Here is a 227,198-nt window from a genome sequence, read left to right as displayed (position 1 = left end):
TTTCAGCACGATCTCGTCAAGCGGCAGTTCCAGTCCCGTCATGATGGGCTTGGCCGCCTTCACTTTGTAGATGTCCCCTTCAATCACCCGCACCTTGTTTTCCGCTTCCACCATCCAGCCATGCTTGACTTTGCCGTTTCGTTCATAGCGGATGATCATGGCCTTCCCCTCCCTGTTTTGATTCCGTCTCTTCCATCTGTCTCTGCCGCTCAGAACAAGTCGGTTTCCGCTTCGCGCGGCTCCGCCGTAATCTCCTCGATCACGGTGCGGTTCACGGCGTCCTCCACCAAGGCCTCCACGTCCAGTTTTTCCTCGAAACGTTCAGCCACATGCGGCTTGGGCCGGGTCACCGGATTTTTCGGCGTAAAAATGGTGCAGCAGTCTTCGTACGGCAAAATGGACAGCTCGTACGTATCGATTCGCCGGGCAATGTCAGTGATCTCCGTCTTGTCCATGCCGATCAGCGGACGCAAAATCGGAATCGAGACGACCTTGTTGATCGTGTTCATGCTCTCCAGCGTCTGGGAAGCCACCTGGCCCAGGCTTTCGCCGGTCGCCAGTGCCAAGGCGCCGGTCCTGGCGGCGACCCGCTCGGCAATCCGCATCATGAACCGGCGCATGATGGTGATCAGGTAGTCTTCCGGACACTTTTCGCGAATGGCCGTCTGAATCTCCGTAAAGGGAACGACGTGCAGCCGCACGGTCCCGCCCCAGTGGGCCAGCTTGTGGGCCAGATCGCGGACCTTTTGCAGGGCCCGTTCGCTGGTAAACGGATAGCTGTGGAAGTGAATCGCCTCCAGGGTGACGCCCCGCTTCATCATCATCCAGCCGGCAACCGGGCTGTCAATCCCGCCGGAGAGCAAGAGCAGCACTTTGCCGCCGGAGCCGACCGGAAGACCGCCGGGACCGGGAATGGTTTCGCAGCTGATGTACGTGCCCTCGGCGCGGATCTCGATGTTCACGACCGCTTCCGGCTGGTGAACATCCACCTTGATTTCCGGGATGCTGCGCAGAATGTGCGTTCCCACCATGCGGCTTACTTCCATCGACTGTTTCGGGAAACGCTTGTCCGCGCGGCGGGTCTCCACCCGGAAGGTTTTCGGCTGCGGCTGCAGGTGGCGGATCAGTTCCAACGCCTTCGCCTTGATCGTCTGTTCATCCGGCTCCACCTGAACAGTGGGGCTGATGGAGGAGATGCCGAAAACGCGGCGCAGCCGTTCCACCACCGCATGGGCGTCCTCTCCGTGCAGTTCCACGTACATGCGGCCGTAGTTGCGGCGCACCTTGATGTTGGCAAACGGGCGCAGCACGCTTTTGACGCTCTGCACCAGGGCTTCTTCGAACAAATCGCGATTCCGGCCTTTCAACGCCAGTTCGCCGTAACGAATCAAAATGACATCGTACTTCATGGTTTGCTCCTTTACATGGTTACGCTTTCGCTTTCATATGGGGACGGATGCTGGCGACGCACTCCGCCGCGGCGGCAACAAACGCTCGGGCCTCATCAATGGTGTTCTCCCGGCCCACGCTGATGCGAATGGCCGACAGCGCCCGCTCCCGGTCCTGAAGAGCGGCCATCAATACCCGGCTGGGTTCGTTCGCCTTGGAGGAGCAGGCCGATTTGGTGGAGACGAGGTAGCCCCGTTCCTCCAGCGCATGCAGCAGCACTTCCGCCTTCATCCCGGGAAACGAGACGTTGACGATGTGGGGGGCCGCTCCCTCGCTCGGCGTGTTGACGACGCATCCGGGAATCTCGGCCAACCCCTGCCGCAGCACCTGGGTGATGGACGCCAGCCGGGCGGGTTCTTCCGGCCCCATCTCTTCCAGCAATCGGATCGCTTTGGCCATGCCGGCGATGGCCGGCAGATTCTCCGTTCCGGAGCGGAAACCGCCCTCCTGCCCCCCGCCCATCAACAGCGGCTGGAGAATCAATCCCTCCCGTTTGTACAAGATGCCGATACCCCGCGGTCCGTAAAATTTATGGGCCGATACGCTGAGCAGGTCGATGCCCCACTCCTTCAGGCGAATCGGCAGCTTGCCGACGCTTTGCACGGCATCGACGTGGAACAGGATTTTCGGGTACTGCTTCAGCAGGGCGCCGATCTCGGCGATGGGCTGCACCGTCCCCAACTCGTTGTTTACGTGCATGACGGAAACGAGAATGGTGTCGGGCCGGATCGCCCGTTTCAGGTCCTCCACCAAGACACGACCCGCGCTGTCGACCGGCAAATAGGTAACGGAAAAGCCGAACTCTTCCATCTGCTTGCATACATCATAGACGGCGGGATGCTCCACGCTCGTCGTAATGATATGTCTTCCCCGGCTCTGATACTGCATCGCCACACCTTTGATCGCCGCGTTGTTGCTCTCGGTGCCGCCGGACGTAAAGACGATTTCCGACGGTTTGCACCCGAGGAAACGGGCGGCGACCGCACGTGCCTGCTTCAGGATGTTCTCCGCCTCGAGCCCTTTTTGATGCAGCGAGGACGGATTCCCGTAGTAGGTCTCCATCGCCCGTTTGACCACCTCAACCACCTGCGGATGAGGACGGGTCGTGGCGCTGTTGTCCAAATAAATCACCAGTCCACACCTTCCTGAGGGCTGATCGCCCAAAGTCTACTTTTCATCATAACACGACAGTTCCGATCAACATATAGCCGGGAGCATACTTCCCCTTATTTTCTCCCACTTTTCGGCGGGGAACAACGCCGGGGAGAAAAAAGGTGGCACAACCTTCACAAATTGTTCACAAACACAAACGCTTACATTGGCAGGCAGGCTCTTTACATAACGCGGCCCATTCGTTAGAATAGTCAATAAATTTAGAGAACGAGGAGAGAAGCACCATGACGACACGGACGATGGAGATGGAAGAGAAAATCCGCAAAATGGAGGCGGAGCTGAAACGGCTGCAGGCCGAATTGGCGAAGCTGAGCAGCACGCAGTTTGATCAAACGGAAACCGCCTACTTAAACGAGGTGTACAACGGGTGAATCTTTGCCTTTGCCTTTGCCTTTCCTGTCAGCGTGGAAGAAGCACGGCTCCTTGTGCGGACTTCCACGCTTTTTTGCGCCTCTGCCCCGGTCCATGATCCCCCCTTATCGTCTCACACTCCGCCAGTACGCGTACCCGACCAGAATCAGCAATCCGACGATCGTCGCTGTCACATACGCAAACTTTGCCGCCATCAGCGCACCTCGCTTCACGTTCTTTTCCATAGTGTGCGCATGTGAGGCCGTTCCTTTGCAAAAAAAGACCGTCCCCTTTGCGCAAAGGGACGGCCAAGGCCAACGATCCACGATCAGCGGTCAGTCTGCATACGGAATCGGACCGTGATATACGCCAGAATATACCTCTGTTGCCGGCCCGGTCATGTACACGCGGTTGTCGCTCTCCCGCCATTCGACCACCAGATCCCCGCCCGCCAGATGAACGGTTACGGTCCGGTCGGTCATGCCGCTGAGGCACGCGGCAACCGCCGCGGCGCACGCTCCCGTGCCGCAGGCGAGCGTCACACCCGAACCGCGTTCCCAGACGCGGAACAGCACTTCCCGCCGGTTCAGCACCTGGATGAATTCCACGTTGGTGCGCTCGGGGAACCACTCGTGCCGTTCGATTACCGGCCCGTACTTCACCACGTCCGCTTCGTTCACTTCATCGACAAACAGAACAGCGTGAGGATTGCCCATCGAGACGGCGGTCATGGTAAACGTGCGGCCGTCGACGGTGAGCGGCTGTCCGATCACTCGCTCGCCGGGCTCTCCGGTCATGGGGATGGCCGCCCGGACAAACTGCGGTTCCCCCATGTCAATGGTCACCTGCTCCACCTTGCCGTCCGCTCCCACCGTGACGGACGGGGTGACAATGCCGCCCAGCGTTTCCACGGAAAACGACGTCTTGTCCGTTAGTCCGTGGTCGTACACATACTTGCTCACGCAGCGCAGGCCGTTGCCGCAGTTTTTCGCTTCGCTGCCGTCGTTGTTGAAGACCCGCATGCGAAAGTCGGCCCGCTCCGAGGGCATGATCAGGATCAAGCCGTCACCGCCGATGCCGAAGTGGCGGTCGCTGACCCGACGTGCCAGTTCCGGCAGATCCACGCCCGTCAGCGGTTCGGAAAAACAGTCCACGTATACGTAGTCGTTGCCCAGTCCGTGCATTTTGGTAAATTTCATGGTTCGCCCCTCATTTTTACTCCGATGTTTTTCTCGCTTTATCTTACCACAGAAGTCCGGGGCGTGGGAAAGTGGTATACTACCCCTAGCCAATCTGGAGCAGGAGGTGTGCGGCATGGATATGTCCGCGCTGCGCTTTGCGCTGGGCACGACCAATCAGGCGAAAAAGACGGCAGTGGTGCTGGCGACGGGAACGGAACCGGTCTGTCTGGCGGTGCCGTCCGGCGTCTCCGCCCAGCCGCTTTCGGAAGAAGAGACGATCGCCGGGGCGGTCAACCGGGCCAAAGCGGTGCTTGACCGGGTCCCGAACGCCGACATCGGCTTGGGGCTGGAAGGGGGGTTGACGTTTGACGACCGGTACACGAACCAATGGTATCTGCTCTCCGTCTGCGCCGCCTGGAACGGCAGGCAGCTCTGCCTGGGCAAGGGACTGTTCTTTCCCATCCCAAACACGGCGGTGGAACGGATCCAGCGGGAAGGCATCGAGCTGCGGATGATCATCGACGAGTGGAGCGGCACCACGGGGAGCAATCAGCGGGGCGGCGCTTACGGATTATTGACGGGGGGACGGATCCGGCGGGCCGAGGTGTTTCGCGACGCCGTCATCGCCGCCGTCACCCCGTTCGTCTCCGCTTTGTACCGATAATCCCCCAGGCCTCCCGGGCAGAACAGACAGGAAAAAACCTCTCCGTCACCGGAGAGGTTTTTTCGGCGAGGCGCCGTCGTCATCGGGCGATGTAATACGGGTAGATGATCAGCGCACCGAGAATGGCGATCGCCCCTACGATCATCGCCCAGACCCCGAGCGTACGAGCATTTCGCCGGTACGCCAGGTATCCCAGCACCATGCCAATGGGAGCCACGATATACGGGAGTAGGAACAGCGACAGAATGGACAAGCCCAATCCTGTCCAGCCAATCCCGCTGGCTCCGTTTTCCGCCTGCGCGTCGACGTCGTCAGTGGTGCGCGTCTCCCGGATAGGTTCGGCAATTTCGGCCGCCGTTTCCACGTCGTCCCCGGTCAGGGGAGAGGCATCCGGGCGATTGTCGCCCCGTTTGTCCCCTTCCCGGTTCACCTGCTGTGTCAGGTCGGCTCCTGCCGCGTCCACGCTTTGTTCCCCCAGATAACGTTCGGTCTGGGTGTGGGGATCATACTGGATGTTCCCATGGGAACGGACGGGATTCTCATCCAACACAGCCCCCATCCAGGAGTCGGCAAACTCGGTGTCCCGCTGATCGACCATCTCCGCAGGGCCGTTGTCCCCTTCCTTCCGCTCGGCATTCACACGTTCGTCTCGATCGTACGCCATGCCATGCTCAGCTCCTTTTTCCAAAGGATTGTGATGAAGGAAGTAGCCTTATTCTCTGCCGAGGGTGTACAATTTAAACTGGAGGCGAGAGGATGAAACCAGAGAAATCCCTAACGATTGGCATTGACATTGACGGCACTGTCACGGAGCCGAGCAGCATAGTCCCTCTGATGAATGAAAGCTTTGGCAAACAGTTGCGATACGAAGACTGTATCGATTACAATCTGGCCACGGTCTATGGGATCAGCGACGAGGTCTTTGCGGACTGGCTGGACAAGCACGGCGAGCGCCTGTACGACAACGCCCCCGTCCACGGCGCGGCCGACCGGGTACTGCGCCAGTGGTACAAGCGGCACAAGCTGGTGTACATCAGCGCCCGCGAGGCCCGTCATCTGGACGTCACCGCAAACTGGTTCTCCCGCTATCAGATTCCGTACCACCATATGGATTTGATCGGCTCGCACGACAAGCTGGCCGCCGCCCGAAAGTGGCAGGTGGACCTGTTTCTGGAAGACCGGCTGGAAAACGCGCTGCAGCTGGCTGACGCCCTCTGCATCCCGGTCTTTTTGTTCGACACCCCGTACAACCAGGGAACGCTGCCCCGGCTGGTGCACCGGGTCACCTCCTGGGAGCAGGTGGACGCCCTGGTGGAGCGGCTGGCGCTGGAAAAGGCCAACGCGTAAAGCGCCCAACCGCTCAACGGAGAGAGGCCTCCCCCGCCGAGGAGCCGGCGAAGGGGCACACGCCGGTCCGGAACGGTGTTCATAGCGCTCGGAACGGTGTGCGCAGTACTCGGAACGGTGTCCGCAGTGCTCGGAACGGTCCGCAGCGCTTGGAACGGTCCGCAGCGCTTGGAACGGTCCGCAGCGCATGGAAAAAGACGCATCCCCGGCACGGGATACGTCTTTTTTTCCTTACTTTTTCTCGGTTTTCCTCGGTTTGAACGTGTGACAACAGGTCTGGGAGGAGTCATTCGCCTGATCCTTGTGCTGGCTGTCGTGTCCGTACTCGCCGGCAAACTCTTCTTTAAAGTCTGTGTGAGCGTGACTGTCCACTTCCACCATGATCATGTCGGCGGTGCAGTTGTTGCCTTCGCTCCAGTATTCACAGTTGGCGACACTGCATTTGACGATGGGCATGTGTTTCACCTCCTAGGGGCTATCCTTCACCACAAGCAAACAGCTTATACCCCCGCAAACAGAGGCTTTACATGGCATCGCGCCCTTACAAAATCATGCCAACTGCCGGTTCCCCCGGCATGTTTTCGCGAAAGGAGACCTGTTTCATGACCAACCCGCGCATCGTCGTCATTACCGGCGCAGCAGGCGGCCTCGGGCAGGAACTGACGAGACTTCACCTGACAAAAGGGGATACGGTGATCGCGACCGGCCGGTCCATGGCCGGTCTGGAAGCGATGCGCGAACGGCTGGGCGCTCCGGACCGCCTGTTCCTCCACCGGCTCGACGTCACCGACAACGAAGCCGTGCGGCAATTTGCCGCCTGGGTACAGATTCGCTTCGGCCGCTGCGATCTTCTCTACAACAACGCGGGCACTGCCGTTTTCGTTCCGCTGGCCCAGATGCGCCTGGACGAGCTGGAAACCATCCTGGCCACCAACATCGCAGGTCCGCTGTACGTCGTCCGCGCTTTTTTGCCGATGATGCTGGCGGCCCGCTCCGGCCACATCGTAAACATCGCCTCGCTGGCCGGCCAGGTGGCGACGGCAAAAGCGGCCGTGTACGCCGCCAGCAAAGCGGCCGTGATCCGGCTGAGCGAAGGCCTGCGCCATGAGCTGGCGGACAGCGGCATCCACGTCACCTGCGCCATGCCCGGCCCGATCGACACGCCGTTTTTGCAGCGGGCGGACCAGACAGGCGGGTATAGGGAAAAAGTCCGCCGCTATCTCCTGACGCCGGAGCAGACGGCGGTGCGGATCATCCGGGCCGTGGAAGCAAAGCAGCCGGAAGTGGCCATGCCCCTCCGGCTGCATCTCCTGTCACTGCTCTATGCGATGCTGCCCCACGGCGTGAAGCGCCTCCTCGCCCCCCTGCTGAACCGGAAGTAGCTCCGGCTCATCCAGCCGCCGCAGTGCCATAAACGCGAGCAGACCGGTCGCGGCGCAGACGACGGAGGCGGCGCCGAACAATCCCTGCACTCCGCATACGGGGATGAGCCAGCCGGCAGCGGCCGCCCCGGCGGGCATTCCCGTCCCCGTAATCGTGCGGACGCTCGTCAGCACCCGCCCCAGCAGTTCTTCGGGCACGTGTTTTTGCAGATGGCTGCGGTACAGGATGTTGTAGGGCGAAAAACTGAGTCCGGCCAGCCCCATCCCAGCATCGCCACATCGGTGCGGGTAAAGAGGGCAAGCGGCAGCGTCGTGATCCCCCACAGGCCGATGATGGCCGCCGGCGTCACGCCGGTCGGGATTTTCCAGGTAACGGCGGAAAACAGGATCGACCCGAGCAGCGCCCCCGCCGCCATGGCGGACCAGAGCAGGCCCAGCGAGACCGCCCCGCCGTCCAGGTCGTTCTTGGCGTACAGCGGCAGCCCCACCTCCACCGGGCCGTACGCCATGTTGAAGAAAAAGGTGAACAGCACGAGCCACAACAGGCGGCGATGCCCCAGCAGGTAGCGGTAGCCGGTGCGGATATCGGCGGCCAGCAAGCGCAGAAACGGACCGATCGCGACTACGCCTGTTCCGCCGCCGCTTTCCGCAGCCTTCCCTTGGACCTTCTCCGCCTCTTTTTCGTCCATCCGCCCGACGGCGAAGCTGCCCGATCCCGCCGCCGGCTTCAGGCGGGCGAAACAGAAGGCACAGAGGAAAAAGCTGATGGCGTCCACCACCAGCACGTTGGCCGCCCCGATCCAGGCGATCAACACCCCGGCCACGGCGGGCCCGAACAGATACGTGATCTGCCACTGGCTTTCCATCAGACCGTTCGCCTTGACCAGAAGGGATTTGTCCATCACCAGCCGGGGCAGCAGGGTCTGGGCACCCGCGCTGCTGAGCGGCGAGAGCATCCCGGCGATGACGATCAGCACGTACACCAGCCACAGCGGCGTCCCCTCCATCTGCAGCAGCACCACCAGCGCGAAAAAGATCAAGCCGCGCAGCACGTTGTCCAGCATGATCAGTTTTCGCCGGTCAAAGCGATCCAACAGAACGCCGGCGACCAGTCCGACCAAGACCGCGGGAATGTTGTACGCCAGGACGACACCGCCCATGGCGGCGGATGAACCGGTTTTGTTCATCACAAACCAGGTCAAGGCCATCCATCCGAACTGATTGCCCAGGCCGGACAGAAACAACCCCAACCAGTACCAGCGAAACGACGATTGCCTCCACAGTTCTTTCACACGCATCTTCCTTTTCTTTCCGGTTTGGCATCATTGTAGCCAATTTATTAAACTTTTTCAATTATTATATTTATAAATATACCAAAAAAATCCCCCCTGCCTGTCTTCAGGCAAAGGGGATAGGTCCTCGCCGTCGGTGTGATCCGTTTACATCCCGGCTCCCGTTTCCTTTTCAAGCTGCCTGCCCGTCCTGCTGTCCGTTTGGCCGCGGCTGCCCAACAGCCAGATCAGGCCGGCCGCTGCCCCGAACACGGCCAACCCGCTGGAGACGGCGGCGCTTCCCGCCTGTTGGGCGCCGTACCCGACGATTAGGCAGCCAACCGAGTAGCTGCCCATCGTCACCATTTCCCTGATGGAAAAGACGCGGGCCAGGTAATCGGGATCGGCCAACTGCTGCAGGCGCGTCACCGCCAGGATCGACGAGCCAAACGAGGCAAAGGCGCAGAACAGCGACGCTGCCGCCAGAGCGGCGATCGGCCCGGAGTGGAAGATCGCGTAGATTGAGACCCCCATCGCCGCCAGTGCCCAGCCGAGCGCCATGTTGATCCCTTTTGTCCCCATGCGGTCGGCCAGCCTGCCCGCCACCAGACCGGCACAAACGCCGCCCAGGCCGAGCGGGATGTCCAGCAGCCCGAAGACGAACAACCCCTCGCCTCTCTCCTGCAGCACGAAGTACATCAGCATGACGTAATACGCTCCCAGGAACCGCTCCGCCATCTGGTACAGCAGAACCCCGGCGATCTCCCGCTGCCTGCCGATGTATCGGAAGCCTTCGCGCAGGCGCTGCACAAAACCGCTGCCGGTCCGCTCCGACTCGTCCGCAAAGGCGGGCAGCCGCAGCAGGATCAACAGCGAGACAGCGTAGCAGGCGGCGTCCAGAAGAAAGTTAAACCGGTAGGAAAACAAGTAGACCAACATGGCCGCGATCCCCTGGCAGACGATGATCAAAAACGACGTCGTGCCCTGCAGGAGCGAATTGGCCGCCAGCCTGTCTTCGGCTTTCACCGTGCGGACGATGGCCACCTGCATGGCCGGCTGAAAAAAGGCGCTGCAGATGTTGACCATAATCAGGAGCACATAGGCCGCCCAGAGATAGGCGGGCGACGTGATCCAGAAGAAGAGGCTGACGAGGATGCCCCGCAGCAGATTGACGACGATCATGACGCGCCGTTTGTCCCAATGCTCCAGCAAGGCGCCGGAAAAAACGCTGGTGATCACATAAGGCATCAGGCGAAACACCGTGCCGGCCGCAAACGACAGCCCGGACCCGCTCAGGTCGTGCAGCAGGCCGACGACGGCGATAAACGTGAACTCGTTTCCGATGATATGGATGACATGAGCCGTGTACAGACGGCGAAAGACAGGATGACGCAGAAGCGCCGTCATGGTCAAACCCCTTTCACCGTTTTCTCCGTATTGTACCACGTTGCGTCAGGAAAGGCTTCTATTGATCCCCCGTCCGAGAAGCCGGTTCATCTTCAGCGGATGATTGCACCGAAGCCGATGCCGGATGCTGACGCGGTGGTGCTTCGTCCCCCAGAATCAGGAGGTGGCCTCAAGGAACATGCGATGCGGATTCCATCACAAATCGAAAAACATGATTGAAAACCTGCACGTTCATCTGATACAATTCGTTCAAACAAATTTGAACGTTTCAATAATAACGTTATGTTCAAATATTTAAAAGAGGGTGATTGTTTCTTGAAACGTTATCTGGTCATCGAAAGTCTGGAACAACTGCGCGCCATTAGTGACGCGCTGCGCCTGGAAATGATCACGCTGCTGACCAAAGACGCGTACACGGGAAAACAGTTGGCCGGGATGCTTTCCCTCTCCCCTTCCAAGGTTCACTACCATCTGAAGGAGCTGGAGCACCACGGCTTTGTCCACGTGGTCCGCACCGAGGAGAAAAACGGGATTGTGCAGAAGTTCTACCGCTCCGTCGCTTTCGATTTCAAGGTGAGCGAAGACCTGCTGCCGTCCCTGCGCGAGGACACCCTTTTGCAGCAGGAAGCGATACTCAACCACCTGCGTTCCAGCATCACCCGGCTGTACAACGCGCCGGACGAATCGTTTCTGCTCTTTGCCGAAGAGGAGAAACGGCCGCCGCTCTACGCCTTCAACGGGGAAGTAAAGGCGCCGCGGGACGAGATCAAGGCATGGATCAAAAAGTATCGCGCCCTGCTGGAGGAATTGAACGACATGGAGGAACGCCACCTGCAGCGGATCAAGGCCGGGGAGGCGGAAGATACGGGAGAAGTGTTTTACTTCGTCGGCGTCGGCTTCATGACCAACGAGCAGATCTACGTGGCCGACGATGAATCGCTGCCCGAGGGATTCGTGCATGCAGACGATGTGACGGCAGGGAAAATCTGCAGGAGGAAAACGGAACATGACCCGTCAGGAAAATAAACGCGCGCTGTGGAAAAACAGCCAGTTTGTCCGGCTCTGGTTCGGCAACCTGATTTCGGCGCTGGCCGACGGTGCGTTCTTCGTTGCCCTCTCCTGGTTTATCGTGGACGTGACCGGATCGGAGACGGTGCTCGGCACCACCCTGATCTGCATGTCCATTCCCCGCCTGCTGTTTATGCTGGCGGGCGGAGTGGCCGCCGACAGGTTCAGCCGCAAGCGGATCATGGTCGGCTCCATTCTGGCCCGGGGGATAGTGCTCTCCGGCTTCGGCCTGCTGCTCTTGTACGACTCCGGCCAACTGCTTCCCTACTCCGCCTACACGATGGCCGCCCTGTTCGGCACGGTGGACGCCTTTTTCTGGCCGGCGCGCAGTTCCATTCTGCCGTTTGTCGTCGGCCGCGACCAGTTGGCCGCGGCCAACAGCCTGATGGAAATCTCGCAGCAGCTCAGCATGGTCGGCGGTCCGCTGGTCGCCGCCCTGCTGCTGCACGCCGTCCCGTACCCGCCGATGTTTTTGATCATGGCTGCCGCCTTTTTCGCCGGTACTCTGATTCTCTTCACGCTCCGGCTCCAGCCCGTCCAAACGGAGCCGGCAGCGGAACCGGATCGCCCGCATGCGTCGCGGCCTTCCTACTTCCGCGACGTCTGGGAAGGCATCCGCTTCACCTTTTCCATCCCGATCCTGACGATCATCTTCGGGACGTCCCTGGTGCTCAACATGATGTTTTCCGGTCCGGTCAACATGGGCCTGCCCCTTTTGGTCAAGCAGCTCGGCTGGGACGGCAGCGCCTACAGCTCGCTCAGTTCGGCGCTCGGCGTGGGCACCATCGCCGGCGGTGTCATCACCGCCCTGTGCGGCGGATTCCGCGGGCGCTACACGTTCCTGCCCCTGATGGTCGGGCTGATGGGGGCAGGCATCGCCGCCGTCTCGCTCATGCATCAACTGGCGTTTGGGCTGGCGATGCTGTTCGCCGTCGGCATGGCGATGAGCATGACCAACATCCCGCTGATCACCTACATACAGGCGATCGTTCCCGCCGCCAAGCTGGGCAGGGTGATGTCGCTGCTCACGCTGATGTCGGTCGGTCTGGGCCCGGTCAGCTACGCGCTTTGCTCTGTTCTCCTGGAGCGCAGGTGGGCCGCTCCGGACACGCTGCTCCTGGTCGGCGGCCTGTCACTCGGGACGATCGGCCTCAGCCTGCTTTTGTTCCGGGAGTTTCGCCGAATGGAGGAGCATCCGCTCTGGTCCGGCCGGACAGCGGCGGAAACGACCGACTCGCCGCAGCCGCACCAACCTGGCGACGGCAGCCGCAACGAAAACACACCCGCAGCGCTGTAACGCCTGCGGGTGTGTTTTCTCTCTTCGAAAGCAAATCGCGGGCATGCATGCGCCCTTTCCCTGCGGAAACGGGCGCGTTTTGCCGCCGCGTGCTACGACGTCTTCCATTTCGCCAGTTCGGCCGGAAACTTGTCGTTCAGCACTTTAATGTAGGTGCCTTTCATGCCGAGCGAGCGGGACTCCAGCACGCCGGCGCTGGCCAGTTTTCTGAGCGCGTTGACGATGACGGAGCGGGTCAGGCCGGCCTGGTCGGCCAGTTGGCTGGCGACGAGCAGCCCTTCTTTGGCATCGAGCTGTTCCATGATTTTCTCGATTGCGATCTGCTCGCTGTACGACAGCGACGAGAGCGCAATCTTGGCAAAGGTTTTGTCGCGCACCTCGCTTTCGATCTGCTCCGTGCGCTGACGGACGATTTTCATGCCGATCACGGTGGCGCCGATTTCCGCCAGGATCAGATCTTCCGTCTCAAACAGGCCGTACGCCCGCATCAGGACGAGCGTGCCGAGGCGGCTGCCTCCGGCGTTGATCGGCACGATGGTGGTCATCATCTGCGGGAAGAGTGACACCAGGTCGGGCGTCACCATGCTGTAAGGGCTTTGCACCGGTTCGTTGGCCAGTGATTGGCTTACCTCCAGCAGCCGCTGATGATAGCCGGACGGGAGCAGGTCATGCGTCCGCTCCCCGACGGCAAAGTCCTGCCGCAGGCCGCTGCCGATGATGGAGCCGTCGGCGGTGATGATGTAGACGTTGGCGTCGATGACGTCGGACAAAAGACGGGCCAGGTCATGGTAGCCGACACCGCTGCCTCCCATCGTTTTTTGCAGCATCACATTAATCTTTCTCGTTTTCTCCAGCAAATTCATTCCATTTCTTCCTCCTTGCGGTTATGTATGGTCTCAGTATTGTCTGAAAAATCCCGGCTCATACATGCAAATCAAAAAATAGGCAATAAAGGAACAGGCACCTTCAGGTCGTTGACCCATCGGCGCCTGTCCTGCACCTGCGCGGGTATTTGCCATTACCATGATAGAGAACCACATCCGGGAAGGGGCGAAGAGAATGAACCTGTTTAAAGGTGGAGGCTTCACCGGCATCGCTTTGATTCTCGTCCTGTTTGTCCTGCTGTCGATCGTCGGGGTAGATAACTGACCGCTGGTATCCGTGAGCGAAAAAAAAACTGCCTGAGCGGCACTCGCCAGGCAGTCTTTTTGCCGTGCTTAGTGAATTTGACGGCGGATCAGTTCGTCGATCTGGTCGGCAATCACATCGGTCGGACGGTTCAGATCGGCCGCAGTCAGGCGGAAGCGGGCATACCGTTCATCCAGGTTGAACGCTTCTTCAAAGACGCCCAGGAAACCGCGCGCCCGTTTGTCCAGTTCCAGCAGCACTTCCAGCTCTCCGTCACGAAGGTGGAAGACCGCTTCCAGCTCTTCCAGACGGCTGCGGTACGGGCCGGTCGGACGGAATTCGAATTCCTGCACGAACGGATAGCGGCGGCCCAGGTAGCGATTGTACTCGCAGTCCACCTTGAACAGTTGGAACCCGATCAGGTGGATGGCGTCCAGCACTTTTTCCATCAGGGGATGGGGCCGTACCTCGATGAAGTCGGAATCGCCCGGATCGATGGCGTTCTTGATGTCCAGTCCGGTGCGCAGATAGACCGGCTGCCGCCCCATCGTCAGGGGCGTCTCGTACGGCAGTTGGAAGGCAAACGGCAGCACTCTTCGTTCTTTCGGCTGCAGCGTGAAGCGCTCGGACAGGCGGTGCTTGACCAGTATGCACTCCTCTTTTACCTTGTTGTCGTTCACTTCCCGTTCGTAGTGGGTGACGACGTACATGTAGATGTCGTCGATCTCCTGGGCTACGTCCCCGCCCACCATGTGGACTTCCCCTCTCACCATGTCGCCGGGGATGAGGGAATCCTGCTCCAGTCGGGTGTCAACCTGCGCGGAGCCGATCCCGACGCTGGCCAGCAGCTTTTTGAACATCGACATCGCTTCATTCTCTCCTTCGCTACGGATCGCAGTCCGCCGGAGTTTCTGTATGGATATACGGGAGGAGGAGCAGAAAGTTTCATCGCGGCGGCGATTTTTCCGGCGATACCACCTGTTCGCCGTCAGGTTCCCTCCCGCTTCATTTCCACTGTGACGAACAGAAACAGATCGCGGCTGATCGCCACCGTTTTCACCCGCACCTCGGCCATCGTGCCCTCGTCGTCCACGACGTACTCCCTGCGCCTGAGCATTTCATGCAGCACCTCGTGCACGCCGGCCACCTGCTCCACTTTTTTGCCCTTCAGGGAGGCGAGGTCTTTTTCCAAACGGCGCACCACCTGCACCTCGATCGTCGGGTGCGGCTTCGGATCCAGCACGACCACGCGGATTTCCTCGATCACGACGTCCTGCTGTTTGCGGGAAACCCGCTGGGACTGCCTCAGCGCCTCGTTCTCTTCCCGCAATTTCTCCGTCAACAGCTTCAAACTCTGGTTCAGGACCAGCATTTGCTCCATTTCCCGCCCGTATACCAGCAGCACCCCGGTTCCGCCCAGCACGGCGCCTACCACCAGCAGGGCGACGTACCGCTTCCACAGACTCACGCTCATGAACGCACCTGCCACAGCCATTGGACGGTGATCGTGCCCATGTGGGCGCCGAGAAACGCCACCACGATCATCACCAACTGTTTTACCACGGGGTGGAAGTGGCCCACGAGGATCTTTTCGATCTGCAAAAAGGAGTCGAACGTGCCGCCCAGAGCGCCCACCAGCCCCCAGATCTTCAACTGGTCCGCCAGTTCCTTCATCGACCAGAGCGGCGGTTTTTCTGCCGCCAGAAAATAGCCCAATCCGCCGGAAAGGGACCCTCCGACGACAATGCCGTACGCGATAAAAAAGGTAAGAATCACCTGAGACATGTCTTCATTCCTCCCGACTTGGCAGCGTATGCTTATCCCTACGCCGCTTGTCAGGCAAATATGAAGAGGAAAACAACGGTGCCATATCAGGGGGCATGGCAATCCCGCCGGGTCGCCGGCGAGTTCCCGGGACACCGCGCAAACGCAACCTGTCCCGGACGCGAAAAAACGGCATGCCTGCCGCTGACATGCCGCTCGTTCTCATCCTTTTTTTCGTCTCATCCGGCCCAGCTTGCGTTGGATGCGCGGCGCGTGCATGACCATCAAATTCATGAACAGATTGACCATGTTCGGATTGCGCAGAAGCTGCTGGAACACTTCCGGATTTTCCTTGAACCACTGTTCATTGGCCTGTACCCAGGCCCTGAAGCCCTTGTTGTTTTTGTAGTAGCGGTTCAATCGGCTGATCGGGCGGTATGCGCTCATCCTACTCTATCCCTTCGTCAAAGAAAATGGAGAGAAGAAAGACAATCACCAGGATCCAGATGATGACTTCAAACCCTTCGTGTTTGAAAAAACGATTCATATCTGTCCCTCCTTGTTCCTCCAGCCTGTACCCGTGCGCCGTACGTTCGGCCCATGGCCGTATACAGTAATAGGTATATGTCGCGGGGAGTCGGATGGATTGGACGGCCGCCTGTTCGCCGCGATTTTCCGCTTTCGCCCAACGGCCGCGCGGGTGCATAGTTTTTGCCAGCGTTCATCCATACTATCGGAGAGACTGTGTCACAAGGAGGCGGCGCCATGATTTGGGGAACGGAATCGCTCCGGCGAAACAAAACCTACACGCTGCTCTTGGCGCTGGTTTTTTTCATGCATCTGGCCGCCTATCTGATCGTCCCCGTGTTTCCCGTCTTCCTGCAAAACGTGCGAGCCTTTTCCATCGCGGAAGTCGGACTGGTTCTCGGGGTGGGGAGCATTGCCTATCAGGCGGCCAGTCTCCTCGGGGGACCTCTGTCCGACCGCTTCGGCAGACGCTCCGTCATGATAGCGGGCGCGCTGCTGCAGGGGCTGGCGATGCTCGGCTATCACTGGGGCCAGACGTTTTGGCTGTTTCTCGTGTTTTCAGGCGTAAACGGGCTGGGCGTCGGGCTTCTCGCCCCGACGATCAAGGCCACGATTGCCGACGCCGTGGCGGAGGAGGAGCGGACGGCCGCTTTTTCCTGGCGGGGCATTTTTGCCCATCTGGGGATTATTGTCGCCGGGCTGACCATCACCTGGCTGACTGCCCTTGGCCGAACGCCCTTTCTGCTTGCCTCCCTGGTGTTTGCCACGCTGGCCGTCATCACGTGGCTGACGCTGCCCAACGACCGCTGCGTGGGGCCGGACTGCCGCCGGACGCCGCTGCCGGAGTATCTGCACATCCTGCGTCACCGCAGTTTCCTGCTGTTCTCCGGCATCTCGCTGCTCATCTGGGCGTTCTATGCCCAGTTTGCCCTGGTGCTCCCCCTGCGCGGCGAACACGTACTGCACACTTCGACCCTGATCGGCCTGATCTGGACCATCAACTCCGTCAGCGTTGTGCTGCTGCAGGGGGTTATCTCCCGCTTCGTGCTCGCGCGGATCAATCCGTATCTGGCGCTTGTGGCGGGAATTGCGCTGTTGGGTGCCGGGCTGTTCGGGATCGGCTTTGCCAGGCAGTTCGCCACGCTCAGCGCATCGGCCGTGCTGTTCATTATTGGAGAAATGCTGTTTCTGCCCGTACTGGACAGCCTTGTCGGCTATTTTGCCAAGGAGAACTGGCTGAACGCCTACTTCGGTGTGGCCAACTTCGTCTCCGGGATCGGCACGGCGCTCGGCACCAGCATCGGTGGCGCCCTGGTGGAACGGCTGGGCGGAGTAGCCAGTCCTTACCCGTGGATCGCCTACGCGCTGGCAACGGTGCTGCTGGCTGCCATTCTCGGCCTGTTTGCCTTGTACGCCATGCCGCGTCACAAGCGGGGCCGGGTGCCGGACGCACAGGGAGAGCCGCGGACAGCCGGCAGAAAGGAGGGAGCCCGATGAATGGGGAACCGGGAGCCGACGAGCGGGAGATGCCCGCAGCCGAAGCGAAAATCCTGCTGCGCCTGCCGCTTTCGTCCCTGTTGATCCATCTCGAAGACAGCCTGCAGCACAAGCATCTGAGCCGCGGGGAAACGGCCAGCCGCAAACCATGGCTGTGAAAGGAGGGAAACACACGTGAAGCTACCGGAAAAACGCGTCTCCAACAATCAGGACGTGCGTTCCGAGCGCAACGTCCAGCCTGCATCCACGCAAAACGACAGTCCGGGGTACGGGGACAAGAAGCTGGAAGGGCCAAATCGTCCCTCGACATAGCAGAAGGAGTGGTTCGACCACTCCTTCACTATTTTTCGACAATATTCGGGGAATTTATTGAAGGTTATGTCGATTTGCCCTATTATGAGGAAGAAGAATACCAAAATGCGGAAAGGACGTAGCGCCTTGCCTCTAAAACCTGCAACCCAATCGCGCCTTTACCCCTTGTTCCTCGTGCTGCTGCCCATTCTGTTTACCTGCGTCGTGTTCTTCGGGTACTCACAGGCACAACTGCTGTACTACAAAAACGGAGTGCAAGCGATGGACAGGCAGTTGGACACTGTCTTCCAAATCCTTTCCCTGTTTCACGAACGGGTCGACGAGGACTCCCTCACCTTCACCGAAGCCCAACAGCGGGTGAAGGATCTGATTGCCGGCCCCAAACGGCCTGACGGCACGCGCGACAGCAGCGCCGTCCGGTTGACGATGGGCGAGGGAGAAAACCTGTTTGCGTTCAATTCTCAGGGAACCCTGACGGTTCATGCCGAATGGGAAGGGCAGAACCTGAACAACACCCCCACTCCAGAAGGGCGCTATCTCATCCGGGAAGTGCTGAACGAGGGAAAACACCACCTCTCGTATCAGTGGCAGCCCCCGGACGGCGCTTCTCCCGAAAGCAGAATTTCCGTCGTCCGCTACTTTCCGCAGTGGGACTGGTACGTCGGCATTGTCACGTCGGAAGAGCGTTTTTACCAGCAGTTTTCCAGCTTCAAGACGCTGCTGGTCCTGCTGGTGGCCGGCAGCTACCTGATCACGGCCGTCCTGATCTACCTGACCCAGCGGCAGGAAAAGCTGCTGCTGAGCTCCAAGCGGCGCGGCGAACAACTGGCCGAAGCCAACCAAAGCATCCTGAAATCGCTGGCGGTCGCCCTGGAGGAGCGGGATTCCTACACCTCGGGCCACTCCCAGCGGGTCGCCTACTACATGCGGGTCATCGGGAAGCAGATGGGCATGGACGAGGCGATGCTGGATACGGTGTACACCGGCGGACTGCTGCACGACATCGGCAAAATCGGCATTGAGGACAGCATTCTGCTGAAGCCGGGGCGGCTTACGGACGAAGAATACGAGATCATCAAAGCCCATCCGGTACGCGGGGAAGCGCTGCTGCGCAAACTGTTTGCCCAGGCCGGAACGCAGGATTCGCAGCAGATCGAGACGATTCTCGTCATCACCCGTCACCATCACGAACGCTTTGACGGAAAAGGGTACCCCGATGGGTTGAAGGGAGAGGACATTCCGCTCGTCGCCCGGATCTCCGCCGTAGCCGACGCGTTTGACGCGATGACCTCGTCCCGCGCCTACCGCAAAGGACTCTCCTTTTCCAAAGCGTGCGACGAAATCATCCGCAACACGGGCACGCAGTTTTGTCCCCAAGTGGTGGACGCCTTTTTTCAAAGCGTGACGGAAGAGACGTTCTTTCACGCCCATCACATCTCCCGGGCCAATCAGCTCCTGCTCGACCGCTTCGACGAGGCCCGCGAAATTGCCCTGGCCCAGCCGCCGTTCAACCGGGAACCGGGCATTCCGCAATAAAACAGCCATGCTGCTCACCCGTTTGGAGCAACATGGCTGTTTGTTTTTCAATCCTCCCCGTCGATGGGCACCCATCTGTACGGCAGTCCGTACGCTTCCAGACGGGCGGCAAAGCGTTCCGCTTCCCGCTGTGGCGCGATCAACTGCAGGTAACGGGTGAAGTAAAAGACGATCCGGTCCTTCTCCTGTTCCTGCAGCCGGTAGTGGGACAACTGGGAAACGTCCGGGAGGGTATGAAAGTAGTCGTAGCGCTCGGGCGTCAGCGGGGCGCGAAACACGCGGCTGACCACCACGTCCCCGCTGTAGGTTTCCCTCATGTTCGCTTTGGACGCCCCCAGAAACCGGAGCAGATCGCCCGCCCGGCGGGCCCCCAGTTTGTCGGCCAGCATGCCGTCGTTGTACTCCACTTCCAGGTGGGTCAAGCGGGGGCGGACGCTCTCCAGCATCGCCATAAGAACTTTGCGGACGGCCAGATTGCTCGGGGAGAAGCCGTTGTCGTAGAAGTTGTACTCAAACGACGTCTCTTCGCCCTGACACCGGGTGTAAAACGTTACAGCATTCACGCCTCGTCCCTCCTAGCGCGGCAGGATCGCGTCCAGCGCCGATCGGTCCAGCCTGCGCACGGCGGCAAACAGCAGGCGCTTGGCCGCTTCGTAGTCGTCCCGGTCGATGATGGCCGCATGGCTGTGAATGTAACGGGCCGGGATGCCGATGACAGCGGAAGGAACGCCCTTTCCGTGGTACTGAACCGGACCGGCGTCCGTTCCCCCTTTGGCGACGTAGAACTGGTAGGGGATGTTCTCTTCTTCGCAGATCGCGATCAAAAAGTCGCGCAGTCCCGGCTGCAGAATAAAGAGCGGATCGTACAGCCGCATCAGCACGCCGCCGCCCAGTTTGCCGCCCTCCTCCCTGACGCCGGGGATGTCGCCGGCCGGACTCGCATCCAGCGCCAGGAACAGATCCGGTTCAATGACGGCCGCCGCCGTCTTGGCCCCGCGGGCGCCCGGCAATTCTTCCTGCACCGTGGCTCCCACGTAGACCACGTTGGGGTGGTCGGGGCGTTCGTGCAGTTCCTTGGCCAGCTCTACCGCCAGGCTGCAGCCGTAGCGGTTGTCCCACGCTTTTGCCATCAGCCGCTTCGGATTTGCCATCACGGTAAACGGACAGACCGGCACCACCGGCTGCCCCGGCCGCACGCCCAGCCGCTCCGCCTCCTGGCGCGAATCCACGCCGATGTCGATGTACATGTTGCGGATGTCCATCGGCCGGTGGCGCTGATCGTCGTTCAGCACGTGCGGCGGGATGGAACTGATCACTCCGTCGATCGCGCCGGCAGGCGTCAAGACCTGCACCCGCTGGGCCAGCAGGACCTGTCCCCACCAGCCGCCGACAGTTTGAAACGAGAGGAACCCCTTGTCCGAGATCCGCGTCACCATGAAGCCCACTTCGTCCAAGTGGCCCGCCACCATGATGCGGGGGCCGTTTTCATCCCCGCGCATGACGCCGAACAAGCTTCCCAGATTATCGCAGACGATTTCCTGCGTGTACGTCGATATGTACTCCCGCATAACGGTTCGCACGGGCCCTTCAAAACCGGGAATCCCCGGCGCTTCGGTCAATCGCTTCCACAGCTCAAGCTGAAACTGATGTTCCATTCCGGCAAACCTCCTCCTGTACGCGGCGAACCGCGTCCCTTCTATTATTAGCCAAGGGGTAGCGGGATGCAACCGCCCATCCGGCAGGAATACGGGTTCCCGCCCCGAATGGATTTACAGACACACACGGATGGAGGAAGCAGTCATGACCATAACCTTTCGCAAATTGACGGACAAGGCGGAGCTGCAGGAACTGGAAGCATTGGAAGGAACTATATGGAGCGGCTCGTCCGTGATTCCGCTGCACATGACGCTGACGGTCGCCAAGTTTGGCGGCCTCTTTCTCGGCGCCTACGACGGCGACCGGATGATCGGCTTTCTGTACAGCTTTCCCGGCTACACGGACGGGGAACTGCACCTCTGCTCGCACATGCTGGGATTTCTGCCCGAGTACCGCAAACAGGGGTTGGGCGTCCGGATGAAATGGATGCAGCGGGAGGAAGCCCTGCTCGCCGGGTATCCCAAGATCACCTGGACGTACGACCCGCTGGAGACGGTGAACGGCTATCTGAACATCGCCAAGCTGGGCGGCGTCGTCTGCCGTTATCTCCCCGACTGTTACGGCGAGCTGAACGACGACCTGAACCGGGGGCTGCCGACCGACCGCTTCCTGGTCGAGTGGTTCATCGCCAGCGACCGGGTGGAGCGGCACCGCGCCGGTCAGCCCAGACGCCCGGACACGGCCGGTGTGCCGGAGGTGCTGTCCTGCGACCTGAGCGGCGAGCTGCCCCGCCCGCGGGACATCCGGCCGGACTGCTCCGGCGAACGGCTGCTGCTGCCCGTCCCCGCTCATTTTCAGGCGGTGAAACAGGCGGACATGGGAGCGGCCGCAGCCTGGCGGGAAGCGACCCGCACGCTGTTTACCCGTTACTTGGAGCAGGGCTATGTGGTGACCGATCTTCTGCGGGATCAGCCGGTCGTCCGCTACGTCCTGGAGAAGCGTCCGGTGGAGGACATTCTGCGGGGCTGAACGGGCGAAAACGCTCGTCCTTTTGCTGTGGTACAATGGGAGATGCCATTTATCACAACGACAAAGGACGAGAAGACATGAAGGCAAGCGAATACGACGTGATCGTCATCGGCGGCGGACCGGCCGGGCTGATGGCTGCGATCGCCGCCTCCGGGGAAGGAGCGCGGGTCTGCCTGGTGGAAAAAGGGGCCAAGCAGGGGACGCAAGCTGATCATCTCCGGCGGCGGGCGCTGCAACGTGACCAACGCCAAGGACATGGACGAGCTGATCAAGCAGATGCCGGGCAATGGCCGGTTCATGTACAGCGCGTTTACCCAGTTCGGCAACCGGGAGATCATCCGCTTCTTCGAAGAGATGGGCGTCGCCCTGAAGGAAGAAGACCGCGGCCGGATGTTTCCCGTCACCGACAAGGCGATTACCGTGGCTAATGCGCTAATCGAGCGGATGAAGCGGCAGGGGGTGCAGATTCGCCTGAACAGTCCGGTGGAGCGTGTCCTGTACGCGGACGGCCGCACCTGCGGGGTACAGCTCCGTAGCGGCGAGCGGCTCCACGCCCCCTGTGTGGTGATCGCCGTCGGGGGATGCTCCGTTCCGCAAACCGGTTCCACCGGAGACGGCTACGCCTGGGCGCGGGAAGCGGGACACACCATCACCGAATTGTATCCGACGGAAGTGCCGCTGGTGGCGAGTGACCCGTTCATCCGGGACAAGTCGCTGCAGGGGCTGTCTCTGCGCGATGTGGCATTGACGCTTTACGACGCCAAGGGCAAAAGGGTAACCACCCAGGAAGGCGACATGATTTTCACCCACTTTGGCATCTCCGGGCCGGCCGCCCTGCGCATGGGCCATTACGTCTCGGTGACGAAACGGAAGCAGGGCGACGCGCCGCTGCAGCTCACCATCGACCTGATGCCGGCGAAGCACCTTGACGAAGTGGCCGAGGAAAGCTGGCGCCTCCTGGAGGACCAGCCGAAAAAAGCGGCGAAAAACGTGCTGAAAGGCTATCTGCCGGAACGGATGATTCCGCTGCTGCTGGCGATGGCCGCCATCCCGGAGGACCAAACCGGAAACCACATGGGCAAACAGCAGTGGATGGCCCTGGTCCGGCTGATCAAGGCGTTTCCCCTGACCGTGACCGGCACCCTGTCGCTCGAAGAGGCGTTCATCACGGGGGGCGGCGTCAGCGTCAAGGAGATCGATCCCCGGACCATGCAGTCAAAGCGGATGACCGGGCTGTTTTTTGCCGGCGAAGTGATGGATGTGCACGCCCACACCGGCGGATACAACATCACCATCGCCTTCTCCTCCGGCTTCGTGGCCGGCACCCACAGCGCACGGATGGCGTTGGGGACGGCGTAACGGAAAAAACCTCTTCGTTTTGAGACGAAGAGGTTTGAATTGGGAGAAAACGGGAAAACTATGGAGCAGGTACTCTTTTCTTCGGAAAAAGAGTGAGCAGAACCCCTACTCCCCCTAGTTGCGGGGTTCTCACACCTCTACTCCCTTTATCTTCCTACATGGGGCGTCGATGAAACAGTCGGCGCTCCCCTTTTTTTGCCTTCCGACTTTACATCCCGGCGTCCGTTATTGTCTGCGGGCGGCTGTCCCTACACGGTCAGCCGGTACAGGTAGGCCAGCGCCGACAGGATGAAGGCGAAGCCCAGGAGAAAAAAGGTATGGGCCCGCTGCCTGACGCGCCGCTCGTCGCCGTTGAAGTGGGCGAGCAGGCGGGCGCGCCAACGCTTGGTGCGGGGCTGCCACATCAGAAGCAGGCCGACGGCGAAGAGAAACAGGGGGAGCATCATCCGCGCCTCACCCCTTTTTCTTGCGCCGCAAGAGCCATCCTTTTTCCGGCTCTTCGGATGCCCCTTCCACGATCAGGCGGGCTGCCTCCGCAAGCTGGTACGCCTCGTCGAACGCCAGTTGGCGAAACGCCTGCTCCGCTTTGGTCAGCATGTCATCCACCTGCCGGTTTTGGCGGCGGTAGCGGTTGGTATACTGGATCGCTCCCTCCGCCTTTTGGCAGGTGGAGATCGTCATTTCCGCCAGACGCTCCGTCTCCAGCAGCAGTTCATTGGCTTCATTGATCAGGATGGCCACCTCGTCCAGATCGTAGCGGTACTGCTCCATCATCGCCTTGATCCGCGCGAGGATCTGCACCACGTCTTCAAACAGGTATTTCAACCGGGCCGGAATCCCCGGCAGGTAGCTCCGCTTGATCTCCTGGCGAAGCCGCACCAGCGTGCCGGAGATTCGCTCCAGCTCGTCGAGGGCGTCATCCTCCGTCTCGATGACCAGCCGCTCTGGTACCGGCTGCTCCTCCGCTTCCGCCTCTTCCCGCGTATCGTGGCCCTTGGGAATTACCAGTTCAAATTCTGCGTCCTCCTGGTCCGCCGGTTCTTCCATATGGCTGGCAGCCATGCGTTCCTCGGCTTGAAGCGCCGGGTTCTCACCGGGACGGGCAGCCGGGTGTTCCCGGACAGCAATGCCCCCCGCATGCCGGTCGTCCGCCTTTTCCCTGACACCAGCCGATTTCGTTCCGCCCAGGGCAGCCGGCGTGTCAAACAGCCATTCCCGCTCCGCCTGGGTCAGCGCCTCGTCCGCCGCTGCGGAGAGGGAGACACCGCCTTCCTCCCGCCGGCCTTCAACGCGCCCCGGTGCCGCAGGTGTCCGTTCCTCTCCTTCTCCTGTCCGGACATGTCCTGCTGCGCCCAATGCGGCGGCTCCCAATGCGGCGGCTCCCAATGCGGCGGCTCCCAATGCGGCGGCTCCCGATGCGGTTTCAGCCGCCGCCGCGGAAATGGCCGCCGCTGCCGTATCGGCGAGAGCAGCCGCAGGTGCCGCCGATCGGTCAACCACCGCCGCCGCCTCGCTCGGCATCTCGTCAGAAGAGACGTGTCCGATGCTCCCATCCGGCTCACCGCCAGCCTGCTCCCATTCCTCCGGTTCCGCCGCGGAAACGGTCGCTGCCGCCTGCCGTTGGCTCAGGACCATGTTCTCGATATTCTGGTACGTATTGTCAATCAGCACGTCAAACGCTTTGACATGGGTCTCCACCATGTCCAGGCTTCCCTCTTCCAAAGCCGACTTCGCCGCGTTGATGAGCTGCTTGGCCTGCAGCAGGGAGCCTTCCAGCGGGTCCTGGTTCAGATCGTACCCGTCGCCCGTCGCCTGGATGATGCCCTCCTCCAACTGCTTGAACTCTTCCGGCATCTCCTTCAACACGCGTCCGACCAGCGCCGGAATCCGCTCCAGGTCGCTCGCCAGCGTGCCCAGAAGCTTCTGCGCCTTCAGCGTGATGTCGTAGGCCAGCACGTCGTCGCCGTCCGCGCGCGCTTCCTTGATCATGGCGCGCATGGTTTCCACCTCATCCAGCGCCGTCTTCAGTTCGTGGAACGACAGCCCGTACTCCAGACGCAGGTCGGACAGGCGCCGTTCCACCTGCTCCACCTGCTTGCCGATTTCCGGAATGGCCAGCTTGCTTTCCTTTTTCGTGGCGACCACCTGGGTGGTATCCGTCTTCAGTTCGTCCAGTTCCTGCTCGATGGCGCCGAGCATGTCCCGCGCTTCCGCCAGCAGGCCGAGCGCCAGTTGGAAGCGGAAGCGGTCGCACGCCTCCTCCGCGTCCAGAATCATCATCTCCACGTCGGGGATGCGGATGCGCAGCAGGTTTTCCTTCCGGTCGGCCAGATGCATGTACCGCTCCTCGGTCTTGCCGCGGGAACGGCGCAGCGGCTTGTCCACCTCGATGACGTTGATTTTTTCCACCAGTTCGTCCTTCCACTCCTCCACCGCATCCACCTGGGCAAAAATGGAGCGGCGGCGGATCATCGCGTACACCAGCGCAGCGGAGAGAGCGGCAAAGACCGCGCCGATCCCGTACAGCCACCAGGGCAGTCCCGCGTCCGATTGTTCCTCCGGCTTCGCCGCCGGAGCGGACGGCTGGGCAGCGTCAGGGGAACCTGCCGCTGCGCCCGTCTTGTTTTTCATCCCTTCCAATTCTCCCTTGACTTCCGCCAGAAACGCCTGGATCCCCTGCAGGTACTGTTTTTCCACGCGGAACGGTTCATAGTAGGCCGCCACCTTTTCGCGCAGCATGTCCGGGGTGGCGCCTTTTGCCTCCAGCGCGGGTCCGGCGTGCACCCCAAGCTGTTGGGTGTTGATGTCGAGCACGATCATCAGGGTGTCCTCGGGCAGGTTGTAGTTGTCGTACAGCTTTTTCGCGTATTCGTCGGGCGTTTGGGCCTCCGGCTGGGTGCTTTCGACAACCACCACCTTGTAGTTGCCGCCGAGCTGCCTGATCGCTTCGGCAGCGCTCTGCCGCTCGTTCTGTTTCAGATAGCCGTCGGCGTCTTGAATCACTTCGTCCGTTTTGTCCGGAAACGGCGTAGCCATCGCCGGATTGGCATATAACAGCATGCCTGCCAGACAGAGCAGGACCCATTTTCTTTTCACGGTCATGACAACCCCTTAGCGTAAAATTCTCGAGTGGTGCGGGCCGGCTTACCCGCGAGCCGGGAGCAGCCACGCCTCCAGATAGCGCATGACGGAGACGAGCAGCCATTCCGCAAACTCCTCCGAGGCCGGCTCCAGATAGTAGACTTCCCGTACCGATTGCGGCTGCAAAAACGGATAAATGAGCTGGCTGGCCGTGGCCAGGGCGATGCGATCCACCGGCACGGCGCGAAACTCTCCCGCAGCGATTCCTTCTTCGATCACGTTGGCGATGCCGTGCTTCCAGCGGCTCAGGTACAGCGTCATCACTTCCCGCGCCAGCATGGACTCCACGCTCAATTCGCGCTGAATCAGCCGGGTGATGGGCGCGTGCTCCCGCTGAAACGACAGGTAGAGGCGAATCACCCGCTCCAGCCGTTCCATGGAAGGCAGTCCGCTGTCTTCTTTTTCCCGATTTTCCAGCAGACGAAACAGCGTCTCGAAGTATGAGGCGATCAGTGTCTCCAGCACGCCCTGTTTTCCCCGGAAGTGGTAGGAAATGAGCGCGACGTTCACCCGCGCTTCTTCCGCGATCTGACGCACGGACGTGCCGTGGTAGCCGTGTATGTCAAACAGCTTGGCCGCTGCCGACAGAATGCGCAGTTTGGTCTGATCCATTCGCCATTCCCCTCTCCTGTTCCGGCCATCGCAAATCCGAACCGGGCAGCAAGGCCGCTCAGGCAAATTCCCTTGTACAGACCATTCGCCAACAAACAGATAGTCCTGTAGATAGTTCGACAAAGTTTTCCAGAGTTCCTCCTGCCAATTTTAGCAAGTACGCGAAAGCGGCACGACCGCACATGGTGCGGCTGCCGCGACGCCCCGCCCCGCGCAAAAAGGCGTTCACACACCGCACCTGCGGCACGTGAACGCCTGCTTCCATTCCCTCACTTTGCCGTTTTCTCCGCGCTCGTCGGCTCCGGCAGCGGCGGCACTTGTCCGTAGTTTTGCAGAAACGTCTCCACCTGGGCGTGCTCCAGCACCCGCTGGTTGTTGGCGTCGTACTCGGAGCGGATAGACATCACCAGACTGGTGGGCAGCATGGTGGTCTTGTTGTAATACACGGTGTACTCCGCCTCCAGCTCCATCTGGTCGATTATCTCGTCAACGTTCGGCTCCGCCGCCTGGATGGCCGCTCCCTGCCGGGGCGCTCTCCACGCGCCGTCGGAGAGCATCATCGCCAGCTTGAGCCGCGGCTGATGGGCGGACTGGACATGCGGACCCGCCTGCTCCTTCATTTGTTCCGCCAGCCAATTCTTCAGCCTCGTCGAGTCCAGCAGCACCCGCACCGCTTCGATGTCGTCTGCCGTATTGCGGTCGGTCAGCGGCAGTACGCTCTTTTTCAACTCGTCCATCTGTCGGAAGGCAAAGACCGGGTCCCAGTTGTTCAACTCCTGGCGAAATGACCCGTCGCGGCCCACGCTCTTCCACTCCTGGTCGCTGCCCTGCTTGACGTACAGCCGCTGCTGCCTGGACAAAAGCGACAGGGTGTTCACCCGTTTCCGTTCAGGCTGCGACAGATTCACATTCATCAGGATTCCGTCCCCATGCTTCCGCCCGGAGAAACTGACGACGTTTCCGTTGGCGGTATCCCCTGTCAGCAGCTTGGTCTGGCCGTAAAACGCAAACGCCTCCTGCTCCGCAAAACGGTCGCGGACCTGGTCAAAGGCGGCTGCCGCGTTTGGCCTGGTCCCCATCGTGTTGCAGCCCGCCAGCGCCGCGCACAGCAGGGGCAAGAATATGAAGTTCCACGCTTTGCGCATGTTCGTCCCTCCTCCTCGTCGCCATTAGGGTTTCCGAGGAAGAAAAGGCTTATTCTGCTGGCAGGTCAAAGGGAATAGTAGAGCACGCCGTCCTTCTTCCTGATCTCCACCTGGTGCAGAATCGCCAACAGGTCGATGTGGCCCAGCGTCTCCGAGAGCGTGAGCGGCAGTTCCTTTTCGTACAGCGACGGAAACAAAAGCGCGTTCAACTCGTAGGCCGTCTTTTCGCCGTCAGCCAGGAACCGGCGGAGCATGCCCGTCCGCTCCCAGTTTTTCTGCAATCGCGCCAGGATCAGTTCGCGGTGATTGGTCACCGGCTCGCCGTGCCCGGACAGCACCAGGTCGATCTCCATGTCGGCGCACATCTGAAGCGCCGTCCGGTACTGCACCAGGGTCAGCGGTCGGGCCCGCGACTGGTCACGGGGCGGCTCGACAAAGGCGTTGGAAGAGATGTGCTTGATGATGTGATCCCCGGCGATCATGACGCGATCGGCCGCCCGGTACAGGGAAAGATGGCTCTGCGAGTGGCCCGGGGTGTAGAGAACCTGCCACTCGGGCAGATGGGGCGCCGCCTGCTCGTGCTTCAACAAACCGTCGATGCGGCTGCGCTGCGAAAACGTCATCATCAACTGGTGGAACTTCCGGATGAGGAAGAGCTTCTCCTCCGGCACGCCGCTCTCCCGGTAGAGCTCGTGGAAAAACCGGTCGTGAAAGGCGAGAAACGGTTCGTGCCACTCCACGTACGGGACGGCGAGCGGATGGGCGTAGGCGCGCGCTCCCGACGCCTGCCGGACCCGTTCCAACAGCCCGCAGTGGTCGACGTGATGGTGGGTCAAAATGACCTGTTCAATCGCTTCCACCCGGTATCCGAGCTCGTCCAGTCCGTCCGTCAGCGCCTGCCAGGCCTCCTCGGTCAGCGGTCCGGCATCCACCAGCGTCAAACGCTCCCCTTCCACCAGATAGACGTTGACCGCTCCGACGGAAAAGGGAGTGGGAATCTCCAGCCGGTACACCCCATTCGCCACTTGCTCCGCAATTCGCTTGTGCTTGTCACTTCCCATTCGCCATTCCCCCGTCCTGTCTGTGTATTGGTCGTTACGAAAGACGTGTACCGCGTCCCTGTCGGCGCAGCCGATTCATCGTTGGCAGATGCTTTTCTTGCTGTATCAGGAAGCGGACTCATGGACGTTCACACTCTCTGATCCAGGAAGAAAAAGCAAAGAGCCTCGTCCGGCTCCTACGCGAGAATCACTTGGTTTCTGCCTTTGTTTTTCGCCTCGTACAAGGCGACGTCGGCCTGGTGGAACAGCTCCTCCACGCTGAACTGCGGCTGCAGGTCCCGGCTCCATGCTGCCAGGCCGCAGGAGATGGTGACCCGCGGAGTGGTTTCCGCCTCCACCAGGGAGCGGATGCGCTCGGCGATGCCATGGGCGGTCGCCTTGTCCACGCGCGGCAGGTAGATCGCCAGTTCTTCGCCGCCCCAGCGGGCCGCGATATCCGATTCACGAATGTTGCGTCGAATTAGGTCGGACACCTGCAGCAGCACTTCGTCGCCCACCTGATGTCCGTACGTGTCGTTCACCGTTTTGAAATAGTCGATGTCGATCAAGAGGAGCGAACCATAGCAGTCTTTCTCCAGCGACGACCGCACGCAGTCGTTCAGGTGGCGCCGGGTGTAGAGACCGGTCAGGTTGTCGGTGATCACCATCCGCTCCACTTCGTTGTGCAGCATGGCGTTGGTCATGGCCAGGCTGACGTGCTGCCCGAAGATCTCCAGCAGTTTATAATCGTCAAAACCAAAGAAATGATGGCGGGAATCGGCAGCGAGCAGCACGCCTCCCAGTTCTCCTTCCACCACCAGCGGCACTCCCATCAGCGACGCGCAGGGCTTCAGGGAAAAGGGCAGCGGTTTGGCGCCGGGCTGTGCGAGCATGAGCACCTGTTTGCCGGCCACGGCATCCGCCAACGGTTTTTCGGAGGCGGACACCAGCCGTCCGTGACACGCGGGCAGCGATGAAGAGATGACTTCGAAGCGGTCTTCATCCGGCCGTTTGCGCAGGATGGCGACAAATTCGGCCGAGAAGGTCTCCAGGAGCATCTTCGTCACAAAGTCGAGGATTTCCTTCAGATTCAGGCTGCGGTTCAACTGCCGTGCCATTTCGTTGATCAGGCGCAGCTCCCGGATCAGGTTGCGCGACTGCTGGTAGAGCTGGGCATTTTCAAAAGCTTTCCCCGCCGTCTCCGCCAGGATCGAGATGTACTCCGTCTCCTGCGGCCCCGGTGCTGCCTGCCGTTCGGCCGTTAGCTGCAGCACCCCGTAAATGCCCTGTTTGCCCAACAGCGGCGCGGCGATCACGGCCATTGGGATGCCGTCGCGCTCTTCGTAATCGACGACCAGTCTTCCCTCCAGGTACGCCCGCGTGCTGGTGGACGCGTCATCGTCCTGAAAGGAGAGGGGTTTGACGGGTGTGGTGGCGTTGGTTTCCACGGTCAGAAACAGTTCGACAAAAGCCGTCGGATAGAGCTTCCGGATGCTGGTCACGATCTCGCTCAGCACGTCTTCCACGTCGATGGACGCCTGAATCCTGGTCATCAACTGATACAGCAGATCCTTTTGGGTGGCCTCGCGGCGCAGCGCATCGGCGACCATGGTCCGCCACAAGGCGTAGCTCGCCTTTTCCCCCACTTCCTGCAGGAAGGCGACATCCCGTTCGTCGTACACACAGTCCGGCTCGTCAGGCGGGAGGTGCAGAAACAGCGCGTACAGCGGCCTGTTTTCGCAGGAGATGGGAAAAACGACGGTGCGGTGCTCGTCCCACACGGACGGCGTGATCATCCGCTCGCCCAGGCGGGCCGCCACCTGCTTGATGTGGCAGTCCTCCTCGCCTGCCGGCTCGGTGGTCACCAGTTCCCGGCTGTTCAGCGTTCCGGCTTCCGTCAGCCTGACGGCGGAGCAGTACCCTTTTTCCACGATGTCCGCGATCTGCCCCACCAAACTGGTCAGCAGATCCTTCGTGTTGTCGTGTCTGGTGAGGTTCATCACGATTTCGCTGGTGGCGTGCTGAATGTAGGCATCGTACCCCATCCGGATCAACGGTTCCAATCCGCGCATGAAGGAACAGAAGTCGAAGTCTACCTCCGTCTGGGGGGCCAGCATGCCGATAACGGCGCGGGCACGCCCGTCGCGTTCGCACAGCGGAAACGCGCCCCAGACCAGGGGACCGCTGTCCGCCACACATACCGTGATCTCTCCCGTACGCAGGGCGCGGGATACGGGCGAGCGGGCATCGCCGCAAAGCGAGCTGCCCTTTTGCAGGTCAAGTCCGTTGGGATTCCAGGTTTGGCCGACTTGCATCCTGATGACGTTGAGCAAACGGCCGACGGAATCTGTCAAGAAAAGAATGCCTGGGCGCTTTTCCGGCCAGGATTGCAGAATAAAGTGGGCCATGTAGGAAAAGACAGTCTCCAACTTCCCCAACATTTTGCTTGACACGAGAATTCCCTCTCTCAGCGTTTTCTCATTTTTCCAAATGGTCAGTATCATTGACCTGCAGCACTTCCCAACGCTGCCCGGTGTAACGGAACACGTTGACTGCCGTGTTGTCGATCCGCGTTACGCCCGTTCCCTGCTCACCGTTGGTCACGTAGTGCAAAAAGCAATTAATAAAGCCTCCGTGGGATACGACGACAATCTCTTCGCCCGGATGGCCGGCCGCCAGCCCGGTCAACGTCGTCACAGCTCGCTGTTGCATTCCCTCGAAGGTCTCGATTCCGCATGCCACTTCATCTTGATGTGCAAACCGTTCCCTGATTTCCTCGTACGTCAACCCTTCCCACTGACCGTAGCACCGCTCCCTGAGCGCGCTCAAGGCGGAAACGGAGACGCCGGCGTTCTCCGCAATCTGGCGGGCTGTTTGCAGCGCCCGGCTGAGATCGCTGGAGTAGACGGCACGGATGGTCTTGCCGCGAAAACGGGCAGCCACCTGCCGCGCCTGGCGCAGGCCCGCTTCGTTCAGCGCCACGTCGCTGTGGCCCTGAATGCGGCGCGCGAGGTTCCAATCCGTTTCACCGTGGCGAATCAAGTAGACGATCGTATCCAAGTTGCTTACTCCTCCCCGGCCGTGATTCTGGTGCTGGTCCTTTTTCATTATATAAGATGAATGTTTGCAATTCCATATAGATTGCGACACACCTGGGACAAAATTCCCATTTTTCCTCGCCTCTCCATTTCCCCCGTCCGCGTGAAACGAGCGTGCGGTTCCACGCGTCAGAGAAGGTGTACGCTTGATTTTGACACCGTGGAGGGATTGTACATGAAACCGTGGATCATCCGATCGGGCTCCGTTGTGCTGAGCGCCGCCCTGCTGGCGCCTGCCGCCCAGGCTTACGCGGAGCAACCGCTGCCGTCCGCCGCCCCCGTCCAGTCCGGACCGGTCAGCGCCCCGGCGGGCAAGCCGCTGGCCGATGCCGCCGGCAAAGCCAAACTGTCCAAGGAGGCGGCGCTGAACATCGCCAGACAACTGGTTCCGGAGGGACTGGAGCTGGAAAACGTGTCGTTCCGTTCGGCTGACATCTGGCGCACGTTTCCGGAATGGACGTTTATCTGGGTGAAAAAAGACCGGAACCAAAACGAGATCACGTTCTCCTATACCGTCAGCATCCACGCCGACAGCGGGGAGCTGACCGGCTATTCCCGCTACGAACAACATCCGTCCAAACCCGCCTACACCAGCCGCGTGTCGTATGCCGAGGCACAGAAGGTGGCGGAGCAGTTCCTCGCCCGGCATAACCCGGCCAAAGCGGCGGCGACCCGCCTGTATGTGCGCGATCTGCCGCAGCCCAAAACGCCGCTTGATGCCGGCACCTCCTACACGTTCCGGTTTGTCCGCCTGGTGGACGGCGTGCCGTTCCCCGACAACGGCGCGGACATTACCGTCAGCGCCGCCGGTACGGTCACCGGCTACACGCTGAGCTGGAGCGACGGCGTCCGCTTTGAAAAGCCGCAGCGGATGCTTTCGCCCGAGGAAGCCGCCGCGCTGTTCAAGCAGCACGCGAAAGCGAAGCTCTCCTACGTGCTTCCCTGGGATGCGCGGGGAGAGGAGCGGAACAACCCGATTCTGGCCTATCAGAACCCTTTCTCCTTTTACCTGGACGCAGGAGACGGCACGCCCTTGACGGAGACGCTCGCGCCGCTCAAACCCGAGGCGGAGAAACCGCCCGCAAGCGGCAAGCGCCTGCCCCCGCGCCACACGGGCAGCCCGCTCGGACAGGATGCCGCCGTCCAGTTGGCGGAACGGACGTTTGACCTCTCCGGATACCAACTGCGTGCCGCCACCTACAACGAAAAGGACTACAACGGCAGCCGGCCGGTCTGGAACCTGGAATACGAAGCGAAGAACGCCACCGGCCAAAGCTATGTCTTCATCGCCATGGACGCGCTCAACGGGGACGTGTACCACTTCAGCAAAAACAACCGGCTGCCGGAGCCGCGAAAGGCGGCGGCCAAAAACGCAGACGCGGACAGCTTGAAGAAAAAAGCGGCGGAAGCGATCCGCTCCTGGACGCCGACCTGGGCCGACCGGCTCTATCTGACGGAATCGGCGGAGCCCCAGCAGCCGGACGCCGAGCGGTACGAGGTGCGGTTCCAGCGGCTGGTCAACGGCATTCCGGCCGCCACCGGCTCCGCCAGCGTCTCGTTTGATGCCGCCACCGGCGAACTGCTCTCCTACAACGTGAATGTGGGACCGGAAACCTACCCGGCGCAGGTGCCGAAACACCGCCCCGCCGAAGAAGCGCTGGCGGCCTGGCAGAATGAAACGGAGGTGGAAGCGGTCTACGTGCTCGAGCCCTTCCCGGATGGCGCGGCCGCTTCCCGCGTCGGCAAAGCCGCCACTTTGCCCGCGCGCAAGGCGAAACTGGTGTATCGCGCCGCATTGACGCCGCTGGATCAGCCGTACGTCCTTGACGCCGTCAGCGGCGGCTGGCGCAGCCTGTCGACGGGCAAGCCGATCCAGCTTCATCGTCCCGCCCCCGCCGACCTGAATGGGCACCCTGCCGAAAAAGAGCTCATGCTGATGTACGAGTACGAGGCGCTCTCCCTGATCGACGGGAACATCCTGCCGGAGCGGAGCATCACCCGCGGCGAAATGATCCAGATGCTGATGCTCAGCCTCAACGAGGGACGGGTTTTGCCCTTGGCCGCCGAGCGGAAAGCGAGCTTTCGCGACGTCGCCAGCGATTCCCGCTACTTCGCCGCCGTCGAAGCCGCCGTCGACCGCGGCCTGCTGGACAAGGACTCCCCGTCGCTGAAGCCGGATGAGACGATCACCCGGGAGGAGTTGGCGGACATGATCGTGCGCGCCCTGGGATACCGCAAACTGGCGGAGCACGCCGAGATGTTCGCGACGAAGCTGACCGACATCGACCAGTCCACACACCGGGGCGCCATCGTCATCGTGACGACGCTGGGCATCATGCCGCCCGGCAAAGGGGAGTTCCGGCCGAAGGGCAGCGTCTCCCGGGCGGACGCCGCCATCGCGTTTGCCCGTTTCCTGGAAAAACGGAGCGAGCTGGAAGAGAGCCGCACGTTTTAACCGGCAGCTGCACCCGCGGCCGGGAACGCAGCCGGGGCGTGCCCAAGCAGGCCGCCCCGTACATTTTCCTTGACTTTGCGCGGCCCAAGACTATAATATTGGATGTATGTGTACAGGGTAGCATTGATTGCAGGTAAAAACGGGAGGTACCACCCTCTTAGTTTCATCCCTTTACAGGCTGCGGCTGAACTACCTGTGAGGAGCACGATGCGGAAACGCTACCGTCCGAAGTTCGTGTAGGTAAAGATGGAACTAGCCTTCCGGAAGTAAACACCTGTGAATCCCATTTCAAAGGAGAATGAAAACATGGCACGTTACACTGGTCCACGTCACAAACTGGCCCGTCGTCTGGGCATCTCCCTGGATGGCACCGGCAAAGACATCAAGCGCAACTTCCCGCCTGGCCAACACGGCCACAGCCGTCGCAAACTGAGCGAATACGGCATCCAGCTGCAAGAAAAACAAAAACTGCGCCACATGTTCGGCGTAAGCGAGAAACAATTCCGCCGCACGTTCGAGCAAGCTACCAAAATGCACGGCGTTGTTGGCGAAAACTTCATGAAACTGCTGGAATCCCGTCTGGACAACGTGGTATACCGCATGGGCTTCGCGCCGACTCGTCCGGCTGCGCGCCAACTGGTTAACCACGGCCACTTCCTGGTAAACGGCAAAAAAGTGAACATCCCGTCCTACCGCGTACAACCGGGCGACGTGATCAGCGTTCGCGAGAAGTCCCGCAACCTGCAAATCATCAAGGATTCGCTGGAAGCGCGCAGCTTCCTGCCGAACTACATCTCGTTCAACGACAACGCGATGGAAGGTACGTTCACCCGCCTGCCGGACCGCGAAGAAATGCCGGCGGAAATCAACGAAAAACTGATCGTCGAGTTCTACAGCCGTTAATCTGTGGAGCGAGTCGAAAAAAGAGCAGTGCCGATTGCCGGCCTGCTCTTTTTTGATGGGCGCAACGTTTTTTCATCCGCTGCATGCCGTCGCTAACATCAAGAAGAAAACCCGCGCCAAAACGGCACGGGCTTTGCAGCGTTATCCCAGCTTTACCTTCGCAAACTTTCGCTTGCCCACCTGGACGACCATGCCGTCCGCAAGCGGCACGCTCTGATTGATGTCGGCCACTTTCTCCTCGTTTACCTTGACCGCTCCCTGCTGCACCATGCGGCGGGCTTCCCCCTTGGAGTCGACCAGCTTCAGGTCAAACACGAGATTGACAATGTTGGCCTCGCCGTTTTCGTACGCGGACGCATCCAGCGCCACTTCCGGCAGATCGGTCGGCAGGGCGCGCTGCTGGAAGACGGTTTTGAAGTAGGTCTCCGCCTCTTCTGCCGCCTCCTCCCCGTGGAACATGCGCACAAAGGTTTTCGCCAGCCGCATCTTGGCGTCGCGCGGGTGCACGCTGCCGTCGGCGAGGCCGCTCTTCAGCGCTTCCAGTTCCTCGCTGGAGATGTCGGTCGCCAGTTCGTAGTAGCGGAGCATCAGCTCGTCCGGCACGGACATCGCTTTGCCGTAAATTTCGTTCGGCGGCTCGTTGACCCCGATGTAGTTGCCCAGGCTCTTGGACATCTTCTGCACGCCGTCCAGCCCTTCCAACAGCGGCATGGTGAGGATCACCTGCTGCTCCTGGCCGAACTCTTTCTGCAGGTGGCGGCCCATCAGCAGGTTGAACTTCTGGTCGGTGCCGCCCAGCTCCACGTCGCTTTCCAGCGCCACCGAATCGTAGCCCTGCATCAGCGGGTAGAAGAATTCATGCAGCGAGATGGCCTGGCCGCTGTTGAAGCGCTTCTCGAAATCGTCCCGCTCCATCATCCGGGCCACCGTGGTCTTGGCCGCCAACTGCACGACGTCGGCGAACGTCAGCGGCGCCAGCCAACTGGAGTTGTAGTGCACTTCCACGCGGCTGGCATCCAGCACCTTGCCGAACTGCTCCACGTAGCTTTTCGCGTTTTCCTTCACCTGTTCCTCGGTCAACTGCTTGCGCGTCTCCGACTTGCCCGTCGGGTCGCCGATGCGGCCGGTGAAGTCGCCGATGACCAGTTGGATGGTGTGGCCCAGCTCCTGGAACTGGCGCAGCTTTTGCAGCACGACCGTATGGCCGACGTGAATGTCGGGAGCGGACGGATCCAGCCCCAGCTTCACTTTCAGCGGCCGGCCGGTCGCGACAAAGCGCTCCAGCTTGCGCCGCAGCTCCTCCTCGGGAATGATTTCCACCGCCCCTCGGCGAATCACCGCCAACTGGCGTTCCACTTCCTGCTTCTGCGCTTCCGTCAGCGCGTACGTCTCGTTTGTCTGTTCGACACTCATCCCTGTACAGCTCCTTTTCCTTGATCCCTGACATCCATAAAAATAAGAAAAACCCGCCCCTGGTTAGGGACGAGTCTGCACCCGCGGTACCACCCTAATTGAAAAGATGCGCACGGCACCCTTTCCGCTCATTGCGCAGGGTAACGGCCTGCTCCGTCCGGATTGTCCGGAAGGCTCCCGGCGTGTACTTCGCGATGTGGAAGGGGCTGGTTTGCACCGACCACCAGCTCTCTGAAAACTCCGCTTGTCACTCGCTACTGTCACCGTTCGACGCCACGGTCTGCTGTAAAAACGTACACCGTTATTGTTGCACAGCGGCTATCCCCTGTCAACGGCGCACTTCTATCCTCCCGATCCCTCCTATGGTATAATCAGGATAACGCTAGGGGGTCGTAGATCTATGTCGAACAAGCACTCTTCTTCCTCTGAACCGGCCAAGCGCAAGCGCCGCCGCGGCCGCAGGCGGACAGTCCTGCTGATGGTCCAGGGCCTGCTGCTGATGGGGCTGTTGGGCGTCATTCTGGCCGGAGGCATCGTGACAGGCTACGTCGCCGCGCTCGTCAAGGACGAGCCTGTGCGCAGCCGGGAAGAACTGCAGAAAAAAATCTTCACCAACTACCTCACCGGCTTCGCCTATTACAACGACGGTTCGCTGATCGGACAGCTCCGCGCGTCCGAAGGGGACAGGCGGCTGGTGAGGAAATCCGAAGTCTCTCCTTATCTGATCAACGCCATCATCGCCACCGAAGACAAAAACTTCTTTCACCACAAGGGAGTCGTGCTCCAGTCGACGCTGCGCGGCGCCTATCAGGACTTGACCAACCAGCCTGTCGTCACCGGCGGCAGCACGCTGACCCAGCAGTTGGTCAAAAACACCATCCTCTCCCATGAAGTGAGCCACATGCGCAAAGCACGGGAGATATTCAACGCGCTGCGCATCGAGCGGATGTTTTCCAAGGACCAGATTCTCGAAGCCTACATGAACGAGATCTACCTCGGGAAAAACGCCAACGGCTCCAATGTGTACGGTGTCCAGGCCGCAGCCAAGGGCATTTTCAACAAGGACGTGAAGGACCTGGACCTGGCGGAAGCCTCCTATCTGGCGGGGATGATTCAAAATCCCGGGGCGTATTCGCCGTTTAACTCCGAAGGGTACCGGCGCGGAAAGGATCGCCAGAAGATGGTGCTGGACCGGATGATGGAAAACGGGTACATCACCCAGACCCAGTACGATGAAGCGCTGGCGTCCGATCTGAAGGCGCGGCTGGCCAAACCGACGCAGCAGGCGTACCGGGAAGTGCCGTTCCTGATGATGGAAATCGAAGAGCGGGCCGCCCGCGCGCTGGTCGACACCGAATTAAAGGAAAAAGGGCGGGACAAGTCCAGCGTCGGACGCAACGAGTACCGCCAGTTGATCGAAGAAAAGCGGCGCGACATCCTGCGCAACGGCTACAAGGTGTACACCACGATCGACAAGGACGTCAACGCGATCATGCAGGACGTGGCCCAGGACCCGAAAAACTTCGGAAAAAACGCGACATACACGATTCGCCGCTCCAACGGCAAGACGGAAAAGATCGAAAACGCCCTGGAAGAAGTGGGCGCCATGCTGATTCACAACAAAACCGGCGCCATCCTCGGCATGATCGGCGGACGGGATTTCAACGTGGAACAGACCAACCATGCCACCGTTCCCCGTCAGCCGGGTTCGGCCATGAAGCCGCTGGCCGCCTACGCGCCCGCGTTTGAACTGGGACTGCTGCAGCCCGCCTCGCCGATCGACGATTCCCCCGTGCTGCTGGCGGACGGGCAAACCGGCTCCCACCTGCCGATGAACTGGGACAACAAGTTTCACGGCATCATGAGCGCCCGCGAAGCGCTGCGGATGTCCTGGAACGTCCCGGCGATCAAGACGTACCTGAAGGTGGGCATCCCGACGGCGCTGGAATACGTGAAGAAAATGGGCGTCACCACGCTGGTCGACAGCGACAATTACGCCGCCACGGGGGTGATCGGCGGGCTGACGTACGGATTGACGGTGGAGGAAATCACCAACGCCTACGCCACCTTTGCCAACCACGGGTCGTTCGTGGACGCCTACCTGATCGAGCGGATCGAGGACAGCCAGGGCAGGGTCATCTACCGGCACGAAGGGGAGCCGGTACAGGTGTACAGCGAACAGACCGCCTATCTGATCACGGACGTGCTCCGCTCGGTGGTCAACGCCGGCACCGGCACCCACATCCGCCAGTACGTTCCGCGCAAGGTGGACGTCGCCGGCAAGACGGGGACGACCAACAACAGCAACGACCTGTGGTTCGTCGGGTACACCCCCGACCTTTCCATGGGCGTCTGGATCGGGTACGACGAGCCCTATCCCATACCGGACCGGGACAAATACGTGCCGATGGCCGTGTGGGGCAAGATCATGAAACAGATTCTCGACAAACACCCGGACTTGTCGCCGCCCGACAAGACCTTCGACAAACCGGCCGGCATCGTTACCGCCACCGTGGACAGCAAGTCCGGCCTCCTGCCGAGCGAACTGTCCAAAGAGGCGGGGCATCTGATCACCGATCTGTTCAACCGGCAGTTCCTGCCGACCAAAACGGACGACTCCCACCAGAAAGCCCGCGTCGTCCTCTACAACGGCGAGCGCTACCTGGCCAAGGAAGGGACGCCGGACGACTTCGTGTCGGAGGGCATCTTCTTCCGCTCGCCGGACCCGCTGCCCGACAAGGAGCAGATTCTCGCCAAAAACAAAAAGGCCAGCGCCAAGCCGCTCGATTGGGAGCAGCGCCTGCCCGACAAGGAGGACCCCAGGACCGAGGTGGCCGGCGCTCCCGCCGCTCCTGCCAACGTCACCGCCGTCCGTTCCGGCGAGCACGTGACGCTTTCGTGGAAGTCAGGCGGCGAAGCGGACCTGATCGGCTACCGCGTCTACCGCGCCAACGCGCAGAACGGATTCGTCCGCATCGCCACGGTGAAGGACCCGGCCGTGCTCAGCTATACGGATGCGTCGGCAAACGGCGGGCGGTACGGCTACTACGTCACCGCCGTGGACATCACCGGCCAGGAGTCGGCGCCGTCAGCGGTGGCCTCGGCCGGCGATTCCGCAGGCACCTGGGGGAACCCGACCGTCCCCGGCCAAACGGAAACGCCGCTCCCTGGACCAAACGGTTCGACCGGCGTCGGATCCGGCGGAGAGCCGGCCGGAAACGGCGGAGAGCCCGCTGCCGCGCCGCCCAGTGCGCCCAAGTCTTTGACGCTGAAAAAGGCCCAGGGCGGCTGGAAGCTGCAGTGGAAGGCCAACAGCGCAAATGAACAGGTCATCGCGTACAACGTCTACTTCAGCCCGGACCCGGCAACCGGATACCTGCTCCTGGAATCGGTGACCGGCACCAGCTACGTGCACATGACCGAAGACGCCGGCGGCACGTATTACGTCACCGCCGTCAACAGTTTCGGAGAATCGCCGCAATCGAACAGCGTCTCCGCCCACTAAACGACGTATGATAGGGATAGAGAGGTGAACAAGAGATGGTTTGGCTGCCATCTCTTGTTTTCTAGACCAGGAGGTGCATCGATGAAGCACGTCAAGCGCTATCATTCACAGCAGCTCGTCGCCGGCGGAAAGCGGCTGCTGGTGGAAGGGCCCATCGAACCGGAACGTCTGGCCTCCCTCCGCTTCGACGAAGGGCTCAAGGCATTCCGCGTTCCCGAAGAGCAGCACAAGGCCCTCGTGGAAATTGCCGCCCTGCCGGAGGGGCGGATTATCGTGGCCCGGGAAGAGGACCTGGTGCTGGGCTACGTCACGTTTCTCTATCCCGACCCGCTGGAGCGCTGGTCGCAGGCCCAACTCCCCGACCTGCTCGAGCTGGGGGCAATCGAAGTCAGCCAGGCCGTGCGGGGCGGCGGCGTCGCCAAGACGATGCTGCAGGTGGCCTTTGCGGACGACGCGATGGAAGACTATATCGTCATCACGACGGAATATTACTGGCACTGGGACCTGAAAGGAACGGGGCTGGATGTGTGGCAGTACCGGAAAGTGATGGAAAAGGTGATGGGCAGCGTCGGCATGGTCTGGATGGCCACGGACGATCCGGAAATCTGCTCTCATCCGGCCAACTGCCTGATGGCCCGAATCGGCAGGCGGGTCCCGCCGGAGAGCATCGCCGCTTTTGACGCCATGCGCTTTCAAAACCGCTATTTCTATTAGGAGCGCCAGGGAAAGGGGGAGGTTTTGCCCATGCGAATCGAGAAGATCATGCGCCGGCGGGTCGTCACCGTCCACCCCGCCACCAGCATCGGCGACGCGCTGAAACTGCTGCGCGGCAACCGCATCCGGCATCTGCCCGTCGTGGAACAGGAGCGCCTCGTGGGAATCATCTCCGACCGCGACCTGCGCGATGCCCTGCCGTCCACGCTGCTCGTGCACGACGACGATCACACCGTCCTGCAAAAGCCGGTGGCGGACATCATGCAGCGTCAGGTGATCACCGCCCATCCGCTCGATTTCATCGAAGACGCGGCGGTGCAAATCTACGAACACAAGGTGGGTTCGCTCCCGGTCGTGGAAGGAAACCGGCTGGTCGGCATCATCACGGAATCGGACCTGTTCAACAGCCTGATCGAACTGTTTGGCGTGAACAAACCCAGTTCCCACATCGAGGTGGAGGTGGACGACCGCGTGGGCATGCTGGCGGAAGTCAGCCAGGTGATGCGTGAAGCCCAGGTGAACGTCTGCAGCGTGGTCGTCTTCCCCGGGGGCCGGCCGGGCAGGAAGAATCTGGTCTTCCGCGTCCAGACGATCGACCCGCGCCCCGTCGTTCAACTGCTGCGCGACAAGGGCTTTGCGGTCGTCGCTCCCGGGGAAGGGGGGGACCGGCGTTGAGCCGCAACGCTCGTCTGATCTACTCCGCCGACTACACCCGGTATTACTTTCACGACGAACATCCGTTCAACCAGCGCCGTCTGCTCCTGACCTACGATCTGATGAGCGCCTACGGATTGCTGAACGACGCCGACATCCTGCCGCCGCGGATGGCGACCGACGAGGAGCTGGCCCTGATCCACGATCCGCGCTACATCCAGTTTGTGCGGCAGCAGGGGGAAAGCGACGCCGAGCTGCCGCTGGCGGCGGGGTACGGGATTGGCACCGAAGACGTCCCCTGCTTCCGGCAGATGCACGAGGCCGCCGCCCTGATCGTCGGCGGCACCCTGCAGGCGGTGGACGCGGTGATGAACGGACAGGCGGAGCACGCCTTCAACCCCGCCGGCGGGCTGCACCACGCCTTTCGCGGGCGGGCATCCGGCTTTTGCATCTACAACGACTGCTCCGTCGCCATCGCCTATCTGCGCAAGCACTGGGACGCCAGGATCCTGTACATCGACACCGACGCCCATCACGGAGACGGCGTGCAGTGGGCCTTTTACGACGATCCCAACGTCCTGACCGTCTCCCTGCACGAGACCGGCAAATACCTCTTTCCCGGCACCGGCAGCCTGACGGAGCGGGGGGAAGGCAGCGGCTACGGCTATACGGTTAACATTCCTCTGGAAGCGTTTACAGAAGATCAGTCGTTTTTGGACATTTACCACGAGTTGGTTCCCAAATTGGCGCGCGGCTTCAAGCCGGACGTGATCGTGACGCAAAACGGCTGCGACGCCCACGCCTACGACCCGCTTACGCACCTCTCCTGTTCGATGCGCATCTACCAGGAGATTCCCCGGCTGGCTCATCGCCTGGCGCACGAGTGGTGCCAGGGCCGCTGGATCGCCGTGGGCGGCGGCGGCTACGACATCTGGCGGGTGGTGCCCCGCGCCTGGACGCTGCTCTGGAGCGAGATGACCGATCAGCCGCTCGCGGACGGCCCGCTGCCGGAGGCGTGGCGCTCCCGCTGGCAGCCGCTGAGCAGTCTGGAACTGCCGGCCCGGCTGTTTGACGACCCGTTTCCCCCGATCCCCCGCCGCGCGGAGATCACCGAGAAAAACCGCATCACGCTGGAGAGGGCGCTGATGTACGCGCCGATCGGAGCGGACAACTGAACGGGCAGCCAGCGGGCCGGCTCGCCGGCCAAAAACGAAAAACCGGTCTCTCCCGCGAGAAACCGGTTTTTTCATGCGCGTTTCGTTACGAACGGCTCAGCAGCTTCTCCAGCTCGTCCGGCTGGAAGCCTTTGACCGCTTTGCCGCCGACCACCGTCACGGGCACGCCCATGAAGCCGAAGCGCTCCACTTCTTCCTGGTAGGCGCGGCTGGTCATCACGTCCCGCACCTCAAACGCGACGCCCTTTGCGGTCAGCCACTGTTTCACCATGTCGCAGTCGATGCAGTTTTTGGTGGAGTATACGATCACGCCGGGCGTCATCGCGCGCAGCATCCGGCTGACGATCGCGTAAGAACGGCGGGACGCCAACTGGGTAAACTCCGCGAAGTTGACGTGCGCGGAGCCGTCCGCCTTGTCCGACATGGAGCGAACGATCACAAACGGCACGCCGTTCATGGCGCACACCTGCGCGACGGCTGCGCCCTCCATCTCCGTGCAGTGGGCGTCAAACTGCTCGCGGAGCCACTTGACCTTTTCCCGGCTGGCGACGAACTGGTCGCCGGAGAGAATCCGCCCGCTCGCGACCTGCACGCCGTCTTCCAGGTCCTTGCCCGCTGCGATCGCCAGCTCCCGCAGCTCCGGGTCAGCCTGCCACACCCACTGCTCGGTGTACGGAATCTGGCCGGGGGCGAATCCCAGTGCTGTCACGTCAATGTCGTGCTGTACGCAGTCCGTGGAGACGACGATATCGCCGATGTTCAGATCGGGGTGAACCGCTCCCGCCACCCCGGTGAAAATGACGCGGTCCACCTTGAACTGATCGATCAGCATTTGCGTGGTGACGGCGGCGTTTACCTTGCCCACCCCCGATTTACAGAGAACGACGGATGTTCCCTCCATCTCTCCCTCGTGGTAGACGATGCCCGCCTTCTCCGTGCTGACCGTGCCGGTCATCGCTTCCAGATACAGCGCAATTTCCTCGTCCATCGCGCCGATAATCCCAATGCGCATCTCTTTTTCCCTCCTGCTTCTCCTGCTGTCAAACGCTTCGTCCCTCGCGGCGCTTCAGGTTTCCCGCGGCCGGGTGCTTTCGCGGTATTCGATGCGGTGGGGCAGCAGCACGACGTGCTCCTCCACGTGCTCGTTGTTCATGTACTTGGTCAACAGGCGCATCGCCACCGCTCCGATGTCGTACATCGGCTGGACGACCGAGGTGAGCCGCGGCCGCACCATTTCCACCAGCCGGATGTTGTCGTGCCCGATCACTTCGATGTCGGCCGGCACGTTCAAGCCGGCATCCTGCACGGCGTGAATCGCCCCGATCGCCATTTCGTCGCTGGCGGCAAAAATGGCGGTCGGCGGGTCGGACAGCTTGAGAAACTCTCCGGCGGTGCGCAGCCCCGATTCGTAGAAGTAGTTGCCGTGGGCCACCAGCTTCTCGTCAAGCGGAATCCCGGCGTCGGCCAGCGCCTTTTTGTAGCCCTCGTAGCGCATAAGACCGCCCAGCGGGTCGTTGATCGGTCCGGTGATCATCGCGATCCGCCTGTGTCCGTGATCGATCAGCGCCTTGGTGGCGTCGTAGGCCGCCTGGAAATGGTCGATGGTGACGGACGGCAGCGTGTTGTCCGCATCCCGCGTCGCCGCCAGAACGGTCGGCACCGATGCGCTGGTGAGCGCCTGCAAATGGTCTTCCTTGATTTCCGCTCCCATGAACAAAAGGCCGTCCACCTGCTTTTCCAAAAGCGTGTTGATCAACTGCAGTTCCTTTTCCATGCGCTGGTCCGAATTGCACAGGATGATGTTGTACTTGTACATGGTGGCGATATCTTCGATGCCGCGGGCCAATTCGGAAAAAAACAGACTGGAGATGTCCGGGATGATGACACCGACCGTCGTTGTTTTCTTGCTGGCCAATCCGCGCGCGACTGCGTTGGGCCGATACCCGAGTCGTTCGATCGCAGCCAACACTTTTTTGCGCGTCAATGGTTTGACATTCGGGTTCCCGTTGACAACCCGGGAAACCGTCGCCATCGAAACTCCCGCTTCTCGTGCCACATCATAGATAGTAACCGGCATCACATACCCTCACTTTCCCCATTTTATGGTTTTCATGATCATTTTCATAAATGTATGCACTTATGATACGACAAGCCGTGCCCGGTTGCAATCGTTTTCCGGGCGAGCGGCCCCTCATCTCATCAGCTTGTTCATCGTCTTCAAGAGTTCGTCAATCACTTCGCTGTCTCCCTGTTGAATGCGGTCGATGACACAGCTTTTCATGTGTCCTTCCAGCAGCATCCTGCCCACCGCGTTCAGCGCCGACTGGGCCGCCGCGATCTGATTCAGGATGTCGTCGCAGTACACGTCCTTTTCCACCATGCCGCGGATGCCGCGAATTTGTCCTTCCACCCGGTTCAGCCGGGAGATGAGATTGCTCTTGATCTTGTCCGGACGCGGGGTGGACCGCTCCGACGTACAGCAGTGCTCCTGTTCACTCATCCGCCATCGCTCCCTTCAGCCATGTCCTCTTGTGCTTAGCTTACTGGCTGGGACGCGTTTCGTCAAATGAGGAGGGCCCTCCCGCCGATCGGAAGAGCCCTGGACATTGCTTATTCAGACGGACGGATCAGCGCCGCACCGTTGCCGTTTCTTCCTTATAAAGACCGGATGCGAGCAGTTCGTCGAGGATATGGTTGAACTGCGGGATGTTGACCTGCTGCTTGGCGTCGGACAGGGCGACGTCCGGATCCGGGTGCACTTCGATCATGACGCCGTCCGCGCCGACAGCGAGACCGGCCTTGGCCGTAGGCAGGAGCAGATCGCGGCGGCCGGTGGAGTGGGTCACGTCGACGAATACCGGCAGGTGGGTCTCCTGTTTCAACAGCGGCACGGCGGAGATGTCCAGCGTGTTGCGGGTCGCTTTCTCGTAGGTGCGGATGCCGCGCTCGCAGAGCATCACCTGCTTGTTGCCCTCGGACAGGATGTACTCCGCAGCGTAGATGAACTCTTCGATCGTCGCCGACAGCCCGCGCTTCAGCAGGATCGGATGGTTGATGCGTCCGGCCGCTTTCAGCAGTTCAAAGTTCTGCATGTTGCGGGCCCCGATCTGAATCACGTCGATGTAGCGGGTGGCCAGTTCCAGGTCAGCGGGATTGACGATTTCGCTGATCGTCACCAGGTTGAATTCGTCCCCGATCCGCTTGAGAATCTCCAGGCCTTCCACGCCCAGACCCTGGAAGTCGTACGGCGAGGTGCGCGGCTTGTACGCTCCCCCGCGCAGGACGCGAAGACCGCGCTTGACGTGATTCTCCGCCACGGCGCGCACCTGCTCGTAGCTCTCCACGGAGCACGGGCCGGCAATCAGGATCGGACGGCCTCCGCCGAACTCCACGCCCTTGACCGTGATCACGGTGTCTTCCGGCTGTTTCTTGCGGCTGACCAAGAGAACCTTTTTGTTGTCGTCGTTCATCAGGTCGAGCGACGCCTGGAAAATTTGCTTGAACAGGTGGCGGATCGTGTTGTCGCTGAACGGACCGTTGTTGTTTTCCACCAGTTGGGTGAGCATTTGGCGCTCCCGTTCCGGGTCGAAGGGGTTGACGCCCTGCTTCACCTTTTCCTTGCCCAGTTCCTGGACGAGTTCGGCCCGCCTGTTGATCAACGAGAGAATCTGCAGGTTGATCTCGTCGATCTGTTTGCGCATGGTTTCGATTTGGTCGTGTGCCATCTTCGTCTCCACTCTCCTCGTTTTCCTTTGTACTCACACGATAAATTAGGGTTATTATAATCAATCAAACTGCCCTTGTCAGCAGTTTAGCGCCAAAAAGCGCGAAAGTAAATTGTAAATTTGTTTTAAAACGTTTGCAAAATTCCTCCTGTCGAGAAGATTGCCTGTTTCGACAGGATTCTCCGCGCTTCGAGTCGAAATCATTTCCGAAGTGATTTCCCGGATTTTCCTCCGGAACGAGGAGTGACCTGGTTTTGTCGGACATTGTGCAAACAGCCTCGGATGAGCTGATCTTTGCTTTGGATATTGGAACCCGCAGCGTGGTCGGGCTGATCGTGGAGCCGGTGGGCGATCGGTTCCGCATCGTTGACTGCGCCATCCGCGAGCATGACGAACGCTCCATGCTGGACGGACAGATTCACGACGTCGTCGCCGTCTCCAAAGTCATTCGGCAGGTCAAGGAGCAGTTGGAAGAAACGCACGGCCCGCTGAAACGGGTGGCCGTGGCGGCGGCCGGCCGTTCGCTGCGGACGCGGCGGGTGCGGATGGAGATGCCGATCGCCCGGCACGCCGCCATCTCCCGCGACGACGTGCTGGCCCTGGAGTTTTCCGCCGTGCAGGAAGCCCAGGCCCAACTGGCCCAGGAGCTGAACGAACGGGACGTCACCCGCTACTACTGCGTCGGGTACAGCGTCGTCAACTACTACCTGGACGGCGAACTGATCGGCAGCCTGATCGACCAGCGCGGGGAGACGGCCAGCGTCGACGTGATCGCCACATTCTTGCCCCGCGTGGTCGTGGACTCGCTGCTGGCGGCGCTGAAGCGCTGCGACCTGGAAATGCAGGCGCTGACCCTGGAACCGATCGCGGCGATCAACGTGCTGATCCCCGTCACCATGCGCAGGCTGAACATCGCGTTGGTGGACATCGGCGCCGGCACCTCCGACGTGGCCCTGACCGAGGAAGGGGCAATCACCGCCTACGGCATGGTGCCGGTGGCCGGCGACGAAATCACCGACGCCCTGATGAACGCCTTTTTGCTCGACTTCCCGATGGCGGAGGAAGTGAAGCGGGCGCTCACTTCCCGCGAAACGGTGACATTCACCGACATTCTCGGGATGGAGCACAGCCTGTCTTCCGCCGAGGTGGCGGCCGCCATCGACAGCGACATCCGCCACCTGGCCGCCAACATCGCGAACAAAATCCTGGAACTGAACGGCAAGCCGCCGCAGGCCGTGATGCTGATCGGCGGAGGCAGCCTGACGCCAAGACTGACGGAACGCGTCGCGGAAGCGCTGAAGCTGCCGCCGGCCCGCGTCGCCGTCCGGGGAGCGGACGCCATCCGGCAGTTTGTGGACGAACATCCGCAAATCACCGGACCGGAATTCGTGACGCCTGTCGGCATCGCCGTCGCGGCGCGCCGCCATCCGGTCAAATACGTGACCGTCACCGTCAACGACGCGCCGGTCCGCATCTTCGACCTGCGCAAAATGACGCTCGGTGACGCCCTGATCGCGGCCGGCATGGACATCCGCCGCCTCTACGGCCGCCCCGGCATGGCGATTTCGCTGACCGTGAACGGCCGGATCAAAATCATTCCGGGCGGCCACGGCACCCCGCCCGTCATCGAGAAAAACGGGGAAGCGTCGGGCCTGGACGCCCCCGTGGCCGACGGCGATGTGATCGTCGTCGTGCCCGGTCAGGACGGCCGGGAAGCGGAGGCGCGGGTGCTCGATCTGCTGGACCACCTGGACACGCTGGAACTCACCTGCAACGGCCAACCGCTTTCGCTCGGCCCCATCGCCCTGGTCAACGGCGTGCGGCAGCCGCTGGACGCCCCGCTCGCCGACCGCAGCGAAGTGGAGATCCGCCTGCCCCGCACGGTGGAAGAGGTGCTGCGGGAAGCGGGGCTGCTCCCGAACGGGGACGAAGAAGCGACGCCTCCCCTCCGGTTCAGCGTCAACGGCCGGTTGTACACCCTGCCAGCTCGCATCCTCCGGGTGGAGGTAAACGGCAAACCGGCCGCACTGGACGATCGCGTGCGGCCGGGCGACGATCTGGTATTCCGGGCGGAAGAGCCGCCGATCCCCGCCATCCGCGACGTCATTCCTCCCGAGGAGTGGGGGCAGGAGACGATCACCGTCCACTTCAACGGTCAGCCTGTCGTGCTGCCCGTGGGCGGCGTATCCATCACGATGGACGGCCTCCCCGCCCAGGCGGACGATCCCGTCCGGGACGGCGCGGTGATTACGGTGAAGGCCGCCGCTCCTGCCGCGCCCCTGTTCAGCGACGTCTTCCGCTATGTCGACGTCTCGCTGGAAAAGCCGACGGGCGAAGGTATCTCCCGCCTGGTGACGCTGGTCAACGGGGAGCCGGCCTCGTTCCAGACGGAGTTGAAGAGCGGCGACAAGCTGGAGCTGTATTGGGAGTAACCGTCTGCTCTGCACAGAAAAAAACGGGTGCGGCCCTTACAATGCCCACCCGTTTTTTTGCGTTTTCGATTCGCGGCACGCCGCGATGGGGCCAAGCCGCCCGCCGTTTCATGCGAAGGGCGGACGCTTGCCGCTCCCCGCACCCTCCCCCGTCGTTCGCCGCATCCGCTCTAGCCCTGCACCGCCTCACGGATGGCGTCCTTGGTAATTTTCCAGTGGGAGGTGTGCCATTTTACCTGGCCGTCCTCCACCAGAAAGATCTGCGGCGACTCGTGCTTGATGCCAAAGCGCTCCTCCACCGCGTTGGAGACGGGACGGTCCTCGCGCACGAGAATCACCGCCGCGGGGAGTTCCTGTTCGCGAAGAAACGCCTGAAACTCTTCATAAGCGGCCGAGCTGATCGGGCAGATGGTGCTGTGCTTGAACAGCAGCCGCTTGCCCGCGCCCGCCACGAATTGATCCAGTTCTTCCAGCGTGTGCAGTTGTACTTCCGTCACGATGAATCGCTCCTCTCACATCTGGTGCATGTGGTTACCAGTATACGGAATCGCATCGGCGAAGTCTACGTTTCAAGTGTGGATGCGGTCCGCTGATCCGCGGGGCACTGCCTCATCACCGCATCCGTGATATCGCGGCACAGCGAAAAAAGAGCCGTCCCTGCCGTGAGGACAACCCGGTTCGCCTAGACCATGATCTTCGTCAAACGCTGCCGCAGTTCGTGCATCCAATTCTGATCCCCCAGCGATCGGGCCAGCAAAAACAGGTCCAGGAGTTCGTTCACCCGCTCCTGCAGCGCCTCTCGCACAGTCGCATCCTCTTTCTCTTTGGCGATGAGCACCATCAAATGGGAAAGCTCCGACACTTCTTCAAATTCAATCGATTGGCGCTGCGGATGTTGCCCCCATTCCTCCATGAGTTTCTTCAGATCATCTTTGATGACGTCCACCACCTGGGAATGACCGCAGGCATCGTTTCCGCAGACGTGTACCGGCACGTTCATGATTTTCACGCGGCTGCGGTACACGACGTTGCGCAGCACGAGCTCCATGTCACTTCCGCAGCGGCTGCATTTCTTGTACATGGGTTCACCTCTATCCGCATCTGTATACTCCTCCTACTATTCGAGCCTTCTCCCTGCAATCCTGCCCCAAACGAGGTGGTACTTGGTGGATGGATTGTCAGTCCCAAGCAGCGAAAAAACGCCCGGCGGCTGACCTCCGTCCTGCCATGAAAACAGGCTCAAACAGAGGATCAACCGCCGGGCGAAACGCCCAAACGGCAATGCTCGGCAACACTGCCGGCGATCAGGCGTAAATGGCGTTCACTTTCTCGCAATGGGGGCAGACGGCCACTTTTCCGGAACGGCCCAGCTCGTCCTCGACGCGGTATCCGGTGATTCGCTCGGAAAAACAAAACAGGCATTCCGTATTAAAATCCATATCGTACTGTGCCTTCCATACAATCGATTTAAAATCCTCGCCGACGCTGATCAGGATCGCCGGGATTTCGTGAGGCGTGCTGGACAAAGCTCTGCGCATGACAACTGCCATCCTTTCGTTTCGCATAGTCTTTTCGTATCCTCTAGCTTTTCCATGTTTTCAGAATAATATACTTCCCAAAAATGGGCATTTGCCCGTTACAGCTCTGTGCGAAAACCCATATGTTATGGATGTAAGCACAAGAGGCTTAACAAACAAAAGGAGGATGTTTGATGAGCAGCATCTTTAACGGCGACCTGGACGATTTCACTCTGGTGTTGATCCTGTTCATCCTGCTGGTAATTGTTGGTTGTTCGTGCGACAATTAAACGGCAGTGCGCACATCCGCGCAAATGATTGCATATACATTAGCACCGAATCCTGCACAGCGCGTTTCATACGCACGCTACCCTGACCACGGGTAGCTTTTTTCTCGTCGATTTGTGTACAATACATACTGAATGCAATGGAAAGCGAGGTACATCCTTCCGATGAAAGATCCCCGTATCGACAAACTGGCCGATGTCCTGGTGAACTACTCGACGCGCGTCCAGCGCGGTGAAAACGTTCTCATCTACGCGATCGGCGCGGTAAGCGAACTGGTTCGCGCCGTCATCCGCAAGGTGTACGAGGCGGGCGGCAACCCGTACGTGCAGTTGATCGACCAAACGATCCAGCGGGAACTCCTGCTCGGCGCAAACGAAACGCAGTTGGGCGTGATGCGCGACGCGGAGGTTTCCTTCATGAAGCAAATGGACTGCTACATCGGCATCCGCGGCGGCGACAACATCAGCGAGCTGTCCGACGTACCGGGGGACAAGATGCAGCTCTACTCCAAGCTCCTGCTTCGTCCCGTGCTGGACGTGCGCGTGCCGGAGACGAAGTGGGTCGTGCTGCGCTACCCCAACGCGTCCATGGCCCAGTTGGCCAACATGAGCACCGATGCCTTCGAAGACTTCTACTTCAAGGTCTGCACCCTGGATTACGGCAAGATGGACAAGGCGATGGACAGCCTCGTCGAGCTGATGGAAAAGACGGACAAGGTGCGCATCACCGGCCCGGGCACCGATCTCACCTTTTCCATCAAAGGCATTCCGGCGATCAAGTGCGCCGGGCAAGCCAACATCCCGGACGGCGAAGTGTTCACCGCTCCCGTCCGCGACTCCGTCAACGGCGTCATCAGCTACAACACCCCGTCGCCGTACCAGGGCTACACGTTTGACAACATCAAGCTGACCTTCAAGGACGGCAAAATCGTCGACGCGACCGCCAACGACACGAAGCGGATCAACGAAGTGTTCGACACGGACGAAGGCGCGCGCTACATCGGCGAATTTGCCATCGGGGTCAACCCGTACATCCAGAACCCGATGAAAGACATCCTGTTCGACGAAAAAATCGACGGCAGCTTCCACTTCACGCCCGGTCAGGCCTACGACGAAGCGTTCAACGGCAACAAGTCGTCCATCCACTGGGACCTGGTCTGCATCCAGCGTCCGGAGTGGGGCGGCGGCGAGATCTGGTTCGACGATCGCCTGATCCGCAAAGACGGCCGCTTTGTCGTTCCGGAGCTGGAATGCCTCAACCCGGAAAACCTGAAATAACGCAACAGGTGCCGCACAAAAAAGCGAAGGGACGCAGCATCCCTTCGCTTTTTTATGTCCGCTCTCCCCGCTCGCTGCGGATCGGACGGTCCCGTCCGTTCCTACAGGGTACAGGCGGGCTCCTGTTTCAGCAGGGCCGGCATTTTTTGTTCCAAAAACGCAATCGTGGTCTCCAGGTGGTGGATCGTGTACTCCCAGCAAAATCGCTGGTATTCGTCAAAATGCTGCTGCAGTTTCTGGTACGAACGGCGGCTCTGCTGCAGCATGTGCCGCTGCATCTCCAGACAGCTCTGCAGCAGTTCTCTTTGCTCCTCCGGCGTGCGGCTCTTGCCAAAGAAAATTTTTACCAGCATGTCGGAACGCAGCACCGGCGGCAGAATCGGGGTCTGAATCTCCTTGCGGAACGCCTCCCGACCGGCCTCCGTGATGCTGTACAGGATCTTGTTCGGCTTGCCCGACTGGATGACCTCCTGCTTGGTCACGTATCCTTCTTCCTCCAGCTTGCGGAGCGCCGGGTAAATGGCGCCGAAGCTGGCGTCATAGAAAAAGCCGATGCTGTTGGAAAACGCCTGTTTGATATCGTACCCGCTCATCTCTCCGTAGCTCAAAAATCCGAGAATAATTGTTTTGACATCCATCTCTCTACATCCCTCCAACACGCTGTCTGCTCTCTCTCGCGAATGCGCTTTATGTTCAAAATATTCTCTATATGTATTATAAGCACTTTCTTATGATTATACCAATCCTATTTCTTTATTATATCAATCAAAAATATTGATATATCCCTCCCGTGGATTTTTGGGCGTCCCTTCTCCCCCGCCGTGCCATAAGATGATACATACCTATCTGCTGTGGGGGGAGATACCGTGAAAAGTAAAAAATGGTCCCATTACACCAAAGTCAAGTACCCTGTGAGCAGCAGTTTGCATCCTCTCAATTTTTTCGTGCCGATTGTGGAGCGCGTCAAGGAAGGCGTCGTCTCCATTGTGACCGAGGATGCGCCCCACGGGCACAACGTGGAATCGCTGATCCGCAGTCTGATCACCGACGAGTCGCCGCTTCCCTCCGAGCGGAGTTACGGCTCCGGTTTTATATTTCATCCCAAAGGATACATTCTAACCAGCGAGCACGTGGTCGGAAAATCGCGGACCATCCTCGTCAAGCTGTACAACGGGCAGGTGTATGAAGCGAAACGCGTGCTGGCCGACCGCGTCCGCGACTACGCCGTCATCAAAATCGACGCGGATTGCAAACTGACCCCGCTGCGGCTGGGCAGCTCATCCGACACGAAGGTGGGCGAATGGGTCATCAGCATTGGTTCCCCGCCTGCCGCCATAGAGGCAAACCGAAGACAGGATTTTCCCATGCGCCTGCTTGGGGGTGGCGGTCCCTGCCCCCGGAACGCCGACGCGGGAAACTGGCGTCCGCCCGTCCCGACCGCCTGTCCCGGCCGCCTGTGTGCATAGCCGGACCGTTCGCGGGAGACAACATGACGAGAGCCGATTGGCGGTGAATGCAACTTACCTTTCTCAAGTAAGTGTGTTACAATTAAGGGCAATACAAAAAGCTGTTTCACAGAGGTGACACCGACGTGGGTCAAGAATTTGCTGGCGAGCAAATGTGCCCGAAGTACGAAGGGGCCATGAACATTCTCGGCAAGAGATGGACCGGATTGATCATCCATGTGCTGCTGCTCGGGGCTGTCCGCTTCAAGGACATCCGCGAAATGGTGCCGCACATGAGCGATAAAATGCTGTCGGAACGATTGAAAGAACTGGAGGAACTGGGCATCCTGGAACGCAAGGTGTTTCCGGAAATTCCTGTCCGCATCGAATACCATCTCACGGAAAAAGGAAAAGACCTGCGCCCCGTAATCGAATCGATTCACGCCTGGGGCCAGAAGTGGATGTAGCCGGCCGCACCGGCTGATCCGCGCCCCGCTGCGTTCCGCCGGGAACGACGGCGGGGCTTTTTTGGCTGTCCAGGCATACGCGCCGCCTCCCTGCTGTAGACTCTACCATCCGCGATGAGGGAAGGTGGTTCGATGAGAACGGCTGTCTACGTTCGCGTCAGTACGGAGGAACAGGCAAAGGAAGGATTTTCCGTGGCCGCCCAGCGAGAACGGCTGCTCGCCTACATCCGCTCCCAGGGCTGGACGCTGGCGGACATCTACGCCGACGAAGGCGAGAGCGCCAAGGATACGCGCCGGCCTGCGCTGCAGCGGATGCTGGCAGACGTGCGGCAGGGGCGGGTAGACGTCGTGCTGGTGTACCGGCTGGACCGCCTGACCCGCTCCGTCCTGGACCTGTACCGGCTGCTGAGCCAGTTTGAACGGCACGGCGTCCGCTTCAAAAGCTGCACGGAAGTCTACGACACGACGACGGCGATCGGCCGGCTGTTCATCACGCTGGTGGCGGCTCTGGCCCAATGGGAACGGGAAAACCTGGCGGAGCGGGTGAAGCTGGGGATGGAGCAGATGGTGCGGGAGCGAAAACGGCCGGGCGGCCCCCCGCCCTACGGATACGAATGGCAGGACGGCCGGCTGGCGGTGCATCCGACAGAGGGGGATGCGGTGCGCGGCATGTTCCGGCACTTTCTGGCCGGATGGTCTCCCCGGCAGATCGCGGAATGGGCCAACCACGAGGGCTTTCGCGGAAAACACGGCGCCCGCTGGAGCGCCGGCGCGGTGACCCGCCTGTTGAAAAATCCGGTGTACTACGGGGCCCTGCGGTGGAACTACGCGGAAGGCGGCCAGCGGCTCAACCGGCCGGAGGAGTGGGTGATCGTCGAGCGGGCACACCCGGCCATCGTCGACGCCTCCACGTTTGCGGCGGCTCAACGGCGGCTTTCGGAGCGGCGGTCTCATCATCCACGGGTCCTCTCTTCACCGTTCATCTTTTCCGGTCTCCTGTACTGCTCCCGCTGCGGCTCGCCGATGCGCGGCAAGACGGCCCATACCAACAAGCCCAACGGCAAACGGTACACGCACCACTATTACCTGTGCAAAAACAGGCAGAAGGGCGGGTGCCAGGCCCCCGCGATCCGCGAAGACCGCCTGGCCCGGGAAGTGATCAGCCACCTCCTCCGCTATCGGGAGGAACTCCGTGCGGCCTGCCGCGAAGCCGTCTCGTCCGGGGCGCCACCAACGGAATGGGAGGCGGCCCAGGCGCTGCTGCAAAAATGCAGGCAAAAGCGGAAGCGCTGGGAAGACGCCTACGCCGAAGGGGTCATCACGCTGGCGGAATATCGCGCCAAACTCGGAGAGCTGAAGCGGGCGGAACGGGAGGCGCAGGCCACGGGGCGGCAGCTCCCTCCTGTGGGCGGGCCGGACGAGTGGCAGGAAGCGCTGGCCGACTGGTCCTCCATCTGGGAGTGGGCTACGCGGGAAGAGTGCCGGCAGTTGGCGGACATCCTGCTCCGCCGCCTGGAAGCGGAGGCGTGTCCGTCAGCGTCCGGCCCCGGGCTGGCCGTGCGCCTCACGCTGCTCGCGTTTCGCTGACGCGGTTTGCCCCTACGGGAGCAGACGGTTCCCCGCTGGGTCTGGAAAACTCCGTCACGGCCGGCATCATCAGCGCCAAAAACCGGCGCCTGCAGGTGGCCAAGCGGATGTACGAGGATATTTTTCAGACGGACGCGGCCATCAACCCCGGCAACAGCGGCGGCCCGCTGATCAATCTGAACGGCGAAGTGGTCGGACTCAACGCGTTCATCATTCAATCCAGCCAATGTCTCGGGTTTGCCATCGGCATCGACGCGCTGAAAGAGCGGTTGGGACAGTTCGTGTTCACCTAAGCCCCTCTTCGTCCCGTCCGGCCGATGATGCCGCCGCCCCGCCGCATTGGCTATTGCCCCCAACAAAAAACCCCGTCTACCGTGGTGACGGGGCTTGTTTTTCAAAGGCAATCAGGTACACGCCGCTGCCCTGCTGGTTGAGCTGTTGTTCCGCCTGCTTCAGCTGCTGAAGCTGGGCCTCCGTCAAGCGGGCAATCGGCAGTTCGTCGAGCCGGTTCTGTTTCACGTGCCATTCCTCCGTTTGATGTCAGACTCGCTGTCTAGTCTGCCCACTCCGGAGGCTATGTATTTACGCCACGTGCAGGAGCGCCTTGGCAATGGCGGCACAAGAACGCTTGCAGAACACAATCGGCAGTTCCCGGTCTTTTGCCTGATTTTTTACCGTCTTGGCCAGATTGTGGTTGACGAAGTCGGTCAACACCAAAATCATGTGGACGCCGGTCGGGATTTTCACGCCGGTTTGGGAGCTTTTCCGGCCGGTCACGTGATGAATCTCGGTAAATCCTTGATCTTGCAGAAAATCAACGATATTGCCCAGGCGGTCACCGCCGATGACGAGAATGGACGACATTTCAAATTCCCTCCTACATGAATGGTTCTCTGACTCGTTGTATGTGGTACCTCGCTTGTTTTCTAATTGATAATGAATCTCACTCTTATTGATAAATATTATCATTCCCAATTAGCTTTGACAATACTCTCCGTGGTAACATTTTTGTGTCAGCCGGAATACTAAGAACGACTCTGCATTGTTCTTTCCCGGTGCTTTTTTCCAGCCGTATGATATAATGAAGACACACATCACCAGTGAGGAGGTAGCGTTGGGTGCAAGAGATGTCGCAACTGCACGCCATATTTACCCGCACCAGCGGCTTTATCGAGCGCTTCATGGGCATCATCCAGCCGATTATCGACGCGGCGCAGGATGAGCATACCCGCCTGTACTATCACCATATTTTGGAAGAAGAAGAGCAGCGCCTCGGCCGCCTGAACGAACTGATTCCCTACCTCGGCTCCCTCATCGACGGGAACAAGGCGGAACAGCTCAGCGACCGGGAACTTTCCCGCCTGCTTTCTGACATAAACCTGGAGCGATTCGGCCTGCACAACTTCCGCGAGCACCTGGAACTCTCCCTGTACGAGTTTCAGGACGAGGAGACGCGCAGTGCCCTGAACAGCATGCGCGAAGCGACACAGGAAGATTACCTCCGCGTCAAAGAGATCATCGCCGCGCTGAGCGAACGCTTTTCCGACGGCGACCGCCGTCCTGATCTGACCGACCACGACGAAGGGCACGACATTCACCAGGTGGATCACCTGAAGGCTTCCGCGGCACAGACAGGAGCCGCCCATGCAGGGAAAGCGCCGGGAGCCGCACAGACCGTTTCCGCCCCGGCCGCCAAAAAAGGATTGACCGTCGGCAGTTTGAAAGGATTGTAAGAGGCCGTTTCGGCTCTGCCGCCAACACCGCTTCATCACCATTTCGAACGATTTGGAGGTAGCAACGATGGACAAGCTCCGCAAGTTTCCCGACTCTCCCTTGACGAATGACGAGTGGCGCCAACTGGACCAGACCGTCGTCGAGATGGCCCGCCGCCAACTGGTCGGACGCCGCTTTATCGATATCTACGGACCGCTTGGCGAAGGCATCCAGACGATCACCAACGACATTTACGAGGAATCCCGCTTCGGGGGGTTAAGCCTGCGCGGCGAATCCCTGGAGCTGACCCAGCCGAGCCGTCGGGTCAGCCTGACCATCCCGATCCTGTACAAAGACTTCGTGCTGTACTGGCGCGACGTCGCCCAGGCCCGCACCCTGGGGATGCCGCTGGACATGAGCGCCGCAGCCAATGCGGCCGCAGGATGCGCCCTGATGGAAGACGACCTGATTTTCAACGGCTCCGCGGAGTTTGATCTGCCCGGCCTGATGAACGTCAAGGGTCGCCTCACCCACCTGAAGAGCGACTGGATGGAATCCGGCAACGCGTTTGCCGACATCGTCGAGGCCCGCAACAAGCTGTTGAAAATGGGACACAGCGGCCCGTACGCGCTGGTCGTCTCTCCGGAGCTGTACTCGCTTCTGCACCGTGTCCACAAGGGGACCAACGTCCTGGAAATCGAGCACATTCGCAATCTGGTGACCGACGGGGTGTACCAATCCCCCACCATCAAGGGACGCACCGGCGTGCTGGTCGCCACCGGCCGGCACAACCTGGACCTGGCGATCGCCGAAGACTTCGACACGGCGTTCCTCGGCGACGAGCAGATGAACAGCTTCTTCCGCGTTTACGAGTGCGTCGTGCTCCGCATCAAGCGGCCGAGCGCCATCTGCACGCTGGAAGAAACGGAGGAATAAGTCCCGGACCCCGGACGCGGGGCTTTCTCTTCCTGCGAATCAACCAAAAAGTGAGCGGCTGTCTCCCATTCGGGGAGCAGCCGCTCTTCTTTTTCCTGCCCAGGCTGTGATCATCTTCCCTTACTCCGCGACAATGCGATGCAGGACGCCACGATCAGGACTCCGCCAAATACCGTGAGCAGATCGGGCACTTCCGCCCAGAACAAGAAGAGTCCTCCATGACAGAGGACTCTTTCGTGTGAGGATCACGCTGTTCCAGCAGCCGCTTTCGTACGGTCGGCTGCTTACTGCGCCGCAACGGCGGTGTATGCGGCAAATGCGCTGTACAGGCGGCTGATGGCCAGCTTGGTATCTTCCCTGTTCAACAGGGTGTAGTTTAGCCGCATCGTGTTCACCTGCGGTTCGGCCGCGTAAAACGGGATGCCCGGAACGAACGCGACGCCTTCGCGCACGGCCTGGGCGAGCAGTTTTTCCGAATGGACGTGCTCCGGCAGCTTCACCCAGAGGAACATGCCTCCCCGCGGCTTGTTCCAGGTAACGCCGCTCCAATTCTGGCTGGCCAGGAGCTGGTGCATCCATTCCATCCGCTCCTGGTAGGCGGCGCGGATTTTGCCGATGTGGGCGTCCAGATCGAAGTGGGACAGCAGTTGATGCAGCGCGATCTGGTCAATGGAGCTGGAGTGCAGGTCGACCGCCTGTTTCGCTTTGACCATCGTCTGGATCACCTGAGCGTCTCCGATCGCCCAGCCGATCCGCAGCGCCGGCGCCACCGTTTTCGAAAAGGTGCTGGTGTAGACGACCGCCGAACCGTCGGGATGCTGATCCAGCGAGAAGATGGTCGGATACGGCCCCTCCCCGTCAAACTGAATCTCGCCGTACGGGTCGTCTTCCAGGATCAGGATGTTGTTGTCGCGGCACTGGCGCAAGAGGCCGAGACGCCGTTCCAGACTCCATACCTTGCCGGTCGGGTTGGCAAACGTGGGAATCACATACGCCATTTTGGGACGGTACTGGGCGATCTTGCGGGCCAGATCCTCCATGTCCATGCCCTCGTCGTCCCCCTCCACCGGAACAGCGCGAATGCCGCGGAACTGAAAAAGCTGCACGGCAGCCAGATACGTGGGGTTTTCTACCAGCACGACGTCGCCTTCGTCCAGATAGACGCGACAGAGCAAGTCGACGGCCTGCTGGGAGCCGGTGGTCAGCAGCATGTTCTCCACGCCGACGTTCATGTTCTTTTGTTTCATCCTGGACGCCACCCACTCGCGCAGCGGCAGGTATCCGTCCGTCAGACCGTATTGCAGCGATTTCGGCCCTTGACTGAGCGCGCGGTCAAAAGCGCCTTTCATTTCTTCCAGCGGAAAAAACTCCTCCGCCGGCAGTCCGCCGGCCAGCGACAGCACCTGGGTGCCCTGCGTCAATTTCAGGATTTCCCGCACGGCCGAGGAGCTCAGTGCGTCAACCGAGTGTGAAAAAGAGTACTCCATGTTCCGTTCCCCCTTGATTGAGCTTATCCTTGTTGTATCACTCACGCCGGGAGAAGTCCAATCTATCCTTGCTATAAGTGGAATAGGTTTTGGCTATTGTTCTCTGATCTTCAAGTCTGCCCGTTCTACTATTTTGATAAACCATTCGATAGGTGATTCCAGATCGATGCCGGTGTAAAACCTTAGCGGATTCAGCGGGCACCACCGGTTTCGTTACGCCAACAAGCTCATGATCACAGCGAGGATGACCTTTTTCAACCTGGACTTCGCCAGCCGGCAGGTTCACACCCTCACCTGTGACAACTGCGGACTGATTCATTGGCTTGCCAAGAACATTGATCGCCTGCGGGATTCGGGCAAGCAAAAAGGGAAGCGTGAACCGCTTCCCGTCTACTTTCTCTGGAACGTTTTCGTCTCTTTGGCACGCCAGATTTCCCTACGCGATGCGAACAACCTGTGCCTTTTCCGTCTGCGGCAGGAACGGCAGATCGACGTGTTCCCGCGCCACGTCGAAGCCAATGTCTTCGGCAAGCAGCAGCGCTTCTTCACGGAACGTCGGCGTACAGCTTCCTTCGTTCAACTGGCACAGCCGCTTCAGGCGCTTCAGCCGCTCCGCCATCTTCTCCGCGCGCATCACCTCGTTGCGCAGCTCGCATACGTTTACGTGCACCGCGTCGGCAATCATGCTGATGTCATTGACATGGACAATGAGCCGCTTGCCCTCCTCCGTGACAAAACCGAGCGAGCAATACTGCGCGCCGGACATCTCCAGCCGCGTGAGAACGGCGTTGGCAAACTCCTCGCCGGACCGCAGGCGAATCAGGCCCGCTTCAACGGCGCCGCCTACCTTGCGCTCATTGGTGATGACCGTGTACATGTCGGTGTATCCGTTGATCTGATAGCGCATGACACCCTCCTGCCGAGCAAACGTGATCATTGAGATCAATTATCATTACCATACCTATCGTATAATGAAAATCATTATCTGTCAATGCTGAGAATGATTTTTACTGAGAATGGATTTTTTCGCATTGGCGCGGCATGGGTGATCGCCCCCGCCCTTTTCCATGCTATTCGCCCACCCGGTTTCGGGCTCTACGACACTCGCCTATTTGGGCCGGAAGTCACTTCAAAAAAATCAAACCGCCAAGGCCGTTCTGCGAACACCCTGGCGGTCAACTCTCATTCTCTAGGACATGAACTATTTTTTGCACGGGGAGAAAATACCCAAACGCTCAATCCGCTCCACCGCTTCCGCCAGCCGCTCTTCGCTGGCCAGCAGCGCGGCGCGGACGTATCCTTCGCCGGTGGGACCGAAGCCGACGCCTGGCGCGACGGCGACATGGGCCTTCTCCAGCAGCAGGTCGGCAAAATCGGCGGACGTAAACCCTTTCGGCACCGGCAGCCAGGTGAAGAACGATCCCTGCGACGGTGCCGCCTCCCAGCCGATTCGGTGCAGGTTGGAAAACAGTGCGTTGCGCCGGCTTTCGTAGACGGCGACCAGCTCGCGGACACACTGCTGGGAATCGGTCAGCGCCCGGGCCGCCGCCATCTGGATGGCGCCGAACAGGCTGCAGAAGTAGTGGTCCTGGATCAGGTTGATCAGCCGGACCAGTTCCCGGTTGCCGACCATCGCGCCGACGCGCCAGCCGGCCATGTTGTAGGTCTTGGACAGCGTGTAGAACTCCACGCCCACTTCTTTGGCCCCCGGCACCTGCAGGAAGCTGACCGGCTTCTTGCCGTCGAAGCTGATCGCTCCGTAGGCGAAGTCGTGGCAGACGACGATTTCGTGCTTGCGGGCGAAGCGGACCGTCTCTTCGAAAAATTCGAACGGCGCATTGACCGCTGTCGGATTGTTGGGATAGTTCAGGAACATCAGCTTGGCCTTGTCCAGATCCTCCCGGGCCAATTCGCCGTAATCCGGCAGGAAGCCGTTCGCGGCGCGCAGCGGCATCATCACCATCCGCCCGTCGGCGATCGCCACGCCCGACCAGTAATCGGGATAGCCGGGATCCGGCACCAGGGCCACATCGCCCGGATTGAGCAGCACCTGGCAGATTTCCACCAGTCCGGTCTTGCTGCCGAACAGGATGGCCACTTCCTCTTCCGGGTCCAAATCGACGTCAAACTCCTGCTTGTACCAGTGGGCGACGGCCCGTTTCAGCTCCGGACGGCCGCTGAACGGCGGGTATTTATGGTGGACCGGCCGGGCCGCATGGGCCTGCAGTTCCTCAACAATGTGCGGCGGCGTGGGCAGATCGGGGTTACCCTGCCCCAGGTTGATCACGTCATGGCCGGCGGCAATGGCTTTGTTCACTTTTGCCACCAGCGAGGCAAAAAACTGCGTCGGCAGTCGGTCAATCATGGCGGACGGTTGGATGCGCATCGGTCTCTCGTTCCTTTCCCTCGGGTAAATCGTGCAGACATCGGCACGTAGGCAAAAGCCCCTTTTTCCTGTACAGAAAAAGGGGCAGATCGACATCTCCACGTTCTTATCTGTCAGGAATGCTCCTGCTGGAATTGGCACAGCATCTGCCGCCGTACGGGCAGATCCGCTGCCGGGCTTCATCGGGCCAGTCCCTCCGCCTCTCTGGATAAGGTCATTGCATGCTATTCGGTTTCGATTGCGTCACAGCTTCATGCCAGCACACATCCGGCGGGACGGCGATCATGCCGGTCCCTCGTCACGACGTCCGTTCACGGTCACCGCAGCGTCCGGACTGCGCTGGTTGGTAATCTCTTTCATACTACTTGAGCAAAACGGCAGTGTCAAGATGTCGGCTGGATGTGCACTTTGGCGCCGTCCTTCAGCAGCGTCTGGCCGCGCACGACGATTTTCTCGCCTTCCTTCAGGCCCGCCTTTACCTCCACCAGATCGCTGGATTCGGTGCCGGTCTGGACTTCCACTTTTTTCGCCGTGTCGCCTTCCAGCTTGTAGACGAACCGCTTGCCGTTCTCGTCAAAGACGGCCTTGAGCGGCACCACCAGCATGTTGGCGGCCTGCTGTTTCGCAAACTGGATGCTGACGACCATGTCCGCCTTCAGCGAGGCGTCCTGCTTGGCCAGGGAAATCTCCACCGGATACGCGCGCAGCGTCTGGTCCATCACGGGACTGATCGCGCTCACCGTGCCGTCCAGCTCCTTGGAGAGGGCGGAGATCTGGATCTTCACCTTGTCCCCTTTTTTCACCGACGTTACTTCCTCTTCGGAGAGGTTGGCCTTGACGATCAGCGGGTCGGTATCCACGATGGTGACCACCGGCGATTGCGGCGAAGCCATCTCCCCTACCTGTCCGTTGACGGCGGAGACGAAGCCGGAGATCGGGGCGGTCACCGTCGCGTTGGCCAACTGTTCACGGGCGTTTTCCAGCGAGACGCGGGCCTGTTCCACGGATGCCTGGGTGACGGCCACTCCCGTCCGCTTTTCTGCCGCCTCCAGCGCCTGCTTGGCGTTGGCATACGCCGTCTGCGCGTTTGTGAGGGTCGCCTGTGCCTGTTCCAATTGCTGAGGAGACACCGCCCCCTGATTGTACAGTTCGGACATGCGCTGGTAGTTGCGTTCCGCGTCCCGCAGCGCCTGCTCGGCCTGCACCAGACCGTTTTTCGCCTGCTGCAGCCCTTGGCTGGTGGTGGCATCACTCTGCTTCAGGTTGGCTACGGCGAGGTCGTACGCCGCCTGCGCCTGCTGCACCGCATTCACCAGGTCCGTTTTTTCCAGGGAGAAGAGCACCTGTCCCTTTTGGACATACTGCCCCAGTTTCACGTTCAACTGCACGATCTTGCCGCTCACTTTGGGCGCCAAGGTGACTTCCTTGTTGGGGGCCAGTTTCCCGGTTACCCCCGCGCGCGTGGACACGCTTCCTTTTTTCACTGTATCGACTTGTACCGGCACCGGCTTGTTTTCCGTTTGCGTCTGCTGCGTGGCCGCATCCGGAGCCGTACAACCTGCCAGGGCGACTGCCAGGGCCAGCAGCAGCCCAAGACTTCCCTTGTTCATCTTCATACCGTGTAGCCTCCTATCCCAACGTCGGCATTTCCTGGCCGGCCGATTTTTTCTGCTTGCGTTTCTCTTTGCGATTGCGCCATTTTTGACCCAGATCGTCAAACCAGGAGTAGACGACCGGAATCAGCACAAGCGTGATCAGCGTGGAGAAGCTGAGACCGAAGATGACGACAACAGCCATCGGCGCCTGCGATTCGTTCCCGTCCCCGCCGCCAAAGGCAAGCGGCGTGATCGCCAGAATCGTCGCCAGCGTCGTCATCAGAATCGGACGCAGCCGGATCGGACCTGCCTGGAGGATGGCCTCGTTCCGCTCCACGCCCCGTTTGCGCAGTTGGTTGACGTAGTCGATCAGGACGATCGCGTTGTTGACGACAATCCCGATGAGCAGGATGTACCCGATCAGCGCCGGAACGCTCAGCGGATAGCCGGTCGTAAGCAGCCCCACGACCACGCCGATGAACGTCGGCGGGATGGAGAACATGATGATAAACGGCGTAAACAGGGATTCAAACTGGCTGGCCATCACCATGTAGACCAGCGCGATCGACAGAATGATCGCCAGTCCCAGGCTTCCGAACGACTCGGCCATCTCCTTGCTCTGTCCGCCGACTTCGATCGTGTAGCCGTCCGGCAGCGACAGCGCGTTCAGCTTGGCCGTCACGTCACGGGTAACGGAGTTCAGGTCGCGTCCGACAAACTCGCTGCTGATCGTCACTTCCCGCGTCTGGTTGGTCCGTTTGATCAGCTGCGGCACGTCCTTTTTGACGATCTCGGCGACGGAAGAGAGGGCGACCTGCGCGCCGCTCGCCGTCGGGATGCGCAGCTGCTGCAAGTAGCTGATGTCGTCCTGATACGACTTGGGCAGCATGATTTTCACGTCAATCTGGTCGTCTCCCGTCTGGTAGGTGGTGACCGTCATACCGTCAAACGCCGTGCGCACGTTGGACAGCACCTGACTGGTGGTCAGCCCGTACAGGCTCGCCTTTTGCGGATCGACCAGCACCTGCACTTCCTGGCGCGTTTCTTCCAGCGAGGTGGTGACGTTGCGCGTGCCCGGCACCTGCCTGATCTCACCGGCGATGATCGAGCTGATGTCTTCCAGCACGTCGAGGTTATCCCCGCGCACGCTCACTTCCAGCGGTGCCCCCATCGGGCCGCCCGACTGGTCCATTTCTTTTACCTCAATCTCCGCTCCCGAGATGTCGGCCAGCTTTTCGCGCAGCTGTTCCGTCACCTGCTCGGTGCTGACGGAGCGCCGATCCTTGGGCACCAGCTTCACCTGCAGCTGCGCCTGGTTGGACGTGGCGGTTGCGATCAGCGCGGGACCGCCGCTGGATCCGATCGAGGTGTACAGCTGCTCCATTTCCGGCAAACCTTTTACGCGTTTTTCCACTTCCGCGACGACTTTTTCCGTCTCCGCCAGCATGGTGCCGTTCGGCATCTTGATGGAGATGGAAATTTGCCCTTGGTCCATCTTTGGTATAAATTCTGCGCCGACTTTGCCGGAGAGGACGACGGCGCCGACAAACAGGGCAATCGTCACGACAAACACAGTCTTGCGGTGGCCGAGGGCCCATTTCAGCAGGCGGCCGTAGCCGCGCGCGATTTTGTTAAATCCTTTGTTGAACCACATCACCGGATTGAAGCCCCGGTAGTTGGACACTTTCTCCCCTTCGGTGTGCGGCACTTTTTTCAGCCAGCGGGAACTGAGCATCGGCACCAGCGTCAGCGAAGCCAAGAGCGCCGCGATGTGCGAGTAGACGACGGTCAGCGCCAGCGGGCCAAACAGCTCGGAGGCCAGCCCTTCGACGAAGACGATCGGAGCAAATACGGCGATTTGCGCCAGCGCGGAGGCCATCACCGCCGTGCCCACTTCCTTGGAACCGAGCCGGGCCGCTTCCAGCATGCCCTTGCCCTGCTCCCGGTAGCGGAAGATGTTTTCCAGAATGACGACCGCGAAGTCTACCAGCGACCCCAGCCCCAGAGTCAAACCGGCGAGCGAGATCATGTTGATCGTCTGGCCGGTAAAGTACATCAGACAGAAGGTCGCTATCACGGAGATCGGAATCACGATGGAGACGATCAGCATGGAGCGGAAGCTGTTCAAAAACAGGAACAGGATGATGATCGAGAACAGCCCGCCCACGAGCGCGTGCTCGCCGACCGTATAGATGGAATCCTTGATAAACTTGGACGCATCGAGAATCGTGGTCACCTTGACGTTGGGCGGCAGCACCTTTTTCAGTGCCTCCAGTTCCCGGTTTACCTCGTCCGCCACTTCGATCGTGTTGCCGCCCGAGGCTTTGGTAATGGTCAGGCCGACGCTGGGCATTCCGTTCATAAACGCCTTCTGCGTCACTTCCTTGTACGTCTCGTTGACCGTCGCCAGGTTTTTCAGCGGGATGCTGCCGTTCTGCACGCGAATCGGCGTCTCGCCGATGTCGGCAACCGAGGCGTACTCGCCGTCAACCCGGATGCTCAACTTGGTGTCGCCCTGACGGATGACGCCGGACGAACCGGACACGTTGGTAGCCATCAAGGCCTGCTGAATCTGATCGATGCCGATCCCGTACGCGGCCAGCCGGTCCGGGTCGAGCACGACCTCGACGATCTTCTCCTTGCCGCCGGAGATGCCGACGGAGGCAACGCCTTCAATCCGCTCCAGGCGCGGCTTGATCGTTTCTTCCGCGATCGACTTCAGCTTGACGACGTCTTCTTCCCCGGTCAGGGAAAAGGTCATGATGGGTTGACTGTTGGGGTCCAGTTTCAGAATGCGGGGAGCCTTGGCGTTGTCCGGCAATCTGCCGCGGACGAGATCCACCTTGTCCCGCATGTCCAAGGTTGCCTGGTCCATGTCGGTCCCCCAGTTGAACTGCAGGATGACCTGGGAGGCCCCTTCGGCGGAGTTGGACATGATTTTGTCTACGTTGGGCACCGTTCCCAATGCTTCCTCGATGGGACGGGTCACCAGCTTTTCCACTTCGGCAGGCGTGCTGCCCTCTACGGTGGTGACGACCACCGCCACCGGCAGATTCAGCTCCGGATACAGCTCAATCGCCAGCTTGGGCAGGGAGACGAAGCCGAAGAGGAGCAGAGCCACCGTCATCATCAGGATGGTAACGGGGCGTTGAATGGAGAATCGGGAAAGATTCATCGTGTACAGCTACCTCCCTTTTTCGGAAACGATTGTTGCCGTTTTTCCAAATAGTGTGTCAAGATCGTCAGCGATCGGCAGACAGCTTCCACGTCTTGGTCGGACATGCCGTCGAACAGCTCGTCAAAGTAGCTGTCCTGCATGAAGGGAATCCGTTGTTTGATCGCTTGCGGGGTGTCGGCGAGCTCCACCCAAACCATGCGCCTGTCCTTTTCGTCCCGCACCCGCTTGACAAAGCCGTCCCGTTCGAGCCGGTCGACGATGCCGGATACGGTGCTGTAGGAGAGGTCGATCAGCCGACTGAGTTCCCCGATGGTCCTAGGCGCCTCCATCACGGGACCCAGGACGAACATCTGCGGAACGGTCAATCCGCATTTGGTCAATTCCTGGGCGATGACGTCCAGGTAGACCTTGTTCATCAGGATCAACTGCATCGACATGCGCCTCATAGGATTCATAGGCCACACCTCTATTATTTCGCGTCACGAAACATTATGACACAGGACATATTTCGCCTCAAGAAATTTTCGTGTTGAAAACGTATTATCTTTTCGACAGACCATCCTCCCGCTGTCACGGCGCATCCCCTACCATACCACGCGTTTATGAACCCAATATGAACGGACGGTGACGCATGTCTCCCACAAAAAAAACGCCCCTCGCACGGGAGGGACGCTGCCGTAAGGACGTATCCGCTTCGGTCTTTTCGCCTATTCCGTTTGACTCAAATCCGGGGCCGCGGAGAGAGGCCTCTCCCCCGGCTCATTTCTCCGGCACGCTCAGCACAGGCTGGGTCTCAGGCCGCTTGACAAACGAACTGTACGCGGCAAAACAGCCGACCGCCACCAGCGCCAAGACCGCCATCAGGTAGAGCATCCCTTGCGGAGCGAGCGCCTCGAAGGCCATCGCTCCCACAAGCGGTCCCGCCATCCGGCCGGCGGACGCGATTCCCCCGACAATGCCCTGGACCATCCCTTCCCGCCCGGCCGGGGCCAGATCGGCGGCGATGGTGGGCACCGCCGGCCACACCAGCATTTCGCCGATCGTCATCACGAACATGGCCGCCACGAATCCGGCGTAGGCCGTCGTCTGGGAGAGGATGAGCATCGACAGCGCAAACACGTACGTGCCGAGCAGCAGCTGCGCTTTCAACGTCCGGGCGAATCGGTTGATCATCCAGGAGAGCAGCGGCTGGCCGAACAGGATGAGCGCTCCGTTCAGCGTCCAGAGCAGACTGTACTGCCGAAGCGAAATGCCCAGCGACTGCATGTAGGCGGAGAGCACCGTCGTCCACTGCGCGTAGACGATCCAGCAGACCAACAGGCCGCTGCAAAGCAGGCCGATCGCCCCCCAGGCGACCGGACGTCGTTCCGTTCCCGCCGCAGCCTGCTTCGCCTCCGTCCCGGCCGCTTCCGCCGCGTGGGCTCGTTCGTTCGGTTGTTCCGCGAGATGCTGCGGCAGGCACCGGAGAAACATAACCAGCGTCGCCACCTGCGCGATGGCGTTGCCGAAAAACGTCCAGGCGAACGACATGCTGGCCAGGACGCCGCACAAAGCCGAACCGACGGCCACCCCGATGTTGAGGGCGACGTAGATCACGTTAAGCCCCTTGCGCCCGCCTTCCGGCCAGAGGCGGGCGACCAGTGCGTTCAGTACGGGAAAGATGATGCCAAAGAAAAATCCGTTCAACAAAAGCAGCACGGTGTAGGCGGTGAAGTCGGTCGTCAGGCCAAGCGCGACGGAGACAGCGATCGCGCCGACGGAACCGACCGCAATCGTCCGCCTGTGTCCCCAGCGGTCAAAGAGAATGCCGCCCGCCACACTCCCCACGAGGTTCGCTCCCTGGTTCAACAGCAGCAGCAGCCCGGCTACAGTGAGCGGTTTGCCCAGGTAATCGTGGATGTAGATGGTGACCAGCGGCCAAATGCACGCCATGCCCGTGGAAGTCATGGCAGCAACGGCGGCGAGAACCCGTATGCTGCGCGGATACATGCTCCCCATTCCGCTCATGACTGATTACTCCTCAATCCGATGAAAATCTCCGCTTTTTCCGCCCGTCTTGCTCATCAGGCAGGTGGGGCCGATGACCATCCCCTTGTCCATCGCCTTGCACATGTCGTAGACAGTGAGGGCGGCGGCGCTGACGGCGGTCAGCGCTTCCATCTCCACGCCCGTCTTGCCGGTCGTCTTGACCGTCGCCTCCACCTCCAGCGTGTCGGGGCTGACAAAGGCAAAGCGGATGTCGATGCCGGTCAGCGGCAGCGGATGGCACATCGGGATCAGCTCCCACGTCTTTTTCGCGGCCATTACGCCGGCCACCTGGGCCACCGCGAGCACGTCTCCCTTGGACACGCGCCCTTCCCGGATGCGCTCCAGCGTCTCCGGCTTCATCGTAATCCTGCTCTTCGCCACCGCTTCCCGCCTGGTCTCCTCCTTGTCGGAGACGTCCACCATGCGGGCGCGATGCTGCTCATTAAAGTGGGTCAATTTATCGTTCATATTGCGTTCCTCCCATATTCGATCCCCTCAATGGCGGGGAATGGCGTATCACCGTCCAAACCGGCCGGTCCATACCGTCTCCGCCAGTTGGACATGCCTTAGCCCGTCGTTTCTCTCATTATCTCTAACCTTACCGTTGGAGCGGCACAAAATCAATGAGGAAACTGCGCGAAGCGGCACCGTTCATTAGACAGTTTCCGCTTGGGTGTGTTATCGTTTCCGGTAGAAAGCGTTTCAACCTGCCGCCGCTACGCTATACAAGATACCCGGCGTCAGGTTGTTCAAAACCGGGAAATGAGGAGTGCATCGATGCAAATACGCGTGCTGTTGTTTGCCGGCCTCGCCGAGAGGGCCGGTGAACGGGAGATTCGAGTGAGCGTGGCCGAAGGGGCTCTCGTGCGCGACCTGCTGCAAGCGGTCGGGGAGCAGTATCCTGCGCTGGCGCCGCTGTTGGGCGGCTGTTTTGTCTCCGTCAACCAGGAATACGCCGTACCGGACAAGGCGCTGGCGCCGGGCGACGAAGTGGCGATCCTCCCCCCGGTGAGCGGCGGCGAAGAGCCGCGTTTTGCCGTGACGACGGAGCCGCTCAGCGCGGACAAGCTGGTTCGGCTCGTCTCCAATCCGCGGGCCGGGGCCGTGCTCACCTTTGTCGGAACTGTTCGCGAATTTACCCACGGACAGCGGACCGTCTCCCTCACCTACGAGGCGTACGCCCCGATGGCCGTGGAAAAGATGAAGCAAATTGCCGCGGAGGTGGCCGAGCGCTGGCCGGGGGCGGAGCTTGCCATGCATCACCGCATCGGCGACCTGCAAATCGAGGAGATTGCCGTCGTCGCCGCCGTCGCCACGCCGCACCGGAACGAAGCGTTTGAAGCGGGACGGTACGCGATCGAACGGCTGAAGCAGATCGTTCCCATCTGGAAAAAGGAAGTCTGGGAAGACGGCAGCGAGTGGAAAGGGCACCAGCAGGGACCGTGGAACCCGCTGGCGCTTCCCGACGACGCGGAAAGGAGATAGAGACGTGAAGACGCGATACTCCCGGCAGATCCTGTTCCCCCCCATTGGCCGGACCGGCCAGGAACAGCTTCTCCAAAGCCGCGTGGCCATTGTCGGCATGGGCGCGCTGGGAACGGTGCTGGCCAACCACATGGTCCGGGCCGGCGTCGGTTTTGTCCGCCTGATCGACCGCGACTTTGTGGAGCCGAGCAACCTGCAGCGGCAGATGCTGTACGACGAAGACGACGCCCGCCAGCACCTGCCCAAGGCGATCGCCGCCCACGCCAAGCTGGCGCGGATCAATTCGGAAGTGACAGTCGAGCCGGTGGTGGCCGACCTGACGGCTCACAATGCGGAAAAGCTGCTCGCCGACGTCCAGCTCGTCCTGGACGCCACGGACAACTTTCAGGTTCGCTATCTGATCAACGACGTCTGCGTCAAGCACGGCATTCCCTGGGTGTACGGTGGGGCGGTCAGCGCGACCGGCACGTTTACGGCGATCCGGCCGGGGATTACCCCCTGCCTGCGCTGCCTCTTTCCGGAAGCGCCCAATCCGGGGGAGATGCCGACCTGCGACACGGCCGGCGTAATCGGCCCGATCATTCACATCGTCGCCTCCTACCAGGCGACGGAAGCGTTGAAACTGCTCGTGGGCGACCAGGAAGCGCTCAACCCCCATCTGGAGCACTTCGACATCTGGAACAACCGCCACCAGCAGATCCGCGTGCAAAACGGCCGGCGGGCCGACTGCCCGACCTGCGGACAGCGCCAGTTTTCCTATCTGATGCCGGACACCCAGGAGGGGCAGGCCGTCTCCCTGTGCGGCCGCGACACGGTGCAGATTTCGCCGGCGGCCGGCGCGCAGCTCGACCTGGACCAACTGGCGGAACGGCTGGCTCCGTTGGGGCAGGTCGAGCGAAACAAGTTTCTCCTCCGCTTTCACGTCGACCCGCACACGCTGGTCGTCTTCCCCGACGGCCGCGTGCTGGTGCAGGGAACGGACGACATCAGTCTGGCCCGCACACTGCATGCGCGGTACATCGGTGCGTAAATCGGCGAAAACCGGCCGTCCGTTCGCTCCGACCGGCCACCGCCGCCTTGTGACCGCGCGGGCAGGGACGCTGCTTTCGTGGATGGCTGGCAGAAGGCGCGCGGCGAACGGCTGCCCGCAGCCATATATAGTAGTAAGGAAGCGACTGGCAACGCCCCCCTTGCCGCTGTCAAACGGACGGCGGCCTTTTTTTCAGGCTGGCGGAGGTGGAGACTTCCAGGAAAGGGAGTTCATGTCGCATACATTTGCCTGTTGGGGTTATAGTAAGTCTGGACATTTCTTCGCAAGTACGCGGAACGCTGCACAATGATTTTTTGACTGATTTTGTGAAGCCATCATGAATTTTGGGGTAGAAGCCGAGCAGCAAATCGAGTATAATAGGGGCGTATCGAAGAAACGAAACTGCGTTTCATCAGATGAAACTCCAAGAGGATAAGGGAGGTTGTGAACTTTGGCTAAACACGATGCTTACAACGTGAAGTCTTCCCTGCAAGTGGGCGGCAAAACGTACGCGTACTACCGCCTGCAAGGCTTGGAAGAACAAGGAATCGGCGAAGTTTCCAAGCTGCCGTTCTCCATTAAAGTGCTGCTGGAAGCGGCTGTGCGTCAGTTTGACGGCCGCGCCATCACCAAAGAACACGTGCAACAACTGGCCAACTGGACAAAAGGCCGCGACGAAAACAAGGAAGTGCCGCTCATGCCGGCCCGTATCGTTCTGCAAGACTTTACGGGTGTGCCGGCCGTCGTCGACCTGGCTGCCATGCGCATCGCGATGAAGCGCGCCGGCGGCGATCCGAAACGGATCAATCCGCTCGTACCGGTTGACCTGGTCATCGACCACTCCGTCATGGTTGACGATTTCGGCAACGACAAGGCGCTGGAAAACAACATGAAGCTGGAATTCGAACGCAACCAGGAGCGCTACCGCTTCCTGCGCTGGGCGCAAACCGCGTTTGACAACTTCCGCGCCGTTCCGCCGGCAACCGGTATCGTGCACCAGGTAAACCTGGAGTACCTGGCAACTGTTGTGGCAACCCGCGAAGTAAACGGCGAACTGGTGGCCTTCCCGGACTCTCTCGTCGGCACCGACTCCCACACCACGATGATCAACGGTCTGGGCGTGCTGGGCTGGGGCGTCGGCGGCATTGAGGCGGAAGCCGGCATGCTCGGCCAACCGCTCTACTTCGTCACCCCGGAAGTCGTCGGCTTCAAGCTGACCGGCACCCTGAAAGAAGGGGCAACCGCAACCGACCTGGCGCTGACCGTTACGCAAATGCTGCGCAAAAAAGGCGTGGTCGGCAAATTCGTCGAGTTCTACGGCCCGGGCCTGTCCAACATCTCGCTGGCAGACCGCGCGACCGTCGCCAACATGGCGCCTGAATACGGCGCAACCATGGGCTTCTTCCCTGTCGACGCCGAAACGCTCAACTACCTGCGTCAAACCGGCCGCAGTGAAGAGCAAATCGCCCTGGTGGAAGCGTACACCAAAGCGCAAGGCCTGTTCCGCACCGACGACACGCCGGATCCGGTCTTCACCGAAACGCTGGAACTGGATCTGTCCACCGTCGTGCCCAGCCTGGCCGGTCCGAAGCGTCCGCAAGACCGCGTCGAACTGACCAACATGAAGGAATCCTTCAACAACAGCCTGCGCACGCCGATCGAAAAAGGCGGCTTCGGCCTCTCCGAAGAAAAGATCAAGGCGGAAGCAACCGTCACCTACCCGAACGGCGAGACGGCAACCCTGAAAACCGGTTCCGTCGTCATCGCAGCCATCACGTCCTGTACCAATACATCCAACCCGAGCGTAATGCTGGGCGCCGGCATCCTGGCGAAAAAAGCTGTGGAAAAGGGACTGAAAAAACCGCCGTTCGTGAAGAGCTCGCTGGCTCCGGGTTCCCGCGTCGTGACCCAGTACCTGATCGACGCCGGCCTGATGGATTCGCTCAACGCGCTCGGCTTCAACGTGGTCGGTTACGGCTGCACCACCTGCATCGGTAACTCCGGTCCGCTGCCGGAAGAAACCAGCAAGGCGATCGCTGAAAACGACCTGACCGTGGCAGCCGTTCTGTCCGGTAACCGCAACTTCGAAGGCCGCATCCACGCGCAGGTAAAAGCGAACTACCTCGCTTCCCCGCCGCTGGTCATCGCGTACGCCCTGGCCGGCACCGTGGACATCGACCTGACGAAAGACCCGATCGGCATTGGCAAAGACGGCCAGCCGGTTTACCTGAAAGACATCTGGCCGACGCCGCAAGAGCTGGCGGAAGCGATGAACAAGGCGATGAATCCGGAACTGTTCCGCGCCCAATACGCGAACGTGTTTACGCAAAACAAGGCATGGAACGAAATCGACGCACCGAAAGGCGACCTCTACGAGTGGGATGAAAACTCCACCTACATCCAGGAGCCGCCGTTCTTTAAAGACCTTACCGGCGACGTCGGTCACATCGAAGAGATCAAAGGCGCACGCGCACTGGCTCTTCTGGGCGATTCCGTCACCACCGACCACATCTCGCCGGCGGGCAACATCTCGCCGACCAGCCCGGCAGGCCTGTTCCTGCAGTCCAAAGGCGTGGAACGCAAGGACTTCAACTCCTACGGCGCTCGCCGCGGCAGCCACGACGTGATGATGCGCGGTACGTTTGCCAACATCCGCATCCGCAACCAAATCGCTCCGGGCACCGAAGGCGGCGTAACCAAGTACCTGCCGACCGGCGAAATCATGTCCATCTATGATGCGTCCATGAAGTACCAAGCAGACGGCACGCCGCTGGTGGTACTGGCCGGTAAGGAGTACGGTACCGGTTCCTCCCGCGACTGGGCGGCAAAAGGTACGTTCCTGCTCGGCATCAAAGCGGTAATCGCGGAAAGCTTCGAGCGCATCCACCGCTCCAACCTGGTGGGCATGGGCGTGCTCCCGCTGCAGTTCGCCGACGGCCAAAGCTGGAAATCGCTCAACATCGACGGTACGGAAACGTTTGACATCGTCGGCTTGAACGACAACGTACAGCCTGGCCAACGTCTGAAAGTGAAGGCAACCCGTCAGGACGGCAGCCAGTTCGAATTCGACGTCATCGTCCGTCTCGACTCGATGGTGGATGTCGACTACTACCGCAACGGCGGCATCCTGCAAACCGTCCTGCGTCAGCTGCTGGACGAAGGCAAACCGGTAACGGCTTAACAACCAACATTCCTTACAGCACCCGCATGAAACAGGCAAGCGAACGCTTGCCTGTTTTGCGTGTGGCGGGAGCGCCCGTCCTTGTAAAAAACGCATGCATGTTCGCCCGGCTGGCAAGGCATCCTTATGAGAGAGGGAAAACGTCTGCGAAAGCGGCAAAACAAGGGGGGCATGCTGTCATGAACGGGCAGGACTTTGAACGGCGGTACGCGGCGTACAAAGCGGACGGCGAGCGGCAGGCCAGGCAGGAAAACGGGCCGGACGCAGCGCCGGCTCCGGTGCAGGAACGGATCGTCGCCGTGCGCAAAAACGAAGACGGCAATCTGATCGCGTTTCAAACCGAGTCCGGGCGGGAGCTGGATTACGTGACCGCCCTGCAGGAAGCGAAAGCGGGCCGCCTGGCACATGTCGACGTGTTTCACAAGTACGGCCGCGACATCCTGCGCAGCGAACCGGACGGAATCAAGGAAAACAATTTGGACAACCTGCCGGAGTTTTGAAATACAGGCGTCTGATTGCGGTCAGACGCCTGTTTCTTTCCCATATCGGCAACAAAAAAGCTGCCGGACGTTCCCGACAGCGCGCAGCGTTCGTTTTGGACATGGTCGCTTTCGTCGTGTGCTATTTCATCATTTTGCCCATCCGGTACGCGGCCTCCATGATCGGACGGGCAAATTCGCGCATTTTTTCCGGCGTCAGCCGGTTGGACGGCCCGGACGCGGCGATGGCGGCCACCAATTTGCCGTTGCGGTTAAAAATCGGGGCGGCTACGGCGGCGGCCCCCAATTCCCGTTCCTCCACGCTGGTGGCAAAACCCTGCGCCCGAATCTGCTCCAACTGCTCCAGGTACGCCTCCCGATCGATCGATTCCGGCCACTCCGGATCGTTCAGCACGGCCTCCAGCACCTCCGGCTCGGCGTACGCCACCAGCACCTTGCTGGACGCGCCCACGAAAAGCGGCATGCGAGCCCCGATAGGCGCCACCCGGCGGATCGGCTGGTTGCTCTGCACCGCCTGGATGCGGATCCGCTCGTTGCCGTCGCGCACGTACAGGCTGACAGTCTCGCCCACCAGATCGCGCAAACGCTCCATCTCCGGCAGCAGGACGGTGGCAGGGTCATCGGAATGGGTCAAATTGGCGGAAAGCTCCCAGATCCGAAAGCCGAGCCGGTATTTCTCCGTCTGTGCGTCGCGGATCAGGAAGCCTTTGTTTTCCAGGGTCGCCAGCAGCCGGTGCACCGTGCTTTTATGCAGAGAGAGGCGGCTCGCGATCTCGCTTAGGCCCAGATCGGTCGAGTCCGTGAAACAGAGCAGGATGTCCAGCGCCCGCTCCACCGCCCGCACGTTTGTTTTTGGCTCTTCCATGTGTTCTCACCCGCTTTCGTTTTGGAATGTCACCGATCGTTTCACTAGATGAAATATGGTTCTACTCTTCAGTATAGAAAAAAGGCGGACGCACGTAAAGCGGAAAAGCGCCGTTCCCGGGCGGCCCAAACGATGTAGTACAACCGTATCGTCCCTGCAGGCGGACTTGCCGTGCCGCGTCCAGCAGCAAAAAGGCAGCCGCTTTCAAGGCGGCTGCCTGCGTGTGCCCACCGGGACGGGGCCGCGATGGCGCTTCTTAGAAATCGAAATTGTCCGGGTCGGGACCGAACCGCTTGTTTTGATTCAGCGCGCTGATGCGCTCCATGTCCTCGCCGCTCAGCGTGAAGTCGAACACGTCCGCGTTTTGGCGGATGCGCTCCGGCGTGACCGATTTCGGGATGACGACCACGCCGTTTTGCAAATGCCAGCGCAGGACGACCTGTGCGGGCGTCTTGCCGTACTTTTCGCTCAGTTCTATCAGCAGCGGCAGGTCCAGATTGCCTTTCATCAACGGGCTCCACGCTTCCAGCTGGATGCCGTTTTCCTTGCAGTATGCGCGCAGTTCCCGCTGGGTCAGAAGCGGATGGCATTCCACCTGGTTTACGGCCGGCACAATCTCGCTTACCTTGCGCAGCTCCTCCAGATGGTGCACCTGGAAGTTGCTTACGCCGATCGCCCGCACGTACCCTTCGCGGTACAGCTTCTCCAGCGCCTTCCACGTCTCCAGATACTTTTCCTTGACCGGCCAGTGCACCAGATAGAGATCGAGGTATTCCAGGCGGAGCTTTTTCATGCTCTCGTTAAACGCCTTCAGCGTCGTCTCGTAGCCCTGATCAGCGTTCCACACCTTGGTCGTGATAAACAGTTGATCGCGGGCGATGCCGCTGTCCTTGATCGCTGTGCCGACGCCGGTCTCGTTTTCGTAGATGGCCGCCGTGTCAATGCTGCGGTAGCCCACTTCGATGGCGGTGCGAACCGCGCGCTGCACTTCTTCCCCCTCGTTTGCCTTGTAGACGCCCAGACCCAGCCACGGCATGCTGACTCCGTTGTTCAATACAGTGCTGTCTCCGATATGCGTTGCCATTTGGATCTCCTCCCGTCTTTTCCAATATGTATAAGCGTATATAGTGTAACACAACCATACTTCCAAAAAAAGGCGGAAACTGTTTGGAACCTGCTTCATCCGGAGATAGGCGCACGCACCGGATGCCGTCTCTTTCATCAGTACAACCGCTTTGTATAGCTCTCCTGCAGCGCTTCCTCCACCTGCCTGGCGGTAAAGCCGGGCGCGTTCATGTTGGCGTGGTCCGCCAGCACCTGGGCCATGGCCGGCAGATTCTCCCTGTCCAGCCACGCTTCCGGCTGCCACAGGCGGGAGCGCTTGAACGCCTTGGCACAGTGGACGAAGCACTCCTCCACCCGCACCCCGATGCCGACGACCGGCACCTTGCCGTTTACCGCCATTCGGCTCAGGATGTCGGCGTCCCGGATGACGCAGGCCCGGCCGTTGACGCGCAGCGTTTCTTCCAGACCGGGGATGAGAAAGATCACCCCTACCCGGGGATTGGTCAGGATGTTGCGCATCGAGTCCATCCGCCGGTTGCCGGGTCGTTCGGGAATGACCAAGTGAAGGTCATCCAGCACGTGCACAAAGCCCGGCCCATCCCCGCGCGGCGACGCGTCGCAGTTGCCGGCGGCGTCCGCCGTGGCCAGAACCAGAAACGGCGATTTGGCAATGAACGCACGACAGTGCCGGTCCAGGCGGTCAATGGCCTTCCGCTTTACCAGTTCCTTCGGCTCGCCCAACAGTTCGCGCAGTTCCGCCTCGGCTGTCACCACGTCCCGAAAGATCGTCTCCTTTTCCATCCGATTACACCCTTCCTTGCCGGTGTTTGTCACTGCTATTGCCTATCATCGCACAGAATCGTCCGGCGATTGGGGCAATTCAAAACGGACATGAGGCGCGAATTCAACCCGCTCATCACGCGAAGCGGTCACCGGAGTCTGCCGGCCTGGGGCAGGCTGTCATGCGCTATCCCCTGACTTCCAGCAATACTTTCCCCGTGCTTTGTCTGCTCTCCACCCACTCGTGGGCTTTGGCCGCTTCTTCCAGCGGAAACCGCCTCCCGATCTTGATGCGCAGACGCCCGTCGGCCAGAAGGCGAAACACCTGCTCCGCCGTGTCGCGCAAAAGATGGGGACGCATTTTCCGGGTCGTGCCGAAGCTGAATCCGAGCACGGAGCGGCAGCTTGCATGCAAGTCTTTTGTCGCAAACGTCCCGACGGCCCCGCCTGCATTGCCGAAGTGAACCAGCCTGCCGTACGGAGCGAGGCAGGTCATGCTTTTTTCCGAGACCCATCCGGAAATCGAATCCAGGATGACATTGGCCCCTTCCCCGTTTGTGAGCTGGATTACCTTTTCCGCAAAGTCTTCCCGCTCGTAGCAGATGACGTGATCCGCACCGGCTTCCAGAGCGGCCGCCGCTTTTGCCTCGCTGCCGACCGTCCCGATGACGAGGCCGGCACCCAGAATCTTGGCCAACTGGATCGCCGTCGTGCCGATGCCGCCTGCCGCGGCATGGATCAGGACCGTTTCGCCCGGTTCCAGTCTGGCCACATCGGCGAGCAGTTTGTAGGACGTAAAGGAAACGACCGGACAGGCCGCCGCCGTATCCACATCCACCTCGTCGGGGAGCGCAAAGGTGAGCGGTTCGTCCGCGACCGCATACTCCGCGTACGAGCCGTGCTGCGGAAACGCAATCACGCGCTGGCCCACCTTGACGTGCTTCACGTCGGCCCCCACCCGCTCGACAATTCCGACCGCATCCAGGCCGGGAATGAACGGGAGCGTGCCTGTCCCCTTTTTCCCGTACCTCGATTTAATATCAGCAAAATTCACACTGGTTTTTTCGACACGAATTAATACTTGTCGGGAATGGATCTCCGGCATTTCCACGTCCGTGTAGATCATCGTTTCCGGTCCGCCAAACTGCGTGACCACGATCGCTTTCATCCCTTCATTCCCCCCAACGGCCGTTTTCCTACTATTTTCTTTCCGGCTCCCTCACTTCCTCCTCGTTTCGTCCAGTCAGCTGCGAGCCGCTGCTTCCGGCTGGGACGTACCCGTGCCCCCTTCGTCGCGAAACCCGCGAATGGTCTCAAGCAGCTTCCGCATCGAGCTGGACGAGATCGCGTCGCGCCGGCGAATGAACACCGTGGAGACGCGGCCGAATTCGCGCGGAATGGAATGGCAGCGGATGCGCCCCGCCGCTTCCAGGTGAGCGACGGCTGCCCTGGGCACGAGCGAGACCCCCAATCCGGAGGCGACCACGGCCAAAATCGTCTCCAGCGTGCCAAACTCCATGATCCTGGCCGGTGTGATCCCTTCCGCCGCGAGCCACTGCACCAATCGTGCCCGATAGCCGCAGCCGGAGCGAAACACGAGCAGCGGCCTGGTTTTGCATTCGTCCAGCGAATGGGGGGCGCCGTCGCCGCTCGCGATCAGGACAAGCTCTTCTTCCGTCAAGAGCTCCTGGACAATCTCCGGATGCTCGATCGGTCCGCTGACAAACGCCCCGTCCAGCTCATAGGCCAGCACTTCGTTCACCAGGTGTTCCGTCACCCCGGTCACCAGAGACAGATCGACGCGCGGATAACGCCTGCAGTAGACGGACAGGATCGCAGGCAGGCAGGAGACCGTCTCGACGGAGCCGATCAACAGCGGGCCGGACGGATTCTCCTCGTCCTGAAACGCCTTTTCCATCTCGTCCATCATCGCCAATATCTTCTGCGCGTAGGCCAGCAGCTTTCTGCCGTCGGGATTCAGCGTCACCCCTCTCGCGTGCCGGTAAAACAAGGACGTTCCCAGCTTCCGCTCCAGATGTTGAATGCGCGCCGTCACGTTGGACTGCACGTAATTGAGCTCCCGGGCCGCCCGGCTGACGCTTCCGTACTCGGCGACGGTTTGAAAAATGCGCAGGTCGCTCAGTTCCACTTCGTTCCTCTCCCTTCCGTTCCGGTATCAATCATAGTGATGCACACGATCATTTTCAATCATTTTACATGATGAAATTTCCGGAATATGATGGTGATCGTGAAATTTGGTCAAGGTAAGGGAAAGGCAGGCAGGTGCAGCGACATGAACACCAACCACATCCTGAAAGGGGCTTTTTTGTGCCTGATCGCCAGCGTGGCGTGGGGGGCGATGTTCCCCGTGGCCGAAAGCGCGTTTGCGCATCTCGATCCGTTTTTCTTTTCCGTCATCCGCTACTCCGCCGTCTCCGTCATCCTGCTGGTCCTCTTGTGGCTGAAGGAAGGCGGGCGGGCGCTCCGTTTCGACGGCCGCGGCGCACCGCTCTGGTTCTTCGGCACGATGGCGTTTACGGTCTATAACCTGTTGGTCTTTTGGGGCCAAAACCGCTTGGGCACGTCGGGCGTGATTCTCGCCTCGGTGATGGAAGCGCTGATGCCGATGATTTCGGTGCTGGTGCTGTGGATCTGGAGTCGGAAGCGGCCGGCGCCGTTTACCGTCGGCTGCATCGCGGTGGCCCTCGTCGGCTGCTTCCTGGTGATCACCAAGGGGGATTTCCACGCGTTTCTCCTGGGAGCCGACCGGCTGTTTCCGGTTCTCGTGATCTTCGTCGGCGTCCTGGGCTGGGTCATCTACACGATCGGCGGCGACGTCTTTGCCGAATGGTCCGTGCTGCGCTACTCCACGCTGAGCTGCGTGCTCGGCACCGCCACCTCGCTTGCGGTCGTCCTGGTGCTGGCCGCTTTCGGCCTTTTGTCCGTCCCTTCGCTGCCGTCGATCTGGTCGGCCGGCCCCGAGCTCGGCTTCATGATCCTGGTCGCCGGCGTGCTGGCGCTGGTCAGTTGGAATGCGGGCGTGAAGCAGTTGACGCCGATCAACGGCATCCTGTTTATCAACTTCGTGCCCGTCACGACCTTTGTCATCTCCGTCATGCAGGGGTATCGCCTTACCCTGTTTGACGCCGGCGGAACGCTCCTGATCATCGCGGCGCTGGTCGCCAACAACCTGTATCAGCGCAGACAGCTCAAGCTGTCCGCCGGGGCCGCCCGCGCAGCGTCGTAGCAAGCTGGTCAGAACCGTCCTCATCCGTGCAGCAAAAAAAGACCACCTGACGTTGGTCTTACCCCTGTCAAGTAGACAGACTTTAACAAGCCCTATAGTTTTAAACTGCCTGAGCTCGGTATTGTACCGGGCTCAGGTTGTTTAAACGGGACTGAAAACGTTTGTGATTGTAAAAACGAATGTAGCTACGAATGGCGTTTTGTACTTCTTCATCCGTTTGGAAGTTGTGCAAATACAGACACTCTGATTTCAGATGGCTGAAAAAACTCTCGATACAAGCGTTGTCCAGACAATTTCCTTTTCTGGACATACTCACTGTGATGTTATATTGTTGGAGTAGGTGATTATATTGTCGGGATGTGTATTGGAATCCTTGATCGCTATGCAACAGGACCCCACTCACATCTCCTTTTTTTATGGCTGCCTTTACTGTGTCTATCACTAGTTTCAGATCGTTCCTCTTACTCATTTTGTAGGCAACAACTTCGTTGTTGAATAAATCGTAAATCACGGATAGATACAGTCGGCGTCCATTGAAGATTACGTAAGTAATATCCGTTACCCATTTTTCGTTCGGACGTGAAGCAGTAAATTCACGGTTCAGTTTGTTTTCGGAAATCACGACCTTCTCTTTGCGGCCGAAATGTTTTCGCTTCTTCCGAATGCAAGCCTGGATGCCTAGTTCCCTCATGAGTCGATACACCCGCTTATGATTCACATGAATCCCATACTTTTGGCGAAGCCACACCTTTACTCGAAGATAACCGTATATTTTGTTTACCTCTTGATGACACTCCAAAATCTTTGCCTTCAAATCCTCATTCTCCACCATCTTGCGAGACAGATCCTGTTGCCGGGCTACCCACTTGTAATAACCACTTCGCGAAACACCTGCGAGGGAACACAGCAAAAGAATCGGATATCTTTCAGACAGTTCCTTTATGATGGCGTAGGCTTTGGTTTGTCCTCTTTGATTCTTCACCGCCTTTCGAGTCCAAGCCACTTTTTTAGATATTCATTCTCCGCTCGTAACCTCATATTTTCCTCTTCTAAGCTTAAGGGACGTTTCCTTGGTCTTCCTGTATACGGGCCTATGCTTTTACCGCGTTTTTCCTCAAGTCCGGAAAAACCCTCGTTTTGGTAATGCTTCACCCATCTCAGGACAATTTTGTGGCAAGTGAGCCCAAGTTCTTTTGCGATAGCTTTCGATCCCATTCCATCCTCTTCGTATAGTTGTATGGCTCTTAGTTTCACTTCCAGTGGGAATGTCTGCCTTACTTTCCCCATAAAGAAATCCCCTCCAAGTAAACTGTAAAGGGGCTTATCCTTTACTGTCTACTTAAAGGGGATAATATCACGTCAAGGTGGTCTTTTCGGTATCTATTTGTTGATGCTGCTCAATACATCATTCCATTGTGATTCCTGGTCTTTGGCGATTACGCTTCCCTGTCTTGTCGTCAGCCGGAAATCCTTTTCTCCCTTCAAGAACACCAGATATTCCTTGCCTACTTCCACATCAGCCGGCAAATTGATTACGGTACTGTCCTGGTCGAGTGGTCCTTTGTACGCTTGCAAAATGTCTGCCGTAACGGTCTTTACATACTCGTTTTCATGCACGACTTCCACAGGCATGACATGAAGCACAAAATCGGACTGATCTATCAATTCTTCCGTACTGCTTGCCTTTTCGACAATGTGAAAATTCTTTTTCGTCAGACGCCTTGCCTCTGGGGAATTTTGGATGTATGTCACCATGTCGTCTTTCTTTCTGTTCATCACAATGTTTTCATTGCCACGTAATTGATTCTTGTCGATTTCAATGATCGTCTCCTCTCCTATCGGCGTATAGACAGGCCGGGGATACAGCTCATGTTCCCAGTATTCCAGAAACAACAAATACTCTTTCCCTTTTTTCAACGCATCTTTCGCTTCATACACATCAATTGACTTCGCGTTTACATTCCCTTTCAATTCCGTTTTCACAGCGACAGTGTATCGGTATGTGTTGGTGCTGCTGAATTTCGCTTCATCCACAACTTCGCCAATCACGACATGGTCGGAAGCCTTTACGGCATCATCTACGTTTGTTATTGCTGTCACGGTTTCTCCTTCCCTGCTGGTAATGTGCAAAGAAGCATCACGATGTTCCGGCGCGCATGCTGTGATTACAAGCAAGGATAGGATGGCCATTGTGAAAACTTTCTTCAGCTGTTTCACAATAAATCCTCCAATCTTGAAAGGATTAATATATTTGAACAAGATGATTCTTATCCCTCGATGTCAATGTGGTTACTTCGCTGGCGGTCCCATACATGACATCATTTGAATTGCCAGAATGCCCACGCCAGCCAAGAGCGTGTCCGAATTCATGAGTGGTTGTTTTTTTGTATCCGTTTGACGTTTTTCCGTCTATTTGCACGATATATACGTTCACAGGTGAGCCGATTTTGTAACTTTGCTTGAGTGAAGTACCGTATTGCCAATCGCCTTCATACGTTAATGTTCCATCATAGACAGTGAGACCAGTATTTGAACTGCTCAAACTTGGTTCCATTGCTTTCAACGTATTGTACGTTCCCCCGTAAATATTTATATTCGCATCAGATTTTTCATCAACTCCATCACTTGAAATCCCTGCTGTGCGCCATTGACTCATCGCGTGACTAACATAGGATGCAAAAGCAGAAGTCGCTATGCTCTTGTCCATCATCCCTGCCCACACATACCGTTTCGTACTCCACCTACTGATAATATCCTTGTCGGAGTACCAATAGGAGATCTTTCCCAACGTCGCAGCATAGGCAATACCAGCACTTGAGGAAACAATCCCCATACAAACCGCTAGGAAAAGCAACGTTTTCTTCAATGTTCAACACCACCGCAAATTCCAAATTTTTCTACTGCAACATATTAAGTCATATTTTTAGAAAACGCAACATAAATATGTATTTTTTACCAATTAATGATGGCGTTTACCGCACGTGCGGCTGAAAAACACGAAACGGAAGCGAGTCCCTTATCGGGCCCGCTTCCGTTTTCGTTGTCCGCTTCTTCATTCACCAGTCTGCGGCGGCCAGCTTGTCAAACCACCTTTAGAACGGCCACTCCAATTTGGTGCCGATCACGTGGTCGAGCGGAATAAAGCCGATGTCCCGACTGTCCCGGCTGTTGTTGCGGTTGTCCCCCATCACGAAGATGTGGTTGTCGGGCACGACGACTTTCCCCAGGCCGTCGTATTGGGCCGTCTCCTTGATGTACGGTTCGTCCAGCGGCTTGCCGTTGCGGTATACCAGGTGATCCTTAAATTCCAGGACGTCGCCCGGTTTGCCGATCACGCGCTTGACGTACATGAAATCTTCCTTCTGGTTGCCCAGCATCAGGTGAATCAACGGATGGCCCAAGAGGTCATCCCGGAATGTCCGATTTCGGTTCACGCGGCTGTCGATCACGACGATGTCGCCGTAATCGGGCAGGTACGAAAAGGTGTGGGGGAGTTTGGACACGTAAATTCTCTGCTGATCGTGCAGCGTCGGGTCCATGGAGTGGCCTTCCACCTTGAACGGCTGGAAGACGAAGACGCCCAGAACCAGCGCCAGCGTTGCCGCGAAGGCCAGGGAACGTATCCAATCCCAGATCTCTTTGAGCTTCACAGGCAGCCCGCCTTTCGTACAGGTTTGTCTACCACGTATGATAGCACAAATGCGGCTGCAAATTAAACGAGGCCCCTCCGTTCCAAACAGACACCCCTTGCAGGCAGCGGCGCAATCCCCGTGGATTCGTCCACTCGTGGGCAAGGGGTGATTGGGTTTTTCGTTCCTTCTTTTCTCCTGGACAACCGTCAGGCCGTTACGTCCAGATTGGGATTGTAGCGCCGTACATACCGAAGCATGTCGTCTCCGGCCACCCGGCTGGACGCCGGACGATGCGGCTGCTGCGTCAGATGGAGGGCAAGCTGTTCCGCTCCTCTCTCCAGGCGTTTGCGGGCCGCATCCGGCAGCGTCAGCACGTGCGGCACGAGCAGCTGCAGGTACCAAATCCCCTGATGCTCCTCGGAGATGTCGATCTCCAGTTCGATGTCGCCGCTGTCAAACGCGAACAGATGGTTGAACAGCGACGCTCTCGCTTCCGCGTCCAGGCCTGACACATCAAGCCTTTGCACGCTCAGGTAATGCTCGTCATTGAACAGGACAATCTGTTCGTCAATCGGTTGGTACTTCTTTTTCAGCGGGTCCATGCGCGTACCTCCGCTTCCTTTTGTCATATTTTTCAGAATAAAGCAGCAACGGATGTTTCGGCAAGATCTGTCTGTCTGTTTGAGTGCGCTTAGGCACGGAAGGCCGACTTTTTACTGACCCGGTTTGCGCAAGTGAGGTAGGGGTGCTCATGAAGGTGAGACAGTCGTTGTACCTGCTTGTACGCACATGTTTTCCAGAAAGCCTGCGGGATGATACCGAGCAGCAGGAGAAACGCCAAAATGTGATGAATACAAGAAGCCCCCGAACAGGGGACTTCTTGATTAACCGCCTACGCCGTGATCGTACTGGATGATGTTATCCTTGGCCGCTGCTATCGGACTTGCAGACCAAATGCCGCTAGACAATCCCAATACCAGAGCCAATGAAAGCAAAATCCCTTTCATCCTTTACCTCTCCTTTCATCATGACGGTTTGATAGGTTCTTTTTTGCTGATCCGATGCGTGTTGGAGATGCGCCCAGAACAATGCCGAACATCTTTTGAAGTTGTCATAATCCATCATCGTATCAGACAAAACAAGACACCTTACTGTTTCTTCTAGCCCTTCTTTCCATTTCCCTTTTTTCAATAAGTATACTGCCAATTGATAGCGGAATTGGATATGGTGGCTCAGTCGGACTACGTTTTGCTGTCCCTCAAAACGACTTATGCGCTCCCCGAACTGTTGAAGTACATGGTCGACGGAGAAACCGTACTCATTCGCCGATTTTAAAATTGTTACCAGGCCGGGCAGAACCTCATTCGGGTGATCGGCAAGAAACCGGATATAGTCCGGAAGAATATCAGTTTTCCCCGTGAGCATATCCAACGTATACGAATTGGCTGTTGCCCATAGGCGAAACTTCTGTACTTCTGCTTGACCGGTTTCGTCCAAGATTTCAAACCAGCTTAAATCTGCGTAAGCATCCACATAACGCTTCGCTTCTTCGTACTTCCCTTGATTTTTTAATGCTACACCTTTTAAGAGATACCCTTGTCCATAGTACACGACAAGATGCCGCTCCAATGGCCGCTCCGTTTTTTGGGTTTGGCCACTTTTCGGGTTTTTTCGCTTGCATATCTCGTCTTCTGGGCCAATTCCCTTAACTCGTCCGCGTATTTCTCAACGAGTTCCCACCTTCGTAGCGTGTAGCAGACATTGGCCAACTGCAGCAGTGCATCCAACTGATGATTCTCCGGCAGCCACTTTCGATAGGGATCAAACCGGATAACAGCCTCCCAATTTTTCTCTGCATCAGTACCCTGTAAAGCTCGAAATAACCGGTATTGGCTCATTACAAAGCGCTCAGCGTGGCTATCTTTTTCGTTTTCAATCACTAGCTGATAAAAAGGAACTGACTCCTTTTGCTTCCCGCGTTCAAAGAGATGCTCGGCCACGGAAAAGAGAATGGAGACGTTCTTCGGGTTCTCCAGCAGCTTGGAAACAACCTGCTCCATGCAATCATGCCGACCGATCTCTGCGCATCGAACCAGAAATGGAACGACTCGTGACCTGGATACTTTTCCTTCGGAGAAACACTCTTCTTCGTACAGTTCGTACAACCATCCCGGAGCCTGACCCAAAGCCGCAGCCATCGCATCAAGCTGTCCGATCGTAATGACCCGCGGCGGATCGCCATTCAGCAATTCGTTCAAGTGTCCAGGATTAATGCCGGTCAACTCACCAAGTTTACTCAGCGTGTAATCGTGCTCCTTCAAGTGATGTTCAATTTCAGAGCGCAACGACCGCTGTCTCCCCATATAAGCACTCCCCCTTGAAAGGAAACAATTTTTTACTTTATTTTACAAAATTTGAGAATCGTTTGGAATCCCCTTTCTGGGAATTTTTGGACATCCAAATTTCATTGATTGACCAACTCCATAACCCCCATCCAGCCTGTCCGTCTGTCCGACATCGTGCCGACAAGGAGCCAACCACGTCCCGGCTGTCCCAGAAAGCCAAAAAAAGGCCTTGCCGAATCGGCAAGACCTTTGCTGCTTCCCTCGTTTCCCTAGAACAGTGTCGATCCTTCTGCAAGCGCCTCGGCGTCCTCGCGGGTGATCAGCACGGCGCGGGGCTTGCCGCCGCTCTGGCCGGCGACGTAGCCGTCCGCCTCCATCATCTCGATCAGGCGGGCCGCCCGGTTGTACCCGATGCGGAAGCGGCGCTGCAGCGCGGAAGCGGAGGCCTGTCCCTGTTCTGCGACAAAGAGCAGCGCCTCGTGGTACAGCGGATCGTCGCCCATGTCGTACGACTGGACCTGCTGCTCCAGCTCCTCTTTGCTGAACAGGTAGGACGGCTTTCGCTGCTGTTTGATCGCGCGCGTGACCCGTTCGATTTCGTCGTCCGAGACGTAGTTCCCCTGCAGGCGGACGGGCGTGACCCCGCTCTCCAAAAAGAGCATGTCGCCCCGTCCCAACAGCCGCTCCGCCCCCGACTGGTCGAGGATGGTGCGGGAATCCACCTGCGAGAAGACGGCAAAGGCGAGACGGGTGGGCACGTTGGCCTTGATGTTGCCGGTGATGACGTCCACGGACGGCCGCTGCGTGGCCAGCAGCAGGTGAATGCCGCAGGCCCGCGCCTTTTGTGCGATGCGGATGATGCATTCCTCCACGTCCTGCGGCGAGACCATCATCAGGTCGGCCAGCTCGTCGATCACGATGACGATGTACGGCAGCGGCTGGTCGACGGTCTGGTTGTAGCGTTCGATGTCCCGCGCCCCCGCGTCGACGAAAAGGGCGTAGCGTTTTTCCATCTCCTCCACCGCCCACTTCAGGGCGGCCGTCGCCTGCTTGGCGTCCGTCACCACCGGCGTCACCAGATGGGGCAGATGGTTGTACGGAGCCAGTTCCACCATTTTCGGGTCGATCAGCAGCAACCGCACTTGTTCCGGCGTCGCCTTGTACAAGAGGCTGACAATGATCGAGTTGATGCAGACGCTTTTCCCCGAGCCGGTGGCGCCCGCGATCAGTCCGTGCGGCATCTTCTTGATGTCGGCGACGATCGGCTCCCCGCCAATGTCCATGCCGAGCGCCACGGCCAGGGGTGACGGATGCTCGCGGAATTTCGCCGAGCCGATGATCCGGCTGATCAGGACCGGCTGGCTGGTCAGGTTGGGCACCTCGATTCCGACGGCGTTGCGGCCGGGGATCGGCGCTTCGATGCGAATGTCCTTGGCCGCCAGGTTCAGTTTAATGTCGTCAATGAGGCTGGTGATTTTGTTCACCTTGACCCCCGGCGCCGGCTGCAGCTCAAAGCGCGTGACGGACGGCCCTTTGACGATGCCCACCACCTGGGCGTTGACGTTGAAATTGGCCAGCGTCTCCTCCAGGAGCAGTTTTTGGAGCTGCGTGTGCTCGTCGTCGTCTTCGCTCATCGGCGGGCTGGGGTCGAGCAGATCGAGCGACGGCAGCACGTAAGAGGCGGCCGGTTCCGCCGCTCCTACAGCCGACGATGCCCTTTCCTGCCCGACGGCGGAAGCGGACGATGCGGCGGTTTCTCCTGGGCTCGTCTCTTCCTCCAGGGCTGTCCACTCTGCGGCAGCATCCAGCCCGGCTGCTGCGGGCTGTTCATTATGGGCGCGAGCGGGCAGTACGGGAGCGGACGACTCCCATGAAGGAGAGAGTGGTTTTGCCGCCGATGCGTCGGACTTCGCTGCCGCCAGCGGTTCGACCGGCTCTTCCGGTGCCTCTGACTTCACTGCCGCCGGCGTTTCGGCCGGTTCTGTCGGCACTTCGGCCATGTCTCCCGCCGCTGTTTCGATGGGCTCTGCGGGCGATTCGCACTTGGCTTTCGCCGGCGCCTCCATCACCCCATCCGCTGCGGCAGTCCCCGGGACAGAGGGCGGATTCGCCGCTGCGGCAGTCTCTGCCGTTTCCGTGTTCACCGCCGAGTCTGGAACGGAAGGGGCAACCGGGAGCGGCGGCTGGTTTCCGTCGGACCCGTCCTCCTTCCGGAAAACATCCTGCGCCGCTGGAGCGTATTCTGTTCCCGCGTCCATCTTTTCCGACGGCACCGTCTCTGTCTCGAGCACCGTCTCTGTCTCGGGCACCGTCTCCGTCTCGGGCACCGTCTCCGTCTTTGCCACGGCCTCGGCCGCCGCCTTGTTTTTGAACACCAAATCGAGTGTTGTCACCGCATCGGACGCCGCCGCTTCTGCTTGTGCCTCCGGAACGGCCCGTGCGGCAGCAGCTTCCCCCGCACCCGTACCGGTCTCGGCCGCGGGCACTTCCCGCTTTGTCCACGGGAGCTTTGCAGCCGTTCCCGCTGCCGGTTCATCCGGCAGCGCCCACGCGCCGCGATCCGCCGAAACAGCGTCTGTCTCCCCTGCAGTCGGCACCTCCGTGCGGTCGCTCTCCGCGTCTGTCTCCGCTGCAGTCGGCACCTCCGTGCGGTCGCTCTCCGCGGCCGCCTCCCTGTCCGCCAGTTCCCGCAGGCTGTCCGCTCCGGCGTAGACGACCCCGGACGTCGTATGAATCCGGTGCTCCGTCTCCCGCGTGGACGTCGTCATTTTTCCGTATACCGGGGAGATGAACTCCGACGGTGTGTATGTACGTTTTTCCGCAGTCGGCCGTGCCGGGCGAAACGGCTCGGCTTTTCTCTCTTCACGGCGGACCGGTTCCACTCTCGCGCGGTCCGCTTCGCCCGGGAGACGCTCAGCTTCCCGTTTCCCTTGAAGGACTTCTGGCTTCACTTGTTCGTCGGGCTTCATCCCGTCAGCGGTGCTGCGAGCGGATGAGCCGCTGCGGAAGATCAAATCCGGCCCTCCGGAGGACAGACCGGCATCCCGCCCGGGCTTGTCCGCTTCCACCGACCCTCTCTTCTTCGGCCGGCGAAGCTCCTCGTCCGAGATCACGGGAAAGCGAAAATGGCGCTGCTTCTCCCTTCTCGGCAGCTCCGGTTCCTGCTCGTCGCCCCGCTGTTTCGGGTAAATGTTCTTCGTCTTTGCCCGGAGCTGACCGGCGGACGGCCCGGCAGGCGGGCGATGAGCGTGTTCACGCTCCTGCTCCCACTCCTGCTCTTCTTCTCCCAGAATATATCGAATCAGCTTGTGCAGCCACGACCACATGTTGCAACGTTCCTTTCTTCCGTAACCTTCTTCTACCTTCTGTATCGATCAATTTTCTCTATCATATTACCATGAATCATCCCCTTGTTTTTCAGTCCCGCGTTTTTTTCCAAAATTCCGCAACCTTTTTTCATATGGAACGTAGTACATATTGGAAAAACACAAAGACGATGTAGGGGAGGATGACAGCATGTGGAAAAAAGGTAGTGCCCTGCTTCTCGCGCTGATGCTGCTTCTGACCGGTTGCGCCGGCGAAGCGTCTCTCGTGCGCGACGCCGTGGTGGCATCTCTGGAGAAGCCCAACTACGACTTTGTAGGGACACTCAAATTGACCGGCGACGTCGACAAGCTGCCGGCCGCCTTGGGGGAACAGCAGAACAAGGACACCGCCGCACTCCTGGCCGCTGTGAAAGCGGGCGTAACCGTGAAAGGTACGCAGCTCGACCTGAAAAACGTGAAGGTCAATCTGGAAGTAAACGACGACAAGCTGCTTCGCGAAAAAGGGTTCTGGACCGGCGACAAAAAGGCCGCGCTGGAGCTGATTGTAAACGACGACAAGGTGTTTGCGAAAACGCCGCTGGATCAAAAGTACCTGCTGGTTGACACCAACGTGGACAACGCGGCCGCTCTCGGCGGAGAAGTCAAAGTAGACGCCGCCAAAGTAAGAGAGTATCAGGACAAGATGAACAAACTGGCGATCGACTTCGCGAAGAAGTACATCGCTACATACGGCTACAAGCTGTCCAACGCGAAAAACCTGGGCACCGAGACCGTAGAGCTCCCCAACGGCGAAAAGGTAAAGGCGACCCACGTAGCCGTGAAGCTTGACGCCAAGGAACTGATCAACCTGTTCTTCTACACCGCCAACGACGCGGTGGCCAATCAGGACGTCAAAGCGTTCGCCATCGACATGCTGGTGCTCTCCAACAGCCTGCAGGAAGAGCTGCTCAATCCGGAGAAGAAAACCACCGAGGCGGAAAAACGCGCGGTCGCCGAAGCAATGGTAACGGCCGGTCTGGCCCAAGCCAAACAATGGCTGAATACCGAGGGCAAAAAGCTGACGCCGGAACAACTTCTGGAAAAGGCCAAACAAAACGGCTTCCACGGTCTGACATGGAACCTGGACTTCTACATCGACGAAGCAAAACTGCCGGTTCGCCAAAAGAGCACGCTGAACGTTACCTTCCAGGCTCCGGAAATGAAACAGCCGCTGACCATCGGGCTGGAATCCGACCAGTTCGCCTACAACTTCGGCAAACCGACCAAGTACGACGTTCCGTCCAAAGACGCTGCTGTAACGATAGACCAACTGAAACAAGACAAAAAAGCGCTCGACACTTTCCATGAAAAAGGCTTCCTGCGCACGTTCGTGGAAAAAGCGCTGGAAGAGCACCAGTCCCTGGAGCAGTTCAAGGCAATTGAACAGGAGACGAAAAAGTAAGGGGATAACGTATGACAGGCATGGCGACCAACCGCCATGCCTGTTTTTTCGTTTCATTATGATTCTGCTCTACCGGCTTGCCGGAATAATCCCCCGCTCTTCCAGATGGCGCAGGACGATTTGGACCGACTCCTCCACCGACTGCGTGCCGCTTTCCACGACCAGCTCCGGGGCGAGCGGTTCTTCGTACGGAGACGTGATTCCGGTAAACTCCGCTATCTCTCCGCTTCTCGCCTTCCGGTACAAGCCTTTCGGATCGCGCCGTTCGCACTCCTCCAGCGGACATTTGACGTAGATCTCCACAAATTCGTCCGGTTCCACCAGTCCCCTCGCCAGCTCGCGGTCCTCGCGAAATGGGGAAATGAAGGCCGTCAGCACGATCACGCCCGCGTCGACGAACAGCTTGGCCACTTCGGCGATCCGCCGGATGTTTTCCTTGCGGTCGGCCGGGCCGAACCCCAGCCCGCGATTCAGGCCGTGCCGAATGTTGTCGCCGTCCAGCACGTAGCTCTTCAGGCCGCGCTCGTGGAGCTGCTGCTCCACGGCGTTGGCCAGCGTCGACTTGCCCGCGCCGGACAGTCCGGTAAACCAGAGGATGCAGCTTTTGTGGCCGTTTTGCCGCTGCCGGTCCGCCTTCGTCACCGTCGTCGGATGCCAAACCACATGGGTGCTCGTCGTCTCTCTGCTCATCGCGTTTCCTCCCCTCTCTCCGTCAGACGGACAGCGCCTGCAGTCCTTCGATCAGGACCTTGGCGACTTCCGGGCGGCTGAACTCCGGCGGCGGCGCTTCCCCGCGGGAGAGCATCTCCCGCACCTTGGTGCCGGACAGCGCCACGTGATGTTCCGCGCCGTGCGGGCAGGTTTTGCTGGAGGCCATGCTGCCGCAGGCGCGGCAGTAGAAGCTGTTTTCGAAAAACAGCGGCGTGATGCCCAGCTCTTCCGGGGTGAATCGCAGAAAGATGCGCTGCGCGTCGTACGTGCCGTAGTAATTGCCTACACCGGCATGGTCGCGGCCGACGATAAAGTGGGTGCAGCCGTAGTTTTTGCGCACCAGCGCGTGAAAGATCGCCTCCCGCGGTCCGGCGTAGCGCATCGCGGCGGGAAACACGGCGAGCTGCACGCGATCGGCCGGATAGTAGTGGCGCAGCAGCACCTGGTAGCTCTCCATGCGGACGGCGGCGGGGATGTCGTCCGCCTTTGTCTCGCCGACCAGCGGATGGAGGAGCAGGCCGTCGACGATTTCCAGTGCCGCCTTTTGAATGTACTCGTGCGCGCGGTGAACGGGATTGCGCGTCTGGAAGCCGACCACGGTGTTCCAGCCCCGCTCGGCAAACCGTTTTCTGGTCTCGGCCGGGTCAAAGGTATGGGCAGCGAACACGCCTTTGTCAGGCCGTCTAACCAGCGTGATCGGACCGCCGAGATACACATTCGGCCGCTCCAGCAGCTTTTTTACCCCCGGGTGGTTGACGTCGTCGGTGCCGTACACCTGGCGGGCTTCCACCTGTTTGTCCGGACGGTAGATATCGCGCACTTCCAACAGGCCGTATACGGTTCCTTGGTGCGACAGCCGCACGGAATCGCCGGCCTTCAGTCCGGCCGCATCCGCTTCCGCGACGGGCAGCGTGACGGGAATGCTCCACACCTGCCCGTTCGCAAGCCGCATCCGCTCCACGACCGATTCGTAATCACCGCGCTCCAGAAAGCCGGTGAGCGGGCTGTACGCCCCGATGGCGATCAGTTCCAGGTCCGCCAGCGCAAACGCGTCCAGTTCCACCTCCCGCACCGCCAGCGAGAGGTCTGCTTCCGGATCGAACCGGTTGATCAGTGTGCCGCCGTGTGGTCGGCTTGTCGTCATGTCCTTCACTCCTTTGTATCGGATCGAGTTGCCGAAGCGGGCGCGACGTGCAGGCCGCATTCGGTCTTGCCCGTGTTCGCCCAGCGGCCGGCCCGCGCGTCCTCTCCTTCTTGGACCGCGCGCGTGCAGGGGGCGCATCCGATGCTGGGATACCCCTGGTCGTGCAGCGGATTGTACGGCAGGTCAAACGTGCGGATGTACTGCCATACCTCCTGCCACGTCCAGTGAATCAGCGGACACACCTTGAGCGAACGGAAGCGGTTGTCCCGGTTGACGTATTGGACGTGGGCCCGCGTCGGCGACTGTTCCCGCCGCAGACCGGACAGCCAGGCGACCGCCCCCTCCAGCACCGACGCCAACGGCTCCACCTTGCGCAGTTGACAGCACAGGTCGGGCTGCCGCTCCCACAGCGCCTCCCCGTAAGCGGCCGCCTGCTCGGCCAGGGAGAGCGCCGGTTCCTTGATCGTGATCCGCAGCGTCGGGTAGCGCTCCCGGACCCGTTTGATCAGGTCGTAGGTTTCGGCAAAGTGGAGATGGGTGTCGAGAAAAAACACGGGGGCGTCCGGCTTCACCTTGCTGATCAGATCGAGCAGCACGATGCCTTCCGCTCCAAAGCTGCAGGCGTACACCAGGTCGTCGCCAAACGTGCCGTACGCCCATTTGATCACGTCCAGCGCGTCTTTGCCCACCATCCCCCGATTGACAAAGGCGAGATCGGCATCCGTCGCCGATTCGTAATTCCAGTTCATATGCCTCCTCCTTGATCGTTGACCGAACTGTTTTCCCGGCGCACGCCGCTCCCATTGAAGTTGCCGTCCCGCTGGCGCCGATGTTTCTGGCGAACAACAAGGCAATGGTGATACCGCTTTTCGCCGTGGGACCACTACCGCCCATGGTGCTGGTACAGATACTCGGCATGTTGGGCCGTACGAACGCCGAGCGTGCGAATACCTCGCTGCAGTTCCTCCGCCAGTGCCGACGTTCCCCGCTCGCATAACACCGCCTGCCTCCAGCCCATGGAACGGGCACGGGCAGCCGTCTCTTCGCCGACACAGAGCAGCGGCCGGTCCTGCCAGCCTTCTCCGGCGAACTGCGCCAGCGCCTCCAGATGGTACGGATCATCCGCCGCCAGCCAGTCGAATGTCCGGGCCCGCAGCAGCGGGGCCGCAGGGTGGGAATCGACCCATGCCAGACGGCCTGCGGAAGCCGTGCGCCAAACCCCCCCGTCCGGGTACGCGACGATCCCGCTCGGGCCGCTGCTCAGGCACAGCACCCGGTCTCCCGGGGCGAGCGGCAGGTTCCGGTATACGGCGGCGTGCGGTTCGTTTGCGGCAAACAGCCGCTCCGCCGGCAGTCCCCGACTCTCGAGGGCCTGGGCGGTCCGTTCGCCCAGCGCGGCAATCCGGGCCTTGATCCGGCGGATATCGATCCGCCGTTCACGGAGCGTGCGGAAAAAGAAGTCCGCCTGCCGCTCGTCGGCAAACACCAGCCACCGGCATGCTTCCAGCTCATCGGTCAGGCGTACCGCGTCTTCATCAGCCCCCGCTGCCCGCGCGGCGACCGCCACCGGCAGGACATCGGCCCCCAGCGACTCCAACTCCGCCAACAGGCTCTCCTCCTGTTCCGCCGGATCGTCGGCGGCCGCGGCCACCGTCAGCCCGAACAGCGGCTTGCTCTCGTACCACTCGAGCGTATCGCGCAGCCTGACCACCTCGCCGATGACGATGATCGCCGGCGCGGAAAACTTCGCCTCCGCTGCCTGACGATCGATGGTGGAAAGCACGCCGACCAGCGTCTGCTGCTCGCTGAGCGTGCCCCAGCGCACCAGCGCCACCGGCGTATCCGCCGCCTTGCCGTGCGCCAGCAGCCGCTCCCGGATGAACGGCAGGTTTTTCACGCCCATGTAAATCACCAGCGTTTCGACAGCAGCCAGCGCCGCCCAATCCGGCTCCCTGCCCGCGTTTTGCTCGCACTGGTGGCCGGTGAGAAACGCCACCGCCGAGTTGTACTCCCGGTGCGTCAGCGGAATCCCCGCGTACAGCGGAGCCGCCACGCCCGAGGTGATGCCGGGCACGATGTCAAACGGAATCCCTTCTTTCCGGCACGCTTCCGCCTCCTCGCCGACCCGACCGAAGATGCTCGGATCGCCGCCTTTCAGCCTGACTACCAGGCGGCCCTGCTGCGCTTCCCGAACGAGCAGTCGGTTGATCTCCTCCTGGGGAAGCGAGTGGCGATCCGCTTCCTTGCCGACGTAGATCAGCCGCGCATCCGTTCTGGCGTGGGCGAGCAGCAGCGGATTAGCCAGCCGGTCGTACACGACCACATCCGCCCGTTTGATCGCCTCCCTGCCTTTGATCGTGAGCAGCTTGGGATCCCCCGGGCCGGCCCCCACAAACATGACGCTGCCTGTCTTCCTCATCAACCGCCCTCCTCGCTGTACCCGTTCCTTGTCTGACGCGGCAAGGCGCGCCCCGCCGAGGCTTCGCTGCCGGGTTTCCCTGAGACGCGGCGGGCATAAGCCGCCGCGCCGTTGTTCCTTTCAAAACTGCGACGTTTCAATCACATAGCCCACGCCCTGCCGCCCCAGCGGCTTTTTTTCCACCAGGCTGAGCTGTTTGATCTGCGGCGGCGCCACCGTGTGCCGGAGAATGTTGTTCTCCGCCGAGCTGAACGCTCGTTCGTCCGACTGTGCGACGACCACGACCGTCAGCAGCCGGTCCGCCAGCTCCGCTTCCAATTTGTACAGATACGTTTCCGCTTGCTGTTCCGCCATCTCGTCTCCTCCTCGGCGCCGCTTACGCCGTCTGTAAAATCGCCTCCGCCTGCCGCTGAATCGCCTCGATTCCGACGCGTTCCACGTAGCGCCAGTACGGCTCCCCTTCCAGCCGCTCTTTCTTGTAGACGGTGATGAGCTGCGCCAGGAACGGTCCCAGCCGGTCGGCGGTAATGCGCACCTTCAACTTTTGGTTGAAGCGAGCGTCTTCCAGCGTGCCGCCGACGTGGACGTCAAACGCGTCGACCATTCCCTCCGGGGTTTTCACCAGCGCGCCCTGCAGGCCGATGTCGGCGATCTGCCGCTGGCCGCACGAGTTGGGGCACCCCACCATGTGGATGCGCAGCGGCGTGTCCAAGGGCACCGTCTCGTCCAGATACTCCGCCAGCGCCCGCATCCGCGCCTTGGTCTCCACGATCGCCAGATTGCAGTATTCGATCCCCGTGCAGGAGACGGCATACCCGACGAATGTGTTGGGCTCCAGCTTGAACCGGCTGACCACGATCGGCTCAGCCCGGAACGCCTCCACTTTTTCCGCCGGAATGTTGCGGATCAGCACGTTTTGCGTGTTGCAGGTGCCGATCGTTCCGTCGCCGTACTCGTCCGCCAGGCGGGCCAGCTCCAGCAGTTCATCCGCGTTCATGCGGCCGATGGGCACCGACAGCCCGGCGTAGTAGAAGCCTGTCTGCCGCTGCTCGTGAATACCGTAAAAGTAGCCGGCGTTCCAGCCCTTCAGCAGGTCTTCTCCCCTCGTCTCCAGTTCGCCGGTCAGCTTCAGCAGTTCTTCCCTGAACCGCTCTACTCCCCAATCGGCGACCAGGAACTTGAGCCGGGCATGGGTCCGTTTGTACCGATAGCCGTGGTCGCGGAACAGCGTGGTGACGCCGGCCGCCACCTTGACGACCTCTTCCGGGCGGCAGAAGACGTCCAACTGCTGCGCCAGGTACGGTTTGGCCGACAGGCCGCCGCCGACCCAGACGTGAAAGCCGATGACCTCCTCCCCGCCAATCGTCTTTTTCGCCGGGGTAAACGCCAGGTCGTTGATCTGCGCGTGAGCCGCGTTGTACACGTTGGCCGAGATCGACATCTTGTACTTGCGCGGCAGGTTGGAAAAGTCCCGGTTGAGCAGAAAGAATTGCTCCAATTCTTTGACGATCGGACGCGTGTCCATCACTTCATGCGGATCGATGCCGGCGAGCGGATTGCCTACGATCGTCCGCGGACAGTCGCCGCACGCTTCGAACGAGGAAAGACCGACTGACCCCAGCCGCTCGAAGATGTCGGCGAGCGACTCCACGGTCAGCCAGTGGAACTGCACGGCCTGCCGCGTCGTCACGTCCACCAGGTCGCGGCCGTAGTCACGGGCGATGCCGGCCAGTACACGGGCCTGATCACTGGTCAAAATCCCGCCGGGGATACGCACCCGCATCATGAAATGGCCGTCCTTGGGCCGCTGCTGGTAGACGCCCGCCCACTTGAATCGGTCGAAGTCGGAAGCTTCGATGGAGTCGTACCCCTGCTTCGAATAGGTGTTGATGATCGTCTCGATCACGTCCAGCCCGTCTTTTTCCAGCTTGGTCAGCTCCACCTTGTTCAGGTTCGGGTCATCCGCCCATTTCCATTTACGTTGCTCGGCCATCGCCATACACGCTCCTTTGCGTTTGATAGTCCAACAAAAACGCTGCCTCCGCCGACTGTACGATCCACTCGCCGATCAGCGGGTGAGGCAGGTAGGCGCTGCCGTCGTACCGGTAGGGCACCCCCGCCAGCCGCTCCGGAAGAGCGCGGCGGGTAAAATACCCCTGGCTGACGAACAGCGGCAGCACGATCAGCTCGCCGCAAGCCGCAAGCTGACGGGCGCGGGTCGCGACCGTATCCGGCCGCAGCGTGGCATAGCCCGCGGCGGTGAAGTAAAAGCGGTTTTGCAGGCGGAACGTCAAGCGGTGCAGGAGACGCTCCCAGCGTTCCCGATACCCCGGCAGGTCGCTGCCGTGTCCGACGAGCAGGAGCGCTTCGCGGCGGGCATCGACGGACAGCCCCCGCAGCCGTTCACAGACGATCTGCTCCGCCAGCGGATGGTCCTCCAAAGGCGGACACCAGAGAAACCGGGCCCGAGTGGAGACAGGCCGGACTTCTTTTGGCAAAACAGCGTCCGGCTCCAGCCCGAGCATTCCCCTGATCTCGCTGACGTGTGTGCTGCCGGCGGTGACAAACAGCGGCACGGCGGCAATCGTCTCCACGCCCGCCCGCTCCAGGCGCTCCACTTCATCGGCGATGCCGCGCCCGTCCACCCCGCCCAAGTAGGCGACCCGAATCAACATCTGGCGGCGGTAGGGACGGACCGCTTCCTCCACCCGCTCCATCCAGTCGGGGTCGGGCGATCCGTGGGCGATGACCAGCACGGCCGCATGGGTCATTCGGCTTCCCCCTTTCCCCCAAATTTTTATAATTCCTATATAGTTACTTGGAATTATAGTGGCATCCACGCCGGCCGTCAACAAAAAAAGCGCCGGGCATGCAAGAACCCCGCGAACGGCATGACATGCTTCGTTCGCAGTTCCTTGTGCACGCCCGGGCCCCTATTGGTCACCGCCATCCGAACGCTCGGCCGGCCGGCAGCAGCATCCCGATCGTCTCCATGAACCCGCCGATCCAGAACGAGCCCCAAAGCAGCCGTCCTTCATACGGCCCGTTGGCCGTCTCGACGGTCACGACGGGCAGTTCCACCCGCTTCTGGTAAATCATCGGCTGCTCCCAGTACAGCGTTTCGCCATCCCGCTCCACCGCTGTTCCGTCCGCATCGTAAAGCACGACGCCGCCGCCCTCCCGGCCGAAGATGGGCTTGCTGACGTAGGCCTCCGTTCCTCGAAAGCGGTTCCCTTGTCCTCCTCGTGCCAATCCAGCGAACTGAACCAAATGTGCCTGACCGCGTGCCCCTGTCTGCGGTACGCCCGGATGATGCCGCGAAACGCAGCGTCAATCTGTGCGGCCATCCCTTCGTTGGGATTTTTCACGCCGAAAAAGCGGCAGGCGTGTTCGTTGACACAAAACGCCTCGACAATCCCGGTCGGCGTGTCGCTGTTACACTCCAGCATTTTCAGCCTATCGTCCGTCTCGGCAAAGTCAAACCGGCCGATTACTGTGGGACTGATGCCTGCTACGGCGAGGCGAACCGCAGCCAGCGCTTCCTTCGGCACCCCCAGTTCCAGGAGCAGCTCGTCATCCGCCTGCTGCAGCACGGGTACCACCTTGGCGAGGACGCGCCCGAGCCTGGCCGTCGCCTCGGCCAAGCGTCGCCGGAGATCGGGCGAAATTTCCCGGAGGCAAGCCAGGGCGTACTCTTCTCCGTACAACCAATCCCAGGTAAAGACACCGCTCGCCCTGAGCGGTCCGTACAGCCGCTCGCGCCGATTCAGATAGTCTGTCATCGTTACCCCGAACTGCTGAAGCCCGAGCTGCCGATGCCGCCCTTTGCCCCGGTGCGCGGCTGATGACAACACCTATTACGACGACGACTGCTACGACGAAAACGACGATGGCTCCTGCGACGGCGGCGGCACTCGACGACGTAGATGACGTAACAGCCGGGTTCGACGGCGCAGGACGTCTTTTCGTAGACGACGTGTCCCTTGGGTCGTAGTAGAACAGGACGGGATAGCCATTGGCTTCGACCAGCAAACGGTACTCCAGGCGTGCCATGTGCAGTACCTCTCATTCCCCATGAGATAACAGAACACCATTTTCCATGCAGGAGGAACGGTCCGGTTTCGCAGGGACCGAATCAACGGCCGCCCCCTATCCGCCGATCAAGCGGCAAATCCGTTCGTGAAGCCGTCCGTTGCTGGCCACCAGCGACGGGAAGCGATCGGCGCGGAACGATCCGTGCCGGTACGGGTTCCCCTCCCAATCCGTTACGGCCGCCCCCGCCTCCTGGGCAATCAGGATGCCGGCCGCCACATCCATGATGCCGGAGCGCTGCATGACGATGTAGTCCAGCCACCCGTTTGCCAGGAGGCACCAGTCCAGGGCGGGAGCGAGGTTGCGCATCAGCCGCTTGGTGTTCATCGCGAACGGACGGGTAAACACCCACTCTTCCTCCTTGGTCACCGTGTCGCGGCCGCGAATGTACGTGCCGACCGCTCTCGTCAGATCGTCCCGCTCGTTGACGGCAAGGCGTCTGCCGTTCAAAAACGCCCCGTTTCCCTTCTCCGCCCAAAACATCTGGCCGGCCACCGGGTTGTACACCACTCCCAGCACGATTTCGCCTCTGTGCTGCAGCGCGATGGAGACGGCGAAGTAGGGAAAGCCGATAAAGTAATTGTTGGTGCCGTCCAGCGGGTCGACGATCCAGAGGTATTCCTCGTCGCCCTCCACCATGCCGATCTCTTCGGAATAGATCGCATGCGCGGGAACATGACGGCGCAACACCTCGATGATGCGCCGTTCGCTTTCCTTGTCTTCCGGCAGCTTGACGTCGTTGTGCAGTTCCTCATCGGGCACGAGCCGCTCCAAGAACCGCTCCTGCAAAAACGCGCCCGCCTGTCGTGCGGCTTCCTTGGCTATGTCCAGCATGGTGCTCCATCTCCTTTTCCCTGTCGTCATCCATGGTTTTCCCTTGCGTTTTTCCTGGTTTTTTTCCTATGATAAAGAGACACCCGTTTCCGAGGCCCCATCAGCCGCTTGGCGGTCGCGTACTGCGCCGCGCAAGCCCATTATCGGGCGGAATCCCGTTCCCCGCTTCCGGACGGGACCTTCTGCCGCAGGAGGGGAAACCACATGAACAGCGATTTTATTCGTCTAAAAAATTTGGAAGGCGAACTGAAGCTGACCCAGATGAACAAGAACCTGGGCTGCTCCGTCACCAGCAAAGAACTGGTGTTTCAAAAGCCGCACATGACCTACCATCTGTTTTTACACGACATCGTCAGCATGGTGCCGGTGAAGCTGGACAGCACGCCGATCTCGTTCCGTCACCAAAACGAAGTGATTCAATCCGCGTTCGGCTCCGATTACTACAAGCTGTCCGTGAAGTGGGCGCGCATCGTCACCCGCTCGGGCGTCGTCGAACGGGAAAACATGGAGTTCATCGTCCCGCTCTCCGGCAAAATGCTGTCGTACATCGCCCAATACAGCGGCCTCGTGGCCATCACGTAACATGAAAAACCTCTATGCCGCCCAGGCGTGCATAGGGGTTTTTCGTTTCGCGGCCCGCTTTCGCCCTTTTCGCCCTACCGTTTCAGGACGATGAACGTGCCGGTGCCGTGGGCGATCAGCCGGTTCCGTTCGTCGTACACGCTGCCCTGCATCACGACCAGCGTCTGCCCGCGATGCAGAAAGCTGGCTTCCGCACGCAGCCGCTCCCCTTTGCCCGGGCGCAGGTAGTTGGTCTTCAGCTCGGTCGTCACCGCGTACCGGTCGGGGGGCAGGCTGCGGTTGACCAGGGAGCCCATCGCCGAATCGATCAGCGTCGCCAGGATGCCGCCGTGAACGACGCCCAGCGAGTTGTGCATGAACGGCGTCAGCGGCACGTCAAAGCGGTAGGTGTTTTCGTCGACAAATTCACCTTTCAAGCCGAGAAAACCGGACAAAAAGGCGCTGTTCCGCTCCCGCCGCTGCCGGATGGCCTGCACCGCCAGCGCCAGAATCTGCCGCTCCTCGTCGCTCCCTTCTTCCCAGATCGTTTTCCACTCTTCGTTCATCTCTGTTCACTCCACGCCAAAAAACGTTCACTTCCTTATTCTAGAACAATGCCGGTGCAATTTCACGCTCCGCGTTTTTTCGCCCGCGCTGAGAAGTTTCCTTGCTGAGCGAATGTTCAGACTCTTATGGTTGTTTGTATTTGTGAAAAAGTGATAAGATAGTTCAAAACACGGCAGGTTTTTTCTACTGGAAAGGAGTTTTACACAGTGGTCAAACGTAGAAGCGACATGATCAAGAAAGGCTTTGACCGCGCCCCGCACCGCAGTCTGCTGCGCGCGGCCGGTGTAAAAGAGGAGGATTTTGACAAACCGTTTATCGCCATCTGCAACTCGTACATCGACATCATCCCCGGCCATGTGCACCTGCAGGAGTTTGGCCGGCTCGTCAAGGAAGCCGTGAGGGAGGCGGGAGGCGTACCGTTTGAATTCAACACGATCGGCGTGGATGACGGCATCGCGATGGGACACATCGGCATGCGGTACTCCCTGCCCAGCCGGGAAATCATCGCCGACAGCCTGGAGACGGTCGTCTCCGCTCACTGGTTTGACGGCATGATCTGCATTCCCAACTGCGACAAGATCACTCCCGGCATGATGATGGGCGCGCTGCGCGTCAACATTCCCACCATTTTCGTTACCGGCGGTCCGATGAAGGCGGGGAAAACCAGCGACGGCCGCTCCATCTCGCTCTCGTCCGTCTTTGAAGGCGTCGGGGCTTACCAGGCCGGCCTGATCGACGACAAGCAGTTGGAAGAGCTGGAGCAGTACGGCTGTCCGTCCTGCGGCTCCTGTTCCGGGATGTTTACGGCCAACTCGATGAACTGTCTGGCCGAAGTCCTGGGCCTCGCCCTCCCCGGAAACGGCACCATTCTCGCCGTCTCTCCGGAGCGCCGGGAGTTGGTCAAGGCGTCGGCGAAAAAGCTGATGGAGCTGATCGAACGCGACATCAAACCGCGCGACATCGTCACGCTGGAAGCGATCGACGACGCGTTCGCGCTGGACATGGCGATGGGCGGCTCCACCAACACCGTGCTGCACACGCTCGCCATCGCGCAGGAAGCGGGCATCGAGTACCCGATCGAGCGCATCAACGAAGTGGCCAAACGCGTCCCGCACCTGTGCAAGCTGGCCCCCGCCTCCGACTACCACATCGAGGACTGCCACAACGCAGGGGGCGTATCGGCCATCCTGAAGGAAATCGCCAAAAAGCCGGGGACGCTGCACCTGGAGCGCATCACCGTCACCGGCAAAACGCTGGGGGAAAACATCGCCGAGGCGGAAATCAAGGACGACAAGGTCATCCGCCGTCTGGACAACCCGTACAGCGAGTCGGGCGGCCTCTCCGTCCTGTTCGGCAATCTGGCTCCGCAGGGCGCGATCATCAAGACGGGCGGCGTCGATCCGTCGATCAAGCGGCACGTAGGACCGGCCATCTGCTTCGACTCGCAGGAGGAAGCGCTGGCCGGCATCGCGGGCGGCAAGATCAAACCGGGCCACGTGGTCGTCATCCGCTACGAAGGACCCAAGGGCGGCCCCGGCATGCCCGAAATGCTGGCGCCGACCTCCCAGATCGTCGGCATGGGGCTGGGCAAAGAAGTGGCGCTCGTCACCGACGGCCGCTTCTCCGGCGCCTCCCGCGGCATCAGCATCGGCCACGTCTCGCCGGAAGCGGCGGAAGGCGGACCGCTCGCCTTCGTCCAGGACGGCGACATCATCAGCATCGACCTGGAAGAGCGCTCCATCCACCTGCAGGTCTCCGCTGAGGAACTGGAGCGCCGTCGGGCCAACTGGAAGGGCTTCGAGCCGAAGGTAAAAACCGGCTACCTGGCCCGCTATTCCAAACTGGTGACCAACGCCAGCAAGGGCGGCGTGCTGAAAATCTGAAATCTGAAATCTTCACAGAATGACACGGGCACCTCTTCGTGAGGTGCCCGTTCTCGATTCGACTCCCGGTCTCCCGCCGCCTTTCCCCTCGGCGGGTTCTGACGGGCGGTCCCAACACGCAAGGATCCGCCCCTGTTTGTTCATTCTCCATGCAGATGACAGGCGACAAAATGTTCGTGCCCGTCGACAGCCTTTAGCGTTGGCCGAACCACCTCGCATGTCTCCATCGCATGCGGACAGCGCGTGTGGAAGGCGCATCCGGCCGGTGGATGGGCCGGGTTGGGCACGTCGCCCGTCAGGATGATGCGCTGCCGTTTGGCGTCCGGATTGGCCACGGGAGCCGCCGACAGCAGCGCCTGCGTGTAGGGATGGGCAGGCGAGGCGTACAGCGATTCCTTCGGTGCCAGCTCCACCAGCCGTCCCAGGTACATGACGCCGACGCGGTCGGCGATATGTTTGACCACGCTCAGGTCGTGCGAAATGAACAGGTACGTGAGGCCAAACTGTTCCTGCAAGTCCTGCAGCAAGTTCAAAATCTGCGACTGGATGGAGACGTCCAGTGCCGATACCGGTTCGTCCGCGACGATCAGCGAGGGGCGCAGGATCAGCGAACGGGCAATGCCGATCCGCTGTCGCTGGCCGCCGCTGAATTCGTGCGGATACCGGTTGGCGTAATGGCCGCCCAGCCCGACAATCTCCAGGATCTCCTCCACCTTTTTCAGCCGCTCCTGTCTGCTCCCGATTCCGTGAATCTCCAACGGCTCCTGCAGGATGTCGCGAATCTTCATCCGCGGATCGAGCGACGCGTACGGGTCTTGAAAGACGATCTGCAGTTCCTTGCGCAGGCCGCGCAGTTCGGCAGCCGAGAGGTTGGTCAGATGTTTTCCCTTGTACAGCACTTCTCCGCCCGTGGGAGGCAGCAGATGCAGGATGACCCGCCCTGTGGTCGATTTGCCGCAGCCGCTCTCGCCAACCAGACCGAACGTCTCTCCCCTGCGGATGGAAAAGGAGACACCGTCCACCGCCTTGACAACCGAGGCGGGCTGAAACCACTTTTTTGGGACCGGGAAGTATTTTTTCAACTCACGAACCTGCAGCAATACGTCCGCCATCCGTTGTTCCCCCTTTCTCCGCCAGCCAGCAGCGGCAGCGGTGACCTGCCTCCACTTCCTTCAGCGGCGGATTGTCCCTGCAAATGTTCTGGGCGTAGTCGCAGCGGGGAGCGAAGCGACAGCCTGCAGGCATTTTCGCCGGATGGGGCACGGTGCCGCGAATCGAATAGAGCCGGCTCTTCTGCTGGTCGAGGGTGGGGATCGAGGCGATCAGCCCTCGCGTGTACGGGTGCTGCGGGTGTTGAAACAGCTCACGGACGGGCGCTTCTTCGATGACCTGGCCGGCGTACATGACGATGACCCGGTCGCACATCTCCGCCACCACGCCCAGGTCGTGGGTGATGAAAATGATCGAGGTCCCCTGCCGCTCCTTCAACTGCCGCATCAAATCCAGAATTTGCGCCTGGATCGTCACGTCCAGCGCCGTCGTCGGCTCGTCTGCAATCAGCAGCTTGGGGCTGCACGACATCGCCATGGCAATCATCACCCGCTGGCGCATGCCGCCCGAAAGCTGGTGGGGGTATTCCTTTGCAATCTCCTCCGCCCGGGGAATCCCGACCGTCCGCAGCATCTCCACGGAGCGCTGCCGGGCCTCCCGTTTGGACAGGCCGAGGTGGAGACGGATTTGTTCGTCCAACTGCTCGCCCACCGTGAAAACCGGGTTGAGCGAAGTCATCGGTTCCTGAAAGATCATCGCGATCTCGTTGCCGCGAATCTTTTGCATTTCCTTGGGCGTCATCGCCGTCAGCTCCCGTCCCTGAAACCAAATGCGGCCGCCGCTGACCCGCCCGATCCCTTTCGGCAAAAGCCCCATGATGGATAGCGACGTCACGCTTTTGCCGCAGCCGGACTCGCCGACAATGCCAAGCGTCTCTCCTTCATGGACCACAAAGTCTACACCGCTGACCGGATGAACCTCCCCGTCATCGCTGCGAAATGTCACCTGCAAGCGCTCCACCTGCAAAATGGGCTGCATCTCTGTCACACATCCTTTCCGAAAGCGGCGGAAAGAAGCGCCACCGCCAGGATTTGCGCCCCGTTCACCAGCGCGCCGGTGTCAAACCGCATCTGCGGATGATGGAGGCCGGGCTGCAGGTCGCAGCCAAGCCCCAGCATGGTCGCCGCCAGCTGCGGGTTGTGATAGCTGTAAAAGTGGAAATCCTCCCCGCCGGGCGTCACGCACGGCGGCGCGACATTGTCCGCTCCGAGCACGGCGGCAATCGCCTGCCGCATCAGCCGGATCGCCCGGTCGTGTGCCGTCGCGGCGGGGACGGAGCCGGCCAGCTTCCACTCGATCGGCGTTCCCGTCAGCGCAGCCACGCGCTCCAGCACGATTCTCGTCTTCTCCTGCAGCTCGTCCATGCCGGCATTGGTCTGCGCCCGCAGGTCCAGCTTGAAGGAGGCGCGGTCGGGAATGACATTGGACGTTTCTCCTCCGGCGGCGAGCTGGGTCATTTTGACGGAAAACGGACAGCCTGCTTCAAGGCGAATGGCCGTAAGCGAATGAACCAGCACGGCAGCGGTTTCAATGACGTTTTTGCCCCGCTCCGGCCGCGACGCGTGCGCCTGCAGACCGAAAATGTCGCCGTGGATGGAGGCGCTCGCTCCGTGCAAAATGGCGGGAGCGGCCGTTCCGTTGGGCAGTTCCATGACCGGGCGCAGGTGGACGCCAAACAGGAGGTCCACGCCGTCCAGCGAGCCATCCCGCATCATCTGCAGGGCTCCGCCCACCTTTTCCTCTGCCGGCTGAAACATGAAGCGAAGCGTGTATTCCGGCTGCACCTCACAGGCGGCCAGAGCCAGAGCGGCATACAGGACCATCGTGCTGTGGCCGTCGTGGCCGCAGGAGTGATTGGGCCGGAGGATGCCGTCCACCTCCTGTACCAGCGCGTCCATGTCGGCCCGAAGCGCCACGACCCGCTCCCGCCGCCCGGCCACGTCCACCGTCAGGCCGTAGTGGTCGGGGTACGTCCGCACGCGAAGGCCCGCTGCCCGCAGGCGGTCAGCCAGATACCGCGACGTTTTCTCCTCCTGCCAGCTAGGCTCGGCCAGCGCGTGGAGGTCGTGATACGTGGCAATGATCTCGTCGCGCCGCTCTTTCAGATAGTGGCAAACCGCTTGAACGCTGCTCATGGTCTTACCCTCTCTTCATCACGTTTACCGCCGTCGTGTACTTGTCCAGCAGGTCTGGCACCGGCGCAAATCCGATGCCCGGCGCCTGGGGAACGGCGATCGTGCCGTCGGCGGCCACTTCCACCTCGGGGTCGATGATGTCTTCCCGCCAGTAGCGCGACGAGCCTGCTGTGTCGCCGGGCAGCGTGAAGTTGGGCAGGGTGGTCACGGCGATGTTGTGCGCCCGGCCGATGCCCGATTCCAGCATGCCCCCGCACCAGAGCGGAATCCCCTTTTCCACGCAGAGGTCGTGAATCCGCTTCGCCTCCGACAGTCCGCCGACGCGTCCCACCTTCATGTTGATGATCCGCGTGCTGCCCAGCTCGATCGCCTTGCGCGCATCCTCGTACGAGTGGATGCTTTCGTCCAGACAGATCGGCGTTTTCAGCTCCCGCTGCAGCTTGGCGTGGTCGATGATGTCGTCGTGGGCCAGCGGCTGTTCGATCATCATCAGGTCAAATTCGTCCAACTGCTTCAACACGTCCACGTCCCGCAAGGTGTAGGCGGAGTTGGCGTCCGCCATCATCGGAATGCCGCCGAAGCGCTGGCGCAGCGCACGGATCACCTCCACGTCCTTGCCCGGCGCAATCTTGATTTTCATCCGGCGGTAGCCCAGCTCCAGGTATTTCTCCACGTTGCGGAACAAATCGTTGATGTCCGCCTCGATCCCCAGGCTGACGCCCACTTCGATCCTGTCCTTGGTGCCGCCCAGCGCTCGGGCCAGCGGAATGCCCTGCTGTTTGGCGTACAAGTCCCAGTACGCGCCTTCGAGGGCGGATTTGGCCATGTTGTTGCGGCGAATCGGGGCAAACAGGCGCCCCACCTCGTCGGGATGTGCCAGCTCTCCGTATTCGAACAGCATCGGCACGAGGAAATCCTCCATGATGTGCCAGGCTGTTCCCACCGTCTCCTCGCTGTAGAGCGGCTCGCCGGAGACGACGCACTCCCCGTAGCCGACGAAATCCCTGGTGTGAACCTCCACCAGGATAAAATCGCGGACGGTCTGGGTGCCAAAGCTGGTTTGAAACGGTGATTTCAGTGTCATACGCATTTTTCGGAGAACGATCTTTTCGGCTTTCATGCAGCAAGACTCCCTTTCCCTAACGTTTTTTGGGTCAGTCTACCTTGGGATCGAGCAGGTCGCGGATGCGGTCCCCGGCGAGGTTGATCCCCAGCACCGTAATCAGGATGGCGATGCCCGGCAGCGTCGCCAGCCACCACGCCGTGGCGATGTACGGACGGCCCGTGCTCATCATGAACCCCCAGCTCGGCGTGGGTGAACTGACGCCCAGGCCGAGAAAGCTGAGGGACGACTCCATCAGGATCGCCCGCGCCATCGCCAAGGTTGCCAGCACAATCACGGAGGGCAGGCAGTTGGGCAAAAGGTGTTTCCAGATAATCCGCCAATGGCGGCTGCCCAGCGCGTAGCCGGCCTGGATGAATTCCTGCTCCCGCAGATTGATCACCTCGCTGCGAACCAGGCGGGCGTACTGCGTCCAGTCGGTCAGGCCGAGCACCAGAATCATGTTGAGCAGACTGGGCCCCATGACGGCGATTGTGGCCAGCGCCAGCAAAATAAACGGAAACGCCATCATGATGTCGATCACGGTGGAGATGGCAAAGTCGGTTTTGCCCCGAAAGTAGCCGGCAAGCATGCCCAACGCGGTTCCCAGAACAAGCGAGATGACGACGGCAAAAAAGCCGACCGCAAGCGAGATCCGCGAGCCGTAAACGAGGCGCGCCCAGACGTCCCGTCCTACTTCGTCGGTGCCCAGCCAGTGCTCCCAACTTCCCCCCTCCTGCCAGACGGGCGGCTGCAGTTTCTTCTCCAGATGGACGTCAATCGGGTCGTGGCTGGTCAAGAGCGGAGCGGCGATGGACATGAGCGTGATCATGAGCACCATCGCCAGGCCGATGATGCCGACGGGATTTTTCACAAATTTGCGATACGTGCGCTTCCACTCGGAAACGGGCGGCTGTGCGGTTTCCGCAAGCGGTCGGTCGGCGGTTTGCACCCCCAAGTCGTTCATCATGTTTCCTCCCCGTTAGCCGGATGTGATCTTCGGATTCAGATGGCGATACATGGCGTCAACGCTGAAGTTCATCGCGGCGACAATCAAGGCCAGGATGACGACGCACGCCTGCACCAGCGGGTAATCGGCGGTGTAGATGGCCTTGACGACGAGCTGGCCGACGCCGGGCCAGGCGAACACTGTCTCTGTCACAACCGCTCCGCCCAGCAGTTTGCCGATCTGAAACCCGATGACCGTAATAATGGGAATGGACGCGTTTTTCAGTGCGTGTTTATAGATCACCACCCGCTCCGCCAGGCCTTTCGACCGGGCCGTCCGGATGTAGTCCTGCTGCAGCACCTCCAGCATGCTGGAGCGGACGATCCGCAGCGTCGTCGGCGCTACCCAGACGGCTAGCGTAAAGGCGGGCATCAGCAGATGGGCCCAGGTGCCCCTGCCGGAGACGGGCAGCCAGTGAAGCTTGACCCCGAACAGCAGCATCAGCATAATCCCCGTCCAGAAGATGGGCATGGACTGGCCGAGAAAGACCGCCACGGTGACCAGGTTTTCCGACAGGGAGTTGCGGTTCACGGCGGAGTAGATGCCGAGCGGAACAGCGATCAGCACGCTCAGCAGCGTGGCGAACAGCGTCAGTTCCAGCGTGGCCGGCATGCGCTCCAGAACGACCTGAAGCGACGGTTGGTGAAACTTCAGCGACTCCCCGAAGTCTCCTCGCACCGCCTGAGACAAAAAGTTGATGTACTGTTCGGACAGCGGCCGGTCAAACCCCATCTGGTGACGAAACGCCTCGATTTCCTCCTGGGTGGCTTCCGGCGGCAGCATCAGCAGCACGGGGTCTCCCGACAAGTGAATGAGAAAGAACGCGATTGTCGAAATGCCGAACAGCACAAGCACGATCCGCAGGCACTGCGTGGCCAAGGTCCCCATTCGATGTTTCCCTCCTTTCCGGTGAAACGGGGGAGCGATCCCCCCGGCTATTGTTTGATGTCGATCTCGTACGCGAAAATCCGTTCATCGGCGCGTGCCTGGAAATCAAGTCTCGTGTTGTATGCCTGGTTGTCCATGGGCGAGAACAGGAAAATCCACGGCGCTTCCTTGTGCAGCAGCTGCTGCGCCTGGCTGTACAGCGCCTTGCGTTTTTCCTGATCGACTGACGAGCGGGCGTCCGTAATCCGTTGATCCAGCTCCGGCGTGTGGAAGTACGTGCCGTACACCCCTTCGCTGTGGAACATCGGCTGCAAAATCGCGTCCGCGTCGTACACGGAGTAGCTGCCCCAATGGCCCAGACGAAACGGCAGGTCGCCGGCGCGCTGCTTCTCCACAAACGAACTGGATTCCGGATAAAATTTGGCCTTGGCCTTGATCCCCACCTTGCTGAGATCGGAAATGACCGCGTCGACAATCTGCTGGCCGATTCCCGGCGTGAAGTAGTGGATCTCGGTTTCAAAGCCGTCGGGGTACCCGGCCTCCTGCAGAAGCGCCTTGGCCTTGGCCGGATCGTACGGATACGGTTGAATCCCCGCATCGAAGCCGAAGTGGTTGGGGTTTACCCCCGCCGGTGTGCGCACGGCCTTGCCGCCCAGCACTTTTTTGACGATCGTGTCAATGTCGACGGCGTAGTTCATCGCCTGTCTCACGCGGACGTCGTCAAACGGTTTTTTCCGGGTGTCAAACGCCAGGTAGTAGACGCGCAGCAGCGGCGTCGAGGTGACGGCAAGCTGCGGGTTGCCTTCCAGTTGTGCCAGCATGTCGGGCGGAACCATGCGGATGATGTCCACGCCCCCGCTCTGCAGTTCGGCGATTTGCGTCGCCACCTCCGGAATGACGCGGAAGGTGACTTTGCCGATTTTCGGCGCTCCCTTAAAGTAGTTGGGGTTTGCCTCCAGCACGATTTTGTCCCCTTTGACCCACTCGACGAACTTGTACGGACCGGTTCCCACCGGTTTTTCCGCGAAGCCTTGGTCTCCCACCTCCTGCAGGTATTTCGGCGGGACGATGCTGAGGTAGAACAACCGGTGCGGAAGCAGGTTGTACGGCTCTTTCGTCTTGATTTCCACCGTATACGGGTCGATTGCGGTGACCGTGGAAATGGCGCTGATATTTCCGCGCTGCGGACTCTTCTGCTGTTCGTTCAGCACCCGCTCCAGCGAAAACTTGACGGCCTCTGCGTCAAGCGGTTCCCCGTTGTGGAACGTTACCCCCTTGCGCAGTTTGAACACCCAGGTCAAATCGTCCTTTCGCTCGTAGCTCTCCGCCAGCCCCGGTTCGATTTTCAGATCGCGGGAGAGGTACAGCAGCGAGTCGAAGATGTGCCAGTTGATGGTGATGGCGTTGGGTTCATTGTGCATGTGCGGATCCATGGTGGGGACGTCGGAATCAAAAGCCACGACCAGTTCCTTCTGCCCCTCCGAAGTGGACGACGACGAAGAACAGCCGGCCAAGACGAAGACAATCGACATGATGGCAGCCAACAGACCAGGCAGTCTCGCTTGTTTCATGATATACCTCCTTTGCAAAACTCGTATTATTCATAATAAACTGAATATTTAACCCAAAAAGAAAACCCGCACAATCACCTCCCTTTCTGATCCAATCCGCTTATTCCACGAAAACGTCCCAACTGGAGTACAACTGCTCCAATTGTTTCATCCTCTTCTGGGGGCGCGTGTCCGTTTTGACTGTGATGGCGGCAAACAGCAGGTTGAGCAGGTTGATGACGGACGCGTTGGAGTATTGTCCCGATTCGATGTTGATGTCGGTGATAAACACCAGGTCGGATAGGCGCCCGACAGGCGAGAGGAGACGGTCGGTGGCGGCGATGAGCCGGGCCCCCATTCGCTTGCAGGCTTCCGCCACCCGGACGCTTTGCCTGGTATAGCGCGGAAACGAGATGATCAAGACGACGGAGCGTTCGGTTAAGCTGACGATCCTCTCCTCGGTCTCGCCGCTGAACGGAAGCAGCAGTACGTCCGGGCGGATCATGCGCAGCATGAAGGAAAACCAGTGCGCGGCCGCGTACGAAGCGCGGTAGCCGACGACCAGCACCCGATCCGCTTGCAGCAGCCAATCGACGGCTGTCCATACGTCCTGCTCATTGAGCTGGTGAAGGGTTTGGCGCAAGATGGCGATATCCCGCTCGATGACCCTGGCAAACAGGTTTTGCTCCTCTCCCGAGGGAGGGGACGAATCGGCCAGCCGGGCGGTATTCGTGTGCAGCACGTGCTGCTGGATGGCGGCCTGCATCTCGGAAAAACCGCCGAAGCCCAGGGCGTAGGCGAAGCGGATCACGGTGGTTTCGCTGACGTCCGCTTCCCGACCGATCTGTACCGCGGTGCTGAACGCGACCTTCTCAATGTTTTGCAGCAGATACTCCGCCACCTTTTTTTGCCCTGGTGACAGTTGGGCAAAGGACTCCTTGACAAGCTGATCAAACGACATGCGAACGTCTCCCACCCTCTTTTGCAGGATGAAATCCTTCATGTTTTGTTTATGATGCATGAAATCCTTCAGGAAGGTTACTCCTTTTATACCACACAAAATGTCGATAGAAAATAGCTTGCATTTTGATTTTTCAGAAAATATTTTTTTCTCCATAAAAAAAGCCCACTCCGCTGTGGTATTACCCCTGTCAAGTAGACAGACTTTAAACAAGCCCTAGTTCAAGATGCCTGAGCTCGGTATTGTACCGGGCTCAGGTTATGTAACCGGGATTGAAAACGTTTGTGATTGTAAAAACGAATATAGCGATCAACAGCGTGATGTACTTCTTCATCCGTTTGGAAGTTGTGCAAATACATGCATTCTGATTTCAGATGGCTGAAAAAACTCTCCATACAAGCGTTGTCCAGACAATTTCCCTTTCTGGACATACTTGCGGTAATGTTATATTGTTTGAGTAGGTTATGATATTGTCGGGATGTGTACTGGAATCCTTGGTCGCTATGCAACAGAACTCCACTCACATCTCCTTTTTTTATGGCTGCCTTTACCGTGTCCATGACAAGCCGTATGTCATTCCGTTTACTTATCCTGTAGGCGACGACTTCGTTGTTGAAAAGGTCGTAAATGACGGAGAGATAGAGTCGACGTCCATTGAAGATCAGATAGGTAATATCTGTAACCCATTTTTCGTTAGGACGGGAAGCGATAAAATCACGGTTCAGTTTGTTTTCGGAAATGACAACTTGCTCTTTGCGGCCAAAGAATTTCCGTTTCCTGCGAATACGTGCCTGGATCCCCATTTCCTTCATGAGTCGATACACACGCTTACGATTTACGTGTATACCATATCTTTGAGTTAGCCAAACCGTTACTCGCGGGTACCCGTAAATGCCGTTTACTTCTTGATGGCATTCCCTAATCATTTCTTTCAATTTCTCGTCTTCCACCATTTTTCGAGACGGATTCTGCTGCTGTTTTACCCACTTGTAAAAGCCACTCCGTGATACACCGGATACCGAGCACAGCAAGGAAACGGAGTATGTTCCCATCATTTCATGGATGATGGAGTAAGATTTTGATTGTTCTTTTTGCTTCTTCACCGCCTTTCGAGTCCGAGCCACTTTTTTAGATATTCATTCTCAGCTCGCAATCTCAAGTTTTCCTCTTCTAGGGTGAAAAGACATTTTCTCGGCCTTCCTTTCCTCGGTCCAACCGCTTTCCCTCGTTTTTCTTCGAGTCCCTTCATCCCTTCATTCTCAAAATGCTTGACCCATCTCATCACAATGTTTTTATCTGAGATGCCAAGTTCCTTTGCGATGGTTTTATAACTTTTGTCGCCATCAAGGTATAAATGTACCGCTTTTCTCTTTATTTCAATTGGATACGTCTTGCGTATTTTCCCCATAGAAAATCCCCTCCGAGTTAACAGTAAGGGACTTGCTTTTTACTGTCTACTCAAAGGGGATAATACCACCGCCGAAGGGGCTTTTGCACTTGCGGGATTGGGCTGGAGCGCCGCGCCGCGATTGTCCGTTCAACTGGAAACGTGCCACAAATTCGCGATTCGGTTGTTACAGGACGCGGCGGGCCGTAACGAAGCGCTTCTCCCACGACGTGCCGCGGAATTTGGTATACGTCACGCCCGGTTTGCCGTAGGTATGCAGCAGTTTGTTGTCGCCGGCATAGATCGCCACGTGCGTGATGTAGGTGGATGTCGGTTTGCTGCCGGACGAGCGGAAGAAGACCAGATCGCCCTTTTTCAAGCTGTTCTTGGATACTTTGACCCCGACTTTCGCCTGCGAACGGGACGTGCGCGGCAGGCTGATTCCCAGCGCTTCACGGTAGACGCGCTGAACAAACGACGAGCAGTCAAACGTGCGTGTCGTGCTGCTTTTCGAGCCGAATTTATACGGCGTGCCGAGATATTTGGTGCCCACTTGAATGACTTTATCCGCCCGGGATTGGGTCCATTTTGCCTCTGCCACACCGTGATTGCCGGGAAGCGGAGCCACCACCCCGGTGACGCCGAGAGCTGTTCCCATCAAAATGGCGGCAAGCGTTTTGTGAAGTTTCATGCTGTTTCTCCTCCCTTGTTGCAAAATCCTTGTTGCAAAATCGATCGCCAATTTCACGCTTGTCCTCTACTCTACCATCACGTCACCGGTTGATAATTCTCAAATTCCTGCCAATTCCGCCTGTCGTGCCTGGAGGACATTTCCGCTTGACAATGTCGTTCCCATAACGACGGGCGATCCCGCCCCTTTTCTGCATCGGCTTTTCCCATAAACTACCACGGGAATCTGCCAATTTTATCCGGCCTGATCCCGGCTTGTTCCGCCGTCATGCGGTTTTGGTCCGGGGAAACTTCCAACACATTCCGTTTCGCCCTTGAAACGTCTGTATCTTTTTGGCAGTAGCCCGTCTTCTGGATGAACGCTTGCAACCTGGGCCGACTCGTCGTACAGTAAATAGGAGCTTGTCATGGGCAGCGTGCTGAAAACGCACGCGTGTCGGGTAAAGAGGAGGTTCATGTTTTCATGCGACTGCGCAACATCCCAGGCGCCGAGGAGGCCCTGCGCGAATATCCCACGTTTGTGGACAACCCGGTCTCCTATCGCGGCAAATGGAGCGAGCGGTTTTGCAACGACCGTCCCATTCATGTGGAAATCGGCTGCGGCAAAGGGCGGTTCATCAACACGCTGGCCGAAAAGCATCCGGACATCAACTTCATCGCCGTGGAACTGAAGGCGGAGGTGATCCTGCGCGCCGCCCAGCGGACGGAGAAGCGGGCGATCCCCAATCTGGCCTTTGTCCAGTACAATGCGGCGATGCTGACCGACCTGTTTGTGCCGGGCGAAGTGTCCCGCATCTACCTCAACTTCAGCGATCCCTGGCCGAAGAAGCGGCACGCCAAACGGCGCCTCACCCACGCCAGCTTCCTGATGGCGTACAAGCAGGTGCTGAAGCCGTACGGGGAGATTCACCTGAAGACGGACAACGAAAAGCTGTTCGAGTTCTCGCTCAACCAGTTCTCGGACCAGCGTTTTCAACTGCGCCACATCACGTTTGACCTGCACAACTCGCCGTTTGCCGCGGACAACGTGATGACCGAGTACGAGGAGCGCTTCTCCTCGCGCGGACAGCGCATCTACCGGACGGAAGCCATTTTTCTGCCGGAGTAACACGACCCGGCATCCGTCAGTCATCGTCAACCAGAAACAAACGAAACAAGCGCGGGTCAGCGATGGCTTTCCCGCGCTTGTTGTTTTGGTTGGAGCTCAGACCGGGCCGATCGACGGCCAGGCCAGCTCGACGCCTTCCCGCACCAGGAGCCGCTGAAAATCGGCCAAATCCTCCGGCGTGTTGCGGACAGCGCGGGGGGAAATCCCCCGCTCGAGGCAGTAGCCGGCCAGAAAGCCGGCCGCTTCGCCGATATTCCACTCCACGGGGTGGAGCCGGAAGCAGCCGTTGGTAATGTGCGTGACCCCCGCATTCTTGCAGGCCGGCAGCAGATTCTCCATCCGGAGGGGAATCAGGCTGCCGAGCGGAATCTGGAACGGCAGGGAGGGAATGTACAGGTAGTTCCGGCCGCCCGTGCTGGGATGCAGGTCGATCCGGTAGCAGCCCACGCCGACGGAATCTTCGAACGTCTCCGCCCTGCCGTCTGGGCGGCACGCCGGACTGACGTGCTGTTCGAGCACGGTAAACTCCGCCCGGATCCGCCGGGATTCGCGGATGTAGGGGGACATGGCCAATCCGTCGTCCGTTCCAAGGACGTCCCGGCGCAGGCGCAGTCCGGGATATCCCTGTTTGCCGTCGGGCCTGGGCGCCTCCGTCTGCATCCAGTACAAGAGCGACAGGCTGAGCTGTTTCGCCTGATGCAGATGGTGCGTCCGCTCGTCCTCGCTGACGTCGATGATCGGGCCGAGCCAGTAGTCGTTTTGCGGCCAGTTGACCAGCGTGATGCTGCTCGGGTACAAACCGGCGGCGAAGTTGTCCTTGTCCGCGATCTGCCGGTAGAGAAACAGCGAGAAGTGGTCCGTCCCCGGAAACAGCTCGTATCGGACGGGTTCGTGGGTATCCGGCTTCACGCCTGTCCAGCTCAGCAGCTTGTCCGGCCAGAAATCGGGCTGGTAGTTCCGCCAGAACTCATAGCTGGCCGGTTTGTCGATCGTATGGTCTTCCCCTTCCAGATAGTCCATCGCAAACACGTACGTGAACGACTGCATGTCCATCGGCTGCGGGTCCCCTTCCAGCGCATGGGGTTCTCCCGTTTCGCCGACGGATTCCGCCCCGGTCACGTACTCGACACCGGCCAGCGGAAGCAGGTCGCCGCACTCCGTCGCGTCGAGAAAATAAGGAGCCGCCAGTTCCACGCGATCCCCCGTCTCCAGATGGGTGACGGTCGCGGAGACGATCCGGTCTCCCTCGGTACGGGCCGCCACAAGCCTGTGCCGGACGAGTACGGTCACCCTGCCGCTGTTGACGTACGGAGCCAGCATCTGGTGCAAAACGGCCAGCGCCACTTTCGGTTCATGACAGAGGCGGCTGACCGATCCGTTTCCCGGGTCGAGGTACGGGACAGCTCTCGCCGCTTCCGTGAGCGGATAAACATCGCGGTAATAGCGGCGCACGCCGTCGCGAAACGCCCGGTAACTGCGGGTGCAGCCGAACTGTTCGATCCAGGGGTGTTCATCCGGCGGAACGGCCTGGCTGGTGAGCTGCCCGCCGATCCAGGAGGTTTCTTCCGTCATGACGACGGTTCTGCCCAGTTTGGCGGCGGCCAAGGCAGCCGCACAGCCGCCGACGCCCCCGCCTATGACGACCAGGTCGGCATGAAGTTCCCGTATCATGTGCATGCACTCCTTCCGCTTCGTCCATTTAAAAATATTCTATTTTTGTAAGTATTTGGTCTTTTCTATTGTATGAGATGGGCTGCCGGGTGGCAAGCAAACGATCAGGAACATGTCGCCAAACGGCCGTCTGTTCACGAATGGTTCACAAACGGACACAGACGGGAAGTGTCACGGCTTCTTCTTTTTGCCGGCTGCATGAAGCCATGATAGAATAATCGTGTCGTGTATTCCATTTTTTTCTAAGAAAGGAGAGATTCGCATGCTGAATTTTGGAAGGACTGCTCTTGATGTGGGGCCGTCTTTTTTCATGCTCGTTCCCCTGCTGCTGACGCTCGCCTTTTACGGGTTCATCGTGTACGTTCTCGTCAGTCTGCTCCGCTTCATGAAGCAAAAGACGGAAAGCGACCGGGAACGCAACGCCAAGCTGGGCGAGCTGATCCGCTTGATGCGTGAGACGACTGCCGGGAGCCTGCCGGACAACAAGGAGGAGAACCGATGAAACAAGAGATTTTGTCCTTGTTTCACGAGGCGGGGCTGTCACGCTACGCGGAGCGTTTCGAACCGCTCATCCGCCCTTCTTTCCGAATTTTCACGCATCCGGTGGACGAGGAGGCGCTGTCCCCCGGCTCGTCCAAAATCGGCGGCTGCCCCGACCTGCCGGCGGGAACGCCTTGGCCGTACTGGAGGTCGTATCCGCTGTCGTTCCTGGCGCAGATCAACCTGGCCGAACTGCCCCCGTTTCCGGAGAACATACTGCCGGAGCGGGGATTGCTCCTCTTCTTTTTCGCCGCGGCGGCGATGTACGACGACAAGGATTTCTACGACAGCGTGGAGACAGCCAGGGTCTTGTTCGTACCGGACCCGGACGGTGCCGGCTTGAAGCGGACCGCGCCGCCCGAGGAGCTGGACGATTACGATCCGCCCGCCCGCTTCTCGCCCTGCTCCCTCCGCTATCTTGTGGAGTGGACCGTACCACCGGGCGAGTCGTGCGACATCGAGCAGCTTGGCATGAGCTGGAACGAAAACCGGGACGATTTCGACCGGTACTGGGAGGTATTCGGCCAACGCGTTGAGGAGTGGTTTCTTCATCCGGACGACATGAAAAATCGCCTGCTCGGCTGTCCCGACCCGATACAGGGGGACATGCAGCGGGAATGTCAGCTTCTGGCCGATCCCTCCACGGACAGAAACGATCAGGCGGCGCTGCGGCGAGCGACCCGCTGGCGGCTGCTGTTCCAGGTGGATTCGGAAGAGGAAAAGACGGGGATGATGTGGGGAGACGTCGGCCGCCTTTACTTCTGGATCGAGCAGGAGGCGCTGGAGCGGGGCGACTTTTCCCGCGTCGTTTGCATCGAGCAGTGCGGCTGAGCAGGGCCGGAAAACATGCTGGCCCGCCAGCCTGGGGCCGGCTGTCGAACGGTCCTTCCCGCGAAAGCAGGCACTGGCGGGGCAATCGCGTCAGATGTCCCAAAAGGCCCGGGGATTCTCCAGAAAGCGGCGGGTCAGTTGGTAGTGCTCCGTCTCCTCGTAGCGGACCTCCGCCAGCGGCGACTCGTCAAAGCTGAGGATGCGGGCGCCCGGGAAGCCCATCAGGATCGGCGAGTGGGTGGCGATGAGAAACTGGGCCCCTTCCTCCACCATCTCCCGCATCAGGTATAAAAACGCGATCTGCCGCATCGGCGAGAGGGCCGCCTCCGGTTCGTCCAGAAGGTAGATGCCTTTGCCGCGAAAGCGGTGGGCAAACAGCGAGAAAAACGACTCGCCGTGCGACTGCTCGTGCAGCGACCGCCCGCCGTAGCTGCGGTACCCGGTCGGACTGAGGCGCTCCGTCTCGTCGATGTGGCTGGCAAACTGGTAAAAGCTCTCCGCCCGAAGAAAAAAGCCGTTGGTCATCTTCGGGCGCCAGGAAAGGCGGACATATTCTCCCAGAGCCGCCTCCGCCCGGTCCACGTGGTAGAGGTTGTGACGGCCGCCGCCGGCGGTGTGAAAGCCGCACTGGTAGGCGACCGCCTCCAGCAGCGTCGACTTGCCGGAGCCGTTTTCGCCGACAAAAAAGGTGACGCTGCTGGTCAAGGGGATTTCGTCCACGCCCTGGTACGCAGGCAGGGAAAACGGGTAGCCCGCCTGCGTGGGAAACAGCTCCCTGCGCAAGATGATGGCATGCAGATACATCATGTCTCTCCTCCTCTCTCACGTTTTCCCTGTTCCCGGCCGATACTTCCAGTAAGGAGGGAGTGCGGTGAACAAGGCACAGTTTCTCCAGGAAAAAAGCACGTTTCACATGACCTATCCGGACAAGAACGACCTCGCCTTTTACCGATGGTTCGTCGAACGGCATCCCGACCTGGCCATCGGCTGGTACCATCTCGGCCGCGAACGGGAAATGCGGAACGAAACGGAAGAGGCGCTGGCCGCGTACCGCCGGGCGCTGCACGCCAGGCACGGCCCGTTCTCGGAAGAGGCGGCCGCCGCCTATCAGGACCTGCTGCGCAGGCGCAGGCGGCGGTTGTGGGCCGGCAGAATCCGCCTGCTGCTCGCCTCGCTTTTGTTTTTCCATGCCCAATTTGCCTTCTCGCCGGGGCTCTTGTCGGAACCGGACCGGGCGGCTCCGACAGGCGCCGCTTCCCCCGATGGAAGGAACACATCCGTCCTAGAGCGGCCGCACGTGGAAGTGATCGCCGTACCGGCCGGCATGGACGGCAAGCGGCTGCGCGATCACGTGTACGACTATGTGAGAGGGCGCCGTCCTGCGCTCACACAGCCGTACACGGTGCTGGCCGTCCCGGAAGTGACGGGGGCGCCGCTGTTTACGCCGCTGTTGTTTTACCGGCCGGGCGAACTGCGCGGTCTCCTGCGGTATGACCCCGTCAGCCGCACCGTCTTGAGCCAGCAGTGGTTTGACCGTCCCTGCGCCTGCGACCAGAATCCGGCGGTGCGGACGGCCAAGCTCCAGCTCGCGGAGGAACAGCGCACGCTGGAACACCTGCTGATCCTGCGCAGCGCCCTGTACCGCAGCTACCAGCAAAAAGGGAGCCTGCCCCGGCGCCTGAGCGACCTGGCCGGCGCCTATCCCGGCAACGCGCTGCCGGAGATTCCCCCGCCGCCTGCCTGGTACGGATCATCGGACTGGGCGTACCGGCCAGCGGCGTTTCGCCCGGAAGCCGCCTGGGAAAGCATGCGCCAGGTCGTCCCGCTGCGCGGCTATCCGGAGCCGTCGGTGCCGCTGGAGCCGCTGCAGATTCACGTCCACCTGGACTCGCACACGATGACGCTGACCAGCGGGCCACACCTCGTCCGGCGCTATCCGATCGCCATCGGCAAAAACGGCTCGACGCCGGAAGGCTACTTTTCCGTGCTGCAAAAAATCAGCCGTCCCCGCGGCCCCGGCGACATCTACGGAACGCGAGGCCTGATTTTTCAGCGCGACGGCTACGCCATCCACGGCACCAACCATCCCGCCAGCATCGGCCAGTCGGTCTCGCTTGGCTGCATTCGCCTGCACAACCGGGACGTCGAGGAACTGTACACGTTTGCCGCGCCGGGAACGGAAGTGATCATCTCCGCCCATGCCGCTCCCGTTCCCCGGTGGGCCAACCCGGCAGCGCTTGCCCTGCCGGCCGGTCGCGACGAGGAAACGCCCCGCGTCGTCTATCATTGGCTTCATTAACAGGAAGGACGAACAAGCCGCTGTCCGGGTCACATCCGGCATGCGGAGAGCGGCCCTCCTGCAACCGATGGACAGGCAAAGGCGGATCGACGGCAAAAAAGCGCGCTCCCGCTGCGGGAACGCGCTTTTCTTATTCTTCCATATGGCTCAGGGTTTCTTCTTCCTGTTCTTCTTCCGGATTCCACTGATCCAGCACCTTGCCCTGCAGGACTTTGCCTTTGATAAACTCCACCTGCTGGTCGCTGAATTCTTCCGTCCACTCGATCCCCAACTCTTCCGCCAGACGGACGACGGTCAGCAGTTCGGACCACGCCACGTAGCGTTTATACCAGAAGAACTGGGGCTGTTCGTTCATGTACGGATACAAATCGTCAAAATCGGTGTGTTTACAGTCGAGAGCACGTTCAAAATTCACCTTGGCCCGCCGCAACTGCTCTACAAAAAACGCCCGCAAATCCACTTGTGCGAAGTCAGTCATAGACCGTCCCTCCTGTCTCCCGATTTATGTGTATTGTACCACGCGGGAGAGGAAGTGCAAATACTCGAAAATGTGCTAACTGTGCAGCAGATTTCCACTGTTAGCCGTTGCGGCCGTTCCCTCGCGAATGTCGTCGGCCGTCTTCCCCATCTTCGGGCGGCGGCGGCAGCACAATGCCGTTTGGCGGCGATTGCTGGTTGTTCGGTTGGACGATATCCGGCGGAATCACCGGCGTTTCGCCGCCAGGAGACTGACCGTCTGCAGGCTGACCGGTTCCGTTCTGTCCATCTGTTCCGGTGGACGGGTACTGGCCGTTGCCTCCCTCGACCGTGCCGTCGTCCTGATGCGAGCCGCTGTTGTCGTCCTCATGCGTGCCGCTGTCGTCGTGGTGCTCCCCTTCCTGCAGCAGCTGCTCCAATTGCTTCGTGTTGATTTCGGCAATGTTGGAAGGCTCCAGTTCCCTGCCATCCGCATCACGGGGAACGACGACATACTTGTACATGACCGGAGAGTCCAGCGTATCCACGTGCCTGTTATCCTTCACGCCGGCGGCGATCAGCTGGCGATCATCCGGATTGTCCGGAGAAATCCGGTACACGTCGTACGTGTAGTCGTCAGCCCCGCCGGACCAGCTCAATACCACTTTCAGCGAGTTGTTGTCCAGGGTCAGGTCGGCGGAGAGCCGCACGGAAGCGGCCTCTTCTTTTTTCGGCTCTTTTTCCCGCTTCATGCCTGCCGGCGGTTCAAAATCCCGCACCGGTTCTCCTTTCAAGCCCTTTTTCAGAACGGTGGCGAACATTTTGGCCGTCAGGCTGCTGCCTTCGCGCATCAGGTGCTGGGCGTCTTCGTGGTCAAAGCCCATCCAGACCGCGCCTACGTACTCCGGCGTGTACCCGACGAACCAGGCGTCCTTGTTGACGCTGCTGTCCCCGATGAGGGATTGCGTCGTCCCCGTTTTCCCGGCGACGTGGCGGCCGGAAATCCGCGCGTTGCGCCCCGTCCCTTCTTTGACCGCACGCTCCAGCATGGTGTGTACCTTCCATGCCGTTTCCGGTTTGATCACCTGCTCCTGTTTCGGCTGGTAGACTTTCTCGACGCCGCCCTGTTCGTTCACGATTTTCTCGATCACGTGCGCTTCGGACACCACCCCGCTGTTGGGGAAGGCCGTGTACGCCTGCGCCATTTTCAGCGGCGACGTGCCCTTGTCCAGACCGCCCAGCGCGATCGCCAGGTTGCGGTCTTTCGGAGTCAGCTCGATGCCGAATTTCTTCAGATACTTCAGCGAGGTATCGATGCCGATTTCGTTCAGCAGCCAGACCGCCGGCACGTTCAACGAATCGATCACGGCGCGGGTCATGCTGACGGAATCGCTGTACCTGCCGTTGTAGTTGCGCGGCTCGTAGCCGTTGAAGCTCTGCCGCTTGTTGGAGAGCGACGAATTGGGCTCCCATCTGGAGTCCGAATCGATTGCCGGAGCGTAAACGGCCAGCGGCTTGAACGCCGAACCGGGCTGCCGCTGCATGTCGGTCGCCAGGTTGTAGCCTTTTGGCTTGTAATCGCGGCCGCCCATCATCGCGGCGATGCCGCCGGTTTTGGCGTCGACGACGATCATCGACGATTCCACGGCCCGCTGCGGCCCCGATTTCGGGAAGTTGTCCGGGTTCTCGTACGCCTCCACCATGGCGTCCTGCATTTTCGGGTTGAACGTGGTGTAAATCTTCCAGCCGCCGCGGTACAGATCTTCTTCCGTGACGCCGTACTTCGCCTCGGCCTCCCGGATCACGTAGTCGTAAAACGCCCGGTAGCCTTTTTTCAACCCGCCGCCTGCCTTCGCTTCTTCCGTCTCCTCCGGCAGCGGTTTGGCCTGCGCCGCCACCTTTTGCTCCTGCGTGATGAATCCCTGTTCGCTCATCAGGCGCAGCACGGTGTCGCGGCGCAATTTCGCCTTTTCCGGATTGTTAAACGGCGAGTAGGTGGACGGCGCTTTCGGAATGGCCGCCAGCATGGCCGCCTCGTCCAGTTCGAGCTCGGAGACCTTCTTGCCAAAGTAGCGCTCGGCGGCGTCGCCAACGCCGTAGGCGCCTTCCCCGAAGTAAATCTGGTTCAGGTACATCTCCAGAATCTGGTCCTTGGAATACCGGCGCTCCAGAGCCATGGCGATGCAGACTTCCTTCGTCTTGCGCCAAAACGTCTGTTCCAGGGAGAGGAATACTCGTCGTGCGAGCTGCTGCGTGATCGTACTGCCCCCTTCGGCGAGCGATCCCTTGCGGATGTCGTTGATGATGGCGCCGCCGATCCGAAACATGTCCACGCCTTTGTGCTCGAAGAAGCGCCGGTCTTCCGTAGCGATAAAGGCGTTGATCAAATGATCCGGCATCTCGGTGAGCGGTACGTACTTGGTGTTCTTTTCACGGAGCAGCTTCGTGATTTCGGTACCGTCTTTGTCATAGATCACCGTAGGCTCGGATTTCAGAGCCTCCAGTTTCTGTATCTGCGTGTCAATCATTTTTTCACCGGCGTACAGCAATGCAAAGTATCCGCCGATGACGCTCAAGATCAGAAAGACCGTAAAGGATACGGCAAACATCAGCAATTTCTTCTTTTTCTTCTTCCCTTGTTGCTTGGCCTTTGTTGCCATGAATGACCTCCTGGTTGCTTTCTCTCTCCCACACCATATAGACGGATCCTTTTCAAAAAAGTTTCTGTCCGCCCCCCCCGTCTATGATTCCATATCTGCGCCCGTTTGTCACTGGAAAAAGCCTGTCTCCCCAAGGGAGAACAGGCTTTTGCACGCAAAAAGGATATTTACTTGAGCAGCTTTTCCGCTTCCGCCACCACGTTGTCCACGGTGAAACCGTACTCTTTCATGATCCGTTCGCCCGGAGCGGAGGCGCCGAACTGGTTGATGCCCAGCACCTTGCCGCCGTCGCCGACGTAGCGCTCCCAGCCCAGCGGAGAGGCCATTTCCACAGCCAGACGGGCTTTCACCGCCGGCGGGATCACGGCGTCGCGGTACTCCTGCGGCTGGCGTTCAAACAGCTCCCAGCTCGGCATGGAGACGACGCGCGCCTGGATGCCTTTCGCGGCCAGCACTTCGCGAGCCTGCATGCAAAGGGAGACTTCGGAACCGGTGGCGATCAGGACGAGCTGCGGGTTGCCGTCCGGCGCGTCGGCCAGTACGTAGGCCCCTTTGCTTACCCCTTCGGCCGCCTTCTCGATCGTTTCGTTGAGCACCGGCAGGTTTTGACGCGTCAGCACCAGGGCGACCGGCTCATCCGTGCGGGAGATGGCGTACTTCCACGCTTCATTGGTCTCCACGGCGTCGGCCGGACGCAGCACTATCAGGCCCGGCATCGCCCGCAGCGAAGCGAGCTGTTCGATCGGCTCGTGCGTCGGACCGTCTTCCCCGACGGCGATCGAGTCGTGGGTGAAGACGTAGATCACCGGCTGCTTCATCAGCGCGGACAGGCGGATGGCCGGACGCAGGTAATCGGAAAAGACGAAGAACGTGCCGCCGTATACCTTCAGTCCGCCGTGCAGCGCCATCCCGTTGAGGGCGGCCCCCATCGCAAACTCGCGCACACCAAACCAGATGTTGCGTCCGTCGTAGCTGCCAGGCAGGAAGTTCCCCGCCTCTTTGATCATGGTGTTGTTGGAGTGAGCCAGGTCAGCGGAACCGCCGAACAGGTACGGAACCGTTTTGGCCAGTGCGTTGATCGCATGGCCGGACGCGGCGCGGGTGGCCAGCTTGGTTCCGGCTTCGTAGGTCGGCAGTTGGCTGTCCCAGCCGGCCGGCAGGTGACCGTCCGCCGCTGTCTGGAACTGACGGGCCAGCTCCGGATACGCCTTGGCGTATTCGGCAAAGCGTTCGCGCCATGCCGCTTCCGCCTGTTCGCCCGCTTCCGCCCGTTTGGCGTAGTAGTCGGCCACTTCCTGCGGGACGTGGAATTCGGCGTCATGCGGCCACTGGTAGTGGGCCTTGGTCAGCTTCACTTCTTCCTTGCCCAGCGGCGCGCCGTGGGCCGCGTTGGAGCCCCCTTTGTTCGGGCTGCCGTAACCGATCACCGTCTTTACCTCGATCAGGGTCGGGCGATCCAGATCCTGCTTCGCTTCGGCAATCGCCGCCTCGATGGCCGCCAGATCGTTGCCGTCCTCGACGCGCAGGTACTGCCAGCCGTACGCCTGGTAGCGCTGCGCCACATTTTCCGAGAAGGAACGGGACAGCTCGCCGTCAAGCGAAATGTCGTTGGAATCGTACAGCACGATCAGCTTGCCCAGCTTCAGGTGGCCGGCCAGCGAAGAGGCCTCGCCGGAGACGCCCTCCATCAGGTCGCCGTCGCCGCAAATGACGTAGGTGTAGTGGTTGACGATGTCAAAGCCGTCGCGGTTGTAGACAGCCGCCATGTGCTTCTCCGCCATCGCCATCCCGACGGCCATGGCAATCCCCTGACCCAGTGGACCGGTCGTGGCGTCCACGCCGGGCGTGTGGCCGTACTCCGGATGGCCCGGGGTCTTGCTGCCCCATTGGCGGAAGTTATGTATGTCTTCCAACGAAACATCGTATTTCATCAGGTGCAGCATGGCGTATAATAGCATTGAACCATGTCCCGCAGACAGCACGAAACGGTCCCGGTCGATCCATTGCGGATTGCGCGGGTTTACCTTCATGAAACGGCTCCACAAGACATGCGCCATCGGTGCCGCTCCCATCGGCATGCCCGGATGGCCGGAGTTGGCTTTTTCGATAGCGTCAATGGCCAGCGTGCGGATCGTGTTGATCGCCAGTTGATCGACAGACGTGTGCTGAGTCATCAAGCAAATCCTCCCTGCGTTTTTTTACGGGTAAACGACGAACCAATTATAGCACAGTTCGGCAGTACAATCATGTCCACGGCGGAAAAAGGAGGTGGTCCGGTTCATGTCGACCCTGTATCTGATCATCGGCATTGTGTTGGGACTGGCCGGTTTCGGCATGCTGTTTTACGCCATGGCCATCTCTCCGCTGCAGCGAAAACGGGATCAGGAACTGCGGAAAAAAAGCGCGGAGCACCACCGGGTTGCGGAAGAGGCGCCGCGGGAGTGACAGCGGTTTCGTCAACAGCTCGGCCGGATCCTGCAGCAAGCGATCCGGCCGCTTGCTGTTCGTTGACAGATGGGAAAACTTGGCGGAATAATAAGAATGTTTGCAACCATGTCGTATAAACGTTGGAGGTTTGCATGAGCACAGAACGGTTCACCATGCCCGCCGCCGTCCACCTGTTTCTCCGGCGGGGAAACGAGCTGCTGCTGCTGCGCCGCTTCAATACGGGCTACGAAGACGGCAGCTACAGCGTCCCGGCCGGCCATCTGGACGGCGGAGAAGAAGTGAAGGCAGCGGCCATTCGGGAAGCGAAAGAGGAATGCGGCATCGACATCGACCCGGCCGATCTGGAAGTGGTCGGCGTGATGCACCGAAAATCGACGGACGAGCGGATCGACTTCTTTCTCACCGCCCGCACGTGGACAGGCGAGATCGTCAACGCCGAACCGGAGAAATGCGACGAACTGCGCTGGTGCGACGTGGACGACCTGCCCGCCAACGTGATCCCGTACGTCCGTCAGGCGATTCACAACTACCGCTCGGGCAAGTGGTTCGACAGCTTCGGATGGGACAAGCGCGGCTGAGAGGGCGCTCCTGTCCGGGCCTTGCCCGTCATGAACGGGGGGCCGGCAGCCAGATGTGAAACGACAGAACGCCGTCGCGGTAGTCCGCCTGAATGCGGCCGCCGTGCAGTTCGACGATGCTCTTGACGATGGCCAGCCCCAGCCCGGAGCCGCCTGTCTTGCGCGAGCGGGACTGCTCCACCCGGTAAAAGCGTTCAAACAGTCGGTTCAGCGCCTCCGGGGCCATCTCGTCCGCCCTGTTGGCCACCGACAAGCGGATGCCGCCTGCCTCGCGGGCGAGCGTCACGTCGATGCTGCCCGGTTTTTTGCCGTACTTGATCGCGTTGCTGAACAGGTTCTCCAGCACGCGCACGAACTTTTCCGGGTCCACGCTGACGTACAGCCGTTCGTCGGGCAGCGCTTTGCAAAAGCTGAGCTGCTGTTCCTCCGCCAGCGGCACGTACTCCTCCACCAACTGCTCCACCAGTTCGTTCATGCTGATGGTCTGCCGGTAGAGCTGGACTCCTTGGCCACTGAGCGTGGTGTATTCGAACAAATCCTCCACCAGCCGCTTCAGATGTTCCGCCTTCTCATAGGCGATCCGCGTGTACTCCTGCTGATCCGGCCCTCCGGCGGGATGGTCTTTCAGCAGCCGCAGGTAGCCGAGCACCGAGGTGAGCGGCGTGCGCAAATCGTGCGAGACGTTGGTGATCAGTTCGTTTTTGGTCTTCTCCGCCTGCCGCTCCCGTTCGATGTTCGCCTGCAGTTCCTCCGCCATCCGGTTGATGTTGCGGGCAAGCGAGCCCAGTTCGTCTTCGCCCCGCACCTCGACCCGGTGATCCAGCTTGCCCTGCGAGATGACGAGCAGGCTGTCGGCCAATTCCTCGATATAGCCTGTTTTCCGCTTGGTAAATCGGTAAAACAGATAAAATAAGACGATCAAAAACACGGGCAGAGCAATCATGTTGACGCCGGTGCTCTCATAGCGGATGCTCGCCTCCGGCATGCCGCGGGCGATCAGGTAGCCTTTTTGTCCGGCCAGCTCCACCGGGTAAAAGGCGACAAACTCTTGGGGACGGTACCTGTCGCGATCAAGGCGCAGCTCCATCGCCCTGCTGATGACGCTGTACAAATCGACCTGGCTCTCCGTCGCCTTGGCGGACTTGAGCACCACCTTGCCGTCCAGGTTGACCAAAAGCATCCGCAGCCCGACATCCTGCTCGAAATTGTTCATCATCTGCTGCAGGGCCGCTTTGTCCGTTACCTTCTGCTCCCGGATTATGGAGGCCAGCCGCCTTGTATCCCAGTCCATCCGCTCCATGCTTTGGCTGTAGTCGACGTACGGCCGCAAATACAGCTTCTCGGTCATCTCGTGGGCGAGGCTCGCCGCCAGGAGGGCAGCCAGCAGGCAAAAGACGAAGGTGGTGATCAACTGCAGGCGCAGGCTCCGCCGAAAGTGTTCCACGGCGCGCCGAACGACTGTCATCGTCCAGCGGTACAGGCGGCGAGTCACGTAAAACGGCGACAGCCATCTAAACAACGCTCTCAATTTTATACCCCACTCCCCACACGGTCTTGATGTATCGCGGCTTGCGCGTGTCTTCCTCAATCTTTTCGCGAATTTTCCGGATGTGAACCATCACCGTGTTGTCCGACTGGCAAAACGGCTCCTTCCACACCCGCTCGTAGATCTGTTCCGTGCTGAATACGACGCCCCGATTGCGGGCCAAGAGCTCCAGAATGGCAAATTCGGTCGGCGTCAGTTTCACGTCCCGGCCGTTCACTTTCACCTCGCGCGTCGCCGTGTTGATCGTCAAATCGCCGATCTCGATCTCGTCTTCCCGGGCCGTGTATCCCTGATTGAGCCGCAGGTATCGCCGCAGCTGCGACTTGACGCGGGCCACCAGCTCCAACGGGTTGAACGGCTTGGTCATGTAGTCGTCCGCTCCGGTGCTGAGGCCGTAGATCTTGTCCATGTCCTGCGATTTGGCGGAGAGCATGATGATCGGCATGTGCTGTTCTTCGCGGATTTTCAGACAGGCCTGAATGCCGTCCAGCCGCGGCATCATGATGTCCAGGACGAGCAGGTGCACCTCGTTTTGCTTCAGGACCTCCAGCGCTTCCAAGCCGTCGGCCGCCTTCAGCACGCGGTACCCCTCGTTTTGCAGGTAAATGGCGATCAGGTTGCGGATCTCCTCGTCGTCATCCACGACCAGTACAGTGATTTCCTCCACTCTCATTTCCTCCCGTGGTTGCTTCTGTTTCGACGGACACGGCCCAGCGCCGCTGCCTGATCAGCCAGTACGCCGCACCGATGCACAAGAGCGCAGCCAAGGTAATCCGGCCGTACGTCTGCACGCCTTGGGCGATCGCGTCCAGGTGGCGACCAAACAGGCGGCCGGCCCAAAAATAGTTGAAGGTCCAGACGAATCCGGTGGGCAGGGTGTACATCGCATAGCGGCGCAGCGGCATGCGCTGGATGCCCACCAGATACGGCACCAGATGGCGCACGACCGGAAAGAAGTAGCTGAGGCAGAGCGCCCAACTGCCGTACCGCTCCATCAGCCGCTCCGCTTTGGCCAGATAGCGCCGGCCATTGCACTTGCGGACGACCCACTGCAGAATCGGCGCACCTACGCGATACCCCAGCACGTACCCGAGCGACAATCCGGAGACGACGCCCAGATAGACGGCTACAAACGCCGGCAGCGGTTCCAGCCACCCTTGGGCGGTCAGGGCCCCAGCCGACATGACGATCATTTCGTCGGGAATCGGCATGCCGACAATGCCCAGCCACAAGGAGAAAAACAGCGCGAGATACCCGTATTGTTCCACCATCTGCGTCAGGAAGTCAGCCGGCATCGTGATTCCCCCGCTTCCTGCAGACGTAGACGAACGCAAACGGAACATTGAGCGGCACAAAGCGGATCTCCACGCGGCCAAACCGCGCCGCCAACTGCTTTCTCATCTGCAGCGAGTATTGGAAACAGACGAACACGCCCCCGGGCTTCAGCGCCGCCTCCACCTGGTCCATGATGGCGTCCCGCAGGTCCTGCGGAAAATTGGCAAACGGCAGCCCGCACACCACCGCGTCCAACTGTCTGATGCCGCATCTCTCCATGATCCGGGTCAGCTCCCGCGCATCCCCGCCGACATGCAGCTCCGGATAGCGCGCGGCCAACTGACGGCGCATCCCGTCGTCCTTCTCCAGAATCAGCGCCGTGCAGCCGGGTTGTTTCAGCTCGCGGATCATCCGGGTAAACACGCCCGTCCCCGCCCCCAACTCCGCCACCGCCGTCGCTGTCGTCCAGTCGATCGGCGCCAGCATCCGCCGGGCAAGCTGGCGGGAGCTGGGCATGATGCTGCCGACCGTCCGGGGCGAGCGCAAAAACTTGCCGGCAAACAGCAGCCCGTCCGCAATCGGCCCCCGTCCCGGCGTCGGCATGCCTATTCGTTCAGACGTGCCTTTCATCATTCCTGTCACTCCCTCTCTTTGTTGTCCCTATCCTATCGCGGAAACCTTAGCAAAAAGAGAGGGAAACGCTTAAGAATTTCTGAAGATTGCCGGGGGATCGGACAGAGAGGCCCTTCCTTCAAGCGTGTGCCCTTTTCCATAAGAAAAAAACAGTCTGCACGAGACTGTTTTCTGAAGGATTCCCCTATGCCTTGCGCCGCTTGCGCAGGGCGGCCAGCGCCTGCACCATCTCTTCCTTGTCGATTACGCCGAGCTGGTACAGTTCACGGATTTCGTCTTCGATCAAAAGGAGGTCGCCCTCCGGATCGCCCGTGTAGATAAACAGACCGTATCGCTGCAAAAACGCGCTCAGGTCAAAGTCGCCCGGCTGTTCCTTCAACGCACTCCCTCCAAATCGGCCGCCATGCGGGAAAGCACGGCATCGTAGTCAAACTCGACGGCAAACCCGGTGATGACGACAATGTTCGCGTGCGGGTACGCTTCCTGCCAGGCGGCCTCCTCATCCGGTTTCAGCCCGACGATGTACAGCGGATCGCGGGACAATTGCTCGTCCTCCGCCAGCAGCCGTAAAAACTGATGGCACTTTTCCTGTTCGGCAGCGGCGTTGAGGACGATGACGCAGCGCTCCACTTCGCCCGTCCGGCGCAGCTCCTGTATCATCTGAAACGTTTTGGCCGTAGGCACGAGCGCGTTCAGCTCGGGAAAGCGGTCTAGCAGCTCGTCAAGCCAGTCGTCTTCTTCCCAGGCCAGGTAGTAGATCATTGCAGTAGACATGATTGACAACCCCTCATGCGCGGATACATCGCGGATTTCAATACGATGTGTGACTTCCTGTTATTATACCACGCCGGCGGGGCGGCGTCCCGGTGAATCGCTTGACTTCGACAAAACCATCCCGTAAGGTGGAAACAGCATGACAAACTGTGTGGAAAGAGGTATGGTTCGCGTGAAAAAGAAGTACCTTGCCCTCCTGTTCCTGGTCGCCTTCCTCACCATGTTGGGCTTTGGCATCATCATACCGATTCTCCCGTATTTCGCCGAAAACGTCGGCGCCTCTTCGCTGCAGATCGGCATTCTGTTTGCCAGCTACAACATCATGCAGCTCCTGTTCGCCCCCATCTGGGGCATGCTGTCCGACCGGATCGGCCGAAAACCGCTGATCGCCTTTGGCTTGTTCGGATTTTCCGTCACCTTTATCCTGTTTGGCCTGGCCGAGAGCTATGCCGCGATGCTGGCTTACCGCATCATCGGCGGGATTGTCTCCGCCGCCGCGATGCCGACGGTCACGGCGATGGTGGCCGACCTGTTTCCGCCCGAAGAACGGGCGAAGGGAATGGGCGTGATCGGCGCCGGAGTCGGCCTCAGCTTCGTGTTTGGTCCCGTCCTCGGCGGCCTGTTGAGCGGGTGGGGCTTTGCCGTTCCGTTTTTCGTCTCGGGCGGCGTGGCGCTGTTGACGTTTCTGATCATTCTGTTTGCGCTGCCGGAAAGCCTGCCGCGAGAGAAGCGGACGGGCAGTTCCCGGGACAAGCGGGGCAATCCGCTGGCCGCCCTGTTTGGACCGCTCTCGCTCCTGTACGGCATCATGTTCATCGTCTCGTTTGCCTTTTCCGGCCTGGAGACGACATTTGCCCTCTACATAAACGATTTGTACGGTTACTCATCGAAAGACCTCGGCTACATGTTTCTCGTCATGGGGATCATCTCCGCCTTCGTCCAAGGGGGACTGATCGGCAAAATGGTGAAGCGGATGGGCGAACCGCTCGTCCTGACCATCGGCCTGATCCTGTACGGCATCGGCTTCTTTGCCATCCCGCTGGCCGCCAATTTTTGGGCGCTGGCGCTCACGCTCTCCCTGTTCGGAGCGGGGCAGGGCATGATCCGCGCCACCGGAACGGCGATGATTACGCAGCGGACCACCCAGGGCCAGGGCGTCACCAGCGGAACGATCAGCTCCATGGACAGCCTGGGACGCATCCTCGGTCCGCTGGCCGGCGGCGCCGTCTACGGATGGTACCAAAGCGGTCCGTTCATCGTCGGAGGCGTATTGATGGTCGTCATGCTGGTCTTGTTCCGCGCCCGCTACCGCCGGCTGCCGGAGCCCAGCGCCCAAGCGTAGGATGCCCACCATCCTTTCGTAATCGAACGCCCGGGGGAAAACGGGGAAGGCCCGGGCTTGACCAGGGCTTCCCCGCTCCATGACAAAAGGGAGTGCATCGATACGGGAATCGTAATCGACACACTCCCTTTCGTTTCAGGAAAAACGCTACACTTTAAACCTGTTTACCGTTTCCATCAAGCCCGTGGCGATTTCACTTAATTGTTGAGCGGTGGACGCCACTTCTTCCGACGATGCGGTCAGTTCTTCGGAAGAGGCTGCGACTTCTTCCGTGGTCGCCGAGTTTTCCTCTGTAACGGCGCTTACCTGCTCCACCCGTTCCATCACGATATCCTTGGACTTCACGATCTCGTCCATGGCCATGTACGTCTTCTTCATCAGAGGGGCGATGTTTTCGACGGAAGCCAGGATATCCGCAAAGGATTTTACCGTGTTTTCCACCGATGTCACCTGCTCCATGACGGAGGCTTCCACGTTCTGGGACGTTTTGATCACTTCATCCGTATCGTTGTGGATCGATTCGACCAACTGGAGAATGGTATTGGTATGCTGCCTGGACTCTTCCGCCAGTTTTCTGACTTCTTCCGCCACCACCGCAAACCCTCTGCCTGCTTCTCCCGCTCTTGCCGCTTCAATGGCCGCATTCAACGCCAGCAGGTTGGTCTGGTCCGATATGCCGGAAATGATATCGGTAATGCCGCTGATCTCCTTGACCGAGTCGGTCAGAATCCCCACTTTCTTGACAACGACTCCAATGGCTTGTTTGATCTCCTCCATGGAGGTGACCAGCTTATCCATTTCTTCTTTTCCGATATGGGCTTTGTTCTCAGCCGTTTCGGTTTCGTCCTTGACGTTTTGCAGTTCCTGATACACATGTTCGATGTTGCTGGTCAACTGCGACAGAGCCCCGACAATCTCGGACAAATCCTGGGCCTGAGTGGCCGCTCCCGCTGCTACGTGCTGCATGGTCGCAGCAAGCTCCTGATAGGATGCCGACATTTCCTCCGAAACAGCCGCCAGGTTTCGGGAATGATCCGTCACTTCATGCGAATTGCTCTTTACCTCTGTCAATGCTTTTTTCATGTTGTCGATGACCACTGACAACGACCTGTTCATCTGGGCAAATTCGTTTTTGCCTTCCGCTTCCAGCGAAACGGTGAAGTCATATGCCGAGAGCCTTGCCAGGACGCTGTTGATCTGAGCCATGGAGCCTTTCATCAGTGTTGTCAGGAGCAGCGTCAGGCCACCAACGATTACGGCGATTCCGACAGCAACTCCAATAAACCGGTTTTTCGCCTGCTGGTATTCCCCGTCGGCTTGATTCACCACTTGTTTCGCCTCATCCGCCTGCAAGGTCACCAGTTTGTTGATATTGGTTTGAACAGTGTCAGCATACTGGGTGAGTTGGGCTCTCTCTTCTTCCGTCGTTGCCACGTTGGACTTCAATCTGCCGATATACGAGTCCACTGCTTCCAGATAACGGGTATAATTTCTGTCGATTTCGTCAATAATGGCCCTCTGTTCCTCGCTCATCTCTTGATTCCGAACTTCTTCGAGGATGCTGCCCGCGCTGGACTTCTGGGTTTCGATCGACTGTACCACATTTTGATCATAGCGACTGGCAAACAACAGTTTTGCGGTTTCAAGCCTGATGCTGTAAAAGTCCGTTTCAAACTGCTTCAGTGCAAGGGATTTGAGCATGTTTTTCTCGTACAGATCGTCCATGTCCTGACTGAACGCTGCCATGTTGTTCAAGGCGGTGAAGGAAAGATATCCGACGGAAACCAATGTGACGACAAATAATGTAAGCAATAATGTGGTGATTTTCACGTTTTTGGCTACGTTCTTGTGTTTTACAACGATTGCATGATGATCTTGCTCATTGTCAACTGCATGTCTTGCTGCCACTTTTGATACCTCCAGGTTTCATGATTACGGTTGCCACTCATCCTTGCCTCTCGTCAATCCCTGCCAAATTCGGGCCCAACCCCCTTTTTCTGCCAAAATAAAAAAAGCCTTCCTGCTAAAAGGGCAAGAAGGCTTAAAAAACAGATTGGCAACCGGCTGCCATAGTAAACGAAGTTACCTTAGGCCCTTAGCTTTGCGTCCCTACTTTTCAATAGGTTTGCCTTTTTTCAAAATATATCAATTGTCAATATAATGGTAACTTATACCGTTGCGTTCCGTCAAGGGGGACACCTTTTCTCCTGCCTGCTCTCCCGGCTAGCTCTCCTGCCGCTCCATCCACTCGCGGTACAGGGCGTCGATCTCCTCCGTCAACCGCTCCAGCTCCTGCTGCCAGCCGATCCGTTTCCGGTAGTCCGTCTCGCCGCCGGACAGCAGGGCCATCACCTCATCCCGCCGGGCTTCCCGCTCGGCGATCGCCCGCTCCAGTTCCGCCAGCTTGTACGGGTTGGGCCGCTTGCGGGAGCTGGCCGCATCCGGGCCGGAACCGGCCGGTTTCATCGTGTGCGGCATCGTTTCGGCATGCGGCCGCTTTTCGCTTTGCAGCGGCTCCCCCGCTTTCCGCGCGTTCTCCGCCGTCCGGCTGCCAGCCCCGCTGTGCCGCTGTCTTCGTTTTTCCCGCGCCTCTTCAAAGGTTCCCTCGTCGTGGACCAGCCGGCCGTTTTCCACCCAGTAGACGCCGTCCACCATCTTTTGCAAAAAGTACCGGTCGTGGGAGACGATGAGCAGCGATCCCTGAAAGCCGGCCAGCGCCTCCTCCAGCGTTTCGCGCGCCTCAATGTCCAGGTGGTTGGTCGGCTCGTCCAGCACCAGCAGGTTGACGTCCTGGTGCATCAACTGCGCCAGCCGCAGGCGCATCCGCTCCCCGCCGCTCAACTGGCCGATCCGCTTGAACACCTGTTCGCCGTAAAACAAAAACGCGGCCAGCCGGTGACGCGCTTCCGCCTCGGAGACGGCCGCCGTCTCCCGAAACACGTCGATCACCCGCCGCTCCTGGTCCCCCTCCAGCGCCCGCTGGGAGAGATAGCCGAGCTTGACACTGCTTCCGATCCGCACCGTTCCCGCGTCGGGCGGAAGCTCGCCCACCATCATCCTGATCCACGTCGACTTGCCACAGCCGTTGGGTCCGAGGATCGCTTTTCGCTCGCCGTACCGCAGCAGGAGGGAGGCGCCGTCAAACAGCCGCTTCCCCCCGAACGACTTGCTCACGCCCTCCGCGACCAGCACCTCTTCGCCGCTCCGCTCCGCCTTGTGAAACGCCAGGCCCATCCGCTCCGCTTCCAGACGGGGCCGTTCGATCCGCTCCAGCCGGTCCAGCGCCTTTTCCATGCTTTTCGCCCGGCGGTGAAACGCCTCGTTGGGCGGATTGGAGCGGTTGCCCCACTCCTTCAGCCGTTTGATCGCTTCCTGCATCTTTTTGATCTTTTTCTGCTGCTCCTGGTACTCGGCAAACTGGCGCAGCAGCCGCTCCTCCCGCTCTTTGACGAAGGTGCTGTAGTTGCCGGTGTAGTGTTCCGCCACGCCTCCGTCGAGGTGGTAGATGGAACTGACCACCGCGTCCAGAAAGCAGCGGTCGTGCGAGATCATCAGCACCGTTCCCGGATAGTCGCGCAAAAACCCCTCCAGCCACTCCATCGCCTCCAGGTCGAGATGGTTGGTCGGCTCATCCAGGAGAAGAACGTCGCTCTGCTGGCAGAGCAGTTTGGCCAGTCCCGTCTTGGTCTGCTCCCCTCCGCTCAACCGCGCAAAGGGCGTGGACAGAAATCCCTCGGAGAGACCCAGGCCGTCCGTCACCTGTGCCATGCGGGCTTCCCACTGATAGCCGTCCAGCCGCTCAAACTCGGACTGCAGCGTCTGGTAGCGCCCGATCAGCCGCTCCAGCTCTCGGTCCGCTTCACCGACGCGGCTCATCTCCCGCTCCAGTGAGCGCATCTCTTCCTGTATCGCCAGGACGTCGCCAAAGGCGCTGGCGATCACGTCCCGCGCCGTCCATTCCGGCGGGTACTGCGGCGTCTGCGGCAGGTAGGCCCAGCGGATGCCCTTCGCCCGGAACACCTCTCCCGCGTCGGGCTGCTCCAGGCCGGCCAGCAGCTTGAACAGCGTGGTTTTGCCCGCGCCGTTCGGTCCGACGATGCCGACCCGCTCGCCCGCCTTGATCTCCAGCGTGACATCCCGCAGAACGGGGTCCGCTCCGTACGACTTTTGCACGTGTTGGGTCGCGATGATGATCATGGAAAAACGCCTCCTTGGGGTTGTGCCACCGCCCTGCCCGACAGACAGGTCCGGCCAAGCGGGCCCGCTCCCGCCCCGGAAACGTTGGAAACGCCTCCTGCTCCGGGCAGCACACTCGCCGGCGGCCTTTTTTGGACGCAAAAAAGCCGCAGGCCTACACCTGCGGCATCGTCGCGCAATCGGACAGTCGATGGGTTATCGATGCATGGTACGCCTTGGTTGATTCCGCTCAATTGTATGACCAAAAAAGGGCAGACTACCCCCTTGGCGGATTCCCTCATGCGTCATGCTGGTAACTTCTACCACAAACCACGCTTGAACGGCACCAAACACGTACCTGCACCTCCTTCCCCAGGATGATCGTACCAATCTTTTCTATCTTATTACTTTACAGCATCCGGGTGGGAAAGGCAACAAAAAGCCAGGCCCTCATCGGCCCGGCTGGCTGTTCTTCTGCTGTTGAAACAGCGGCTGTTTCGTATCGGCATCGTAAAACTGGACGGTTGTGTTCGGCGGCAGTTTCGCCCGGGCGATCAGATACGGGTAGGTGATCACCTGGGCGTAGATCCTGCCCGGGTCCGGCTTGGTCTGCTTGACGTACACCTTGAGCTGTTCCAGGCTCCACTCCGTACCGGTCACCTTCAATCCGTAACCGGGATTGGGCGCCTGGCCGAGGGCGATCACGTACAGGCTGCCCAGCTTGTGTACGCCCCGCTGCTCCTTCACCTTCTGGACAAACGCTTTTTCCTCTGCGCTCAAAAGCGCGTTCTCGAGCACCTTGAACGCATCATCGTCTCCTTTCGGCTTCACGATATCCACCTCCTTCGTGCTTGGGTTCCAACGGATCGAAAGCCCTGCCTGTTCGATCACCCAGCGGAGCGGCAGATAGACGGTGCCGTTGTACTGCCGGGCTCCGTGCTCGATCGTGGTCCACTTCCCGTCGACGGCCGCTTCGTCGGTGTGCAGTTTGAAAGCAAGTGTCCTGTTCGACGGCAGCGTCAGCACCCCTGTATCGCCCTCCACCTGCCAGGCGGCTTGCAGAATCCCGCTCACATCCTCCGCGGCCGTGTAGGTCCGCTGGTTCACGGTAATGGCCTCGTGCTTCCACTGCGCGGCGTGCCCGTTCACCGTGATCTTGGCGTTCACGGCAGCCCCGGCCGGAATGGCGAGGAGCAGTTGCAGCCCGACGGCGCAGGCCACAGCCTTCTTCCATTTCATGCGCAATTCCTCCAATCTGTTACATCCTGTATTGCTGTTCACCTTGTATGACTGCATGGAGATGGGTAATGTTTCATGATAAGCCAAAACCGATCCGACCGCGGTCAGCGGATCAACAAACTGCCCACCATCAGCACGGCGGGAATCGTCAAGAGCGCGAGCAGCGTGGAAAAGACCGTCGTCATTGCGCCCATCTCCTCATCGGCCGCGTACCGGGCGAACAGGATGGACGCCATCGCCACCGTCGGCATGGCCACCTGAACGACCGCGACGCGGGTAATCTCCGCGTCCACATGCAGCACGGACAACAGCAGCGCCGCCGAGAGCGGAAACACAAACAGCTTGAACGTGATCGGCACGCCCAACAGCGGTAGGGACACCTGCGGCTTGCTGCGCAAGAGGAGCGGCAGCAGCATGCCGATGTACAGCATCGCCAGCGGCGAAGCCAGCCGGGCCAGCGCGGCGGCCAACTGCTTCACCGGTTCCGGCGGCGTCAGGCCGGACATCGCGAAGCCGAGACCGGCGACGATGGCGATCATCGGAATGTTGACCATCGCTTTCAGTCCCTTCAGCGAGAAGGCCCCTTTCTCCTGCAGCATCATCACCGCCACGGTCCACATGACAAAATCAAGCCCGGCGTCAAAGACGGCGGCGAGCACCGCCCCTTTCGGCCCGAACAGGGCGGCGCACAGCGGAAGGCCGATAAATCCAGTATTGCCCAAGCCGGAGAGAATAGCCAGTTCGCGCCGCTTTTTGGCAGACAGCGGCAGCGTCCGCGCCCCCAGCCAGCCGATCAGAATGCCGAGACAATTCAATAGTACGGAAACAGCGAATATTGCAAAAATTTGCAGCATGAGGCGGTCGTCAATCGGCGTTTGAAATACCCCGTCCAAAATGATGCAGGGCATCGCCACATTGACGATGATCGTGATCAGGATCTGGCGGGAATCGGCCGCGAGCGGCTGTCGGCAGCCGATCACCGCACCGATGCCGATGATCGCCGCCATCACCAGGATCGATTGGATGAGCGTGTTTATTTCCATCTTCGACGACCTCCGGTGCCTCTTCCCGGTTCTACATCTCCACCGGCTGCCAGGAGAGGCCGTTCGGTTCCCCTTTTTCGCAGGTGCGCAAAATGTCGCCGCAGACGGGAATCGCCTGCTCCAACGGTACGCACCAGGCGGCGGGAAAAGCCACCTCGCTGCCCTCGATCGTCAGTGTCGTCATGACGGCCGGCGGCTTGTCCTGCGCCAGCACGTAATGGCGCTCGACCGGCTCGTGTTCTTTCCACTGGACCAGGACGAGTCCCTGATTCCCGCCGGCCACCACCAGATCCACGTGGTCGCCGTACGCGGCGTGCACCAGCGTCCGGGTCGTTCCGTCCAGTTGGGCGATCGCCTTCAACACCTCGTGCCAGGCCGTGTGGTTTTGCTCCGTACCGGTTTCGTCCGTATACATGCGCCAGTCGTTCAGCATCGTGAAATCTCCTTTTTTCTCTCCGGCGCCATATCGCCACGAGCGCCGCCGGAGGTCCGTTTTTCGATGATGCGATGATGCCAGAAGAAGCAGCCCCCGCTTTCCGGTAAAGGGGGGCTTCGTTCCTATTGTACGCCTCTTCGTGTGCAGACTCAACCACGAACTTCACAGCCGGGCGGCGACTGGGCGAGCCATTGTGGTCGCGCAGCCATCACCCTTCATGCCTTTTTGGTTATCCTAAAAAAAGAGAAGGGAGGCCGGATGTTTCTGGTCATTGACAAATCGGGCACAGCCTTTTAGTATGAACCATGAAATTCATATCAACTTAGTGGGGGTTTCTCGATGAAAAAATGGGTTTGTGTCGCATTAATTTCTAGTTTGTTACTCGGAATTACAAGCTGCGGTACTTCCACAACGCCCGCCCAGCCTGAACAATCCGGTTCTTCCGCCGGCCAGGCCGCCCCGCAAAACCTGCTGGAGAAAGTAAAGGCGGAAGGCAAACTGGTCATCGGCACGGAAGGCACCTATGCCCCGTTTACGTTCCACGATCAATCGGGGAAACTGACCGGCTACGACGTGGACGTCATCACCGAAGTGGCCAGACGGCTCGGCGTGGAGCCGGTCTTCCAGGAGACGCAGTGGGACGCCATGTTCGCCGGCCTCGACGCCAAGCGCTTTGACGTGATCGCCAACCAGGTGGGCATCAAGAAGGAGCGCCAGGAAAAATACGATTTTTCCAAGCCGTACTCCGTTTCCCGGGCCGTGCTGGTGACGCACAAGGACAATAAAACGGTCAAGGACTTTCCAGACATCAAAGGCTTGAAAGCCGGCCAGTCGATGACCAGCAACTACGCCGACATGGCGCGTGAACTGGGCGCCGAAATCGTCGCCGTCGACAATTTCAACAACGCCATCGACCTGATCGCCACCAAGCGCGTCGACGTCGTGATCAACGACAACCTGTCCGTCCTCGACTTCCTGAAACAGAAGCCGAACACCCCGATCAAGATCGTCAAGGTGAAAACGGATGGTGTCCCGTGCGCCTTCATGTTCCGCAAAGGCAGCGACGAATTGGTGCAGGAGATCGACAAGGTGCTGGAGAGCATGAAGCAGGACGGTACGCTGAAGCAGATTTCCCAAAAATGGTTTGGCGAAGACATCAGCCAATAACCCGGTTGCCTCTGCCAAGTGGCGCGGCCTCTGATTCCGGTCGGACGGAGGTCGGCCACTTTTCTTCTTACACCCAAGAAACGGCGAGGCTTTACCGACCTCAATCCCGTTTGCGACAGAGCGGAATCCGGCACGTTGACAAAACGGCCAAACCCTTTTAGTATGGTCTCAACATCGCAACCCGTCACATCGCTTCAGGGGGATTTTTCACGAAAACACGATGGTTTTCCGCACTCATCTCCCCCTGCTTTTGTGTGTATCCCCTTTTATGTTCCACGACCCGTCGGGCAAGCTGACCGGCTTTGACGTGGAAGGGGTGTCAGCTTCAACCGGCGATCGACCTGCTTGTCTCCAGGCGGGTGGGCGTCCTCATCACGACGGCCTGTCCCTCTTGGACTTTCGGAAGCACAAGCCGGACACGCCGATCACAATCGTCGTCAAGCATCCGGACAGCGCCAGGAACGGCTTCGTGTTCCGCAAAGGCGGCAGGGAGCTTGTGGACGCGTTCCACACGGCGCCGGACGACAGGATGAACGACGGCACGTATCAAAAAATCTCGGAGAAATGGTTTGGTGCAGATGTTTCCAAGTAGCTTGTTCGACAATCCCGAACGCCTGAACAGATGGATCGAGATCGCGCAGAGCTCGTTTCTTCCCCTGTTGAAAGGAGCGCTGACGTATACGCTGTCGCTGTCCATCATCTCGTTTGCCATCGGCCTGGTGATCGCCATCCTGACGGCGCTGGCCCGCATCTCCGGCAGCAAGCCGCTGGTGGCCGTCGCCCGCGCCTACGTCTCCATCATCCGCGGCACGCCGCTTTTGGTGCAGCTCTTCATTATCTTTTTCGGGCTGCCCAGCGTGGGTCTGACCATCGACCCGTTTCCGTCCGCGGTGATCGGCTTTTCCCTGAACGTCGGGGCGTACGCGTCGGAAGTGGTGCGGGCCGCGATTCTGTCCATCCCCAAGGGACAGTGGGAAGCCGCCTATTCGCTGGGGATGACCTACCGGCAGGCGCTGCAGCGCGTCATCCTGCCGCAGGCCGCCCGCGTCTCGGTGCCGCCGCTCTCCAACTCGTACATCAGCCTGGTGAAAGACACGTCGCTGGCCGCAGCCATTTTGGTGCCGGAGATGTTCCGCAAGGCGCAGGAGATCACCGCCACCACCTACGAACCGCTGCTGGTCTACTCGGAAGCCGCGTTCATCTACTGGCTGATCTGCCTGGTCCTCTCCTTCATCCAGGACCGGATCGAAAACAGGCTGGACCGCTACGTCGCCTAGAAGGGGAGAATGTTGGATGATCGTCATTTCGAATCTTCACAAACGCTTTGGAGACCTGCATGTGTTAAAAGGGGTCTCGCTGACGGTGGAAAAAGGCAAGGTGGTCGTCATCATCGGGCCGTCCGGCTCAGGCAAAACCACCCTGCTGCGCTGCCTCAACGCGCTGGAGCTGCCGACCGAAGGCAGCGTCCAAATCGGCGAGGTAAAGCTGGACTTCTCCGCCCGGGGCAAGGTGGACAAGGCGGAGATTGCCCGGCTGCGCAGGCAAACCGGCATGGTGTTTCAAAGCTACAACCTGTTCCCGCACATGACTGCCCTGCAAAACGTGATGGAGGGGCCGGTCACGGTCAAGAAGGAAAATCCGGACAGCGCCAGGGCCAAGGCGGTCTCCCTGCTGACCAAGGTGGGGCTGGCGGACAAGCTGGACCACTACCCCGCCCAGCTCTCCGGCGGCCAGCAGCAGCGCGTCGGCATCGCCCGCGCGCTGGCGATGGACCCGCAGGTGATGCTGTTTGACGAACCGACGTCCGCCCTCGACCCGGAGCTCGTCGGCGAAGTGCTGAAGGTAATGAAGGAACTGGCCCTGGAAGGCATGACGATGGTCGTCGTCACCCATGAAATGGCGTTTGCCCGGGACGTGGCGGACGAGGTGATCTTCATGGACCAGGGCGTGATTGTGGAACACGGCACGCCGGAGCAGCTCTTCACCCGCCCGCGGGAAGAGCGTACGCGCCAGTTTTTGCAGCTCCTGCAGTGATCAGCCGGCGCTCCTGTACGGCAAAAAAGACTCTGTGTTTTCGCGGAACACAGAGTCTTTTGCGTGGAAGGCGTCAGCCGCCAGCAGGCTGAAAAACAGCAGGAGCCTTTTCACGTCTTCTAGAACTTTTACAAATTCTTTAAGGTTTCTCTATCTTCCCGCAACATCTGTGGCCTACCATTAGAGGTGTCAGACCCTACGATGGACAAATCGTCCTCCATGTTTCCGCCCGTTTAGCCCCCTTCTAAGCCGGGCGGGCTTTTTTTGTGCGTATCGCGACGGACGTGTTGGCGCTGGGCGGCTGTGGTACAATCGTCCGTAGATCATGACGAGGAGGAGATGGCGGTGGAGAGCAGCCGACCATCCGTAATCAGGCCCGGACTGTTCAGCGTGGAGGCGGCGGCGGACCGGCGGCGCCGGGAATTTGACCACCATAACGAAGCGATTTTGCACAAGCAGGTGCCGGTCGACGTGGTCTTTTTCGGCGATTCGATCACCCACTGGTGGGACGTGTCCACCTATTTCGGCCGGGCCGGACGCGTCGTCGTCAACCGGGGCATTGGCGGCGACACGAGCGAATACGCCCGCAGGCGGTTTGCGGCCGACGTGCTGCAGCTCAAGCCCAAATACGCGGTCATCCTGATCGGGGTGAACAACACCTGGGCCCTGGACGCGTGGCACCCCGAAGAGCGCAAGACGGCGGAGCAGATCTGCGAGGAGGTTGTCGCCGACGTCGAAAGCATGCTGAAGGCGGCACAGGAACACGGCATCGTGCCGATCCTCTGCTCCATCCTGCCGACGCGGATCGACCGCTATGCGCGGAACGAAGAGCGCAACCGCCTGATTGTTCGCATCAACGGCGGACTGAAAGACCTGGCCGAACGATTGAACGTCATCTACGTCGACTACCACACGGCGCTGGCCGATGCGGACGGCGTGACGCTGCGGGAGGGACTGGCCGACGACGGCCTGCACCCGCACGTGCTCGGATACGACATCATGGCCGCGGTATTGCGGGAGACGCTGGCCGGGCACGGGATTGACCTGTAAAAAGAAGGCGTCCGCCTGTGCCCGTCATGTCTTGCGGGCAGCGGCCGGCGCGATCAAACCGGCCGCCTGTCCTCCAGCCAATGACCGCCCGCCACCTTGCCGACCGACGCCATCAGGACGGAAAAGTGAGAGGTGCCGTCGATGCCCAGGTACTCGTTCATGTTTTTGTCGAACCAGTGTCCGACGGTACATACCCCCAGCCCGATCGCATTGCCGGTAATGTGCAGATTCTGCGCGATGTGACCGGCGTCCCACCAGACGTAGCGGTAGGCCCGCTCTCTGTACTTGTCCCTGGTCCGCTCCACCACGGCGGTCCAGACGAAATTGACCGCGGCGCGGCGGGTCATCTCCTGCTCCTCCGTAAACAGGTAGGCCACCTCCGAGACATCCTCCCGCTTCAACAGCTCCAGGCACCAGTTCTGCACATCCAGGTGATACAGCCCTTTGTCAAGCGACTCCACGTTGTTGATCAATAGATACGTTTCGATCGGATACAGCGCCCCGGCGGAGGGCACCGTGCGCAGTTGGTAATCGCCCATGTCGGCGGTGATGCCCGTCGTCCCCCACAGCAGGAGGTTCAGCTCATGGAGCGTCAGCGGGGTCTTGGTGAAATTGCGCTTGGAGCGGCGCTCGCGCAGCAGCCGCCACAGGTCGGGAGAAGCGGGAAAGTCGGGCGTTCCCAACGGAATGCGGGCGAGGGCCTCCTCGTGGCGCAAATAGGTGGGCGGCCGTTTGGAAAAGTCGTAGCGCGACGCCCAGCCCTTTTCCAGATCGCCCAGGGCGTACGAGGTCGCTTCCAGGAATTCGCTGCAGATGCGCTGCCAATCGGGATGCATGTTTCTCTCTCCTCCCATGGGTAGTCAGGTTGATCATGCTTGTATCCCTGAGTATACGAGCGCCTTTTGCATTAGTAAAATGATGCTTTATAATAGGGATCATAAGTTTTTTCTAATGAAACGGAGTGAACGCGATGACGCTTGCGCAGCTGCAGGTCTTTGTCGCCGCCGCCGAGTCCGGCAGTTTTACCCGTGCCGCCGACGCCCTCGGCTATACGCAGTCTGCCGTTTCCCAGATGATCAACAACCTGGAAAAGGAGCTCGGCGTCCAACTGTTTCACCGCAGCCGCAGCGGCATCACACCGACCGGCATCGGGGATCGGATGCTTTCCCACGCGCGGCACATCCTGCAGATCACGTCCTGCATGCAGCAGGAAGCGGCGTCGGCCCGCGGACTGGAGGTAGGCGTGCTGCGGATCGGCTCCATTCCCAGCGTGGCCGCCAAAGTGCTGCCGGGCTTGATCGGCTCCTTTCGCAGGCGGTTTCCCCAGGTGGACATCGTCCTGTTCGAGGGGGAGCACGAAGAGATCCACAACTGGATCACCAGCTCCGTCGTGGACATCGGCTTTACCACCATGCCCGACAAGGACCTGCAGACCATTCCGCTCTTGTGCGACGAGATGAAAGTGATCCTGCCCGATCAGCATCCGCTCAAGGACGAGCCCTTTCTCACCTTTGCCCAGATCCGCGACCGGTGTTTCATCATGCCGAAGGACACCTGCATCAAACGGCTGCTGAGCGCACACGGCATCACGCCCAACGTCACCTTCGAAGTCAGGGACGCCACCACCATCCTGTCCATGGTGCAGGAGTGGATCGGCGTCACGATCCTGCCGGAACTGTACCTGCCGGAAGTGATGCCGAAAGTGGTGGCCGTTCCGCTTCAGCCGGCGATCCGGCGGGAGCTGGTGCTGGCCGTCCGCAGCCTGCAGTGCGTCTCCCCCATCACCGCCGAATTTATCGTTCACAGCCAGCGTTTCGCCGCAGCGGCACACCCCCGTTCGACTTCGGCGTAGTCCCGCTTTCGTGCGGCGCGGGTTTGTTCCCCCGAAACACGACGGCTCGCAGCAGCGCTCCCGGGACATACGGCTGTAAGTTATGCATCACACGCAGCAGCGACCAACCCATGGATGAAAAGGATGAAGCACGGTGGCATTTGGAATCACCAGAGAAGAGCTGAACAACTGGAAAGAGGCGGTCGCCAGGGGAGAGATTGCGTTTTTGACGCACTACTGGCTCGATCTGCGTTTTCCGGACGTCAAAACGGTAACCAAGGTGGGATGCCGAAACCTGGAGGTCTTGTCCCAATGGTGCACCGCCCATGGACTTGACCCCCGATATATCCACAACCGTCCGCCGTTCCCCCACTACGACCTGATCGGTCCGAAGCAGAAGGAAATCCTGCAGAAGGAACGCCTGTGGGACCATTTGCGGCGGTTCAAGCTGCTTTGAGAATCGCGGAAGTGCCCGTCGCAGAAACGTGCCCGATGAAGAGAAGGCCAACCGGCTCTGCCCGGCTGGCCTCTTTTCTTCATGCAAAAAGAGGCATGTCACGTGTTTCCACGTGTGCCATGCCTCCAATGTCACCATCTTCTCACGCCATGCTATTCCATCATCTGCACCAGCTTGCGGGAGAGCAGCAGGAGCAAGAGCCCCATCACGATCGCCAGCAAACCGATCAGGCCAAACACTTCCAGATAGCCGAGCGACTGCGTATAGGACGCCAGTTCGCCCGCCAGGATGTTGGCTACGCCCGAGCTGGCCAGCCAGACGCCCATCAGCAGGGAGGCCAGCTTGACGGGAGCGATCTTGCTCACCATCGACAGCCCCACCGGCGAGAGGAACAGTTCCCCCAGCGTGTGCATGAAGTACGTCAGCACGATGAACATGACGTTGGCTTTGTTCAGAATGTGGTTCTCGTCGCTTCCGGTCTGCATGACCGCGAGGAGCAGCACCATGTACCCCAGGCCGAGCATGATCATGCCGAGACCCATTTTGGTCGGGATCTTCAGGTCGCCCCGTCTGCTGGACGCCAGCTTCACCCACAAACCGGACAGGATCGGCGCCAGCAGCACGATGAACAGCGGGTTCAGCGACTGGAACCAGGAAGTCGGCACCTCGTAGCCGAACACCTGCTTGTCCACAAACTTGTCGGTGTACAGCGTCAGCGAGCTGCCCGCCTGTTCAAATCCGGCCCAGAAGAAGACCACAAAGCAGGTGATGATGATAATGACTGCGGTCCGCTGTTTGTCCTTTTTGGTCAGCGGAGCGTTGGCCGCGGCGGCCTTGGCCTTATCCTCCGATTTGCCCACGGGCTTCTTGCCGATGTCGCCGAGATAGCGATTGCCAAACACGTTGAAAATGAGCTGGCCGATAATCATGCCGATCGAGGCGGCCAGGAAGCCGTATTTGAAGCCGTATTGAACCACGCCGTTCACCGTGGTCTTGAAGAGGTCTTCCGCCAGATATCCGCAGACGAGCGGCGCGAAAAAGGCCCCGATATTGATCCCCATGTAGAAAATGGTGAACGCAGAGTCACGTCTGTTGTCGTTTTCCGGATACAGTTCGCCGACCAGCGTGGAAATGTTCGGCTTGAAGAAACCGTTCCCAATAATCAACAGACCCAGACCGAGATACAAGCCCAACAGGCTGTGTTCCGCAAACAGCACGAAGTTGCCGACCGCCATCGTGATCCCGCCGATCGTGATGGCCAGCCTTCTGCCCAGGTAGCGGTCGGAGAGGTATCCGCCGATCAGCGGCGTGAAGTAAACCGCTCCGGTAAAAAATCCGTAGATGCTCATGGCGACGCTTTTTTCAAACCCGAGTCCCCCGCTGATCAGCGCGGTGGTGAGATACAGGGTCAACAGCGCCCGCATGCCGTAGTAGCTGAACCGCTCCCACAGCTCCGTAAAAAACAGCAAGTGCAAGCCAGGAGGATGTTTTGGTTTGCCTTGCTGCGTGTTCAAAGCTGCCTCCATATAAGTCCCTCCTAGATGTCTGACAACTAACGTTTTGTATCATATCACAGTTTTTGTAGTTGAGTCCATATAATTGTGTAAAAACGGAGTCTCTTTAAAATAAGAGAGCCATTTCAAAAAACCCTCGGTTAGAATGAAGTTGTCCAGACAACATTCCAGGAGAGGGGATTTTGAAAATGGCTCATTACCAGATTACTGTAGATTCGCAGCTTTTGCAGCAACTATTTCTCGGAAATTCGCAGGATTCGGGGGTGGCCAAGCTGCTGGAATCGGTATTGAATCAGGTATTGCAGGCCCAGGCTACGGAACAGCTTTCTGCGGAACCGTACGAACGTACAGATGAACGTCAAGGTTATCGAAACGGTACATATCCTCATCAATTGACCACGCGTGTGGGAACGGTCACCCTTCGGGTGCCACGAATTCGAAACGGAAAGTTCTCGACAGAAATGTTTGCCCGCTATCAGCGAAGTGAACAAGCCTTGGTTTTAGCTCTCATGGAAATGGTGGTGAATGGGGTATCAACTCGAAAAGTTGCCCAAATCACGGAGGAACTGTGTGGAACCGAATTCTCTAAGTCTACTGTTTCCGACCTGTGTAAACGCCTGGATCCGATTGTAACGGCTTGGAACAACCGAAATCTACGAGAGAGCTTCTATCCATTTCTCATTGTAGATGCCCTCGTTTTAAAGGTGCGTGAAGAGGGGCGTGTACGCTCTCGTGGCGTGATGTTGGCCTACGGGGTGAATAAGGAAGGCTACCGAGAAGTCCTTGGACTGATGCTTGGAGATAGTGAATCAGAGGCCAGTTGGAGTGAGTTTTTTAGCTGGCTGAAAGATCGAGGCTTGCGAGGCGTAGAACTGATTGTGTCCGATCAACATGGTGGGCTCGTACGAGCCATTCGTACTCATTTTCAAGGGGTGACGTGGCAACGGTGTCAGACTCATTTTATGCGAAATATTCTTGACGCCACCCCCAAGCAGCTGCAGGAGGAGTTGTATCCCCGTGTTCGTGCGATTTTGGATGCCCCTGATCTTGAAACGGCACGGTTGTTGTTGCAACAAACGGTGGAAATATACGAGGCCAAAGCTACAAAGGCGATTTCGGTTTTGGAGAATGGTTTTGATGATGCCACAGCCATTCTTCTGCTGCCCGAAAAGTACCGTAAACGACTTCGGACAACAAATGGCATGGAGCGACTCAACGAAGAAATTCGACGACGAGAACGTGTCATTCGCATTTTTCCTAACCGTGAATCGGTTATTCGCCTAATCGGAGCTTTGCTTATGGAGATAGACGAAAAATGGGCAAGTGGCAAAAAGTATCTCGATATGGCAGAGTATTTGGAATGGCGAGAAACTCAGGCAACAAAAGCGGTGTCTAAAGTGACTCGCATTGGCTAATTTATTTCTCTACCGAGGGGAATTTACACACAAATACGGACTTGATCGTTTTTGTGAATCTCCCCATATTAAAAATATTTTTTATTTAATTAGTATTGATAAACTTATACAGTTCCAGTATAAAAAATCCGCGTCACATCAGCATTTTTATGTGCAAACAAACATATTCTTTCTATATGATCTGTAAAAAAGTGGAGGTTTATGCACGTGGAGAAAAGGCTGCTCAAGACGGCCGTCTACAGCTTTCTGATCGGATTTGCCTTGACGGTCATCTTCGTGCCCATCGGCCAGGAGCGGATCGGCTGGCTGGGCGATGTCAGCACGGCTGTGAGTTACCCTGACTATTTTTACATGGTCTTCCGTTGCGCGTTGATGTTTACCGCCGTTTGCGTCCTCGTCGCGTTTCTGCGGGTGGCCAACAGGCAGACGGACGGGAAAATTCTGCTGGCGCGCTTTGTCTTCGAGTGGATCATCGAACCACTCAAGTCCCTCTTCATCGGCTTTGCCTCCGTGACCATGATCGGGATTGTCCTGGTGCTGGCCGTCGCCGCCTTTCTGATACTGTTTTAGCCCCCTGAAAAAAAGACGCGGGCCCCCTCAGGGTACCCGCGTTTTCTGTTCTTCATGCCCCGCCGCCTTCAGCTCATCCGCCAATACCAGGTACATCGCGTGCGACCACAGAAGCGGCACCGCCGGCATCCCGGCCCGCTCCACCCACGGCTGGTAGCGGTCAGGCGCGAGCAGATGCTCCTGCACCTGCTCCGGCAGGCCGTCCGTCGTCCGGGTCGATTCGATCCAGCGGCAAATTGCCGCGGCCTCGCTGCGTCGGCCGTTTCGCACGTAATACCAGCCCAGCCAGGCGGACAAGAGCGGCCACTGCCCGCCGCCGTAATAAGTGTCGCCCCGGTAGCGGTGAACGCCGAAGCCGGCCAGAAGCTCCCGCTCGATCCGCGTCACGGTCCGGACCATCAACGGATCGTCTGCGTCCACCAGTCCGAACGGCAGGGACAGCCACAGCAGGCTGGCGTCTGCCGACGGATCGCCCAGCGACTTCACAAACGCGCCGTTCTCCGTTCCCCGCTCCAGCACGAAGCGGCGGACGGCATCGGCCAAGCCGTTCAGCTCCTCCGCCCGTTCCGGCAGACAGTCCGCCATCGCCCGCACGCCGCCGTATACGGCCGCCAGTGTCGCCGGGTGGATGCGGTCGCCGTGCTCCTCCCAGCAGTCAAAGTTAGGCATCTGCCAGCACGCCCCGAGGTAGTCCAGCGTCAGGTCGACGGAGGCGCGAAACCGCTCGATCAGGCTCCGCTCCCCGCTGCGGCGGACATGCTCCGCCAGCCCCCAGAGCCACGTCCCGTACCCGTCCAACTGAAAGCTGCCCCATTCTCCCGCCACTTCGTCTCCGTCGACGGTGAAGCGGGCGTGCAGGAAGCGCCTGTTGGCCTCCGCCGCGCTGCCTGCCCACCCCGCGCGAACAGCGGCGATCGCCGCTTTGGCCTTGCCGGCGTGTTTGTTCACCACGGAATCACACCAGGCGTAAAAGCGGCGGGAGCTCTCATGGCGGCCGAAGCGGTCCAGCGCATAGGCGACAAACGCCCCGTCCCGCAGCCAGGCGTACCGGTAATGGACAAACGCAGGCGATGCCAGATAGGCGCCCGTCTCCGCCTGGTGGCGCAGGATGATGTCGATGCTGTGGTCGATCAAGGACCTCGTCGTCACGGCACTCCCCTCCCGTCGCTTCACCCTTTTGTCCCGCCGGAGGACAAGCCGGTAATCAGATAGCGCTGCGCCAGCAAAAAGACGATCAGCACGGGCAGCGTGACGATGATCGCCCCGGCCGCCATGTAATGCCAGTCGGAATTGAACTGGTTGACAAACTGCTGCAAGCCGATCGGCAGCGTGTACATTCGCTGTTCGGACATGAAGGTGAGGGCGATCAAAAACTCGTTCCACGCCGTGATGAAGGCGAAGAAGCCGGTCACGGCGATACCCGGCAGCGACAGCGGCAGCACGATCCGGCAAAACGCGCCGAAGTGGGACAAGCCGTCCACCCGCGCCGCTTCCTCCAGCTCGTAGGGAATCGTGTCAAAGTAGTTTTTCAGCATCATCACGCAAAACGGCACCGCTACCGTAGCATATGCGAGCACCAGGCCGAGGTAGCTGTTCAACAGCCCCAGCGCGTTGACAATCCGGTACAGCGGCACGATCAACAGCGCCCCCGGGAACATCTGGGTGAGAAAAAAGCTGAAGGAGATCGCCCGTTTGCCGGCAAAGCGGAAGCGGGACATGGCGTAGGCCGCCGTGGTGGACAATGACAGCGCCACAAGCGCGGTCAAGAGCGCGACGAGGAAGCTGTTGGCCATCCACTGCAAAAAGACGCCGTCGGCACGGGTCAGCACGTGAACGTAATTGTCCCAGGTAAACGTGTGCGGAACGATGGACAGCTCGGTCGAAAACACTTCCGCCCGCGGTTTGAAGCTGGTGGCGAGAATCCACAGCACGGGAAAGACGGCAATCGCGGATGCGGCGATCAAGAGAAGGTGCACCCACCAGTTGGACGTGCGCATCTCAGTAGTACACCCCCTCGCCGCTGTTGGCTTTGATCAGCCGCCGGTACAGCACCGTAAAGGCGAGCAGAAAGCTGAAAATCACCACGCCGTAAGTGGCGGCCATACCGAAGTTCCAGTTCATGAACGCCTCCCGGTAGGCGTAGGTGACGAGAATTTCCGTGGAGCGGACCGGCCCGCCGCGCGTCACCAGGAAAATGATGGTGAACATGTTGAACGTCCAGATCACGCCGAGCACAGTCGCCGTCGCCGCCACCGGCCTCAGGAGCGGCAGCGTGATGTTCCAGAACTGGCTCCACGGCGAAGCTCCGTCCACGCGGGCCGCCTCGTAGAGGGATGGCGGGATGCTTTGCAGGCCGCCCAACAGCGTGATCATCATGAACGGCACGCCCACCCAGACGTTGACCATGATCACCGAGACCATCGCCCAAAAGCTGTCACTCAGCCAGGGAATCGGCGCGAAGCCCAGCTTTTGCAGGACGATGTTGAACAAGCCGTACGTTTGGTTGTACATCCACGTCCAGGAAAAGGCGGAGACAAACGACGGCACCGCCCACGGAACCATCAGCAGCATGCGGTAGATGCCGCGTCCTTTGATGTTGCGGTTCAGCAGAAGCGCCAGCCCCAACCCGATGACGAAATGGAAAAAGACATTGACAAACGTCCAGACCAGCGTCTGCACAATCACGTCGCGAAACACCGAATCGGGCTTGAAAATCGAGGCAAACAAATCGACGTAGTTGTCCAGTCCGACAAACGTCCAACTGGGCGGGGCAAATTTACTGCCCATGTTGTACTGGTTCATGTCAGTAAAGCTGTAGATGATTCCCTGCACCAGCGGATAAAACACCAACAGCGCCATCACCACAAGCACAGGCGTGAGAAACAGCCAGGCGATCCACTTGTTGCTGCATATTGTCAACCATCACGCCCCCCTTTTTCCAACAACGTCCTTCGACAGCGCGAAGGGAAGAAAAGCCCATCGGCCATTCTCCCTCGCGCCTTCATGCGGTTTTCGTTTTCATTCGCTATTGTCCCAGCAGCGCCTTCCACGCGCCGGCAACCGCGTCCAGCCCTTCCTGCGGCTTTTTCTCGCCCTTGTAGATCGCCTGGATCTCGGGATCGAACGAGGCGAAAATCTGTCCCCCTTCCGGAATGACCGGCCGGTTCTTGGCGCTTTCCATTACCGCCTTAAAATCGGAGATCAGCCGGTTCTCCTTGATTTCCGGCATCTCGTACGCCGATTTACGCGTCGGCAGTGTGCCGTTTTTGCTCGCCAATTTGGCCTGGCTCTCCTTGCTGGTGAGGAAAGCGATCAGCTTGTAGGCGGCCTCTTTTGACTTGGAGCCGGCGTAGATGGCCAGGCTGTGCCCGCCCACGGGAGAGCCGGTATGCCCGTCCGGTCCGGCCGGAATCGGAGCGATCCCCAGGTTGTTCGGATCGCGGAACTCTTCCCCTGAGAGAATGTCGGAGGTAGCCCAGGGGCCGTTGAAAATCATTGCCGCGCTCCCTTTTTTAAAGGCTTCATTCATGTTCTGGTAGCTGTTGGCCGCATCCAGATCCTTCGGGTACACGTGATCCTGATCGCGCAGTTTCAAGGCAAACTCGATGCCCTTCACCGCACCCGGCGTGTTGATCAGCACCTGCAAGTTGTCGTCGATCAGCCCCCCGCCAAACGCCCAGATAAACGGCAGCGAGAAGTAGGCTTCCGTCTGGCGGTGGTAGAAGCCCCACCTGTCTTTGCCGTTGGACAGCGCCTTGGCGGCTGCGGCAAATTCGTCCATCGTCCGGGGCGGCTCGTTGAACCCGGCCTCTTTCAGCATCCGCTTGTTGTACAAGAGAGCCAGCGCGTCGGTCACCTCCGGTACGCTCCAGACGTGGCCGTTCCACTTGCTGTAGGAGAGCGGCGCCTCCAGGAAGTCGTCCTGATCCGTAAAGTAGCTGTCCAGCGGCTCCAGCAGCCCCATTTTGGCAAACTCCGGCGTCCAAGCCACTTCGGAGCGGATCACGTCCGGTCCGTTGCCGGCCTGCGCCGCAGTGCGAAACTTGTTCTGAGCCTCGCCGAACGGGATCAGCTCCAGGTTTACCTTGATCTCTTTGTTTTCCTGTTCAAACTGGCTGATCAGTTCCCTCAGCGCCACTGTCTCTGATTCGCGCATCGTCGTCCAGAATGTTAGCGTGACGGGCCCGTCCTTCTGCTGCGCCGGCCCTCCCTGCTGACCGCCTGCCTCGCTGGAGCCGCCGCAGCCGGCCAACAGCGAACCAACCAACGCCATCGCGGTAAAAATGCTGAAAAAGCGTTTCATCCATGTACCCCTCTTTCTTCCTGATATACAGGTTAATCTGCCGGACGTGTCGCCGCGGACCATTCTGGCGGTGCCCCCGTCGAGAGGGCGGCTGCTTGGGGGACAGTCTGCAAACCGAAGCTGTTTTGGCAGTGTTGCGGGTCAGCGTACAAGTTAATGCAAACGATTGCACATGATCGTGTCAGAGCCCCCCAAATGGAACACGCGGCAAAACCGCCTTGCATGTACTACCATCCTACACGAAACAATCCAGCCGAGAAAACGCTTGCAAACAGCCATATTTGGTCATTTTTCCTTTTTATGATAGAATATCGCCGTAATTCTACCAATTTTTCTCGCATGCGTCTTTTTTCTGTATATTTCATTCATTCCCTATTTTTGCGCATTAACAGTTTACAAGCGGATGCTTTTCCGGTACGATGTTGAAAAACAAACGTTTGCACAGAACTGGGAGGATTGTATGTCCGTTACGATCAAGGATGTGGCCCGCGCGGCGGGAGTCTCTCCTTCCACCGTGTCCCGGGTCCTGTCCCATCATCCGAAAATCAGTCCGGCGACGGTGCGAAAAGTCCGGGAGGCCATGGAGGCGCTTGGCTACCATCCCAACATCATGGCCAAAAGCCTCGTTTCCAAAAGCACGCAAACGATCGGGCTTGTTCTGCCCCGTTCCGTCGAAGAGTTTGTCAATCCATTTTTTTCTGAGGTGCTGCGCGGCATGCTGGCCTGCGCGCAATCAGCCGGATACGACGTGCTGATGTCATCGGCCAACAGCCGCCCGGAAGAGCTGGAGTCGGTCAACCGGATGATCCTCGGCCGCCGCGTAGACGGCATCATCCTGATGGCCCCCCGCAAGGCGGACCCGCTGGTGGATCTGTTGCTGGAGCACGACTTTCCCTTCGTCCTGCTGGGCCGCTCGCTGGAGCGGAGCGACCTCTTGTGCGTCAACAACAACAACGTGCAGGCCGCGTTTGACGCCACCCGCCATCTGATCGCTCAGGGGCACGAGCATATCGGTTTTGTCAGCGGACCGCCGGACATGGTCGTCTCGGAGGATCGGCTGGAAGGCTACAAGCGGGCGCTCGCCGAAGCGGGGCTCCCGTTTCGCCAGGAGTGGGTAATGACGGCGGAGATGCTTCAGGCCGGCGGCTTCCACGCCACGTCCCTGATGATGAGCCAGCCGGAACGGCCGACCGCTTTCGTCGTGATCGACGACGTGATCGCATTTGGGTTTATCCGCCAACTGTACGAAGCGGGGATGCGTGTCCCCGACGATGTCTCAGTGGTCAGCTTCAACAACATCATGCTGTCCGAACTGAGCAATCCACCGATCAGCACCGTGGACATCGGCATTTACCACCTCGGCTACACGACCGTCCAACTGCTGATCCGCAAGCTGGCCGGCGAGACGATCACACAGCCACAGATCGTGCTGCCCCACCGGCTGATCGTCCGCGGCTCATCCGCCCGACAGCCGGATGCGTAATCGGGGAAGACGCTTCTTGGGAAGGAGAATCCACATGATGAATCCTGTCACGGGAAAACCGTATCTCAACGACGCTGTCATCGGCAACGCGTCGATGCTGGCCGCTCTGGGGCGCAGCGGGGAGCTGTACCGCCTCTGGTGGCCGCATGTTGACTTCCCGCAGCACGTGGAGCGGATGCGCGCCGGCGTCTTTGTGGAGGAAGAAAGCGAGGAGACCGTTTGGACAGACGACCCGGCTGAGTGGCAATGGGAGCAGGCTTACCTGCCGCGGACCAACGTGCTGCGCACGGCAGGGGCGGCCCGCCGTCTGCCTCTGCGCTGGGAAACCGTCGATTTTGCCGTTCCTGGCGAGCCGCTGTTGGTTCGCTTGTACAAATGGACCAACACAGGCCGCAAACCGATCCGGCTCCGCTTTTTCTGCGCCGCTTCGCTCACCATCGGGGAAAATCGCCTGTACAACTGCGTCACCTATGACCCCCACATCGACGGACTGGTGTACTTTCGTCATCAATACGCGTTTGCGCTGGCCAGTCCGCTGGGGTGCGCCCAGTACACCTGCGCCGACGCCTGGAAGCACGCGTCCCGGGGGTATTTGCCGGGCACCAGGGTGGCGATGGCGCCGGACGGGGCGCTCGGCTGGACGTTCCCGCTGGAACCGGGGGAGACGGCCGCCATCCCCGTCTATCTCACGGCGGGAAGTCGGGTGGACGAGGCGGTAAACGCCATGCGCCGGGCGTTTGCCGCCTCGGCCGAGGACCATCTGGAGCGGACCGTGCGCTACTGGCACGACTACCTGGACGTACAGCCCGCCCTCCCTGCCGGCTGCGACGAGCGGACTCGCCGCGTCTACGAGCGTTCCCTGCTCGTCTTCCGGCTGATGGCGGACGAACAGACCGGCTGCGTGATCGCCGCGCCGGAGTTTGACGAGGCCTTCACCCGCTGCGGCGGCTACGCCTACTGCTGGGGACGGGACGCGGCGTACATCACGACCGCCTTTGACCGGGCCGGTCTGAGCGGCATGTCCCGGATGTTCTACCGCTGGACGCTGACGGCCCAGGATCCGGACGGCTCGTTTCAGCAGCGCCACTATCACGACGGACGGCTGGCCCCTTCCTGGGGGCTGCAGATCGACGAGGGCGGTTCGATCCTCTGGGGGATGCACCAGCACTATGTGGCGACGCGGGACCGGGCATTTCTCGAAGAGGTGTGGCCGGCCGTGGAAAAAGGGACGACCTTCCTGCTCTCCTACCTGGACCGCGACACCGGGCTGCCGCTGCCCAGCCGCGACCTCTGGGAGGAGCGCAGCGCGGAGCACACGTATTCCGCCGCCGCCGTACACGCCGGCGTAACCGCCGCGGCGGCAATGGCTCGGGAGCTGGGGAAAACCGGCCTGGCCCACCGCTGGGAGGAGGCCGCGAAGGCTTTGAAAGAGGCCATTTTGACGCGGGCCTACGACGAACGGCGGGGAACGTTTTACCGCGCGCTCAAGCTGCAGGTGGACCGCTCCGCCTACCAGCGCGCCGTCGAGTCCGGCTTCCCCGCTTTTGCGGAGACGGACGAGAAGGGATACGTCTCCTATTACGTCCAGCACGATCCGGTCTACGACATCAGTCTGCTCGGTCTCAGCGTGCCGTTTGGCCTGCTGGATGCGTCCGATCCGCGCATGGCCCGCACTGCCGACGCGATCGAACGCGCCTGCGCCGTCCCCGGCGTCGGCGGCATCCGCCGCTACGAAGACGACCGCTACATCGGCGGCAATCCGTGGATTCTCACCACCCTGTGGCTCGCCCAGTTCCGGATCGCCCAGGGCCGGTTTGACGAGGCCAAACGTCATCTGGCGTGGGCCGTCGCCCACGCCAGCCCGCTCGATCTGCTGCCGGAGCAGGTCGACAGGCAGACCGGCGAGCCCGCCTGGGTGGTGCCGCTGACCTGGTCCCACGCGATGTTTGTGCTGACGGTGCACATGCTGCTGGAGAACGAACAGTTGTAGGAAACGTCACGATACGCTGTCCGGAAAAACCGAAAAACCACTGGACCGGTTTCCAGTGGTTTTTTGTCATGTCGCGCCATTGTCCGCCATATCGTTTTCCGTGAGGTTGAGGTAATGCTGCAGTTCTTCGTAAAACGCGGGATTGCAGGCCATCACGCTGCTTTTCCGGTCAAACGGCAGCGGACTGCCGGTCATCGTCGTCACGCGTCCGCCCGCTTCTTCCACAATGATCCTGCCGGCGCCAAAATCCCAGGCGTTCAGCGACAGGCTGACGTATCCGTCAAGCCTTCCCGCGGCCACGTAGGCCATTTCCAGTGCCGCGCTGCCCAAGAGGCGCATCCCCCGCACCTTGCCGGCCAGTTTTTTCACGATCAGGTCAATGCCGATCTGCTCCGCCCGCTTGTTCCAGAAGACGCTCGTACACAGCAGCGCTTCTTCCAGCTTCACCTGCCGCTCCAGGCGCAGCGGCTGGTCGTTGAGGTACGCTCCTTCTCCTTTTGCCGCGTAAAACATCTCGTCGCGGGAAGGATCGTACACCACGCCGACCAGTCCCTCCCCCTTGTGGTAGACGGCGATGGAGACGGAAAAGTTGATCTGCTGGTGGACAAAGTTGGTGGTGCCGTCGATCGGATCGATCACCCACAGCGTGTCAAACTGGCGGGGATCGCCGGCAAACGTGCTCTCCTCCCCGAGAATGCCGTGGTCGGGAAAATGGCGCAAAATCGTCTCGACCACGTGTTTTTCCACTTCTTTGTCCACGGCAGTGACCAAGTCGGAGGCGGACGTCTTGTATTCGACGGTAAACGGCTGCTTCATTCGCGCGAGGCTCAGCTCACCCGCGCTTCGGGCGCAGTGAAGGGCCAGCTCTTTCAACGCCGTCAGAGTTGATGCTTGCACACGAATCGCCACCCACATCTTGACTTTGCCTATAGTGTACCATACTTTGCCTGCCGATACACCGTTCCGTCTGTCCCGGTTGTCGACGCGCCTGTCTGCCGCCGGACAGCCGGAAAGCGGCGGGAGGCCCGTCAGCCGGACCTCCCGTTTCCTCTTGTGTGCCAGCGGCCGCGCGCGTCTAACAGCAGCGCGTCACCCCGCCTTTTTCATACCGCTCCCGCAGCGCGTACATGTAGTACTCCCGCTCCGTCATCGGAAACATGCCCGGTTTGGCGTGGGTCGCGTACCAATGCTGCAGATAGCGGTCGTAGTCCGGCATGCCGAAGATGGTCTTGATGGTCGAACGTACCTTGCGCAGCGACTGGCGAATCGCTCTCCACCTGCGTCTCATGCCACGTGATGCCCTTTCCCGTCGTAGTAATTGTCCCCTTTGGACTGGACGTACGGAGACTCGTACAGCGGATACTGCCTGCCGCGCAGGATGTTGATCCACAGGCGAAGGCCGTCCAGAATGATGCCGATGGTGATCGCCATGAAGATGGCGCAGACAACGGCGTCAATCTGGTCGTTGAAAATCATCTTTTGCGCGGCTTCCACCGACTTGACGCCTTTGGGCAGGGTGCCGGCGTCAAGCGCCTTCTGGAACGCTTCGGCATGGGAGAGGAAGCCGATTTTCGGGTCGCTGTGGAACAGCTTTTGCCAGCCGGCCGTCAGCGTCGCGGCGGTCAGCCAGGCCATCGGCACCAGCGTGACCCAGGAGTACCGGGCCTTGCCCATCTTGAAGATGAGCGTCGTCCCGACGACAAAGGCGATCGCGGCCAGCATCTGGTTGGCGATGCCGAACAGCGGCCACAGCGTATAGATGCCGCCCAGCGGGTCCATCACGCCCTGCAGCAGGAAGTACCCCCATCCGGCCGAAATCAGGGCGGACCCGATCAGGTTGCCGGGCATCCAATCCACCCGCTTCATTTTCGGAAACACGTTGCCCAGGAGATCCTGCACCATGAAGCGGCCGACGCGGGTGCCGGCGTCAATCGTGGTCAGAATGAAAACGGCTTCAAACAGGATCGCAAAGTGGTACCAGAAGGCCATCAACGCCTTGCCGCCGAGGATGCCGGAGAAGATGGTCGCCATCCCGATCGCCAGCGACGGCGCTCCGCCGGTCCGGGAGAGAATCGTGTTCTCCTTGATGTCGTTTGCCATCGCGGTAATCTGGTCCGGTGTAATGGTAAAGCCCCAACTGTTGATCGTCTGCGCCGCGGCGGCGGCGTCGACGCCGATCACGGCAGCCGGCGAGTTGATCGCAAAGTACATGCCCGGCGTCAGCACGCAGGCGGCGATCATCGCCATGATGGCGACGGCCGACTCCATCAGCATCCCGCCGTAGCCGATCAGCGGCGCGTGCGATTCCTTGGCGATCATCTTCGGCGTCGTCCCTGACGACACCAGCGCGTGGAAGCCGGAGACCGCGCCGCAGGCGATGGTGATGAACAGGAACGGGAACAGATTGCCCGCAAACACGGGGCCCGTGCCGTCGATAAACTTGGTCAGCGCCGGCATCTGCAGCGGCGGCAGCGTCAGCAGGATGCCGACCGCCAGCACGGCAATCGTGCCGACTTTCAAAAACGAGCTCAGGTAGTCACGCGGCGCCAGCAGCAGCCAGACCGGCAGGACGGACGCGATGAACCCGTAGATGATGATCATCCAGGCGAGCTGCACCTTGCTGAACGTAAAGGCCGGTCCCCAGGTGGGCGAAGCGGCCACCGCCTGCCCCCACCAGAGCGACAGGAACAAGAGCGCCAGACCGATCAGCGAGCCTTCCAGTACCCGTCCCGGACGGATGTAGCGCATGTACAGGCCCATCAGCAGGGCAATCGGCAGCGTCATGAAAATGGTGAACGTCGCCCACGGCGATTCCGCGAGAGCGTTTACAACAACCATCGCCAAAACGGCAATCAGGATCACCATGATCGCCAGGATGCCCACCAGCGCCAGCGCGCCGCCGAAGGGCCCGATCTCTTCCTTGGCGATCTGGCCGAGCGTCTTGCCGTTGCGGCGCATCGACCCGAACAGGATGACGAAGTCCTGGACGGCGCCGCCCAGCACCACCCCGACGATAATCCAGATGGTCCCCGGCAGGTAGCCCATCTGCGCGGCCAGCGTCGGACCGACGAGCGGGCCGGCCCCGGCGATCGCCGCAAAGTGGTGGCCGAACAGCACCCATTTGTTCGTCGGCACAAAGTCCTTGCCGTCGTTGTTCACTTCCGCCGGCGTGGCCCGGTTGTCGTCCAGGCCCATGATTTTTTTCGCGATGAAGCGGCTGTAGAACCGGTACGCGACGGCATACGTACAGATCGCGGCCGTCAGAAGCCAGAACGAGTTGACGTGTTCGCCCCGGGAGAGCGCCAAAAAGCCGAATCCGATCGCGCCCAAGGCGGCAATCCCGCCCCAGATCAGGGCTGAGAGCAGCCATTTTTTCATTGGTCCTTCCCCCTTGCCTATGAATAAAGACATAAAACCTAACCATACCGTATCACGGAAGGGGCAGTGCGAAGAATGGAAATTGTCCGAACAGTACAAATGGAGACATGAACGGCGATAACGGCGCATGAACGAGCGGTACTTCCATTAGAACCCCAGCCGCTTTTTCAGTTCCTTCACCACGTTTCGGCTGACCGGCACTTCCGTCCGGCGCGCGTCCTGCATCACCAGGTGGACCGCTCCCTTGAACCATGGCACCAGTTCCGCCGTCTTCGACAGATTGACGATGTAGGCCCGGTGGGTGCGGAAAAACTGGTGCGGGGACAGCCTGCTCTCCAGCTCCTGCAGGGTAAACGAGGTGGCGTACTGGTCCGCTTCGGTGTAAATGGTGGCGTACCGGCCGTCCAGCGTGGCGAAGACGATGTCGTTCGGATCGATCAGCATGATCTTGCCGCTTTTCTCCACGGGGATGCGGCGCGGCTGCTGGTGGGCCAGGACGGACTGGAGCAGGGTGTTCAGCCGCTCCTCCAGATGGGGGGCGTGGGCCTGTGCCGCTTCGCTTTGCCGGCGCAGCCGGCGGACCCGGTTGATCGTCTTTTCCAGGCGGTGTTCGCTGAACGGCTTGACGATGTAGTCCACCGCGTCCGTCTCGAAGGCGCGCACGGCGTGAATCTCGTACGCGCTGGCAAAGATGATGACGGGCGGGTTCCCCATCGACTCGTAGAGTTCCTGGCCGACATCCACGCCGTCACGGTCGTGCAGGTGGATGTCCAGAAAGACGGCGTCCGGTTCCGCCCCGGGTATGGATTCGATCGCTTCCTCACCGCTCGCCGCCTCCCCGATCACCGTCACGTCCGGAAATTGTTCCAGCAGATAGCGAAGCTCGGCGCGGGCGGGCGCTTCGTCATCCACGATGAACGCTTTCAGCATGCGCTTTCACTCCTATCGGCAGATGTATGACGCAGGTCGTTCCCTTCCCCTTTTCACTCTCGATCGCGATTCCGTACGGCTCGCCGTAGATCGACTGCAGCCGGCTGCGGACGTTGGACAGCCCGATCCCGGAGAGGCGGCGCTTGCCGTCCGGATGCGGCGGCGGCACGAACGGATCGCCGTCGATCCCGACGCCATTGTCCGCCACCGACAGCTCCAGCGTCTGCCGGTCCCGGCGGCGGGCGGCGATCCGCACGACGCCCCCTTCCCGCTTGGGCAGCAGGCCGTGCTTGACGGCGTTTTCCACCAGCGGCTGCAGCACCAGACCGGGCACCAGATAGCGGTCCACCCCCGGTTCGATGTCGTACTCCACCCGCAGTTTTTCCCCGAAGCGGGCCCGCTCGATCGCCAGGTAGGCCTCGATGTGCTCCAGCTCTTCCGCCAGCGTCACAAAGCCGCCGGAGTCGTGCAGGTTGCGGCGGAAGTATTCGCCCAGATGGATCAGCAGCTCCCGCGCCTGCTCCGGGCGAAAGCGGATAAACGACACGATCGTGTTGAGCGCGTTGAACAAAAAGTGCGGGTTGATCTGCGCGTGCAGGGCCTTGATCTCCGCATCGGCCAGAAGGCGCGCCTGCCGCTCCAGATCGGCCAATTCCAGTTGGGTGGAGATCAGGTTGCCCAGTCCCCGCACCAGTTCCAGGTCGACCGCCGACAGCTTGCGGGAGCGGTCCTGGTAGAGCTTCAGCACGCCGGCCATCTCCCCCCGCTTCCGCATCAGCGGCACGAGAATGGCGCAGCGCAGCGAACAGTTGGGCTCCCGGCAGCCGATTTCCTCCTTGGTGCGGGCGATCTTCACCTCTTTGGTGGCCAGCACCTCGCGGGTCGCCTTGGTCGAAATCGCCTGGCCGACGACGTGATGGGACGAGCCCGCACCGACGTGGGCCAGCACCGTTTTCGTGTCGGTGATCGCCACCGCCGCCACCCGGGTCGTGCGCAAAATCTCTTCCGCCACCTTTTTCGCCGACTCGTAGGTCAGGCCCTGCCGCAGGTAGGAGAGCGTCTTGTCCGCCACCTGCAGCGTCCGCTGGGCCTGCAGGGCGCCGATCCGGTCTTCTTCCGTCTTGACGAGGTCGATGATGATGATCAGGATCGCGATGCCCAGCGCGTTGACCACCGACATCGGCACGCTGATCGCCTTGATCAGCGCCAGCGCGTCCGCGTACGGTCTGGCCACCAGCAGGATGATGCCCATCTGCATCCATTCGGCGATGAACCCCACGGCCAGCGCCGTCGTCCAGCGAATCTCCCGGGAGCGGCGGAACTGGTAGACGAGACCGGCCAGCAGCCCTTCGCTGATCGTGGAGATCGCGCAGGCGAGGTCGGTAAAGCCGCCGAGCGTGTACCGGTGGATGCCGGCCACCAGCCCGGTCAGCAGCCCCACCCAGGGCCCGGCCAAGAGGCCCGCCACCACCGTGCCGATCACGCGCGAGTTGGCAATCGCGTCCAGGTACCAGATGCCGTTGTAGGTTCCGAGAATGGAGATGGCGGAAAAGATCAGCACCATCACCGCTTTATCCTTGAAAGTCGCCCGTTGGTTCAGCAAACTGCGGAACGCCTTGACGCGGGTAAACAGCAGCGCGGCCACCACCAGCACGGCGGTCCGCTCCGCCAGCGGCACCATCAGGGACAAATTCATCGGCGCCCCTCCTTTTTTCGGTCAAACTGATGCTTTCATTATCGCCAGCGGGCAGCCGCCCGGTCAATAGAATCGTCGCGCAAGACTGAAAATACCAAAAGCCCCCGGGAAGGTCCGGGGGCATGGCGTCAGGTCCATGCGGCTTACAGGTTGCCGCGCCGTTCCTGCTCGCGCTCCAGCGCCTCAAACAGCGCCTTGAAGTTGCCGTTGCCAAAGCCGCGCGCCCCTTTGCGCTGAATGATTTCCACAAACAGCGTCGGGCGGTCGACGATCGGCTTGCTGAAGAGCTGCAGCAGGTAGCCTTCGTCGTCGCGGTCCACCAGGATGCGAAGCTGGCGCAGCGTATCGACGTCCTCCTCGATTTCCCCGACCCGGTCTTTCAGCTCGTCGTAATACGTATCGGGCACGTGGAGGAAGTCGACGCCGTTGGCCCGCAGCCTGGAAACCGTGTCGACGATGTCGTTGGTCAAGAGGGCGATGTGCTGCACGCCCGGTCCCCTGTAGAAGTCCAGGAATTCCTGAATCTGCGACTTGCGGCGTCCTTCCGCCGGTTCGTTGATGGGAAACTTGATCCGTCCGGTGCCGCTCTGCATCACTTTGGACATCAGCGCGGAGTACTCGGTGGAGATATCTTCGTCACTGAAGTTTTGCACGGCGGTGAAGCCCATCACTTTCTGGTAGTACTGCACCCACTCGTCCATCACTTCCACGTTGCCGACGATGTGGTCGATGCCGATCAGGCCGGTGCCTTCCGCCTCCACCGGGGATTCGTAGGCGACGTAGCCGGGGAAGAACGGCCCGCTGTACTGTTTTCGCTCGATGAAGGAGTGGACGTTGTCCCCGTAGGTGGCGATGACCGCCTTTTTGATCGTGCCGTGCTCATCGCTGAACACCGTCGGCTCCATCACCGGCACGGCGCCGCGGGAGACAGCTTCGCGAAACGCCTGCTCGCAGTCCTCGACGCGCAGCGCCACGTCCTTCACCCCGTCGCCGTGCAATTTCACAAACTCGCTGATCGGTCCGTCGGGAGTGAGGGTCCCCGTCACGACAAAGGTGAGGTGGTTTTGCTTCAGCACGTAAGACACCTTGTCGCGCAAACCCGTCTCCAGTCCGGCATACGCGCAGGCCCGAAAACCGAACGCCTTGGTCAAGTAGTGCATGGCCTGCTTGGCGTTGCCCACGTAAAACTCCACGTAGTCCCAGTCTTGAATCGGAAAGAAATCGGTGCTGCTCATCGCTTCCGCCCTCCTGTTTTTTCAAAATGTTACAACAATTGAGATGATTTTGTCGTTATCATGAGCGTACATGGAAAGCGTTTTCTCCCGCAAGAACACCGGATAACGCGCAGACGCGCGAACGCTTTCATTCAATAAAGTACGCGGCTGCAGCCGCTCCTGGTACAATGAAGAAGAAAGTTTGCCCGAAGTGAAGTTTTTCCGAAAAGCGATGGGAGACACGTCGATTGCGAAAGGGGTTGGAGGTTGACATGAATCAATGGAGCGTCGAGGCGGCAAAACAGTGGAATCAATTTGCCGCCGACTGGCATGCGCGCAGCGGAGCCATGTGGGAAACGGGCAGCCGCCGCACCGTTTTGCCGATGTTTATGCGGCATGTCCGGCCGGAAGCGGGACCGGTACTGGATGCCGGCTGCGGGGACGGCTACGCCAGCTTCAAACTGGCCGCAAACGGCTATCGGGTGGAAGGCGTGGACATTGCCGAGGAAATGATCCGGTTGGCAAACGAACGGGTACGCGGAAAGGATTGGCCCGTCCGGTTTCAGACCGGCGACGTCTCGTCGCTGCCGTTTGCCGACGCCAGCTTTGGCGGCATTCTCTGCATCAACGTGACCGAGTTCACGCCATCGCCGCTGGCCGCCCTGCGCGAGCTGCACCGTCTGCTCACCCCCGGCGGCGTGCTGCTCCTGGGCATACTCGGCCCCACGGCCGGCCCGCGGGCCCACAGCTACCGGCGCCTGTACGGCGAAGAGACGATCCAGAACACGATGATGCCGTGGGAAGCCAGGCAGTTGGCCGCCGAAAACGGCTTTCAGCTTCTGGAAGAGGTGCCGGTCTACAAGGACGGCGTGCCCGCCGAGCTGGCCGGCCGTCTTTCGGCGGAACTGCGGGAAGCCCTCAGTTTCATGACCCTGTTTGCGCTGGAGAAAGCGCCTTGCTGAAAGAAAAACAAACAGAGGTGCCCGCGCGGCACCTCGCTGTTGCTCGCCTACTCCGGAAACGGATTGACCACCCCGTTGGCGTCCATCCACGCCCGCTTGCTGCGTATCAGCCGGTCGAGCTCCGGCTCTTCCCGGCCGTACACGGTCCCATACAGCCTCTGCGTCTCCCGCAGGTCATTGTAGGTCAGATAGGGATAGTCGGTACGGCCGAACGATCCGTCGGGGAATCGCGCATAGTAGAGGTCTCCGTTCGGCGCCACCCACTTGGCGCCCAGATTGACGACGCCATTCAGCATGATCGCCGCCAGTTCCCTGTCGGTCGGATTGCCAAACTGCACGTACATGTTCAGCAGGAAGTTGATCTCCGCCAACTGGTGATTGAGCGAAACGTGGGTCTTTCGGTTCCCGCCGGGGTGGGCGTAATCGGCCACCAGCCACCCGACATTCACGCCGTCGACGACGAAGTGGTGGCGGGCCGCATAATCGCGGAAAAAGGCCGCGTACTTTTGCGCCGCCTGACAAAAGCGGGCGTCCCTGTACTGCCTGCAGCCCTCCAGCATCAGTTCGGCCGCGCCCGTGTTGAACCGGGTGTCAAAAAACCCGTCCGGGATGCCGTACTCCTGCCACAGCCATTCCGACAGCGGAAGCGTCTTCCAGTACCCCTCCGCTTCCTGATTCTGCACCGACGTATCCAGCATGACGTACGCCATGTCCTCGGCCGCCCGGCTTTGACCGGTGAACAGCAGGGAGCGCAGCACGTAGTTTTCGGGAATGCGCCAGTACGCGTCTGGGGAAGAGGGAACATAGGTGCTCGGCGATTGGTAGTAGTACCCGTCGTACAGCCACTTTGCCTTGCGCTGCAGATCGAGCGCCAGCCAGATGGAGGCGAACTGCTCCCTTTCCCAGGGAACCAGCGGATGGCTGGATTCCAGCGCCCACATCTCGCTGACCAATCCGGCTTGGACCGGCATCCGGATCTCCAGCGCAAAACCGCCCGCCTGTTTGTGCACGGCTATCGGCAAAAAATGCTCCCGCTTCTCTTCGATCGTCCCCCTGCCCAACGGCCGGTAGACGATCGGCGCACCAATCCAGACGTGACGGTCGGGCGTTTCGAGAAAGCCGGGCGCGTTGGGCAGTTGGGCCGTCTCCTCCAGGTTGACGACGCTCCAGACGGGCTTTTGCGGGTCGCCGTCCGCGTACCGGATGTACCGGAACGTCCCCGTCCGGCCCGGCAGGAACAGGGAAAACGTGTACGGCTGGTCGTGTGTACCCGCTTCCAACCGTTTGACCCAGTAGCGGTCGCCGTTGGGAAACGCGTAGGTTTTTTCGTGCAGCGTCCCCCATGCCCGGGCCAGATTCGCCTCCGTCACCACCGGGATCCCCGGCTGGGGAGCGGAGGCCGCACAGGGAAGCAATGAGGTGATCAGCATGGTCGCCAACAACATCGCGAACAAAGAAAAGGACCTGATCATCGAATCCTCCTCGCGTCAGAAGTGGGGTAACCTGCCTTCATACTGCCGTCGGATGGCAGCAGCCGATGTACAAGCGAGACTGTTTCACCGTTTCCGCCGCCCTGGCGCTGGAGCCGGGGGCGGCGGAGAGCGGCGTGACGCTTCCGTCCCCCCGGCCGAAGCGGGGGGTGAGGCGCCCGGCCCCCGGTACATGCCGGAACAGCCGCTCTCCACGGGATCACGCATCCTTCTGTTTGACGCAAAACGTCCCTTCCCCGTTTCGGCTTACCGGGAAAGGGACGTTTCATCTGGGCAGGCGGCGAGGCTGCTCAGCCGTTTTTGTTTGCTTCCACTTCCAGGGCTCCTCCCGCCGGGAAGAAGCCGTTTTGCAGGCAACAGCCCATGCGAAAAAACGCTCTCCCGGTTCGGGAGAGCGTGTACTCGTTTGCTCTCTATGCTGGTTTCTCATCAGTTTCTCCGCCGCCGACCGCTACAGCGGATGAGCGTCGTCGCGGTGCGCAAACACGCGGGACTCCATCACACCGGGATGCTGTTTGGCCAGGACGAGCAGGTTTTCCAGGTAGTAGTAGTGGCTTTCCAACAGCTCCACGTCCTTGCGGGTAATCGTTTTGGCCTGCAGGTACTGCTGCATCTCCAGAACGCAGCGCTCCATCTTGTCGGCGAAGTCGTTCGCCCTCAGCATCTGCTCCACCTCGGGGTAGGCGGACTTCAGGCGGTTGATCTCCCCGTGCACCTTGGTCCCCTCCAGAATGATCTGGTACGCCGCCCGTTCGTGGGAGGCCGCGGTGGCCAGTTCCTCCTCCCGACGAGCCGCGCGCAAAGCGGACAAGTACGTGATAAAATGGTACACAGTTAAAAATAATGGCCCCAAAAATAAAATGATCCCCGCTTTGTAGACGTGTTGGTTGGACATGTTGCTGATCAGCAGGAACAGGTGAAACAAAATCGCTCCCAGCCACGCGTAAATGATGACCTGATGATTCACCTTGCCCGCTTCCTGCTGGCGGGAAAAGACGAACGTCAGGCCCAGCAGGTAAAAGGCGAGCAGCGTAAAACTGGCGCTGAACAGCGCCATCTCCATATCCTGCAGCCAGGCTGCATCGGCGGGAATGTCGATCAGAAACTCAAAGGCGAGCACCAGCAGTGAGAAGAGCAGGCCCATGATCCAGAACCGGCTCACTTCCGAGTCGTTGCGCCGGCGCGAGCGGTGCCGTTCCGCGCGGGATTCTCTCAATTGTTCTCACCTCACATCCTGAAATGATTCGCCACGATTCTCCCTTTTCCTCTCGGGGCCCGTCGAAATCTGACATCGGAGGCTGACCATGAGATCACTGCCCACCGCTTTTGTCGAGCGGATGAAAACGCTGTTGAAAGACGAGTACGACGCTTTTGCCGCCGGCTTTGACCAGCCGCCCAGCCAAGGGCTGCGGATCAATCCGCTGAAAATCGACAGGGAGCGCTTTTTGCAGCTCTCCCCGTTTGCCCTCGAACCGGTTCCCTGGTGTCCGGAGGGCTTTCGCTATGCCGAAGGGGAACGCCCCGGCAAACACCCGTACCACGCTGCAGGCCTGTACTACCTGCAGGAGCCCAGCGCCATGTCGCCGGCCGAAGCGCTGCAGGTGAAGCCGGGCGAGACCGTGCTCGACCTGTGCGCCGCACCAGGCGGAAAAACGACCCAACTCGCCGCCGCGCTGCGCGGTCAGGGGCTGTTGGTCGCCAACGAAATTCATCCCGTCCGGGCCAAGGCGCTCTCGGAAAACGTGGAGCGGCTCGGCATCGCCAACGCCATTGTCACCAACGAGACGCCGGAACGGTTGGCCGAGCGGTTTCCCCGCTTCTTTGACCGCATCCTGGTAGACGCTCCCTGCTCCGGCGAAGGAATGTTTCGCAAGCTGCCGGAAGCGATTGACGACTGGTCGCCGGAAAAGGTGGCGGAGTGTCACCGCATCCAGCAGGAGATTCTGGACGCCGCGGCGGCCATGCTGAAACCGGGCGGGACGCTGGTCTATTCCACCTGCACGTTCGCACCGCTGGAAAACGAACAGTCGATCGCGTCCTTTCTCGCCCGCAACCCGGGGTTTGCCCTGACCTCTCTGCCCCACCCCGAGTGGTTCGCGCCCGGTGTACCCGAGTGGGCGGAGCCGCCGCTTCCGGAACTCGCCCGCTCGGCGCGGCTCTGGCCGCACCGCCTCGACGGGGAAGGCCATTACCTGGCCAAACTATGCAAAGAGACGGACGACGAGGGGGACGCCCCCTCCAGGCGGCGCAGGGAAAAGCGCGGGAAAACGGCGGCAGCCGGACGGAAGGAAGCGATTGCCGCGTGGCGCACGTTCGCGGCCCAGTCCCTGCCCGGCGTGGCGGAACGATATGCCGACGACGCCGCCTTCCTGCTGTTTGGCGACCAGTTGTATGTCACCCCGGCGCCTGACCTTGATCTGGACGGTCTGAAAGTGGTGCGGGCTGGTCTTCACCTCGGCACCGTGAAAAAGAACCGGCTGGAACCGGCCCACGCGCTGGCGCTGGCCGTCCCCCAAGAGGCCGCCGCACGCACGGCTGCGTTTGCGGCGGATGACCCCGAGCTGCTGCGCTACTTGAAGGGAGAGGCGTTGGCCCGCGACGGCGAAAACGGCTGGACGCTGGTCACCGTGGACGGGTTTCCGCTCGGCTGGGGCAAGCAGGCGGACGGACAGTTGAAAAACCATTATCCCAAAGGGCTGCGCTGGCTGTGATCCCCAAGAGGCCCGACGGGAGGCCGATGTCGGCCCGCAAACGGAAAACGGCCCACCGCTGGCGAGCAGGCACTCGCGCGGTGGGCTGCCGCTTTTCTTGCTGTTTACCGGCCCGGCCGGCGGCGGTCGTTGTCCACCATCGTCAGCGAGCCGCTTTTGATGTAGCGCAAAATGTTGGAGATGGAGATGCCGGTCGCGTTGGCAATCTGCATGGCGTTGGAGTTGGGGTGGCTGCGCAGGTAGTTCCGTACGATCCGGTATTCGTCGAGCTCGCACTGCATGCAGGTTGGACCGGACGATTCGTGAAGCGGTATCGGATGACCGCATTGGCTGCAAATTTGACTCATCGTGTTTCTCCTCACACCTTGTGTTGACCCTTCTTGGGCTGGCAGGCCCGGGCCACATCCCTCCCGTTTATTGTACCCGTTTCAAGCCGTCAGGAAAAGCTTGGGCGAAAAGGCTGCCTCCTCCTGCGGACATTTGGCCGGCCCACGCAAAAAAGCAGTCCATCCCAATTGGACTGCTTTCCTCGCGGTGGTTTCCCGCCTGCGGTTATCCCCTGCCGCGCGTTTTTTTGCCGGCCGCCTTCCCCGCCTTGCGGGCTGCCTTTGCCTCTTGGCGACGGCGGTTTTTCTCGTACAGGGTCTTCAGCTCTTCCAGTTCCCGCGCCAGCTTTTTCTTGTAGCCCGGCTTCACTTTGAGCTTCTTTTTCAGGGCCTCACGGACGGGGGCAAGCTGCTTTTCCTTTTCCTTCAACTGCTCTTTGGCTTTTTGCTCGCGCAGTTGGGCAAAGTACGCTTCCCGCTCCTCGGCCCGCTTGCGGCGGCCGGCGTCCAGATGGCGGCCCGCCACCAGCAGTTTTTCTTCGATCGGCGCCTTGGTCGCCTTGGCGAAGCGGGTCATGATGCCCTTTTGGCGGGGGGAGACGAGGGAGATGGCCGTTCCCTTCTGCCCCGCCCGTCCGGTGCGGCCGACGCGGTGGATGTAGCTCTCCACGTCATTGGGGACGTCGTAGTTGACGACGTGCGTCACCCCTTCCACGTCCAGACCGCGGGCGGCGATGTCGGTTGCCACCAGATACTGAAACTTGATGTCGCGGAACTGCTTCATCAGTTGTTCCCGCTTGTTCTGCGACAGGTCGCCGTACAGCGCTTCCGCCGCGAAGCCGTTCTCCTGCAGGCGGGCCGTCAGCTGCTGGACGCGCGCCTGGGTGTTGGCAAAGACGATGCAGAGATACGGGTTCTCCCGCTCCAACAGGTCCACCAGCGCGTCCATCTTGTCGCTCTGATTGACCACGTAGTAGATCTGCTCGATGCTCTCCACCGTCTTCTGCTTCGCCTCGATCCGGATGTGGGGCGGCTGCTTCATGAAGTACTGCGCCAGCTTTTTCACCGAATCCGGCATGGTGGCGGAGAACAGCAGCATTTGCCGCTGCTGCGGCGTCCCCTCGATAATCTCGTGGACCTCCTCGAGAAAGCCCATCTCCATCATCTTGTCCGCCTCGTCCAGCACCAGCGTGGAGATGCGGCCGAAGTGAAGGGAGCCCCGCCTCATGTGGTCCAGCACCCGCCCCGGGGTGCCGACGACGATGTGGACGGTCTGCTTGAGCTTGCTCAACTGCCGCTCAATATCCGTCCCGCCGTGCAGCGACAGCACGTTGACGTCCAGGTATTTGCCCAGCTTCTCCACATCTTCGGCAATCTGGATCGACAGCTCGCGGGTCGGCGTGAGAATCAGCGCCTGAATGTCCCGTTTGCCCGGCTGCAGCCGCTCCAGGATCGGCAGCACAAACGCGGCGGTCTTGCCCGTCCCCGTCTGCGCCTGACCGATCACGTCCTTTCCTTCCAGGATGAGGGGGATCGCCTCCGCCTGAATCGGCGTCGGCTCTTTATAAAACAGGTCGTGAATGCCCTGCATCAGCTCCGGTCGAAAGCCAAACATCGCAAACGTTTTCGCCATGGTGATCACTTCCTTTCACATCCTTTAATAGTATGACAGTCTTGCCAAAAAAACAACAAAAGGCGGCCGGCTGCGGAATTTCCGCAACGTGCCGCCTGCGTAATCATTTCGCCAGTTCGTAAATGGCCTGGGCGTAGATCGCCGTCGCCTTGATCAGATCATCCACCCGAATGTGCTCGTCCCGCTGGTGGGCGCTGTCCGGCCGGCCCGGGAACAGCGGCCCGAACGCCACCCCTACCACCAGCGAACGGCCGTACGTGGCCCCGCCGATGGCGATGATCTCGGCCTCCTGCCCGGTCTGCTCCGTGTACACCCGCTGCAGCGTGGTGACCAGCGGATGCTGCGGGTCAACCCGATGAGGCTTCAGGTGCTCCACCACCTCCAGCGAAAAAGCCGCTTCCGCCAGCCGCTCCTCCAGAATCGCCCTCCACCGTTCAAACGGCTGGGAATGCGGATAGCGGATATTGACGCCAAACACGGCATCCCCGTCCGCTTCGTAGCGGATCACGCCGGTGTTGAGGGTGAGCGGTCCCATCTCCTCGTCGTCGTGGGCAATGCCGATCGCTTCCCCGTAGTGCTGCCGATGGAGATAGCGATCCGTAAAACGGGCGAACTGCCGGGCCCGTTCGTCCAGTTCCAGGCCGGCCAAAAAGTGAAGCAGTTCCGTGCCCGCGTTTACCCCCTTGCTCGGATCCATGGCGTGAACGGAAACGCCCTCCATGCGCAATAGCACCTGACCGCCGCGCACGTCCGCCTCTCCGCTCAGACCGGTATCCCGCAGGTACGCGCGATAGCGCTCCGCCAGTTCCTCGCCCGTCATGGCGAGCGGCTCCAGCGTCGCCTCCGCCTTGTCCGGCACCATGTTCATGCGAAGGCCGGCCGACAGCGCCAGCAGTTTGGCGTCCGGCCGGGCAGCGGGCGGACGCTGCTGCGCCGCATACGCGTCCGCAGTCTGCGTCAGCGTCAGGTCGGTCAGCCCTTTTTCCGCGTAGATCAGCGGAAAGTCGGCGTCCGGCGTAAAGCCCATCGTCGGCATTTCTTCCGTTTGGAAATAGGTTTTCACACACTGCCAGTTGGACTCCTCGTCCGTGCCGAAGATGAGCCTCACCCGCTTGGACAGCGGCAGCCCCAGTTCCTTGACGATTTTGGCGGCAAAGATGGCGGCCATGGCCGGCCCCTTGTCGTCGATCGCGCCGCGGGCCACGATCTTGCCGTCCACGATTTCGGCCGCATAGGGCGGCGAGCTCCAGCCGTCCCCTTCCGGCACCACGTCGACGTGACTGAGGATGCCGATCAGTTCCTCGCCCTCGCCAAACTCGGCATGGGCGGCGTACCCCCCGACATCCTTGACCGTCATGCCGGCGTCGGCGCACACCTTGAGCGCGTAGTCAAGCGCCCGGCGGATGCCTTCGCCGAACGGCGCGCCGTCCCGGGCGGTCGCCGGATCGAGCACGCTTTTGATTTGCAGAAATTCCCGCACGGCGGCAAGCAGTTCGTCTTTCCGCTTTTCCGTCTCTTCCAGCCAATTAACGCTCGTCATCCTTCGTTTTCGTCCCTTCTGTCGTCGTACTGTCGTCTTCTGCCGCCTGTGCCGCGTCCAGATCCAAATCCAGCTCCACCAGCGAAATGAGCGACTCCATCGGCACCTCCTGCGCGGTGAACTCCACCTGCGCCTCCTTGATCTCTTCGCGGATGTTGTTCATTTCGCTGTCCAGCTTGTAGGACGCTTTGGCCGCCTCGATCAGGCGCTGCCGGATGGCGGACGGGATGAGCCCCTCGTATTTGTAGTTGAGAGAGTGCTCGATGGTCGCCCAAAAGTTCATGCCCAGCGTACGGATCTGGATTTCCACCGGAATGGTGACCTGTCCGCGCGCCGTCATCAACGGATATTCCACAGCCAGGTGATACCCTCTGTACCCGCTTTCCTTCGGTTTGGAGACGTAATCTTTCTCCAGGTAGATGCGCATGTCGCTTCGCTGTCGTATCATTTCCACGACGGCCGGAATGTCATCGATAAACTGGCAGATGATCCGGATCCCCGCAATGTCCCTGAGCTCCCAGCAGATGTTCTCGTCGATGGGAAACTGCAGGCGGTTCGCCTTGTTGTAAATGCTCGGGATGGACTTGACCCGTCCCGTGACGAACTCGATGGGGGAGTGTTCCTTGCGCTTGCGCAGCTCGTTGCGGATGTTTTTCAGCTTGACCTTGATTTCTTCCACGGCTTGTTCGAACGGTAGCAGATATAGTTCCCAATCTAGTTTGTGCACGCTAGTTCCCTCCGGCCCGAAACTCCATCGTCCTTATGATTCAACATTTTGGGGGAGATATCCTCCCATAAAGAGAAAAGAGACCGCATCTCGGGTCTCTCCATCCAGGCACGGCGCGATTTTTGGGAAAGCGGCGAAGGAACCGGGTCCGTCCCTTCGCCAACCGTTGCGGCCGTTCCCGCTATTCTTTTATGTCGTCCAGACGGAACGCCGTCAGCGAGCTGCTCAGCCGCTCCGCCAGCACGGCCAGTTGGTCTGCGGAAGCCACGATCAGCTCCATCGCCGCGTTCTGCTCCTCGACGGCGGCGGAGATGCCCTGCACCCCGGCGGCCGCCTCCCGGGAAGCGGCCGACACCTCCTGGGCGACCGCCACCACCTGCTGCGCGTCCGGAGCCATCCGGGCAAACGCCTGGCTGACGCCTTCCATTTCCGCGGAGACGCGGCGGATATTTTGTTCAATCCGGCGAAACATCTCGTCCGACTGTCCGGCGGTCCGCCTGCCTTCCGCCACCGTGCGGGTGCCGTCGTCCATCTGCTCCACGATGGCGGCCGTACTTCTCTGGATCTCGTTGATCATCGCCACGATCTGCTGCGCCGCCGCGTTCGTCCCTTCGGCCAGCTTGCGTACTTCCCCCGCGACTACCGCAAACCCCTTGCCGTGTTCGCCGGCGCGTGCCGCCTCGATGCCCGCGTTGAGCGCGAGCAGGTTGGTCTGCCGGGCGATCTCCGTGATTACGGCGATAATCTGCGAGATGTCACGCGATCGCTGCTCCAGCCGGTGTACCGTCTGCGTGGTGGCCGTCACCGCCCGGTCGATCTCCTCCATGCTGGCGATGACCGCTTCCACCGCCTGCCGCCCCGCTTCGGCGTCGCCCTTCATCTCGCGCGACGAAAGCGTAACCTGCTCCACGTGGCTGGTCACGCTGTTGACGCTCGCGGTCAGCGCCTCCGCCAAATGCAGCGTGTGCCCCATTTTGTCCACCTGCCTGTCGGCCGACGCCGACACGTCCTCCACAACCCGGGTGATCTGCTCGCTGGAGGAGGCGATTTCCGCGGTATTGCCGTGAATCTCGCGGACAGATTCCGTCACCGAAGCAGCCGCCTGCCGCACCTGCCGCAAAATGTCATGAAGCTGTTCCCGCATGGCGAGCAGGGAACGGGCCAGCTCCCCCAGTTCGTCCGAGCGCTTCAGGAGCTTCGCGGGAAAGGGAGCGGTAAAATCCCCCCGGCCGATCTGCCCGGCGATGGACAGCATGCCGGCGAACGAGCGGCGCAGACCGGCAGCGGCCCCCCAGGCGATGGCCACCACCAGCACAAGTACAATGCCGTTAAACGCCACAATGGCGTTCCGAATCTGATTGGGCCCGGCCATGATCTCCGTCATGTCCATCTCCGCCAGGATGGCCCAGTTGAGCTTGCCCACCTGCACCCGGTCGTAGGCGACCAGCACCTCCTCCCCGCGATAGTCGACGGCCTGGGCCGTGCCCGCGGTACTGCCGGAAGACAGCGCCTGTTCGGCAATCGGCGTCTCCACTTTCTGGCGCAGCATCGTCTCCTGCCCGTTCCCCAATTCGGTGCGCATCAGCTTGTCCGCCCCGATCAGGTAGATTTTGCCCGTGTCACCCAACCCCTCGCGCCGGTTCAACTGGCGGGAGATGTACTCCAGGGAGACCTCCGCCGCGAGTTGTCCAATCACCGTCCCGTGAGCAAAGATCGGCGCGGCCATGAAGACGGCGGGCACGCCGCCGGACGGTTCGTAACGGCTGACGTCCGACAGTTCCAGACTGAGTCCCTTGGCCGCTTGTTTTACGGTCTGGCCCAGAGGGGTGCCGCTGTACGGGCCGCTGTACAGGTTGGTGCCGAAGTCGGCCTGCGGCTTCGTCTGGTACACCACGTCACCGTTCTCGTTGAGCAGGTACGCGTTGGCAAATCCGTAGCGGGACACCTCCATCTTCAGTTCCTTGCCCCACGTCTGCTCCGCCTCCTGGTAGGCGGGAGCCTCCCTTCCCAGCTTCCACACGCCATCGAAGGCCGCCAGCGACTGCGCCACCGAACCGGACGCCGCCAGCGTCTCCAGGTTTTTGGATCGTTCGCGGAAGTAGTTTTCCACCTGCTCCTTGTTGCTGTTGCGGAGTGCCTCCAGCGTCGCCGCGCTGCCCTCCAGCAGTTCCCGCTTGGTCTCCGTGTAGGCAAACACCCCCGCCGCCGTCAGCGGCACAATGCCGGTCAGCAGCAGAGCGATCAATACCCGCGCCCCCAGTTTCATAACATGAGCCCCCTTGCAACGACCTGTTTCTTTTTTCAAAATTCTATGAATGGTACAAATATATTACCATAGACCTAGCAAAAAATATCCAGTTTTGTCCGCTCGTGTCAGAAAAAATGGCAAAAAAAAAAGACGCGCCCGCACGACGGCCGATACAGTCTGCCGCACACACGCGTCTTTTCCTGCCGGTCGGGGGGCGGTGCCCGCCTACGCCGTCGCCGTCTCCGCGATCATCGCGATCTCGTCGCACATCGGCAGCTTGGAGCAGTTGATACAGTCCTTCCATACCTTTTGCGGCAGCGTCTCCTTGGCCACCACGCGGAATCCGCACTTTTCAAAGAACGCCTTTTGGTAGGTGAGCGCCAGCACCCGGTTGATTCCCAGCAGGCGGCACTGCTCTACGAGATGCAGCACCAACTGCTTGCCGACGCCCATGCCTTTGGCTTTCTCGGCGATGGCGAGCGAACGGATTTCCGCCAAATCCTCCCAGAGAATATGCAGGCCGGCCACTCCAATGACGCTTTCCCCGTCGTGGGCGACGATGAACGACTGCAGGTGTTCGCAGACGGAGAGTTTGGTCCGCGGCAGCATCAGCCCCTGCTGTGCATATTGATTAATAATGTCAAGCATCTGGTCGACGTCCCTCATGGTTGCCTGGCGCACGGTCAACGTCTTTGTGACACTCATTCTACACTCCCCCACTCCATCTCCTCAAAGCCTCGGTCCGAATAATAATTATTCATGATAATATATAAATATACATCCAGTCGAAAGAGAAGTCTATCCTTTTTTCCGTCAGGCCGGCTTGGACGGACAAACGCATTTCTTTTGAATGGAACAATTGTGCTATAATCACTGTAACAGAACGGAGGTGTTTCCCTTTGACGACACGCAGGGAGCGAAAAAAGCGGGAAACGCGCGACAAGATTTTCAACGCCGCGATCAAGCTGTTCAAGCAGTACGGCTTTGAAAACACGACGATTGACATGATTTCCGAAGAAGCGGACGTCGCCCGCGGCACCATCTTTCTTCACTTCACGTCAAAGGAAGCGATTCTCGCCAACTGGGGATACGAGCGGCTGCAGGAAATCGAGGAACGGCGGGAAGAGTGGGACTACGGAGACAGTTGCAAGCAGAAGGTCTTGCGGATCTATAAAATCATGAACGAGGTCAACATCCAGAATTACGATTTCATCAAGGTGCTGATCGAGTCCTCGATGAAGCACCGCAAGATCCTGGAAAACGAAAAGAACGTCTACTACGAGCTGCGGCAGCTGTTTGCAGACCTGATCGAAGAAGCGCAGGAAAAAGGGCGGCTGAAGGCGAAGTTCAATCCGCTCGTCGCTGCCAACATGCTGGAAAACATCTATTACAACGCCCTGTACGACTGGGTGCGCAGCGAAGGAGCCTGGGCCTTGGAGGAAATCATGGAGGAAAAGGTCTCCATCGTGTTTGAAGGGCTGGACGCATGAGTTCATCATGTGACCGGCCCTTCTGACGTTTTGGATGCACGGATCGCTGGAAGAATTGCCTGCCCGCCTGCGGCCGATGTTTTCCTTGCGGAGACGGTGACATTTCCCTATGATGATGGAGAAGAGCTGTTCAACACGTTGGAGGTATTCACATACACATGCGAAACGGTATCAAGCGTGAAGATATTGAGCTACTGGCTCCCGCCGGCAACTGGGAGTGTCTGCGCGCGGCCGTCGCCAACGGGGCAAACGCCGTCTACTTCGGCGTGGAAAAGTTCAACGCCCGGGCCCGCGCCGAAAACTTCCAGATGTCCGAACTGCCGGACATCATGTCGTTTTTGCACATGTACGGAGTCAAAGGGTTTCTTACCTTTAATATCCTCGTCTTTGAAAATGAATTGAAGGAAGCGCAGGAGCTGATCGAAGCCTGTATCGATGCCGGGGTGGATGCGGTCATCGTGCAGGACCTCGGCCTCGTCAAGCTGATCCGCGAAATTTCCCCCGACTTTCCCATTCACGGCTCGACCCAGATGACGATCACCTCGCCGGAAGCGGTGGAGTTTACCAAGCCGTTTGCCCTGGAGCGGGTGGTGCTGGGGCGTGAAAACTCGCTGAAGGAAATCAAGGTAATCGGCGAAAAGGCCAAGCTGCCGATGGAGGTGTTCGTGCACGGCGCACTGTGCGTCTCCTACTCCGGCCAGTGCCTCACTTCGGAAATGTGGGGCGGCCGCTCGGCCAACCGCGGCGAATGCGCCCAGGCCTGCCGCCTCCCCTACGACCTGATCGTGGACGGGGTGCAGAAGGAGATGGGCAACGTCGCCTACCTGCTGTCGCCCAAAGACCTGGCGGCGATCGACCTGGTGCCGGAACTGATCGAGGCGGGCGTCACCTCTTTCAAGATCGAAGGCCGCCTGAAGTCGCCGGAGTACGTGGCCAACGTGGTCAGCAAATACCGCGCGGCGATCGACCGCTACTTCGCCGGGCAGGACGCGGCGCCGAGCGAGCAGGACATCCGCGAGCTGCAGCAGAGCTTTTCCCGCGGCTTTACGCACGGGTTTTTGAAAGGCACAAACAACAAGACGCTTCTGGACGGTACCTTCCCGAAAAGCCGCGGCGTCTTTCTCGGCACCGTGAAAAAGGTGCTGAAGCACGCGGTGCTGGTGGAGCTGAACGCTCCCCTGAAGCGGGGCGACGGCATCGTCTTTGACGCCGGCGATCCGACACAAAAAGAGGAAGGCGGGCGCGTCTACGACATCCTCACCCGCGGCAAAAAGGTGGAGGGCGAAGTTGAGAAGGGCCTGTACGAAATCGTCATGGGGAGAAACGACGTCAACCTGCAGCGGGTCAACGTCGGCGACCGCGTCTGGAAGACGAACGACCCCGAGCTGGACAAACGGCTGCGCAAAACGTTTGAGACGGAAAAGCCGTACCGCACCTTTCCGCTCGCGGTGCACGTCGTCGGCCGGCTGGGCGAAAAGCTGTCCGTCACCTGGGTGGACAAAACCGCCGACCACGCGGTGACCGTCAAGTCGGAAATACCGCTGGAAGCGGCGCTGAAACGGCCGCTGACTCCGGAGCTGCTGTACGAGCAGTTGAGCCGGCTGGGGGGCACCCTGTTTTCCCTGAACGTGCAGGACCTGACGACGGATCTGGACGGCGACCTGATCCTGCCCGTGAGCGAACTGAACCGGATGCGGCGGGAAGCGGTGGAGCAGCTTCTCTTCCTGCGGACGAAACCGCCGGTGTACCAGAAGCGGCGCGTGGACGTCTACGCCGATGTGCCTGCCAAGCAGCCCGTGGACAAACCGCTGTTGACAGCGCTCTGCCGCTCGCTGGAGCAGGTGGAGGCGGCCGCCCAGACAGACGTCGACTTTCTGTACGCCGATTTCGAGTTCGTCAAACAGTATCCGGATGCGGTCAAGCTGGCCCACCGGTACGGCAAACCCATCGGCATCGCCACGATGCGCATCCACATGCCGGATGAAAACGGCGTGCTGGCGCTGATCGCCAGAAGCAGGCCGGACGCCATCCTCGTCCGCAACACGGGCGCGCTGTACTACTACATGTCCCGCCGCGGCGAGCTGAACATCCCGCTGATCGGCGATTTCTCGCTCAACGTGGCCAACCACAAGGCCGTCGAGCTGTTCCTGGACTGCGGCCTCAAGCGGGTGACCGCCTCGTACGATCTGAACATCCAGCAAATGGTGGACCTGCTTGGCAAAACGGATGCGTCCAAAATCGAAGTGGTGATTCACCAGCACCTGCCGATGTTCCATACGGAGCACTGCGTCTACTGCACGTTCCTCAGCCCTGGCACGGACCATACCAACTGCGGCCAGCCGTGCGAGTCCCACCGCGTCTCGCTGCGCGACCGCGTCGGATTCTCCCATCCGGTCCGCGTCGATACCGGCTGCCGCAACACGGTGTACAACGCCATCGACCAGTCGGGAGCGGAGTACCTGAATGAATTTATCAAGTTGGGCGTGGGCAGCTACCGCGTCGAGTTTTTGGAGGAAAAGCCGGAGCGTGTCAAAGAAGTGATTGACCTCTACCGCCGGGCGCTGCGCGGCGAAGTGAGCGGCACCCACGTCTGGCGGACGCTGAAAGCGACCAACCAGTTGGGCGTCACCCGCGGCCAGCTCACCAAGTAGCCCGGCACCGGTCGATACCGTCCCGGCCTTACCCATACCCTGTGAGGAGGAGATTGATTATGGCGGACCTTTCCCAGCCCACGCCGGAAAACCTGGCGACGATTATCGAAGGCATCAAGTCCAAACTGAACATGGCCAACACCGCCGTCATGCGGCCGGAGGATTTCGACCTGGTCCATTACGAAGACCTGCTGTACCTGTACAACATGGTGCAGAAAAAAGCGACCTTCAGCATCAACGAAATGACCGCCATCGTCGAAGAACTGGGCGGCATGCGAAAGCAGTCCTGACCCGGGAAACCCGCTTCGGCGATCGCTACACCCGCGCCGGGCGGGTCCCAACGCTCTCGCCCCGCTTCCTCGCTTGAAAACACGCCGTATCCGCTGTGCGGAACGGCGTGTTTCATTTGTTTCCCCAACACGTTCTCAGACCGTGCGGCACGGACCGGTTCCCCGGTCACCGACCGGATCGGGCCGTGCGTTTTTTCTCGCCCCACCCAACAGTTGAATACGCTGGACAACGTGTCCCTGCTGGACATCTTCCTCAGTGCGGGCAACATCGTGGAGCCTCATTACCATCAAAATGCTGCGGAGCTGGTGTACTGCATTTCCGGAGCGGCGAATGTTTCCTTCATCAATCCATTTACGAATTGCGTTTTTCATTATCAGATTACGCCAGGCCAAGTCGTCAACGTCCCTCAGGCCTGGTGGCACTGGGAAATCGCAACCGCCGACAACACGCATCTGCTCGCCATCTTCAATGCCCCCATCCCCGAAGTCATCCTGGGATCCGATATCCTGAGATTGACGCCCAGTGAAATATGGGCGTACACATACTGCCTGAATGAGTCCAACGTCAGAAATACGCTGGCCCCCATACAGCGTTCGACCTTCATCGGCCCTCCCTTAGGCTGTCATCAAGGTCAGGGGCAGGGCTATCAACCGTATGCCCAGCCTCCCCATCCCTATCAGCAGCATTATTGGTAACTCGTCAGCGCTGTACCGGTCATGCGCATCGCTCGATCACGGGCGATTTTTTTTGCATTCATGGCTATTCCCCGTTACCGCTTACTGTCAATGGATGGAATTTTTTCTTGACAAATGCACGAGATGCGCTATTTTACATACAGCGGATGATTTACTGCGAGAGCCGGCAAGAAAGATGATCTCATCCGTCTTCGTTTCATAAATTCAGACAGGAAGTGAGTGTGTCTTGAAGGGCCTGCCGCTCTCCCGCTTCACCGGAATGCTCGCGACCAACTCCTCATTGCGCAGCCTCTGGCTTGCCCGTGCCGTTTCCGCACTGGGCGATTATGGATACAGCGTCGCATTGATGTGGTTCGTCTACGAGCAGACACATTCCGCTCTGCAAACGGGTCTGCTGTTTATTCTCAAGTTTTTGCCCGAGCCTTTCGTGGGGCTCTATTTCGGCGTGTTGGCGGATCGCCTGAACCGAAAACGTCTCATGCAGATCGCCGACCTCATCCAGACGCTTGCCATGCTGCTGTTGGGCGTGCTGATCGCAAGCGGCTCGTTTCACATGTGGCATCTGTACGTCGTCACGATCTGCGCGTCGATGGCCGGAACGCTCTTTCGCATCGCGCAAACATCCCTGATTCCCGACCTGGTCGGCAGACATGAGCTGGTGAGCGCCAACGCCCTCCTGTCCGCAACCATGCAGGTGATGCGGATGGTCGGGGCGACGCTGGGCGGTATCCTGGTCGCGTTCGTCGGCGTGGCCGGGACCATCGAAATCAATGCGTTCTCTTTTCTGGTGTCACTGGTTTTTGTTCAACGGATCCGCAACGACGCGGCCCAGCCTGTGGCTTCTCCCACGTCCGGAACGAGCGTGATCAGCGAGATCAAGGAGGGGCTGGACTGGCTGGCGACCAACAAGATCGTGCTGCTTCTCCTGCTGTTGGGAACGCTCGCCAATGTTGCCCTCGCTCCTACCAACGTTCTGCCTTCCATGCTGATTCAACGTGATTTTCACGGAGACGCCCGGATGTTGGGCTGGTTTGAAACGTCCATTGCATTGGGGCTCTTGCTGGGCGGCGTGCTGGGCGGGACGCTCTCCCCCAAAAAAGTGGGGCGGTGGTTTATCGCCGGTTTGGGACTGGAAGCTGTCGGCATGCTGGTCGTCGCCGTCACCCCGTTCGCATGGATGGCGTATGGGGGCAATTTTCTTCTGGGGATCGGGGTCATGGTCTGCAACATTCCATTGAGCACGCTGATGCAGACGCTGATTCCCGACAGGATGCGGGGGCGGGTGAACAGCATGACGTCGATCTCGTTCAACATCTCGATCCCGATCACCTACGGCGGCATCGGCGCCCTGGCCGATGTGATCGGCGCGAAACCCAGCTATGGCTTGGGAGCGCTGCTGCTGTGCCTGTGTGCGGCAATGGGAGGAATGAATGCGGCGCTGCGATCGATCGACCTCGGTCAGGGAGCCGCTGAGGAAAAAGAGGACGCGGGACAGGCGGTTTGACGCGGAATAGGCGGTTTAACGCGGGACAGGCGGTTTGACGCAGGCACATGTGCAGCGCACGGGTCTATCCCTGCAAGCCGGTGTCCGTGACCGAACCGCGCTTCGCGGCACGCTCCCCCGGGCAAACGGCATCGTCACCGATCATCTGTATCTTCATCAACGGATAATTGTCCTGCAAAGCCAGGCGCATGTCGTCCAGCAGGGAGCATAACACCGCTTCCTGAATCCGCTGGTCAAAGGTAACACGAATGTCGATGCTGTACGGCTGGTCGTTCGGCTGCTGTTTGGCGTCGGCGCTTCGCAAAGGCGTTCCCTCCCGCATGGTTTTTCTTAGCATACCATCCCTCTCTGTCCTTCATTCCGGCGGGATGTCCCGGTATCATGGCGGCTACTTCCCGTCACCGGCACTGAAAAAGCGCCGTCCACACGAACAAACGGGCCCTCCTGTTGGCATTGCCGCAAGGAGGACCCGTTTTTCAATCGCTTCCATCAGTGATTGACGATGCCCACACGCGCTTCCGTCTGCTCCGGCCGTTCCGCCTCCACGCAGCCTTCCTTCCAGAGCAGGTAGCGGATGCTGTCCACAAGCGCTTCCCAGCTCGCTTCGATCACGTTGGTGGAGACTCCGACGGTGCTCCACTTTTCTCCGTCGCGGGCGGATTCGATCAGGACGCGCACTTTGGCCGCCGTCGCCCCGCTCTCGTCCAGCACCCGCACCTTGTAGTCGGTCAGGTGCATCTCCGCCAGACAGGGGAAGTGGTTCTCCAGCGCCTTGCGCAGCGCGTTGTCCAGCGCGTTGACGGGACCGTTGCCGTCCGCGGCGGTGTGGACGACCTGGCCATTGACATTCAGCTTGACCATCGCTTCCGAGGAGATCGACTGGTCCGCTGTCTTTTCCATCAAAATCTTGAACGAGTCGAGCGTAAACAGTTGGCGCAGCTTGCCCGCCGCCTCCAGCAGCATGAGCGAGAGCGACGCCTCCGCTCCTTCGTATTGGTAGCCTTGGAATTCGCGCTCCTTGATCCGTTTGACGATCTCCCGCGCTTCCTGTCTGTCCAGCGCCACGTCGATCTCCAGCTCCTCCGCCTTGGCCAGCAGGTTGCTTTGGCCGGCCAGCTCGGAGACCAGCACGCGCCGTTTGTTGCCGATCAGCTCCGGCTCGATGTGCTCGTAGGTCTTGGGGTCTTTCAGCACGGCGCTGACGTGGATGCCGCCTTTGTGGGCAAACGCGCTGTTGCCGACAAACGGCTGGTTGTTGGGCATCGCCATGTTGGCGATCTCCGCCACGAAACGCGACAGTTTGGTCAACTGCTGCATCTGCTCCGGCGCGACACAGGCGTATCCCAGTTTCAACTGCAGATTGGGAATGACCGAGACCAGGTTGACGTTGCCGCACCGTTCGCCGATCCCGTTGATCGTCCCCTGCACCTGCTGCGCGCCCGCCTGAACCGCCGCCAGCGCATTGGCCACGGCCAGTTCGCCGTCGTTGTGGGGATGGATGCCCAGCGGTGTCTGCACACTCGCCTTTACCGTGCGGACGGTCTCGAAAATCTCGTGCGGCAGGCTGCCGCCGTTGGTGTCGCAGAGAACGATCCAGTCGGCGCCGGCCTCCTCCGCCGCTTCCAGCACGCGCAGCGCGTAGACCGGATTGTGCTTGTAGCCGTCGAAAAAGTGTTCGGCCAAAAACAGGACGGTCAGCCCCCGCGATTTGAGAAAAGCGACGGAGTCGGCCACCATCCGCAGGTTTTCGTCCAAGGTGGTTTTGAGCGCGTCGGTGACGTGCAGATCCCACGACTTGCCGAAAATGGCCGCCGCCTTGACGCCGCTCTCCAGCAGCGCCCGCAGGTTGTCGTCCTCCTCCGCCGCCACGTTGGGCCGACAGGTGCTGCCAAACGCGGTCACCACGGCGTGTTTCAGCGGAATCTCCCGCATCCGCTCAAAGAAGGCCATGTCCTTGGGATTGCTGCCGGGCCAGCCGCCTTCGATAAAGTCGATGCCAAACTGATCCAGCTTCAAGGCAATCTTCACCTTGTCCTCCACCGACAGGCTGACGCCCTCTCCCTGCGTGCCGTCCCGCAGCGTCGTATCGTACAGATACACCTTTTCTTTCATCTTCTCTCCACCCCATGTGCCTCTGTTATTTTCTGAATACTTTGTATTATTCATCTTATGACGCTATTCAGTATACCACAGCCCATGGGGAAAGAAAACGCGCGATTTCGCCGCTTTTGCTCATGTGCACCGGGCGTGGACAAAGGCGGCTGTCCGTTCGATCGCCTCTTCCAGTTGAGGGGAAGTGCCGGCGAACGGATGGCGGGTGTTGAAGGTGTGGTCGCCCGCTTCGATCCAGTGCAGTGCGCTCTCCCGCGCCGCCTCGTGCAGGCGCTCCGCTCCCTTCACCAGCCGGACGTAGTCCTCCCGCCCCTGGATGATGCAGAGCGGCTGCGGCATGCTCGCCACTTTTGCCAGGAGGTCGTACTTGTCCCGGTTCCGGTCCACGTCGTCGATGACCGCCTGGGTGATCGGCATCTGCTGTCCGGTCCGGGCATTGGCGATGTAGCCGACGCCCTGTTCCGCGATTTGACGGCGCAGCTTCTCGTCAAACAGATTGACGTCGGCCACCCCGTTCCAGGTGATGATCCCCTGGACGAGCGGGTTGCCCGCCCCGAACAGGATCGCGTCCGCCCCGCCTTTGCTGTGGCCCAGCACAAACAGCTTTTCCTTGTCAAACCGGGCGGAGAACACTCCGCCATCTTCCAGCAGCCACCTCGTCAGGATGGTCAAATCGTCCACTTCGCGCGCGTATGTATTGCGCCCGAACTTTTCCAGCTCGTCAAATTCCGTCAGGCTTTCCCCGACCCCGTTGCAGGAAAAATTGAAGCGGACGACGGCGATACCCCGCTCGGCCAACTGCTCGGCTACGTAGGGAAAGCTGCCCCAGTCCTTAAACCCTTTGAACCCGTGGCAGAAGATCACGAGCGGCTGGTCCGGCGACGCGCTCTTCGCGTGAAAATCGCCGCGGATCGTCAAATCCTCGCCGGCGGCAATGCGAAACGACTCCATCATGTCTCTTCACCTCTTTGGGGGTTTCTTCTTATCTTATTATGAAGGCAGCGGAGCCCAAAGGAAACCCGTCGGATCGGAGCCGGTGTTCACCGCTTCCTCGAGTGCGGACCCCGTACGGCAAAAGACCTCCCGCCGGCAGGAGGCCTCATCCGGTCCGGGAGGCGATGCGGTCGTTCGCCGCCAGATACAGGGCGTACTCCAGCGGTCTTCGCACGGCGAGGCGGTAGCGGTCCCACTGGCCCAGCTTGCGGAAAATGTCACGTCCCGGCTTGGGATTGATTTCGATGATCCACACCCGGCCGTTCGCATCGATGCCCAAATCAAAACCAAACTCCATCATCGATCCGAAATGTTTCTCGATCGTTTCCACCGTTTTCAGCGCCAGCTCCCGGCACTCGCGGAGGATCCGCTCCGCCTCCTGCACGCCGAAGCGGAAGGCCAGAAAACGGCCGGCCGGCACCGCGGTGCCGCCGCCGTGCAGATTGGACGTGGACGATCGCTTGGGACCGATCCGCATCCCCACGCCGGTCAGCCTCCACTCGCCGCTTCCATCCTTCTGGATCAACAGGCGCGCGTCCACCGTCCGCCCCGGCAGCAGGGCCAAATCCAGCCCCTGCTGCAGGAAGAACTGCTCCTCCCCGTATTTTTCCCGATTCGTCCAGCGCTCGATTTCGGTGGTGAGCGCCGACAGCGTCGGCAGGACGGCGTTCTTCCTCCCTTGATTCTTGGTCCGTCCGCGCAGCAGGTAGACCTTCCCTCTCCGCTCCACCCGCAGGATGCTGCGTCCGCCCGATCCATTGGTCGGCTTGACGTAGACGACGCCGTGCCGCTTCAGCATGTCTGCCAGCTCCTCCCGCCTGTAGAGCCGGGTCTCCGGCAGCCAGCGCTGCAGTTCTTCTTCCTGCATCAGCACCTGATGGACGCGAAACTTGTTGGCAAAGCGGCTGTTGGCGTAGCGGAACCAGTTCTTGTTGCGGAACGGCAGGTAGCTCTTGTGCTTCTCTATCGGATAGTAGCGGTACCGGTCGATCACGATGTCCGGCCAGGCGTACCAACCGCTTTTCCAGCCGTCCGCTCCCGGCGTAAACCCCTTGATCCGGCGGGAGGCGGCGTTCACATCCTGCGGCGAAAAGACAAACACTTCCGCGCCCATTTCCTTTCCCTCCCGCACAAGCCGGCGCAAAAATCCTGGTTCGTTAAAACCCTTTTCCCCCCGATAGGTCAGAATGCCGATCCGTTTTTTCACGTGTCGTCCTCCCTCTCTGTGGATGACTTCTCCCCATCAGCTTATGGCCGAACGTGAAAAAAAGCGCCAGGGCCCACAAGGGTTAGGCGCTTCGTGGACGCTTTAGCGTCCGTGTTTGTCCAGATAGTCGAGAGCGGCGCGGCCAAGCACCTCGGCGGCGATCAGCATGGCGCTCTCGTCGATGTCAAAGCGCGGATGGTGGTGCGGATACCCGGCCCCTTTTTGCGGGTTGCCGGCGCCGACAAAGAGGAACGAGCCCGGCACTTTTTCCAGATAGTAGGCGAAGTCCTCCGCTCCCATCGTCGGCTCCATCCGTTCCACGTTGTCCCAGCCGACCGCCGCCGCGGCCGCCTGGCGGGCGATCTCCGTCTCTGCCTCGCTGTTGATGACGGCCGGATAGCCGCGCATGTAGGTCACCTCCGCGCTGCCTCCCATCAGCGCCGCCGTCCCCTTCGCAATCTCGATCAGCCGCTGTTCCGCCTTGTCCCGCACGTGCGGCAGGAACGAGCGGACCGTGCCCGTCAGGCGGCAGCGGTCGGCGATCACGTTGTAGTTGTCCCCGGCGTGAAAGGTTCCCACCGTGACGACCACGCTCTCCAGCGGACTGATGTTGCGGCTGGCGATCGTCTGCAGCGCGCTCACGATCTGGGAGCCGATCACGATGGCGTCAACGGTCTCCTGCGGGACGGCGCCGTGCCCCCCTTTGCCCTTGATCTCGATGATGAAGTCGTCGCAATTGGCCATCACCGGACCGGCGCTCACCCAGACCGTGCCGACCGGACACATCGACCAGAGGTGCGCGCCGAAAATGGCATCGACCCCCTGCAGCGCGCCGTCTTCCACCATCTGAATCGCGCCGCCCGGATTTTCCTCCTCGGCATGCTGGAACAGGAACGTGATCGTGCCCGGGATCTCGTCGCGGTGGCGGGCCAGCACCGTCGCCAGCCCCAGCAGCCCGGACGTATGGGCATCGTGGCCGCAGGCGTGCATCACGCCCGGCACTTTGGACTTGTACGCCACCTCTTTTTCGTCCTGGATCGGCAGGGCGTCAAAATCGGCGCGCAGGGCGACGGTGGCTCCCGGCTTTCCGCCATGCAGCACGCCGACGACGCCGCGTCCGCCCACGCCGGTCCGCACCTCGTCAAACTGCAGCTCGCGCAGGATGTCCGCAATCATGGCGGGCGTCTTCTCCTCCTGGAACGACAGCTCCGGATACTGGTGCAGATGGCGGCGCCACGCGACCATCTGCGGTTCCATCTCTTTCAGCAGTTCTTTCAGCTTCTCCTGCAACATGTCCATCCTCCCGCTTTTACTTCTGCTCTTTTTTCTCCATCATAGCAAAAGTGATACTTTATTCATAGATTTGCATAAATATCAAAACAGATCGACCTGCTCCCGCCGCCTCCGGTCAAACACGGCGATCGTGCGAAACCCGGCCCGCTTCAACAGTTCCCGCGCCTCGTCGAGGTGATGGCCGACTTGATCGGGAAAATGGGCGTCGGACGAGGTGGTGACGGCAACGCCGTGCTGGGCCAGTATCTCCAAAAAGCGCAGGCTGGGGCACATCTCCCTGACCGGATAGCGGTACAGAAGACCCGTGTTGATCTCCGTGGCCGTGCCGGTCTCCTTCAACGCCCGGGCAATCCGCTGGTAGTACGAGAGCAGCGCCGCCTCGTCCGGCCGGTAGCCGAACGCTTTCAGGCTGTCCGGGTGGGCGACGACGTCAAACAGGCGGCTGGATACGGCCTGCTCTACAAGCGAAAAATAGCGGCCGTACAGCATGTACAGATCGGTCTGCTGAAAGCGCTCCCGCGTGTCGGGATTGTCAAACCCCCATCCCTGCAGGAAGTGAACGGAGCCGATGCAGTAGTCCCAGGGGTACGCGCCGGTCACGTCGGCCAGCACCGCCTCTCCGCCGGGAAAATAGTCCAGTTCGATGCCTACTTTCAGCTCGATCCCGTCCTCTGCCCAGCGCTGCTTCTGCCCCTCGACGAACGTCACGAAATCGTCCAGCGACGTCACGCACACCTGTTCCAGCCAGCGGCGCTGCAGTCCTCCCAACTGGTCTCCGGCGAGGTGCAGATGCGCCTCGTAATAGGCCTTGTACTCGCGGAACCGGTACAGGTGATCGACGACCCCGACTGCCGCAAGGCCCACCTGCTTGGCCCGCAGCCGGTACAAATCAAGCCACTCCGCCGAAAACGCCCCGTTCCGCAAGCGCTCCGCCAGCTGCGGAAAAAAGGCGTCCAGCCACTCGCGGCTGTGCGTTTGTTTGGCCGTGCAAAAAAACGGACGCAGCGCTTCCGCCGTCCGGTTCAGCCAGCCAAGCGAATACGGCCCTTCCTCCAGATGTACGTGATAGTCCACTTTCACACCGATCGCCTCCCGCAGCCAGTGGGCTGACACCCTGTCACTTTCGGCACGTGATCCGGGAAAACGGGCATGTTGGCCCCCGACCGCTGTGCTCCCCCGCGTCCGCCCGCCTGCTGCCTCAACAACTGCGCTCCGGCTGCGGCAGGTCCACACCCGCCGCTGGAAGGGCGGCGATCATGTTCCGGGAAATGATCGTGGATACGGCTCCCGTTTCCCGAATGTTCGCAATTGTCATCCTGTGCCTCTACTTTCTTTCTGTATGTAGGATTGTCTGAGGATATGTCCGTGCCATGACCAGGAATCCCACCCGTTTTCTGTCTGGCTTGCCGGTTCCTCCGCATACGGAAACAGCCGGACGGCCGCGATCCGCGCGGTGCCGCGCGTCGGGCGTCCGGCTTTGCCGTGTGGGCAGGGGGCAGGCTCATGCGCCGCTCCTGTTTTTTCGTTCATACAGGTAAAACGTATGCGGGACCGGGTTTTGTTCGTCGACCGTTCCCTCCCGCTTCCAGACCAGGGTAAACGCGTCCCGGTCCCACTCGGGGAAAAACGTGTCTCCCTCCGCCTCCATGTCGATTTCCGTGATGTACAGCCGATCGGCCACATCCATGAACTGGCGGTACAGTTCGGCGCCGCCGAAGATGATCACGTCGCCCAGCGCCAGCACCTCTTCCACGCTGTGCACGACGTCGACGCCCGGCGGGGCAAAGTCGCGGCGGCGGGTCAGCACCACGTTGCGCCGGTTGGGCAGGGGCCGGCCCAGCGACTCAAACGTCTTGCGCCCCATGACGATCGTCTGGCCGGTGGTCACTTCCTTGACGTGCTTCAAGTCGTTGGGCAGATGCCACGGCATCGCGCCGTCCCTGCCGATCACGCGGTTGCGGGCGTACGCCGCGATCATGCTGATCATACCGATACCTCCCCCTTGATGTGGGGATGGGCTTCGTAGCCCACGATCTCGATGTCGTCAAAGGTAAAGTCAAAGATGGACGTGACGGCCGGGTTCAGCCTGAGCTGCGGCAGCGGCAGCGGCTCCCGGGTCAACTGCAGTTTCACCTGCTCCACGTGGTTGAGGTAGAGGTGGGCGTCGCCGAGCGTATGCACGAATTCGCCCGGCTCAAGTCCGGTCACGTGGGCCACCATGTGCGTCAGAAGCGCGTAGCTGGCGATGTTGAACGGCACGCCGAGAAACGTGTCGCCGCTGCGCTGGTACAACTGGCAGGAGAGCCTGCCGTCCGCGACGTAAAACTGGAACAGCACGTGGCACGGCGGCAGCGCCATCTTGTCCAGCTCGGCCGGGTTCCAGGCGCTCACCACCAGTCGGCGCGAATCGGGGTTGCGCTTGATCTCGTTCACCACCCACTGGATTTGGTCCACCGTCTTCCCGTCCGGACCGGCAAACGAACGCCACTGCTTGCCGTACACCGGCCCCAGCTCGCCGTTTTCGTCCGCCCACTCGTTCCAGATCCGCACGCCGTTCTCCTGCAGATAGCGGACGTTGGTATCGCCTTTCAAAAACCACAGCAGTTCGTGGATGATCGATTTGGTATGCAGCTTTTTCGTCGTCAGCAGGGGAAAGCCTTCGCGCAGGTCAAACCGCATCTGGTGGCCAAAGACGCTGATCGTGCCCGTTCCCGTCCGGTCCTGTTTGACGGTCCCCTCCGCCAGAATCCGGCGGCACAGGTCCAGGTATTGTTTCATCATTCATCGCTCCCTTGCGTGCAGCAGTTGTCCCATCTTTTAATAGTAACCCAAACGGGACGGAAATGGGACAAGGCTTTTGACCAGTTCCCGCTGAATCCGTTCAAAATCGGACACACCGCCGCCGTACGTCCAGCGCCGGATGTGCCGCAAGCGGTCCACGAACAGGACGGAGCAGTCGGTGACGTCCCTGACCCCCGCCACTTCCGGGAGGAGAATCCCGAGCGACCGGCTTACTTCCCGGTTGGCGTCGCTGTGAAGGTGATACGGCAGGTGCAGCTTTTCCCGCAGCGCCTTCAGCGTAAACACGTTTTCCACGCTGAGCCCGACGACGCGGTAGTTCTTTTCCGCAAACTGGCTGTAGTGATCGCGGAACCAGGCCAGAGCCTGTTCGCTGGTCTCGGTGAAGGCAAACGGAAACGAGACGAGCACAAGGCCGTTCGCGTCCCGCAGCAGTTCGCCGCAGGAGACGCGGACGCCGTCGGTGGATGGCAGCGCGTACTTGTACAAGGCTTGAATGACCCGCATACTATCCCTCCTCACACGGAAGATCAGGGTGGATCAGAGGCCGGCTCAGCGCCGCCGGCCCGGATTCGCTCAGGGGGTTACTCGCCCGACGGCTGCGGGATATACCCGCTGATGTCGATGCCCAACCCCTCCGCTACGCGCATGCCGTACTCGGCGTCGGCGCGGAAGAAGTTGCAGATGGCCCGCAGTTGGATCTCCCGGTCGACCGATTTCAGGTCGTTCACCAGGTTTTTGATCAGGTTGTCCCGCTCCGTCTGGCTGAAAGAGCGGTAGCGTTCACCCGCCTGGGTAAAGTCATCGGTTTTTGCGATGCGCTGGCGGGTCGTGACCCCGTGCAGCGGCGCTTGGCTCTCCACGTACTCAGGGGCCTGTTTCGGCGTTTCCGTGTAGCTGTTCGGCTCGTAGTTGATCCGCGATGCGTCCTGCTTGATGCGCATCGCCCCGTCCCGCTGGTAGTTGCGCACCGGCGCGTACGGGCAGTTGATCGGGATCTGCAGGTAGTTGGGACCGAGACGGTGACGTTGGGTGTCCGGATAGGAAAACAGACGGCCCTGGAGCAGTTTGTCTTCGGACGGCTCAATGCCCGGCACCAGTGCGCTGGGGGCGAAGGCGGACTGCTCCACTTCGGCAAAGTAATTCTCCGGGTTGCGGTTGAGCGTCATGGTGCCCACCTTGACGAGCGGCAGCACGTCCTCCGGCCATACCTTCGTGGGATCGAGCGGGTCAAAGGAAAACGCGTCCATGTCTTTCGGATCGAGAATTTGCACGTACAGATCCCACTGCGGAAAGTTGCCGGCTTCGATCGCCTCGTACAAATCCCGGGTCGCGTGGTTGAAGTCGCGGCCGCCGATTTCCCGCGCCTCTTCCGCCGTCAGGTTTTTGACGCCCTGCAGCGGCTTCCAGTGGTATTTCACGTATACGACCTGGCCGTCCTTGTTCACCCATTTGAAGGCGTGAACCCCGAACCCTTCCATCTGGCGGTAGTTGGCCGGCGTCCCGTAATCGGAGAACAGCCAGGTGAGCATGTGCGTGGATTCAGGACTCAGCGTCATGAAATCCCAGTAGTGGTTGGGCGTCTGAATGTTGTTGTGCGGCGCCGGCTTCAGCGAGTGCACCATGTCGGGAAACTTGATCGCGTCGCGGATAAAGAAAACGGGCAGGTGGTTGCCCACCAGGTCGTAGTTGCCTTCGGCGGTGTAGAACTTGACGGCAAAACCGCGCGGATCTCTAAGCGTCTCCGGTGATGTGCCGCCGTGAATCACCGTGGAGAAGCGGACGAACACCGGCGTTTCCGTGCCTGCTTCCTGCAAAAAGGCGGCCCGGGTGTATTTCGCCATGCTGGCCGTCGTCACAAACACGCCGTGCGCTCCCGCCCCCCGGGCGTGAACGACGCGCTCCGGAATCCGTTCGCGGTCGAAGTGCGCCAGCTTCTCAATCAGGTGGTAGTCTTCCAGCAGCGTCGGTCCGCGCTGGCCGGCCGTTTTCGAGTTTTGGTTGTCCACCACCGGCGCTCCCTGATTGGTCGTCAAAACATTACGGTTCTCCATGATCATGCCTCCCATGTAATTAGAATAACTATTATTTGAAAACTATTATCACTGTCACGCATTAACCATAACACAAGAACAATTATCTTTCAATAATTATTATTAAAAAGAAATATGTATTATCATCTGAATCATGTGCGGAGCGGCAGCGATCCGTATTTTCGCGGTCAACGGACGGGCTGTGCTATAATAACGGCGACACGAAAGTATTGTGAGAAAGCCGGGGATGCTAAGGTGGATTGGAAACCGATCCGTCAGGGACATACACCTGTCTACAAACAAATTGCCGAATGGATGGAACAGCGGATCGCCAGCGGAGAGTTTCCGCCCGGGAGCCGTCTGCCGTCCGAACGTCTGCTCGCCAAGGAACTCCAGGTCAACCGTTCGACCGTCGTGACCGCCTACGAGGAATTGCGGGCGGCCGGCTTGGTGGAGCGGAGACACGGCAGCGGAACCATTGTGAGCCGGGACATCTGGGGCTTGGCCCGGAATCGCACGCCCGACTGGAAGCGGATGGCAGAGGCTGGATTGTTCCGTCCCAACCTGCCGCTGATCCGCCAGATACGCCGCGACACGCAGGACAGCGACATGCTTGACCTGGCGAGCGGCGAATTGTCTCCCGAACTGGTCCCGCACGAGCAGTTTCGGCGGCTGCTGGCCGCGGGCGACTTCCCCTGTCACTTTGGCTACGAGCATCCGCAAGGAAATCCGCAGCTGCGCGACACGCTGGTTGCCCACATGAAGACGTGGAAGGGCATCGATGCCGCTCCCTCGTCCATCCTGGTGACGGCAGGCGCCCAACAGGCCCTACATCTCGTGGTCCAGTGCCTGCTCCAGCCGGGCGACGCCGTGGCGATCGAAGACCCGTCGTACTGCTACTCGCTGCCGCTGTTCCGGTCGGCGGGCGTGCGGCTTTTTCCGCTCCCTGTGGACAGCGAAGGCATCGATCCGGACGAACTGCTGGCGCTGCACGGCAAGCATCGGATCAAAATGGTCTTTCTCAACCCCAACTTTCAGAATCCGACGGGAACGTTCCTCTCCCTGCCCCGGCGGAAACGGCTGTTGGAGATTTCGGCTGAACACGGAATTCCCATCGTGGAGGACGACCCGTACAGCCTGACCGCCTTTTCGGGCGAACATGTTCCTACGTTGAAGTCCCTGGATCGACACGGCACCGTGCTGTACATCAGCTCGCTGACCAAGATTGTCGCCTCCGGGTTGAGGATCGGATGGGTTGTCGGGCCCCGAACGGTCATTGAGCGGCTGGCCGACGCCAAGCAGCAGATCGATTTTGGGCACAGCATTTTTCCCCAGTGGTTGGCGAACCGCTTTTTGTCCTCGGAGTGGTTTCCCGCCCATCTGGACATGCTGCGCAGGGAGCTGGCCGGCCGCAGCGAGCGGCTTGTTTGTTCGCTGCGCGAGTCGTTTGGCGGCAGCGCAGAGTTTGTGCCGCCCGCAGGAGGAATCCATATATGGTGCCGGTTGACGGGCGAGTGGAGCGAGAACCGGATGCTGGCCGAATCGGTCAAACGCGGCGTCATCTTTGTCCCGGGCATGGTCTTCGGATCAAAAAAAGGGTTCGTCCGCTTCACCTTCGGACGCCCCCCAAAAGAGCGGATTCAGGACGCGATCAGCCGGCTGGCGGAGGCGTATCGCTCCGTTTGTCGCCAATGACCGCCCGCCGCTTTCTTCCCCCAGGGTCACGGCACCCGGGGAACGACGGTCGTTCAAGTGGATGGGCAAAAAAGTGGGCAAGTGGATGGTCCATTTCGGCGAACAACGGGATATGATCGTGTGGGACAAGCATGTGGCCCCATGTGTTCAGCTCCTCGCTGACGCATGGCAAAGACCGAAAGGAGTGTACCGATGTGAGCGTTTATCCCTTTATCATAGCCGTCTTCGTTCTATCCCTTGTCGGACTTGTCTGCACCATCCTGATCGGCCGCAACCCGGAAGAAAAGACGAACAGAAGTTTTGCGAAGCGGTCGAAAAACCTGCTCTCGATCTATCTGTTCCTCACGATTGTTTTGTTGATCGCCTTTTTCGTATTTTTGTCCCGTCAGTAAGACATGCGCAAAAAGACGCCGGCTGCTCCCGCGGGAGCAACGGCGTCTTGAACGTCTGCAGGACTGTTTGTCGAGGGGCATCCGGCTGGCGTCTGCTGCTCCGCCGGGCTGCCGGGCTGCCGGCCGGGTAAGCTGTCAGCCGTCGCTGTTCTTGCGGACCACGTTTGCCGCCTGCAGGCCGCGCTGGCCGTTGACGATGTCAAACGTGACCGGTTCTCCTTCCTCCAGATTGCGGTATCCCGTTCCGGTGATGGCCGAATAGTGGACAAACACGTCGGGGCCGCCCTCCCGTTCAATAAAGCCGTACCCTTTTTCCTTGCTGAACCATTTCACTTTCCCTTGAATCATTGCCCTTCCTCCCTGTCGTCAGTGCAGCTCGCTGGCTTATCACATCATATGCGGCTGCGGAGAAAGTGGAAACGCATCACAAAAGAATGTCGTACGCCGGCAGCGCGGCCGCGAACGCGTTTTGTCCGCTGCTGACGCAGTCGCCGTCCCCGCTCGTATGGTACAATACAGGGAGGCGTATTTCTCCATGCAGACAGAAGGGATAACCTGCGCCGAGAACCGTAACCGGGAGAAAGGAGAGAATCGATCATGCGCCAGGTACTTGTGATCGGCTGCGCGCTGCTCCTGGCTGCCTGCTCCGACGTGTCGGAAGGCGTGCAGACGGCGCAGCAGGCCGTGGAAGCGGGCAAGCAGGCGATCGAAACCGGAAAACAAGTGGTGGAAACGGGCAAACAGATCGCCGAATCGGAAATCGCCCAGCAGTTGAAAACCTACCTGCAGCAAAAATACGAGTCTTCGGAGCCGCTGCGCAAGGCGATGTTCAGCGGTGACGGCCAGTTGTTGACGGCGGAACTGCAGAAGACCGAGCTGGCCAACTTCAGCTTCTACAAATCCGACCTGTTGGGCGTCGAATTTACCGGCCAACTGACCGGGGACGGCACGTTCCGCGTGATGCGGCACAATCTGAACAACCCCGGGGAAGAGCCGACCGTCGTCAAGGAATTCAAGGTAACCCTCGACAGCAGCGGACAGATCCAGGTGCAGTAGGAGGCGCGGATGTACGGCCCGATCGCGCCCTCCGCCCTGCAGCGGCATGTCCGTGCCAGCGTTTTTTAAGGCCCTGTGGATCAACCGGAAAAAGTACCGCACGCAAGCCTGCACAGCCCGTGCAGGCTTTTTCGCTTGTTGTGCCGGACGTCTTTCCGGCATGCAACCCCTTACATGTTTTATTGTTCTGATTTTACCAGTAGATTTTAAAGCGCTTTCATGGTAGACTAGTTATCGTCACAAAATGTTCAATATTGATAAAATTGTAAAGGAGAATCAAACGCTCATGGATATGCAACTGGCTGCTTCCATCACCGCCTATATGGTCGGCATGCTGCTGATCGGGTACTACGCGTACAAGCGCACTTCCAATCTCTCTGACTACATGCTGGGCGGTCGGACGCTCGGGCCGGCTGTGACGGCGCTCAGCGCAGGGGCCTCCGACATGAGCGGCTGGCTTATGATGGGACTGCCCGGCGCGATGTTTTCCCAAGGGATCAGCGCCTCGTGGATTGCCATCGGCCTGACGCTCGGGGCGTACGCCAACTGGTTGTACGTGGCGCCGCGTTTGCGCACCTATACGGAAGTAGCCGACAACTCCATCACCATTCCCGCGTTTCTGGAAAACCGCTTCGGCGACAGCAGCCGCATGCTGCGCCTGGTTTCCGGCCTTGTCATCATGATCTTCTTTACGTTCTACGTCTCCTCCGGGATCGTGTCCGGCGGCGTGCTGTTCGAAAACACGTTTGGCCTCGACTACCACACCGGGCTGTGGATCGTGGCCGGAGTCACCATCGCTTACACGCTGTTCGGCGGTTTTCTCGCCGTGAGCTGGACCGACTTTGTGCAGGGGCTGATCATGTTTATCGCGCTGGTGATGGTGCCGCTGGTCACCATCCTGACCGTCGGCGGAATCGGGCCGACCTTCACGGAAATCCGTGCCGTCGACCCCACCCTGCTTGACATTTTCAAAGGCACCAGCCTGTTGGGCATCATCTCGCTGTTTGCCTGGGGGCTCGGCTACTTCGGCCAGCCGCACATCATCGTCCGCTTCATGGCCATCTCCTCCGTCAAGGAGATGAAAAAAGCACGCCGCATCGGCATGGGCTGGATGATCTTCTCCGTCGCCGGCGCAATGCTGACCGGCCTGATCGGCATCGCCTTGTACTCCAAACAGGGCTGGTCGATTGCCGATCCGGAGACGATCTTTATCGAACTGGGCAAAATTCTGTTCCACCCGCTGATCACCGGCTTCCTCCTGGCAGCCATCCTGGCGGCGATCATGAGCACCGTTTCTTCCCAACTGCTCGTCACTTCCAGCTCGCTGACCGAAGACGTCTACAAAACGTTCTTCCGCCGCTCGGCCACGGACAAGGAGCTGATCCTGATCGGCCGGCTGTCCGTCCTGCTGGTGTCGCTGATCGCCGTGGTGCTCGCCTACAGCAAGAACGACACGATCCTGAGTCTGGTCGGTTATGCCTGGGCCGGGTTTGGCGCATCGTTTGGCCCGGTGGTGCTGCTGAGCCTCTACTGGAAACGGATGAACAAATGGGGCGCCCTCGCCGGGATGGTCGCCGGCGCCGCCACCGTCATCATCTGGACCCAGTTCGACGTGCTCAAGAATTTCCTCTACGAAATGGTGCCGGGCTTTGCCGCCAGCCTGCTGGCCATCGTGATCGTCAGCCTGCTGACGCAAAAGCCGTCGCAGCAGCTGCAGGAGCAATTTGACCGATACGAGCGATTGAGCAGGCAGTAAGCATTTGCGCCGCTCTTCCTGCTCCACGCATACACCCTGGCGCCCAATCGCCAGCCTGCTTCCGCAGTCACAGGGCAGACCGCCAATGCATAGGCGTTGGCGGTCTGCCCTTTTCACGCATGAGGGATGCCCGAACCCCCGCAAACATCACCGCACGGTTCCGTTCTCGCGGGGCCCTCCTCACGACGCGTTCTGCTCTCATCAATCGACAAAACGCTCAGCATCGCCCAAACCACGCGTCGGCCAGCAGGCGAATGCCCTCCGGAATGTCTTCTTCCCTCACGCCGCCAAAGCCGACGATGATGCGCGGCCGCTCCTGTCCGCCGCGCGGCTCCAGCCAGTTGCGGCCGACCGGGTAGACGCGCACTCCCGCCTCTGCGGCCGTACGGATCAGCTCTTCTTCGCTGCGGTCGGTATTCACTTCCAACAGGATGTGCAGTCCCACGGAATGGCCCAGCACGGTCACGCACGGCGGCATGTGGTCGGCAATCGCCTGCAGCAGGATCGCATGCTTTTTCTGGTAAATCGTCCGCATCTTGCGGACGTGCTTTTCCCAGTACCCTTTTTGCATAAAGAGCTGCATCGCCCGCTGCTCAAGGCGCGGAACGGGCGACGGATACGCCTGGAAGCCCTCCAGGTAGCGGCGCAATAGGACCGGCGGCAGCACCGTGTAATCCATCCGCAGCGCGGGGGAAAAGGCCTTGGAGAAATTGCCGATGTACACCACCGTTCCCGCCTGGTCCATGCCCTGCAGGGAGGGCGTCGGTTTGACGTTGTAGCGGAACTCGCCGTCGTAGTCGTTTTCGATGATGATCCCTCCGCACGCCTTGGCCCACTGCAGCAGGCGGAGCCGTTTGGCCACCGGCATGACCATGCCGTGCGGATACTGGTGGGCGGGCGTCACGTAGACGACGGTGGCGCCGCTCTGCTCCAGCGCGTCCACGGACAGGCCGTCCTCCTCCAGCGGCACCGGCACGACGCGAAAGCCGTGATGTTCAAACACGACGCGGGCATCGGCGTAGCCCGGTTCCTCCATCGCCACGACCCGGTGATCGTCCCGCAGCATCAGGCAGAGAAAACTGAGCGCCTGCTGCAGCCCCGTGCCGATGACGATCTGCTCCGGCTCGCACACCAGCGTCCGCGCCCGTCTGAGGTAGCGGGCCAGCTCCACCCGCAGCTCCCACTCCCCCTGGTCGTCCCCGTAAAAGGCAAAATCGGCGGCGTACCGGTCCATCGCCTCCGTCAGGCAGGCACGCCACAGCGCATACGGGAAGTGACGGGTGTCCACCACCGAGCCGTGAAAGTTGTACCGGCAGGAGAGATGCTCTCCTTTCCGCTTTTTCCATTCGGTGGGCAGCGGAGGCCGCTCGTCCGTGCGGCTGTCCGCCCAGGCCTCGATGTCGGCGGCAAAATACCCGCTGCGCTCCCGGCTGACGATGTAGCCTTCCGCCAGAAGCTGCTGATAGGCCGCTTCCACCGTGATCTTGCCCACCCCGGCGGACCGGGCGAGCTGGCGGATCGACGGAAGCCGGCTTCCCGCCGGTATGCGTCCGGCGGCAATCTCCCGGCTGATGGCGTGATACAGCTGAACGTACAGCGGTTCATCGCTGTCGGCGTGCAAGATCGGCGTCAGGTCCATTGGTCTCCCCTCTCTGTCCTTATCAAATCTTTGCAAACTGTCACTGTCGACAGGTGCAGATGCCATGTAGACTAAGTGTAACAGAAAAGCTCGAACCGCGATACGCGCGTACAAAGCCGGCCGGCCGCCAGCGGGAGCTTTTCCTGTCACCTGCCATGATCACAACATATTGACGCATAACCGGGAGGAACACGCATGAACATCTGTCTCAAAGGGGAAAAAGTGGTACTGCGCGACATCCGTCCGGAGGATCTGGACACGCTCTACTATTGGCATTACGAGGCGGAAGACCGGGAGCATCTCAACTGGAACGGCCCCTACAAGCCGTTGGAGCCGATGACGCTGGAAGAGTACCGGCAGCTTCCCAAACACCGGGAGGCGCTGGCTCTCGCGGGCACGGACAACCCCCGCACGGAGCTGATCATCGAAATCGACGGAGAGCTGAAAGGAAGTGTGGGGCGCTACTGGGTGTCGGAGGTGACCAACTGGTTTGAGATCGGCATCGTCATCTACGATTCGCGCTACTGGTCCAACGGTTACGGCAGCGAAGCGTTTCAGATGTGGATCGACTATCTGTTTACCCACATGGACACGGTCCGGCTGGGAATCGGCACCTGGTCCGGCAACGAGCGGATGATCCGGCTGGCCGCCCGCTGCGGCATGATCGAAGAAGCGCGGGTGCGCAAGGCGCGCATCGTGCGCGGCGAATACTACGACGCGATCAAGATGGGAATTCTGCGCGAAGAGTGGGAGGCGCGCCGGGCCGTCAAACAAGGGGGATGAGTCCCCCTTGCGTTCCTTGCGGCCAGTGGCGCCGGCAAACGCAGAAAAGCGGCCCCGTGACGGGGCCGCTTTGTTCGTTTTGCTGCGCCGGTTCTCGTCTCGCCCGGTGTCGCTCAAGCCAGTTCGGCAGCCACGCGCTGCAGCTTGCCGGCCAGTTCGTCCAGATCCAGATTCATGTCCAGCGCGGCAAACACGCCAGTAAAGTACGATTCCACCTGCTCCGCCGCACGGTTCCGCTCGTCCGCCGCCACGGCCGCAAACAGGGCGGAAAACTGCTCGCCCAACTGCTCGCTGCCGGCCGCGACGTAAGCGGCGACAGGTTCCTGCAGCAGCTTTTCCAGTTGGTCGCGCAGTTTTGCCTTGCCGTCCTGTTCAAAAAAGTCCTTCGTGTTTTTGAACAGGGAAAGCGCCGGCTGCAGGGCTGACGCTTCCACCGGAAGCTCTTCGGCAAACGGCAGCGTCTCCGTCTGGCGCGGCTGGTACGGAGCCAACGTCAGCCCGGCGGCGTGCCGCTGCACGTCCCGCTGCCACTGCTCCACCAGGGAGGCCCCCAGTTTGTTGACGAACTTTTCCAGCCGCAGCGTCGTGGCCCTCATTTCCTGCGCCAGGTCGTAGCTGATCGACCGCAGCAGGTCGGCCAGACAGCCCTGCAGCGCCTGCTTCATGTTCCGCCCGTCTTCTTTCAGCACGGCCGGGTTGAACGCGGCGTTGAACAGCTCGTTGAACCGGAAGAAGAGGCGCTGTTTCACATAGTACAGCAGTTCCTCCCGCTCCTTGGCCAGATCCCGTTCGGCCGATGCGGTCGACAGCTCGGCCACCGCCGCCAGCGCCGCACGTTTCGCCTCTTCGGCGGCCTGGCGCCGCGCGAGCCGCTCGCTTTCGTCCGCCTGCGCCATCCGGATGAACTCGGCCAGCGTGTCGTGTGCCCGGCGGATTTCCCCCATCGCCGCATTGACGGCAATGGTCGTCAGCTCTTCCAGGGTAAAGCGGAGGAAATCCCGCTCAAACCCGGCCATGCCGGACAGTTGAAATGCCTGTTCCGCCGAAGGCAGCGGTTCGCCCTCCGCCGTGCCGGTGCGCTGGCGGTACACTTTTTCCGCCGAGGCGGTCAGCTTGCCCGCCTCGTGCATCCGGGCCAGCAGCGCCGTCTGGCTGGAGACGGGATAGATCCGCGGATGGCGGATGCCGCAGGCGAGCAGGTTTTTCTCCACGTGCGCCACCACGCCGTCCAGTTCTTCCCGGGAGGAGGCGAGGTCGGCGGCGTTGACGATGAAGAACATTTTGTCCATCTCGAAGGTGTCCTTCACGCGGCCCATCTGCAGCAAAAACTCCCGGTCCGCCTGGGAAAAGGCGTGGTTGTAGTAGGTGACGAACAGCACCGCGTCGGCGTTTTTCATGTACTCAAAGGCGACGCCGGTATGGCGGGCGTTGATCGAGTCCGCTCCGGGCGTATCGACCAGCACGATGCCCTGCTCGGTCAAGGGACACGCGTAAAAGAGCTCGATGTACTCGGCAAAGCAGGCTTTCTCCTCTTTGGCCACAAAGCCTTTGAACGCCTGCATGTCGACGATCAGCTCGCCCCCCAAATGGGGAGCCATGTCGCCCAGCCCCTTGGTCACCGCTTTCAAAAAGGTGAAATGCGGTTTGGCTGTCGGCGGAATGTGCGCCACGTCGATCTTGTCCAGTTCGGCCAAGGCCTGCTCCAGCCCGTCGGCCGACAGGCCAAAGACGGCCAGCGAGCGCAGCACGTCCTGCTCCACCGCTTCCCGGCTCTTCAGGACCACCCGCACCGTCCCGTGCGGATGGCGGTCGGTCGGCGGCATGATTTTGTTGATCGCCGCCGTCGTCGGATTGGGGGACACCGGCAGAACCAGATCCCCCATCAGCGCGTTGGCAAACGACGACTTGCCGGCGCTGAACGCCCCGAACAAGGCGACCGTAAAGCGGTTGGCGGTCAGCCGGTCGGCACGCTCCCGCATCGCCTCGGCCTGCGCCTGCATCCCCGGCACCGCCGCAATTTCATGGCTTGCCCGCCGCAAGCGCTCCGCCGCGGCGAACAGTTTCTCCCTCAGTTGGTTCATTGTCTCCGTTACGCTCCTTCACGCAAAATCGCTCGCAGCCGCTCTTTGGCCGTCCGCTCGCTCTCTGCCAGCGCGGCCAGCCCGGCGTGGATCTCCACCAGGTCGCGCAGTACGCCCAGCCGCGCTTGCAGCGCTTCGGCCTCCGCCTCCGCCTCTTGCCGCAGCCGCGCCGTCACCTGCTCGATGAACGCCAGTCCTGCGCGGTGGTACTCCGCCTTGATCGCGTTGGAAATGTCGGAACAGTAGTTCATCACGTATTCGCGCGTGCCCGCTCCGTCCTTCACAAGGGCGGCGAGGAACTCGGCCGTCACCTCGATCCGCGTGGCGTGCACGGCGGCGTGGTAGTCTTCGTCGCGGATGCCGTACGCTTCCGGCAGCTTGCTCATCAGGTCCTTGAAGTGGAAGTCGAGATTGCCGGCCACCTTTTCGCGGACATCAGCCAAGAGGGCGTCCAGCCGCTTGGCCCGCTCCTCCTCCGTTTTTCTGGCGGCAAAGAACAGGCCCACCTTGAATCCCGGCTTGCGGCTTTCCAGATAGCGCTCCGCCGCTTCGTTGGTGCTGTAGTACGTCAGCCGCGCGTTGTCGAGCAGGGCGGTCAGCTCTTTTTCCATCTGCTTGCGCGCCTCCTCCGCCCGGCTGGCCAGCGCGGACTGTGCCGCTTCCGCCTCCCGGAGCGCCGCTTCCGCCTGGGCGGCGTCGCTCTTGTCCACACCGTCCACCGCCAGAGTCTCCAGCCTATTTTCCAGCGCTTCGCGAGCCGCCGCGCTGCGCTGCGCGATCCCTTTTATGTGCTCGTCGATCAGGTGCTCCGCCGAGTGGACGACGCTCTCCCCGATCAGCCTCTCCCGCTCGCCGATCAGCGCCAGCAGCTTCTCCCGAAACGCCTCGTACTGGTTTTCCGGGTGGTCCGGCTCCGCCAGCGACGTGTAGAAAATGCCGTCCGGCCGGATGTTCCACGTGGCGAACGCCTCTTCCACGCTCTCCTTGTAGCTGTCGAAATCAAGCTCGAAGTCGATGTGCTTGTCGATCATGTTGACGACCAGGTAGACCGGTTTTCCGCGGTCTTTCAGCGCTTTGGTAAAATTGAAGTTTTCCTCCGCCTGCACGTGGTTGTAGTCCATCATGTAGACGACCACGTCCGCCAGGTGCAGCGCCGATTCGGTCGCGATCTTGTGGGCGGCGTCGGTGGAATCGATCCCCGGCGTATCCAGAAGACTGGAGCGCTCGTCCAGGAACGTCCCCGGATAGGAGACTTCCACCCATTCCACGGTGTCCCCGTCCACGGCAAACTGCTTCAGCTTTTCCATTTCGGTGTCAGGGTCAAAGATCAGAACGCCGCTGCTGCGCGTATAGACGCGGGCCGCCTTTTCCCCGCCGCGGATTTTGACCACGTTGGCGCTGGTGGGAATCGGGTTAGACGGCAGCAGATTGACGCCCAACAGCGTGTTGATCATTGTCGATTTGCCGGCGGAAAAGTGGCCGCAAAACGCGATGTTCAGCTCTGCCCGCCGCGTCTTCTCGGCAAGCTGCGCCATTTTCCCCGGCGTCGTGCCGTCTCCCGTCTCTTCCATCATCGATCCGATCCGTTCCAATGTATCTGCAAGGCGGGCAAAATCCGTATCCCGCTCCATTACCTGTGTGTCAGGCACCCCTACCATCCTCTCGTCTTTCTTCCTCTCCATTCTCCTATTCTACCATGCCGAATGTACCACACCTCCTCCGGTTGTTCAATTCTTTTGCGCGAAAGCGGACATGGAACTTCCATGCAGGGGCGGACAGGCACCGCCGAATCCGCCGGGTTCGCATAATTCCGCTCGTTTCTGGAAAAAATCGCACTAACAGGCTTGCGTTTCCATGACAGGAGGGACCTCCAGGTGTTTCGCAAATACATGAGGCCGACGAAAACGATGGCTTCGCAGTTGAAGCGACGCCCGCAGCAGACGCCCGCCCTGTCCACCCCGCTCTTCGCCCGTCTTGAGGAAAACCTGTCGGCCATCAAGCAGACGTTGGGCAACCCGCAGGATCTGATCGTCAGGCCATTCACGATCGACAATGCCTCGCAGGCGTGCGCCGTGGTCTGCATCGACGGACTGGTGGACTCTGATCTCATCAATGACAAGGTCGTCAAGCACATCCAGTTGATGCTGCCGGCATCGGGAAAGACGCTCCCTCCCCCGGGGGAGGAGATGCTGACGTTCCTCTTGAACGAAGTGCTGTCCACCATCGAGGTAAAACGGGAAACGACGTTTGAAGCCATGTATGACCGGGTTCTCGCGGGAGACACCGCCCTGTTTGTCGACGGCGCGGCCCAAACCATCCTGATCGACAGCCGGGGCTGGGAGACCCGCAGCATCGACGAGCCGGTGTCGGAAGGACTGGTGCGGGGACCGCGGGAAGGGTTTACCGAGAACATCCGCGACAATACGATGCTCGTCCGGCGGCGGGTCAGGGACTGCCAGCTCCGCTTTGACACCATGAACGTGGGACGGCGCAGCAAGACCGATTTGATCATCGCCTACATGCAGGACATCGCCCATCCCGCGATCGTGCAGGAGGTGAAGCGGAGACTGGCCACCATCGACGTCGATGAAGTGGAAGAATCGGGCTTTATCGAGCAGTGGATCGAAGACGACTTTCTTTCGCCGTTTCCGCAGTGCCAGGTGACGGAGCGGCCGGACAAGGTGGCCTCCGCCCTGTTTCAGGGCAGGGTGGCCATTTTGCTGGACGGCAGCCCGATGGGCCTGATCGTGCCGGTTACCCTAAGCATGATGCTTCATTCACCGGAAGACTTTTACGAGCGCTGGATCGTCGGAACGCTGGCCCGGATGCTTCGCTACATCGCCGCGTTTCTGGCGGTCTTTTCTCCGGCGTTGTACGTCGCGCTCGTCACCTATCATCCCGGACTGATTCCGTCCGATCTGGCCTTTTCCATCGCGGCGACGAGAGAAGGCGTTCCGTTTCCGGCGTTTGTCGAAGCACTGCTGATGGTGGCGACGATGGAGCTGCTCCAGGAGGCGGGTCTGCGCCTGCCCAAACCGATCGGTCAGACGGTGGGGATCGTCGGCGGGTTGGTGATCGGCGAATCGGCCGTATCGGCCGGCCTCGTCAGCCCGGTCATGGTCATCGTCGTCGCCCTGACGGCGATCGCCTCGTTTGCCATCCCCGCGTACAACCTGGCGCTGACGTTTCGCATGATCCGCTTCGGCGTGATGTTCGCCGCCGCTGTCTTTGGCCTTTACGGGGTGGTGCTCACGTTTATCGCCATCTTTATTCACCTGGCCAATCTGACGAGCCTGGGTGTTCCGTACCTGACGCCGTTTGCGCCCCAACTGCTGCACGACTGGAAGGACCTGGTCCTGCGCGCTCCCGTGACGTTTATGCGAAAACGGCCGGAGACCGCGCAGCCAACGGACGACACTCGCATGAAGACAGGGGATGCGCCATGAACAACGTTTCCTATGCGGATCAAAAAATCGGCAGCAGGGAGATGGTGATCATCATCGCCAACGCCGTGATCGGTGTAGGCATCCTCACCTTTCCCCGCTCGATTGCAGATGAGACCGACGCGTTTGACGGATGGATTTCCGTCCTCATCGCCGGCGCCGCCGCCTGTCTCATCGGCTGGCTGTTGGGCAGGCTGGCCAGCCGGTTTCCCAACCACACCTTTTTCGAGTACGTGGCGCTGATCGCCGGACGGCCGTTCGCGTATCTGCTCACCCTGCTTTTCGGCGTGTACAGCACATTGCTGGCCTCCTTTGAAATCCGGGCGGTCGGCAATATCGCCAAGCAGTATCTGTTCACGACCACGCCGGTGGAGATGATCACGCTGGCCTTTTTGCTGATCGTCCAGTACGCCGCGGCAGGATCGCGCATTGCGCTTTTGCGCCTCAACCTGCTGTTTCTGCCGATCGTGCTGCTGGTCATTTTCATGGTCCAGGTGTACACGCTGCGCTTTTTGGAATGGGAAAACGTCCGGCCGTTCTTCTCTTCCGACTGGATGAGCCTGCTCAAAGGCGCGAAAGGAGTGGGCCTGTCCTTGTCCGGCTCGGAAATCGTGCTCTTTTACACGGTCCTGATGAGACGTCCGCAGGATGCCCCCAAATCGGTCATCGCGGGGCTGGCGATTCCCATCCTGCTGTACATGACGATTTACATGCTGGTCATCGGCGTCTTTTCACCGGCGGTTGCCAAAAACCTGACCTATCCCACCATCGAGCTGGCCAAAGGCGTCGAGGTGCCGGGTGGGTTTATCGAGCGGGTCGAATCCCTCTTTTTCACCATCTGGATCATGACCATCTTTAACACCTGCACCATCTGGTTTGATCTGGCCCTTTCCACGCTGCGGTCCATGTTTTCCCGGCTTTCGAAATTTGCGTGGCTCCTGATTCTCTCGCCGATTGTCTACCTGATTGCGATGACGCCGCAAAACCTGATCCAGTTTTTTGCCTTTGGCGACCGGCTCAGCTACTTCGGAGCGGTGATCGCCTATGTCATCCCGGTCCTGCTGCTCGCCATCGCCAAACTGCGGGGGGTGAAGGACAGTGGCTGACCGCCGCTACGTTCGCGCCGCTCTGATCGGGCTGTGCGCCTTCCTGACAGCCGGCTGCTGGGACCAGGTGCAGATCGAGGAACGCGGTTTTGTCATCGGCGTGGCCATCGACTTCCCCCGATCCACGGCGGCGGAGGAAAAGGCGGACAGGGAAGCGCCCGACAAGCCGGAAGGACGGCGCCGGTTTTTGGTCACCCACCAGTTCGTGGTACCCGGCGGGCTGGTTTCCGGCGCGCAGGAAAGAGGCATCCAGAACAGCGCCAACCAGGCGTTTTTGAACCTCGCGTCGGAGGGGGATTCCCTGCTGGAGATCTCCAGTGAGCTGGCGACCCGGAGCAGCCGGATTCCGTTTTACCAGCACCTGAAAGTGGTGATCATCTCCGAAGCGGTGGCCAGGTCCAATTACGCCTTTGCCGACGCGCTCGACTTTTTCCTGCGCGATCCGGAACTGCGCCGGAGCAGCAAGGTGATGATCGCCAAGGGGGACGCCCGGCCTGTCCTGGAAATTTCCCCCCGCAACGAGAAACTGCCGGCCATGTACATCAACTCCGTGGCCGAAAACATCCGCAAAACCGCGCGGATGGTGCCGGAAGTACGGCTCGGCGAAGTCCACGAGAATCTGGTGAACGAGCTCAGCTTTGCGCTCCCCCGCATTACGTCGAACGAAAATGAAGTGAAAGTGGCCGGTGCGGCCGTGTTCCATGGACAATCCAACCGCTTGGTCGGTTTTTTGGGCGAAGAAGAAACGGAAGGCTTGAATTTCCTCACTGACCGCGTGAAGGGGGGCATGCTGAAAACAGCGGTCGGCCGCGACCTGGTGACGTTTAACGTCCAGACGGCCAGTCGGGACATCCGGGCGGATATCCGTCACAAGGAGCGGATGCGATTCGTCTACACCATCACGTGCGAAGGCGTGATCGACGAGTCGTTCAAGCGGTTGAATTACCTGAACGAGAACGCGACAAAAACGCTGCAGGACAACGTGGCCAAAGAAATCGAGCGGCTGGCCCGCGACACGATCAGGAAGGTGCACAAACAGATGAAAACGGACGTTCTCGGGTTGGGCAGCCACTTGAAACAGGAGCATCCCCACCTGTGGAAGCAGATCAAATACGACTGGGACCACGGCAGAAATTACTTTGCGTCGAGCGACATCGACGTCAAGGCAAACGTGTTCATTCGCAACGTGGGCGAAGTAAACATGACTGAAACCCGCGACAGGCTCGAGGTACGTTAGGACGGTGTCGCCATGTGGCAGAAGCTTTTCGGAATGCTCCCCCCGTTCATGATATTCGCCGGGGCGGTCCTGTCCGTACTGATTCCGTGGACCGTCCGCAGCATGTTTCGCAAGCTGCGCGCATACGGCGATCCGCCGTGGAAAAACGAAAAGCGGGAATGACCGCAAAAAAATAGACCATCCTCTGCAGCATCTGCAGCAGAGGACAGTCTCTGACGCCACTCTCTCCTCGGTGTCAGCGATTGGCCAACAAATCGGCAAACGCCTTGGCATAGGCGGGCAAGTCGGGCGGACGGCGGGAACCGACGATGTGCCCGTCCACGACCACCTCTTCATCCACCCAGATCGCGCCGGCGTTCTCCAGGTCGTCCTTGATGCCGGGCGTGGAGGTGGTGGTGACGCCCTGCAAGATTTTCGCCGACGCCAGCACCCAGCCCGCGTGGCAGATGTGGCCGATCGGCTTTTTCGCCTCGTGCATCGCCCGGACAAAGGAGAGCACTTCCGGATAGCGGCGCAGCTTGTCGGGGGCCCAGCCTCCCGGCACCAGTACGCCGTCGTACTCGGCCGGATTCAGCTCGGACAGGGATTTGTCCGTCTGGCAGGGCACGCCGTATTTGCCCAGGTACGTCTGGTTCGCCTGCGGGCCGGCCAGGTGCACCACGGCCCCTTCCTCCCGCAAGCGCATCACCGGGTACCACAGTTCCAAATCCTCGAATTCCTGTTCCACAAAACACACGACCCGTTTTCCTCTCAGTCGCACGGCGATCAGCCTCCTTTTGCTCGTCTCCCCTTCATTCTACCAAGTTCCCGCGGAAAAAGGCAGCAGCGGGCTGCCGCCTAGCCCGCCGCCTGCCCGGCACGGACCGGAAGCGGACGGGAGCGGTCGGCGGACCGCAGCAGCCGCATGCCGTTGGCGATCACGATCAGGGAGCTTCCCGTGTCGGCCAGCACGGCCATCCACAGCGTGGACCAGCCGAACACGATCATCAGCAGGAAGACCGCCTTCACCAGCAGCGAAAACGCGATGTTCTGCTTGATAATGCGCAGCGTCCGCCGGCTGAGGCTGACGGCGTAGGGCAGTTTGGACAGATCGTCCGCCATCAGGGTGATGTCGGCCGTTTCCAGCGCCGTATCCGATCCGGCACCGCCCATGGCGATGCCCACGGTCGCCGCAGCCAGCGCCGGCGCGTCATTGACGCCGTCTCCCACCATGGCCACGCCGGCGCCAGCAGACTGCCACTCCCGGATGAGGGTGAGCTTGTCTTCCGGGAGCAGTTCGGCATGGCAGTCGATGCCCCCCAACTCGCTGGAGACGGCGCGGGCCGTGCCCCGGTGATCCCCGGTCAGCATGACCACCTGCTCGATCCCCAGGGAGCGCAGTTCCCGAATCGCCGTCCTGCTGGACGGACGGACCGCGTCGGCGAGCGTGATCAGCGCCACCACCTGCTGTTCCGTGCCCAGCACCATCAAGGTGTGGCCGGTCTCGCGAAGCTGCTCGATCCGCTGCTCGACCCGCTCCAGCGAGAGCCCCACGTCGCCGGAGATCCACCGCGGGTTTCCGAGCACGTACGTGATACCGTCCACCCGGGCTTTCACCCCGCCGCCGGGGACGGAGACAAACTGATCGCTTTCGGGGATGGCCACGCCCTCCTGCTTCGCCTTGCGGACGATGGCCGCCGCCAAGGGGTGTTCCGACCGGGCTTCCACGGCGGCGGCGATGGCGAGAACCTCCGCCTCCGTCAGAGCGGACACGGGAATGATCCCGGTCACTTCGGGATGCCCCTGGGTGAGCGTCCCCGTCTTGTCAAAGGCCATCACCGACACGGCACCGAGCCGTTCCAGATGGACGCCCCCCTTGATCAAAATCCCGCTGCGGGCGGCATTGCCGATGGCGGAGACGATGGAGACGGGGGTGGAAATGACCAGCGCGCAGGGGCACGAGACGACAAGCATCATCAGCGCGCGGTAAAACCAGTCCGCAAACGGCTGCTGGAACAGAAGCGGCGGAACGACGGCAATCGCGACCGCCACGGCGATCACCGCCGGCGTGTAGTAGGCGGCGAAGGCGTCGACAAAGCGCTGCGACGGCGCTTTTTGCGCCTGCGCTTCTTCCACGAGATGAACGATCCGGGACAAGGTGTTGTCCTCGGCCCGTCTGGTCACCCTGACCGTCAGCGCCCCCTGCTGGTTGATCGTACCGGCGAACACCTCGTCTCCGGCCCCCTTTTCCACCGGAACGGACTCGCCGGTGATGGGCGCCTGGTTGACGGACGACCGCCCGTCGGTCACGACGCCGTCCATCGCGATCTTTTCCCCCGGTTTGACCAGAATCGTATCGCCGACGCGGATCTGTTCCACCGGAAGCGTCAGTTCCCGACCGTCGCGCAGGACGAGCGCTTCGGCCGGCGCCAGTTCCATCAGGCTGCGCAGCGATCGTCTCGTCCGGTCCATGGTATAGGCTTCCAGCGTTTCCCCCAGCGAAAACAGGCAGACCACCGCCGCTCCCTCTGCCCACTCGCCGATCGCCACTGCCCCGATGACGGCGATCGTCATCAGAAAGTCGATGCCGACCGTGCGCGACTTGAGGCCGTACAGGCCGCTTTTGGCGATGCGAACGCCGCCGGCCAGGATGGACAGCGCGTAGAGCAGCGTGACCAGCAACTCCGGTGCCGCCTGAGCGAATCCCAGGCCCCAGGCGGCGAGAAACAAGAGGGAGGCGGTCACGGTCGACCAGGCTTTTTTGTTCTGCCGCCAAAAGCCCCGCTCCTCCTCCCGCCTGTTCGCTTCCTGCTCCCGGACGGCTTCGTAGCCCGCCTGGCGGACGGTGTCGATCACGCGGTCAACCGCCGTCCCGTCGTGCTCGACGGTCATGATCGCCGCACCGAAATTGACCTGGACGCGATGCACGGCGGGCAGGGCTCCCACCTTTTTCTCCAGCTTTTGCGCGCAATCGGCGCAGTCCATCCCGCGGATGCGGAAGCGAGCCGTGGCCGTCCCCCGCTGCTGCGGGACGACGTCGTAGCCCAGTTTCCGGATCGTGCCGACAATCTCCTCATGCGTCGTCCGATGCGGATCGTAGCTGACGCTTGCCTTGGCGACGGCGGCGTTCACTTCCGCCCGCGCCATCCCGGGCAGCCGGGCCAGGCTTTTCTCCAGACTTGCCGCGCAGTCGGCACAGTACAGACCGGTCAGGGACAGCGTTTCGCTGACGGTCTCAACGGCTGTACCGTTCCCGCAGCATCCCGTTTCCGCGTGGGAGGCCGCTTTGCAGCACTCGTCCGTTTTGGCCATTCGTTCCACCCCACTCAAACATATGATTAATTGTTCATGTATTTCATCCTCAAGATCATCTTATTTTTTCCGGCTGCAAAACGTCAACACCATTTTCCCCGGGAGGCCAGCCGCGCATGCAGGCCGCAGCGCACACAAAAAACCCGCCTGCCAAGCAAGCGGGCCTCGGACGATCAGCCGTGTTTCATGTGCTGAAGCGTCTGCACGAATATCTGTTCAATATGATCGTCGTCCAGCGAGTAGAAGACGGTTTTTCCCGCCTTTCGCCGTTTGACGATGCGCAGATTTCGCAGATAACGGAGCTGGTGCGACACCGCCGACTGCCCCATGTCCAGAGCCGTGGAGATGTCGTGCACGCACAGCTCCCTGTGCAGCAGGGCGTAAATGATCTTGACCCGGGTAGGATCGCTCAGCGCGCGAAACAGATCGGCGAGCGCCCCGGCCGTGTCCTCGTCCATCATGGCTTCCTTTATTTCAGCGGCCGTCGGTTCCGACCCCTGACACGTCTCGTCACAGGCATCCTGCATCTCGTTTGATACCATCCAGTCACCACCCCAAAAGAGAACCGTTACGATTTCCATTATAGCAGAGAAATGAGCCAAAGTCGTGCCGAATGCCTGCCGCTCTCCATCGGCAGCCAGGAGTGTTGCCCAAAGGACGAAATGTTGCACCGGAGAAACTTTTTGTTTCTAAGAAAAAATAATTGTACTATACTAACAGTAAGAACCTGATCCAACATTGGCACATATTTTGTAAGCAAAAATTTGCCCTCGGCAAACATTTTGTCCCATGCGAAAAGCACAGGGGGTGGAATCACATGGCTTCGACCACAATCCCGCTTTCCGAGGCAAAAACCGGAATGCGGCTTGTTTTAACCGGAATCAACGTGCAGGGGGTCCTGCGGCGAAGACTGCTCGACCTCGGGTTCGTCCCGGGAAACGTCATCGAGGTCCTGCAGAAAAGTCCGCTCGGCGATCCGGTCGCGTTTCGCGTGAACAATACGACGATCGCCCTGCGCAGGGAAGAGAGTTCGCAGATATTCGGAAACATCTTGGGAGGTGAATGAACATGCGCATGTACACAATCGCCCTGGCCGGCAACCCCAACACCGGAAAGAGCACGCTGTTCAACACGCTGACCGGCCTCCGCCAGCACACCGGAAACTGGGCGGGAAAAACGGTGCTGACGGCCGCCGGCGAGTTTGTCCACCACGACGTCACCTACCGGGTGATCGACCTGCCCGGCACCTACTCGCTGTATTCCAACTCCGCCGACGAGGAAGTGGCGCGCGATTACATCATTTTTGAACAGCCCGACGTGACCGTCGTCGTCGTGGACGCCACGTCGCTGGAGCGCAACCTGAACCTGGCGCTACAGGTGCTGGAGATGACCAACCGCGTCGTCCTCTGCGTCAACCTGATGGATGAGGCGAAGCGGTTGGGCGTTCATGTCGACGTAACCAGGATCAGACAAAAGCTGGGCGTGCCGACGGTCGCCATCTCGGCCCGCAACCGGACGGGGATCGACGAGCTTTTGGAACAGGTGGAAAAAGTGGCGTCCGGCAAAATCATCCCGCAGCCCGTGACGATTTCCTACAGCGCGGAAATCGAGCAGAAAATCAAGGAGCTGGAGCCGCATATCCTGCGCCTGTTGGGCACGCGTTTTCCGCCCAGATGGATTGCGCTCCGGCTGCTGGACGGCGACGAGAAGCTGCTCGCCTCCCTCAAGGCGCACCTCGACACCGTCGCAGCGCCCGGATTGAAGGAGGTTGTCCCCCATGAGCAGATCTCTTGCCACTGAGAGACCGGACTCGCTCGATTCGCTGTTTGCCCTGGCCCAGAGCATGGCCGGCGGAGACGCGATCCGCGACGGAATCGTCCGCGACATCTACCAGACGTCCCGGACCATCTGCCGGGAGGCCGTCCGCTACGAAGACCCCAAGAAGCTGGAAAGCACGTATCGGCTGGATAAAATCGTCACCTCGCCCATCTGGGGCTTCCCGATCATGCTGGCGATTCTCGGCGTCGTGTTCTGGATCACCATCGCCGGCGCTAACGTCCCGTCCGGGATGCTGGCCGACATGTTCGGCGTCATCGAAGGGTACCTGACGGCCGCGTTTCAGGCCGTTCACGCGCCTGACTGGCTGCACGGCCTGCTCGTGCTCGGGCTGTTCCGCGGGACGGCCTGGGTCGTCAGCGTCATGCTGCCGCCGATGGCGATCTTCTTCCCGATCTTTGCGCTGCTGGAAAACTTCGGCTATCTGCCGCGGGTCGCGTTCAACATGGACCGGTTGTTTAAAAAGGCGGGCGGGCACGGCAAGCAGGCGCTAACCATGTCGATGGGCTTCGGCTGCAACGCTGCGGCGATCATCTCCACCCGGATCATTGAATCGCCGCGGGAGCGGATGATTGCGATCCTGACCAACAACTTCGTCCCCTGTAACGGACGCTGGCCGACGCTGATCCTGCTGGCCTCGCTGTTCGTGGCCGCCGGTGTCGCCAGCCAGTACCACACGCTCGTCACGGCGCTCATCGTCATGGGCATGGTGCTGATCGGCATCGTCGTCACGCTGTCCGTCTCCTGGCTCCTGTCCAAAACGGCGCTGCGCGGCGTCCCCACCCACTACACGCTGGAGCTGCCGCCGTACCGGAAGCCGCAGATGCTCAAAACCGTGCTGCTCGCTTCCAAGGACAAATCCCTGAGCGTGTTGACCCGGGCGGTCGTCGTCGCCGCTCCGGCCGGCGTGATTACCTGGATCCTGGGCAACGTGACCGTGGGCGGCGACAGCATTTTGAATCATCTGGCTTCCGTTTTCCAGCCGTTCGCCCACGCGCTCGGACTTGACGGGTACATCCTCATGGCCTTTCTGCTCGGGCTGCCGGCAAATGAAATCGTCCTGCCGATTCTCCTGATGGGGTATCTGTCCTCCGGCGCGATGGTGGACACGGACGGCATGGACAATATCAAGGACATCTTTTTGGCGCACGGCTGGACGTGGCTGACCGCGCTGAACATGATGCTGTTCTCGCTCCTGCACTATCCCTGCGGCACGACCCTGATCAACATTTACAAAGAGACCAAAAGCGTCAAATGGACCGTGCTGTCCGCCCTGATCCCGCTGTCCATCGCGGTTGCGGTGACGTTTGTCATCGCGCAGACAGCGCGGGCATTGGGCTGGGTGGCGTAAGCACAAACAGACCGCCAGCGATCGCATTCTGGCGGTCTTAGTGTGTAGACAAAGTCGCTGCTGGGGGGAGAAGCACGTTTCCGGCGGTCTGTTTGTCATAGTGGCCATGACTGTTCCCGCAATGTTTGTTTCCATTGTTCTTTCGCCTTGCGCATCGATCGCCTCGGTAGATGAAGCAGTACGTCAGAACGAAAAAAACCTGAAAATCAAGGAAAATCCTGATCTTCAGGGCTGCTGTATGTATTGGTGCCGGCATAGGGACTTGAACCCCCACGGTTTCCCTCACGATTTTGAGTCGCGCGCGTCTGCCAATTCCGGCATCCGTCACGTCCGGAAAAATAAAAATGGTCGGGAAGACAGGATTTGAACCTGCGACCTCTTGGTCCCGAACCAAGCGCTCTACCAAGCTGAGCCACTTCCCGACTGGAGGCGAGATGGGCTCTCGCCTCTACCATATGGCGTGCCCTGAGAGATTCGAACTCCCGACCTTTTGATTCGTAGTCAAACGCTCTATCCGGCTGAGCTAAGGGCACGTATCTTTTATTTGTTTCGCACCGTGGCGACAATTCAATACTATACAGGGGAGACAAGAAAAAATCAACCAGAATTTTTTTCCATTCGCTAGTTTTTTTTCGCAAGTTCCCGGGAAAGGTACACGAGCAGCATCCCCGCCAGGTTGACGTACGTGCTGGGGACATCCGCTTCGTCCGCCAATCCGCCGTTTGGCTGCTGCACGGAAAACAAGTAACGCTCCCCGTCCCGCATTCGCTCGGGCCGAACCGGCACGGCCTGGCTGCCCAAGAGAAACGCGAGCGTGGACAGGGTAAACGTCCCTTCCCACTGGCGATACGCGCCGCTGTCATCCATGTGGTCAGCCATCACGGAGAGCGGTTGGGCAAACAGCCAGCGTTCCCGCAGAAGCCAGGCGGACCAGCCGGTGGCAAACCAGCGAGCGTAGGCGGGGCGCATGGCCGTCTCTCCGCGCTCGTCCAGCATGACGGCGATCACGCCTTTTTTCCGGTCGACAAAGCGGGAAAACTGCCGCTTCAGGCGCTCCGCGATCGCATCCGCACGCGGATCTCCCAGCAGATCGGCGGCCGCCCGCAGCCCGAGATAGGTTTCGGCGTTGTCGGCGGCGTATTTCACCTTGTACAGCCGGTAGCCGGACAAGGGCGTGTTCGCGTTCCCCTCGCGAAGCTGATACGAGCTCCAAAACAGGCCGTCCGTTTCATCCAGATTGTGCCGGACGAGGAAACGGTACGCCCGCTCCGCCGACTGCCGCAGTTTTGCCTTCAGATCACGGTTCTTCGTCCGCTTGTCCGCTTCGCCGGCCACGTACAGAAACAGCGCCATGGTGGTGTCGACGCCCCGGATGGCCGCAAACCGGCGGTAGCTGCCCGGCAGCGCAGGCACATAGGCCTCCCCTTCGCGACGATACGAGAGGTGCCAGTCCCCTTCGGCCGTCTGTACGCTCATCAGCCACCACAGACCGCGTTCCACCGCCCGCCAGTAGGCGGACTCCCGGGTCAGGTCGTAGGCCTGGATCAGGCCCATCAAGGCGTAGAGCATGTTGGAATCCGTATTGATGTAGCCCGATTCGTTCATCGCCCCGTGCTCGTCCTGACGCTCCAGGATAAAGCGGGCGGCCCGCTCCAGGCGCTGAAGCCGCTCGGAGCGGATCGCCCGGCGGTTCGCCTCCTCTGCGGCATCGGCTTTCCGTACCAATGCTTCCCCCGCCCTGCTCCATTCCCCGGCCAGCGCGGCCGTCCCTTGTCCTGACAGCAGCATTCCGCACAGCACCAGCGAAATCAGCCTGCGTGTCTTCACGTCCGTCCCTCCTTCGCACGCCTTAGCGTCCCCCAAAAGGCGCCGATCCAGCCGGAATGTGGGAAAGAAGGGGGAAGAATCCGAGACAGCCGATGTTTGCAAAAAACAACGCCCCGGCGCAACGCCGGAGCGGTCACCAGTTCCATGTCTCGATCCTGCCGAATTGAAAGGAGTGGAACATCTTCTCCTGCCGCAGCCGCTCCAACTCGCGGATTGGTCCGGTCACCACGGCCCCGTACACCGTGATCCCGTTCTTTTTCACGTACGCCAGCCGCTTTTCGTCGTAGTCCCTGCCGTCGTAGCTGCCGTTGGCCAGCAGCCACTCCAGGTCGGCAGGAAGCTGCGCCTTGGCTGCCTCCACCGAATGATTCAGGTCATCCTGGATGGACATTCCCCGTCCCCGATACTGCACAGCCGGCCGCAGCACCAGATGAGGGACAAACGCATACCCGCCCGCGCTCGCGTGGGAAATGGAAAATTCCTGCAGTTCCCCGGCGTACACCGGCATCTGCAGCACCTTCAGGTTGTACGGGCGGAGCAGTTCCAGCAGCTTTTCCGGAGTCATCGGCTCTCGGGTGGAAAACGCCAGTTCCGCGACATGCCCGTCATCAACGTGCTTCCACTGTTCCCACATGTCAGCCGTCTCCTTGCGTTCCGGCAGCGGCTGCCCCAAGAGCTGCGGCGGAACGGCAAATGAGAATCCCCCGTCTTCCTCCAGGTATTTTCGCTGAAAATTCACTTCGTAGCGGACATCGCCAAACAGCCGCTTTGTGGCGTGAACGCTGCCGACGACCACTCCCCACTCCCCGATTTGTTTGTACAGCGTCAGCCTCGTTTCCTGCGTCAACAAGGGGGAGAGCGTCGTGTCGTCATCATCCAGCTTGTCAATCCGGTACCCGGCGTGGTGCGTTTCCACCAGCGTCGTCACGTAGCGGACAAACTGGGTGTCCATACCCATTGTCCCGTACACAACTTGGGTCACCATGGCATACACCGCGTACAGAAAGAACACCACCAGCACCATTTGCAACACGCTGAACCACAACGCGATCCGCGTCTTCCAGACCAGCCGGCGGGCCCGCTTTTCGTCCCAACCGCCGTCCGGTTCCGGCCAATCCCGCAGCACCGGCTTATCGCCCGTTTCGCCCATCCTCTTCGCTCCTTTCCATCCGCGCTTCCACCTCGCGAAATTTCTCCCGCGCCCGATGCAGCGTCACTTTCACCTGATTCATGTTCAGTTCCATGGCGGCAGCCAGCTCGTCATAGGAGAACCCCTCAATCTCCCGCAAATACAGGATCGTCCTCATCCGCTCGGGCAGCTGCCGCATGATCCTCTCCACGGTTTGCGCCGCTTCCTTTTGTTCGTACGCCGTTTCCGGATCGCCCCCGGCATACCCTCGCCCAACAAGTCGACAGATGCTGTCTACCATTTTCCTTTCCGCCGTCTGTCGGCGCAGCCAGTCAATGTAGAGGTGGCGCGCCACCTTGTACAGCCAGGCCCGGACTGCCTTGGCATCGCGCAGCGTGAAAGAGAGCATGGCCCGGTAGAACGTCTCCTGCAGCAGTTCTTCCGCCACCTCCCGCGAGCCGCACATGCGGTACAGGTACCGGTACAGGGAATTTTGGTACGCGGCGAACAGATCCGCCCATGTCTCCCGTTTCATCATCCACCTCCGCTCCATTCAAACGAAACAGACGGGAAAATGTTACAACAACCAGAAAAAAAGCCATTCTTTTCCCGCTGCATTCGCGGAAAAAAGAACGGCCTTCCTGACAGCAGCTGGTATTATCCCCTCAAGGTAGACAGTAAAAAAAGAGTTCATGATATCATGGACTCATTACTGTTGACCGGAGGGGATTTTTCATGCCACCAAAGAAGGGACAGGTCTTTACTCGTTATAGCGAGGATACGAAGAAAGAGGCTCTTCGCTTGCGTTTGGAAGAGCAGTGGAGCTATCAGGAGATAAGAGAAAAGCTGGGAATTAAAAGTGATGCACAGATCATCAGTTGGGTACGTAAGCACCAGAGCGGAGAATCGTTTGAGGATTATCGTGGGCGTTGGAATAAGAAACACTTCAGTAGCCTTGAAGAGGAAAACGCCTATTTGAAAGCGCAGGTCGAATACCTAAAAAAGCTCAATCCGAATCTGCATGGGGAGGGAAGTTGGATCAGCAAGCCCGGTTTAGGACCATCGAAAAAATGAATCACAAGTATCCCATCATCATGCTGTGCAAGATTGCCGAAGTATCGCGGTCGGGTTATTACAAATGGAAAGCTGCCCGGGAATCTCGTAAAACCCGTATCGAGCAGGATACGAATGTAAAAGAGCACATCCTTGCTATTCATCGACTGCGACCTTATTTCGGCTACAAACGTATGCGTACGGCTTTACACAAAGAAGGGGTTTTGGTTAACCACAAAAAGGTGCGTAGGCTGATGCGTGAGCTGGGAATTCGTTCAGTTATCCGCAAGAAACGGCCATTTGCAGGTCGCAAACCATCCGTAGTCTTTCCGAATGTCCTCAACCGTGAATTTACAGCAGAAACCATTTTGAAGAAATTTGTGACTGACATTACCTATATTCGAATTGGTCATGATTTTGTCTATTTGTCGGTTATTTTAGACCTTTGTAACAAGGAAGTCGTAGCATGGGAGCTATCCGCGCGTAACGATCTCCAGCTCGTATTGGACACCGTAAAGCAACTGAACGCCAAAAACGCTATTCTCCATTCCGACCAAGGATTTCAATACACAACCAAATCGTACAGGGATCTACTCGAGGAGAAAGAACTTATGGGAAGCCATTCAAGACGCGGGAATTGCTTTGACAACGCATGTATCGAGTCGTTCTTTTCCCATCTGAAAACGGAAAAGCTTTACCTGGCGAAGCCAGATAGTGAAGCTGCGGCACGTAAATGTGTTGCTGAATATATCGACTACTATAACAATGAACGCTTCCAGAAAAAACTCGGCGACCTCTCCCCGGTTGAATATCGAGAAGCGATCGCCGCTTAGGTGATTCCTCTTTTTTTACTGTCTACTTGACGGGGCTATGACCAAGCGGCCCGCCAGCCGCCCGCCTATTTTTTCAGCCTGGGCAGATAGGTAAGCGTCAGCGCTCCCGCCAGCACCAGGCCCTTGACGATGTCCTGGGCGTAATACGGCACGTTCATCATCGTCAGCCCGTTCATCAATACCCCCATCAGGATGGCGCCGCAAAAGGTGCCGAACGCGTTGGGCTTGCCCTGCCCGAAGATGGAAAACCCGATAAACGCAGCGGCCACGGCGTCCATCAACAGCGGCGATCCAGCCATCACCTGGCCGGTGCCGATCCGCGCCGTCAGCACGATCCCCCCGATGGAGGCGAACAGCGCCGACAGCATGTAGGCCATCGTGCGGTACTTGTTGACCGGGACGCCGGAGAGGCGGGCCGCTTCCAGATTGCCGCCGGTGACGTACAGCATCCGTCCGAAACGGGTGTAGTTGAGAAACACGTGCACGCCGGCGACGGCCAGCGCCATCAGGATGACAGGGACGGGGATGCCCCACATTTCCCCCTGGCCGATGAAGAGAAACGTCGGGATGATGATGCCGGGAGCGGACGAGCCGTCGGCCATCGGCATGTTGTTGTAGATGGAAAAGCCCTGCGTGTAGCTGAGGTGAATGCCTTGAAAGACGTACAGCGACACGAGCGTCGCCAGAATGTCCGGAATCCGCACCTTGACCACCAACAGCGCGTTGATCAGCCCGATCACCAGACCGGCCAGGAGCGGAACAACCAACGCCACCAGCAGTTCCTGCCGGTACCACACCATGAGCGAGGCGGAGAGCACCGTCGCCACGCTGACCGTCGAACCGACGGACAGGTCAAAGCCGCCCACGATCAGGGAAAAGGTAACCCCGATCGCCACCAGCGTCACGATGGAAATGGAGCGCAGGATGTCCACCAGATTGGCGTAGCTGAGAAAGTTTTCGTTGACGATGCTGAAAAACGCGATCACGGCCAGAATGGCCAAAAGTGCACCGTACCGCTGCGCCAGCGAACCCCGCGTCTGTTTTGTTTTTTCACCCTGCAGCACTGCTTCCATGATGATTCCCTCCACTCATGTAAAACATCACCGTCTCGGCCGTGATCCGTCCTTCCGTCCATTCGCTCCGGCTCCATTCCGCGGCGGTCCGGCCGTGTTCCAGCACGATCAGGCGATCGGCCAGCGCCAGCGCTTCGTCAATCTCGCTGGAAAAGTACAAGATGCCCCTGCCCTCGTCCGCGAGTTCCCTGATCAAGCGGAAAATCTCCTGCTTGGCGCCGATGTCCACGCCCTTGGTCGGCTCGTCGAAGAGGAAAACGCTGGCCGTGGTCAACAGCCACTTGCCGATCGCCACTTTCTGCTGGTTGCCGCCGGACAGGCTGCCCGTCCGCTGGTCCAGCCCGGCCGTCTTGATGCCCAGCCGCTCCACGAGGGACTGGGCCGCCTCCCGCTCCGCCCTGTCCGAAAGAAAGCCTCCCCGCGCAAACGCCCGCAGGTGGGCCAGCGTCAGGTTGTGCTTCACCGGCTCCTCCACCAGAATGCCCTGCAGCCGCCGCTCTTCGGGAATCAGCGCGATGCCGTTCTGGATCGCTTCGCCCGGATGGCGGAGGCGCAGGGTCCGCCCCCGCAGCCGGATCTCGCCGCCGTCCAGCCGGTCAGCGCCGAACAGGGCGCGGGACACCTCTGTCTTGCCGGCGCCCACCAGTCCCACCACCGCGACGATCTCCCCCTGCCGCACCTGGACGTCAAACCGCTTCACCTTGTGGCCGATCCGCAGTTCTCTCACTTCCAGCAGCACCTCGCCCGCGCGTCCCGTCCGGTCGTCCGCCCGATTGGCTTCGCGTCGGCCCAGCATCGCCGACACCGCTTCTTCCGGACTGGTCTGGTCCGTCCGCTTTTCCCACACTCGACTGCCGTCCCGCAGCACGGTGATGCGGTCAGCGATGGCGAACACCTCCGGCAGCCGGTGGGAGATGTAGACGATCCCCACCCCGGCCGCCTTCAGGCTGGCGATCAGCTCGAACAGCGCCGCCGCTTCCGTCAGGCTGAGCGGCGCGGTCGGCTCGTCAAAGATGACGAAGCGGACGTCCTGGGCCACGGCGCGGGCCAGCAGCACCAACTGCTTTTCTGCCAGCGTCAGCTCCTCCGCCTTTGCCTTCAGCGGCAGGGAAAAACCGCACCGGTTGAGAATCTGTTGGGCCCGCTCCACCGTCCGCTTCGGCGAATGCCACCAGCCGCCGGCGGAGACGGATTGGTCCAGGAGGATGTTTTCCGCGACGCTCAGGGAGGGAATCAGCCCCGTGTCCACTTCCTGCTGCACGAGGTGGATGCCGGCCCGCTTGGCATCCCGCGGTCCGGCGACCGCAAGCTCGCGGCCGTCGATCAGAATGCTGCCGGCCGTCGCCTGCTCTGCGCCGGAGAGAATTTTCATCAGCGTGCTTTTGCCCGCTCCGTTGGCTCCGAGGATGGCGTGCACCTCCCCGCCGCGCACGGTGAAATCCACCCCGCGCAGGGCGTACACTCCGCCGTACTGCTTGACGATCCCCTTCATTTCCAAAACAGAGGCCGTCATCTCGCATCCCTCCCTGATCTGTCCGTTCCTGTCACTTGTGCTTAGCCTCCAGCGCGGCCATCCACGGCGAGACGGCGGCGTCGCTACGTCCCCACCCGCTCACGTATTGAGCCAGTTCGGACATGTTGACCGGTTTGTCCGGCAGTTTGTCCTGGCTGACCAGATGCGGATCGAGCGAGAAGTACTTGGGCGTGTGTTCGCCGGCGATCTTTTGGTAGAGGAAGCGGCTCTGCACCCGTCCGATGTCGGCCGGATCGGTCGCCGCCGACGCTTTCCATGGACTGTCCTTCTCCTGGATGAGCTGCAGGTCTTCGTCGGACAAGTCGATGCCGAACACCTTGATCTCCGTCCGTCCCGCCGCCTTGATCGCCCGCGTAGCCCCTTTGGCGAATTCGTCCCACGGCGCCCACACGGCGGCGATGTCGCCTTTGTTCGGGTACTTTTTCAGGATCGCATCCATCTGCGCCTGGGTGTCCAGCGCCGTGTTCGGGGTGGCCGAACCGAAGCGGGCGATCTCCTTGATGTTGGGGTAGCGCTTGAGAAAAATCTCGTAGACGCGGTTGCGCTTTTCCATCGGCGCAAAACCGCCCACCCAGATGTAGACGATGTTGCCTTTCCCGTCGATGGATTGGGCCAGGTTTTTCAGCCCCTGCCAGGCCAGGCTGTAGTCGTCCTGGTCAATCACGGTGACGCCGTCCACCTGGTCCAGGTCGTTGTCGAACGCGACGACGGGAATCCCCGCCTTGACCGCCCGCTCCACGCCCGGCTGAAGCGCTTCCGCACGGCCGTGGTTGATCAGGATCCCGTCCACTTTTTGGTTGACTGCGGTGTCGAGGTGGGCCGCCATTTTGCCCAGGTCGCCGTCCGCGTTGTAGACGACCAGCTCGCCGCCGAATTTGCTCACCTGCTCTTTGACTCCCTGCAGGTACTGGGCGGAAAACGTCCCGATGGAGAACTCGCTGACCAGAGCGATTTTCAACGGTTTGTCCACTGCCGCCGGAATGGCCGCCGAGGTAGACGCCGCCGGTGATGCGGCTGCCGGCTGCTGCGGCGCGGCCGCCGGCTGGGACGACTGTGACGTGGCGGACTGGGCAGACGGCGCCGGCGGCTGTTCACTGGTGCAGCCCGTCAGCAAAAGAGCCGCGACGAGACTGGCTGTCATCCATTTTTTCATCGTTTTCATCTGGTACATCCCCCCGTATGAGTGCGTGAAAAATGATGGCATGGACGGAAAAACCGGAAAAAACAAACGCCTCTTTCCCTGAGGAAAGAGGCGCGGTTCGCTCGCTCACCTCTCATCTCTCAGGAAACATTCCTGCAGGAGTTAGCACCGTGCCGCAAGAGCCGCATGCTCTTGACAGTCGGTTGCCGGGCGTCATCGGGCCAGTCCCTCAGCCTGCTCTGGATAAGAAGGCATGTGTAATTCCAAGTTTTCCACTATGCTTTTGATGATGAGGACATCATACATCGAAGCCGGCGGCTCCGTCAATCCCGTTTTTGGAAGTTTCTCAGAAATATTTGATACTGTAAGCGATTTCCAAAAACGGATGGAACGGCATGTGCTCCTTTCATCGAGAATGAAAATCTTTATTGACGCGTACGAGATGCCCCTTTATTATCAGGAGAGGAGATCGTTTTGATAATGATTATCATTATTTTGATGATAGAAAGGAGGAGGCTCCGTGCCGCTGCGCCTCTTGCTCGCCCTGTTTCTGGCGCTGCTTCTGCCCGCATCCGCCTTCGCCTATTCCTACGGCGACCCGAACAAGGAAGACCTCGCGGAGAGCTTCAAGGAGATCGCGGCCAAGCTGGAACAGACTCCGGAAGACTGGAACGGCGCCCACCAGGCGTTTCTCAGCCGCAAAAACGAGATCGCCCTGGAGTTTGGCCAACAGACCGCCCAGACACTGGAAGCGAACTTTTCTCAACAAAACAAGGATCTCGTCCTGCACAACTACAAAGCGCTGCTGGTGAAGAACATCGACCGCCGGTTGACAAACGCCGAGCAGCAGTTTGACGACTACGCCAAGGCAAAGCTGCTTTTGGCCAAAGGCAGAGGGACCCTCAACGTGCTCGCCCCGTACATCAGTGACAGCGCTTCTAAAACGGCGTTCGCCGCTTTCGACAAAGCGCTGGCCGCGCTGGGCAATCCCGGCCTGTTCGGTGTGGGGACCGTGCCTTCCGACAAGAACGAATTCCAGAAGCAGACCAAACTGATTCGCTCCACGCTCCAGCCGCTGTTTCCGTGGAAAGGGGGAACGGCAGCTGCCGCCGCCGGCTCCCAAACGTCCGCCCCAACGGCTTCATCGCCGCAGACCGCACCGGCGGGGAAGCCTGCATCAACTGCCCAGCCGTCCTCCGGCTCCCCGGCCGGCACGAAAACGAAGGCAAGCGCTTCGTCCCCTTCCGGCCCGCAGCCGTCCGCTGCCGCTTCCGGCCAACAAACGCCGGCGTCCGGCAGCCTTCCTGCGCAGACGGACGCTTCCCCCGCCGCCCCGGGACAATCCCCCGGGCAGGGAGAATCGGCCGCACAGGCGTCTGCCAATCCAGCCGGCGGACAGACAGACGGCCAGACCGCGAAACCGGCGCCCGCCGGAGAAGGCGCTCAACCGGCTCCGTCCAAAGTAAATCCGGTGGTCACCGCTTCCCTCATGGGCGGTCTGATTATTGTTTTCGGCGGCTTGTTCTGGCTCGCCAAACGAAAGAAATGGATCTAAGTTCATACATGACAAGGAGTGACTGTTCCATGCGAAAATTTGCCGTCGCCTCGATCGCTGCAGCCCTGCTGCTCAACCCTGCCGCCGCTTTTGCCGACACCGGCGCCTCCCAACCGGCCGCTTACGCCGCATTCAGTCTGACCGCGGACACCTCCGCGCAAAAAGCGGACATTCGGGCGTTTGAGGAGATCAAAAAGCTGTTCGACGCCGCACAAGTGGACATCGCCAAGGTCAAACAGCAGTACGTCTCCGCCTTCCAGGCCAAAGTGCAGGCGCTCATTCCCGACACCGACGCGCTGATCGTCGCCGTGCTTGACGGCGCGGCTGCCGGCCATTACTCCGTCCAACAGGCCAAGCAGGCCGTGGACAAAGGGCTGCAGGGGTACTTTTATGCGCAAATCACCAAATTGACCAAGGAAACGGCCAAAACCGCTCTGACCGAAGGAAAAAAAGACATGGCCCGCACCGCCGTGGAGCAGGCCGTCGAGCTCTACGCCGGCGCCCTTCGGGGAACGGTCATCAAGCGTGACAACACGTACGGCACGCGGATGCAGGAGCAGTTGGACACGATCATCGTTCCGAAGATGCTGGAAGCCGTGAACAGTGGGGACGTGCTCGGCTACAACGTCATCCGCCAGATGTTTGACAAGACGTTGATCAAGACGTTCCACCTGGCGACGATCACCTACGCGAAAAAAGTGCCGGACCTGGCGAAAACCAACCTGGCAGACGCCAAGGTGGGCATGACGGAGGGCTACTTTTTCTTCCTGCCGATCTACAACTCCATGTCCGGCGGCCACAAGCCGTCCGCCGACGCGATCAAGGCCGCGTTCGAATCGGGCGATCCGGCCAAGCTGAGCGAAGCGGCTGTGAAGAACGCGTTTTTCCACGCCCTCACCGGGAAAATCGCCGGCTACGCGGACAAGGTGCTGAACGCCGACTGGACGGTCAAGGACAACCGCGAGAAGGCACAGGAACAGGCGATGGAAGGCAACATGTTCCTCTCCGCGATGGAAGTGCTGCTGACGGAAAAGCTGGGCAAGGACGTTTTCGCCCGGATGAGCCTGGACGCTCAGGCGTACTATGAAGCAGTGAAAGCGGGCGACAAGGCCAAAGCGACCGCCAGCGTCATCAACGTGCTGAAAGCGCTCAGCGGCCAAATCGGCGTCACCTTCCAAATCGGCGAAGCGAAGCTGAACGCAAACGGCAAAGTAGTGACCATCGACGCCCCGTCGTTTGTTGCAAAGGGCCGCACGCTGGTCCCCGCCCGGGCGCTGGTGGAAGCGCTCGGCGGCTCGATCAAGGCGGAAAAAGCGGGCGCGAAGACAAAAATCGTGATAGAAAAAGACGGTTCCACGATTGAATTCCTGGTAGGCGGCACAGCGATCGTCAAAGACGGC

General features: G+C 60.2%; 209 protein-coding genes, 2 tRNA genes, 2 pseudogenes and 3 riboswitches (2 of these 216 running past the window's edge). Of the genes and pseudogenes, 75 read left to right on the top strand and 138 right to left on the bottom strand.

The window, feature by feature from the left end; all coding sequences use genetic code 11:
* The 3 genes in view from A6764_RS06825 to A6764_RS06815 are tightly spaced (at most 50 nt apart) and all read right to left on the bottom strand, a layout consistent with a single transcriptional unit that may run on beyond the window.
* Window positions 1-159, bottom strand: partial view of a fumarylacetoacetate hydrolase family protein gene (locus A6764_RS06825; protein ID WP_065066986.1) — the start only. The gene continues 621 nt to the left of window position 1, outside the view; the window shows 159 of its 780 coding nt (coding positions 1-159); its start codon is at window positions 157-159; its stop codon lies beyond the left edge, outside the window.
* Between the two features lie 50 nt (window positions 160-209).
* The gene (gene thiI, locus A6764_RS06820; protein WP_029098734.1) at window positions 210-1,409 is read right to left on the bottom strand and encodes a tRNA uracil 4-sulfurtransferase ThiI; all 1,200 of its coding nucleotides are present in this window, start codon (window positions 1,407-1,409) and stop codon (window positions 210-212) included.
* Window positions 1,410-1,428: 19 nt separating this feature from the next.
* Window positions 1,429-2,580 carry a cysteine desulfurase family protein gene (locus A6764_RS06815; protein ID WP_083989786.1) on the bottom strand — a complete coding sequence of 384 codons (1,152 nt, stop codon included), beginning with the start codon at window positions 2,578-2,580 and terminating at the stop codon, window positions 1,429-1,431.
* 266 nt (window positions 2,581-2,846) lie between these two features.
* Between A6764_RS06815 and A6764_RS06810 the strand changes: the two genes are divergently transcribed.
* Entirely contained in the window at window positions 2,847-2,993 is a 147-nt protein-coding gene (locus A6764_RS06810) for a hypothetical protein (RefSeq protein ID WP_162836735.1), read from the top strand.
* A gap of 315 nt (window positions 2,994-3,308) precedes the next feature.
* Here the strand turns inward: A6764_RS06810 and dapF are convergent, their stop codons facing one another.
* Window positions 3,309-4,172 carry a diaminopimelate epimerase gene (gene dapF / locus A6764_RS06805; RefSeq protein ID WP_065066987.1) on the bottom strand — a complete coding sequence of 288 codons (864 nt, stop codon included), beginning with the start codon at window positions 4,170-4,172 and terminating at the stop codon, window positions 3,309-3,311.
* A gap of 115 nt (window positions 4,173-4,287) precedes the next feature.
* On the opposite strand from dapF, the gene A6764_RS06800 reads away from it, so the two are divergent.
* The gene (locus A6764_RS06800) at window positions 4,288-4,818 is read left to right on the top strand and encodes a DUF84 family protein (protein ID WP_065066988.1); all 531 of its coding nucleotides are present in this window, start codon (window positions 4,288-4,290) and stop codon (window positions 4,816-4,818) included.
* 79 nt (window positions 4,819-4,897) lie between these two features.
* Here A6764_RS06800 and A6764_RS06795 read toward each other — a convergent pair whose 3' ends face one another.
* Window positions 4,898-5,482 (bottom strand): hypothetical protein, encoded by a 585-nt coding sequence (locus A6764_RS06795; protein ID WP_065066989.1) that lies wholly within the window; start codon window positions 5,480-5,482, stop codon window positions 4,898-4,900.
* Window positions 5,483-5,574: 92 nt separating this feature from the next.
* On the opposite strand from A6764_RS06795, the gene A6764_RS06790 reads away from it, so the two are divergent.
* Window positions 5,575-6,165: a 5' nucleotidase, NT5C type gene (locus A6764_RS06790; RefSeq protein ID WP_029098729.1), complete on the top strand. Its 591-nt coding sequence runs from the start codon at window positions 5,575-5,577 to the stop codon at window positions 6,163-6,165.
* 231 nt (window positions 6,166-6,396) lie between these two features.
* On the opposite strand, the gene A6764_RS06785 is transcribed toward A6764_RS06790, so the two are convergent.
* Complete coding sequence (locus A6764_RS06785) at window positions 6,397-6,621, bottom strand: DUF1540 domain-containing protein (protein ID WP_065066990.1); 225 nt, start codon at window positions 6,619-6,621, stop codon at window positions 6,397-6,399.
* A 146-nt stretch (window positions 6,622-6,767) separates the two neighbouring features.
* On the opposite strand from A6764_RS06785, the gene A6764_RS06780 reads away from it, so the two are divergent.
* The gene (locus A6764_RS06780; RefSeq protein ID WP_065066991.1) at window positions 6,768-7,547 is read left to right on the top strand and encodes an SDR family NAD(P)-dependent oxidoreductase; all 780 of its coding nucleotides are present in this window, start codon (window positions 6,768-6,770) and stop codon (window positions 7,545-7,547) included.
* Here A6764_RS06780 and A6764_RS06775 read toward each other — a convergent pair.
* From A6764_RS06775 to A6764_RS06765, 3 genes are all read right to left on the bottom strand, one after another.
* A complete protein-coding gene (locus A6764_RS06775) occupies window positions 7,479-7,745 on the bottom strand; it encodes a hypothetical protein (protein WP_255309660.1) in 267 nt (88 codons plus the stop codon). The genes A6764_RS06780 and A6764_RS06775 overlap by 69 nt on opposite strands.
* A complete protein-coding gene (locus A6764_RS06770) occupies window positions 7,715-8,839 on the bottom strand; it encodes an MFS transporter (protein ID WP_255309661.1) in 1,125 nt (374 codons plus the stop codon). Before A6764_RS06770 ends, A6764_RS06775 begins: the two co-directional genes overlap by 31 nt.
* A 147-nt stretch (window positions 8,840-8,986) precedes the next feature.
* Window positions 8,987-10,225 (bottom strand): MFS transporter, encoded by a 1,239-nt coding sequence (locus tag A6764_RS06765; protein WP_065066992.1) that lies wholly within the window; start codon window positions 10,223-10,225, stop codon window positions 8,987-8,989.
* A 315-nt stretch (window positions 10,226-10,540) separates the two neighbouring features.
* Between A6764_RS06765 and A6764_RS06760 the strand changes: the two genes are divergently transcribed.
* Both A6764_RS06760 and A6764_RS06755 read left to right on the top strand, forming a co-directional pair.
* Complete coding sequence (locus A6764_RS06760; protein ID WP_083989787.1) at window positions 10,541-11,251, top strand: ArsR/SmtB family transcription factor; 711 nt, start codon at window positions 10,541-10,543, stop codon at window positions 11,249-11,251.
* Entirely contained in the window at window positions 11,232-12,590 is a 1,359-nt protein-coding gene (locus A6764_RS06755; protein ID WP_065066994.1) for an MFS transporter, read from the top strand. Before A6764_RS06760 ends, A6764_RS06755 begins: the two co-directional genes overlap by 20 nt.
* 92 nt (window positions 12,591-12,682) lie before the next feature.
* On the opposite strand, the gene codY is transcribed toward A6764_RS06755, so the two are convergent.
* The 5 genes from codY to A6764_RS06730 all read right to left on the bottom strand — a co-directional run bounded on the left by codY (window position 12,683) and on the right by A6764_RS06730 (window position 15,929).
* A complete protein-coding gene (codY, locus tag A6764_RS06750) occupies window positions 12,683-13,453 on the bottom strand; it encodes a GTP-sensing pleiotropic transcriptional regulator CodY (RefSeq protein ID WP_065066995.1) in 771 nt (256 codons plus the stop codon).
* A 354-nt stretch (window positions 13,454-13,807) separates the two neighbouring features.
* Entirely contained in the window at window positions 13,808-14,584 is a 777-nt protein-coding gene (locus tag A6764_RS06745) for a sporulation protein (protein WP_029098724.1), read from the bottom strand.
* 122 nt (window positions 14,585-14,706) lie between these two features.
* Window positions 14,707-15,192, bottom strand: a complete 486-nt coding sequence (locus tag A6764_RS06740) for a sporulation membrane protein YtrI (RefSeq protein ID WP_065066996.1) — start codon at window positions 15,190-15,192, stop codon at window positions 14,707-14,709.
* Window positions 15,189-15,503, bottom strand: coding sequence for a YtrH family sporulation protein (locus A6764_RS06735; protein WP_029098722.1), 315 nt, complete (start codon window positions 15,501-15,503; stop codon window positions 15,189-15,191). The genes A6764_RS06740 and A6764_RS06735 overlap by 4 nt, the downstream gene beginning before the upstream one ends.
* Window positions 15,504-15,704: 201 nt before the next feature.
* Complete coding sequence (locus tag A6764_RS06730) at window positions 15,705-15,929, bottom strand: hypothetical protein (protein WP_029098721.1); 225 nt, start codon at window positions 15,927-15,929, stop codon at window positions 15,705-15,707.
* A 318-nt stretch (window positions 15,930-16,247) separates the two neighbouring features.
* Between A6764_RS06730 and A6764_RS06725 the strand changes: the two genes are divergently transcribed.
* From A6764_RS06725 to A6764_RS06710, 4 genes are all read left to right on the top strand, one after another.
* On the top strand, window positions 16,248-17,507 hold the full coding sequence (locus A6764_RS06725; RefSeq protein WP_065066997.1) for an MFS transporter: 1,260 nt from the start codon (window positions 16,248-16,250) through the stop codon (window positions 17,505-17,507).
* On the top strand, window positions 17,504-17,665 hold the full coding sequence (locus A6764_RS06720) for a hypothetical protein (protein WP_176703260.1): 162 nt from the start codon (window positions 17,504-17,506) through the stop codon (window positions 17,663-17,665). The genes A6764_RS06725 and A6764_RS06720 overlap by 4 nt, the downstream gene beginning before the upstream one ends.
* Before the next feature lie 16 nt (window positions 17,666-17,681).
* Complete coding sequence (locus A6764_RS06715) at window positions 17,682-17,819, top strand: hypothetical protein (protein ID WP_176703261.1); 138 nt, start codon at window positions 17,682-17,684, stop codon at window positions 17,817-17,819.
* 126 nt (window positions 17,820-17,945) lie between these two features.
* Complete coding sequence (locus tag A6764_RS06710) at window positions 17,946-19,355, top strand: HD domain-containing phosphohydrolase (RefSeq protein ID WP_176703262.1); 1,410 nt, start codon at window positions 17,946-17,948, stop codon at window positions 19,353-19,355.
* Window positions 19,356-19,402: 47 nt separating this feature from the next.
* Here A6764_RS06710 and A6764_RS06705 read toward each other — a convergent pair whose 3' ends face one another.
* Entirely contained in the window at window positions 19,403-19,918 is a 516-nt protein-coding gene (locus A6764_RS06705) for a hypothetical protein (protein ID WP_029098719.1), read from the bottom strand.
* A 12-nt stretch (window positions 19,919-19,930) separates the two neighbouring features.
* Window positions 19,931-21,010 carry a M42 family metallopeptidase gene (locus A6764_RS06700; protein WP_029098718.1) on the bottom strand — a complete coding sequence of 360 codons (1,080 nt, stop codon included), beginning with the start codon at window positions 21,008-21,010 and terminating at the stop codon, window positions 19,931-19,933.
* A 145-nt stretch (window positions 21,011-21,155) separates the two neighbouring features.
* On the opposite strand from A6764_RS06700, the gene A6764_RS06695 reads away from it, so the two are divergent.
* Both A6764_RS06695 and A6764_RS06690 read left to right on the top strand, forming a co-directional pair.
* The gene (locus A6764_RS06695; protein ID WP_065066999.1) at window positions 21,156-21,980 is read left to right on the top strand and encodes a hypothetical protein; all 825 of its coding nucleotides are present in this window, start codon (window positions 21,156-21,158) and stop codon (window positions 21,978-21,980) included.
* A gap of 77 nt (window positions 21,981-22,057) precedes the next feature.
* A pseudogene (locus tag A6764_RS06690) lies at window positions 22,058-23,339 on the top strand (NAD(P)/FAD-dependent oxidoreductase).
* 248 nt (window positions 23,340-23,587) lie between these two features.
* Here the strand turns inward: A6764_RS06690 and A6764_RS06685 are convergent.
* From A6764_RS06685 to A6764_RS06655, 7 genes are all read right to left on the bottom strand, one after another.
* On the bottom strand, window positions 23,588-23,785 hold the full coding sequence (locus A6764_RS06685; protein ID WP_029098715.1) for a hypothetical protein: 198 nt from the start codon (window positions 23,783-23,785) through the stop codon (window positions 23,588-23,590).
* A 7-nt stretch (window positions 23,786-23,792) separates the two neighbouring features.
* On the bottom strand, window positions 23,793-26,441 hold the full coding sequence (locus A6764_RS06680; RefSeq protein ID WP_413541973.1) for a septation ring formation regulator EzrA: 2,649 nt from the start codon (window positions 26,439-26,441) through the stop codon (window positions 23,793-23,795).
* A gap of 42 nt (window positions 26,442-26,483) precedes the next feature.
* Complete coding sequence (refZ, locus tag A6764_RS06675) at window positions 26,484-27,092, bottom strand: forespore capture DNA-binding protein RefZ (protein WP_035299872.1); 609 nt, start codon at window positions 27,090-27,092, stop codon at window positions 26,484-26,486.
* 269 nt (window positions 27,093-27,361) lie between these two features.
* Window positions 27,362-28,237 carry a hypothetical protein gene (locus A6764_RS06670; protein ID WP_065067001.1) on the bottom strand — a complete coding sequence of 292 codons (876 nt, stop codon included), beginning with the start codon at window positions 28,235-28,237 and terminating at the stop codon, window positions 27,362-27,364.
* Between the two features lie 65 nt (window positions 28,238-28,302).
* Window positions 28,303-29,298, bottom strand: a complete 996-nt coding sequence (locus A6764_RS06665) for an MBL fold metallo-hydrolase (protein WP_065067002.1) — start codon at window positions 29,296-29,298, stop codon at window positions 28,303-28,305.
* A gap of 176 nt (window positions 29,299-29,474) precedes the next feature.
* Complete coding sequence (locus A6764_RS06660; protein ID WP_255309663.1) at window positions 29,475-31,730, bottom strand: GGDEF domain-containing protein; 2,256 nt, start codon at window positions 31,728-31,730, stop codon at window positions 29,475-29,477.
* A 25-nt stretch (window positions 31,731-31,755) separates the two neighbouring features.
* Complete coding sequence (locus A6764_RS06655) at window positions 31,756-32,337, bottom strand: histidine phosphatase family protein (RefSeq protein ID WP_044897344.1); 582 nt, start codon at window positions 32,335-32,337, stop codon at window positions 31,756-31,758.
* 213 nt (window positions 32,338-32,550) lie between these two features.
* On the opposite strand from A6764_RS06655, the gene A6764_RS06650 reads away from it, so the two are divergent.
* Together A6764_RS06650 and rpsD are read left to right on the top strand one after the other, a co-directional pair.
* The gene (locus tag A6764_RS06650; protein ID WP_264622459.1) at window positions 32,551-34,830 is read left to right on the top strand and encodes an S-layer homology domain-containing protein; all 2,280 of its coding nucleotides are present in this window, start codon (window positions 32,551-32,553) and stop codon (window positions 34,828-34,830) included.
* Window positions 34,831-35,136: 306 nt separating this feature from the next.
* Entirely contained in the window at window positions 35,137-35,733 is a 597-nt protein-coding gene (gene rpsD, locus A6764_RS06645; protein WP_029098707.1) for a 30S ribosomal protein S4, read from the top strand.
* A gap of 141 nt (window positions 35,734-35,874) precedes the next feature.
* Here rpsD and tyrS read toward each other — a convergent pair whose 3' ends face one another.
* The gene (gene tyrS, locus A6764_RS06640) at window positions 35,875-37,146 is read right to left on the bottom strand and encodes a tyrosine--tRNA ligase (protein ID WP_029098706.1); all 1,272 of its coding nucleotides are present in this window, start codon (window positions 37,144-37,146) and stop codon (window positions 35,875-35,877) included.
* Between the two features lie 400 nt (window positions 37,147-37,546).
* Between tyrS and A6764_RS06635 the strand changes: the two genes are divergently transcribed.
* The 4 genes from A6764_RS06635 (at window position 37,547) to A6764_RS06620 (ending at window position 43,194) form a co-directional block, all read left to right on the top strand.
* Window positions 37,547-40,651: a transglycosylase domain-containing protein gene (locus A6764_RS06635; protein ID WP_065067004.1), complete on the top strand. Its 3,105-nt coding sequence runs from the start codon at window positions 37,547-37,549 to the stop codon at window positions 40,649-40,651.
* A gap of 81 nt (window positions 40,652-40,732) precedes the next feature.
* Entirely contained in the window at window positions 40,733-41,365 is a 633-nt protein-coding gene (locus tag A6764_RS06630) for a GNAT family N-acetyltransferase (protein ID WP_029098704.1), read from the top strand.
* A 30-nt stretch (window positions 41,366-41,395) separates the two neighbouring features.
* Complete coding sequence (locus tag A6764_RS06625; RefSeq protein WP_029098703.1) at window positions 41,396-42,040, top strand: CBS and ACT domain-containing protein; 645 nt, start codon at window positions 41,396-41,398, stop codon at window positions 42,038-42,040.
* Window positions 42,037-43,194 (top strand): acetoin utilization protein AcuC, encoded by a 1,158-nt coding sequence (locus A6764_RS06620; protein ID WP_029098702.1) that lies wholly within the window; start codon window positions 42,037-42,039, stop codon window positions 43,192-43,194. The genes A6764_RS06625 and A6764_RS06620 overlap by 4 nt, the downstream gene beginning before the upstream one ends.
* Window positions 43,195-43,279: 85 nt before the next feature.
* Here A6764_RS06620 and A6764_RS06615 read toward each other — a convergent pair whose 3' ends face one another.
* The 4 genes from A6764_RS06615 to A6764_RS06600 all read right to left on the bottom strand — a co-directional run bounded on the left by A6764_RS06615 (window position 43,280) and on the right by A6764_RS06600 (window position 46,919).
* Complete coding sequence (locus A6764_RS06615; RefSeq protein ID WP_065067005.1) at window positions 43,280-44,206, bottom strand: 5'-methylthioadenosine/adenosylhomocysteine nucleosidase; 927 nt, start codon at window positions 44,204-44,206, stop codon at window positions 43,280-43,282.
* A 54-nt stretch (window positions 44,207-44,260) separates the two neighbouring features.
* Window positions 44,261-45,271 carry a catabolite control protein A gene (gene ccpA, locus A6764_RS06610; protein ID WP_035299858.1) on the bottom strand — a complete coding sequence of 337 codons (1,011 nt, stop codon included), beginning with the start codon at window positions 45,269-45,271 and terminating at the stop codon, window positions 44,261-44,263.
* A gap of 114 nt (window positions 45,272-45,385) precedes the next feature.
* Complete coding sequence (locus A6764_RS06605) at window positions 45,386-45,694, bottom strand: metal-sensitive transcriptional regulator (RefSeq protein ID WP_029098699.1); 309 nt, start codon at window positions 45,692-45,694, stop codon at window positions 45,386-45,388.
* 127 nt (window positions 45,695-45,821) lie between these two features.
* The gene (locus A6764_RS06600) at window positions 45,822-46,919 is read right to left on the bottom strand and encodes a bifunctional 3-deoxy-7-phosphoheptulonate synthase/chorismate mutase (protein WP_044897349.1); all 1,098 of its coding nucleotides are present in this window, start codon (window positions 46,917-46,919) and stop codon (window positions 45,822-45,824) included.
* Window positions 46,920-47,173: 254 nt separating this feature from the next.
* On the opposite strand from A6764_RS06600, the gene A6764_RS06595 reads away from it, so the two are divergent.
* On the top strand, window positions 47,174-49,351 hold the full coding sequence (locus A6764_RS06595; protein WP_264622458.1) for a cell division protein FtsA: 2,178 nt from the start codon (window positions 47,174-47,176) through the stop codon (window positions 49,349-49,351).
* A 170-nt stretch (window positions 49,352-49,521) separates the two neighbouring features.
* Here the strand turns inward: A6764_RS06595 and ytxJ are convergent, their stop codons facing one another.
* The 3 genes from ytxJ to A6764_RS06580 form a co-directional block, all read right to left on the bottom strand.
* Complete coding sequence (gene ytxJ, locus A6764_RS06590) at window positions 49,522-49,848, bottom strand: bacillithiol system redox-active protein YtxJ (RefSeq protein WP_065067006.1); 327 nt, start codon at window positions 49,846-49,848, stop codon at window positions 49,522-49,524.
* Between the two features lie 185 nt (window positions 49,849-50,033).
* Window positions 50,034-50,432, bottom strand: coding sequence for a hypothetical protein (locus tag A6764_RS06585; protein ID WP_029098695.1), 399 nt, complete (start codon window positions 50,430-50,432; stop codon window positions 50,034-50,036).
* A 223-nt stretch (window positions 50,433-50,655) separates the two neighbouring features.
* Entirely contained in the window at window positions 50,656-50,889 is a 234-nt protein-coding gene (locus A6764_RS06580; protein WP_029098694.1) for a hypothetical protein, read from the bottom strand.
* A 173-nt stretch (window positions 50,890-51,062) separates the two neighbouring features.
* On the opposite strand from A6764_RS06580, the gene A6764_RS06575 reads away from it, so the two are divergent.
* Both A6764_RS06575 and A6764_RS06570 read left to right on the top strand, forming a co-directional pair.
* Entirely contained in the window at window positions 51,063-51,158 is a 96-nt protein-coding gene (locus A6764_RS06575; protein ID WP_029098693.1) for a YjcZ family sporulation protein, read from the top strand.
* Window positions 51,159-51,320: 162 nt separating this feature from the next.
* Window positions 51,321-52,433 carry an aminopeptidase gene (locus A6764_RS06570; RefSeq protein ID WP_029098692.1) on the top strand — a complete coding sequence of 371 codons (1,113 nt, stop codon included), beginning with the start codon at window positions 51,321-51,323 and terminating at the stop codon, window positions 52,431-52,433.
* 101 nt (window positions 52,434-52,534) lie between these two features.
* On the opposite strand, the gene A6764_RS06565 is transcribed toward A6764_RS06570, so the two are convergent.
* Complete coding sequence (locus tag A6764_RS06565) at window positions 52,535-53,071, bottom strand: PadR family transcriptional regulator (RefSeq protein WP_029098691.1); 537 nt, start codon at window positions 53,069-53,071, stop codon at window positions 52,535-52,537.
* A gap of 228 nt (window positions 53,072-53,299) precedes the next feature.
* On the opposite strand from A6764_RS06565, the gene A6764_RS06560 reads away from it, so the two are divergent.
* The 4 genes from A6764_RS06560 to A6764_RS06545 all read left to right on the top strand — a co-directional run bounded on the left by A6764_RS06560 (window position 53,300) and on the right by A6764_RS06545 (window position 56,225).
* Window positions 53,300-53,899, top strand: coding sequence for a S1C family serine protease (locus tag A6764_RS06560; protein WP_083989790.1), 600 nt, complete (start codon window positions 53,300-53,302; stop codon window positions 53,897-53,899).
* A gap of 125 nt (window positions 53,900-54,024) precedes the next feature.
* On the top strand, window positions 54,025-54,345 hold the full coding sequence (locus A6764_RS06555; protein ID WP_029098690.1) for a winged helix-turn-helix transcriptional regulator: 321 nt from the start codon (window positions 54,025-54,027) through the stop codon (window positions 54,343-54,345).
* 132 nt (window positions 54,346-54,477) lie between these two features.
* A complete protein-coding gene (locus A6764_RS06550; RefSeq protein WP_065067007.1) occupies window positions 54,478-55,932 on the top strand; it encodes a recombinase family protein in 1,455 nt (484 codons plus the stop codon).
* Window positions 55,872-56,225 (top strand): S1C family serine protease, encoded by a 354-nt coding sequence (locus A6764_RS06545; RefSeq protein WP_269320169.1) that lies wholly within the window; start codon window positions 55,872-55,874, stop codon window positions 56,223-56,225. Before A6764_RS06550 ends, A6764_RS06545 begins: the two co-directional genes overlap by 61 nt.
* Window positions 56,226-56,301: 76 nt before the next feature.
* Here the strand turns inward: A6764_RS06545 and A6764_RS06540 are convergent, their stop codons facing one another.
* Together A6764_RS06540 and A6764_RS06535 are read right to left on the bottom strand one after the other, a co-directional pair.
* Entirely contained in the window at window positions 56,302-56,451 is a 150-nt protein-coding gene (locus A6764_RS06540; protein ID WP_162836710.1) for a hypothetical protein, read from the bottom strand.
* A gap of 63 nt (window positions 56,452-56,514) precedes the next feature.
* Window positions 56,515-56,796 carry a DUF2325 domain-containing protein gene (locus tag A6764_RS06535; protein ID WP_029098687.1) on the bottom strand — a complete coding sequence of 94 codons (282 nt, stop codon included), beginning with the start codon at window positions 56,794-56,796 and terminating at the stop codon, window positions 56,515-56,517.
* A 254-nt stretch (window positions 56,797-57,050) separates the two neighbouring features.
* Between A6764_RS06535 and A6764_RS06530 the strand changes: the two genes are divergently transcribed.
* Together A6764_RS06530 and A6764_RS06525 are read left to right on the top strand one after the other, a co-directional pair.
* Entirely contained in the window at window positions 57,051-57,665 is a 615-nt protein-coding gene (locus A6764_RS06530; RefSeq protein WP_029098686.1) for an IMEF encapsulin system ferritin-like cargo protein, read from the top strand.
* Between the two features lie 67 nt (window positions 57,666-57,732).
* Entirely contained in the window at window positions 57,733-58,581 is an 849-nt protein-coding gene (locus tag A6764_RS06525) for a family 1 encapsulin nanocompartment shell protein (RefSeq protein ID WP_065067008.1), read from the top strand.
* Window positions 58,582-58,865: 284 nt separating this feature from the next.
* On the opposite strand, the gene A6764_RS06520 is transcribed toward A6764_RS06525, so the two are convergent.
* From A6764_RS06520 to moaC, 8 genes are all read right to left on the bottom strand, one after another.
* Window positions 58,866-60,068: an aminotransferase-like domain-containing protein gene (locus A6764_RS06520; RefSeq protein ID WP_029098684.1), complete on the bottom strand. Its 1,203-nt coding sequence runs from the start codon at window positions 60,066-60,068 to the stop codon at window positions 58,866-58,868.
* A gap of 436 nt (window positions 60,069-60,504) precedes the next feature.
* Window positions 60,505-60,975, bottom strand: a complete 471-nt coding sequence (locus tag A6764_RS06515; protein WP_065067009.1) for a hypothetical protein — start codon at window positions 60,973-60,975, stop codon at window positions 60,505-60,507.
* A 294-nt stretch (window positions 60,976-61,269) separates the two neighbouring features.
* Entirely contained in the window at window positions 61,270-62,454 is a 1,185-nt protein-coding gene (locus A6764_RS06510) for a pyridoxal phosphate-dependent aminotransferase (RefSeq protein ID WP_065067010.1), read from the bottom strand.
* A gap of 103 nt (window positions 62,455-62,557) precedes the next feature.
* Window positions 62,558-62,669, bottom strand: a riboswitch (SAM riboswitch).
* A gap of 168 nt (window positions 62,670-62,837) precedes the next feature.
* Window positions 62,838-64,070 (bottom strand): efflux RND transporter periplasmic adaptor subunit, encoded by a 1,233-nt coding sequence (locus tag A6764_RS06505; protein ID WP_029098680.1) that lies wholly within the window; start codon window positions 64,068-64,070, stop codon window positions 62,838-62,840.
* A 13-nt stretch (window positions 64,071-64,083) separates the two neighbouring features.
* Window positions 64,084-67,224 (bottom strand): efflux RND transporter permease subunit, encoded by a 3,141-nt coding sequence (locus A6764_RS06500; RefSeq protein WP_065067011.1) that lies wholly within the window; start codon window positions 67,222-67,224, stop codon window positions 64,084-64,086.
* The gene (locus tag A6764_RS06495) at window positions 67,221-67,682 is read right to left on the bottom strand and encodes a MarR family winged helix-turn-helix transcriptional regulator (protein ID WP_065067012.1); all 462 of its coding nucleotides are present in this window, start codon (window positions 67,680-67,682) and stop codon (window positions 67,221-67,223) included. The genes A6764_RS06500 and A6764_RS06495 overlap by 4 nt, the downstream gene beginning before the upstream one ends.
* Window positions 67,683-67,986: 304 nt before the next feature.
* Window positions 67,987-69,234, bottom strand: a complete 1,248-nt coding sequence (locus tag A6764_RS06490; protein WP_264622457.1) for an MDR family MFS transporter — start codon at window positions 69,232-69,234, stop codon at window positions 67,987-67,989.
* A 6-nt stretch (window positions 69,235-69,240) separates the two neighbouring features.
* Window positions 69,241-69,723, bottom strand: coding sequence for a cyclic pyranopterin monophosphate synthase MoaC (moaC, locus tag A6764_RS06485; RefSeq protein WP_065067014.1), 483 nt, complete (start codon window positions 69,721-69,723; stop codon window positions 69,241-69,243).
* A gap of 309 nt (window positions 69,724-70,032) precedes the next feature.
* On the opposite strand from moaC, the gene A6764_RS06475 reads away from it, so the two are divergent.
* The 4 genes from A6764_RS06475 (at window position 70,033) to A6764_RS06460 (ending at window position 75,451) form a co-directional block, all read left to right on the top strand.
* Entirely contained in the window at window positions 70,033-70,740 is a 708-nt protein-coding gene (locus A6764_RS06475) for a molybdenum cofactor biosynthesis protein (RefSeq protein ID WP_065067015.1), read from the top strand.
* A 4-nt stretch (window positions 70,741-70,744) separates the two neighbouring features.
* Window positions 70,745-71,770 (top strand): ThiF family adenylyltransferase, encoded by a 1,026-nt coding sequence (locus A6764_RS06470; RefSeq protein ID WP_065067016.1) that lies wholly within the window; start codon window positions 70,745-70,747, stop codon window positions 71,768-71,770.
* Window positions 71,771-72,221: 451 nt separating this feature from the next.
* Window positions 72,222-74,951, top strand: coding sequence for an aconitate hydratase AcnA (gene acnA / locus A6764_RS06465; protein ID WP_065067017.1), 2,730 nt, complete (start codon window positions 72,222-72,224; stop codon window positions 74,949-74,951).
* Between the two features lie 179 nt (window positions 74,952-75,130).
* Complete coding sequence (locus A6764_RS06460; RefSeq protein ID WP_029098673.1) at window positions 75,131-75,451, top strand: DUF3892 domain-containing protein; 321 nt, start codon at window positions 75,131-75,133, stop codon at window positions 75,449-75,451.
* Between the two features lie 121 nt (window positions 75,452-75,572).
* Here A6764_RS06460 and A6764_RS06455 read toward each other — a convergent pair whose 3' ends face one another.
* From A6764_RS06455 to A6764_RS06435, 5 genes are all read right to left on the bottom strand, one after another.
* Complete coding sequence (locus A6764_RS06455; RefSeq protein ID WP_065067018.1) at window positions 75,573-76,316, bottom strand: IclR family transcriptional regulator; 744 nt, start codon at window positions 76,314-76,316, stop codon at window positions 75,573-75,575.
* A gap of 256 nt (window positions 76,317-76,572) precedes the next feature.
* Window positions 76,573-77,400 (bottom strand): aldo/keto reductase, encoded by an 828-nt coding sequence (locus tag A6764_RS06450; RefSeq protein ID WP_029098671.1) that lies wholly within the window; start codon window positions 77,398-77,400, stop codon window positions 76,573-76,575.
* Between the two features lie 137 nt (window positions 77,401-77,537).
* The gene (locus A6764_RS06445; protein ID WP_065067019.1) at window positions 77,538-78,182 is read right to left on the bottom strand and encodes a pyridoxamine 5'-phosphate oxidase family protein; all 645 of its coding nucleotides are present in this window, start codon (window positions 78,180-78,182) and stop codon (window positions 77,538-77,540) included.
* A 166-nt stretch (window positions 78,183-78,348) separates the two neighbouring features.
* A complete protein-coding gene (locus A6764_RS06440) occupies window positions 78,349-79,329 on the bottom strand; it encodes a quinone oxidoreductase family protein (protein ID WP_065067020.1) in 981 nt (326 codons plus the stop codon).
* A gap of 75 nt (window positions 79,330-79,404) precedes the next feature.
* On the bottom strand, window positions 79,405-80,310 hold the full coding sequence (locus A6764_RS06435) for a LysR family transcriptional regulator (RefSeq protein WP_264622456.1): 906 nt from the start codon (window positions 80,308-80,310) through the stop codon (window positions 79,405-79,407).
* Window positions 80,311-80,454: 144 nt separating this feature from the next.
* On the opposite strand from A6764_RS06435, the gene A6764_RS06430 reads away from it, so the two are divergent.
* Window positions 80,455-81,408: a DMT family transporter gene (locus tag A6764_RS06430; RefSeq protein WP_065067022.1), complete on the top strand. Its 954-nt coding sequence runs from the start codon at window positions 80,455-80,457 to the stop codon at window positions 81,406-81,408.
* Window positions 81,409-81,508: 100 nt separating this feature from the next.
* On the opposite strand, the gene A6764_RS06425 is transcribed toward A6764_RS06430, so the two are convergent.
* The 8 genes and pseudogenes from A6764_RS06425 to A6764_RS06390 form a co-directional block, all read right to left on the bottom strand.
* Window positions 81,509-82,390, bottom strand: a complete 882-nt coding sequence (locus A6764_RS06425; protein ID WP_264622264.1) for an IS3 family transposase — start codon at window positions 82,388-82,390, stop codon at window positions 81,509-81,511.
* Entirely contained in the window at window positions 82,387-82,695 is a 309-nt protein-coding gene (locus A6764_RS06420; protein ID WP_065068439.1) for a transposase, read from the bottom strand. The genes A6764_RS06425 and A6764_RS06420 overlap by 4 nt, the downstream gene beginning before the upstream one ends.
* 93 nt (window positions 82,696-82,788) lie before the next feature.
* Window positions 82,789-83,625, bottom strand: a complete 837-nt coding sequence (locus A6764_RS06415; protein ID WP_065067023.1) for a hypothetical protein — start codon at window positions 83,623-83,625, stop codon at window positions 82,789-82,791.
* Window positions 83,626-83,650: 25 nt separating this feature from the next.
* Window positions 83,651-84,274 (bottom strand): matrixin family metalloprotease, encoded by a 624-nt coding sequence (locus tag A6764_RS06410; RefSeq protein WP_141669652.1) that lies wholly within the window; start codon window positions 84,272-84,274, stop codon window positions 83,651-83,653.
* 226 nt (window positions 84,275-84,500) lie between these two features.
* Complete coding sequence (gene lepB / locus A6764_RS06405; RefSeq protein WP_065067024.1) at window positions 84,501-85,058, bottom strand: signal peptidase I; 558 nt, start codon at window positions 85,056-85,058, stop codon at window positions 84,501-84,503.
* A gap of 188 nt (window positions 85,059-85,246) precedes the next feature.
* On the bottom strand, window positions 85,247-85,642 hold the full coding sequence (locus tag A6764_RS06400; RefSeq protein WP_065067025.1) for a hypothetical protein: 396 nt from the start codon (window positions 85,640-85,642) through the stop codon (window positions 85,247-85,249).
* Between the two features lie 358 nt (window positions 85,643-86,000).
* Window positions 86,001-87,403: pseudogene (locus tag A6764_RS22355) on the bottom strand (helix-turn-helix domain-containing protein).
* 251 nt (window positions 87,404-87,654) lie between these two features.
* Complete coding sequence (locus A6764_RS06390; protein WP_264622455.1) at window positions 87,655-90,711, bottom strand: DNA translocase FtsK; 3,057 nt, start codon at window positions 90,709-90,711, stop codon at window positions 87,655-87,657.
* Window positions 90,712-90,901: 190 nt separating this feature from the next.
* On the opposite strand from A6764_RS06390, the gene A6764_RS06385 reads away from it, so the two are divergent.
* A complete protein-coding gene (locus tag A6764_RS06385) occupies window positions 90,902-92,152 on the top strand; it encodes a hypothetical protein (RefSeq protein WP_065067026.1) in 1,251 nt (416 codons plus the stop codon).
* A gap of 69 nt (window positions 92,153-92,221) precedes the next feature.
* Here the strand turns inward: A6764_RS06385 and cysC are convergent, their stop codons facing one another.
* From cysC to A6764_RS06335, 10 genes are all read right to left on the bottom strand, one after another.
* A complete protein-coding gene (gene cysC, locus A6764_RS06380; RefSeq protein ID WP_065067027.1) occupies window positions 92,222-92,842 on the bottom strand; it encodes an adenylyl-sulfate kinase in 621 nt (206 codons plus the stop codon).
* Window positions 92,843-92,864: 22 nt separating this feature from the next.
* Entirely contained in the window at window positions 92,865-94,007 is a 1,143-nt protein-coding gene (sat, locus tag A6764_RS06375) for a sulfate adenylyltransferase (RefSeq protein ID WP_065067028.1), read from the bottom strand.
* A 5-nt stretch (window positions 94,008-94,012) separates the two neighbouring features.
* Entirely contained in the window at window positions 94,013-94,756 is a 744-nt protein-coding gene (locus tag A6764_RS06370; RefSeq protein ID WP_065067029.1) for a phosphoadenylyl-sulfate reductase, read from the bottom strand.
* Window positions 94,757-94,890: 134 nt separating this feature from the next.
* Entirely contained in the window at window positions 94,891-96,426 is a 1,536-nt protein-coding gene (gene cobA, locus A6764_RS06365; protein ID WP_264622454.1) for a uroporphyrinogen-III C-methyltransferase, read from the bottom strand.
* Window positions 96,427-96,546: 120 nt separating this feature from the next.
* Window positions 96,547-96,780 (bottom strand): DUF3906 family protein, encoded by a 234-nt coding sequence (locus tag A6764_RS06360; RefSeq protein WP_029098658.1) that lies wholly within the window; start codon window positions 96,778-96,780, stop codon window positions 96,547-96,549.
* Between the two features lie 22 nt (window positions 96,781-96,802).
* Window positions 96,803-98,419, bottom strand: coding sequence for a nitrite/sulfite reductase (locus A6764_RS06355; protein WP_065068415.1), 1,617 nt, complete (start codon window positions 98,417-98,419; stop codon window positions 96,803-96,805).
* Window positions 98,403-99,197 (bottom strand): sirohydrochlorin chelatase, encoded by a 795-nt coding sequence (locus A6764_RS06350; protein ID WP_264622453.1) that lies wholly within the window; start codon window positions 99,195-99,197, stop codon window positions 98,403-98,405. The genes A6764_RS06355 and A6764_RS06350 overlap by 17 nt, the downstream gene beginning before the upstream one ends.
* A 169-nt stretch (window positions 99,198-99,366) precedes the next feature.
* Window positions 99,367-99,591 carry a hypothetical protein gene (locus tag A6764_RS06345; protein ID WP_255309666.1) on the bottom strand — a complete coding sequence of 75 codons (225 nt, stop codon included), beginning with the start codon at window positions 99,589-99,591 and terminating at the stop codon, window positions 99,367-99,369.
* On the bottom strand, window positions 99,522-100,208 hold the full coding sequence (locus A6764_RS06340) for a glutathionylspermidine synthase family protein (protein WP_065067031.1): 687 nt from the start codon (window positions 100,206-100,208) through the stop codon (window positions 99,522-99,524). The genes A6764_RS06345 and A6764_RS06340 overlap by 70 nt, the downstream gene beginning before the upstream one ends.
* A 367-nt stretch (window positions 100,209-100,575) precedes the next feature.
* Entirely contained in the window at window positions 100,576-101,352 is a 777-nt protein-coding gene (locus A6764_RS06335; RefSeq protein ID WP_065067032.1) for an inositol monophosphatase family protein, read from the bottom strand.
* A gap of 204 nt (window positions 101,353-101,556) precedes the next feature.
* On the opposite strand from A6764_RS06335, the gene A6764_RS06330 reads away from it, so the two are divergent.
* Window positions 101,557-101,934: a hypothetical protein gene (locus A6764_RS06330; protein ID WP_029098650.1), complete on the top strand. Its 378-nt coding sequence runs from the start codon at window positions 101,557-101,559 to the stop codon at window positions 101,932-101,934.
* A 74-nt stretch (window positions 101,935-102,008) separates the two neighbouring features.
* Here A6764_RS06330 and A6764_RS06325 read toward each other — a convergent pair whose 3' ends face one another.
* The gene (locus tag A6764_RS06325; RefSeq protein WP_065067033.1) at window positions 102,009-102,479 is read right to left on the bottom strand and encodes a PaaI family thioesterase; all 471 of its coding nucleotides are present in this window, start codon (window positions 102,477-102,479) and stop codon (window positions 102,009-102,011) included.
* Between the two features lie 207 nt (window positions 102,480-102,686).
* Between A6764_RS06325 and ilvD the strand changes: the two genes are divergently transcribed.
* Window positions 102,687-104,363: a dihydroxy-acid dehydratase gene (ilvD, locus tag A6764_RS06320; protein WP_264622452.1), complete on the top strand. Its 1,677-nt coding sequence runs from the start codon at window positions 102,687-102,689 to the stop codon at window positions 104,361-104,363.
* A gap of 140 nt (window positions 104,364-104,503) precedes the next feature.
* Here ilvD and A6764_RS06315 read toward each other — a convergent pair whose 3' ends face one another.
* The 11 genes from A6764_RS06315 to A6764_RS06265 form a co-directional block, all read right to left on the bottom strand.
* The gene (locus A6764_RS06315) at window positions 104,504-105,475 is read right to left on the bottom strand and encodes an ABC transporter ATP-binding protein (protein ID WP_065068416.1); all 972 of its coding nucleotides are present in this window, start codon (window positions 105,473-105,475) and stop codon (window positions 104,504-104,506) included.
* Window positions 105,447-106,451: an ABC transporter ATP-binding protein gene (locus A6764_RS06310; protein WP_065068417.1), complete on the bottom strand. Its 1,005-nt coding sequence runs from the start codon at window positions 106,449-106,451 to the stop codon at window positions 105,447-105,449. The genes A6764_RS06315 and A6764_RS06310 overlap by 29 nt, the downstream gene beginning before the upstream one ends.
* Before the next feature lie 5 nt (window positions 106,452-106,456).
* Window positions 106,457-107,608, bottom strand: coding sequence for a M20 peptidase aminoacylase family protein (locus A6764_RS06305; protein WP_035289084.1), 1,152 nt, complete (start codon window positions 107,606-107,608; stop codon window positions 106,457-106,459).
* A gap of 4 nt (window positions 107,609-107,612) precedes the next feature.
* Window positions 107,613-108,728: an o-succinylbenzoate synthase gene (menC, locus tag A6764_RS06300; RefSeq protein ID WP_065067036.1), complete on the bottom strand. Its 1,116-nt coding sequence runs from the start codon at window positions 108,726-108,728 to the stop codon at window positions 107,613-107,615.
* Window positions 108,729-108,762: 34 nt separating this feature from the next.
* Entirely contained in the window at window positions 108,763-109,677 is a 915-nt protein-coding gene (locus A6764_RS06295) for an ABC transporter permease (protein ID WP_052660104.1), read from the bottom strand.
* 15 nt (window positions 109,678-109,692) lie between these two features.
* Complete coding sequence (locus tag A6764_RS06290) at window positions 109,693-110,607, bottom strand: ABC transporter permease (protein WP_065067037.1); 915 nt, start codon at window positions 110,605-110,607, stop codon at window positions 109,693-109,695.
* 47 nt (window positions 110,608-110,654) lie between these two features.
* Entirely contained in the window at window positions 110,655-112,178 is a 1,524-nt protein-coding gene (locus A6764_RS06285; RefSeq protein ID WP_065067038.1) for an ABC transporter substrate-binding protein, read from the bottom strand.
* 100 nt (window positions 112,179-112,278) lie between these two features.
* Window positions 112,279-113,178 carry a MurR/RpiR family transcriptional regulator gene (locus A6764_RS06280; protein ID WP_255309667.1) on the bottom strand — a complete coding sequence of 300 codons (900 nt, stop codon included), beginning with the start codon at window positions 113,176-113,178 and terminating at the stop codon, window positions 112,279-112,281.
* A gap of 161 nt (window positions 113,179-113,339) precedes the next feature.
* Window positions 113,340-114,221: an IS3 family transposase gene (locus A6764_RS06275; protein WP_264622451.1), complete on the bottom strand. Its 882-nt coding sequence runs from the start codon at window positions 114,219-114,221 to the stop codon at window positions 113,340-113,342.
* Window positions 114,218-114,526 (bottom strand): transposase, encoded by a 309-nt coding sequence (locus A6764_RS06270; protein WP_065068441.1) that lies wholly within the window; start codon window positions 114,524-114,526, stop codon window positions 114,218-114,220. Before A6764_RS06270 ends, A6764_RS06275 begins: the two co-directional genes overlap by 4 nt.
* A gap of 166 nt (window positions 114,527-114,692) precedes the next feature.
* Window positions 114,693-115,196 carry a C40 family peptidase gene (locus A6764_RS06265; RefSeq protein WP_065067040.1) on the bottom strand — a complete coding sequence of 168 codons (504 nt, stop codon included), beginning with the start codon at window positions 115,194-115,196 and terminating at the stop codon, window positions 114,693-114,695.
* 462 nt (window positions 115,197-115,658) lie between these two features.
* Here A6764_RS06265 and trmB point away from each other — a divergent pair, with 462 nt between their 5' ends.
* Window positions 115,659-116,303 carry a tRNA (guanosine(46)-N7)-methyltransferase TrmB gene (gene trmB / locus A6764_RS06260; protein WP_065067041.1) on the top strand — a complete coding sequence of 215 codons (645 nt, stop codon included), beginning with the start codon at window positions 115,659-115,661 and terminating at the stop codon, window positions 116,301-116,303.
* A gap of 96 nt (window positions 116,304-116,399) precedes the next feature.
* Here the strand turns inward: trmB and A6764_RS06255 are convergent, their stop codons facing one another.
* Window positions 116,400-117,974: an FAD-dependent oxidoreductase gene (locus tag A6764_RS06255; RefSeq protein WP_176703265.1), complete on the bottom strand. Its 1,575-nt coding sequence runs from the start codon at window positions 117,972-117,974 to the stop codon at window positions 116,400-116,402.
* Between the two features lie 262 nt (window positions 117,975-118,236).
* Here A6764_RS06255 and A6764_RS06250 point away from each other — a divergent pair, with 262 nt between their 5' ends.
* Both A6764_RS06250 and A6764_RS06245 read left to right on the top strand, forming a co-directional pair.
* Entirely contained in the window at window positions 118,237-118,476 is a 240-nt protein-coding gene (locus tag A6764_RS06250) for a hypothetical protein (protein WP_051188137.1), read from the top strand.
* Window positions 118,473-119,345 carry a YwqG family protein gene (locus A6764_RS06245; RefSeq protein WP_065067042.1) on the top strand — a complete coding sequence of 291 codons (873 nt, stop codon included), beginning with the start codon at window positions 118,473-118,475 and terminating at the stop codon, window positions 119,343-119,345. The genes A6764_RS06250 and A6764_RS06245 overlap by 4 nt, the downstream gene beginning before the upstream one ends.
* A 90-nt stretch (window positions 119,346-119,435) precedes the next feature.
* On the opposite strand, the gene A6764_RS06240 is transcribed toward A6764_RS06245, so the two are convergent.
* Window positions 119,436-120,149, bottom strand: coding sequence for an AAA family ATPase (locus tag A6764_RS06240; protein ID WP_065067057.1), 714 nt, complete (start codon window positions 120,147-120,149; stop codon window positions 119,436-119,438).
* Between the two features lie 67 nt (window positions 120,150-120,216).
* On the opposite strand from A6764_RS06240, the gene A6764_RS06235 reads away from it, so the two are divergent.
* The gene (locus A6764_RS06235; RefSeq protein ID WP_065067043.1) at window positions 120,217-121,644 is read left to right on the top strand and encodes a L,D-transpeptidase family protein; all 1,428 of its coding nucleotides are present in this window, start codon (window positions 120,217-120,219) and stop codon (window positions 121,642-121,644) included.
* A 130-nt stretch (window positions 121,645-121,774) separates the two neighbouring features.
* Here the strand turns inward: A6764_RS06235 and A6764_RS06230 are convergent, their stop codons facing one another.
* The 3 genes from A6764_RS06230 to tkt all read right to left on the bottom strand — a co-directional run bounded on the left by A6764_RS06230 (window position 121,775) and on the right by tkt (window position 126,934).
* The gene (locus A6764_RS06230) at window positions 121,775-122,122 is read right to left on the bottom strand and encodes a hypothetical protein (RefSeq protein WP_029098634.1); all 348 of its coding nucleotides are present in this window, start codon (window positions 122,120-122,122) and stop codon (window positions 121,775-121,777) included.
* A 100-nt stretch (window positions 122,123-122,222) separates the two neighbouring features.
* Window positions 122,223-124,760, bottom strand: coding sequence for a transglycosylase domain-containing protein (locus A6764_RS06225; protein WP_065067044.1), 2,538 nt, complete (start codon window positions 124,758-124,760; stop codon window positions 122,223-122,225).
* Window positions 124,761-124,927: 167 nt separating this feature from the next.
* Window positions 124,928-126,934, bottom strand: a complete 2,007-nt coding sequence (gene tkt / locus A6764_RS06220; protein ID WP_065067045.1) for a transketolase — start codon at window positions 126,932-126,934, stop codon at window positions 124,928-124,930.
* 106 nt (window positions 126,935-127,040) lie between these two features.
* On the opposite strand from tkt, the gene A6764_RS06215 reads away from it, so the two are divergent.
* Together A6764_RS06215 and A6764_RS06210 are read left to right on the top strand one after the other, a co-directional pair.
* Window positions 127,041-127,205, top strand: a complete 165-nt coding sequence (locus tag A6764_RS06215; protein ID WP_176703266.1) for a hypothetical protein — start codon at window positions 127,041-127,043, stop codon at window positions 127,203-127,205.
* A gap of 134 nt (window positions 127,206-127,339) precedes the next feature.
* Window positions 127,340-127,786 (top strand): NUDIX hydrolase, encoded by a 447-nt coding sequence (locus A6764_RS06210; protein WP_029098631.1) that lies wholly within the window; start codon window positions 127,340-127,342, stop codon window positions 127,784-127,786.
* Between the two features lie 28 nt (window positions 127,787-127,814).
* On the opposite strand, the gene A6764_RS06205 is transcribed toward A6764_RS06210, so the two are convergent.
* From A6764_RS06205 to A6764_RS06180, 6 genes are all read right to left on the bottom strand, one after another.
* Complete coding sequence (locus tag A6764_RS06205) at window positions 127,815-129,314, bottom strand: sensor histidine kinase (RefSeq protein ID WP_083989793.1); 1,500 nt, start codon at window positions 129,312-129,314, stop codon at window positions 127,815-127,817.
* Window positions 129,298-130,005 (bottom strand): response regulator transcription factor, encoded by a 708-nt coding sequence (locus A6764_RS06200; protein WP_065067046.1) that lies wholly within the window; start codon window positions 130,003-130,005, stop codon window positions 129,298-129,300. Before A6764_RS06200 ends, A6764_RS06205 begins: the two co-directional genes overlap by 17 nt.
* Window positions 129,968-130,627 (bottom strand): DedA family protein, encoded by a 660-nt coding sequence (locus A6764_RS06195; protein WP_083989794.1) that lies wholly within the window; start codon window positions 130,625-130,627, stop codon window positions 129,968-129,970. The genes A6764_RS06200 and A6764_RS06195 overlap by 38 nt, the downstream gene beginning before the upstream one ends.
* Complete coding sequence (locus A6764_RS06190; RefSeq protein ID WP_319800804.1) at window positions 130,617-131,240, bottom strand: class I SAM-dependent methyltransferase; 624 nt, start codon at window positions 131,238-131,240, stop codon at window positions 130,617-130,619. The genes A6764_RS06195 and A6764_RS06190 overlap by 11 nt, the downstream gene beginning before the upstream one ends.
* A gap of 184 nt (window positions 131,241-131,424) precedes the next feature.
* A complete protein-coding gene (locus A6764_RS06185; RefSeq protein WP_029098627.1) occupies window positions 131,425-131,619 on the bottom strand; it encodes a YqgQ family protein in 195 nt (64 codons plus the stop codon).
* A complete protein-coding gene (locus A6764_RS06180) occupies window positions 131,616-132,014 on the bottom strand; it encodes a hypothetical protein (RefSeq protein ID WP_035299790.1) in 399 nt (132 codons plus the stop codon). The genes A6764_RS06185 and A6764_RS06180 overlap by 4 nt, the downstream gene beginning before the upstream one ends.
* Before the next feature lie 172 nt (window positions 132,015-132,186).
* Here A6764_RS06180 and A6764_RS06175 point away from each other — a divergent pair, with 172 nt between their 5' ends.
* A complete protein-coding gene (locus A6764_RS06175; protein ID WP_044897277.1) occupies window positions 132,187-133,356 on the top strand; it encodes an MFS transporter in 1,170 nt (389 codons plus the stop codon).
* A 147-nt stretch (window positions 133,357-133,503) separates the two neighbouring features.
* On the opposite strand, the gene A6764_RS06170 is transcribed toward A6764_RS06175, so the two are convergent.
* From A6764_RS06170 to A6764_RS06150, 5 genes are all read right to left on the bottom strand, one after another.
* Window positions 133,504-135,264 carry a methyl-accepting chemotaxis protein gene (locus tag A6764_RS06170; RefSeq protein ID WP_083989795.1) on the bottom strand — a complete coding sequence of 587 codons (1,761 nt, stop codon included), beginning with the start codon at window positions 135,262-135,264 and terminating at the stop codon, window positions 133,504-133,506.
* A 144-nt stretch (window positions 135,265-135,408) separates the two neighbouring features.
* Window positions 135,409-135,496, bottom strand: a riboswitch (cyclic di-GMP riboswitch).
* Between the two features lie 83 nt (window positions 135,497-135,579).
* Window positions 135,580-137,553 carry a ribosomal protection-like ABC-F family protein gene (gene abc-f, locus A6764_RS06165; protein WP_065067047.1) on the bottom strand — a complete coding sequence of 658 codons (1,974 nt, stop codon included), beginning with the start codon at window positions 137,551-137,553 and terminating at the stop codon, window positions 135,580-135,582.
* Between the two features lie 429 nt (window positions 137,554-137,982).
* Window positions 137,983-138,771 (bottom strand): stalk domain-containing protein, encoded by a 789-nt coding sequence (locus A6764_RS06160; protein WP_065067048.1) that lies wholly within the window; start codon window positions 138,769-138,771, stop codon window positions 137,983-137,985.
* A 104-nt stretch (window positions 138,772-138,875) separates the two neighbouring features.
* Complete coding sequence (locus A6764_RS06155) at window positions 138,876-139,814, bottom strand: AEC family transporter (protein WP_065067049.1); 939 nt, start codon at window positions 139,812-139,814, stop codon at window positions 138,876-138,878.
* Window positions 139,815-139,845: 31 nt separating this feature from the next.
* Window positions 139,846-140,247, bottom strand: a complete 402-nt coding sequence (locus A6764_RS06150) for an Imm1 family immunity protein (RefSeq protein ID WP_029098620.1) — start codon at window positions 140,245-140,247, stop codon at window positions 139,846-139,848.
* Window positions 140,248-140,589: 342 nt separating this feature from the next.
* Between A6764_RS06150 and A6764_RS06145 the strand changes: the two genes are divergently transcribed.
* The 5 genes from A6764_RS06145 to A6764_RS06125 all read left to right on the top strand — a co-directional run bounded on the left by A6764_RS06145 (window position 140,590) and on the right by A6764_RS06125 (window position 144,501).
* On the top strand, window positions 140,590-141,417 hold the full coding sequence (locus A6764_RS06145; RefSeq protein ID WP_065067050.1) for an amino acid ABC transporter substrate-binding protein: 828 nt from the start codon (window positions 140,590-140,592) through the stop codon (window positions 141,415-141,417).
* 268 nt (window positions 141,418-141,685) lie between these two features.
* Complete coding sequence (locus A6764_RS06140; protein WP_255309668.1) at window positions 141,686-142,009, top strand: transporter substrate-binding domain-containing protein; 324 nt, start codon at window positions 141,686-141,688, stop codon at window positions 142,007-142,009.
* On the top strand, window positions 141,996-142,694 hold the full coding sequence (locus A6764_RS06135) for an amino acid ABC transporter permease (protein ID WP_029098617.1): 699 nt from the start codon (window positions 141,996-141,998) through the stop codon (window positions 142,692-142,694). The genes A6764_RS06140 and A6764_RS06135 overlap by 14 nt, the downstream gene beginning before the upstream one ends.
* Window positions 142,695-142,710: 16 nt before the next feature.
* Complete coding sequence (locus A6764_RS06130) at window positions 142,711-143,451, top strand: amino acid ABC transporter ATP-binding protein (RefSeq protein WP_035299779.1); 741 nt, start codon at window positions 142,711-142,713, stop codon at window positions 143,449-143,451.
* Window positions 143,452-143,790: 339 nt separating this feature from the next.
* The gene (locus tag A6764_RS06125) at window positions 143,791-144,501 is read left to right on the top strand and encodes a GDSL-type esterase/lipase family protein (RefSeq protein ID WP_065067052.1); all 711 of its coding nucleotides are present in this window, start codon (window positions 143,791-143,793) and stop codon (window positions 144,499-144,501) included.
* A gap of 53 nt (window positions 144,502-144,554) precedes the next feature.
* Here the strand turns inward: A6764_RS06125 and A6764_RS06120 are convergent, their stop codons facing one another.
* Window positions 144,555-145,337, bottom strand: a complete 783-nt coding sequence (locus A6764_RS06120; RefSeq protein ID WP_044897236.1) for a SagB/ThcOx family dehydrogenase — start codon at window positions 145,335-145,337, stop codon at window positions 144,555-144,557.
* Between the two features lie 134 nt (window positions 145,338-145,471).
* On the opposite strand from A6764_RS06120, the gene A6764_RS06115 reads away from it, so the two are divergent.
* Both A6764_RS06115 and A6764_RS06110 read left to right on the top strand, forming a co-directional pair.
* Window positions 145,472-146,353 (top strand): LysR family transcriptional regulator, encoded by an 882-nt coding sequence (locus A6764_RS06115; protein ID WP_065067053.1) that lies wholly within the window; start codon window positions 145,472-145,474, stop codon window positions 146,351-146,353.
* 133 nt (window positions 146,354-146,486) lie between these two features.
* The gene (locus tag A6764_RS06110) at window positions 146,487-146,789 is read left to right on the top strand and encodes a hypothetical protein (protein WP_065067054.1); all 303 of its coding nucleotides are present in this window, start codon (window positions 146,487-146,489) and stop codon (window positions 146,787-146,789) included.
* Window positions 146,790-146,941: 152 nt separating this feature from the next.
* Here A6764_RS06110 and A6764_RS06105 read toward each other — a convergent pair whose 3' ends face one another.
* On the bottom strand, window positions 146,942-148,315 hold the full coding sequence (locus A6764_RS06105) for a peptide MFS transporter (RefSeq protein WP_065067055.1): 1,374 nt from the start codon (window positions 148,313-148,315) through the stop codon (window positions 146,942-146,944).
* A gap of 176 nt (window positions 148,316-148,491) precedes the next feature.
* On the opposite strand from A6764_RS06105, the gene A6764_RS06100 reads away from it, so the two are divergent.
* Both A6764_RS06100 and A6764_RS06095 read left to right on the top strand, forming a co-directional pair.
* Entirely contained in the window at window positions 148,492-149,718 is a 1,227-nt protein-coding gene (locus tag A6764_RS06100; RefSeq protein WP_065068428.1) for an IS256 family transposase, read from the top strand.
* Between the two features lie 207 nt (window positions 149,719-149,925).
* Window positions 149,926-150,288: a hypothetical protein gene (locus A6764_RS06095; RefSeq protein ID WP_152523362.1), complete on the top strand. Its 363-nt coding sequence runs from the start codon at window positions 149,926-149,928 to the stop codon at window positions 150,286-150,288.
* A gap of 27 nt (window positions 150,289-150,315) precedes the next feature.
* On the opposite strand, the gene A6764_RS06090 is transcribed toward A6764_RS06095, so the two are convergent.
* From A6764_RS06090 to A6764_RS06075, 4 genes are all read right to left on the bottom strand, one after another.
* Complete coding sequence (locus A6764_RS06090) at window positions 150,316-151,437, bottom strand: glycoside hydrolase family 15 protein (protein ID WP_029098609.1); 1,122 nt, start codon at window positions 151,435-151,437, stop codon at window positions 150,316-150,318.
* A 20-nt stretch (window positions 151,438-151,457) separates the two neighbouring features.
* Window positions 151,458-152,285, bottom strand: coding sequence for a sugar ABC transporter permease (locus tag A6764_RS06085; RefSeq protein WP_029098608.1), 828 nt, complete (start codon window positions 152,283-152,285; stop codon window positions 151,458-151,460).
* 1 nt (window position 152,286) lies between these two features.
* Window positions 152,287-153,207, bottom strand: a complete 921-nt coding sequence (locus A6764_RS06080) for a carbohydrate ABC transporter permease (protein WP_065067060.1) — start codon at window positions 153,205-153,207, stop codon at window positions 152,287-152,289.
* 106 nt (window positions 153,208-153,313) lie between these two features.
* The gene (locus A6764_RS06075; protein WP_029098606.1) at window positions 153,314-154,591 is read right to left on the bottom strand and encodes an extracellular solute-binding protein; all 1,278 of its coding nucleotides are present in this window, start codon (window positions 154,589-154,591) and stop codon (window positions 153,314-153,316) included.
* Window positions 154,592-155,051: 460 nt separating this feature from the next.
* On the opposite strand from A6764_RS06075, the gene A6764_RS06070 reads away from it, so the two are divergent.
* Both A6764_RS06070 and A6764_RS06065 read left to right on the top strand, forming a co-directional pair.
* Window positions 155,052-156,074 carry a LacI family DNA-binding transcriptional regulator gene (locus tag A6764_RS06070; protein ID WP_029098605.1) on the top strand — a complete coding sequence of 341 codons (1,023 nt, stop codon included), beginning with the start codon at window positions 155,052-155,054 and terminating at the stop codon, window positions 156,072-156,074.
* Between the two features lie 34 nt (window positions 156,075-156,108).
* Entirely contained in the window at window positions 156,109-158,064 is a 1,956-nt protein-coding gene (locus A6764_RS06065) for a glycoside hydrolase family 15 protein (protein ID WP_264622450.1), read from the top strand.
* Window positions 158,065-158,130: 66 nt separating this feature from the next.
* Here A6764_RS06065 and A6764_RS06060 read toward each other — a convergent pair whose 3' ends face one another.
* The 6 genes from A6764_RS06060 to hppD form a co-directional block, all read right to left on the bottom strand.
* Window positions 158,131-158,961, bottom strand: coding sequence for an inositol monophosphatase family protein (locus A6764_RS06060; RefSeq protein ID WP_044897244.1), 831 nt, complete (start codon window positions 158,959-158,961; stop codon window positions 158,131-158,133).
* A 178-nt stretch (window positions 158,962-159,139) separates the two neighbouring features.
* Window positions 159,140-159,352 carry a CstA-like transporter-associated (seleno)protein gene (locus A6764_RS06055; protein ID WP_029098603.1) on the bottom strand — a complete coding sequence of 71 codons (213 nt, stop codon included), beginning with the start codon at window positions 159,350-159,352 and terminating at the stop codon, window positions 159,140-159,142.
* The gene (locus A6764_RS06050; protein ID WP_065067061.1) at window positions 159,349-161,442 is read right to left on the bottom strand and encodes a carbon starvation CstA family protein; all 2,094 of its coding nucleotides are present in this window, start codon (window positions 161,440-161,442) and stop codon (window positions 159,349-159,351) included. The genes A6764_RS06055 and A6764_RS06050 overlap by 4 nt, the downstream gene beginning before the upstream one ends.
* A 147-nt stretch (window positions 161,443-161,589) precedes the next feature.
* Window positions 161,590-162,372, bottom strand: coding sequence for a LytR/AlgR family response regulator transcription factor (locus A6764_RS06045; RefSeq protein WP_035299767.1), 783 nt, complete (start codon window positions 162,370-162,372; stop codon window positions 161,590-161,592).
* Window positions 162,347-164,068: a sensor histidine kinase gene (locus A6764_RS06040; protein WP_044897246.1), complete on the bottom strand. Its 1,722-nt coding sequence runs from the start codon at window positions 164,066-164,068 to the stop codon at window positions 162,347-162,349. Before A6764_RS06040 ends, A6764_RS06045 begins: the two co-directional genes overlap by 26 nt.
* A 143-nt stretch (window positions 164,069-164,211) precedes the next feature.
* Complete coding sequence (gene hppD / locus A6764_RS06035; protein WP_065067063.1) at window positions 164,212-165,303, bottom strand: 4-hydroxyphenylpyruvate dioxygenase; 1,092 nt, start codon at window positions 165,301-165,303, stop codon at window positions 164,212-164,214.
* A gap of 251 nt (window positions 165,304-165,554) precedes the next feature.
* On the opposite strand from hppD, the gene A6764_RS06030 reads away from it, so the two are divergent.
* On the top strand, window positions 165,555-166,244 hold the full coding sequence (locus A6764_RS06030) for a class I SAM-dependent methyltransferase (protein ID WP_065067064.1): 690 nt from the start codon (window positions 165,555-165,557) through the stop codon (window positions 166,242-166,244).
* Window positions 166,245-166,291: 47 nt separating this feature from the next.
* Here the strand turns inward: A6764_RS06030 and A6764_RS06025 are convergent, their stop codons facing one another.
* Together A6764_RS06025 and A6764_RS06020 are read right to left on the bottom strand one after the other, a co-directional pair.
* The gene (locus tag A6764_RS06025; protein ID WP_065067065.1) at window positions 166,292-167,716 is read right to left on the bottom strand and encodes a hypothetical protein; all 1,425 of its coding nucleotides are present in this window, start codon (window positions 167,714-167,716) and stop codon (window positions 166,292-166,294) included.
* Between the two features lie 469 nt (window positions 167,717-168,185).
* Window positions 168,186-168,950, bottom strand: a complete 765-nt coding sequence (locus A6764_RS06020; protein ID WP_029098596.1) for a hypothetical protein — start codon at window positions 168,948-168,950, stop codon at window positions 168,186-168,188.
* A gap of 88 nt (window positions 168,951-169,038) precedes the next feature.
* On the opposite strand from A6764_RS06020, the gene A6764_RS06015 reads away from it, so the two are divergent.
* A complete protein-coding gene (locus tag A6764_RS06015) occupies window positions 169,039-170,445 on the top strand; it encodes an RsmB/NOP family class I SAM-dependent RNA methyltransferase (protein ID WP_264622449.1) in 1,407 nt (468 codons plus the stop codon).
* A gap of 104 nt (window positions 170,446-170,549) precedes the next feature.
* On the opposite strand, the gene A6764_RS06010 is transcribed toward A6764_RS06015, so the two are convergent.
* The 6 genes from A6764_RS06010 to A6764_RS05985 all read right to left on the bottom strand — a co-directional run bounded on the left by A6764_RS06010 (window position 170,550) and on the right by A6764_RS05985 (window position 177,624).
* Window positions 170,550-170,792, bottom strand: a complete 243-nt coding sequence (locus tag A6764_RS06010) for a hypothetical protein (RefSeq protein WP_029098594.1) — start codon at window positions 170,790-170,792, stop codon at window positions 170,550-170,552.
* A 205-nt stretch (window positions 170,793-170,997) separates the two neighbouring features.
* The gene (locus A6764_RS06005; RefSeq protein ID WP_065067066.1) at window positions 170,998-172,404 is read right to left on the bottom strand and encodes a DEAD/DEAH box helicase; all 1,407 of its coding nucleotides are present in this window, start codon (window positions 172,402-172,404) and stop codon (window positions 170,998-171,000) included.
* A 103-nt stretch (window positions 172,405-172,507) separates the two neighbouring features.
* A complete protein-coding gene (gene pepV / locus A6764_RS06000; protein ID WP_065067067.1) occupies window positions 172,508-173,944 on the bottom strand; it encodes a dipeptidase PepV in 1,437 nt (478 codons plus the stop codon).
* Window positions 173,931-174,671: a GTP pyrophosphokinase gene (locus A6764_RS05995; protein ID WP_029098592.1), complete on the bottom strand. Its 741-nt coding sequence runs from the start codon at window positions 174,669-174,671 to the stop codon at window positions 173,931-173,933. The genes pepV and A6764_RS05995 overlap by 14 nt, the downstream gene beginning before the upstream one ends.
* A 181-nt stretch (window positions 174,672-174,852) precedes the next feature.
* The gene (locus A6764_RS05990) at window positions 174,853-176,937 is read right to left on the bottom strand and encodes a methyl-accepting chemotaxis protein (protein WP_035299759.1); all 2,085 of its coding nucleotides are present in this window, start codon (window positions 176,935-176,937) and stop codon (window positions 174,853-174,855) included.
* 207 nt (window positions 176,938-177,144) lie between these two features.
* Window positions 177,145-177,624, bottom strand: coding sequence for an N-acetyltransferase (locus A6764_RS05985; protein WP_029098590.1), 480 nt, complete (start codon window positions 177,622-177,624; stop codon window positions 177,145-177,147).
* Window positions 177,625-177,818: 194 nt separating this feature from the next.
* On the opposite strand from A6764_RS05985, the gene A6764_RS05980 reads away from it, so the two are divergent.
* The 5 genes from A6764_RS05980 (at window position 177,819) to A6764_RS05960 (ending at window position 183,550) form a co-directional block, all read left to right on the top strand.
* Window positions 177,819-178,409 carry a TetR/AcrR family transcriptional regulator gene (locus tag A6764_RS05980; RefSeq protein WP_029098589.1) on the top strand — a complete coding sequence of 197 codons (591 nt, stop codon included), beginning with the start codon at window positions 177,819-177,821 and terminating at the stop codon, window positions 178,407-178,409.
* Between the two features lie 158 nt (window positions 178,410-178,567).
* Window positions 178,568-181,060 (top strand): U32 family peptidase, encoded by a 2,493-nt coding sequence (locus A6764_RS05975; RefSeq protein WP_065067068.1) that lies wholly within the window; start codon window positions 178,568-178,570, stop codon window positions 181,058-181,060.
* A gap of 59 nt (window positions 181,061-181,119) precedes the next feature.
* The gene (locus A6764_RS05970) at window positions 181,120-181,350 is read left to right on the top strand and encodes a DUF1128 domain-containing protein (RefSeq protein WP_029098587.1); all 231 of its coding nucleotides are present in this window, start codon (window positions 181,120-181,122) and stop codon (window positions 181,348-181,350) included.
* Window positions 181,351-181,527: 177 nt separating this feature from the next.
* Complete coding sequence (locus A6764_RS05965; protein WP_255309671.1) at window positions 181,528-182,046, top strand: cupin domain-containing protein; 519 nt, start codon at window positions 181,528-181,530, stop codon at window positions 182,044-182,046.
* A 226-nt stretch (window positions 182,047-182,272) separates the two neighbouring features.
* On the top strand, window positions 182,273-183,550 hold the full coding sequence (locus A6764_RS05960; protein ID WP_065067070.1) for an MFS transporter: 1,278 nt from the start codon (window positions 182,273-182,275) through the stop codon (window positions 183,548-183,550).
* A 64-nt stretch (window positions 183,551-183,614) separates the two neighbouring features.
* Here the strand turns inward: A6764_RS05960 and A6764_RS05955 are convergent, their stop codons facing one another.
* The 10 genes from A6764_RS05955 to A6764_RS05910 form a co-directional block, all read right to left on the bottom strand.
* The gene (locus A6764_RS05955; protein ID WP_141669655.1) at window positions 183,615-183,887 is read right to left on the bottom strand and encodes a hypothetical protein; all 273 of its coding nucleotides are present in this window, start codon (window positions 183,885-183,887) and stop codon (window positions 183,615-183,617) included.
* A gap of 152 nt (window positions 183,888-184,039) precedes the next feature.
* Window positions 184,040-185,662: a citramalate synthase gene (cimA, locus tag A6764_RS05950; RefSeq protein ID WP_065067071.1), complete on the bottom strand. Its 1,623-nt coding sequence runs from the start codon at window positions 185,660-185,662 to the stop codon at window positions 184,040-184,042.
* A 120-nt stretch (window positions 185,663-185,782) separates the two neighbouring features.
* Entirely contained in the window at window positions 185,783-186,616 is an 834-nt protein-coding gene (locus A6764_RS05945) for an alpha/beta hydrolase family protein (protein WP_065067072.1), read from the bottom strand.
* 145 nt (window positions 186,617-186,761) lie between these two features.
* Window positions 186,762-187,862, bottom strand: coding sequence for a YheC/YheD family endospore coat-associated protein (locus tag A6764_RS05940; RefSeq protein ID WP_065067073.1), 1,101 nt, complete (start codon window positions 187,860-187,862; stop codon window positions 186,762-186,764).
* A gap of 102 nt (window positions 187,863-187,964) precedes the next feature.
* Entirely contained in the window at window positions 187,965-189,155 is a 1,191-nt protein-coding gene (locus A6764_RS05935; protein WP_065067074.1) for an amidohydrolase, read from the bottom strand.
* A gap of 81 nt (window positions 189,156-189,236) precedes the next feature.
* Window positions 189,237-190,235 (bottom strand): histidinol phosphate phosphatase domain-containing protein, encoded by a 999-nt coding sequence (locus tag A6764_RS05930; protein ID WP_065067075.1) that lies wholly within the window; start codon window positions 190,233-190,235, stop codon window positions 189,237-189,239.
* Between the two features lie 421 nt (window positions 190,236-190,656).
* Window positions 190,657-191,142: a dihydrofolate reductase gene (locus A6764_RS05925; protein WP_065067076.1), complete on the bottom strand. Its 486-nt coding sequence runs from the start codon at window positions 191,140-191,142 to the stop codon at window positions 190,657-190,659.
* Entirely contained in the window at window positions 191,139-191,933 is a 795-nt protein-coding gene (locus A6764_RS05920) for a thymidylate synthase (RefSeq protein WP_029098576.1), read from the bottom strand. Before A6764_RS05920 ends, A6764_RS05925 begins: the two co-directional genes overlap by 4 nt.
* A gap of 39 nt (window positions 191,934-191,972) precedes the next feature.
* The gene (locus A6764_RS05915; protein WP_051188134.1) at window positions 191,973-192,461 is read right to left on the bottom strand and encodes a redoxin domain-containing protein; all 489 of its coding nucleotides are present in this window, start codon (window positions 192,459-192,461) and stop codon (window positions 191,973-191,975) included.
* A gap of 77 nt (window positions 192,462-192,538) precedes the next feature.
* Window positions 192,539-194,008: a catalase gene (locus A6764_RS05910; RefSeq protein WP_065067077.1), complete on the bottom strand. Its 1,470-nt coding sequence runs from the start codon at window positions 194,006-194,008 to the stop codon at window positions 192,539-192,541.
* Window positions 194,009-194,242: 234 nt separating this feature from the next.
* Between A6764_RS05910 and A6764_RS05905 the strand changes: the two genes are divergently transcribed.
* A complete protein-coding gene (locus A6764_RS05905) occupies window positions 194,243-195,682 on the top strand; it encodes a MocR-like pyridoxine biosynthesis transcription factor PdxR (protein ID WP_176703268.1) in 1,440 nt (479 codons plus the stop codon).
* A 194-nt stretch (window positions 195,683-195,876) separates the two neighbouring features.
* Window positions 195,877-196,074, top strand: a complete 198-nt coding sequence (locus A6764_RS05900; RefSeq protein WP_029098573.1) for a hypothetical protein — start codon at window positions 195,877-195,879, stop codon at window positions 196,072-196,074.
* Between the two features lie 135 nt (window positions 196,075-196,209).
* Here the strand turns inward: A6764_RS05900 and A6764_RS05895 are convergent, their stop codons facing one another.
* Window positions 196,210-196,422, bottom strand: a complete 213-nt coding sequence (locus tag A6764_RS05895) for a cold-shock protein (RefSeq protein ID WP_029098572.1) — start codon at window positions 196,420-196,422, stop codon at window positions 196,210-196,212.
* A 249-nt stretch (window positions 196,423-196,671) separates the two neighbouring features.
* Here A6764_RS05895 and A6764_RS05890 point away from each other — a divergent pair, with 249 nt between their 5' ends.
* The gene (locus A6764_RS05890) at window positions 196,672-197,130 is read left to right on the top strand and encodes a hypothetical protein (RefSeq protein ID WP_029098571.1); all 459 of its coding nucleotides are present in this window, start codon (window positions 196,672-196,674) and stop codon (window positions 197,128-197,130) included.
* Window positions 197,131-197,416: 286 nt separating this feature from the next.
* Window positions 197,417-198,886 carry a sodium/proline symporter PutP gene (putP, locus tag A6764_RS05885; RefSeq protein WP_065067078.1) on the top strand — a complete coding sequence of 490 codons (1,470 nt, stop codon included), beginning with the start codon at window positions 197,417-197,419 and terminating at the stop codon, window positions 198,884-198,886.
* Between the two features lie 217 nt (window positions 198,887-199,103).
* On the opposite strand, the gene A6764_RS05880 is transcribed toward putP, so the two are convergent.
* On the bottom strand, window positions 199,104-200,525 hold the full coding sequence (locus A6764_RS05880) for a MocR-like pyridoxine biosynthesis transcription factor PdxR (protein ID WP_264622448.1): 1,422 nt from the start codon (window positions 200,523-200,525) through the stop codon (window positions 199,104-199,106).
* Between the two features lie 195 nt (window positions 200,526-200,720).
* On the opposite strand from A6764_RS05880, the gene A6764_RS05875 reads away from it, so the two are divergent.
* Entirely contained in the window at window positions 200,721-201,308 is a 588-nt protein-coding gene (locus A6764_RS05875; RefSeq protein WP_065067081.1) for a GNAT family N-acetyltransferase, read from the top strand.
* Window positions 201,309-201,421: 113 nt separating this feature from the next.
* Here A6764_RS05875 and A6764_RS05870 read toward each other — a convergent pair whose 3' ends face one another.
* Window positions 201,422-203,389, bottom strand: a complete 1,968-nt coding sequence (locus A6764_RS05870; RefSeq protein WP_143862567.1) for a dynamin family protein — start codon at window positions 203,387-203,389, stop codon at window positions 201,422-201,424.
* An 8-nt stretch (window positions 203,390-203,397) separates the two neighbouring features.
* Window positions 203,398-205,071: a dynamin family protein gene (locus tag A6764_RS05865; protein WP_255309672.1), complete on the bottom strand. Its 1,674-nt coding sequence runs from the start codon at window positions 205,069-205,071 to the stop codon at window positions 203,398-203,400.
* A 192-nt stretch (window positions 205,072-205,263) separates the two neighbouring features.
* Here A6764_RS05865 and A6764_RS05860 point away from each other — a divergent pair, with 192 nt between their 5' ends.
* The 4 genes from A6764_RS05860 to A6764_RS05845 are packed head-to-tail and all read left to right on the top strand — an operon-like array spanning window position 205,264 to window position 209,337.
* Window positions 205,264-206,835, top strand: coding sequence for a spore germination protein (locus A6764_RS05860; RefSeq protein ID WP_065067082.1), 1,572 nt, complete (start codon window positions 205,264-205,266; stop codon window positions 206,833-206,835).
* A complete protein-coding gene (locus tag A6764_RS05855; protein WP_065067083.1) occupies window positions 206,832-207,938 on the top strand; it encodes a GerAB/ArcD/ProY family transporter in 1,107 nt (368 codons plus the stop codon). The genes A6764_RS05860 and A6764_RS05855 overlap by 4 nt, the downstream gene beginning before the upstream one ends.
* A complete protein-coding gene (locus A6764_RS05850) occupies window positions 207,931-209,175 on the top strand; it encodes a Ger(x)C family spore germination protein (RefSeq protein ID WP_176703271.1) in 1,245 nt (414 codons plus the stop codon). The genes A6764_RS05855 and A6764_RS05850 overlap by 8 nt, the downstream gene beginning before the upstream one ends.
* A 12-nt stretch (window positions 209,176-209,187) precedes the next feature.
* Window positions 209,188-209,337, top strand: a complete 150-nt coding sequence (locus A6764_RS05845; RefSeq protein WP_162836709.1) for a hypothetical protein — start codon at window positions 209,188-209,190, stop codon at window positions 209,335-209,337.
* 73 nt (window positions 209,338-209,410) lie between these two features.
* Here A6764_RS05845 and A6764_RS05840 read toward each other — a convergent pair whose 3' ends face one another.
* The 3 genes from A6764_RS05840 to A6764_RS05830 form a co-directional block, all read right to left on the bottom strand.
* The gene (locus A6764_RS05840) at window positions 209,411-209,935 is read right to left on the bottom strand and encodes a type 1 glutamine amidotransferase domain-containing protein (protein WP_029098562.1); all 525 of its coding nucleotides are present in this window, start codon (window positions 209,933-209,935) and stop codon (window positions 209,411-209,413) included.
* Between the two features lie 77 nt (window positions 209,936-210,012).
* Window positions 210,013-212,466 carry a heavy metal translocating P-type ATPase gene (locus A6764_RS05835; RefSeq protein ID WP_083989800.1) on the bottom strand — a complete coding sequence of 818 codons (2,454 nt, stop codon included), beginning with the start codon at window positions 212,464-212,466 and terminating at the stop codon, window positions 210,013-210,015.
* A gap of 173 nt (window positions 212,467-212,639) precedes the next feature.
* Window positions 212,640-213,008 carry an ArsR/SmtB family transcription factor gene (locus tag A6764_RS05830; RefSeq protein ID WP_065067084.1) on the bottom strand — a complete coding sequence of 123 codons (369 nt, stop codon included), beginning with the start codon at window positions 213,006-213,008 and terminating at the stop codon, window positions 212,640-212,642.
* A 275-nt stretch (window positions 213,009-213,283) separates the two neighbouring features.
* Here A6764_RS05830 and A6764_RS05825 point away from each other — a divergent pair, with 275 nt between their 5' ends.
* From A6764_RS05825 to A6764_RS05815, 3 genes are read left to right on the top strand one after another with little or no spacing between them, the layout of a single operon-like run.
* Window positions 213,284-213,532: a FeoA family protein gene (locus A6764_RS05825; RefSeq protein WP_029098560.1), complete on the top strand. Its 249-nt coding sequence runs from the start codon at window positions 213,284-213,286 to the stop codon at window positions 213,530-213,532.
* A gap of 2 nt (window positions 213,533-213,534) precedes the next feature.
* Window positions 213,535-214,266, top strand: coding sequence for a FeoB small GTPase domain-containing protein (locus tag A6764_RS05820; protein ID WP_029098559.1), 732 nt, complete (start codon window positions 213,535-213,537; stop codon window positions 214,264-214,266).
* Window positions 214,244-215,653, top strand: coding sequence for a nucleoside recognition domain-containing protein (locus tag A6764_RS05815; RefSeq protein ID WP_065067085.1), 1,410 nt, complete (start codon window positions 214,244-214,246; stop codon window positions 215,651-215,653). Before A6764_RS05820 ends, A6764_RS05815 begins: the two co-directional genes overlap by 23 nt.
* Window positions 215,654-215,998: 345 nt before the next feature.
* Here A6764_RS05815 and A6764_RS05810 read toward each other — a convergent pair.
* From A6764_RS05810 to A6764_RS05790, 5 genes are all read right to left on the bottom strand, one after another.
* Window positions 215,999-216,075, bottom strand: a tRNA-Pro gene (locus A6764_RS05810).
* Window positions 216,076-216,109: 34 nt separating this feature from the next.
* Window positions 216,110-216,186, bottom strand: a tRNA-Arg gene (locus tag A6764_RS05805).
* Window positions 216,187-216,274: 88 nt separating this feature from the next.
* Entirely contained in the window at window positions 216,275-217,480 is a 1,206-nt protein-coding gene (locus tag A6764_RS05800) for a prenyltransferase/squalene oxidase repeat-containing protein (RefSeq protein ID WP_264622447.1), read from the bottom strand.
* 133 nt (window positions 217,481-217,613) lie between these two features.
* Window positions 217,614-218,630, bottom strand: coding sequence for an anti sigma factor C-terminal domain-containing protein (locus tag A6764_RS05795; RefSeq protein ID WP_065067087.1), 1,017 nt, complete (start codon window positions 218,628-218,630; stop codon window positions 217,614-217,616).
* Window positions 218,611-219,147, bottom strand: a complete 537-nt coding sequence (locus A6764_RS05790; RefSeq protein WP_264622446.1) for an RNA polymerase sigma factor — start codon at window positions 219,145-219,147, stop codon at window positions 218,611-218,613. Before A6764_RS05790 ends, A6764_RS05795 begins: the two co-directional genes overlap by 20 nt.
* A 197-nt stretch (window positions 219,148-219,344) precedes the next feature.
* Here A6764_RS05790 and A6764_RS05785 point away from each other — a divergent pair.
* Window positions 219,345-220,495, top strand: a protein-coding gene (locus A6764_RS05785) for an IS3 family transposase (protein ID WP_413541954.1) whose coding sequence is annotated in 2 segments (ribosomal slippage) — window positions 219,345-219,606 and window positions 219,606-220,495 — 1,152 coding nt in all. Because the reading frame shifts where the segments join, the coding sequence is not laid out codon by codon here.
* 65 nt (window positions 220,496-220,560) lie between these two features.
* On the opposite strand, the gene A6764_RS05780 is transcribed toward A6764_RS05785, so the two are convergent.
* Genes A6764_RS05780 through A6764_RS05770 form a run of 3 tightly spaced genes read right to left on the bottom strand, consistent with a single transcriptional unit; the run spans window position 220,561 to window position 224,255 of the window.
* Window positions 220,561-221,568, bottom strand: coding sequence for an ABC transporter permease (locus tag A6764_RS05780; protein WP_065067093.1), 1,008 nt, complete (start codon window positions 221,566-221,568; stop codon window positions 220,561-220,563).
* Window positions 221,546-223,081 carry a sugar ABC transporter ATP-binding protein gene (locus A6764_RS05775; RefSeq protein ID WP_264622445.1) on the bottom strand — a complete coding sequence of 512 codons (1,536 nt, stop codon included), beginning with the start codon at window positions 223,079-223,081 and terminating at the stop codon, window positions 221,546-221,548. The genes A6764_RS05780 and A6764_RS05775 overlap by 23 nt, the downstream gene beginning before the upstream one ends.
* A gap of 31 nt (window positions 223,082-223,112) precedes the next feature.
* Entirely contained in the window at window positions 223,113-224,255 is a 1,143-nt protein-coding gene (locus tag A6764_RS05770) for a sugar ABC transporter substrate-binding protein (RefSeq protein ID WP_044897306.1), read from the bottom strand.
* 118 nt (window positions 224,256-224,373) lie between these two features.
* Window positions 224,374-224,493, bottom strand: a riboswitch (SAM riboswitch).
* A 270-nt stretch (window positions 224,494-224,763) separates the two neighbouring features.
* Between A6764_RS05770 and A6764_RS05765 the strand changes: the two genes are divergently transcribed.
* Together A6764_RS05765 and A6764_RS05760 are read left to right on the top strand one after the other, a co-directional pair.
* Window positions 224,764-225,798: a hypothetical protein gene (locus A6764_RS05765; protein ID WP_264622444.1), complete on the top strand. Its 1,035-nt coding sequence runs from the start codon at window positions 224,764-224,766 to the stop codon at window positions 225,796-225,798.
* A gap of 29 nt (window positions 225,799-225,827) precedes the next feature.
* A protein-coding gene (locus tag A6764_RS05760; RefSeq protein ID WP_065067094.1) for a copper amine oxidase N-terminal domain-containing protein crosses the window boundary here: on the top strand, window positions 225,828-227,198 show its 5' portion. The gene runs 138 nt beyond the window's last position; only the first 1,371 of its 1,509 coding nucleotides appear in the window; its start codon is at window positions 225,828-225,830; the stop codon falls past the right edge of the window.

It is taken from the genome of Brevibacillus sp. WF146, from assembly GCF_001673705.2.
Lineage (GTDB): Bacteria > Bacillota > Bacilli > Brevibacillales > Brevibacillaceae > Brevibacillus > Brevibacillus thermoruber.
This window is presented reverse-complemented; position numbering and strand designations above follow the sequence as displayed.

Excerpts from the sequence above, each read along its gene's own strand:
- thiI (WP_029098734.1), bottom strand. The coding sequence starts at position 1,409 with ATGAAGTACGATGTCATTTTGATTCGTTACGGCGAACTGGCGTTGAAA.
- A6764_RS06810 (WP_162836735.1), top strand. The coding sequence starts at position 2,847 with ATGACGACACGGACGATGGAGATGGAAGAGAAAATCCGCAAAATGGAG.
- dapF (WP_065066987.1), bottom strand. The coding sequence starts at position 4,172 with ATGAAATTTACCAAAATGCACGGACTGGGCAACGACTACGTATACGTG.
- A6764_RS06800 (WP_065066988.1), top strand. The coding sequence starts at position 4,288 with ATGGATATGTCCGCGCTGCGCTTTGCGCTGGGCACGACCAATCAGGCG.
- A6764_RS06795 (WP_065066989.1), bottom strand. The coding sequence starts at position 5,482 with ATGGCGTACGATCGAGACGAACGTGTGAATGCCGAGCGGAAGGAAGGG.
- A6764_RS06790 (WP_029098729.1), top strand. The coding sequence starts at position 5,575 with ATGAAACCAGAGAAATCCCTAACGATTGGCATTGACATTGACGGCACT.
- A6764_RS06785 (WP_065066990.1), bottom strand. The coding sequence starts at position 6,621 with ATGCCCATCGTCAAATGCAGTGTCGCCAACTGTGAATACTGGAGCGAA.
- A6764_RS06780 (WP_065066991.1), top strand. The coding sequence starts at position 6,768 with ATGACCAACCCGCGCATCGTCGTCATTACCGGCGCAGCAGGCGGCCTC.
- A6764_RS06765 (WP_065066992.1), bottom strand. The coding sequence starts at position 10,225 with ATGACGGCGCTTCTGCGTCATCCTGTCTTTCGCCGTCTGTACACGGCT.
- A6764_RS06755 (WP_065066994.1), top strand. The coding sequence starts at position 11,232 with ATGACCCGTCAGGAAAATAAACGCGCGCTGTGGAAAAACAGCCAGTTT.
- codY (WP_065066995.1), bottom strand. The coding sequence starts at position 13,453 with ATGAATTTGCTGGAGAAAACGAGAAAGATTAATGTGATGCTGCAAAAA.
- A6764_RS06745 (WP_029098724.1), bottom strand. The coding sequence starts at position 14,584 with ATGTCGATGTTCAAAAAGCTGCTGGCCAGCGTCGGGATCGGCTCCGCG.
- A6764_RS06740 (WP_065066996.1), bottom strand. The coding sequence starts at position 15,192 with ATGAGCGTGAGTCTGTGGAAGCGGTACGTCGCCCTGCTGGTGGTAGGC.
- A6764_RS06735 (WP_029098722.1), bottom strand. The coding sequence starts at position 15,503 with ATGTCTCAGGTGATTCTTACCTTTTTTATCGCGTACGGCATTGTCGTC.
- A6764_RS06730 (WP_029098721.1), bottom strand. The coding sequence starts at position 15,929 with ATGAGCGCATACCGCCCGATCAGCCGATTGAACCGCTACTACAAAAAC.
- A6764_RS06725 (WP_065066997.1), top strand. The coding sequence starts at position 16,248 with ATGATTTGGGGAACGGAATCGCTCCGGCGAAACAAAACCTACACGCTG.
- A6764_RS06720 (WP_176703260.1), top strand. The coding sequence starts at position 17,504 with ATGAATGGGGAACCGGGAGCCGACGAGCGGGAGATGCCCGCAGCCGAA.
- A6764_RS06700 (WP_029098718.1), bottom strand. The coding sequence starts at position 21,010 with ATGGAACATCAGTTTCAGCTTGAGCTGTGGAAGCGATTGACCGAAGCG.
- A6764_RS06695 (WP_065066999.1), top strand. The coding sequence starts at position 21,156 with ATGACCATAACCTTTCGCAAATTGACGGACAAGGCGGAGCTGCAGGAA.
- A6764_RS06685 (WP_029098715.1), bottom strand. The coding sequence starts at position 23,785 with ATGATGCTCCCCCTGTTTCTCTTCGCCGTCGGCCTGCTTCTGATGTGG.
- A6764_RS06680 (WP_413541973.1), bottom strand. The coding sequence starts at position 26,441 with ATGACCGTGAAAAGAAAATGGGTCCTGCTCTGTCTGGCAGGCATGCTG.
- refZ (WP_035299872.1), bottom strand. The coding sequence starts at position 27,092 with ATGGATCAGACCAAACTGCGCATTCTGTCGGCAGCGGCCAAGCTGTTT.
- A6764_RS06670 (WP_065067001.1), bottom strand. The coding sequence starts at position 28,237 with ATGCGCAAAGCGTGGAACTTCATATTCTTGCCCCTGCTGTGCGCGGCG.
- A6764_RS06665 (WP_065067002.1), bottom strand. The coding sequence starts at position 29,298 with ATGGGAAGTGACAAGCACAAGCGAATTGCGGAGCAAGTGGCGAATGGG.
- A6764_RS06650 (WP_264622459.1), top strand. The coding sequence starts at position 32,551 with ATGAAACCGTGGATCATCCGATCGGGCTCCGTTGTGCTGAGCGCCGCC.
- rpsD (WP_029098707.1), top strand. The coding sequence starts at position 35,137 with ATGGCACGTTACACTGGTCCACGTCACAAACTGGCCCGTCGTCTGGGC.
- tyrS (WP_029098706.1), bottom strand. The coding sequence starts at position 37,146 with ATGAGTGTCGAACAGACAAACGAGACGTACGCGCTGACGGAAGCGCAG.
- A6764_RS06635 (WP_065067004.1), top strand. The coding sequence starts at position 37,547 with ATGTCGAACAAGCACTCTTCTTCCTCTGAACCGGCCAAGCGCAAGCGC.
- A6764_RS06630 (WP_029098704.1), top strand. The coding sequence starts at position 40,733 with ATGAAGCACGTCAAGCGCTATCATTCACAGCAGCTCGTCGCCGGCGGA.
- A6764_RS06625 (WP_029098703.1), top strand. The coding sequence starts at position 41,396 with ATGCGAATCGAGAAGATCATGCGCCGGCGGGTCGTCACCGTCCACCCC.
- A6764_RS06615 (WP_065067005.1), bottom strand. The coding sequence starts at position 44,206 with ATGCGCATTGGGATTATCGGCGCGATGGACGAGGAAATTGCGCTGTAT.
- ccpA (WP_035299858.1), bottom strand. The coding sequence starts at position 45,271 with ATGCCGGTTACTATCTATGATGTGGCACGAGAAGCGGGAGTTTCGATG.
- A6764_RS06605 (WP_029098699.1), bottom strand. The coding sequence starts at position 45,694 with ATGAGTGAACAGGAGCACTGCTGTACGTCGGAGCGGTCCACCCCGCGT.
- A6764_RS06600 (WP_044897349.1), bottom strand. The coding sequence starts at position 46,919 with ATGGCACACGACCAAATCGAAACCATGCGCAAACAGATCGACGAGATC.
- A6764_RS06585 (WP_029098695.1), bottom strand. The coding sequence starts at position 50,432 with ATGTACAAGAAATGCAGCCGCTGCGGAAGTGACATGGAGCTCGTGCTG.
- A6764_RS06580 (WP_029098694.1), bottom strand. The coding sequence starts at position 50,889 with ATGCGCAGAGCTTTGTCCAGCACGCCTCACGAAATCCCGGCGATCCTG.
- A6764_RS06575 (WP_029098693.1), top strand. The coding sequence starts at position 51,063 with ATGAGCAGCATCTTTAACGGCGACCTGGACGATTTCACTCTGGTGTTG.
- A6764_RS06570 (WP_029098692.1), top strand. The coding sequence starts at position 51,321 with ATGAAAGATCCCCGTATCGACAAACTGGCCGATGTCCTGGTGAACTAC.
- A6764_RS06565 (WP_029098691.1), bottom strand. The coding sequence starts at position 53,071 with ATGGATGTCAAAACAATTATTCTCGGATTTTTGAGCTACGGAGAGATG.
- A6764_RS06550 (WP_065067007.1), top strand. The coding sequence starts at position 54,478 with ATGAGAACGGCTGTCTACGTTCGCGTCAGTACGGAGGAACAGGCAAAG.
- A6764_RS06535 (WP_029098687.1), bottom strand. The coding sequence starts at position 56,796 with ATGTCGTCCATTCTCGTCATCGGCGGTGACCGCCTGGGCAATATCGTT.
- A6764_RS06525 (WP_065067008.1), top strand. The coding sequence starts at position 57,733 with ATGGACAAGCTCCGCAAGTTTCCCGACTCTCCCTTGACGAATGACGAG.
- A6764_RS06520 (WP_029098684.1), bottom strand. The coding sequence starts at position 60,068 with ATGGAGTACTCTTTTTCACACTCGGTTGACGCACTGAGCTCCTCGGCC.
- A6764_RS06515 (WP_065067009.1), bottom strand. The coding sequence starts at position 60,975 with ATGCGCTATCAGATCAACGGATACACCGACATGTACACGGTCATCACC.
- A6764_RS06510 (WP_065067010.1), bottom strand. The coding sequence starts at position 62,454 with ATGCGCATCCAACCGTCCGCCATGATTGACCGACTGCCGACGCAGTTT.
- A6764_RS06505 (WP_029098680.1), bottom strand. The coding sequence starts at position 64,070 with ATGAAGATGAACAAGGGAAGTCTTGGGCTGCTGCTGGCCCTGGCAGTC.
- A6764_RS06500 (WP_065067011.1), bottom strand. The coding sequence starts at position 67,224 with ATGAATCTTTCCCGATTCTCCATTCAACGCCCCGTTACCATCCTGATG.
- A6764_RS06495 (WP_065067012.1), bottom strand. The coding sequence starts at position 67,682 with ATGAATCCTATGAGGCGCATGTCGATGCAGTTGATCCTGATGAACAAG.
- A6764_RS06490 (WP_264622457.1), bottom strand. The coding sequence starts at position 69,234 with ATGAGCGGAATGGGGAGCATGTATCCGCGCAGCATACGGGTTCTCGCC.
- moaC (WP_065067014.1), bottom strand. The coding sequence starts at position 69,723 with ATGAACGATAAATTGACCCACTTTAATGAGCAGCATCGCGCCCGCATG.
- A6764_RS06475 (WP_065067015.1), top strand. The coding sequence starts at position 70,033 with ATGCAAATACGCGTGCTGTTGTTTGCCGGCCTCGCCGAGAGGGCCGGT.
- A6764_RS06460 (WP_029098673.1), top strand. The coding sequence starts at position 75,131 with ATGAACGGGCAGGACTTTGAACGGCGGTACGCGGCGTACAAAGCGGAC.
- A6764_RS06455 (WP_065067018.1), bottom strand. The coding sequence starts at position 76,316 with ATGGAAGAGCCAAAAACAAACGTGCGGGCGGTGGAGCGGGCGCTGGAC.
- A6764_RS06450 (WP_029098671.1), bottom strand. The coding sequence starts at position 77,400 with ATGGCAACGCATATCGGAGACAGCACTGTATTGAACAACGGAGTCAGC.
- A6764_RS06445 (WP_065067019.1), bottom strand. The coding sequence starts at position 78,182 with ATGGAAAAGGAGACGATCTTTCGGGACGTGGTGACAGCCGAGGCGGAA.
- A6764_RS06440 (WP_065067020.1), bottom strand. The coding sequence starts at position 79,329 with ATGAAAGCGATCGTGGTCACGCAGTTTGGCGGACCGGAAACGATGATC.
- A6764_RS06430 (WP_065067022.1), top strand. The coding sequence starts at position 80,455 with ATGAACACCAACCACATCCTGAAAGGGGCTTTTTTGTGCCTGATCGCC.
- A6764_RS06420 (WP_065068439.1), bottom strand. The coding sequence starts at position 82,695 with ATGGGGAAAGTAAGGCAGACATTCCCACTGGAAGTGAAACTAAGAGCC.
- A6764_RS06400 (WP_065067025.1), bottom strand. The coding sequence starts at position 85,642 with ATGGACCCGCTGAAAAAGAAGTACCAACCGATTGACGAACAGATTGTC.
- A6764_RS06390 (WP_264622455.1), bottom strand. The coding sequence starts at position 90,711 with ATGTGGTCGTGGCTGCACAAGCTGATTCGATATATTCTGGGAGAAGAA.
- A6764_RS06385 (WP_065067026.1), top strand. The coding sequence starts at position 90,902 with ATGTGGAAAAAAGGTAGTGCCCTGCTTCTCGCGCTGATGCTGCTTCTG.
- cysC (WP_065067027.1), bottom strand. The coding sequence starts at position 92,842 with ATGAGCAGAGAGACGACGAGCACCCATGTGGTTTGGCATCCGACGACG.
- sat (WP_065067028.1), bottom strand. The coding sequence starts at position 94,007 with ATGACGACAAGCCGACCACACGGCGGCACACTGATCAACCGGTTCGAT.
- A6764_RS06370 (WP_065067029.1), bottom strand. The coding sequence starts at position 94,756 with ATGAACTGGAATTACGAATCGGCGACGGATGCCGATCTCGCCTTTGTC.
- cobA (WP_264622454.1), bottom strand. The coding sequence starts at position 96,426 with ATGAGGAAGACAGGCAGCGTCATGTTTGTGGGGGCCGGCCCGGGGGAT.
- A6764_RS06360 (WP_029098658.1), bottom strand. The coding sequence starts at position 96,780 with ATGGCGGAACAGCAAGCGGAAACGTATCTGTACAAATTGGAAGCGGAG.
- A6764_RS06355 (WP_065068415.1), bottom strand. The coding sequence starts at position 98,419 with ATGGCCGAGCAACGTAAATGGAAATGGGCGGATGACCCGAACCTGAAC.
- A6764_RS06350 (WP_264622453.1), bottom strand. The coding sequence starts at position 99,197 with ATGACCCATGCGGCCGTGCTGGTCATCGCCCACGGATCGCCCGACCCC.
- A6764_RS06340 (WP_065067031.1), bottom strand. The coding sequence starts at position 100,208 with ATGACAGACTATCTGAATCGGCGCGAGCGGCTGTACGGACCGCTCAGG.
- A6764_RS06335 (WP_065067032.1), bottom strand. The coding sequence starts at position 101,352 with ATGCTGGACATAGCCAAGGAAGCCGCACGACAGGCGGGCGCGTTTTTG.
- A6764_RS06330 (WP_029098650.1), top strand. The coding sequence starts at position 101,557 with ATGAACAGCGATTTTATTCGTCTAAAAAATTTGGAAGGCGAACTGAAG.
- A6764_RS06325 (WP_065067033.1), bottom strand. The coding sequence starts at position 102,479 with ATGAACGAAGAGTGGAAAACGATCTGGGAAGAAGGGAGCGACGAGGAG.
- A6764_RS06315 (WP_065068416.1), bottom strand. The coding sequence starts at position 105,475 with ATGGCGGACGTATTGCTGCAGGTTCGTGAGTTGAAAAAATACTTCCCG.
- A6764_RS06310 (WP_065068417.1), bottom strand. The coding sequence starts at position 106,451 with ATGCAGCCCATTTTGCAGGTGGAGCGCTTGCAGGTGACATTTCGCAGC.
- A6764_RS06305 (WP_035289084.1), bottom strand. The coding sequence starts at position 107,608 with ATGAGCAGCGTTCAAGCGGTTTGCCACTATCTGAAAGAGCGGCGCGAC.
- menC (WP_065067036.1), bottom strand. The coding sequence starts at position 108,728 with ATGAAAGCCGAAAAGATCGTTCTCCGAAAAATGCGTATGACACTGAAA.
- A6764_RS06295 (WP_052660104.1), bottom strand. The coding sequence starts at position 109,677 with ATGAACGACTTGGGGGTGCAAACCGCCGACCGACCGCTTGCGGAAACC.
- A6764_RS06290 (WP_065067037.1), bottom strand. The coding sequence starts at position 110,607 with ATGGGGACCTTGGCCACGCAGTGCCTGCGGATCGTGCTTGTGCTGTTC.
- A6764_RS06285 (WP_065067038.1), bottom strand. The coding sequence starts at position 112,178 with ATGAAACAAGCGAGACTGCCTGGTCTGTTGGCTGCCATCATGTCGATT.
- A6764_RS06280 (WP_255309667.1), bottom strand. The coding sequence starts at position 113,178 with ATGCATCATAAACAAAACATGAAGGATTTCATCCTGCAAAAGAGGGTG.
- A6764_RS06270 (WP_065068441.1), bottom strand. The coding sequence starts at position 114,526 with ATGGGGAAAATACGCAAGACGTATCCAATTGAAATAAAGAGAAAAGCG.
- A6764_RS06265 (WP_065067040.1), bottom strand. The coding sequence starts at position 115,196 with ATGAAACTTCACAAAACGCTTGCCGCCATTTTGATGGGAACAGCTCTC.
- trmB (WP_065067041.1), top strand. The coding sequence starts at position 115,659 with ATGCGACTGCGCAACATCCCAGGCGCCGAGGAGGCCCTGCGCGAATAT.
- A6764_RS06255 (WP_176703265.1), bottom strand. The coding sequence starts at position 117,974 with ATGATACGGGAACTTCATGCCGACCTGGTCGTCATAGGCGGGGGCGTC.
- A6764_RS06250 (WP_051188137.1), top strand. The coding sequence starts at position 118,237 with ATGCTGAATTTTGGAAGGACTGCTCTTGATGTGGGGCCGTCTTTTTTC.
- A6764_RS06245 (WP_065067042.1), top strand. The coding sequence starts at position 118,473 with ATGAAACAAGAGATTTTGTCCTTGTTTCACGAGGCGGGGCTGTCACGC.
- A6764_RS06240 (WP_065067057.1), bottom strand. The coding sequence starts at position 120,149 with ATGTATCTGCATGCCATCATCTTGCGCAGGGAGCTGTTTCCCACGCAG.
- A6764_RS06230 (WP_029098634.1), bottom strand. The coding sequence starts at position 122,122 with ATGACTGACTTCGCACAAGTGGATTTGCGGGCGTTTTTTGTAGAGCAG.
- A6764_RS06225 (WP_065067044.1), bottom strand. The coding sequence starts at position 124,760 with ATGGCAACAAAGGCCAAGCAACAAGGGAAGAAGAAAAAGAAGAAATTG.
- tkt (WP_065067045.1), bottom strand. The coding sequence starts at position 126,934 with ATGACTCAGCACACGTCTGTCGATCAACTGGCGATCAACACGATCCGC.
- A6764_RS06215 (WP_176703266.1), top strand. The coding sequence starts at position 127,041 with ATGTCGACCCTGTATCTGATCATCGGCATTGTGTTGGGACTGGCCGGT.
- A6764_RS06210 (WP_029098631.1), top strand. The coding sequence starts at position 127,340 with ATGAGCACAGAACGGTTCACCATGCCCGCCGCCGTCCACCTGTTTCTC.
- A6764_RS06200 (WP_065067046.1), bottom strand. The coding sequence starts at position 130,005 with ATGAGAGTGGAGGAAATCACTGTACTGGTCGTGGATGACGACGAGGAG.
- A6764_RS06195 (WP_083989794.1), bottom strand. The coding sequence starts at position 130,627 with ATGCCGGCTGACTTCCTGACGCAGATGGTGGAACAATACGGGTATCTC.
- A6764_RS06190 (WP_319800804.1), bottom strand. The coding sequence starts at position 131,240 with ATGATGAAAGGCACGTCTGAACGAATAGGCATGCCGACGCCGGGACGG.
- A6764_RS06180 (WP_035299790.1), bottom strand. The coding sequence starts at position 132,014 with ATGTCTACTGCAATGATCTACTACCTGGCCTGGGAAGAAGACGACTGG.
- abc-f (WP_065067047.1), bottom strand. The coding sequence starts at position 137,553 with ATGATCATCATCGCGACCCAACACGTGCAAAAGTCGTACGGAGCGGAC.
- A6764_RS06160 (WP_065067048.1), bottom strand. The coding sequence starts at position 138,771 with ATGAAATGGAAGAAGGCTGTGGCCTGCGCCGTCGGGCTGCAACTGCTC.
- A6764_RS06155 (WP_065067049.1), bottom strand. The coding sequence starts at position 139,814 with ATGGAAATAAACACGCTCATCCAATCGATCCTGGTGATGGCGGCGATC.
- A6764_RS06150 (WP_029098620.1), bottom strand. The coding sequence starts at position 140,247 with ATGCTGAACGACTGGCGCATGTATACGGACGAAACCGGTACGGAGCAA.
- A6764_RS06145 (WP_065067050.1), top strand. The coding sequence starts at position 140,590 with ATGAAAAAATGGGTTTGTGTCGCATTAATTTCTAGTTTGTTACTCGGA.
- A6764_RS06140 (WP_255309668.1), top strand. The coding sequence starts at position 141,686 with ATGTTCCACGACCCGTCGGGCAAGCTGACCGGCTTTGACGTGGAAGGG.
- A6764_RS06135 (WP_029098617.1), top strand. The coding sequence starts at position 141,996 with ATGTTTCCAAGTAGCTTGTTCGACAATCCCGAACGCCTGAACAGATGG.
- A6764_RS06130 (WP_035299779.1), top strand. The coding sequence starts at position 142,711 with ATGATCGTCATTTCGAATCTTCACAAACGCTTTGGAGACCTGCATGTG.
- A6764_RS06125 (WP_065067052.1), top strand. The coding sequence starts at position 143,791 with ATGGCGGTGGAGAGCAGCCGACCATCCGTAATCAGGCCCGGACTGTTC.
- A6764_RS06120 (WP_044897236.1), bottom strand. The coding sequence starts at position 145,337 with ATGCATCCCGATTGGCAGCGCATCTGCAGCGAATTCCTGGAAGCGACC.
- A6764_RS06115 (WP_065067053.1), top strand. The coding sequence starts at position 145,472 with ATGACGCTTGCGCAGCTGCAGGTCTTTGTCGCCGCCGCCGAGTCCGGC.
- A6764_RS06105 (WP_065067055.1), bottom strand. The coding sequence starts at position 148,315 with ATGGAGGCAGCTTTGAACACGCAGCAAGGCAAACCAAAACATCCTCCT.
- A6764_RS06100 (WP_065068428.1), top strand. The coding sequence starts at position 148,492 with ATGGCTCATTACCAGATTACTGTAGATTCGCAGCTTTTGCAGCAACTA.
- A6764_RS06085 (WP_029098608.1), bottom strand. The coding sequence starts at position 152,285 with ATGCGCACGTCCAACTGGTGGGTGCACCTTCTCTTGATCGCCGCATCC.
- A6764_RS06075 (WP_029098606.1), bottom strand. The coding sequence starts at position 154,591 with ATGAAACGCTTTTTCAGCATTTTTACCGCGATGGCGTTGGTTGGTTCG.
- A6764_RS06070 (WP_029098605.1), top strand. The coding sequence starts at position 155,052 with ATGTCCGTTACGATCAAGGATGTGGCCCGCGCGGCGGGAGTCTCTCCT.
- A6764_RS06065 (WP_264622450.1), top strand. The coding sequence starts at position 156,109 with ATGATGAATCCTGTCACGGGAAAACCGTATCTCAACGACGCTGTCATC.
- A6764_RS06055 (WP_029098603.1), bottom strand. The coding sequence starts at position 159,352 with ATGAGACGCAGGTGGAGAGCGATTCGCCAGTCGCTGCGCAAGGTACGT.
- A6764_RS06050 (WP_065067061.1), bottom strand. The coding sequence starts at position 161,442 with ATGAAAAAATGGCTGCTCTCAGCCCTGATCTGGGGCGGGATTGCCGCC.
- A6764_RS06045 (WP_035299767.1), bottom strand. The coding sequence starts at position 162,372 with ATGCTGAAAGCGTTCATCGTGGATGACGAAGCGCCCGCCCGCGCCGAG.
- A6764_RS06040 (WP_044897246.1), bottom strand. The coding sequence starts at position 164,068 with ATGAATTTGTCCCTGATGGTGCCGCTGGCGGAGCGGACCGCCGTGCTG.
- hppD (WP_065067063.1), bottom strand. The coding sequence starts at position 165,303 with ATGAGCAGCACCGATTTCTTTCCGATTCAAGACTGGGACTACGTGGAG.
- A6764_RS06030 (WP_065067064.1), top strand. The coding sequence starts at position 165,555 with ATGAATCAATGGAGCGTCGAGGCGGCAAAACAGTGGAATCAATTTGCC.
- A6764_RS06025 (WP_065067065.1), bottom strand. The coding sequence starts at position 167,716 with ATGATCAGGTCCTTTTCTTTGTTCGCGATGTTGTTGGCGACCATGCTG.
- A6764_RS06015 (WP_264622449.1), top strand. The coding sequence starts at position 169,039 with ATGAGATCACTGCCCACCGCTTTTGTCGAGCGGATGAAAACGCTGTTG.
- A6764_RS06010 (WP_029098594.1), bottom strand. The coding sequence starts at position 170,792 with ATGAGTCAAATTTGCAGCCAATGCGGTCATCCGATACCGCTTCACGAA.
- A6764_RS06005 (WP_065067066.1), bottom strand. The coding sequence starts at position 172,404 with ATGGCGAAAACGTTTGCGATGTTTGGCTTTCGACCGGAGCTGATGCAG.
- pepV (WP_065067067.1), bottom strand. The coding sequence starts at position 173,944 with ATGACGAGCGTTAATTGGCTGGAAGAGACGGAAAAGCGGAAAGACGAA.
- A6764_RS05990 (WP_035299759.1), bottom strand. The coding sequence starts at position 176,937 with ATGAAACTGGGGGCGCGGGTATTGATCGCTCTGCTGCTGACCGGCATT.
- A6764_RS05985 (WP_029098590.1), bottom strand. The coding sequence starts at position 177,624 with ATGAGTGTCACAAAGACGTTGACCGTGCGCCAGGCAACCATGAGGGAC.
- A6764_RS05975 (WP_065067068.1), top strand. The coding sequence starts at position 178,568 with ATGCGAAACGGTATCAAGCGTGAAGATATTGAGCTACTGGCTCCCGCC.
- A6764_RS05970 (WP_029098587.1), top strand. The coding sequence starts at position 181,120 with ATGGCGGACCTTTCCCAGCCCACGCCGGAAAACCTGGCGACGATTATC.
- A6764_RS05955 (WP_141669655.1), bottom strand. The coding sequence starts at position 183,887 with ATGCTAAGAAAAACCATGCGGGAGGGAACGCCTTTGCGAAGCGCCGAC.
- cimA (WP_065067071.1), bottom strand. The coding sequence starts at position 185,662 with ATGAAAGAAAAGGTGTATCTGTACGATACGACGCTGCGGGACGGCACG.
- A6764_RS05945 (WP_065067072.1), bottom strand. The coding sequence starts at position 186,616 with ATGATGGAGTCGTTTCGCATTGCCGCCGGCGAGGATTTGACGATCCGC.
- A6764_RS05935 (WP_065067074.1), bottom strand. The coding sequence starts at position 189,155 with ATGTTGCAGGAGAAGCTGAAAGAACTGCTGAAAGAGATGGAACCGCAG.
- A6764_RS05925 (WP_065067076.1), bottom strand. The coding sequence starts at position 191,142 with ATGATCAGCATGATCGCGGCGTACGCCCGCAACCGCGTGATCGGCAGG.
- A6764_RS05920 (WP_029098576.1), bottom strand. The coding sequence starts at position 191,933 with ATGAAACAATACCTGGACCTGTGCCGCCGGATTCTGGCGGAGGGGACC.
- A6764_RS05915 (WP_051188134.1), bottom strand. The coding sequence starts at position 192,461 with ATGCGGGTCATTCAAGCCTTGTACAAGTACGCGCTGCCATCCACCGAC.
- A6764_RS05910 (WP_065067077.1), bottom strand. The coding sequence starts at position 194,008 with ATGGAGAACCGTAATGTTTTGACGACCAATCAGGGAGCGCCGGTGGTG.
- A6764_RS05895 (WP_029098572.1), bottom strand. The coding sequence starts at position 196,422 with ATGATTCAAGGGAAAGTGAAATGGTTCAGCAAGGAAAAAGGGTACGGC.
- A6764_RS05890 (WP_029098571.1), top strand. The coding sequence starts at position 196,672 with ATGCGCCAGGTACTTGTGATCGGCTGCGCGCTGCTCCTGGCTGCCTGC.
- putP (WP_065067078.1), top strand. The coding sequence starts at position 197,417 with ATGGATATGCAACTGGCTGCTTCCATCACCGCCTATATGGTCGGCATG.
- A6764_RS05880 (WP_264622448.1), bottom strand. The coding sequence starts at position 200,525 with ATGGACCTGACGCCGATCTTGCACGCCGACAGCGATGAACCGCTGTAC.
- A6764_RS05875 (WP_065067081.1), top strand. The coding sequence starts at position 200,721 with ATGAACATCTGTCTCAAAGGGGAAAAAGTGGTACTGCGCGACATCCGT.
- A6764_RS05870 (WP_143862567.1), bottom strand. The coding sequence starts at position 203,389 with ATGAACCAACTGAGGGAGAAACTGTTCGCCGCGGCGGAGCGCTTGCGG.
- A6764_RS05865 (WP_255309672.1), bottom strand. The coding sequence starts at position 205,071 with ATGGAGAGGAAGAAAGACGAGAGGATGGTAGGGGTGCCTGACACACAG.
- A6764_RS05855 (WP_065067083.1), top strand. The coding sequence starts at position 206,832 with ATGAACAACGTTTCCTATGCGGATCAAAAAATCGGCAGCAGGGAGATG.
- A6764_RS05845 (WP_162836709.1), top strand. The coding sequence starts at position 209,188 with ATGTGGCAGAAGCTTTTCGGAATGCTCCCCCCGTTCATGATATTCGCC.
- A6764_RS05835 (WP_083989800.1), bottom strand. The coding sequence starts at position 212,466 with ATGGCCAAAACGGACGAGTGCTGCAAAGCGGCCTCCCACGCGGAAACG.
- A6764_RS05830 (WP_065067084.1), bottom strand. The coding sequence starts at position 213,008 with ATGGTATCAAACGAGATGCAGGATGCCTGTGACGAGACGTGTCAGGGG.
- A6764_RS05825 (WP_029098560.1), top strand. The coding sequence starts at position 213,284 with ATGGCTTCGACCACAATCCCGCTTTCCGAGGCAAAAACCGGAATGCGG.
- A6764_RS05820 (WP_029098559.1), top strand. The coding sequence starts at position 213,535 with ATGCGCATGTACACAATCGCCCTGGCCGGCAACCCCAACACCGGAAAG.
- A6764_RS05815 (WP_065067085.1), top strand. The coding sequence starts at position 214,244 with ATGAGCAGATCTCTTGCCACTGAGAGACCGGACTCGCTCGATTCGCTG.
- A6764_RS05795 (WP_065067087.1), bottom strand. The coding sequence starts at position 218,630 with ATGGGCGAAACGGGCGATAAGCCGGTGCTGCGGGATTGGCCGGAACCG.
- A6764_RS05790 (WP_264622446.1), bottom strand. The coding sequence starts at position 219,147 with ATGATGAAACGGGAGACATGGGCGGATCTGTTCGCCGCGTACCAAAAT.
- A6764_RS05780 (WP_065067093.1), bottom strand. The coding sequence starts at position 221,568 with ATGGAAGCAGTGCTGCAGGGTGAAAAAACAAAACAGACGCGGGGTTCG.
- A6764_RS05775 (WP_264622445.1), bottom strand. The coding sequence starts at position 223,081 with ATGACGGCCTCTGTTTTGGAAATGAAGGGGATCGTCAAGCAGTACGGC.
- A6764_RS05770 (WP_044897306.1), bottom strand. The coding sequence starts at position 224,255 with ATGAAAAAATGGATGACAGCCAGTCTCGTCGCGGCTCTTTTGCTGACG.